This window comes from Citrobacter sp. RHBSTW-00986 (assembly GCF_013783065.1).
In the GTDB taxonomy this organism is placed as follows: Bacteria; Pseudomonadota; Gammaproteobacteria; order Enterobacterales; family Enterobacteriaceae; genus Citrobacter; species Citrobacter braakii.
Genome location: NZ_CP056200.1, coordinates 3,508,470 through 3,739,155, shown reverse-complemented (window position 1 = coordinate 3,739,155; position 230,686 = coordinate 3,508,470). Strand labels below are relative to the sequence as shown.

The following is a 230,686-nucleotide window of genomic DNA, read 5'->3' as shown; positions in this document are numbered from 1 at the left end:
TATTTTTGACCCCAGACCAGCTGGTAGTGGTAGCGTCCGGCACTCAGCAGGAACTCTGGTGAAACGGAAGGACTCCAGGAGTCGTCACCGCCCACGCCCATATGGAAGCCATCAATATTGACCCAGGTACCTGCCTCCGGTTGCAGCAGATGGCGGTGGCTGGTTTCCATCAGTTGCTTCTGGCTAAAGCGGCTGATGTTGAACAGGAAGTCCCCTCGCCATTGATGCGCGCCGTAGCGTAGCTCACGCGTGTTGCAGCGCAGACCGTTTTCGCCAGGGAAAACATACGGGGTGTACATCTCATCAAGTGACAAATCCCAACGATCAAAACAGGCGGCGCTCAGGCGATCCGGGTAGTTCTCATGTGGGCCGAGACCTAACCAGTTCACCCGCTCAGCGATCTGCGCCAGTTGGCAGCTCAGGCCGATGCGGGCCGGATGTGGCGTGCCGCTGGCGACGTCGACATCCACCGTTATCTGCATCTCACCATTGCCGTCAATGCGATAGCTTTTTCGGCTGACGAACAGCGTTTCGCCCTGATACTGCCACGCATGTTCGGTGGCGATCAGTACCGCATGGCTTAGCGTGTCGGCAGCACAGTGCAGTAACGTTGCTTCGACCAGATAATGACCGGCGGCTTTCCAGCGTTCGACCCAGGCGTTAGGGTCGATGCGGGTTGACTCGCTCACGCCGATGTCGTTGTCCAGCGGCGCGCGGGTGAACTGGTCAGTAAGCGGGGTTAACAGCTGGGCTGCGTCGCCAATCCAGTACTGTGTCAGCAGGCCAGACTGACGGTCGAATTGCCAGCGCTTGTCGTTTACCTCAACAGTAAAGGTGTTTTCGCTCACGTTCAGCTGTGGTGCGGTACGGGCAGTTGGCCGTGGCGCCAAGCTGAGTTTCTCTTCCAGCTTCCATTGCTGCCAGGCGCTAATGTGCCCGGCATCTGACCATGCGGTGGCCTGAGGTTGCTCTACGCGTACCGTTAGCCATAACTGGCCGGCGGTTTCCGGCAGCGGGACATCTGGCAGTGTAATCACCTGGCGACTCTGTGGGGCGATATCCAGCACGATTTCTCCGGCGGCCAGCGGGTTGCCATCCTGGGCAATCGACCAGTGCAGAACCTCGTTATCGCTGTGGCGGAACAGATATTCGCTGGTTACTTCAATCTGGCGTTTGGGTCCCGGCAGCAGCGTAAACTGGAAAAACTGCTGCACATGTTTGGCCTCGTATAATGCCGGATGCGGGGTGCGATCGGCGAACACCAGGCCGTTCATGCAAAATTGACGATCGTTAGGCGTGTCGCCAAAATCACCACCGTAGGCAGACCATGCCTTGCCGTTCTCATCATATTTAATCAGCGACTGATCTACCCAGTCCCAGACAAACCCGCCCTGTAGGCGCGGAAATTGACGGAACGCTTGCCAGTATTTGGCGAAGCCGCCAAAACTGTTGCCCATGGCGTGGGCGTATTCGCAGAGGATCAGCGGACGCTGCTCGCCGGGCATCGACAGCCACTTTTTAATCGACCATTTGGGTACCGCGGGGAAGGGCTGATCCTGATCGACGCGGGCGTACATTGGGCAAATAATGTCGGTCGCTGTGGTATTTGCGCCGCCGCCTTCATACTGTACCGGGCGTGACGGATCTTCTGATTTTATCCAGCGGTAGAGCGCGTCATGGTTGGCGCCATGCCCGGATTCATTGCCCAGTGACCAGATGATGATGCTCGGGTGGTTGCGATCGCGTTGCACCATGCGCGTGACGCGCTGGCTCATGGCTGGCAGCCACGCGGGATCGTCGGTGAGGCGATTCATCGGCACCATGCCGTGGGTTTCAATGTTGGCTTCGTCGACCACATACAGGCCGTAGCGATCGCACAGGGTGTACCACAATGGATGGTTCGGGTAATGGGAGCAGCGCACGGCGTTAAAGTTGTTCTGCTTCATCAGCAGAATATCCTGCACCATCGTCGCCTCGTCCATCACCTGACCGTTGACCGGATGGTGCTCATGACGGTTGGTGCCGCGAATCAACAGCGGCTTACCGTTGAGTAACAGCAGGCCGTTTTCAATACGAACCTGACGAAAGCCGACATCACAGGCTTCCGCTTCAATCAGCACTCCGTCAGCGGTACGTAACTGGACCACAGCGCGGTACAGATTAGGCGTTTCGGCACTCCACAGCGCCGGGTTTTCGACGTTCAGACGCAGGGTAACCCGATCATGATAAGCGCCGCGTTCATCAATAATTTCGCTGCCGAGCGGGGAAGTCGTTTCGTGAGTGAGCGTTTCACCGTCCCACAATTGCAGGGTGACGCGTAAATCTTCGCACTCGTTGCCCGCCACTCTGACTTCTGTTTCCAGCGTGGCGCGGCTGAAATCGTCGTTAAAACGGGTGTTAATGCGCAGGTCGCGGATTTGCGTAGTGGGCTTATGCAGCAAAGATACATCGCGAAAGATCCCGCTCATGCGCCACATGTCCTGGTCTTCCAGATAACTGCCGTCGCTCCAGCGCAGCACCATCACAGCCAGGCGGTTTTCGCCGTGCAGCAGATAATCGCTAAGATCGAATTCAGACGGCAGGCGGCTGTCCTGACCGTAGCCAACCCAGCGACCATTGCACCACAAATGAAACGCGGAATTCACCCCGTCAAAAATAATGCGCGTCTGACCTTCATCTAACCACGCGTCTTCGATACTGAATGTGAGCGAGTAACATCCTGTCGGATTCTGCGCTGGAACGTACGGGGGGTTAACCGGGATCGGGTAGGTGACGTTGGTATAAATTGGCGCGTCGTAACCGTCCATCTGCCAGTTAGAGGGGACGTTGATAGTATCAGCCTGTGGCAGATCGCTTGTCAGCCAGCTTTCCGGCACGGCCTCAGGCGCGGAAAACCAGGCGAACAGCCACTTACCATTCAGCGAGCGTAACTGAGTTGATCGCTGATTGGTGCGCGCATCATCCGCTGAGCGCCAGCTACAAAACGGCGGGTGCGCCTCCAGGCGGTTGAGCTGCGTGACGCCGGGATTTTCCCAGTCACGGCGGGCCAGTACAGCGGAGAGTGAATCTGTGTTCAGGTTCATAACGGTATCCTGTTTGAATTTGTTATTCGCTCACAATTTCAATCAAAATACGAATAAGCGATTCCAGCTGTAAAGGACGGGGCGCTCAATGAGTGAACTGACTCACACAATTGTTATGCGTTCACAATTTGGGTGTGAGCTGCGAAACTTGCCGCGCTAGCTGGATCAGTGAGTCGGCCAGCACCTGGGGTGAGAGGGTTTGCGTATCGGGAGGCAGAACCGTATTGCGCTTAACCAGGGTTACGGGCAGCAGTTGGTTGCCCACGCTTGAGGTCCCACGGGGAAGTTGCAGCAGTCTGTCGACGCTGGTTTCACCCAGTAACGGAAAATCCTGCCTGATGGTGGTCAGTGGTGGGATGTAGCAGGCGCTGTCTTCGGTGTCATCGTAGCCAATCACCGAGATATCAACCGCCACCCGCAGACCGAACTCGCTGATTGCCCGCATCGCGCCCAGCGCCATTTGATCGTTAGCGACCAGCATGGCGGTGGGGAGATTACCACCATTAAGCATATGCAGCGTTTGCTGAAAACCCGACATCGCGCTCCAGTCGCCTTCCAGCTCCGCGGTGGGTTGCAACTGGTAGTGCGCCAGATATTTATGCCACCCCGCATGGCGAAGCCTTGCCGAAACCGAAGTGTGTGGCCCGCTCAGCAGGGCGATACGCTGATGCCCATGCTGCACCAGATGTTCAACGCCGAGACGTGCGCCGTCGTCATGGGAGAAAATCACGCTGTTAATTGGCGTCTGATCAGAGACATCGAGAAACAGCACCGGCACCGTACCGCAGGCGGTAGCCACGGCAATGGCGTCTTCTTCATCCAGCGGGTAGTTGATGATAAGCCCGGTTACGCGTTGAGAAAGCAGGTTGTGGACTGCGGCTTTACATGCCTCAACGCCGCTACGTTCGACCATGGCGATCACCACGCTGGCCCCGGACTGGTCGGCGCGGGATTTTATGGCGGCAACGATTTGCGAGGGGGCGTGCAGGGCAAGGTTCGCCGTCACGACGCCAATCAGCGGCGTCTGTTTGCCCGCCAGCTGCTGTGCGACACGGTTGGGGATGTAATTGAGCTCCGCCATCGCGGCCTCAACTTTCTGTCGGGTTTTTGCGGAAACGTGGCTGGCCTGATTCACGACGCGCGAGACGGTCTGGTAAGAGACTCCTGCATGGTCTGCCACATCGTATAGCGTTACCGGTTTCACGTTTATCACCCCTGTCATGACGTTATCTGCGCGCTATGATGCCACAGCGGGACGGTTTTGGGGTATTTGCGCATTGGTTCTGCGAGGCGCATTCCAGGGTTGCTGATCGTGTGCTGGAGGATTTATCGTCGTGATGCTTAACAGCATAAAAAAGTGAGGACATCGTGAGCGACTCTGCGGCAAACAACATTCTGTCCATCTACCAACGTCATGCGGAGGCCTTTGCCAGCCAGCGTTCACGCGCACTGTTCGAGAAAAGCTGGCTGGATAAGTTCATCACCGTGATGGGCGGACAGGGCAGCATTGTGGATATTGGCTGCGGCAACGGTCAGCCGATTGCTGGTTATTTTATTCAGCAAGGCTTTCCGCTTACGGGAATTGATGGTTCTGCGGCGATGCTGGCGCGGGCCCGGCACTCTTTTCCCGCACAGCGCTGGCTGGAGCAGGATATGCGCGAGCTGGGACTTAACGAGACTTTCGATGGTCTGATCGCCTGGGACAGCTTTTTCCATTTAACTCAGCAGGATCAGCAAAAGATGTTCCCGATTTTTGACCGACTCAGCCGTCCCGGCAGCGCGCTGATGTTTACCAGCGGGACGGAAAACGGTATCGCGATGGGGCAATTTGAGGGCGAACCGCTGTTTCACGCCAGCCTCGCGCCGGATGAATACCGCGCATTGCTGTCAGCGCACGGTTTTGTGGTGGTAGAGATGGTGATGGAAGATCCGCACTGCGCCGGGCATACCATCTGGCTGGCGCAAAAACGTGGCTAAATTCTAAACGTTAAGCGTTCCCTTCTCTTCCTTCCCTTCTGCTTTGGTGAGCCCTATTAAAACAAAAGGCATAATTGTCAAATGAGTGAGTTGGTTGCTAAAAAATACTGATATGGGCTGTATTCGTCGGAACGAAATTTACACAGGGTATAAATCGACAAGAATAACCCAGGGTTGCAATAAAACCATTGAGTATTGCCAGAATAAGGAAGAAAAGAACGATCGCGGAAGGTTTAATTATGCTGGTATTCATTTCTAATTATTCCATGTTTTTTAACGCTATTACTTTACGACAATTAAGTTAAGCGATAATAGTACAATTTCCAGGTATTGCGGATTCCGCTTATTTAGTGCCGGGGAGGTGTGTCTGTTAGCACGATGCGAGTGGCGTCATCGTAGCGTATTATCCAGAAGGTTAATGTGGGTAAATGGGCGATTTGCGATGGGATTATGTCAACAGAGTAAGAATAATTTAACTTAAGAGCATAAGAAATCCTAAAATGCAATTGGAATGAAGTGAAATAGCACTTAATGTCTTTACTTTTGTTTACATTTTGTGCTTTTTTACAAGGATCGGCTGTGCTTTACAGTCAAGTTCGTTTTCGTACTTTTATGGGGGGTGGGGTGAAGTTCAGGGATGAAAGAAAGTTGGCAATATTAATTGGGATGTTAATTTTGCCGTTCACAACTGTTTCTGCGACGCCACTCTCTCCTGCGGATCGGAATACCATTCAGCAGCAACAGCAGCAGCGACTTAATGAAAACCAGCGCCAGCGTGAAGAGCTGGAGCGTAGCGTTACGCTACCCGAAACCGTAACGCCGAAAACGCCAGCCCAGACTGAAGGGCCGTGTTTTATGATTTCGCGTATTGATATTGACGGCGCAACGAAGTTGTCCGCCGCTGCCTCGGCAAAGCTTACCGCGCCATGGGTGAATCAATGCCTGAATATTCCCCGCCTTACGGAACTGACAAATGCAATTTCCGACTGGTATATCAGTCGAGGCTACATCACCAGTCGTGCCTTTTTAACCGAACAGGATCTCTCATCCGGGGTGCTGCACATTGCGGTGCTTGAGGGTAAATTGCAGCAAATACGTCTGGAAGGCGTCCCATCGCGCACTCTGCTGATGACCTTTCCCGGAATGGAAGGAAAAATTCTCAATCTGCGTGACATTGAACAGGGGATGGAGCAGTTGAACCGGGTTCGCCAGACGCCGGTGGAAATTGAAATTTTGCCGGGCAGTCAGCAGGGGTTCTCAATAGTTAACCTCACCGCCACGCCTGAATTTCCACTCAATGGCTCAGTTAGTTTTGATAACAGTGGACAAAAGAGCACCGGAACCGGACAGCTCAGTGGTGCGCTATTTTTCAATAATATGCTCGGCCTGGCGGATAAATGGTTTATTAGCGGCGGACGCAGTAGCGATTTTTCCAGCAGCAAAGATGCGCAGAACTTTGCGGCCGGCGTGAGTATTCCTTACGGCTACGGGCTGCTTGATTACAACTACAGCTGGAGTAACTACCTCAGCACGATTGATAACAATGGTTATGCCTGGCGTTCCACCGGAGATAGCGAAACCCATCGTCTGAACGGATCCTGGGTTTTGTTTCGCAATGGTGATGTCAAAACCGCTGCATCGCTGGGTTTGACGCATCGAATTAACCGTAACAAATTGAATGATATCCTGCTGGAAACCAGTAGTCGCAAGCTTTCCAGCGTTTCGCTGGGCATCAACCATACGCAAAAAATTGCTTCCGGCGTTGCGACGTTTAACCCTTCATTCACCCAGGGCGTGCCATGGTTTGGCGCAGAGGATGACAACGATAAACAGGGTGATGTGCCAAGGGCGGAATTTCGCAAATGGAGCGTCAGCGGTAGTTTCCAGCGCCCGTTGGCAGAGAAACTGTGGTGGCTAAGCAGCGTGTATTTTCAATGGTCTCCAGACCGACTCTATGGAAGTGAACGCCTGACGCTGGGCGGAGAAACCTCCGTTCGCGGTTTTAAAGAACAGTACATTTCTGGAGATAACGGCGGCTACTGGCGCAATGAAGTGAATTATTCGCTATTTACGCTGCCGGTGCTGGGACAGATTGGCGCGATAGCGGCATTCGACGGCGGCTGGCTGAAACAGGATAACGTTGATAGCTATGCCTCCGGCACGTTGTGGGGGGCTGCGCTGGGATTAACCAGTTCAGGGCGCTGGTTTTCCAGTCAGTTTACCGTAGGAACGCCAGTTAACTATCCGGACTGGCTGGCGCCGGATCATCTCAATGTGTATTACCGCGTTGCGGTGGCATTTTAAGGAATAAGGGTGATGAAAAAGGATCAGGTTCGTTTTTCCCAGCGTTTGCTAAGTGGCATGTTGAGTTTCCTGTTGGCTACCCAACCACTGCTCCCAGCGATGGCCGCCGCCATCACGCCTGAAGGCAATACGCAGATGGATAAAGCCGCCAATGGTGTTCCGGTGGTGAATATTGCCACGCCGAACCAGTCCGGGATTTCACACAATAAATATAACGACTACAACGTGGGAAAAGAGGGGCTGATCCTCAACAACGCGACCGGGCAATTTACCCAGACCCAGCTCGGCGGCATCATCCAGAATAACCCGAACCTGCAACCGGGAAAGGAAGCTTCAGGGATCATCAACGAAGTTACCGGCGCTAACCGTTCGCAGCTTCAGGGCTATACCGAAGTCGCGGGGAAAGCTGCCAACGTCATGGTTGCCAACCCCTATGGCATTACCTGTAATGGTTGTGGATTTATCAACACGCCTAACGCCACGCTGACCACCGGTAAACCCGTGTTGGATGCCAACGGCAACCTACAGTCGCTGGATGTAAGCAAGGGCAGCATTACCATAGAAGGTAAGGGGCTGGATGGTAGTCAGAGCGATGCGGTGTCGATTATTGCCCGTGCCACGGAAATTAATGCTGCGCTGCACGCCAAGGATCTGACGGTTATCGCCGGCGCGAATCGCGTGGCGGCGAATGGCCAGGTGAGCCCGCTGAATGGCGAAGGGGAAGCACCGAAAATTGCGGTAGACACCGGTGCGTTAGGCGGCATGTATGCTAATCGAATTCATCTGGTCTCCAGCGAGAAAGGGCTGGGGGTCAACCTCGGGAATCTGAATGCCCGTCAGGGTGATATCACCCTCAATGCTAACGGGAAATTAACGATCGGCAACAGTCTGGCAAATGGTGGTCTATCCGCCAGTGGCGAAGGCGTCACGTTGACCGGCAGTCATAAGACCGGAAGCGGGATGGTCATCAACAGCACCGGGGCGTTAGCGTTACAGAATGCAAATCTCTCCAGCGGCGCAGGCGTGCAGTTGGGCAGCGATGGCAAGGTGACGATCGAGGGGGGCGGGGTTGCCGCAGCTGGCGAGTTGCAGGTGGCTGCTAAACAGGATGTAGCCATTGCGGCAACCACTTTGGTTAGCCAGAAAAACACCTCACTGCGCAGTGACGGTTCGCTGAAAATCACCGACGGCAGCCTGACCAGTAAAGAAAAAATGCATGTTACGGGTACTAATGGGCTGGCGCTGACCCGTTCCACACTGGGGAGTGATACTGATGTCAGCCTTAACAGTCAAGGCGAACTGTCGGCGCAGGGGGGATTGCTCTCAGCAGGTAACGGATTAACGCTGAAGGCACAGCGCATAGCTCTGAATAACGCCAGTCGTGCCGATGCGAAGGGCGCATTAAGCCTGACCGGTAGCGACATGAACAACCAGGGACAGGTCAATGCGGGAGGCGCGTTGTCCCTTTCTGGTGGGCACCTCGTTAATGGTGGTCAACTGGCTGCAAATGGCAGTCTTGATGTTTCTGTCAGCAGCCTTAACAACGCAGGTCTGATGCAGGGTAACAGCGTATCGGTCAACAGCGGGGCGCTGGATAATATGGGTACGCTGGCGAGCGGCGGCCAGCTTTCAGTACAAACGGTAGCGCTGAACCAGCAGGGGATCCTGAGCGCGAAAAACGATGCGGATATCCGGGCTGATGCCACGCTGAGTAATGGTGGAAAGTTGCTCTCTGATGGCACATTAACGGTGCAGGCCGCGACAGTTGAACAACATGGCGTCCTCTCTGGCAACCAGGGAGTAACGGTCAATGCTGAAAACCTCACCGCCGCGAAAGATTCGCTGATCGCCGGGCAACAGGACATACAGTTAAACGTTACGCAAAACCTTAACCTGAACGGTCAGGTTAATGCCGCTGGTGCGCTTAATGTCGGCGCAAAGCAGTTGACTACTGGCAAAGACGGTCATTTGCAGAGCGGTCTGGACCTTGCGATTACGGGCAACAACGTGACGCTGAACGGCGTACAGGCGGCAAAAGGTTCGTTGGATGTGACGGCTGACAGGCTCAGTCATGGCGGGAAATCCACTGGGGAACGCGTCGGTTTCAGCGCGCAGCAGTCAGTTGATAACCATGGAGATCTGCTGGCCGATACTCTGGCGCTCAGTGGGACAACGCTGACCCATAGCGGTAGCGCCAGCGCCGAACGTATCTCGATTATTGCATCTGATGGACTCGCCAGCAGCGGCTCTCTGATCGCCGACACGTTAACTCTCCAGAGTCAGCATGTCGTGAACAGCGGTCTGATGCAGGGCAACACCGCGCTGAACCTGTATACCGACAGACTGGAAAACCTCAGCGGCGGCTCACTCTACAGCAAAGCATCTCTAGCGCTGGATATACCGTATCTGGCTAACCATGGGTTGATTACAACCGACGGTTCATTGCACCTCAACGGTCGCCAGTTGGTTAACGGCGGAGAAATTAACGGCGTTAATCTGCAAAGTGAATATGCGACGATAAAAAACGAAGCCGCGGGACGCCTGCTGGCTGACACGTCATTATCTGTTCACGGACAGCAGACAGATAACCTCGGACTCATGGCCGCCGATACGCTCGCGCTGAACAGTCAGGACGTGAATAACGACGGTAATGTGTTGTCGGTGGGTGAATTAAGTATTAAGAATCAGACTCTCCACAACACTGGCTTGCTGCAGGGCGGTACGCTGAATCTGGAAGCAAATACGTGGCAAAATAGCGGTAATGCGTTGGGTGAAACGGGGGTAACGGCAACAGTACACGACGCGTTCACTAACCAGGGAAAAGTACTCAGTCAACAAGGTATGACCGTGCATGCCGCCAGCGTGAATAACAGCGGAATGCTGGCAGCGAAGGTGCTGGCATTACACGGCGATCTCAGCAACAGTGGGATCCTGCAGGGGAATCAGGCGCTCGCCTGGGATGGGAATCGCTTTACAAACCTTGCTGGTGGGCAGGTGACCAGCGGTGAAGATCTACAGCTCAGCGGAAAGCGTTTTGAAAATGATGGTCAACTAGAGGGCCGTACCGCGGCGATTAGACTGGATAACCTGCGCAATAGCGGCAGCGTTCAGGCACTGGACAGTCTGAAGATTAAGGCTAACGGGCGACTGGATAATCAGGGATCGCTGCGCAGTCTCAACCTGTTTGAGTTGGCTGCGGCACAGTTGTTTAACGACGAAATGATTGCTGCAAAATCCCTGAGCATTTCCGCACCGGAGCTGGTGAATAACGGCATTGTGCAGGGTAATTCGGCGCTACAACTCACCACCCGCAATCTGTTCAATGGTCAGCAGGGACAACTGGTTAGCGGCGCGGGGTTGGATTTAGGCCTCGACATGCTGGAAAACCACGGTCTGCTGCTGACAAATACCGACTTCACACTGCGCGGCAGCAAATTAATTAACGCAGGTGATATTCAGGCCGATTCCCTGAACCTGACGCTGGCGAACTCGGTTGAAAACCAGGGGAGTATGGTGGCGAAACAGGGGGCGTCGATGAATACTGCATCCCTGGATAACCGCGGTACGCTGGCGGCGAAAAGTGTCACTCTGGATGGAAAATCAATCCGTAACAGCGGTCTGGTACAGAGCAACGACAATACCTCGGTTTCTGCGAATACCTTCATCACGGATACCGTAGGTAAATGGCTGGCCGGTAATGCGCTGCTGGTGCATTCCGGTGCGATGGAAAACGCCGGCGTACTGCAAGGCGATACCCTGACATTCACTGCCGACTCGCTGAATAACAGCGGCGTGTTTAACGGTTTGCATGGCCTGGAAGGCAAGCTGTCCGGGCGACTTACCAACCCCGGACACATTCAAAGTGGCGGCGCACTGACGCTTACGGCTGATGATATCAACAGCGCCGGGCGTATTACCGGTGACAGGCTGACACTTGCAGCCTCGACGTTAAACAATACAGGCCTGTGGCAGGGGACGAATGGGCTTACGCTGGCTGGCGATGTGCTCACGACGGGCATTACGTCCCGTACGCTGAGCGGCGGCGCGTTGAGCGTCAATGCCGGCACTATCACGACGCAGGGAACGCTGCAGGGGCAGCAACTTACGCTGACCGCAGATGACTGGCTGCACAAAGGATCGCTGATAAGCCTGGGTAATCTGACGGCTGATGTAAACAACGGCCTTACTACATCAGGCGAAGTGATGAGTCATGGCGGAATGTCACTGACCGCGCAGCAGCTTGATAACAGCGGCAAGCTGCTCAGCGAAAGCGACGTAACGCTAGACGGCGTGCAGCTTAATAACAGTGGCACGGTACAGGGAAATACCCTGACCCTGCAGCAAAACCGGATCCACAATCAGGGTACGCTGACCGGTCTGCAAAGCCTGACGCTAGAGGCTCGTCAGCGTCTGATGGCGCGCATGGCGATGGCTTCACCGCAACAGGAATTGATTAACGCAGCAGGTGGTTCACTGCTGACGCAGGGGACGCTGAAACTCTCTTCTGGCGAGGTGACGAATAACGGCGTGTGGCAAGGGCAGTCTGTTCTGCTCAATGCGCAAACGCTGACAAACAACGGGGCAATACAAAGCGCCGACGCTCTGCAGCTTACGCTCGCAAATAACCTGACGTCTGCGGCGGGCAGCAAAATTACTGCCCTTGGTAACGCGACGCTACAGGCGCTTTCTCTGACTAACGCCGGGCAATGGACGGCGAAAAATCTTACGCTGAAGGGGACAACCCTTGATAACAGTGCGGCGATTAGCGGCGTAAATGCGTTTACGCTTGCCATGAACGGCGCGGTCAGGCAGCAGAAAGCGGGCAGTATGCTGAGCGGGGGCGCGTTGGATCTGACTGCGGCGTCAGTCACCAATGAGGGCAAAATTCAGGGGGCGACGCTGGGCATGACGACCGGCGCATTGACCAACAGCGGACGACTGCAAGGGGATAATGGCGCAACGCTGTCGCTGAGCGGTGATTTGATAAACCAGGCTTCCGGGGAGATTGTCAGCCGCCAGGGGCTGACGCTTTCTACGCCAGTGCTGTCCAACTACGGTTTAATGCAGGGCGGTGGAGAGACCCATCTTAACGCCACAACTCGCGCACTCAATGACGGCAAACTGCTTTCTGGCGCGGGAATGAAGCTGACCACGCCGCAGTATTCCGGCGCAGGCTGGTTACAGGCGGCAAACCTCATTCTGAATGCAGCAACGGCCACCAATAGCGGGAACTGGCTGGCTGACAGCGCCACGCTTGCAGGGACCAGTTTTACCAACCTGGGAACCGTGCAGGCCGGTCAACTGGCGGTGAAATACACGCAACTGACAAATAACGGTACGCTGTTGGGCACCTCGCAACTGAGTGTTAATGCCAGCCAGATTAATCAGAATGCGGCAGGGAAACTGTTCAGCGGCGGCGATCTGTCCGTTGAAAGTCACGGGCTGGGTACGTTGGGGCAAGTGGTTGCGCTGGGTAATCTGACGCTGAAACTGGTGAATGACTTTACTGTGCAAAGCGCTTTTGCCGCGGGTAAAACGCTGACCATTACCAGCGATGGCGCTATCGACAACCGTAGCGTGCTTCAGGGGCAATCGCTCAACCTGACGGCGGGCGGACAGCTCAGCAATAATGGACAAATCACCACTGGCAACGGCGCCAGCTATCTCAGCGGCGACAGCGTAGCGCTCAATACCGCCGGAACGTTACAGGGCGGCGGCGATATTACGCTGACCAGTCGCGGTAATATTTCAGTCTCTGGTTTCACCGGAACGCGTGGCTCTCTGACGCTCAATGCACCGGGTGCCATCGTCAATACGGCGCTGTTGTACGCGGCAAATAATCTGGCGCTATATGCTAACACCATTACCAACCAGCGCGGCGATATCCTCGCGGGAAACAATCTGTGGATGCAGCGAGATGCGGCGGGAAATGCCAACAGCGAAGTGGTCAACACCTCCGGTAATATCGAAACCCAGAACGGTGATATCACCATCAAAACCGGGCATCTGCTGAATCAGCGGGATGGGCTGGTGTTAAGTAACGGCAAAATTGAAGATCTAACACAACAGTATGCCTGGCTGAATGAGAGTTTTGCAGATATTCCTCTTTCTGAGCTAAAACTGGGAACTGACTATGGTTACATTGTTAACCGATCCTGCAGCGGTGGAGGGAGTCCGGGGCACGGCGCGAGTCCTGATTGTTACGACATAGCTGTTCCTAAGGCGATGAAAAACAGTCCGACGAAGGAGATTGCAGTCTCACGCGCAACCCTTTCTGTCTCTGCCAGCGGTGGGGCCGGGCGCATCAGTTCATCTCGTGGAATGGTCCTTCAGGCGGGACATCTGGAAAATAATGCCAGTACGTTGCTGGCTGGCGGGGACATGCACCTTTCGGGTACAACCCTGCAAAATCAGTCTTGGACAGACGGTACAGTTACCCGATATCGGACGTATGCTGCTGACCAGCAAGGTAATAAATGGGAAACGCCTGCTGCGTCAGTAAAAGCTGATAGCTATAGAAAGACTCCAATTCATTACATCGCACAAGGGAAGGACCGAGAAGAAGCTTCGGGTGCAACGATTTATCGCTCAGTAATCCAGTCGGGCGGAAAAATTCAGGCAGTTTTTTCACAAGATATTAGCAATACCAGTACCACTCCTAATACGGGGGGAGTGATAAATACCATCGTTACCCCTACCCTCAACACCCTCAGCAACCAAACCATCAATAATGGGGTGCAAAAGCAGGCGCTGGCAAGCAATGACACGGTAAGTGTCAGCTCTCCACAGTGGAACGATCGACTGCATGACGTATTGCAGAAGATTAACGGCGGCGGCGCGCTGGAAAGCAGCGGCGTATCAGACGCTACGCTCAACCCTGTTTCTACCACGCAGAAAGGTAACGCCAGCCTCGGCCAACTCAATGGCCTGATTAACCCAGGCGAGAAGGGCGTGAATGCCGCCGGGATAAATCAGGGCAAAACGGTGGATACCAGCGCTTATCCGTTGCCTTCCGGAAAGAACGGGTATTTCGTCGTCTCTGACGATCCGAAAAGCCCGTATCTGATCAACGTTAACCCGAAACTGAATGGTCTTGGTCAGCTCGATCCCAGCCTGTTTGGTGATTTGAATGCAATGCTGGGTATCAAACCTGGCGAAGCGCCGCGTGAAACCAATATTGCGTATACCGATCAAAACCAGTTCCTGGGATCGGCCTATATGCTCGATCGTCTCAAACTGAACCCTGAATATGACTACCGTTTCCTCGGTGATGCGGCGTTCGATACCCGCTATGTTAGTAACGCCATGCTGAATAAGACGGGAAGTCGATACATCAACGGCATTGGTTCTGACCTTGACCAGATGCGTTATCTGATGGATAGCGCTGCCAGTACTCAGCAATCGCTGGGACTGAAATTTGGGGTGGCGCTGACGGCAGATCAGATAGCGTCCCTTGAGCACAGCATGCTGTGGTGGGAAGCCGCCACCGTCAACGGTGAGACGGTAATGATACCGAAGCTGTATCTCTCGCCGAAAGATATCACCGTGAACAACGGTAGCGTCATTGCCGGGAATAATGTTCAGCTTACCAGCGGGAATATCACCAACTCCGGCAGTACGCTGTTGGCGAGAAACGACCTCACTCTCGACAGCCAAAACAGTATTAACAACCTTAACAATGGTCTGATGCAGGCCGGGGGCAACCTCGACCTGAGCGCGATTGGTGATATCAATAACGTCAGCTCCGCCATCAGCGGAAAAACGGTAGCGCTGGAAAGCCTGGGCGGCAACATCAATAATCTGACGCTGGCGGAACAGATTGATGTGAGTGCCAGGGACAAATACCGCAATGTGAGCTTTAAAGATACTCTGCTGGGGTCTACGGCATCGATAACCGCGCAGGACGGATTGTCGCTCTCGGCAGGCAAAGATATCACTGTTACTGGCGCGAATCTCTCTGCAGGCGGCTCATTGCTGATGGATGCGTGGGGGGATATTGCGGTAAATGCCAACCAGATTAACGATGCCCGGAGTCGCTCCGGACGCTGGATAACTGAGACTGGTCGGTCGTCAGTAGACTGGCAGGGTAGCGCCATCAGCGCGGGCGGTAACCTCGGTATCAATGCCGGGAATAACCTCAATATCACCGCCAGCGATGTTAAAGCGGGAGGGAATGCTCAGCTAACAGCGGGTAACGATCTCAATCTGAATGCAGCTACCACTCAGCAAAGTAGCCGTAACGGGGGCAGTGAATCGCACAGCACCGGGCTTTCCCGTACTACCGTTTCAGCGGGTGACAATCTGGTGTTGAAAGCGGGTCAGGATATTAATTCCCATGCGGCTGGGCTGGCTGCGGAGAATGATGTCGGTCTGCTGGCCGGGCGAGATGTCAACCTGCTGGCTGAAGCAACGACCGACGGCGACAGCTATCGTGCGAAGAAGAAAACCGTAGTCAATGACGCCGTACGCCAGCAGGGAACGGAAATTGCCAGCGGCGGCGACGCCGTCATTATTGCCGGGCGTGATGTAAACGCACAGGCAGCAGATGTTACGGCACAGGCCGATATCGGCGTAACGGCAGGCCGGGATGTGAATCTCACGACCGCCACAGAGAGCGATTATCACTACCAGGAAACCACGAAAACCAAAAAAGGATTCCTCAGTAAAAAGACTACCCATACGATTGAAGAAGACAGCGCTACGCGGGAAAAAGGCGCGCTGCTGAGTGGGAACAATGTGACTGTCACCGCCGGGAATAACATTTTGGTACAGGGCTCAGCCGTTGCCGGTGACGGCAATGTGGCGCTGGGGGCTGGCAACAATGTGGATATTGTTGCCGCCACCAATACCGATACCTCATGGCGCTTTAAAGAGACTAAAAAGAGCGGCCTGATGGGGTCAGGCGGGATCGGCTTCACCATCGGTAGCAGCAAAACCACGCACGATCTGCGCGAAAAAGGCACCACCCAAAGCGAGAGCTTCAGTACTGTCGGCTCAACGGCGGGCAACGTCAGTATCACCGCAGGCCAGCAGGCACATATCGGCGGCGCGGATATCATCGCCCAGAAAGATATTGCTGTTCGCGGCGACAGCGTACTTATTGAACCGGGTCATGACAAACGCACACGTGATGAGAAGTTTGAGCAGAAAACCAGCGGACTGACGGTGGCGCTGTCGGGGGCTGCGGGCAGTGCGGTGAACAGCGCGGTTTCAGCAGCACAGGGAGCAAAACAAAGCAGCGATTCCCGACTGGCGGCACTGCAGGGTACGCAGGCAGTTCTCTCCGGAGTACAGGCCGGGCAAGCTGTGGCTCTGGATCAGGCGAAAGGGACCGCTAAAGACAATACCAATACGATAGGTGTCAGTGCTTCTCTGGGCTCACAGTCCTCAAAATCGACCTCCCACAGTGAGCAGGATTCAACGACGGGAAGTACTCTGAACGCAGGCAACAGCGTCAATATCACGTCCACAGGAAGCGATATTACTATTGCAGGCAGTGAAGTGAAGGCCGGTAAGGATGTTGTGCTGGATGCCACACGTGACGTGAATCTTATCGCTTCGCAGGATACGCAACTGACGACCGGTAAAAACAGCAGCAGCGGTGGCAGTATTGGCGTGGGTATCGGTGTGGGTTCTGGTGGCGCGGGGATCAGCGTCTCGGCGAACGCCAACAGCAGTAAAGGGCGTGAGAAAGGCAACGGCACCCGGCAGAATGAAACCACGGTGGATGCGGGTAATCAGGTCACGATAAACAGCGGGCGGGACACTACGCTTGCTGGTGCGCAGGTCAACGGCAATCAAGTGACGGCAGATGTAGGCCGCGATCTGACGATTACCAGTACGCAGGACAGCGACCACTACGATAGCAAACAGAACAGCGTGAGCGGAGGAGTGGGATATACCTTCGGCGCGGGGACGGCTTCTGCGAGTATCAATGCCAGCCTCGACAGGATGAAGAGCGACTATGACTCGGTGCAGGAGCAGAGCGGGATATTCGCGGGAGACGGTGGCTTTGATATCACCGTGGGCAAGCACACCCAACTGGATGGCGCGGTCATTGCTTCTACCGGTTCAGCGGATAAAAACAGTCTGGATACGGGCACGCTGGGCTTTGGCGATATCCACAATCAGGCAGATTACAAAGTGGAGCACCAGGGGGGAGGGATCAGTACGGGAGGCAGTATTGGTCAACAGTTCGCGGGTAATCTGGCGAACGCCCTGATTGCCGGAGGTGGCAGTAGCGGGCATGCGGAAGGAACAACGCAGGCGGCGGCGAGTGAGGGGACGTTAACTGTTCGCGACACGGAAAACCAGAAGCAGGATGTCGCCGGTCTGAGCCGGGATGCGGAGCATGCAAACGGCAGCATCAGTCCTATTTTTGACAAGGAAAAAGAGCAGAGACGTCTGCAAGAAGTGCAACTGATAGCCCAGATAGGTAACCAGGCGGCGGATATCGCGCGGACGCAAGGTGAGATAAATGGCCTGAACGCGGGTAAAAAAGCACTGGCAAAGGAAGGCATTCCTGAGCCGGATGTGAACGCCAGTGATGAAGAAAAAGCAAGATACCAGACGCAACTACGGAACTCAGCGGCATATAAAACCGAGCAGACGAAATACGGTACGGGCAGTGACGTGCAGCGGGGTATTCAGGCTGCAGTAGGCGCTCTGCAGGGGCTGGCTGGCGGTAATATTGGCGCGGCGCTGGCGGGGGCATCGGCACCGGAGCTTGCCAATATCATAGGCCATAAGGCGGGCCTCAGCGAGGATGATATCGCGGCTAAAGCTATCGCGCATGCGATACTGGGTGGTGCTGCGGCGGCTATGCAGGGGAACAATGTAGCAGCCGGAGCGGCTGGCGCAGCGGCAGGAGAGCTTGCTGCAAATGCGATACTGAAAACGATGTATCCGGGCAAGCACGTCAGTGAGCTGGATGAAAGTGACAGGCAGTTAGTCAGCAATCTTGCGACTATTGCATCCGGGCTGGCAGGTAATCTGGCCGGGGGGGATTCGAAAAGCACGACAACAGGGGCGCAGTCTGGTAAAAATTCAGTTGAGAATAATTTACTCGGTGGTAGTGAAGATGCTCAGGCTGCATGGATACGTCAGCATGGGCTCGATATGGCGAGCTGTTCTGATAATCCTGATGGAGCCGCATGCCATAAGGCTAAAAATGAACGGGATGCGGTAGGACTTGCTCTGGCAACAGGTACAGTGGCTCTGCTTCCTGGTGGTGCTCAGGCTATGTGGGGACTGGGAGCAAGTGCGAATGCCGGTATCAGTTATCTGGCTGATGGTACTATAGACCCTGCAAACGCAGCCATTGCTGGTTGGGTGAATGTATTCAGTATGGGGAATGGCCTGGCAGGTACAGTCGGCTGGAATGCCGCAGGTGGTGCGCTGGGTAACTGGATTGACAACAAAGACCCGCTGTCGGGGGCGCTAATCAATGGGGCCGGTTCGGGTATTGGCTATGGCATCGGTAAAGGGGTCTCATGGGGCGTTAATTCTGGTGTTAACTGGTGGAAAGGTGGTTGGGATCCTAAGTTTAATCCTGCTCTGAGGCAGTTTACTGAAGTGAAAGGAGAGCTTGGGCTTTCAAAAGAAATGACACCTAGCTACTTTCCAGGTATAGCTGGCGATATCGGTGGTAGCGTGGGATCTGAACTTAGCGGGAAGTATATAGAGCAGAAATCCTCTCAGGAGGATCGCAAAAAATGAGAAAGCAAAATAAGTTTCTGCACCTGCCTCTTTTTATCGCATTAAGTATTGTGTCCATTTTTTTGACATCAATTACTTTATACGTAGCAGGGGAGTTGTTGTTCTTCTTTTTCAAAGGGATACCAATTAATTTCACTATGGAAAATATATTGCTACTCTGTAAGATTAGTCTCAGTGTCGGAAGCTTTGTCGGTGGTGGGATGTGGATAGCTCGGTTATTGAAATTAAAAGGATTCTAAGTTGTTGTTGAGAATAACTTCCTCAGCGTATCGGATAAGACAGAGCTTGAAATAGCTAAACAGAAGCTCAACAGCAAAGATCAGGCTGTACGTGAAAAAGCGCAGCAAACCATTAATGATCTGCGCGAAAAAGACATCACCAGCGATCAGAAGGTCATCAGTGCCTGCGGCAATGGCAATGCAGCCAGTTCAGCCTGCGCCACTGCCAGGCTGGATGTGATTAAAGCAAGAGGAGAGTACGAAAATACCGGGAACTATAATTCAAAGGCCAGCCAGCAGTACGCAGATGCTTATGGCCAGATAGTTAACCTGCTCGATATCACCGGTGTTGATGCGCAAAATCAGCAGCAGGTGAAGGATGCGATGGTGAACTATGCCATAGTGCAGTTTGGGGTCGATAAGGCGACGGCAGAGGCATACGTTGAAACTTATGATGGAATGAAGGTTGTAGCGGCTTCGATGGCACCAGTAATAGGTGCTGCGGCGGCCAGTAAGATAGAAGTTCTGGCTGGTAAACAACGCTTGTCTAATAGTTTCGAGGTTAGCTCACTCCCAGATGCAAATGGGAAAAATCACATCACGGCTGTAAAAGGTGATGCTAAAATACCTGTCGATAAGATTGAACTATATATGCGTGGTAAAGCTTCTGGTGACCTTGAGTCTTTGCAAATAGAATATAATTCTTTAAAAGATGCAAAAATTAGCAGCCAAAAAGAATTTGCAAAAGATCCAAATAATGCTAAAAGGATGGAAGTGTTAGAAAAACAAATCCATAATATTGAGCGTTCTCAAGATATGGCTCGTGTATTAGAGCAAGCAGGTATAGTGAATACTGCCAGTAATAACAGCATGATAATGGATAAGTTATTGGACTCAGCTCAGGGCTACGTCTGCAAATAGAAAAACATCTGTTGTTGTATCAGGGCCTAACGGTAACGTAAGGGTTTATGCTACATGGACAATATTACCTGATGGCACGAAAAGACTTTCAACTGTTAATACGGGAGCATTCAAATGATAAATGTGAATAGTACCACAAAGGATATTGAAGGTTTAGAAAGTTACCTGGCTAATGGCTATGTAGAGGCTAACTCTTTTAACGACCCAGAGGATGATGCGTTAGAGTGTCTCAGTAATTTATTAGTTAAAGATTCGGGGTGCTGTCTGTCATTTTGTAAAAAAATACTTAATTCAAATAACATTGATGGTGTTTTCATTAAAGGTTCGGCGCTGAATTTCTTATTATTGTCAGAACAGTGGTCTTACGCATTTGAGTATTTGACAGGCAATGCGGATAATATAACTCTTGCAGAGCTTGAAAAGGCGCTTTTCTATTTTTACTGTGCAAAAAATGAGGTAGATCCTTATCCTGTACCAGAGGGTTTATTCAAAAAACTAATGAAAAGATATGAAGAACTGAAAAATGACCCTGATGCAAAATTTTATCATCTTCATGAAACGTACAATGATTTTTCAAAAGCTTACCCTCTGAATAATTAGAAGCTATCGCCCGTGTAATATTGTCTATGACTGCATGGAAGGATGATGGTCATAGTGTGTTGGGAGCTATTCTTTAACAGATTTGGGGGAAATGGTGTAACTGGCTGAAAGGGCGCGTTAGGGCAAAAAGTTAGTGGGCTGGAAGTATAGCAGAGAAAATTAGTTTTAAGTAACTGAAAATAAAGGGGAAGCTGTTATTGTTACGGGGGGCGCACCGGAAAGAGTTGTTGTTGAGAATAATCTGCTCGGCGGTACTGAAAGCGGCCAGGAGAAGTTTGTTCAGGAGCATGGCAAGAATATCGCATCTTGCAGCACTGACCCAAGATCAGCGTCCTGCCAGAAAGGGCTGGCGATGAATGATGCCCTGATGGTGGCCCTTCCGGCGGGTCTTGGTGGTGGTTTACTGGCTGCGGCCACACCTGAAATCGCAGCGGCTGCTAAAGTAGCGATACAAGCGTGTGCAGGTAATGTAGTGCTGTGCCTGAATAATGCTGGTATCCAGATGTCAGAAGCGATAGTGCCAGGCGGTGTTGGAGCTGGCGGTGCTGTAGGTATCGGAAAAACTGCGGCAGAGGCGACTGCGGCTAAAGCTGAGACAGTGGCGGCTAATGCAGTGAGGAGTCTTCAGTCTGGTTTGGGGCCAAAAATTAATACAGGCAAATTTGGTCAACTTGATTTAGATGCAATTTCACAAACCGGTGCTAAAACAGATTCGGCCGTTAAAGCGGGAAATTTCACTGTTGCTGGTAGAGCATTGCAAAAACATGGCAGTCGTGAAGGGAGCGCTTTTCCTGTTGCCAAGGGCACACCGGCTCAGATGAATGAACAAGGGTAAAAAATATTGGATGGCATTGTTAAAACTCCAGGCGCGACGGTCAAAGAAGGTAACCGCTTTGGTGGTTTTGATGTTATAGCGCCTGACGGACGGGGAGCTCGCTTTGACCCTCAGGGTAATTTCCGTGGATTTTTGGAGCCTTAAGAATGACTCAGAAACATCAATTAAAAATTATTGTGGCTAGTGATGTTGATTATGAAAAATTAATAGCTGAAATCTACTGTGATGAAGAGTTTATCGCGCTTTTACAGCAAGAAGACGGTGAGAATAACATCAAAGTTGAGTTTTCACCGAATATTAGGGTGGTAGATTTTGATTGGCTTCAACATGCATTGTTGGAAGCCAGAAGAGCCTTACTGAATAAGTAATTGCACAGCCCTGGTCGCTTCGGGAGCGTGTTTCTACAACCTAAAACCTCGCTCTTCACTCCGCTACTGTGCGGCGTTGGGAGGATTACGTAATGGGCTGAAAAAAGCGCGTCGGGGCAAAAAGTAACGGCCAGCGAAACGCCTCATCAAAAAACGGATGTAACTGACGGAAAGGACAGGGAAAAAGCGTGTTCACCGTCAGACTGTACACCGGAGCGAGTTGTTGTTGAGAATAATTTCCTGAGCAGTACCTCCTCGGAAAAACGTGATGCTTTGGCAGAGAAAGTCTTAAAAGGCGATAAATCCCTGCAAACCGCGAAAGAGTTTTTACAACTTGAGAATGCCGATAAACGTAGCGATGCACTGGTTGCTAAGTTCAATAAAGAACCAGCGGAGTTGAGCACGGCAGAGCGAACCGAGTTGGTAAGTTATTTGAAAATATATGCATCTGACATGCAGGCTAAATATGGTGAGGCAGTAACTAAAGAGCTGATCGCAGGAATGCTGACTGGGCAGGATTATATGAAGTCAGCGCCACAGACAGAGGCGCAGCAGAAAGCACAAACCATCATGAATACATGGGGTTATCATAAATCCAATGCCAGTATTGGAGACCCGGTATTGTTATTTGGCAGCAGTGTCCTTGGCACCACAATAAAAGAAGGTATGGCGCTTAATGCGGCAATCGGTGTGGGCGTGAATACGGGCGTACAACTTAGCGGGAATGATCCTTTCAGCTATGTTGATGCAATTCTCGCCGGTGTGACAGCTGCCGCGACTACAGGTAAAAGTTGGCAGGCATCAGCAGCGATCAATATGGGAGGTGCTGCGATTGGCAGTGCGATTAAAGGGGAAGATCCGACTAACTCTGTGATAAGTACTGGCTTTGGTAGTGCGGCTGGTAGTTTAGGGGGAAAAGTTGTTGATTCATTGTCTCCGGTAACTGATCAAGTGACAAAGGATGTTATTGGTGCAGTTACAGGTTCTACTGCTTCTGAACTTACAGGAAAAGCTGTAAAAGATGAATTAGACAAGCGGGAGAAGAAGCAATGAATCTCTTCAGCAAGGTTGGTACCCTTTGGCTTCTTTTCTTGGTTGTGTACTGTACTGCGGCTTTGTTAATGGAATGGTCGCCTCCCATCTCTTGTGCCACAGTGGGACGATAAATCGTCACTCATTGAACGGAGCGCTGCTATCATGAACGTTAAAACTATTGGAATCGATTTGGCAAAAAACGTTTTCCAGATCCATGGGGTTGACGAGCACGGAAAACGGTTGTTCAACAAACAACTCAGACGGGCACAAATGGCCTCCTTTTTTGCCAACATCCCACCCTGTTTGATCGGCATGGAGGCCTGTGCATCTGCTCATTTCTGGGCCAATAAACTGATATCGATGGGCCATAATGTCAAACTGATGGCCCCTCAGTTCGTCAAACCCTATGTTAAAACCAATAAGCATGATGCTGCAGACGCTGAAGCTATTTGTGAAGCCGTCACTCGACCTAACATGCGGTTCGTGCCGGTCAAAACCGCTGAGCAGCAAGCCGTATTGGCACTTCACCGGAGTCGTCAGAGCTTCATCAAACAGCGAACCGCACAAGCCAATCAAATCAGGGGGTTATTGGCCGAATTTGGCATTGTCGTCCCCCGAGGTATCCAGCAGCTACAGCGACGATTACCTGAGCTCGTGGAAGATGCGGATAACCCGTTACCCGTCCTGTTTCGTACACAGCTGAGTCTACTACAGCACCACATGGCGTACCTGTTCGATGTCATCGCTACACTCGACAAGCAGATTGAGCAGTGCTATCGGCAAAATGCTCTCTGCCAGCGTATCGGCAAGATCCCTGGTATTGGCCCTGTTACCGCCAGCGCGCTGATTGCGACCATTGGTAAAGCCAACAATTTCGAGAATGGCCGACAACTGGCTGCCTGGCTCGGATTGGTTCCACGTCAGCACTCCAGTGGGGGTAAACAAGTCCTGCTCGGGATAAGCAAGCGAGGTGATACCTATTTGAGGACCTTGCTTATCCATGGTGCCAGGGCGGTATTGCAGTCGGCCAAACATAAACAGGATGCCGTATCGAGCTGGGCTAACCAGCTAATGGCGCGCCGGAATAACAACATTGCCTCGGTAGCATTGGCTAACAAGAATGCGCGGACTGTGTGGGCGCTCCTGGCCAAAGAGCGGGAGTATTGTGCACCAATAATAAGCGCTTAAGTTGCTTAATCAGTAAGACAGAAACAACACCACCGATTGCCCAGGCAAGCATGAAGTGATGGCAAGACAGGTCAGACCGCGATGGGGAAAACCCGGTTTATTCAAGGCTCCTGAAAGAGCGCTTTGTTGATAGAGGCCTCCATCAGCGTATTCCATCAGGGACAGAGGTATTTTACATCACCTCGGCAAAGTCCGGATCTATGGCTGCAATCGATGACCAGTAAAGCCACCACAACATATTTAGCTTGGCAAACAGGAGGCGACCATCTATGAATAAATCGAACTTTTGCTGAGTTGAAGGATCAGATCACGCATCTTCCCGACAACGCAGACCGTTCCGTGGCAAAGCAAAAGTTCAAAATCACCAACTGGCCCACCTACAATAAAGCCCTCATCAACCGTGGCTCCATAACTTTCTGGCTGGATGATGAAGCTATTCAGGCCTGGTATGAGTCGACAACGCCTTCATCACGGGGAAGACCTCAGCGCTATTCTGATCTCGCCATCACCACCGTTCTGGTCATTAAACGCGTGTTCAGGTTGACCCTGCGGGCTGCACAGGGTTTTATTGATTCCATTTTTACACTGATGAATGTTCCGTTGCGCTGCCCGAATTACACCAGTGTCAGCAAGCGCGCAAAGTCGGTTAATGTCAGTTTCAAAACGTTCACCCGGGGTGAAATCGCGCATCTGGTGATTGATTCCACCGGGCTGAAGGTCTTTGGTGAAGGCGAATGGAAAGTCAAAAAACACGGCAAAGAACGCCGTCGTATATGGCGAAAGTTGCATCTGGCAGTTGACAGCAACACACATGAAATCATCTGTGCAGACCTGTCGCTGAACAATGTGACGGACTCAGAAGCCTTCCCGGGTCTTATCCGGCAGACTCACAGAAAAATCAGGGCAGCATCGGCAGACGGCGCTTACGACACCCGGCTCTGTCACGATGAACTGCGGCGTAAGAAAATCAGCGCGCTTATCCCTCCCCGAAAAGGTGCGGGTTACTGGCCCGGTGAATATGCAGACCGTAACCGTGCAGTGGCTAATCAGCGAATGACCGGGAGTAATGCGCGGTGGAAATGGACAACAGATTACAACCGTCGCTCGATAGCGGAAACGGCGATGTACCGGGTAAAACAGCTGTTCGGGGGTTCACTGACGCTGCGTGACTACGATGGTCAGGTTGCGGAGGCTATGGCCCTGGTACGAGCGCTGAACAAAATGACGAAAGCAGGTATGCCTGAAAGCGTGCGTATTGCCTGAAAACACAACCCGCTACGGGGGAGACTTACCCGAAATCTGATTTATTCAACAAAGCCCTGTACTGCCTTAATCTCTGTTGTTCTTTTCATATGCCAACTAGGAGTGTCAACAATTTTCTACTTCAAGGATGGGGCATTCCTTTTTTCATGGGAAGAGGCATTATATATCGCATTGAAAAAAGGGAGCATCGCAGGAGTAGTATTAGGTGCTGGAGTATGGTTGAAAAATAAATTGCATGAGCGTCATAGGAAATAATAGTTGTTGAGAATAACTCGCTCAGTGGTGACCGGGCCCGTGAAGCGGCGAAACAGGCCGCTGAATCGCTGAAAAATCAAGTCAGGGAAAAGCTGGGTGACGGTACAACCTCTTCCATCGCGAACGGTATTATCAATGCCCTCGCTGATACCGGTGATGCAGCACTAGGCTCAGCGGATTATGTTGCTGATGCGGCCATGGCGCTGGCAGCCTGTGCTGCGGGTGATAGTTACTGCAGCAAGGCCATGAGTGACCTGGCCGGGAAGAATCAGGTGGTGGCGGATACGGTTACTGCGCTGATGAAGAGTGAAACCTGGTCGGCGATAGCGGACACAGTTAAAGACGCTTCATCAGGGAACCAGGTTGCGCTTGAAGCGCCAGGTGGTTTGCTGGCTTGCATTATATTGCCAGGTTAGATAGTACCTGGCTCAGTAACTCGAATTGAAACAATATTAAAGTCTGAGAAAAACTGGGAAAGTGCTCGAAATAAGGCGCTAAATATTGTAGGTAATTTAGGTGCTGACTCTACACCTGTAATTGGGGGGTTAGAAGCAAGCGTAGGGAATGGAAAAATAATTGGACGCCAATCGAAGGGATGGACTCGCGGTCTGGCCGCCATCCTGGAGGGGGAGTGGCGGCGAGGATAAATGCTCGATGGCGCTTCGCTTAGCAGGCTAGCAGGGGAATCATTATTTTTTGCTGTTTAATCACCGGAATATCCCCTAAATCATTTAATGCTCCGGGAAAAGACTTTAACTACTTTCCTTCTTTACTACACTATTTAACCTGTGGCTGTTATACCGAGCTGAATAAAAAACGTCATTTAAATAAGAGTAGATTTATTAAATACGAAGCGGCTCCAGAAAATAGTGTTGATATATGCAACGTATTGCAGCCAATAAAACAGATCGCGAACCATGAAATAAGAATGCTATCATTCACACCAGACGCGGCAGGCAACTGCTGGCACACGCATTTACCCCGGAGCACCCGATGAACAACGACATTCCGCTAAAATTTTATGATATCGCCGACGAATACGCGACTGAAGCTGCAAAGCCGGTGAGCGATACAGAACGCGACGCACTGGCATACTACTTCCAGCAGTTGATCACTCGTTTGATGAACAATGAAGAGATCAGCGAAGAAGCGCAGCAGGAGATGGCAACCGAGGCCGGAGTCGACGCACAGCGTATCGATGATATCGCGGAGTTCCTCAATCGTTGGGGTAACGAGTAGCCAAAGACATGGCCTGTGTTTTACACTGCGCGCAAATTGAGTAGGTATACTCTACAAGTAATAGGTTTAATCAGGCGGAAACAGCAATGAACGGAACAATCACAACGTGGTTTAAAGATAAAGGCTTTGGATTTATCAAAGATGAAAACGGCGACAACCGCTATTTTCATGTGATTAAGGTTGCTAATCCTGAGCTGATCAAGAAAGACGCGGCGGTGACCTTTGAGCCTACCACCAACAACAAAGGCTTATCTGCCTACGCGGTAAAAGTCATACCCGACAGCAAATACATCTATATCGCGGGCGAGCGTCTGAAGCTCACGGCGATCAAGTCTTACCTGGTCTACAGCGAAGAAGTCCCTGCTGAGACTCGTATCGACAAAGAAAATGCGGTGCTGTCCGTTGGTGTGCTGATGAACAGCATCCGACCGAAATCAGACGTGAAGCCTGGTGAAATGCGCACGCTGAAAAAGCTGGCCATCACCACCTTCCAGGGCACGACGCTGATCTTCTCGGAAGATGAAATCGACATCGACGAGACGGTGAAACTGCTTAAGGTCTGAAGCCCTTCAGAGTGAATGAAAACCGAAATCCTGCTCTTTTCAGAAGCGGGATTTCGGTTTTTTTATGCGTATTTTTGTCAGAAGGGAATATCCATTTGAGCCAAATAGCAAATTCCATTCTGTTTTTTTATTTTGACGAGGCACCTGGAATTACCACGTCATCCATCAGTATGTAACGTGCTTCCTGGCGCGTGTATTGATCGATTAACGGCACAAGTCGCCGGAAATGCTCACTGGCACAATGTTCATCGAGAGCCGCGTGGTTTGGCCATTCTTCGATAAAAATAAAATGCCCCGGATCTTTTTCATCAATATAGAGGTCATAAGCAATGCATTGCGGTTCTTTCTTCGTCGCCGATATTAGCTCACGGTACCAAGGGAGAACGGTTTCAATATACTCAGGTTTGATGAAATCTTCGGCAATGACCTTTAACATGCAGCCTCCCGGCAGAAAACGAATGCACACTATGTGATGAAGATATATCTAGGGCAAGACGCCACAGTGTTATATCGGTCGGTGAGTGAGTTATCTCAGCTATTAATCCGATGATCCGCTTAACTGTGATCCATCTCACCTCCCGGCAACCAAAATCTCCTGCGACTCAACGCCGTCCTCTATCTGTTTCGCCACCTTTTGTAAGGCCGGAAGATGTTTTTCCGCGGCCTGTTCGATGGTCATGGCGCTGGCCATATACACCAGATTCAGGCAGCCGATCACCCGCTGTTCACTGCGAATGGGGACGGCGATGGAGGCGATTTTCTCCTCCTGATCCCAACCGCGAAAGTTCTGGCCAAAACCGTCTTTTCGCGCACGGCTCAAAATGGCGTCGAGCTTCAGCGGTTCGCGCGCCAACTGGAACTCATCTCCCGGTCGTGAAGCCAGCATTTCAATCAGTTCCTGACGTTCATTCTCCGGGCTAAATGCCAGCCAGGTCAGGCCGGATGCGGTTTTCAGCAGCGGCAAACGACGCCCGACCATCGCCCGATGAAACGACAGGCGGCTGAAGCGATGGGTGGTTTCACGCACCACCATCGCGTCCACATCCAGCGTGGAAACGTCGGTCGGCCAGATGACCTCGCGCAGCAAATCTCCCAACAGCGGGGCGGCGAGCGCAGAAATCCACTGCTCGTCACGAAATCCCTCACTGAGCTGACGGACCTTAATGGTTAAGCGAAAGCTGTCATCGGACAGACTGCGCCGGACGTAACCCTCATCCTGCAGGGTTTCCAGTAGTCGCCTGACCGTGGTGCGGTGCAGGCCGCTCAGCTCTGCCAGCAGGCCAACGCTGGCCCCGCCGTCGAGACGATTTAACATATTTAATAACATTAGTCCGCGCGTTAACCCGCGCACGGTTTTGTATTCGGTACTGTCGTCACTTTTCATATTTATTGACAAATCTACAGTTAAAACAACGTGGTGCACTTGGTGCACATCCAGGCATGTTTTGATTGTAGCGCAAAAACTCACTTCTATACTGACCGCACAATAAAAAATTATTCACATTCTTTTAACAAAAAAAACAATTGCGCCTCACCAGGGTCTGCAATTGCATTTTGTCCGAGTAGTGAGGTTCTGAAATGACAACAATAAATCCAGATATCCAACCCGCTGTGCAGCACACCGTGCAGGTAGCGATTGCCGGAGCCGGTCCGGTAGGGCTGATGATAGCGAACTATCTTGGCCTGATGGGCATTGAGGTGCTGGTGGTGGAGAAGCTCGATACCCTTATCGACTATCCTCGCGCCATCGGCATTGACGATGAAGCGCTGCGCACCATGCAGTCCGTCGGTCTGGTCGAAAATGTTCTGCCGCACACCACGCCGTGGCATGCGATGCGCTTTCTCACCCCGAAAGGGCGCTGTTTTGCTGATATCCAGCCGATGACCGACGAATTTGGCTGGTCGCGCCGCAACGCGTTTATTCAGCCGCAGGTGGACGCGGTGATGCTGGAAGGGCTGTCGCGTTTTCCCAACGTGCGCTGCCTGTTCTCCCGCGAACTGGAAGCTTTCAGCCAGCAAAATGGTGAAGTGACGTTGAACCTGAAAGCGCCGGATGGCCAGCGTGAAACGGTGAAAGCTCAGTGGCTGGTGGCCTGCGACGGTGGGGCCAGCAACGTCAGACGTTCGCTGAATGTGCCATTTGAAGGCAAAACCGCGCCGAATCAGTGGATTGTGGTGGATATCGCTAACGATCCGCTCAGCACGCCGCATGTGTATCTGTGCTGCGATCCGGTGCGCCCGTATGTCTCCGCCGCGCTGCCGCACGCGGTGCGCCGCTTTGAATTTATGGTAATGCCAGGGGAAACCGAAGCGCAGCTCAGCGAACCGCAGAATATGCGCCAGCTTTTGAGCAAAGTGCTGCCGAACCCGGACAACGTCGAGCTGATCCGCCAGCGCGTATATACCCATAACGCACGTCTGGCCGAACGTTTTCGCATTGATCGCGTGCTGCTGGCGGGCGATGCGGCGCACATTATGCCGGTCTGGCAGGGGCAGGGGTACAACAGTGGCATGCGCGATGCCTTCAATCTGGCGTGGAAACTGGCGCTGGTGATTGAGGGTAAAGCCGGTGATGCGCTTTTGGATACCTACCAGCAGGAACGCCGCGACCACGCCAAAGCGATGATCGATCTCTCGGTGACCGCAGGCAACGTACTTGCGCCGCCGAAACGCTGGCACGGCGCGGTGCGCGACGGGGTTTCCTGGCTGCTGAACTACATTCCGCCGGTCAAACGCTACCTCCTTGAAATGCGCTTTAAGCCGATGCCGCAGTACCACGCCGGGGCGCTGGTGCGTGAAGGCGACGCGAAAACCTCTCCCGTTGGCAAGATGTTTATCCAGCCGAAGGTAACGCTGGAATCAGGTGAAGTGACGCTGCTCGACAACGTCATCGGACCGAATTTCGCGGTGATCGGTTGGGGCTGTAACCCGCTGTGGGGCATGAGCGAGGCGCAGATCCAACAGTGGCAGGCGTTGGGGACGCAGTTTATACAGGTGGTGCCGGATACACAGATACAAACCGATCAGGATAACCACGACGGCGTTACCCGCATTGGCGATACGCAAAACCGCCTGCGCGCGTGGTTTGCCCAGCACAACGCCGCGCTGGTGGTGATACGCCCGGACCGCTTTGTGGCCGCCATCGCCATTCCGCAAACCCTGGGTAGTACCCTGAATAAACTGGCGTCGGTGATGACGCTCACCCGCGTTAATGCCCACATTCCCGCTGAAAAGGTGGCCTGATATGCACGCTTATCTTCACTGTCTTTCCCACTCGCCGCTGGTGGGTTACGTCGACCCGGCGCAGGCCGTGCTCGACGAGGTTAACGGTGTGATCGCCAGCGCCCGGGCACGTATTGCGGCGTTCGACCCTGAACTGGTGGTGCTGTTTGCCCCCGATCACTACAACGGATTTTTCTACGACGTGATGCCGCCGTTCTGTTTAGGCGTAGGCGCTACGGCGATCGGCGATTTCGGTAGCGCGGCGGGGGAACTGCCGGTGCCGACAGAGCTCGCTGAAGCCTGCGCCCACGCGGTAATGAAAAGCGGCATCGATCTCGCCGTGTCCTACAACATGCAGGTCGATCACGGCTTCGCGCAGCCGCTGGAGTTTTTGCTCGGCGGTCTGGATAACGTGCCGGTGCTGCCGGTGTTTATTAACGGCGTCGCCACGCCGCTGCCGGGCTTTCTGCGTACCCGCATGCTCGGTGAAGCGATTGGCCGATTCGCCAGCTCGCTGAATCAGCGTGTGCTGTTTTTAGGCTCCGGCGGCCTGTCGCATCAGCCGCCGGTCCCGGAGCTGGCGAAGGCCGATGCCCATATGCGCGACCGCCTGCTCGGCAGCGGCAAACAACTGCCTGAAAACGAGCGCGAGCTGCGCCAGCAGCGGGTGATCAGCGCTGCTGAGAAGTTTGTGGCCGATCAAAACACGCTGCATCCGCTTAACCCTGTCTGGGATAACCGCTTTATGACGCTGCTTGAACAGGGACGTTTGCAGGAGCTGGACGCGGTCAGTAACGAAGAACTGTCCGCGATGGCGGGCAAATCAACGCACGAAGTTAAAACCTGGGTTGCTGCCTTCGCCGCTATTTCTGCCTTTGGCAACTGGCGCAGCGAAGGCCGTTATTACCGCCCGATCCCAGAGTGGATCGCTGGATTCGGCTCCCTGAGCGCCACCACACAGAACTGAAACAGAACTGAATATGCAGGAGAACATCATGACTTACCAACCGCAAACCGAAGCCGCAACCAGTCGTTTTCTGCAGGTGCAGGAAGCAGGCGAAACGCTGCGCGTGCATTTCAATGACTGTGGGCAGGGCGAAGAGACCGTCGTGCTGTTGCATGGATCTGGTCCGGGTGCGACGGGTTGGGCGAACTTCAGCCGCAATATCGATCCTCTGGTGGAGGCTGGATACCGGGTGATCCTGCTGGATTGTCCTGGCTGGGGCAAAAGCGATGGCATCGTTAACCGCGGTTCGCGATCCGATCTTAATGCTCGCATCCTGAAAAGCGTGGTCGATCAGTTGGATATTCAGAAAATCCATCTGTTGGGCAACTCGATGGGGGGCCACAGTGCCGTGGCGTTCACCCTGAGCTGGCCGGAGCGTGTGGGCAAGCTGGTGCTGATGGGCGGCGGGACGGGGGGTATGAGCCTGTTTACCCCGATGCCGACCGAAGGCATCAAGCGCCTGAATCAGCTGTACCGCGAACCGACCATCGAGAACCTGAAGCTGATGATGGAGATCTTTGTCTTCGACACCAGCGACCTGACCGAGGCGCTGTTTGAGGCGCGTCTGAATAACATGCTGTCGCGTCGCGATCACCTGGAAAACTTTGTCCACAGCCTTGAAGCCAACCCGAAACAGTTTCCGGATTTCAGCCCGCGCCTGGGGGAAATCAAAGCCCGGACCCTGATTGTCTGGGGACGCAACGACCGCTTCGTGCCGATGGACGCCGGCCTGCGCCTGCTCTCCGGGATTGCCGGGTCTGAGCTGCACATCTACCGCGACTGCGGGCACTGGGCACAGTGGGAACATGCGGATGCTTTTAACCAGCTGGTGCTGAACTTCCTCGCACGCCCTTAAGGAACGGACATGACGAATCTTAATCTTGAGCAGTTAGCCGCCGATTTACGTCAGGCTGAGGAAAAAGGGGACGCTATCGCCCCGTTGCGTGAACTGATCGGCGTGGATAACGCCGAAGCGGCCTACGCCATTCAGCGTATCAATGTGCAGTATGACGTGGCGCGAGGGCGTCGCGTCGTCGGGCGCAAAGTGGGGCTGACGCACCCGAAAGTGCAACAGCAGTTGGGCGTCGATCAGCCGGACTTCGGCACGCTGTTCGCCGACATGTGCTACGGCGACAACGACACCATTGCGTTTGCCCGCGTGCTACAACCGCGTATTGAAGCGGAGATTGCGCTGGTGCTGAACCGCGATCTGCCCAATGCCGATACCACCTTTGACGAGCTGTACAACGCCATCGAGTGGGTGCTACCCGCGCTGGAAGTGGTCGGCAGCCGTATTCGCGACTGGTCGATCAAGTTTGTTGATACCGTGGCGGATAACGCCTCCTGTGGCGTGTATGTGGTCGGCGGCCCGGCACAACGTCCGGCAGGATTAGATCTGAAAAACTGCGCGATGAAAATGACGCGCAATAACGAAGAGGTTTCCAGCGGGCGCGGTAGCGAATGTCTGGGACATCCAATCAACGCCGCCGTGTGGCTGGCGCGCAAAATGGCCAGCCTCGGCGAGCCGCTGCGTGCCGGGGACATTATTCTCACCGGGGCGTTAGGCCCGATGGTGGCGGTGAATGCGGGCGATCGTTTTGAAGCCCATATCGACGGTATTGGTTCAGTTGCCGCCACCTTTTCAGCGGCGGTTACAAAAGGAAGTCAGTCATGAGTAAGCGTAAAGTCGCCATTATCGGCTCTGGCAACATCGGCACCGATTTGATGATTAAAATTCTGCGTCACGGCGTACGTCTGGAGATGGCGGTGATGGTGGGGATTGATCCGCAATCCGACGGTCTGGCACGCGCCCGGCGTATGGGCGTTGCCACCACCCATGAAGGGGTGACGGGGCTTCTTGCGATGCCAGAATTCGCTGACATCGACATCGTGTTTGATGCCACCAGCGCGGGCGCGCACGTGAAAAATGACGCCGCGCTGCGCGCCGTAAAACCGGGGATCCGTCTGATCGACCTGACGCCCGCAGCGATCGGCCCGTACTGCGTCCCGGTGGTGAATCTGGAGGCCAACGTTAACCAGCAGAACGTCAATATGGTGACCTGCGGCGGGCAGGCGACCATCCCGATGGTGGCGGCGGTTTCTCGCGTGGCAAAAGTCCATTACGCCGAAATTATCGCCTCGATCGCCAGTAAATCTGCGGGACCGGGCACCCGCGCCAATATCGACGAGTTTACCGAAACCACCTCGAAGGCGATTGAAGTGGTGGGGGGCGCGGCTAAAGGCAAAGCCATTATCGTACTTAACCCGGCTGAGCCGCCGCTGATGATGCGCGACACGGTGTATGTGTTGAGCGAAGCGGCCTCCCAGCTTGAAGTTGAAGCGTCGATTAATGACATGGCGGCGGCGGTGCAGGCGTATGTGCCGGGCTATCGCCTGAAACAGCGCGTCCAGTTTGAAGTCATCCCGCAGGATAAACCGGTGAATCTGCCGGGTATTGGTCAGTTTTCCGGGCTGAAAACCGCGGTGTATCTGGAAGTGGAAGGTGCGGCGCACTATTTACCCGCCTACGCGGGCAACCTCGACATTATGACTTCCAGCGCGCTGGCGACCGCTGAGCAGATGGCGCAGTCACTCACCCGTCAGGCAGGAGAAGCAGCATGAACGGTAAAAAACTCTATATCTCTGACGTGACCCTGCGCGACGGTATGCATGCGATTCGTCACCAGTATTCGCTGGAAAACGTGCGCCAGATTGCCAAAGCGCTGGACGACGCGCGGGTTGATTCTATTGAGGTGGCCCACGGCGACGGTTTACAAGGTTCCAGCTTTAACTACGGCTTTGGCGCGCACAGCGATCTCGAGTGGATTGAAGCGGCAGCAGACGTGGTCAAACACGCAAAGATCGCCACGCTGTTGCTGCCGGGCATCGGCACTCTTCATGACCTGAAAAACGCGTATCAGGCCGGCGCGCGAGTGGTGCGCGTGGCGACCCACTGCACCGAAGCGGACGTGTCGGCCCAGCATATTCAGTACGCGCGTGAGCTTGGCATGGATACCGTCGGCTTTCTGATGATGAGCCATATGATCACGCCGGAGAATCTGGCGCAGCAGGCGAAGCTGATGGAAAACTACGGCGCGACTTGTATCTACGTGGTCGATTCCGGCGGGGCGATGAATATGAGCGATATTCGCGCCCGCTTCCGCGCCCTGAAAGCGGTGCTGAAGCCAGAGACAGAAACCGGAATGCATGCGCATCACAACCTGAGTCTCGGCGTGGCGAACTCGATAGCTGCGGTGGAAGAGGGCTGCGACCGTATCGACGCCAGCCTGGCGGGTATGGGCGCTGGCGCGGGCAACGCGCCGCTGGAAGTGTTTATCGCCGCTGCGGATAAGCTCGGCTGGCAGCACGGCACCGATCTGTATGCGCTGATGGACGCCGCCGACGATCTGGTGCGTCCATTGCAGGACCGTCCGGTGCGGGTGGATCGCGAAACGCTGGCACTGGGCTATGCCGGGGTGTACTCCAGCTTCTTGCGTCACTGCGAAGTGGCGGCGGCGCGTTATGGCCTGAGCGCGGTCGATATTCTGGTTGAACTGGGCAAACGCCGAATGGTGGGCGGCCAGGAAGATATGATCGTCGACGTGGCGCTGGATCTGCGCAATAGCAAATAAAAATGATTACGCGGCTGGCAACGTATCAGCCGCGACTCACCTGCATCGTGACCTCAGAGGTACATCTTATGACTACCCGTACCCCCACATCTTACCGCCTGACGTTAACCGTCGGGCTTTGCTTTTTAGTTGCCCTGATGGAAGGGCTGGATCTACAGGCTGCCGGGATCGCTGCCGTCGGTATCGCCCAGGCGTTTGCGCTGGATAAAATGCAGATGGGCTGGATCTTCAGTGCGGGCATTCTCGGGCTGCTGCCCGGCGCGCTGGTGGGCGGCATGCTGGCCGATCGCTATGGCCGCAAGCGTATTCTTATTGCCTCCGTGGCGCTGTTCGGCCTGTTCTCGCTGGCGACGGCGATTTCCTGGGATTTCTCGTCGCTGGTGTTTGCCCGTCTGATGACCGGCGTCGGGTTGGGCGCGGCGTTGCCGAATCTGATCGCGCTGACCTCCGAAGCGGCGGGCCCGCGTTTTCGCGGTACGGCGGTGAGCCTGATGTACTGCGGCGTGCCGATTGGTGCGGCGTTAGCGGCGGCGCTCGGGTTTAGCGGTCTGGCCGCCGCCTGGCAAACGGTGTTCTGGGTTGGCGGAGTGATCCCGCTGCTGCTGGTGCCGTTGTTGATACGCTGGCTGCCAGAATCACAGGTTTATGCCCAGCAAACGCAGGTGGCCGCCGCGCCGTTGCGCGCCCTGTTCGCACCTGCTACCGCGACAGCCACGCTGCTGCTGTGGTTGTGCTATTTCTTCACCCTGCTGGTGGTGTATATGCTGATCAACTGGCTGCCGATGCTGCTGGTGGAGCAGGGCTTTCAGCCCTCGCAGGCGGCTGGCGTGATGTTTGCTCTGCAAATCGGCGCAGCCAGCGGCACGTTAATTCTCGGGGCGTTAATGGACAAACTGCGCCCGGTGGTCATGTCGCTTCTGATCTACACCGGGATGTTGGCTTCGCTGCTGGCGCTGGGGACGGTGTCGTCATTGAGCGGTATGCTGATGGCTGGATTTGTGGCGGGGATGTTTGCCACTGGAGGACAAAGCGTGCTGTATGCGCTGGCTCCGCTGTTTTACAGCACGCAGATCCGCGCGACAGGCGTGGGTACCGCCGTCGCCGTTGGGCGTCTGGGGGCGATGAGCGGCCCGCTGCTGGCAGGAAAAATGTTAGCGCTCGGCACAGGAACGGTAGGCGTGATGGCGGCTTCTGCGCCGGGCATTTTACTGGCAGGGCTGGCGGTATTTTTCCTGATGAGCCGTAAATCGCAGATGCCGATCCCGACCAGTGGCTCATAAGCAATCGTTCGGTTGTATGAGTGGGGAGATACGGTTCCCACTTCCGGGTGAACGCCAGCCGGCGATGACGTTGCCAGAGTTTATGTAAAGCCTGGCAACGGAGGCGTTATGAGCTGGCGGCCCTTTTTATATTTGATAATTAACCCCCACCCGGTATTAAGCGCCCGGCGCGGTCATCTGCGTCTGGTGCAGGGTTGATTTTGCATTGTGTTAACAAACGCGGTATAACACACCTTCTTTGGATGTTTAGATGTCCATACGTTTGGAAGGTTATATGCAAACAACACAACAAAATGCGCCACTGAAGCGCACGATGAAAACGCGTCACCTGATTATGCTCTCCTTAGGCGGCGTGATTGGCACAGGGTTATTCTTCAATACCGGCTACATCATCTCCACTACCGGGGCCGCGGGAACGCTGCTGGCCTATCTGATTGGCGCTCTGGTGGTCTGGCTGGTTATGCAGTGTCTGGGCGAGCTGTCGGTCGCGATGCCGGAGACCGGGGCGTTTCACGTCTATGCCGCGCGCTATCTCGGCCCGGCGACGGGGTATACCGTGGCCTGGCTCTACTGGCTGACCTGGACCGTGGCGCTTGGTTCGAGTTTTACCGCTGCCGGATTCTGTATGCAGTACTGGTTTCCGTTGGTGCCAGTATGGGTCTGGTGCGTGGTGTTCTGTGTGATTATTTTTGGCCTGAACGTTATCTCCACGCGCTTTTTTGCCGAAGGGGAGTTCTGGTTCTCGTTGGTGAAAGTGGTCACTATCATCGCCTTTATTATCCTCGGCGGGGCGGCGATTTTTGGCTTTATCCCGATGCAGGATGACTCGCCCGCGCCGGGGCTAAGTAATATCACAGCGGAAGGTTGGTTCCCGCATGGTGGCTTACCGATCCTGATGACTATGGTGGCGGTGAACTTTGCTTTTTCGGGAACTGAGCTTATCGGTATTGCCGCCGGTGAAACGGAAAATCCGCGCAAGGTGATCCCGGTGGCGATTCGTACCACCATCGCGCGACTGATTATTTTCTTTATCGGCACCGTGTTTGTGCTGGCGGCGCTGATCCCGATGCAGCAGGCGGGCGTGGAGAAAAGCCCGTTTGTGCTGGTGTTTGAGAAGGTAGGGATTTCGTACGCCGCCGATATTTTTAACTTCGTGATCCTGACAGCCATTCTTTCTGCGGCGAACTCCGGGCTGTATGCCTCCGGGCGCATGCTCTGGTCGCTGTCAAATGAACGTACGCTGCCAGCCTGTTTTGGGCGAGTAACGAAAAACGGCGTGCCGCTGACGGCGCTGTCGGTCAGTATGCTCGGCGGCGTACTGGCGCTGTTTTCCAGCGTGGTGGCCCCGGACACGGTATTTGTCGCGCTGTCGGCAATCTCCGGGTTTGCGGTGGTGGCGGTGTGGCTGAGCATCTGCGCCTCGCACTTTGTTTTTCGCCGCCGTCATCTGCAACAGGGTAAGGCATTGAGTGCATTACATTATCGTGCGCCGTGGTATCCGCTGGTGCCGGTATTAGGATTTGTGTTGTGCCTGGTGGCCTGTGTGGGGCTGGCATTCGATCCAGCGCAGAGAATTGCGTTGTGGTGCGGGTTACCGTTTGTTGCGTTGTGCTATGGTGCATATTTCCTTACTCAACCCCGTAACGCAAAACAGGAGCCAGAACATGTCGCAGAATAATCCGTTACGCGCTCTCCTTGAGAAACAGGATGTCCTGTTACTGGATGGCGCGATGGCGACGGAACTGGAAGCGCGAGGGTGTAACTTAGCCGACAGCCTGTGGTCAGCCAAAGTGCTGGTAGAAAACCCGGAGCTTATCCGCGAAGTGCATCTTGATTATTACCGGGCGGGGGCGCAATGCGCGATCACCGCCAGCTATCAGGCGACACCGGCGGGCTTTGCCGCGCGTGGCATGGATGAAGCGCAGTCGAAAGCGCTGATTGGCAAAAGCGTGGAGCTGGCGCGTAAAGCGCGTGAAGCGTATCTGGCAGAGAACCCGCAAGCGGGTACGCTGTTGGTGGCGGGGTCTGTCGGACCTTACGGCGCGTATCTGGCGGACGGCTCTGAATACCGTGGCGATTACCAGCGCAGCGCCGAGGCGTTCCAGGCGTTTCATCGCCCGCGTGTGGAAGCATTGCTGGATGCCGGGGCCGATCTGCTGGCCTGCGAAACCCTGCCGAATTTTGTCGAGATTGGCGCACTGGCTGAGCTGTTGACCGCGTACCCGCGTGCACGAGCCTGGTTCTCATTTACTCTGCGTGACAGCGAGCACCTGAGCGACGGTACGCCGCTGCGTGACGTGGTCGCGTTGCTGGCGGATTATCCGCAGGTGGTGGCGTTAGGCATTAACTGCATTGCGCTGGAAAACACCACCGCTGCGTTGCAGCATTTACACGGCTTAACGGCGCTGCCGCTGGTGGTGTATCCGAATTCCGGCGAGCAGTACGATGCCGCGAGCAAAACCTGGCATCATCACGGTGAGTCTTGTGCGCAACTGGCGGATTATCTGCCACAGTGGCAGGCCGCTGGCGCACGATTGATTGGCGGGTGCTGTCGCACCACGCCCGCGGATATTGCCGCGTTAAAAGTTCAAGTTCAGGCCCGATAAGACGTAAGCCGCCATCGGGCATTTTTGCCGGATGGCGATACGGTATGAACCGGAAACATGGGTAACACTTTATGCCGCATCCGCCAGCACAAACATGCCGTACGGATGGATTTCGAGATAATACTGCTCGCCGACGTCCGGCTGCAGACGCGTAGCGTTGACCTGCAATAAAATCTCCTGTCCGTGCCACTCCACCGTGACCTCATATTGGGGTCCCATATACGCGACATGGCGGATCACGCAGCGCTGGCTCTCTTCGCCGCGGTCGCTGAGCGTGATCGCTTCCGGGCGCACGCCTACCATGCCCTCGCCTTGATCGCTAAAGTGCAGTGGGCGCGGCAGATGATAGCCGTAGATATCAACGTATCTGTCGCTGAAGGTGGCCGGGAACAGGTTAGAATCGCCCATAAAGCTCGCCATAAAGCGGGAGGCGGGCTGGCGATAGAGATCCTGCGGCGAGCCGATCTGCATGATGTGTCCCTTGTTCATCACCAGTACGGTATCGGAAACCGCAAAGGCTTCGCTTTGATCGTGGGTGACGTACAGCGAGGTGATATCAAACTGCTTTTGCAGCTCGCGGATCTTGTCGCGCATGCTGCGACGCAGGTTGGCGTCCAGGTTACTTAACGGCTCATCAAACAGCAGCACTTTCGGTTTGAGGATCAACGCACGGGCCAGCGCCACGCGCTGCTGCTGACCGCCGGAGATCTGATCGACAAAGCGGTCTTCAAATCCTTCCAGATCCACCATCGCCAGCGCCTCTTTGACGCGGGTTTTCACCTCCGCGCGCGACACGCCGAGCATCTTCAGGCCATAACCGACGTTCTCCCCTAACGACATATGCGGGAACAGGGCATATGACTGAAACACCATACAGATATCGCGCTGCTGAATAGAACGATGGGTAACGTCTTCGCCATCAATGAAAATTTGTCCTTCGCTCGGTTTTTCCAGCCCGGCAACCAGACGCAAGATGGTGGTTTTACCGCAGCCGGACGGGCCGAGCAGCGTTACCATTTGCCCCTGCGGAATGGTGAGATTGATATTGTCGATAACCGTGTTGCTGCCAAATCGTTTAGTGACGTTGCGCAGTTCAACGAAATTTTTCTGAGTCATAGTGCGCTCCATTACGCCTGGTTTTTGGCTTTTGAACGGGAGGTACGTGATTCGCCGATCAGCCAGTCAAAGATGAAAATAATCGCCAGCATCACCACGATTAAAATGGAACCGTAGGCAATCGCCACGCCGTATTCGCCGTCTTCTACGCGGTTCAGGATGTAGGCCGTGGCCACGCGGGTATCCGGCGTGACGAGGAACACAATGGCGCTGACGGTGGTAATGGCGCGCACAAAGCTGTAGATCAGCGCTGAGAGGATCGCCGGGCGCAGCAGCGGCAACAGGATGTGCGTAATAGTGCGCAGGGAACCGGCGCGCAGACTGAGCGAGGCTTCATCCAGCGATTTATCGATTTGGCCTAAGCCCGCAATGCCCGCCCGGATACCGACCGGGACATTACGCATTACCATTGAGATAATCACGATGGCGGCGGTGCCGGTGAGGTATACCGGGGCGCTGTTAAAGGCCAGAATGTACGATACGCCCGCTACGGTGCCCGGAACGGCAAAGCACAGCATAGTGGTGAACTCGATGGTCTTTTTGCCTTTAAACTGCTGACGCACCACAACCCATGCGATCAGCAGGCCGAAGATGGCGGTGATCGGCGCGGCAATCCCGGCGTAGAGCAGGGTGTCGAGCAGTGAAGGCCACGCGCCGTCGCTCATTCCCTGACCGAACAGTTTGGTAAAGTTCGCCAGCGTCAGGGTGTAGTCCACGCCCCAGTTTACGGTGAAACTGCCGTAGAAAATGCTGCCATAGAGCAGGGCGTTAAAGGCAATCCACACCGCCAGCAGCGCGACCACGCTCCATACCAGCGTTACCGGCAGCGGCTGCACGTCGCCCCGATAGGATTTACCGGAAACGGTGACGTACGAGCGTTTACCAATCCACATGTACTGCACGCAGAACACCAGCAGCGAGAACAGCAACAGGAAGGCACCCAGCGTACTGGCGGCCTGGTAGTCGAGCTGGGAACCGGTGATGTAGAAGTAGATTTGCGTTGCCAGCACGTCGAAGTTACCGCCAAGCACCAGCGGGTTACTGAAGTCGGCCAGCGACTGCACCACCACAATTAAAAAGGCGTTTGCCAGTGCCGGTTTTAGCAGCGGGACAAACACGCCGTTAAAGGTTTGCCAGCGGCTGGCGCGCAGGGTGTATGACGCCTCCTCCAGCGACGGATGAATGGTTTTGATCGCCCCGTCGAGGATCATAAACGCCATCGGAGTGAAGGCCAGCACCTGCGCCAGCCAGATGCCGGTAAAACCGTACAGCCAGTTGGTGTTGGTCAAACCAAACCATTCGACCATAAATTCGGTGATGTAACCGGAGCGTCCCATCATCAGCGTTACGCCTAAACCCACAACAAACGGCGGGGTGACGATCGGCAGAATCGAGAAAATTCGTCCGATAATGGCGCTGCGTTTCGCAATACGGGTGGTGTAGATAGCCAGCACCAGGCCAAAGAAGGTACAGCCGACGCCGACGGCAATCGACAGCATAATCGAGTTGAGGATCACCTGAATGATATGCGCCTGCGACAGCACATTCATAAACGCCAGCGGAGCAAATTCTCCGGCGTCGTTGGTGAACATCGGAATGAAAATAGCGATACTTGGCCAGACGATAAAAATACCGATCAGCGCGACAATCGCGGTGAGCGAGCCGATGACGAAACGGTCGCCACCCAGCCATTCCAGACGGGTGAGCGCCAGGGTCATGATCGCGCCAAGTGACACAAACAGCACGATGGTGGCATAGCCTAAGCCGCGTCCCTCAATAGTCGCGCTGGCGACGATAAACGCCATACAGAAAAACGCCCAGCCCGCGTCAAAATAATGGCGGCTGCGCTGTTCGCGTCTGGCTTCATGGAACGGGCGCACCAGCAGCAGGCTTGGCAGCAGATACCAGAGCCAACTGATATTGAACTGTGACCAGCCGTAGGCGGCGAGAATTTCTTCGCGCGTCGACTCCAGCAGACCGTAGTCCAGGCTCCAGCTCGGCAGCAGGGCAAACGCCAGCCAGCCGAGTAAAATCCAAAGAAATATCGCATCCCGTTTTTTCACGGGATGGAGTGCAAGTGTGTGTGACATAGCGGTTCCGGTATTTCAGGCCGGATATGGCGTTAAGGCCTTATCCGGCAAATGAACGCAAATCTGGGGTTATTTACCCATCTTCACTTCGCTGACCCACTTATTGATCAGGGCTTTACGCACGTCGGTCGAGCCGTACTTATCCATGTCGTAATTGATAAGCTTCAGGTCGTCGAGCTTCAGCGAGTTAGGGGACGTCTCGGCGGTGGTGTTGGTCAGGATCTGATAGGATTTACCTTTCTTCCACGCCAGCTCCTGCGCGTCTTTCGACAGTACCCAGTCAACGAACAGTTTGGCGTTATCGAGGTTACGCGCGCCTTTCAGGATGCTGACACCGCCGATTTCATAACCGGTACCTTCGCACGGTGAGACAAGTTCCAGCGGTGCGCCCTGTTCTTTTTCCAGCGAGTAGTCGTGCAAGAAACCGATGCCGATAGCCGTTTCGCCACGGGCGGCGTTACGCGCCGGGGCAATGCCGGATTTGGTGTACTGGGAGACGTTGGCGTTGAGCTGTTTCAGGTAGTCAAAGGCCTGATCTTCCCCCCACAGTTGGGCAAAGGTCGCCAGTGCGGTATAGGCGGTACCGGAGCTTTGCGGATCAGCAATCTGGATTTCGCCTTTGTATTCCGGTTTGGTCAGATCCTTCCAGCATTTTGGCACCGGTAGGTTTTTCTCTTTCAGGCGCTGGGTATTGACGCCAAAGCCCAGAATACCGACATAAACCGCCGAGGAGAGGTTGCCTTTCACTTTTGCCGGATCGCGAAACTTCTCCATGATTTGTTCGAGGTTTGGTGATTTATACGGCTGCAGCAGCCCCATTTCACCGGCCTGGGACTGTGGATCCAGCGTACCACCGTACCAGACATCCGCTTGCGGGTTTTTCTTCTCGGCATCCACTTTCGCCAGCGTACTGCCTGAGCCGTTGCGAATGAATGAAGTCTTCACATCATATTTTTCACCGAAGGCTTTGGTTTCGGTTTCGCACATTTCGTTGGTGGCGCTGCAATACACCACCAGACGACCCTGCGCCTGAGCTACACTGCTGAAGGCTGCCAGCGTCAGAGCGGAGGCAATTAGGGTAGAGGTAAGCGTCAGTTTCATTGTTTTATCCTTTGACTGAGAGAAGGGGGAATGCCCGCAATGAGCAATGGCATCAGCAATAAACCCATAAAGACAGCGGCAACCGAGAGCAAACTGAACATTCCCGACCAGCCGTAGTGTTCTATGACCAGCGACAGCGGCCAACCCGCCAGCGCGGCCCCCAGATAGGCGAACAGCCCGAGAAAACCAGTAATTGAACCTGCCGCCGCTTTATGTCCGCATTCCACGGCCGCGAGGCCAATTAGCATCTGTGGGCCAAACACAAAAAAGCCCACGGTAAAGAAACACACTGCCAGTAGCGCGTAGTGGTGCACCGGCGCCAGCCACAGCGCGGCGACGGAGACCATCAGCCCCAGTGTGAACAGCAAAATCATTGGCGCACGCTGACCGCTGAACAGCAGATCCGAACCCCATCCGGCAAACAGCGCCCCCAGCAAGCCGCCGACTTCAAACAGCATTACCGTGGCATTGGCGCTGAGCAGGTTCACACCGTGGCTTTCCGTCAGCCAGATGTTGCCCCAGTCGTTGAGCGCAATGCGGATCAAATAGACCAACACATATGACACGCCGAGTAGCCAGATCATCGGATTCTTCAGCATGGTGGTGCGTAACATTTGCCACAGCCCCATCGGCGGGCTTTGCTGCTCCTGACGCAACTCCAGCGGGTCTTGCCGCCATTCCCCAACCGTGGGTAAGCCTTCTTCCCGGGGCGTGCCTTTCAGTTGCAGGGTGAGCCAGACGCCTAACGCCATGCTGATTATTCCCGGCGCCAGCATGGCTGCCTGCCAGCCCCACCAGTGGGCGGCAAAGGCGCTAATCAGCGGAATGATGGCCCCACCGATGTTGATCGACATATTCCAGCAGCCCCACCAGAAGCCGCGTTCGTTGCGCGAGTACCAGTGGGTCAATAGTCGGGCGCAGGGTGGCCAGCCCCAGCCCTGAAAAAATCCGTTCAGCGTCCAGACCACCAGGAGCAGCGTCAGCGATTCACCAAAGGCGAACAGCACGTTTAAAACGCCGGTGGCAAACAGGCCAATGCCCATAAACGCGCGCTGTCCGTGGCTGTCGTGCCATAGCCCGGCGGTGAATTTCGACAGGCCATAGGTCAGATAAAACAGCGATCCCAGCAGGCCGATATCGCCTTTATCCAGACCCAGATCCGTTTGCAGCGCCGGGAGGACGTAGTTAACGCTTTTGCGCGTCAGATAAAACGCGGCGTACCCAATCACCATACACATCAGCAGCCGGGGGCGTAGCGCCCGGTATTGTTGGTCTGTCTCGCGTGATGCACGTGCATGCATGGCAGCCTCCGTTTGTGCTGACTATAGGAAAGTGAAAGCAAAATGGGATGAGATAAAGTCCGCAGTGACTAAGACTTTTTCCTGGTTAACGGCTGATTTGTTGCAAATTTGTGGGCAGGTTAACAATTACCCGCGTGCCGTTGTTCGATTCGAGCGTCAGTTCGCCGCCAAGGGCGCTAACCCGTTCACGCATCCCCTGGATACCGAACCCGGGGATTTTCTCCGCGAGAATACCTACGCCGTTGTCAGCGACGTGCAGAAACACGCGGTGTTCCTGCTGGCGCAGCGTAATCGACACTTCGCTGGCGTCGGCATGTTTACAGACGTTATTGAGCAACTCCTGCAGCAGGCGATACAGTGTGAAACGCACCGTTTCATTTTCTGGCGTATTTTCAAGCTGATAGTCAAACCAACAGCGAATGCCGCGTTCGGCAAAGGCAAATTCATTCACCAGATGATGCAGTGCATCTTTAAAGGCCAGTTCATCGAGCGCGGGCGGCCGCAGCTGGCGCAACAGTTGGCGGGTGGAGTGGTGAATGCGCCGGGCAAGGTCGTTGATCTGATTTGCCGCTTCAAGCGTTTGCTCGCGACCCGGCGCGCGCTTGACCAGTTGCGACTGAATTTGAATGGCGGTGATGTTCTGACCAATTTCGTCGTGTAGCTCCCGCGCCAGGCTTTTGCGCGTATTTTCCTCGGTGCGGATCAGTTGTTCGGTCAGCGCGCGTCGCGCTGCCAGTTCGGCTTCCAGACGCTGGCGATAATGGTGCAGGTTTTGCGCCAGATGCTGCTGGCGGCTGATAGCGATCCCCAGCCCTATGCCCAGCAGCGCCTGGGTGGCGAGGAAAATCTCCAGCTCCAGTAAATTGCTGAACCCGACGCCGATTTGCCGGGCGATGGTGATCATCATGCTGCCGAGCAGTCCGGACAACACGCCGCCCTGCCAGCCAAATTTCCACGCCATCACCACGTTTGGTAAGAACACTACGATTAGCAGTAGGCGCTCGATCTCCGGTGACAGCACCATCTGGGTACCTATGCCAATAATGAAAAACAGACTGCACCAGATGATAAGCGAGGTACGCAGGGGGGGATTGGTGGTATCCAGTCCGAGCAAATGATAGCGGTGCTGCTGGCGCAGAAATTCATAGATCAGATAGACAAACGGCGTCAGCAGCACGCCGCCGGTAAACGACGCCAGGCCAATTAACGTTGCCGGGCTTTGGATAAACGGTGAAAGCAGGAGGGTATTGAGCAATGACGTGATCGTCACCGCGGCCAACAGCAGCGTTAAGCGCTGCCAGTAAAGGGGGAAGCGGTGCCAGTATGACTGGCCGATACTCGCCGGTATCAGGCTAATCAACGGCGCAACTAGCAGGATATAGCCATTCACTAATTGCTCGCTGTGCAGCCAGAACAGCATCAGCACCGGCGGCAGTACCAGCGCGGGCCAGTAACGGCGAGAAAGCAGGATTAGCAGGGCGAGATAGACGCCGTGCGGCAGGAATAGCGCTGCCTGCTGGCCGTTGTGGGTCAGGTAAAACCCCAGCGTCCACAGCATCAGCCAGCCCGATCCCCAGGCCAGCAGAATAAACAGAGAAATAACCCCATGACGAAGGCTGCGTGACATTAATGCCCCGTCAGCAACTGGTGGTCGAGTGCAAAATGCACCAGATCGATGGTGCTGTGGCATTGCAGTTTGCCCAGCACGTTCGCACGATGAACGTGCACCGTTTTATGGCTGAGGTCGAGCTTGAAGGCGATCTCTTTTACGCTGTCGCCTTTGACCAGCAGATCAAACACTTCGCGCTCGCGCGGGGTCAATACCTCCAGTACCTGCGCGGGCTGTTCGCCGCCGCGTAGCGCCCGCAGCGCGTCGGCGCACAGGTAATGCCCGCCCATACCAACCGATCGTACCGCCTGCACCAGTTCCTCTGGCCCGCAGCGTTTGGTCAGATAACCGCTGGCACCGGCATCCAGTGCGCTTTGCACAAACGTGGGTGAGTCATAGATGCTGAGAATAATGGCGCGAAAACCGGGCTTCTGCGCCCGCAGTCGTTTTAACAGGCTCAGGCCATTTTCATCCGGCATGGCGATATCCATCACCGCAACGTTGACGTCATCATGCAGTAATGCAGGCCACGCCTGTGCCGCGCTGCTGTACTGGCCAGCAACGTTGAGATCGTCTTCGAGACTGAGTAATTGCGCAAAGCCGGAACGCACCACCACATGGTCATCCACCAGCACAACATGAATCATGATCTTGCTCTCTTGCCTGACAATGGCATCTATGATGCCTGCCAGCGCCGCGCTGGCAATCCCCGTGGCGCGGATATGTAACGAATGTAACAAAATCGCAATAATTTGCCGGCCTGCAATCAAATGCATTTCCGGGCTAAGCATTGCCGCTTTTTTTCTAAAAACAGATCGCTATTAGCCAGAATTTTTAATTCCTTTATCAAATTGTGCCGCAACGAAATACTGCCCCCATAACAAGACAGGGGAGCAGACAATCATGGCTATTTCATCGCGTAACGCACTACTTGCCGCACTGGCATTCATCGCATTTCAGGCACAGGCGGTGAACGTCACCGTTGCTTATCAGACCTCCGCTGAACCCGCCAAAGTGGCGCAGGCGGATAACACCTTTGCTAAAGAGAGCGGGGCTACCGTTGACTGGCGCAAATTCGACAGCGGTGCGAGCATCGTCCGTGCGCTGGCATCCGGTGATGTGCAGATCGGTAATCTTGGCTCCAGCCCGCTGGCGGTCGCTGCCAGCCAGCAGGTGCCTATTGAGGTTTTCCTGCTGGCGTCAAAACTCGGCAATTCTGAAGCGCTGGTGGTGAAGAAAAACATCAGTAAACCGCAAGATTTGATTGGTAAGCGCATTGCCGTGCCGTTTATTTCCACTACCCATTACAGCCTGCTGGCGGCGTTGAAACACTGGGGTATCAAAGCAGGGCAGGTGGAGATTGTGAACCTGCAGCCACCCGCGATTATTGCCGCCTGGCAGCGCGGAGATATTGATGGTGCTTATGTCTGGGCGCCTGCGGTAAACGCGCTGGAAAAAGATGGCAAGGTATTAACCGACTCATCGCAGGTTGGCGAGTGGGGCGCACCGACGCTGGACGTGTGGGTGGTGCGCAAAGATTTTGCCGAGAAGCATCCTGAGGTGGTGAAAGCCTTTGCCAAAAGCGCCATCGACGCCCAGCAGCCTTATATCGCTAATCCCGATGAATGGCTGAAACAGCCGGAGAATATCAGCAAACTGTCGCGTTTGAGTGGCGTACCGGAGGCGGATGTGCCGGGCCTGGTGAAAGGTAACACCTATTTGACGGCACAACAGCAAACCGCTGAGCTAACCGGCCCGGTGAATAAAGCAATTATCGACACCGCGCAGTTCCTCAAAGAGCAGGGCAAAGTCCCCGCCGTCGCGACGGATTACAGCCAGTATGTGACCGATCGCTTCGTGCAATAAATAAGGAGGCGCTGATGCTGCAAATCTCTCATCTTGCCGCCAGCTACGGTGGAAAACCGGTGCTGGAAGATATCAACCTGACGCTCGATAGTGGCGAACTGCTGGTGGTACTCGGACCTTCTGGTTGCGGAAAAACCACGCTGTTAAATCTGATTGCCGGGTTTGTGCCGTATCAGCATGGCAGCATTATGCTGGCGGGCAACAAAGTTGAAGGTCCAGGCGCAGAGCGCGGGGTTGTGTTCCAGAACGAAGGCCTGCTGCCCTGGCGCAACGTGCAGGACAACGTGGCCTTCGGGCTGCAACTGGCGGGGATGGAGAAGCCCCAACGTCAACGAATCGCGCGGGAGATGTTGCAGAAAGTTGGGCTGGAGGATGCGGGAAAACGTTTTATCTGGCAGCTCTCTGGTGGTCAGCGTCAGCGCGTCGGTATTGCGCGGGCGTTGGCTGCCAACCCGCAGCTGTTGTTGCTGGATGAACCCTTTGGCGCGCTCGACGCCTTTACCCGCGAGCAGATGCAAACCCTGCTGCTGAAGTTGTGGCATGAGACTGGCAAACAGGTGCTGTTGATTACCCACGATATTGAAGAAGCCGTTTTTTTGGCAACGGAGCTGGTATTGCTGTCGCCAGGCCCTGGCCGGGTACTGGAGCGTCTGCCGCTGAATTTCGCTCGTCGCTTTGTGGCCGGAGAGCCGAGCCGCAGCATTAAGTCCGACCCGCAGTTTATCGCCATGCGCGAGTATGTGTTAGGTCGTGTCTTTGAACAACGGGAGGCATTCTCATGAGCGTGGTGATTAATGATAAACCCCGTCGCCAGCGCGCGCTGAACTGGCGCTGGCCGTTCTCGCGGCAGTTTACCTTAAGCTTCGGTACGCTGGTCGTCATTCTGGCGGTGTGGTGGACGGTGGCGGCGCTGCAGTTAATCAGTCCGCTGTTTTTACCCCCGCCGGGCCAGGTTTTGCAAAAACTGATGGTTATTGCCGGGCCGCAGGGGTTTATGGATGCCACGCTGTGGCAGCATCTGGCGGCGAGCCTGACGCGTATTGTTATCGCGCTGCTGGCGGCGGTACTGCTCGGCGTTCCGGTTGGGATCGCTATGGGGCTGAGTCCGACGATGCGCGGCATTCTCGATCCGATCATTGAACTGTATCGTCCGGTTCCGCCATTGGCCTATTTGCCGCTGATGGTGATCTGGTTTGGCATTGGTGAGACCTCCAAGATCCTGCTGATCTATCTGGCGATTTTCGCCCCTGTAGCGATGTCGGCGCTGGCGGGGGTTAAAAGCGCGCAGCAGGTGAGAGTGCGTGCCGCACAGTCGCTGGGAGCCAGTCGTACGCAGGTGCTGTGGTTTGTTATTTTGCCGGGGGCATTGCCGGAGATACTCACAGGGTTGCGTATCGGGCTTGGCGTGGGCTGGTCGACGTTGGTGGCAGCAGAGCTGATTGCCGCCACGCGAGGTTTAGGATTTATGGTGCAGTCAGCCGGTGAGTTTCTGGCAACGGATGTGGTGCTGGCGGGGATCGCGGTGATTGCCGTTATCGCGTTTATTTTAGAACTGGGTCTGCGCGCGCTTCAGCGCCGCCTGACGCCCTGGCATGGAGAAGTACAATGAGTGAACGTCTGAGCATTACCCCGCTGGGGCCGAACATTGGCGCACAAATCACCGGTGCGGATTTGACGCGCCCGCTGAGCGATAATCAGTTTGAACAGCTTTATCACGCCGTACTGCGCCATCAGGTGGTGTTTCTGCGTGAGCAGGTGATTACGCCGCAACAACAGCGGGCGCTGGCGCTGCGTTTTGGCGATCTGCATATTCACCCTGTCTATCCGCATGCCGAAGGGGTTGAAGAGATTATCGTGCTGGATACTCATAACGATAATCCGCCGGATAACGACAACTGGCACACCGATGTGACCTTTATCGACACGCCGCCAGCGGGCGCGATTCTGGCGGCAAAAGAGCTGCCATCGACCGGGGGAGACACCCTGTGGACCAGCGGGATTGCCGCTTATGACGCATTATCTGAGCCGTTTCGCCAGTTGCTGAGCGGCCTGCGGGCAGAGCATGATTTTCGTAAATCCTTCCAGGAATATAAATACCGCCAGACGCCAGAGGAGCATCAGCGCTGGTTGGAGGCGGTGGCAAAGCATCCGCCCCTGCTGCATCCGGTGGTGCGCACGCATCCAGTGAGCGGGAAGCAGGCGCTGTTCGTGAATGAAGGATTTACCACGCGAATTGTCGATGTGACGGAAAAAGAGAGCGAGGCGTTACTGCGCTTTTTGTTCGCGCATATCACTAAACCGGAGTTCCAGGTGCGCTGGCGTTGGCAGCCCAACGATGTGGCGATTTGGGATAATCGCGTGACGCAGCATTATGCGAATGCGGATTATCTGCCCCTGCGGCGCATTATGCACCGGGCGACAATTTTGGGAGACAAGCCGTTTTTTCGGGCGGGGTGATTATCGGAGACGCTTCATTTACCGGGCCTACGACCTGTAGGTCCGGTAAAGCGAAGCCGTCATTAGGCAACAAAGTGATTAGCGCAGGATTTTTTTCTCAGCCAGATCCAGTGCGAAGTAGCTGAAGATCAGATCCGCGCCAGCGCGTTTGATCGAGCCTAAGCTTTCCAGCACCACTTTCTCTTCATCTATTGCACCCGCAAGGGCTGCAAACTTGATCATCGCGTATTCACCGCTGACCTGATAAGCGCCAATCGGCAGCTCGGTGCGCTCGCGGATATCGCGCAGAATATCGAGGTATGCGCCAGCCGGTTTGACCATCAAGCAGTCTGCGCCCTGGGCTTCATCCAGCAGCGATTCGCGGATCGCTTCCCGACGGTTCATCGGGTTCATCTGATAGGTTTTACGATCGCCCTTCAGCGCGGTACCTGCGGCTTCACGGAATGGGCCATAGAAAGAAGAGGCAAATTTGGTGGAGTAGGACATGATCGCGGTATCGGTAAAGCCCGCGGCATCCAGCGCCTGGCGAATCGCCTGCACCTGGCCGTCCATTGCGGCGGAAGGGGCGATGAAATCTGCGCCCGCAGCGGCGGCAACGACCGCCTGTTTGCCGAGATTGGCAAGGGTTAAATCGTTATCAACGCCGTGCTCGCATAATACGCCGCAGTGACCGTGCGAGGTGTATTCACAGAAGCAGGTGTCGGACATGACGATCATCTCCGGTACGGTCTGCTTACAGATACGCGACATGCGCGCCACCAGACCGTTTTCTTTCCAGGCATCGCTGCCGGTGTCATCGGTGTGATGGGAAATGCCGAAGGTCATAACCGAGCGGATGCCTGCATTAGCAATGCGTTCAATTTCGCGCGCCAGATGCTTCTCTGGAATGCGCATCACGCCGGGCATGGCCTCGATAGCTTTGTAATCGTCGAGTTCTTCTTCAACAAAGATCGGCAACACCAGGTCATTTAAGCTGAGTGTTGTCTCTTCAAACATTGCGCGCAGCGCAGGTGATTTGCGCAGGCGGCGAGGGCGTTGGATTAGGTCTGTCATGGTATGCCTGATGTTTGTGGAATCGAAGGCCGTAGTATACCCGAACCTGAGGGTGGGTGGTTTACGAAAGTTGGCGTTATATCTGGATTTTCCATCGTGGAAGGCTGAATCATTAGAGCAATTTATTCACATTTATGGCAAGTTATTTATATTCATTATTTTTCTTGTTTCTATTTTTATTATTTTAAATATCGATGCGTTTGTTTGTGTAGGGCTGGTGATAATTCCTCTTTATTTATTGTTTATTTGTTTGGGTGTGTGGTGAGTTATTTGTTAATTATATACATCAGAGATGTGTCGTGCGGTATTTCATTGAAAGAATGAGTTTTTTTGTTTTTTGTGTCAGAGGTGAGGATATTCGTAGTGTTGTCCGGTTTCGGACGACTAGCAAAGAATAATTGAACCTTTACTTTGTGAAACCGCATAATCTTCCCCGCGAAACATAAAATGTTTTCTTTGCATTGATAATTGATGGATCAACTATATTACGTCCCTGAGGAGGGATGACAAATGCACACTTGGAAAAAGAAACTAGTAGTCTCACAATTAGCATTAGCCTGTACTTTGGCAATCACTTCTCAGGCGAATGCTTCTACTGATATTTCTGGAACCACATACACAACGTTCACCCATTATAATGACGCATCACATGTTGATGACGTTTACTTCGATGGATATGTCGGTTGGAACAATTACGGCACTGATAGTATTTATAATGGTGATATTTATCCGGTAATCAATAACGCTACTGTCAACGGCGTTATTTCTACTTATTATCTGGATGATGGACTGTCAACTAACGGCAATTATAACAGCCTGACGATTAAAAACAGTACCATTCACGGAATGGTGACATCCGAATGTATGACCACGGATTGTACTAACCGTACGGGTACCGACTATTACTACGACCGTCTGGCAATGAACGTCATCAACTCCACTATCGATGACAACTACGAACATTATACCTACAACGGTACCTATAATGACGTGGCTGATACGCACGTTGTCGACGTTTATAACCTGGGCACGGCTATCACTTTGGATCAAGAAGTTGATCTGTCTATCTCCAACAACTCTCACGTCGCGGGTATTACCCTGACTCAGGGTTATGAGTGGGAAGATATTGACGATAATACCGTCATCACCGGCGTAAACAGCGGCGAAGTGTTTAACAACACTATCGCTGTTACCGACTCTACCCTGACCTCAGGTTCCTGGTCTGATGAAGGAAGATCCGGCTGGTTTGGTAACACCAGCAATGCGAGCGACTACAACGGTAACGGTTGGAACGCGAATGATATCGCATTGGCGGTTATTGCTAATCCCAATGCAGATAACGCGATGCAGACCACCGCCACGTTTGATAACGCTACGCTGATGGGCGATGTGCTGTTCTCCAGCAACTTTGATGAGAACTTCTTCCCGAACGGTGCTGATACTTACCGCGATACCGATGCCGATCTGGATACCAACGGCTGGGATGGTACTGACCGTCTGGATCTGACCCTGAACCACGGCAGCAAGTGGGTTGGTGCGGCAATGTCCGTCCATCAGGTTGACGTTGATGGTGATGGCGTTTACGAAAGCTATGCTGAGGGTACTGAAGCCACCCCTACGCTGATTGATATCGCTGCCAACAGCCTGTGGCCTTCTTCAACTTACGGTATCGATAGCGACACATCCTCTTATGACGAAAATGGTCATGTGGTTGGCAATACCGTTTATCAGAGCGGTCTGTTCAACGTGACGCTGAACGGCGCTTCCCAGTGGGGTACCACCAAAACTTCTCTGATTGACACTTTGAGCATCAACAGCGGTTCCGTTGTCAACGTGGGTGATTCTGCGCTGGTTTCTGACTCCATCACTCTGACCGGTGCTTCTGCACTTAACATCAATGAAGATGGTCGTGTTGCGACTAATACGCTGTCTATTGACAACAGTACCGTAACGATTGCTGATGATGTCTCTGCTGGCTGGAATGTGCTTAATGCCGCGCTGTATGCCAATACCATTAACGTCACCAACAACGGCGTTCTGGATGTGGGCAACAGCACCGGGAACGCGCTGCAGGTTGATACCCTGAATCTGACCAGCTACACCGACGCTTACAACCATGTTAATGCGGGTGTTTTCGACATCAACAGCGCTAACTATGTGTTGAATGCTGACCTGACCAACGATCGTACCAACGATACGCGCCAGGCTAACTACGGTTATGGCGTGATCGCGATGAACTCTGATGGTCATCTGACTATCAACGGTAACGGCGATTCCGACACCTCAGGCGATCAGTCTGAAGTTGATAACTACGGTGATCACGTAGCAGCGGCAACCGGTAACTATAAAGTTCGCATCGATAACGCCACTGGCGCAGGTTCTGTTACCGATTACAAGGGTAACGAGCTGATCTACGTTAACGACAAGAACAGCACCGCAACCTTCTCTGCAGCCAACAAAGCAGACCTGGGTGCTTACACCTATCAGGCTCAGCAGCAGGGTAACACCGTTGTTCTGCAGCAGATGGAGCTGACCGACTACGCGAACATGGCGCTGAGTATTCCGTCTGCCAACACCAATATCTGGAACCTGGAGCAAGACACCGTTGGTACTCGTCTGACTAACGCGCGTCATGGTCTGGTAGATAACGGTGGTGCATGGGTGAGCTACTTCGGCGGCAGCTTCGATGCGGATAACGGCAACATTAACTATGATCAGGATGTTAACGGCATCATGGTCGGTGTTGATTCCAAAATCGATGGTAACAACGCTAAGTGGATTGTCGGTGCTGCGGCAGGCTTCGCGAAAGGTGACATGAGTGATCGTACCGGTCAGGTAGATCAGGATAGCCAGACTGCCTATTTCTACTCTTCTGCTCGTTTTGCGAACAACATCTTTGTTGACAGTAACTTAAGCTACTCCCACTTCAACAACGATCTGTCTGCCAGCATGAGCAACGGTCAGTATGTTGATGGCAGCACCTCTTCTGATGCCTGGGGCTTCGGCTTGAAACTGGGTTATGACCTGAAGCTGGGTGACGCAGGTTACGTAACCCCTTACGGTAGCGTATCCGGTCTGTTCCAGTCTGGTGATGACTATAAGCTGAGCAACGACATGAAAGTTGACGGTCAGTCTTATGACAGCATGCGTTATGAACTTGGTGTAGATGCGGGTTATACCTTCGCCTACAGCGATGACCAGGCGCTGACCCCGTACTTCAAACTGGCCTACGTTTACGACGACTCTAACAACGATTCTGATGTAAACGGTGATTCTATCGACAACGGCGTAGAAGGTTCTGCGGTACGCGTTGGGCTGGGTACTCAGTTCAGCTTCACCAAGAACTTCAGCGCGTACACCGATGCTAATTACCTCGGTGGCGGTGATGTCGATCAAGACTGGTCTGCAAACGTTGGTGTTAAATATACCTGGTAACAACTTTCTTGCAGAGAAATAAAAGGTAATTTTATTTAGAAATAATGCCCGTCACGCATTTGACGGGCATTTCTTGCAAGGAATTCGCACATGCTATCTTCAAATAAACCTCTTCTTGAGTTTGGTAAGCTTGATAAATGTTTAGCGAAATATGGTAAGCACTTTGAGTGTGATAACGACAAAGAAATAATTTTTTCCAGCGATATTAATAGTGACGAAACTTTTGTTATTTTAAGTGGTGTTGTTTCCTTACGTAGAGGGGAAAGCGTGCTGGTCGGGATTGCACAGGCGCCTTTTATTATGGGCCTTTCTGATGGTGTGATGAAAACAGATGTACAATACAGATTAATAACCGAAAATAATTGTACGGGATACCACCTGCCTGCTTCGCAAACGATAAATATAATTGAACAATGCCAGCTTTGGCGTGAAGCCTTTTGCTGGTTAGCATGGCAAAATTCCATGTTTGAGTTGCGCGATCTGCAGCTGATCGGCAATAACTCCTACGATCAGATCCGCGCGACGCTGATATCCATGATGAAATGGGACGACGTACTGCGTTCGCGTATCGGCGTCATGAACTATATTCACCAACGCACACGAATTTCACGCTCAGTTGTCGCTGAGGTTCTCGCGGCATTGCGTAAAGGTGGTTACATTGAAATGAATAAAGGCAAACTGGTGAGCATTAACCGTTTGCCTTTTGAGTATTAAGTCAGGATGCAGGAATAACCTGCGGTTTGTTCCCGCTCAACTCTGCAACCAGATCGTTGATACCGTCGCTCATATTGGTAAATCGGGTTAGCGGAGAACGGGTCACCACGATAAATGCCCCGACGTTTTGCTGTGGGATCATCGCCATATAGGTAATGAAGCCGCCGCCGCCACCGGTTTTTTGAATAATTCCTGGTCGCCCATTCTTCGGTGCCATATAGACCCAGCCCAAACCCAGCGCATCGGCTCTACCTGGAACATCCATCCCTATCACTTTGGTTAACTGCGTACGCTGATAAATCAGCGTCTGCATACGGTCGGCCTGCTGGCTACGATGGTAAAAATCAGATGAGAGATACTGCTGCATCCAGCGCATCATATCGCCGGGCGTTGAATAAACACCACCGCTGCCCATCGCCGCCAGGGTATTGTTGCAAGGACTGGCACCTTTTTCCGCGACCATCAGGCGTCTGCATTGATCGGGGGATGGGGTAAAGGTGGTATCTTTCATTCCCAGCGGACGGGTAATTTTTTCTTCAAACAGTTGCGGATAAGGCTTTCCGGATGCGGTTCCCAGCGCATCGGCCAGCAGGTCAAACGCCAGGTTGGAATAAGAAGCCTGCGAACCCGGTGCGGCTTTAAGCGTGGCGGTTGATAGATAGCTCCAGCGCTGTTCACGGGTTGGCCAGACAAACACTGGGCGCTTCGCCGCACCGCCAGGCTGTTCGCGCGGCAGCGCGCTGGTATGCGTCGCCAGATTCACCAGCGTAATCGGCGTGCCCTGATAAGTTGGCACGCGAGCGCCAGGCGGCGCATATTTGCTCAATGGATCGTTGAGTTTAACCGTACCCTGATCGAGTAATTTCACCAGCATTTCGCTGGTCATTAATTTAGTAATAGAGGCAATTCGAATAACGGAATCCAGCTGCGGATGAACGTTATTGCCAGGGCGTGTTTCGCCGAAGCTGCGAAATACGCGCTGGTTACCATCAATCACCACGAGCGCCATCCCCGTAGCACCGCTGCCGTAAAATATATGGTCGGCATAACGATCGACGATATCAGAGGCGAAGACCGGATCGGTTATAGGCTGTGCCGCCTGGACAGATGTCAATGACGCCGCACACAGCGCGGCAGAAAAAAGCAGACTACGTTTCAACGGTGGTGTCCATGAGTTAGAGAAAGTGAAAAAGGATGTCGTGCGTATGCGTATTTATACTACTCATCGGCGTATTGCAAAGCGCTTATCAGCCAATGATAGTGTGAAAAACGTAACGATGAGTAAACGCGAGCGTTTCCCGGATTACGGATGTTCGCTTTTGTGATCTCACGCTGTGATAATCTGCACTTGCTGGAACGTTGTCGAGTGTGAAAATCACAGAAACAATTCTTCATACCAGGATGCGAACTAAGTGCCGCGGTTTTGGTCACACTTGTCGGTTTCAGCTTGTGTTTTTGGGCGTAAGCCGTCTGGCCGCCGCACTCCACGGTGGCAAATACACAGCAGTCGTCATAACGATAAGAAGTTAGCAGGAGAGCACTATGTTTAAGTCTTTTTTCCCAAAGCCGGGGCCGTTCTTTATTTCGGCATTTATTTGGGCACTGGTCGCCGTTGTATTCTGGCAAGGAGGTGGGGGAGCCTGGGTTGCGCATATTACCGGCGCGTCGGGAGACGTACCGATTAGCGCGGCCCGATTCTGGTCGCTGGATTACCTGATTTTTTATGCGTATTACATCCTTTGTGTTGGTGTGTTTGCGCTGTTCTGGTTTATCTACAGTCCGCACCGCTGGCAGTACTGGTCCATACTGGGCACGTCGCTGATAATTTTCGTGACCTGGTTTCTGGTTGAAGTTGGCGTCGCCGTCAACGCCTGGTATGCGCCATTCTATGATCTGATTCAATCCGCGTTGAGTGCGCCGCATAAGGTGAAGATTGAGCAGTTCTATCATGAAGTAGGCATCTTTCTTGGCATTGCGCTGATTGCCGTGGTCATTGGGGTGATGAACAACTTCTTCGTCAGCCACTATGTATTCCGCTGGCGTACCGCAATGAACGAACACTATATGGCGCACTGGCAGCATCTGCGTCATATCGAAGGCGCGGCGCAGCGTGTGCAGGAAGATACCATGCGTTTTGCCTCCACGCTTGAAGATATGGGGGTCAGCTTTATCAATGCGATTATGACGCTGATTGCCTTCTTACCTGTCCTGGTCACACTCTCAGCCCATGTGCCGGACCTGCCTATTGTTGGACATGTTCCTTATGGCCTGGTGATTGCCGCGATTGTCTGGTCGTTGATGGGAACCGGCTTGCTGGCGGTAGTCGGCATCAAACTTCCGGGGCTGGAGTTTAAAAACCAGCGCGTGGAAGCGGCTTACCGTAAAGAACTGGTTTACGGTGAAGATGACGCTAATCGTGCGACCCCGCCGACGGTGCGTGAACTGTTCCATGCGGTGCGCCAGAACTACTTCCGCCTCTATTTTCACTATATGTACTTCAATATCGCCCGCATTCTATACCTGCAGGTTGATAACGTTTTCGGCTTGTTCCTGCTGTTCCCGTCGATTGTTGCCGGTACGATTACGCTCGGCCTGATGACGCAAATCACCAACGTGTTTGGCCAGGTGCGCGGCTCGTTCCAGTATTTGATTAACTCCTGGACAACGTTAGTCGAACTGATGTCTATTTATAAGCGTCTGCGCAGCTTTGAACGTGAGCTTGATGGCCAGGATATTCAGGAAGTTACCCATACGCTTAGTTAATAAAAAAGGAGATGTTATGTCGACGGTTTCCCGTCTTTACCCCTTGTCCGGTCTGGCCGCTCTGGTGCTGGTGGGATGTAGTAGCCAACCCGCGCAGCCGCTAAAAAAAGGGGAGAAAGCCGTCGATGTGGCGAGCGTGGTGCGCCAGAAAATGCCCGCCAGCGTGAAAGACCGGGACGCATGGGCGCAGGATTTAGCGAAGACGTTTGAAAGCCAGAAGCTGGCGCCGACGGTTGAAAATATCTGTTCGGTGCTGGCGGTCGCGCAACAGGAGTCAAACTATCAGGCGGATCCGGCCGTTCCAAACTTAAGTAAAATCGCCTGGAAAGAGATCGACCGGCGCGCCGAGCGTATGCATATCCCGCAGTTTGTGGTGCATACCGCACTGAAGATTAACTCGCCAACGGGGAAAAGCTACAGCGAGCGTCTGGATACGGTGAAAACGGAAAAACAGCTTAGCGCCATTTTTGATGATTTTATCAATATGGTACCGATGGGGCAGACGCTGTTTGGTTCGCTTAATCCGGTACATACCGGTGGGCCAATGCAGGTCAGTATCGCGTTTGCCGAGCAGCACGCCGATGGGTATCCGTGGAAAATGGCGGGAACAGTTCGTCAGGAAGTGTTCAGCCGCCGCGGTGGGTTGTGGTTCGGTACGTATCATCTGCTTAACTACCCGGCGAATTACAGCGCGCCAATCTTCCGTTTCGCCGATTTCAATGCGGGATGGTATGCCAGCCGCAATGCGGCTTTCCAGAATGCGGTCAGTAAAGCCAGCGGAGTGAAACTGGCGATGGATGGTGACTTGATTCTCTACGGCAGCAGCGAGCCGGGCAAAACCGAGCTGGCGGTACGTAAACTGGCCGGGAAGCTGGGGATGAGCGAGAGTGAGATCCACCGTCAACTGCAAAAAGGTGACAGTCTGGCTTTTGAAGATACCGCGCTGTACGAGAAGGTCTATAAGCTGGCGGAAGCGAAGAGCGGGAAAGCGCTACCCCGTGAAATGCTGCCAGGCATTCAGCTGGAAAGCCCGAAGATTACACGTAATCTGACTACCGCGTGGTTTGCGAAACGCGTGGACGATCGTCGGGCGAAATGTATGGGTCAGTCATCGTTATGATGACGGCGGCGCCAGCGCACGAATGCCGCAATGGCGCCAAGAATCAGACTTCCGGCAAGGAAAGGGACCAGCCCAAAAAGGGTACCGACGCCTAAGCCAATTTCAACTCGTGGGCGTCCTGTCTCTTGCATTTGCAACTGCATCAGCTGTTCATAGATGCCGGGAGCGTGGGCCAACAGATTTAAAACCTGCGCGCCTGCCCAAAAGCAAAACAGCACAAATACGGCATACGCAATGTTGCCGGGCAGGGAGGAGGTATCCCGATGTTTGCCCTTAAACAGGGATTTTGAGAGCGTAAAATCAGCCATAAAGACCTCCGGAAATAACCTGCTTTTTTTGACGTGATGCCTGGAACTGACAGTGAGTCTGACAGGTGATCGGCAATGTCAATATCAGAATGATGGTAATTTCAGGTAGAGATTATTCCTGGATCTCGGTTTTTTGCTGGTTGTCACAATTACGTAACCTTAAGTGAAATCAAGTTACATTTCAGAAATTCCGCACAGGCCACAGACGTCTATGAGGAAATGTGCGAGGATGCGCTTTCACGTTGTATTTCCTCCGGAGCTGTTATGAACCTGCCTGTTAAAATCCGCCGAGACTGGCACTACTATGCCTTCGCTATTGGGCTTATCTTTATTCTGAACGGGGTGGTGGGCTTACTGGGTTTTGAAGCGCAGGGATGGCAGACCTATGCGGTGGGGTTGGTGACGTGGGTGATTAGCTTTTGGTTGGCCGGATTAATTATCCGTCGCCGCGTGGAAGATGAAGAAGAAGCAAAGGATGCCCAATAGCTATCGATCAGGCATCCTGGCGGGTTTACATACTGGTTTTCAACGCGCTATCCGCCGCATGACGTTCCAGTGCCAGTTCGATCAGGCGAGTGATCAAATCGGTATAGCCTAAGCCGCTCGCCTGCCACAGTTTTGGATACATGCTGATGTTGGTAAAGCCCGGCAGCGTGTTGATCTCATTGATCACAACATCGTTCTCTGCGGTTAAGAAAACGTCCACGCGCGCCATACCGGCGCAGCCCAGCGCCTGATAAGCCTGAATAGCAATGTCGCGGATCTTATCGTTAATTTCCGGTGCGATCGCTGCCGGAACAACCACTTTGGCACCGTTATCGTCAATGTATTTGGTGTCGTAAGCGTAAAAATCACTGTTCAGCACGATCTCGCCACAGGTACTGGCCTGCGGTTGATCGTTGCCCAGCACCGCGCATTCGATCTCGCGGCCCTTGATCCCTTGTTCCACCACGACTTTATGGTCGAATTCAAATGCCAGCGCGACGGCCTGATTGTATTGCGCTTCGCTGGTCACTTTACTGACGCCAACGGACGAGCCCTGGTTGGCTGGTTTTACAAACAGCGGCAGGCCAAGTCGGGATTCCACCTCGGCAAAGCTGATGTGGTTGCGATTGGCACGGGTGAGCGTAATAAATGGCGCGATGTTTAATCCGGCATCGCGCAGTAGACGTTTGGTCACGTCTTTATCCATACAGGCCGCAGAACCCAGGACATCAGAACCGACGAACGGCAGATTCGCCACGCGCAGCATACCCTGCAGAGAGCCATCTTCACCCAACGTGCCGTGTACGATCGGGAAAATAACATCGACCGTTGGCAGTGGCTGACCGGTTTGCGCATCGATCAACTGGTGCTCTTGTTTACCCGGGACCTGAGCCAGGCTGGTCGCGGAAGGACGCAGCGCAATATGCGCTGGATCATCTGAATTGAGCAGATAGTTACTGGCATCGCTAATGTGCCATTGCCCTTGCTTATCAATACCTAACAGCACAACGTCAAAGCGAGTCTTGTCGATGGCATCGACAATATTTTTTGCCGATTGCAATGACACTTCATGTTCCGCTGATTTACCACCAAATACGATTCCTACCCGCAACTTTGCCATCTTAAAAACCCATTCCATGAATGCAAAGCACATACATTACCACGACAAAACGCAGGTTTCCTCGGCTTCTGGCAGATTGTTTTGATGGGCAACAGAGGAACAGATAAGCGCAAACGCGCAGAACGGACGCGGAGCATAAACCCCTGCTGATATTGTGGGGTTGATGTGAGGTATATCACAAATATGATGAGCGGGAAGATAAAATCCTAAACTGTGATATATCGCACCTGTGGACCCTTATTTGGCTAAGTAATTTGTTAAGCTACTCACAGTTTTCAGCTACTTATCGTTATGAGTCCCTATGGAATCCTGGAGAGTCAACCTCATTTCCGTATGGTTCGGTTGCTTTTTCACCGGCCTGGCAATCAGCCAAATCCTGCCTTTTTTACCGCTCTATATCTCCCAACTGGGGGTAAGCTCCCATGAAGCACTCTCAATGTGGTCTGGCTTAACGTTTAGCGTCACCTTCCTGATTTCAGCCATCGTCTCTCCGATGTGGGGGAGTTTAGCCGACCGTAAAGGACGCAAGCTGATGCTGCTGCGGGCCTCTTTGGGTATGGCGATTGCGATTTTACTGCAGGCCTTTGCCACTAACGTCTGGCAGCTTTTTCTGCTGCGTGGGATCATGGGGTTAACGTCTGGCTATATTCCCAATGCGATGGCGCTGGTAGCCTCACAGGTTCCGCGCGAACGCAGCGGGTGGGCGCTGAGTACGCTCTCGACGGCGCAAATTAGCGGCGTTATTGGCGGACCGCTGATGGGGGGCTTTATTGCCGACCACATTGGCTTACGGGCGGTATTCTGTATTACCGCGGCTTTGCTGGTAGTGAGTTTTCTGGTCACGCTGTTCTTAATTAAAGAAGGTGTGCGCCCGACAATCAAAAAAAGCGAACGCCTGAGCGGGAAGGCCGTCTTTGCCTCGCTGCCTTATCCGACGCTGGTGATCAGCCTGTTTTTTACTACGATGGTGATCCAGTTGTGTAACGGCTCAATTGGGCCGATTCTGGCGCTGTTTATTAAATCAATGGTCCCAGACAGTTCTAATATTGCCTTTCTCAGCGGGCTGATTGCTTCGGTTCCGGGCATCTCGGCGCTGATTTCTGCGCCCCGGCTAGGTAAATTAGGCGATCGTATTGGGACCGAGCGGATTTTAATGGCAACGTTAATCTTCGCCGTCGTGTTGTTTTTCGCCATGTCATGGGTCACTACGCCGTTGCAGTTGGGGATCTTACGTTTTCTGCTCGGCTTTGCCGACGGCGCGATGTTGCCCGCGGTGCAGACGCTGCTGGTAAAATACTCCAGCGACCAGATAACCGGGCGCATTTTTGGTTATAACCAGTCATTTATGTACCTCGGCAACGTAGCCGGGCCATTAATGGGGGCTACGGTTTCGGCAATGGCGGGCTTTCGCTGGGTGTTTATTGCCACGGCGTGCATTGTGCTAATCAACATCTGGCAACTGGCTATCGCATTGCGACGTCGGCGCTGCGCACGCTGAGTACCTGATTAACAACGCTGCTCGTCAGCGTTGTTAATCCATCATTATGCATTTATATATCCAGGTGATTATTAATCCCCTTACCCTTTTATATGGAATAATTCTGCGCTAAGACTCTTTCTCCCTTATTTTGTGTTGTGATTGTTTTCGCAAAACGTTTTATTTCTTATGAAAATACAACTTTCATCCTCTAGGCAGTTGTGAGTCTTAATGATAACGTGGCCTATATTTGGTTAAGGGAATACGTAAATGAAAAATCTCGTTACTGAGTTGTTACTTAAGCTCGCCCAAAAAGAAGAAGAGTCGCAAGAACTGACGGCGCAGGTTGAAACGCTGGAGCAGGTAATCATCGAAATGCTGCGCAATATGACGTGTAACGATCGGCAAATATTTATTCGCCAAATTGAGGGGGCTTTGGCTGGAGAAGGCCGTATGCCTGCGTTTCTGACCAACGTTCATAACGCTGGCGAGAGTGTGCCAAAAGCGTTTTGAGTAATCCGTGGTGCGTCATCCACAAATTATCATAAAAGTGTCACATCAAATACTTATAGTCGCTTTGTTTTAATTTTACCGTATTTATACATGGAGAAAATAAAGTGAAACAAAGCGCACTCGCTATTGCCCTGTTACCTTTGCTGTTTACCCCGGTTATTAATGCAGAAACCTCTGCCATAACGGTTATGGATAATCGTGCCGCTCAGGGTGATATCACCACGCCGGGCGGCGCCCGCCGATTGTCTGCCGATCAAACGGCGGCTCTGCGCGAATCTCTGAGCGATAAACCTGCCAAAAATATTATTTTATTGATTGGCGATGGGATGGGGGACTCAGAAATAACGGCCGCGCGAAATTATGCCGAAGGCGCAGGCGGCTTTTTTAAAGGAATTGATGCTTTACCGTTGACCGGACAATACACGCACTATGCGTTGGATAAGAAAACGGGTAAACCCGATTATGTGACGGATTCTGCGGCATCCGCGACGGCGTGGACCACCGGTGTGAAAACCTATAATGGTGCGCTGGGCGTTGATATCCATGAAAAAGATCACGCCACAATTCTTGAAATGGCAAAAGCGGCGGGGCTGGCAACGGGAAACGTTTCTACCGCTGAATTGCAGGATGCTACCCCGGCGGCGCTGGTTGCCCATGTGACTTCGCGTAAGTGCTATGGCCCAGGCGTGACACGTGAAAAATGCCCAACCAATGCGCTGGAAAAAGGCGGTAAAGGGTCAATCACCGAACAATTACTGAATGCCCGGGCTGACGTTACGCTGGGCGGCGGGGCCAAAACGTTTGCGGAAACCGCTGCGGCGGGCGAGTGGCAGGGTAAAACGTTGCGTGAACAAGCCCTGGCCCGCGGTTATCAGATGGTGAGTGATACCGCGACGCTGGCGGCGATTACCGAAGCTAATCAGGATAAACCGCTGCTGGGCCTGTTCTCTGACGGCAATATGCCCGTGCGCTGGGAAGGTCCGAAAGCGTCTTATCATGGCAATCTGGATAAGCCGGTTGTGACCTGTACGCCAAATCCAAAGCGTGACGACAGCGTGCCAACGCTGGCACAGATGACGGATAAAGCGATTGAGTTGTTAAGCAAAAATGAGAAAGGTTTCTTCCTGCAAGTGGAAGGGGCGTCAATCGATAAACAGGACCACGCCGCCAACCCGTGCGGACAGATTGGTGAAACGGTCGATCTGGACGAAGCGGTACAGCGCGCGCTTGCCTTTGCGAAGAAAGATGGCAACACCCTGGTGGTGGTAACCGCTGACCACGCACATGCCAGCCAGATTGTCGCGCCGGATACCAAAGCACCTGGCCTGACCCAGGCGCTGAACACCAAAGATGGCGCGGTCATGGTCATCAGCTACGGCAACTCTGAAGAGGAATCTCAGGAGCACACCGGCAGCCAGCTGCGAATTGCAGCCTATGGCCCGCATGCGGCGAATGTGGTCGGCCTGACCGATCAAACCGACCTGTTTTACACCATGAAAGCGGCGTTAGGACTGAAATAACCCGACGCCCGGCGGCAATACTTTTGCCGCCGGGTGGTATTTTTATCGTTAGCAGCCAAACTTACCTGTGTGTTGTCGTTCAGAAAAGAAGGATGCTATGAAAATTACATTATTAATGACGCTGCTTTTTGGTCTGATTTTTTTAACTACCGTCGGTGCCGCCGAGAAGACTTTAACCCCGCAACAACAGCGTATGACCACCTGCAATCAGCAGGCAACGGCGCAGACCTTAAAAGGGGATGCGCGTAAGACATATATGAGTGATTGCCTGAAAAACAGTAAATCTGCGCCGGAGGAAAAGAGCCTGACGCCGCAGCAGCAAAAAATGCGTGAATGTAACGTTAAGGCGACGGAGCAGTCTCTGAAAGGTGATGATCGTAATAAATTTATGAGCGCTTGCCTGAAGAAATCTGCGTAGCACTTACGGGTGAGCAGGTAAAATCGCTCACCCGAAATATCATACTTCCGCCACCAGACCCCTTCCTATAATTTGGGAAATTTGTTTCAGAATATTCCCAAATACAATGAATGATGAAAACTTTTATCAAAAGAAGGTCGTCCCGAATGAAGCATTTTTATCGCTTCATCAAAATGACCACCAACGTTCCGGTCTGCGATTCGCCCGACGAATCAGGCTGCCGCGAGCGGTGGGTTTGGGGGGAATGTTTTTCCCTATCGCGTCGGTATTAGTTGCTCAGCCCATTACCGGTGGCTGGTGGCTATTACTGGTGGGATGGGCGTTTGTCTGGCCGCATTTGGCCTGGCAGTTGGCCAGCAAAGCCGACGATCCTCTGCATAGCGAATTTACCAACTTAAAAGCCGATGCCATTCTTGCCGGTATGTGGATAGGGATTATGGGCGTAAACCTGTTGCCATCCACGGCGCTGCTGATGATTATCTGCATCAACCTGATGGGCGCAGGCGGGATGCGAATATTCATCGCAGGCGCCGTTTTGATGATGGTTTCATGCCTGGTGACGTTACAGTTAACCGATATCTCCGTCGCTTTTAGCAGTACTCAACTTAGCGTGCTATTGACGCTGCCGGTGCTGGTGATTTATCCGCTGCTGTTTGCCTGGGTCAGCTACCAGACGGTCATCAAGCTGGCGGAACATAAACGCCGTTTACAGGTGATGAGTACGCGAGATGGCATGACTGGGGTGTACAACCGCCGCCATTGGGAACTGTTACTGCGTAATGAATTTGATAATTGCCGCCGCTACCAGCGTGACGCCACGTTACTGATTATCGATATCGACCATTTTAAGAGCATTAATGATACCTGGGGTCATGACGTTGGGGATCAGGCGATTGTCGCGCTGACCCGCCAGTTGCAGATGACCTTACGCGGTAGCGACGTGATCGGGCGCTTTGGCGGTGATGAGTTTGCGGTGATTATGTGCGGCACGCCGGCAACCAGCGCGATTGCGGCGATGTCTCGCGTTCACGAACGACTTGGTCAACTGCGTTTATCCTGCGCGCCGCAGGTTGCTCTGCGGATCAGCGTGGGCGTTGCGCCGCTGACCGCAGAAACCGAGCATTATCGAGAATGGTTAAAGTCGGCGGATATGGCGCTCTACAAAGCAAAGAATTCCGGACGTAACCGCACTGAGGCGGCGGCCTGACGTCCGGCGGTGTTAACTCAGGAGCGGCTGAGTTTTTCCGACTGCTCCATGCACTTAATCATCGCTTCAATCACTGATGAACGAAAACCTCGTTCTTCCAGGACGCGTACCGCTTCAATGGTGGTTCCACCAGGCGAGCACACCATATCCTTCAGTTCTCCGGGATGTTTACCCGTATCCAGCACCATCTTCGCCGAACCCATTACTGCCTGCGCCGCGAATTTATAAGCTTGCGCGCGAGGCATGCCACCCTGCACGGCGGCGTCCGCCATCGCTTCAATAAACATAAACACATAAGCCGGGGCTGAACCACTGACGCCAACGACCGGATGAATCATTGCCTCCGCAATGACTTCCGCTTCGCCAAAGCAGCGGAAGATATTCAGCACGTCGGCGGTGTCTTCTGGCGTGACTAAGGCGTTCGGTGTGACGGAAGTCATTCCGGCATTCACCAGTGACGGCGTGTTTGGCATCGCGCGAATGATTTTACGGTCATGGCCTAGCGCGCGGGCGAGCTGATCGAGGGTGACGCCAGCGGCAATCGAGACGACCAGGGAGTCTTTGTTCAGGCTGGAGGTAATTTCGCTCAGTACTTTAATCATGATGCCTGGTTTTACGGCCCCAAAAACGATGTCAGCGATTTGCGCGACCTCTTGCGCAGACTGCGCCGCATTAATACCGTACTGGTCGTGCAATGCAGCGACTTTATCGGGGGAAGGGGTGTAGACCCAGATTTGTCCGGGGAGAACCTGGCCGCTGGCGATCATGCCGCCAAGTATCGCTTTGCCCATATTACCGCAGCCGATAAAACCGATTTTCTTGTCCATTTTGTCACTCCCTATGCGTGATATTCATTGTTTTACCTGGGAAAGCTAAGCTTAGCGCGGATTGAATACGTGCAGAAGGATAAACAGCACTTTGCCTGCAAGTAAAAGCACGCGACAATGTGCAACTGCACATCAGTGGGGAGAAATTATGACAATATGGGTGGATGCCGATGCGTGTCCGAATGTGATTAAAGATATTTTGTACCGCGCTTCTGAGCGCATGCAGATGCCGCTTATTTTGGTAGCAAACCAGAGTTTGCGCGTCCCGTCTTCGCGGTTTATCCGCACATTACGTGTTCCCGCCGGGTTTGACGTGGCGGATAACGAGATTGTGCGCCAGTGTAGTGCCGGTGATTTAGTGATAACAGCGGATATCCCGCTGGCGGCAGAAGTCATTGAAAAAGGTGCGGCGGCGCTTAATCCGCGCGGTGAACGTTATACCGAAGCCACGATCCGTGAGCGTCTGATGATGCGTGATTTTATGGATACGCTACGCGCCAGCGGTATTCAGACCGGCGGGCCGGACAGCCTTTCACCACGAGACAGGCAGCATTTTGCTGCTGAGCTTGATAAGTGGTGGCTGGAAGTACAGCGCAGAAAATAAAACGTGTAATTTATTATTTACACTTTATTCATGGTGAATTCTTGTTATAGTAGGGGTTAATAGGTATCGCTACCCTGTATGTAATTTTTTCTTTACGTTTTGGCGATGTACTAGTTTGGTGATATGATTATATCTTTAACCGCATCAGATCCCGCTCGCTCGCGGCTCCCTGGGGAATTTCTGTAATGACGCAACCTCTTTATCTTGTCGGCCCCCGGGGGTGTGGTAAGACAACTACCGGTATGGCGCTGGCGAAGGCTATCGATTTCCAGTTTGTCGATACCGATCGCTGGTTGCAATCGCACGTGCAGATGACCGTGGCGGAGATCGTCGAAAGGGAAGGATGGGAAGGGTTTCGTGCCCAGGAGACGAGCGCTCTGCAGGCCGTCACAGCCCCAGCAACGGTTGTTGCGACCGGCGGCGGCATCATTCTTACCGAATTTAATCGTCATTACATGCGCAGCCACGGCGTGGTTATCTATTTAAGCGCACCGGTACCAGTACTGGTTGATCGTCTGGAGGCCACGCCTGAAGAGGGATTGCGCCCAACCTTAACCGGTAAGCCGTTGACTGAAGAGGTGCAGGAAGTGCTCGCTCAGCGCGATGTTCTGTACCGTGAAGCTGCGCACTACATCGTTGATGCCACCCATAAACCTGCGCAGGTGGTGGAAGACATTCTTGAGATACTGGCGCAGGCAGCGCCACGGTTACAGGGCGGTGTCTATACTTAATGTTCATCCAGTGAAAAGGAAGAACTATGCCGACAAAACCACCTTACCCACGTCAAGCGAACATTGTTACGGTTGAAAAGGGGACGCCAGGCCAGACGGTAACCTGGTATCAACTTCGAGCCGATCACCCTAAACCGAATACGTTGATCAGTGAGCATCCTTCTGCGCAGGAAGCCAGGGATGCCAAAAAACGCTACGAAGACCCCAATAAAACCTGATATTAAGCACCGTCCTGGCACGAGTCTGAAAAGTGCCACGACGGGCGTTCATCACATTTTCTTAAATTTCGCCGTATACCGTTAAAATTGAAAATTAAGCAATAACAATCCAGTACCGGAATGATTTGGAATCTTTACACAATACATCGCCGCTCAGCTGCTACGCTTTTGAGCATTTGTAGCGCAGGTCAGCGCCCGGCACTTGCCCGGGATTTCACAGCAAAGTAAGAAGATGGTGGAGCAACAAATGAGTGCGTCGTTGGCTATCCTCACGATTGGCGTGGTGCCGATGTGTGAGGTGTTACCGCTCCTGACGGAATATATCGATGAACAGCACATTACTCACCACAGTCTGCTTGGACAGATGCGGCGAGAAGATGTGATGGCTGAGTACGGCGTTTCGCCCGGTGACGAGCCTTTATTAACGCTGCTCAGCGACCACCAACTTGCGCATGTCTCACGCCAGAAGGTAGAGCGCTCGTTGCAAAGTATCGTGGAGGTGCTGGATAACCAGGGCTTTGACGTGATCCTGCTGATGAGTACCGCCTCAATCGCTCGCCTGACCGCCCGCAATAGCATTCTGCTGGAGCCGTTACGTATTATCCCCCCGCTGGTGGCCTCAATTGTCGATGGGCATCAGGTCGGGGTTATTGTCCCCGTCACCGAATTGCTCAAAGCCCAGACGCAAAAATGGCAGGTGTTACAAACTCCACCAGTGTATGCCGTGGCGAATCCGATCGAAGGTACCGAACAACAATTGATTGATGCCGGGAAAGAACTGCTGGAGCAAGGCGCGGATGTGATCATGCTGGATTGTCTGGGGTTCAATCAACGCCATCGCGATTTACTGCAAAAATCGCTGGATGTCCCGGTTCTTCTGTCTAATGTGTTGATTGCCCGACTGGCTTCGGAGCTGTTGGCGTAATTTTGCGTGACAGGTGGAACGTCAGCCCCCTATATTGGTTCTCAACTTAATCACGAGATAGGGCCAGTTGTATGCTTCAAAGTAATGAATACTTTTCCGGCAAAGTAAAATCGATCGGTTTTACCAGCAGCAGTACTGGCCGCGCCAGTGTTGGCGTGATGGCTGAAGGCGAATATACCTTTAGTACTGCGGCGCCTGAAGAGATGACTGTCGTTAGCGGCGCACTGAACGTGCTGCTGCCGGGGGAAACCGAGTGGAAGGTGTATGCCGCAGGGGACGTGTTCAACGTATCGGGCAACAGTGAGTTTCATCTGCAGGTGGCAGAGCCAACATCCTATCTTTGCCGCTATCTGTAAGCATAGAAATGACGAATGGCGACATTGTGCCGCCATTCGGTAAGTACGGCTTAACGTTGCGCTTCGCCGCCTAATCCTTCCACCAGACTTTTAATCAGCGCCGCCAGTTCACCCGTCATCAGGATGAAATCGGCATCAAAACGCTGAGCATAATCTTCGCGGTCAATATCTTCGTTCTGATCGCGCAGCTCGTCGCTAAACTTCAAACGCTTAATAGAGCCGTCGTCACACATTACGAACTGAATGCGCTGCTGCCAGTCGAGGGCCAGTTTGGTGACCAGTTTGCCCGCTTCGATATGCACGGCGATTTCGTCGCAGACCAGATCCTGCTTTTTCGCGCGGATCACGCCGCCGTCTTCAAGGATCGCTTTTAGTTCGGCTTCATCCAGTAACTGGAATCCCTGTGCCGTTGTACCGGAACGAACCCATTCGGTCAGCGTCAGCTCAATGGGGTTTTCCATCGTCAGCGGAACGACCGGCAGCGAACCGAGACTCTTACGCAGCAGCGCCAGCGTATCTTCGGCTTTCTTCGCACTCGCGCAATCAACCATAATCAGATCGTTGACGGTATCGATCCACATCATCGTCTGGCTGAAACGGCTAAAGGCGCGCGGCAGCAATGAGTGCAGAACTTCATCTTTCAGCGAGTCTTTTTCGGTCTTCTTGAGTTTGCGACCTTGCTCAGCTTCCAGTTTGAAAATTTTGGCTTCCAGCGCCTGTTTAATAACCGGCGACGGCAGAATTTTTTCTTCTTTGCGGGCGCAGATAATAATTTGGCCATTGGCGGTATGCGTTAATGCATCGCTGTGCGATCCCATCGGCGGAACCCAGCCCATTTTTGCCATATCCTGGCTACCGCAAGGGGTGAACGTCATTGATGCCAGCTGTTTTTCCATCTCTTCGGCACGCAAAGAAACATCGCGGCTAAGACGGTAAACCATTAAATTTTTGAACCACAGCATGATAATTTCCACGGCCTTGTCGTTAAATCCAGCGGGCATGATAGCGAATTGTCGCTATGCTTGCATTGTTAATCGGGAAGAGGAGCAAACAGTGCGTATAGGTATCGATTTAGGCGGTACGAAAACGGAAGTTATCGCGCTTGGCGATGCAGGCGAACAGCTTTTTCGCCATCGCCTGCCCACGCCGCGTGATGATTATCGGCAAACGATAGAAACCATCGCCGCGCTGGTGGAGATGGCGGAAAAGGCCACCGGGCAGTCGGGAACCGTCGGGATGGGCATTCCCGGTTCAATTTCGCCCTACACCGGAGTGGTGAAGAATGCCAACTCGACCTGGCTTAACGGGCAACCTTTTGACAAAGACCTGAGTACGCGTCTGAATCGCGAAGTGCGGCTGGCAAATGATGCCAACTGCCTGGCGGTTTCTGAAGCCGTTGATGGTGCAGCGGCGGGGGCGCAAACCGTGTTTGCGGTGATTATCGGTACAGGATGTGGCGCTGGAGTGGCGCTGAACGGCCGGGCGCACACGGGCGGGAACGGTACTGCGGGCGAGTGGGGGCATAATCCGCTGCCGTGGATGGATGAAGACGAACTGCGTTATCGGCAGGAAGTGCCCTGCTATTGCGGCAAGCAAGGCTGCATTGAAACCTTCATTTCCGGAACCGGTTTTGCCACCGACTACCAGCGTCTGAGCGGTAAGTCGCTCAAGGGCAGTGAAATTATCAGTCTTGTTAATGCCCGGGATGCCCAGGCGGAACAGGCGTTGAGTCGGTACGAGCTGCGTCTGGCAAAATCACTGGCACATGTGGTGAATATTCTCGATCCGGATGTAATCGTGCTGGGCGGTGGAATGAGTAATGTCGACCGACTGTATCAAAACGTGCCAACGTTGATTAAAAAGTTTGTCTTTGGCGGCGAGTGCGAAACGCCTCTACGCAAGGCGCTGCACGGTGACTCCAGCGGCGTGCGCGGCGCGGCCTGGTTGTGGCCGCAGGAGTAATGTTCGCGTTGCCGGGTAGCGCAGAGGCTATCCGGCAGCGGGAGTCATCCGGGATACGCTGCGCTTCAGGCGACCATAGAGCAGCAGCGACGACATTGCAGAAAACGACAGCAGCGCCGCCGGTAACGTCACGTAGTTGTAGGCAAAGCCCAGCGTCAGCATCATACCACCGCACCAGGCGCCAATCGCGCTGCCGAGATTAAAGGCAATTTGCCCCCCAGCCGCACCCAGCAGCTCACCCCCTTTAGCATTTTGCAGCAGCAAAATTTGCAGCGGCGCCGACAGGGCAAACAGGCCCGCGCAGCAAATAAAGGCGAAGATCAGCGACGCGACTTTGATCCCGCCAAAGGCAAAGAGCAGCAGCAGAGCCAGCACAATTACAAAGTCGGTTATTACCGCAATACGCAGCGGCGTATAGCGGCCAGAAAGACGACCGCTCAGCAGATTTCCCAACACCATCCCCAATCCCACCAGCATCATGATGAAGGTCATCAGCGCTTCGGAAAAGCCGGAGATGAACATCATGTACGGTTTGACGTAGCTGAACCAGGCGAAAACCCCGGCGTTACCAAACATGGTGGCGGAAAAGATGAGCCACGGGGCGGGGGTTTTCAAAAAGTGAAATTGTTCGCGCAGTTTCCCTTTGGCTTCATCGCTGATGTTGGGTATCCAAAAAGTTATCGAGACCATCACGGCGATATTAAAGACGGCTATCAGCAGAAACGTGTAGCGCCAGCTAAATTCCTGGCTCAGCCAGGTGCCGATGGGAATACCAATCAGATTAGCAACGGTCATACCCGAAACCATGCCCGCGACGGCGGCGGTGACTTTTCCCGGACGGGCCAGCTTCGACAGGATAATCGCGCCAACGCCAAAAAAAGCGCCGTGTGGAAAGCCGGAAACCAGCCTGCCCACCGCCAGCATTAAATATGAGGAGGAGAGGGTGAAGATGGCGTTGCCGATCACGCACAGCGTGACCAGAAACAGCAGAATATGCTTGAGAGAAAAGCGGTTGGAAAAGAGCGCAATAATAGGCGCGCCCAGCACCACGCCAAAAGCGTAAAACGAAATCATATGGCCAGCGGCAGGGATGGAAATTCCCACGTCCCGCGCCAGCTCGGTGAGTACACCCATGATGCCAAACTCGGCCATGCCCAGCCCAAATGTCCCCAGAGCTAAAGAGAAAATGACTTTTTTCATACCACCTGCCAACAAGAAAGACGCACGATATGCGCCATAGCGGCGAACGTTCGCCGCCAATAGAGATAGCTTGCGGATAAGCGAAGTGGAATGCCATTTCATATCCGTCTTTGTGTATTCACGATCGTGCTATGTGCTGTGCCGGATAGCGCTGGCGCATATCCGGCCTCCAGGTGCTGAGCTGCTATCAGGCATCAACTGCAAACATTTTATCGAGTTTACTGTAGCCCAGTCCGTTGATTTTTTTGACCTTGATCTGCACCGGAATGCGTTCTTTCATCGCTTCAACGTGGCTGATGACACCAATGGTTTTGCCAGTGGCGTTGAGCGCATCGAGCGCATCCAGGGCGGTATCCAGCGTTTCGCTGTCCAACGTGCCGAAACCTTCGTCGAGGAACAGGGAGTCAATTCGCGTTTTGTGGCTGACCAGATCGGACAACGCCAGCGCCAGCGCCAGACTCACGAGGAAGCTCTCGCCGCCGGAAAGCGTACGCGTGTCACGCACGGCATCGGCCTGCCAGGTATCAACCACTTCCAGCTCCAGCGCTTCGCTGGCCTTGCGCTGCAACAGATAGCGACCGTGCAGACGGGTCAACTGGTTGTTGGCAAGCCAGACCAGATTATCCAGCGTCAGCCCCTGGGCAAACTTGCGGAATTTATCTCCCTCTTTCGAGCCGATCAGCGCGTTCAGATAGCCCCAGTCTTCGACCTGCTGTGCGACTTTCGCAATCTCCAGCATCAGCGCCTGCTGCTGCTGGCGGTTTTCACCATCCTGCTTGAGCTGCTGGCGAATTTCGCCCTGACGAGTGGTGTTCTCCCGTAGCTGCTGGGTGAGTTGCGCCAGCGCGTCGTGAAGATGTTGCACGGTGAGCGTGAGATCCACCCCGGTTGGTAGCTGTTGTTGATGAGTCGCCAGCGCCTGCTGCGCCTGATTAAGCAGCGTTTGCGCCTGCTGTCGCTGGCCTTCCAGTGATTGCTTCAATTGTTCAAGGCGGTTAAAGGTCTCTTCATCCAGCAGGGCGGCAATAAAGGCGTCGCGATCGGCAAAGATGCTGGCCTGCAATGCGGTATCAAACTGCGCCTGAATTTCTGCAGCGCGCTGAACCTCCTGCACCTCCTGCTGCTGTAAGGTTTGCCACTGCCCCTGTAAAGAGAGGCAATCGTCGTGCACCTGCCGCCAGTTTTCCAGCGACAGATTCTCAATGTTTTCACCAAGCGCATCGGTTTCAGGCAGCGTTTCCAGCACCGGCGCAAGCTGGGCGATTCGAGCCTGTAATTCAGTCAGTTCGTTCTGGCGCAACTGCCACATTTGCGCTTCGTTCGCCCGCTCGCTCAGCCATGAGGCGACTTCACCCTCGGCCGGAAGGGACAGACCATGACGGGCCAGCTCGGCGGTTAACGTTGCCTGACGCTGGTCAATATGCTGCTGGAGCTGAGTAATCTGCTCTGTGTGTGCGGTGATTTGCGCCTGCAGGGTATGACGCATACTCAGTTGGTGAAGCTGCTGCTCGTGCTCTTCCTGGGCGGCAAGCCACGGGGCGATGTCATCCTGCGGTTGCAGCGTCACGTTGAGGCTGGCGGTGACGGTCTGCCACTCTTGAGTAAGTGCTTGCTCTTCCTGAGAAAGGGTTTGTACTTCGCGTTCATCGCGCTGAAGTTGCTGGGTTATCGCCTCAAGTTGACCGCGTAGCGTTGAACCCTCATCGGCCAGCGTTTTGACCTCTTTTTCCAGCGCTTCACGCCGTGTCTGATTCACACTCAGTTCGAGCGTTTGATAGCGCTCAATCGCCGGGTGCGTGGTGGAGCCGCAAAGTGGGCAAGGCATGCCGGATTGCAATAGTGCCCGCTGGCTTTCCAGATCTTTGATCCGGGCTTCCTGCTCGCAAATGATTCTCACATCGGCAAGCCGCTGATTTTTATCTTTATAGCGCTGACGCTTTTCTGTAAGCACCGCATTGCGCTGGGCCAGCTCCTGCTGACGCTGCACAAGCGTGGCGCGTAGCTGCGCCAGTTGCTTTTGCTTCGGGGCGATTTGCCCGTGCAGATTACTCAGCCGCTGGCGTAACGGACGAAGCTGCACATGTTGCGCCAGCGCTTCCGTTACCTGTTGTGCCGAAAGGGTCAGCGTGGGAAGCGCCAGCGCATCGAGCTTGCGCGTGTCGTTCTCCCGCAACTGCTGCCACTGGCGCAGTTGGACGCTGGCGTCGGACTGTTGGGCCAGCAGCGCTTTCCATCCTGCCAGTTCGCTACTCCACAAACGGAAGCGGTCATGTTCCTTCAACCAGTCGGTTAACGTTTGCTGTCCGGCGAGCATAGCGGCCGACTGCGTTTGTGCCTGCTGACGAATACGTCCGCGCAGCGCTAAGCTGCTTTGTAAGCGAGCATTCACTTCCTGAATCTTCTGTCGCGTACGGTCAATCGTAGCCGTTTGTTCCTGGATTCGCTCCCAGTGTGGGCGTAACGCTCTGGCTGGGAGTGCCAGACTCAGCGCCGCCAGTTGCGGCTGCGCCTCTTCCTGCGCCTGAAGTGCAGCCTGTAATGCCTGCTGGTGGCGGTTTATCTCAGCCTGTAGCTCATTTTGCCGCATGAGCCAGTTGAGGTGCTGCTGCTGGGCTTGTTGGCTGGTAAGGTATTGTTTTTCTTCGTCAGTAAGTACCTGCAAACTTTCTGTCAGAGATTGCAGCTGTTCTGGCGCTAACAGCGCAACACCGCTGGCCTGGGCCTGCAGTTTTTCCAGTTCCGTACGCGCTGATTTGTGCTTTTCAAATACCATGGCGGAGATTTGGCCGTAGATCTCAGTGCCGGTCAGCTCTTCCAGCAGCTCGGCGCGTTCTTTCGGTTTGGCATTGAGAAATGCGGCAAACTGCCCCTGAGACAGCAGCATCGAACGGGTAAAACGTCCGTAATCCAGCCCGGTAAGCTCGGCGGTCATCTCCAGCTTATCTTTGACCTTATCGGCGAGGATTTTACCGTCGGAGCAGCGGGCCAGCTCTACGCGAGGGACCTGCAGATTGCCCTCCGGCTGATTGCGTGCCCGGTTCTGGCTCCAGAATGCGCGGTAGGCTTCGCCCCGCACCTCAAACTCGACCTCGGCCAGACACTCCGCGGTGTCGCGGGTCATCAGGTCGTTTTGCGACTGTGACACGGTATTCAGGCGTGGCGTTTCGTGGTACAGCGCAAGGCAAATTGCGTCCAGCAGGGTCGTTTTCCCCGCACCCGTTGGTCCGGTGATGGCGAATAACCCGTTGCTGGCAAACGGTTCTGCCGTAAAATCGACTTTCCATTCTCCCTTCAGGGAGTTGAGGTTTTTCAGGCGCAGGCTGAGAATTTTCATGCTTCAGCCTCCCCGGCAAGCGTTTGTAAGGTTGCGCTAAACAGCTGGTTAAGCCGCTCACGCTGCGGTTCTTCGAGTTCTTCCAGCGCCAGGCGGCGGTCAAAAACCTCTGCCACGCTCAGCTCGCTTAACGTTTCACGTCGTTCATTGGCCATAATGCGTTCGCGCTGTTCACGACTGCGGCGCACCAGTAGCACTTCTACCGGTAAATCTTCGGTTAAGGCCTGGATCTTACGTTGCATATCATGCAGGTAGTCATCGGTGGTGATTTCAATATCCAGCCACACCGGTGGCTCTTGCTGCACGCCGCGCCACTGCTCAAGCTGGGTAGTAATGGCGGCTAAATCGCCTTTCAGTACCGCAAGCTGCTGCGTAACCGGCACGGTGAGATTTTCAACGGCGCTGAGTTTCCCCGCGTCAAAGCTCACCAGATGTACACATTTGCTTTTGCCGCACTCGTCAAAACTGAGAGGAATCGGCGAGCCGCAGTAGCGAATATGTTCCGTGCCGCCGATAACCTGCGCCCGGTGAATATGTCCCAGCGCGATGTAGTCTGCCGGTGGGAAGTTTTGCGCCGGGAAGGCGTCCAGCGTACCGATATAAATGTCACGTACGGCGTCGCTTTTACTGGCTCCGACGGTGGTCAAATGCCCGGTCGCAATGATGGGAAGATTGTGGTCGCCGCGCAGCGTGCAGGCATCCTGATACTGCTGCTGATAATAGTCGGTGATTGCGCCCAGTAAATGCTGCTGTTTTTCTTGTCCTGTCAGCCCGGCCTGGCTGGTGATGATGTCGCGCGGACGTAAAAAAGGCACCGGACACAGGATCGCCCCCGGTGTACCGTCGCGTAGCGGCAGTATCTGCGGCCCATGGCCAGCGCTGGCAACCACCGTGGTGTTGAGAAACGCCAGGATATCGCGGGATTCATTGAGCGTGGCGACGGAGTCGTGGTTGCCTGCCAGCACCACCAGATGACAGCCGGTTTGCTGCAGATTGACGACAAAACGGTTATACAGCTCACGGGCATAGCTAGGCGGTGAGCCGGTATCGAAAATATCGCCTGCCACAATAATGGCATCCACCTGCTGGGATTGTGCCGTTTCCAGCAGCCAGTCGAGAAAGGCCTGATGCTCGGCGGCGCGGCTCTTGCTGTAGAAATTTTGGCCCAGATGCCAGTCAGACGTGTGAAGGATGCGCATAAGAGTTCCATGACGGTAAAACAATGGCGGGGATTATAACCCTTCACGAGTGGGAATATCTTGTCTCCGGGCTGTCATAATTCGCCGGGCTGCGTTAAACCTGGACTATCTTTTCATAAATCTGTCATAAAACTGACGCATAATGGCACTGTATTGATGGCAAACGATTTAATTACAAACAGGGCAAATCATGGCGAGACGTATTCTGGTCGTAGAAGATGAAGCTCCAATTCGTGAAATGGTCTGCTTCGTGCTCGAGCAAAACGGATTTCAACCCGTTGAAGCCGAAGACTATGACAGTGCTGTGAACCAACTCAATGAACCCTGGCCGGATCTCGTCCTGCTTGATTGGATGCTTCCCGGCGGCTCGGGTCTACAGTTTATTAAACATCTCAAGCGCGAAGCGATGACGCGGGATATCCCGGTGATGATGCTGACGGCGAGGGGGGAAGAGGAAGATCGCGTCCGGGGGCTGGAAACCGGCGCGGATGATTATATTACCAAGCCCTTTTCTCCCAAGGAACTGGTGGCGCGTATTAAAGCAGTTCTGCGTCGTATTTCACCGATGGCGGTGGAAGAGGTTATAGAAATGCAGGGGCTAAGCCTTGATCCCACCTCGCATCGCGTGATGACCGGCGAGGATCCGCTGGATATGGGGCCGACCGAATTCAAACTATTGCACTTCTTTATGACTCATCCCGAGCGTGTCTACAGTCGCGAGCAACTCCTTAATCATGTCTGGGGAACCAATGTGTACGTGGAAGACCGGACAGTGGATGTGCACATCCGCCGCTTACGTAAGGCGCTGGAGCACAGCGGACACGATCGTATGGTGCAGACGGTTCGCGGGACGGGATATCGTTTTTCAACCCGCTTCTGACTGACAAGAATCAGGGCCTGAAGGATTAGGCCGTATAGGGAGTAAGACGTTTGCTAGAACGATTGTCATGGAAAAGGTTGGTACTGGAGCTGATCCTGTGCTGCATACCGGCATTTATCCTTAGCGCTTTTTTCGGTTACCTGCCCTGGTTTTTACTGGCGTCGGTAACGGGCCTGCTTATCTGGCATTTCTGGAATTTATTACGTTTGTCCTGGTGGCTATGGGTCGACAGAAGCATGACGCCGCCGCCGGGGCGAGGCAGTTGGGAGCCGTTGCTGTACGGGCTGCATCAAATGCAACTGCGCAACAAAAAGCGCCGTCGTGAACTGGGTAATCTGATTAAACGTTTTCGCAGCGGGGCGGAATCGCTACCCGACGCGGTGGTGCTGACCACTGAAGAAGGCGGTATCTTCTGGTGTAACGGACTGGCCCAGCTGGTTCTGGGACTGCGCTGGCCGGACGATAGCGGGCAAAATATTCTTAACCTGTTGCGCTACCCGGAATTTACACAATATCTGAAAACGCGCGATTTTAGCCGACCGATCAATCTGGTACTCAATACCGGACGGCATCTGGAAATTCGCGTGATGCCCTATACCGATAAGCAACTGCTGATGGTGGCGCGCGACGTTACCCAGATGCATCAACTGGAAGGTTCACGACGTAACTTTTTCGCCAACGCCAGCCATGAACTGCGTACGCCGCTGACGGTGTTACAAGGGTACCTGGAAATGATGCAGGAGCATCCGCTGGAAGGGACGACGCGTGAAAAAGCGCTACATACCATGCGCGAACAAACGTATCGCATGGAAGGGCTGGTGAAACAGCTGCTGACGCTGTCAAAAATTGAGGCTGCGCCGACGCTGCTGCTGAATGAGAAGGTCGATGTGCCCATGATGCTGCGCGTGCTCGAACACGAAGCGCAAACGCTGAGCCAGCAAAAACATACGTTTACCTTTGATGTTGATAACAGCCTGAATGTGCGGGGTAACGAGGAGCAGTTGCGTAGCGCTATCTCGAATCTCGTCTACAACGCGGTGAACCATACGCCAGCGGGAACGCACATTACCGTACGCTGGCAGCATGTGGCGTCGGGGGCGGAGTTTTGCGTGGAAGACAACGGTCCAGGCATTGCCGCCGAGCATCTTCCACGCTTAACCGAACGTTTTTATCGTGTGGATAAGGCGCGATCGCGGCAAACGGGCGGCAGCGGACTTGGTCTGGCCATCGTTAAGCATGCGCTGCATCATCACGACAGTCGCTTGAATATCGAAAGCGAACCAGGCGTTGGGACGCGATTTAGTTTCGTGATCCCGGAACGTTTAATTGCCAAAATTAACGGTTAAGGCGCATTCGTAAGATAATCTTTCCAAAAGCCAGCGCAAGCTGGCTTTTTCTATGCGGTCAATATAACCATCCTGAATTTTACGACGTTTGGTTGTTTTTTGTTCGAACTATTACCCATACCTTTTTCCATGAAATGGTGTTTTGTGCTAACCCCATTTTTCATATCGCTATATTGTTCTGGTTTTTGGATCCCACCTTGCTTTAAAACGTTATAAGCGTTTAAATTGCGCTCCAGGTGCTGTCATACCGACTGCATTAACGCGGTAAATCGAAAAACTATTCTTCGCCGCGCCAGTCTGGGAGTGTTTCCCGCTGGAATTGAGCAAAAATGCCGCTGTATTGTCCCCCAGGGAAAGGCAAAAATTTATTATTTTCAACACCACATCCACAGGCAGTAAGACTTTATGACCCATCAGTTAAAATCGCGCGATATTATCGCTTTGGGATTTATGACATTTGCACTGTTCGTTGGTGCAGGTAACATCATCTTCCCCCCAATGGTTGGTTTGCAGGCAGGTGAACACGTCTGGACTGCGGCTTTTGGCTTTTTGATTACCGCCGTTGGCCTGCCGGTACTTACCGTTGTCGCGTTGGCGAAAGTCGGTGGTGGTGTGGACCGACTGAGCACGCCTATCGGTAAAGTCGCTGGTTTGCTGCTGGCGACCGTGTGCTATCTGGCTGTTGGACCGTTATTTGCTACGCCGCGTACCGCGACGGTCTCTTTCGAAGTCGGGATTGCACCGCTGACCGGTGACTCCGCGCTGCCACTGCTTATCTACAGCGTGGTCTATTTCGCGATTGTGATTCTGGTTTCGCTGTATCCGGGCAAACTGCTGGATACGGTTGGTAATTTCCTGGCCCCGCTGAAAATCCTGGCGCTGGTGGTCCTGTCTGTCGCCGCAATCGTCTGGCCAGCAGGCCCGATCAGCAATGCGATGGAAGCCTATCAAACTGCTGCGTTTTCTAATGGCTTCGTGAACGGGTATCTGACCATGGATACGCTGGGCGCGATGGTATTTGGTATTGTTATCGTCAACGCCGCTCGCTCGCGTGGCGTTACTGAAGCGCGTCTGCTGACCCGTTATACCGTTTGGGCGGGTTTGATGGCGGGTGTGGGCTTAACGCTGCTGTATCTCGCGTTGTTCCGTCTGGGTTCAGATAGCGCAATTCTGGTCGATCAGTCTGCTAACGGCGCGGCAATTCTGCATGCGTATGTTCAGCACACCTTTGGTGGCGCAGGGAGCTTCCTGCTGGCGGCGTTGATTTTCATCGCCTGTCTGGTCACCGCGGTTGGCCTGACCTGCGCGTGCGCAGAGTTCTTTGCCCAGTACGTTCCACTGTCTTATCGTACGCTGGTATTTATCCTCGGCGGCTTCTCGATGGTGGTCTCTAACCTGGGTCTGAGCCATCTGATTCAGATCTCTATTCCGGTGCTGACGGCTATCTATCCGCCATGTATCGCACTGGTTGTATTAAGTTTTACCCGCTCATGGTGGCATAATTCTTCCCGCGTCATTGCACCTGCGATGTTTATCAGCCTGATTTTTGGTATCCTTGATGGCATTAAAGCTTCTGCAATTGGCGACGTGTTACCGGCCTGGACCCAGCGTTTACCGCTGGCGGAGCAGGGGCTGGCGTGGTTGATGCCAACAGTCGTGATGGTGGTCCTGGCAGTTATCTGGGATCGTGCAGCGGGTCGACAAGTGACCTCCAGCGCACACTAATATCACTGACAATAAGTTTTAACCACGGGGCTATTAACATGGCCCCGTGGTTTTTTATTGTGTTAACAGGTTAGGAATCGATGGAAAGTAATAACAAGCTAAAGCGTGGGCTGAGCACCCGGCACATTCGCTTTATGGCATTAGGTTCAGCAATTGGTACCGGGCTGTTCTACGGCTCGGCCGATGCCATCAAAATGGCGGGGCCAAGCGTGTTGCTGGCCTATATTATCGGCGGCGTAGCGGCGTATATCATTATGCGCGCGCTGGGCGAAATGTCCGTTCATAACCCTGCAGCCAGCTCCTTCTCGCGCTATGCGCAGGAAAACCTCGGACCGCTGGCAGGCTACATAACCGGCTGGACCTACTGTTTTGAAATCCTGATTGTCGCCATTGCCGATGTGACTGCCTTTGGTATTTACATGGGCGTCTGGTTCCCGGCCGTACCGCACTGGATTTGGGTACTCAGCGTGGTATTGATTATCTGCGCCATCAATCTGATGAGCGTGAAGGTGTTTGGCGAGCTGGAATTTTGGTTCTCGTTCTTTAAAGTCGCCACCATTATCATCATGATTGTCGCCGGTTTTGGCATCATCATTTGGGGGATTGGTAACGGCGGACAGCCTACCGGTATCCATAATCTGTGGAGCAACGGCGGTTTCTTCAGCAACGGCTGGCTCGGCATGGTGATGTCGCTACAAATGGTGATGTTCGCCTACGGCGGGATTGAGATTATCGGGATTACCGCTGGCGAAGCCAAAGACCCGGAAAAATCTATTCCGCGCGCCATCAATTCCGTACCGATGCGTATCCTCGTGTTTTACGTGGGGACGCTGTTCGTCATCATGTCTATTTACCCGTGGAACCAGGTCGGCACTGACGGTAGCCCGTTCGTTCTGACGTTCCAGCATATGGGGATTACCTTTGCCGCCGGGATCCTCAACTTCGTAGTCCTGACCGCGTCGCTGTCGGCCATCAACTCTGACGTCTTTGGCGTGGGGCGTATGCTGCACGGTATGGCGGAGCAGGGCAGCGCGCCGAAAATGTTCGCCAAGACGTCGCGTCGTGGCGTGCCATGGGTGACGGTGATGGTGATGACCATCGCGCTGCTGTTTGCGGTGTATCTTAACTACATCATGCCGGAAAACGTCTTCCTGGTGATCGCCTCTCTGGCGACCTTCGCAACGGTATGGGTGTGGATTATGATCCTGCTGTCACAAATTGCCTTCCGTCGTCGTCTGCCGCCGGAAGAGGTTAAGGCGCTGAAATTTAAAGTGCCGGGTGGGGTTGTGACGACCGTCATTGGCCTGATTTTCCTGGTCTTTATCATTGCGCTTATCGGCTATCATCCGGATACCCGCATTTCGCTATACGTCGGCTTTGCGTGGATTATCCTGCTGCTTGCCGGCTGGGTTTTCAAGCGCCGTCGCGAGCGCCAACTGGCTGAAGCGCAGTAATATTTTTGCCGGGTAGCTTAATGTTACCCGGCAATTTTCTCCTCCCCCGCACTCCTCCCCCAATAAACGTTAAGATGATGAGTGATCCTGCACTTCGCTATGGCAAGGTGACGTCATTATCATCAAAGGGGATACGTGATGTTGAACGCCTGGCACCTTCCGGTTGCCCCATTTGTTAAGCAAAACAAAGATCAACTGACGATTACATTATGGCTGGCGGGGGAAAATCCACCCCAGCGGGTGACGCTACGCGCAGAAAACGATAACGAAGAGATTTCGCTGGGTATGCACAAGCAACGCAGCCAGCCGCAACCGGGCGTGACCGCGTGGAGAGCGGCGATCGATCTCTCCAGCGGACAGCCTCGTCGACGCTATAGCTTTAAATTACTTTGGCTCGATCGTCAGCTGTGGTTTACCCCGCAGGGATTCAGCCGTTTTCCGCCTGCGCGTCTGGAGCAGTTTGCTGTTGATGTGCCGGATAACGGTCCGCAGTGGGCCGCCGATCAGATTTTTTACCAAATTTTCCCGGACCGTTTTGCCCGCAGCCAGTCGCGTGAAGCGACTCAGGATAACGTCTATTACCACCACGCTGCCGGACACGATATTGTGCGGCGCGAGTGGGATGAACCGCTTACGGCCCAGGCCGGTGGCTCCACGTTTTATGGCGGCGATTTGGACGGCATCAGCGAAAAGCTGCCGTATCTGAAAACGTTAGGCGTCACGGCGCTGTACCTGAATCCGGTATTTACCGCGCCGAGCGTGCATAAATACGATACCGAAGATTACCGTCATGTTGATCCGCAGTTTGGCGGCGACAGGGCGCTGCTGCGCCTGCGTCACACTACCCAACAGCAGGGGATGCGCCTGATTCTCGACGGTGTTTTTAACCATAGCGGCGATTCACACGCCTGGTTTGACCGACATAATCGGGGAACGGATGGCGCGTGCCATAATCCGCAATCCCCCTGGCGCGACTGGTATCATTTCTCAGCCGACGGCGTCGCGCTCGACTGGCTGGGGTATTCCAGCCTGCCCAAACTGGACTTTTCCTCTGAAAGCCTGATGAATGAAATTTATCGCGGCGAAGACAGTATCGTTCGCCACTGGCTGAAAGCGCCGTGGAGTATGGACGGCTGGCGTCTTGACGTGGTGCATATGCTGGGAGAGGCCGGTGGTGCGCACAACAACCTGCAGCACGTGGCCGGAATTACGCAGGCGGCGAAAGAGACCCAGTCAGAGGCATATGTGGTGGGCGAGCATTTTGGCGACGCGCGCCAATGGTTGCAGGCCGACGCGGAAGATGCCGCCATGAACTATCGCGGTTTTACCTTCCCGATATGGGGATTTCTCGCCAATACCGATATCTCATACGATCCGCAATTCATTGACGCCCAGACCTGTATGGCGTGGATGGATAACTATCGCGCGGGTTTGTCGCATCAGCAGCAGTTGCGGATGTTCAACCAGCTCGACAGCCACGATACCGCCCGTTTTAAATCTCTGCTCGGTAAAGACGTCGCACGTTTACCGTTGGCGGTGGTGTGGCTGTTTACCTGGCCTGGCGTGCCCTGTATTTACTACGGTGACGAAGTGGGACTGGATGGGAACAACGATCCGTTTTGTCGCAAACCATTCCCGTGGCAGCCTGAAAAACAGGACGCTAACCTGCTGGCGTTGTATCAGCGGCTGGCAACATTACGCCACCAGAGCCAGGCGCTGCGCCATGGTGGTTGTCAGGTGATTTACGCCGAGGATAACGTGGTGGTGTTTGTACGCGTGCTGAACCGCCAGCGTGTATTGGTGGCGATTAACCGTGGCCACGCCTGTGAAGTGGTCCTGCCAGCCTCGCCATTACTGAGCGTCAGTCAATGGCAGCACCAGGAGGGCAAAGGCGTGCTTGCCGAGGATATCCTGGCGTTGCCGGCGATTTCCGCCTCGGTGTGGATGGGTCATTGATATAAGCGCGTAACATCCGGGCTTGCCAGCAGCGTTTCCCGCCACCAGCGCTGCGCTAATCCATCGCGGTTATTGCGCCAGGCCATATAGGCCACGTCTTTTTGGCGAAATGAGATGACCGTTTTTTCCACCAGCTCGCCCGTGGCAAGCCACGGGTTAGCAATATGGCGGGGGAGAAATCCGCAGCCCAAGCCGGCCCGCAGTAGCATCACCTTACTGTGGAAATCATCAACGCGAATCTGCGCCTGCTCCTCCATCAGATTGGTTTGTAACGGATGACAAAAGCGGGCGCTGTCGCTAATGACAATCGCCCGGTGCAGGCACAGCTGTTCGTTAGTAAGGCCATCCGGTGCTGCGGCCAGCGGATGCTCAGGCGCAACGACAAACACATTGTCCAGCGTGCCGAGCATTTTGTAGGACCAGGCCGCTGACGTAGGCGGTTCATTAATCGCCCCCAAAATAATATCTGCTCCATTATGCGTCAGCTCCTCCCAGGAGCCCGCCAGCGTATGGTGGGTGAAGTTAAGGCGGGTTTGCTTATTCAGCGCGTGAAATTCATCGATAATGGGCAACAGCGAGGCGAAAGGGAAGGAGTCGTCCAGCGCAATCGCCAGCTCTTTTTCCCAGCCTGAACTCAGCTGCACCGCCTGCTTTTCGAGATCTTTTGCCGCACTCAGCAGCAAACGTCCCTTTTCCAGCATCATCTGACCGGTGTCGGTAAATTTTGCTCGGTGACCGGAACGGTCAAGCAACTCGATATTCAAATCACTTTCCAGCTTTTGAATCATATAGCTGAGTGCTGCAGGGGTTTTAAACAGCGATTCGGCCGCCGCAGCAAATGAACCCTGTTTATCAAGTGCGTCGAGAATTAGCAAAACATCCAGATTGATGCGCATAAGCAGAAAATATCCTGAAAATTAAACCCCTCTGTTGTACCGAATGGAGAAAAACAATGCCAGTGAATAAATTAGATGAGTCATGCGCATTTTTTTGATGTTGTTTAGGATATATCGCAACACAAAATTAATAGTTTCACTGGATGGTAAGTTTTCTTTAATAACTCGTTAGAAATTTCCCGCTATACTCAACAAGCTTTCTGATTCAGGATCCTGCTGCTGACGGCAGATACAGACCGTTGCCTTTTAACTTATTGATTAAGAAGGTGTGCTATGTCTATTCGGGAACTGATTGACCCTCAAAACTCAACGCTTATTTTTATTGATCATCAGCCGCAAATGTCATTTGGTGTGGCGAATATTGACCGCCAGACTTTGAAAAATAATACCGTGGCATTAGCGAAGGCCGGGAAAATATTCAATGTTCCGGTGATTTATACTTCAGTGGAAACGAAAAGTTTTAGCGGTTATATCTGGCCGGAATTGTTAGCGGTTCATCCTGATGTTAAACCAATTGAACGCACCTCGATGAACTCCTGGGAAGATGCGGCGTTTGTGAAAGCCGTGGAAGCGACCGGGCGTAAAAAATTGATTATCTCCGCGCTGTGGACCGAAGTATGCCTGACTTTCCCGGCGCTGATGGCGCTGGAAGCGGGTTACGAAGTTTATGTGGTAACTGACACTTCCGGCGGCACATCCGTGGATGCCCATGAGCGTTCTATCGACCGCATGGTACAGGCGGGTGCCGTACCTGTGACCTGGCAACAGGTTCTTCTAGAGTACCAGCGCGACTGGTCCCGCAAAGAAACCTACGACGCCGTCATGGATCTGGTACGTGAGCACAGCGGCGCCTACGGTATGGGCGTGGATTACGCCTACACCATGGTGCATGGCGCGCCGGAACGTAAAGCCTAAATACACCTCATCCTTCATGTTGCCTCTTTGTGGGCTTCGTTTGCGAACCCCGGTCACTAACTTTTGTCAGCCTCCGGGGTTAGACAATCTTGCCGCTTCGATGCGCCATGAATGATTTTGTGTATTGCTTCCGTGGCCTAAGCGGGCCTGTTTCCTCTCCACAAGGAACCCTTTATGGCGCAGAACAAACATGTGACGTTGGTGATTTCCCACACCCTGCTGCCTGAACAAGCGCAGCGGTATGAGCAGTGGCTGGGGAAAATCATGCCGGTGGCGGCCGAGTTTCCCGGTCATCTTGGGGCGAATGTGATTCGTCCTGCAGATGGCAACAATTTGTGGAACATCATTATCCGCTTCGACACGCTGGAGCATCTGTATAACTGGACCCAGTCCGATACGCGCCGCGTGCTGGTCGAAGAGATTGCCCCGCTGCTGGCGGAAGGGGATAAAACTGAAATCCGCACCGAAGCAGCGTTCTGGTTTACACCGCCCGCGCCCCATGTACGTCAGCCCAGGCGCTGGAAACAGTTTCTGATAACTCTGCTGGTGATTTTTCCCAGCACCAATTTGGTGCCGTGGTTGACCGGCATTGTGCTGCCTGCCATGAAGGGCTCGTTACTCCTGCATCTGATCAATGATGCCTGTGTGGTTGCGCTGGTGGTCTGGTTCTGGATGCCCATCGTAACCCGTCTGTTTGCCGGATGGCTGAAAAAAGCCTGACCGGTTTCTCAGGAGATTGTTATGTCTCAAACTGCCACACTGATTCTGACTCACGGAAAAATTCATACTCTCGAAAGACAAAACCCGCAGGTCGAGGCGGTGGCGATCGCCAATGGTAAGATCCTGGCGACCGGTAGCCACGATCGCATCATGAGTTTTGCCACCGACGGGACGCAGGTTGTCGATCTGCAAGGGCATACGGTGATCCCGGGCCTGAACGATTCGCACCTGCACCTCATTCGCGGCGGTCTGAATTACAACCTGGAATTGCGTTGGGAAGGCGTACCGTCGCTGGCGGACGCGCTACGCATGCTCAAAGAGCAGGCTGACAGAACGCCATCGCCGCAATGGGTGCGCGTGGTGGGTGGCTGGAGCGAATTCCAGTTTGCCGAACGTCGCATGCCAACCCTCGAAGAACTCAATGAAGCGGCCCCGGATACCCCAGTTTTTGTTCTGCACCTCTACGACAGAGCTTTGCTGAACCGTGCCGCACTGAAAGCAGTCGGCTACACCAAGGCGACGCCGGACCCGGCGGGCGGTGAGATTGTGCGTGATAGCAACGGTAACCCAACCGGGATGCTGATCGCCAAACCCAACGCCATGATCCTTTATTCGACGCTGGCAAAAGGACCAAAACTGCCGCTGGAAATGCAGGTCAACTCGACCCGGCAGTTTATGCGCGAGCTGAACCGTCTCGGGCTGACCAGCGCCATCGATGCAGGCGGTGGTTTTCAGAACTACCCGGAAGATTACGAGATAATTGAGCAGTTACACGCCAACAAACAGATGACGGTGCGCATCGCCTACAACTTGTTTACCCAGCGTCCGCAGCAGGAACTGGAAGACTTTGAACGCTGGACCGATATGCTCAAACCAGGGCAGGGGACCGACTTCTACCGTGCCAATGGGGCTGGGGAAATGCTGGTCTTCTCGGCCGCGGATTTTGAAGACTTCCTCCAGCCACGCCCGGATCTGCCGGAAGGTATGGAAGATGAGCTGGAGCGCGTGGTGCGCCACCTCGTGGAGCACCGCTGGCCGTTCCGCCTGCACGCCACCTACGATGAATCCATCAGCCGAATGCTCGACGTATTCGAGAAGGTGAATCGCGATATCCCGTTCAATGGGCTGCACTGGTTCTTCGATCACGCTGAAACGATTACCGAACGGAATATCGAGCGCGTAAAAGCGCTGGGGGGCGGGATCGCTGTTCAGCACCGTATGGCGTTCCAGGGCGAATATTTTGTCGATCGCTACGGCAAAGATGCGGTCAAACATACCCCGCCGGTGGCGAAAATGCTGGCGGCTGAAGTTCCGGTAGGGCTGGGGACTGATGCCACCCGCGTGGCCAGCTACAACCCGTGGACAGCGCTCTACTGGCTGGTTTCGGGCCGTACTGTGGGAGGGATGGCGATGTACGATGATAACAATCGCCTGCCACGCGATGTGGCGCTGGAACTGTGGACGGCCGGTAGCGCCTGGTTCTCCAGCGAACAGGGTAAGAAAGGGCGCATCGAGAAAGATCAACTGGCCGACCTGGTGGTGCTGTCTAAAGATTACTTCAGTGTGCCGGAAGAGGAGATCAAAGGCATAGAGTCGGTAATGACCATTGTCGATGGCAAAGTGGTGTATGCGGCCGGGCATTTCACTCCGCTGGCGCCGCCGGCCATCCCGGTTGTACCTGACTGGTCGCCGGTGGTAAAAGTGCCGGGGCACTATCGCTCAGCGCCGCCTGCTGCGGCGAAAATTGGCGCAATGGTGCAGATGCACCAGTGCTGCGGCAACTGCGGCGTACACGGTCATCAGCATGATATAGCGCGTAAATCGGCAATTCCGGTGTCAGATGACCGGGCTTTCTGGGGCGCGCTTGGCTGCTCCTGCTTCGCGTTTTAATCCCTCATCACAGCCCCTGGACAAACGCAGGGGCTGATTGTCTATTCTGAAAAGTGGTTCATCGTGTTAACCGATATGGCGCAACTGCAACAATTTGTGTCATTCTGGTCTGTCTTTATACAGTGAAGGTGGAAACATGGATGAGCTGCTAACCCTTGGCTGCATTGTATTATTCTTCGCGCTGGTAGTGGTTCCTGGCCTCGCGATCGTGGCATTCAGACGCAGTGCGGCTGTACGTTCTGAGCTGATGGCCTTGCGCCGTCGGGTAGAGGAGCTGGAGCTGCGCGGTGTGGCGCAGACCAGCGCCGTTGAGCCAACGGCAGCAAAAGATATTGTTCCTGCCGATGCGCCAACGGCTGCGATGAGCAGCGTATCGCCGGAGCCAGTAACTGAGCCGCCGCCTGAGCCCGTTAACACGTGGGTTTCACAGCCGAAGCCGGATAATGCGGCGGTATCTACGCCCGACGTCGAGCGGCCTTCTGCTTTTGGCGGGGTAATGTCATCGCTGGTGCGCTGGTTTATGCAGGGTAACCCGTTGGCAAAGCTCGGTATTTTGCTCCTGTTTTTGGGGCTTTCTTTCCTGCTGCGTTATACGGTCGAACATTCTCTGTTTCCGCTGGAGCTGCGTCTGGTGGCGGCCGCGCTGTTCGCTATTGTCCTGTTGGCGTTGGGCTGGCGGTTGCGGCATAAGCAACCGATTTATGCGCTGATATTACAGGGGGGAGCTACCGGAGCACTCTATCTCACTGTGTTTGGCGCGTTCCGGCTGTGGCAAATGCTGCCAATGACACTGGCATTTGCGCTGCTGGTGGTGATTTGTGCGGCGAGTGTGGGGCTGGCTATTCTGCAAAAGGCGCTCAGCCTGGCTATGCTGGCAAGTCTTGGCGGTTATCTCGCGCCGCTGTTGCTTTCCACCGGCGGCGGCAGTCATGTCGCGCTCTTCTCATTCTATCTTCTGCTCTCGGTCGGCATTCTCGCCATCAGCATCTGGCAGCACTGGCGGGAGCTTAATCTGCTTGGCCTGCTGTTCACCTTCGGCGTTGGCGGGGGGTGGGGCCTGGAGGGCTATCGACCAGAGTATTACCTGAGTTGCCAACTGTTCCTGATCGCCAACACGATTATTTTTGGCGTGCTGAGCGTGGCGTTGTCGCTCCGGGCGCAGGAAAAAGGCAAACAGATTATTGACGGCGTACTGCTGTTTGCCCCACCGCTGATCGGTTTTGGAATGCAGTATGCCATTACCCGGCATATGGCTTATGGTCCGGCGCTTAGTGCGCTGGGCTACGGTGGTTTCTATCTGGTGTTAGCAAAGTTTGCGTTGCGGCGTTCCTCTTCTCTGGGGAGACCACTGGTATTGTCCGCCCTGGCGCTCGGTGGTGCGTTTACCACGCTTGCTATCCCGTTGGCGCTTTCAGCCCGTTGGACGGCGATGGCCTGGTCGCTGGAGGGGCTTGGGATCCTCTGGCTGGGCGTGCAACAACAGCAACGACGCATGAGTTATAGCGGTACGGCGCTGCTCGTGCTGGCCGTGGGGAGCGCGCTATGGGCGCTGGCGAACGGAACAACCGCGCTCTCAGTCATGCTGATTTTTGCCGTGCTCAGCCTCAGTTGGCTGGTTGCTGCATGGCTATGGCGCAACATTTGGATGCCGGGCAGTTGGGCGCTACTCGCTGGTGGTTTGGTTTTCTGGATCATTGCGCTCGTTGCGGCATCGCAACTCGTTCTGAAACAGGATCGGTGGGTACTGTCTGGCGTGCTGGCATTAATGGCGGTATCGAGCTGGGGCTGGCGAAGTATCGCGGGTCGCCTGGCGTGGCGGGAGCTGGATGCCAGTAAATGGCTGCTGTGGCCGATGATGCTGGTGATGCTGATCTATCAGATCGCTGTACAGCAGATTTTTGCGGCGGGCTGGCCGAATCTGGCCTGGTGCGCGGCGCTAATTGTTGCGGTAGCGCTGCTCTGGCGTGATGCACAAATATTACCGCCAATGCTTTCCAGACTGGCGCATTTATCGTTCTTCTGGATGATTTTACTGGCGCTCGCGGTTGAGCTGTTCTGGTTCGCGCAGGGGCTGCCGTGGGGAAGGGCCGCGTGGGGTAACGGCCTGATGATGGCGGCTGGCGGGCTGCTTATTTTCCTTATTTATCAGTCTGTTCATCGACAAATCTGGCCGTTTCGCATCTGGCCTACCCTCTATTCTGTTCAGGCGATGGTTCCCGTTGTGCTGGTGCTGGTCGGTCTGCTCGTGCTGACGAATTTACAAGATGGCGTGGTTTATCGTCAGACTTATCTGCCGTTGCTCAACCCGCTGGAAGAGGGCGCAGCTTTTGCCCTGCTGGGCTTGGTGGTGTTTTATCGCGCGTCTGAACGCTATTTCCCGGCGCAGCTTTCGGTATGTCGCCCATGGCCGGTTGTGGCGCTGATGGCGCTCAGCTTTTGGTGGCTCAATGGTGTGCTGCTGCGCGCATTGTCCTGGTATGGCGAGGTTGCGTGGCGTGTAGACACACTATGGGATTCACGGCTGATTCAAACCTGTTTTGCTCTGTTCTGGATGCTGGCGGCATTGGTGGTGATGCTGCGGGCGACCCGGCGCCGCTCGCGTCGGGAATGGCTGTGTGGCGCGGTATTGTTGGGGATAGTCATTGTGAAACTGATGCTGGTGGACAGCGCAGGAGGCGGCGGCCTGGCGCGCGCGGTTGCGTTTATCGGCGTGGCCATTCTGGTGTTGATTATCGGGTATTTTTCACCATTACCGCCCAAAGCTGGAGAAGAAAAATGAAATGGATGAAAGCGGTGTTATGCAGCGTACTGCTGGGCGCGACAGGCGCGGCGGTAAGCAGCGATGAAGTGAAAGAGTCTCCGGCGGACTACGTAACGGGGGTGACGCTGGAAACTACGGGCACATCGCCGTGGTATCGCCTTTCGCTACCTCCGGCGGTGTATCCGGGTACCGCCTGGGCGGATTTGCGCGATGTCCGGGTCTTTAACCATCTGGGGGAGACGGTGCCGTTTACTCTGGTGGCGCAGAAAACCCAGCCCGTTACGCCAGAGGCAGTGGCGCTGCGTTTTTTCCCGCTTGATATGTCACCGGTTGCGCCGCGTGAGGAGGGGCAACGAGGCGGAGACGCTATTGTTTTACGCTCGAAGAGCGGCATTGAAATTCATTTGCAAAGTGATGATGTCAAAGCGCTCGGCCAGAGCTATTTACTGACGCTCCCGGAAGAGACGAAAGATGCCTTTTCACTGGCGCAGTTACGCCTGAACTGGGACTCGCAGGCGGGCAACTGGCAGGGGAAAGCCTCGGTTTATGCAAGCAGTGATTTGCGCTACTGGCGACCCGTGCAGGAAGATGCGCCGTTAATGGATCTGACGCGTGATAACGATCGCCTGAAAATGGACACCATCAGCGCCAGCCTCACGCTCTCGGTGGAGGCGACTCGCTACCTGCTTGTGATCCTCGACTCGCAAAGTCCGGCGCTGACGTTAAACAGCGTGAGCGCGATAGCGGCCAGCAGCGAGCCGGAATCCGAGCGTATCGTGATTGAAGCCCAGGGGAATAAGGTTTCGGATGACGAAGCCGTCTGGCGATGGGCGCAGCCCCAGCCGCTGACCTCGCTTCGCATCGATCTGGAAAGTGAAGGTGTTTTACCGGTGGAACTGGTTTGGCGCAGCGCTGAAAAAGAGCCCTGGCAGCCGCTGACAAAAACCATGCTTTACAATCTGGACTGGAGGAGTGCGGAAGATATTCATCTTTCCGGTCAGTTGGTTGAGGCCGTCCGGATGACGACCATTAACGCCCGCTTGCCAGAGAGGCTGCCTGAGTTGAGCGGCATGCGCGACAGTTATCAACTGGTGTTTAATACGCAGGGCAAAGGGCCTTATATGCTGGCGTGGGGAAACCGGGCGGCGAAAAAGGCTGATGTTGGTCTCGATATGCTGATCCCGGCGTCGCTGCGTAAATCGCAGGAGATAGATTATCTACCGTGGGCGACTCTTCAGGAGAGCGTGGCGCTTGGTGGTGAAGCGCGATTGACGGCAACGTCAGTAGCTGAGCAACAAAGCCAGTGGAAAACGCTGTTGGTGTGGGGGGCGTTAATTCTTGGGGTCGCCGTACTGGCGCTTATGGCGTGGCGAATCTGGCGTGAAGTGAAAAAGGGTAATCCGACATAAACCAATAAAAAAGGCCCGCATTTGCGGGCCTCTTACGATTCATGCCAATTACAGGCTGGAAACGTTCTCGGTCAGGTATTTTGCCACGCCGTCCGGAGACGCGTTCATACCTTCTTTACCTTTTTCCCACTGTGCCGGGCAAACGTCGCCGTGCTCTTCGTGGAACTGCAGCGCGTCAACCATGCGCAGCATTTCGTCGATGTTACGACCCAGCGGCAGATCGTTAACCACCTGGTGGCGAACAACGCCGTTAGCGTCGATCAGGAAAGAACCGCGCAGAGCAACGCCCGCTTCCGGGTGCTCGATGCCGTAGGCTTTCTGGATTTCGCGTTTGATGTCAGCAACCATTGCGTATTTCACTGCACCGATGCCGCCTTTGTCGACAGGGGTGTTACGCCATGCGTTGTGGACAAATTCAGAGTCGAAGGAAACGCCAACAACTTCCACGCCGCGCTTCTGGAATTCTTCGTAACGTTTGTCGAAAGCGATCAGTTCAGACGGGCAAACGAAGGTGAAGTCCATCGGCCAGAAGAACAGAACGGTAGTTTTACCGTTGGTATGCTGTTTGAAGTTGAAGTTTTCAACGATCTCACCGCTACCCAGTACCGCAGCTGCTGTGAAATCCGGAGCCTGACGAGTTACCAGTACCATATAATTCTCCTGCAATGTTAAGGGGTTTTTGGAACGCAACGCGGGCCAGTATAGAGAGTGTTCGCGAATAAGACAAAGAGGCGCTGGCAATCAATGAGACAGGTTTTGTCTATCAATCTTTTGCCGGATGGCGGCTACTGCTTATCCGGCGGCTAATACGGGCTGTAGTCAAAGGGTTTTACGCTGCGCCTGTTCCATCATTTGCGGATAAAACTGCCAGAACCGTTCCTCTAACGCATCGTAATGCGTATCCAGGTCATACCATGAGTCACGCAGGGCATCGAGTCGTGGGCGGCGGCTGGCCATGCCATTCAGGACGTTCTGGATAAAATCCATGTCCCGATAGCGCTCAAGCCATTTCTCTGACCACATATAGTTGTTTAAATTGATAAAGCGCGGTGGCGATTCAGGCAAAATAGTGGTCACCTGGGTGCGAGCATAGCGCACAAAGTCCGCCAGCGGGAAGTCGGGGGATATTTCCGACCAGTGGCGCGACAGAAAATGATCCCACATTACGTCCAGCGTAATCGGCGCGACACGGCGCGTTTCGCTGCGAAACCACTCTTTGGCTTCACGCACCTGCGGCAGGTTATCGGTCATCACGTCGATACGACGGTGCATGAAGATGCCTTCCACCACGTCAGGCGAATAGTGCGTTTCCGGATTGCCCCGGACAAAGTCGGCCAACAAATTGCCGGAAAGCGAGCTGTCGGCGAGGTGAGCCAGATGCAAATGTGCAAGAAAATTCATATCCACTTCATCCTTCAAACTGCCTCTTTGTTGGCTGCCTTCACTCACCCCAGTCACTTACTTGAGTAAGCTCCCGGGGACTCATTCAGTTGCCGCCTCGATGCATCTTGAATGATTTTGTGTATAGATTATGTCTTTTAACTTGAGGGGTAAAGGTTGCAGGGAGGACGCCCCGGCACTAGACTACCCGCCTCTTATTTTAGTCTGAGTCAGTGTCATGCGCGTTACCGATTTCACCTTTGAACTACCCGAATCCCTGATTGCCCACTATCCGCAAGCTGAGCGCAGTAGTTGCCGCTTGCTGTCTTTGGACGGGCCGACGGGCGCGCTGACGCACGGTACTTTCACCGATTTGCTCGATAAGCTCAACCCTGGCGATTTGCTGGTCTTTAACAACACCCGCGTTATTCCGGCGCGTCTGTTTGGCCGTAAAGCCAGCGGCGGCAAGATCGAAGTGCTGGTCGAGCGTATGTTGGATGACAAACGTATTCTGGCGCATATTCGCGCCTCGAAAGCGCCAAAGCCGGGGGCCGAGCTGCTGCTGGGCGACGACGAAAGTATTAAAGCAACGATGGTGGCACGCCATGACGCGCTGTTTGAAGTCGAGTTTAACGACGAGCGCAGCGTGCTGGATATCCTTAACGCCATCGGCCATATGCCGCTGCCACCGTATATTGACCGTCCGGATGAAGATGCCGATCGCGAGCTGTATCAGACCGTGTATAGCGAAAAACCCGGTGCGGTCGCCGCGCCGACTGCGGGTCTGCACTTTGACGATCCGCTGCTGGCTAAGCTGCGCGATAAAGGCATTGAAATGGCGTTCGTCACGCTGCACGTGGGCGCGGGGACTTTCCAGCCGGTGCGCGTAGACACCATCGAAGATCACATCATGCACTCCGAATATGCGGAAGTGCCGCAGGATGTCGTTGATGCTGTGCTGGCGGCGAAAGCGCGCGGCAACCGCGTGATTGCGGTGGGCACCACCTCCGTACGTTCACTGGAAAGCGCGGCACAGGCGGCCAAAAACGACCTTATCGAGCCGTTTTTCGGCGATACGCAAATATTCATTTATCCTGGCTATAAATATCAGGTGATTGATGCCCTGGTAACCAACTTCCACCTACCGGAATCAACGCTGATCATGCTGGTTTCCGCGTTTGCTGGTTATAAAAACACCATGCACGCCTATCATGAAGCGGTAAAAGCGGAATATCGCTTTTTTAGTTACGGTGATGCGATGTTTATCACGTACAATCCGCAGGCTATTTCTGAGCGTGTCGGGGAATAAATCCGCGATATGAGTATTTAAAACGTCGGACTGTTTTTCTGACGCAGGAGTTAAGATGAAATTTGAACTGGATACCACAGACGGTCGCGCTCGCCGCGGCCGCTTGGTTTTTGATCGTGGCGTAGTAGAAACACCTGCTTTTATGCCGGTCGGTACTTACGGCACCGTGAAAGGCATGACGCCGGAAGAAGTTGAAGCAACTGGCGCGCAGATTATCCTCGGTAACACCTTCCACCTGTGGCTGCGCCCGGGGCAGGAAATCATGAAACTGCATGGCGATCTGCACGATTTTATGCAGTGGAAAGGGCCAATCCTCACCGATTCCGGCGGCTTCCAGGTTTTCAGCCTGGGTGATATCCGTAAGATTACCGAGCAGGGCGTGCATTTCCGTAACCCAATCAACGGCGATCCGATTTTCCTCGATCCCGAGAAGTCGATGGAGATTCAATACGATCTCGGTTCCGATATCGTCATGATCTTCGACGAATGTACACCGTATCCGGCCGACTGGGACTATGCTAAACGCTCGATGGAGATGTCTCTGCGTTGGGCGAAGCGCAGTCGGGATCGTTTTGATAGCCTCGGCAACAAAAATGCGCTTTTTGGCATCATTCAGGGCAGTGTTTACGAAGATTTACGTGATATCTCCGTTAAAGGTCTGGTAGACATCGGTTTTGATGGCTACGCTGTCGGCGGTTTGGCTGTCGGTGAGCCGAAGGAAGATATGCACCGCATCCTGGAGCATGTATGCCCACAGATTCCGGCAGATAAACCTCGTTACCTGATGGGCGTCGGCAAACCAGAAGATCTGGTTGAAGGCGTACGTCGCGGTATCGATATGTTTGACTGCGTGATGCCAACGCGAAATGCCCGTAATGGTCATTTGTTTGTGACTGACGGCGTGGTAAAAATTCGTAACGCGAAACATAAAAGCGACACCAGTCCGCTCGATGCTGAGTGTGATTGCTACACCTGTCGCAATTATTCGCGCGCTTACTTGCATCATCTCGACCGTTGCAACGAAATATTGGGAGCGCGACTCAACACGATTCATAACCTTCGCTACTACCAGCGTTTGATGGCGGGTTTACGCAAGGCTATTGAAGAGGGTAAATTAGAGAGCTTCGTGACCGATTTTTACCAACGTCAGGGTAGACCAGTTCCACCTGTGAACGTTGATTAATTTTAATAATGAGGGAATTTGAATGAGCTTTTTTATTTCTGATGCGGTAGCGGCAACAGGTGCTCCGGCGCAGGGCAGCCCGATGTCTCTGATTCTGATGCTGGTGGTGTTTGGTCTGATTTTCTACTTCATGATCCTGCGCCCGCAGCAAAAGCGCACCAAAGAACACAAAAATCTGATGAACTCCATTGCGAAAGGCGATGAAGTGCTGACTAACGGTGGTCTGGTGGGTCGCGTGACCAAAGTAGCAGAATCTGGCTACATCGCTATCGCGCTGAACGACACCACTGAAGTGGTTATTAAACGTGATTTCGTAGCTGCCGTTCTGCCGAAAGGCACCATGAAGGCGCTGTAATTTATTGTTTTCCCAAAGGGAACTGCCGTGTTAAACCGTTATCCTTTGTGGAAGTATGTCATGCTGATCGTCGTTATTGTCGTCGGTCTGCTCTATGCGCTTCCCAACCTGTATGGTGAGGATCCGGCTGTTCAAATCACTGGCGTGCGCGGTGCCGCCGCCAGTGAGCAAACGCTGATCCAGGTCCAGAAAACGTTACAAGAAGATAAAATCACACCTAAGTCTGTGGCTCTGGAAGAGGGTGCTATTCTTGCGCGCTTCGACTCCACTGATACCCAACTGCGCGCTCGTGAAGTGTTAATGGGCGTATTGGGCGATCAATACGTCGTGGCGCTTAACCTTGCACCGGCAACTCCACGCTGGCTGGCAGCCATTCACGCAGAACCGATGAAACTCGGTCTTGACCTGCGTGGCGGCGTTCACTTCCTGATGGAAGTGGATATGGACACCGCGCTGAGTAAGTTGCAGGAACAAAATATCGATAGCCTGCGCAGCGATCTGCGTGAAAAAGGCATTCCTTATACTACCGTTCGCAAAGAAGATAACTACGGTCTGAGCATCACCTTCCGTGATAGCAGCGCCCGTGATGAAGCTATCTCTTACCTGAGCAAGCGTCACCAGGATCTGGTTATTTCCAGCCAGGGCAGCAATGCTCTGCGTGCGGTGATGACCGATGCGCGCCTGAGCGAAGCCCGTGAATACGCGGTACAGCAGAACATCAACATTCTGCGTAATCGTGTTAACCAACTGGGTGTTGCTGAGCCGGTGGTCCAACGTCAGGGTGCTGACCGCATTGTGGTCGAACTGCCAGGCATTCAGGATACCGCGCGTGCAAAAGAAATTCTGGGCGCTACCGCGACGCTGGAATTCCGTCTGGTGAACACCAACGTTGACCAGTCCGCTGCGGCATCCGGGCGTGTACCGGGTGATTCGGAAGTGAAACAGTCTCGTGAAGGTCAGCCGGTTGTGCTGTACAAACGCGTGATCCTGACCGGTGATCATATCACCGACTCCACTTCAAGCCAGGACGAATACAATCAGCCGCAGGTTAACATCTCGCTGGATAGCGCGGGTGGTAACATCATGTCCAACTTCACCAAGGACAACATCGGTAAGCCGATGGCGACCCTGTTCGTGGAGTACAAAGACAGCGGTAAAAAAGATGCCAACGGTCGCGCAGTGCTGGTGAAACAGGAAGAGGTGATTAACATCGCCAACATCCAGTCTCGCCTGGGCAACAGCTTCCGTATCACCGGTATTAACAACCCGAACGAAGCGCGTCAGCTTTCTCTGCTGTTACGTGCCGGTGCGTTGATTGCGCCGATTCAGATTGTTGAAGAACGTACCATCGGTCCTACCCTGGGTATGCAGAACATTAAACAGGGTCTGGAAGCGTGTCTGGCCGGTCTGGTGGTGTCTATCCTGTTCATGATCTTCTTCTATAAGAAGTTCGGTCTGATCGCGACCAGTGCGCTGATTGCTAACCTGGTACTGATTGTCGGTATTATGTCGCTGCTGCCGGGCGCTACGCTGAGTATGCCGGGGATTGCGGGGATCGTCTTAACCCTTGCCGTCGCGGTCGATGCGAACGTACTGATTAACGAACGTATCAAAGAAGAGTTGAGTAACGGACGTTCGGTGCAGCAGGCCATCAATGAAGGTTATGCGGGCGCATTTAGCTCCATCTTTGATGCGAACATTACGACGCTGATTAAGGTCATTATCCTGTACGCAGTTGGCACCGGGGCAATTAAAGGGTTCGCGATTACTACCGGTATTGGTGTGGCGACGTCGATGTTTACCGCGATTGTCGGTACACGTGCCATCGTAAACCTGTTGTATGGCGGCAAGCGCGTCAAAAAGCTGTCAATCTGAGGAGTGCGAAGTGGCACAGGAATATACTGTTGAACAATTGAACCACGGCCGTAAAGTCTGGGACTTTATGCGCTGGGACTACTGGGCTTTCGGCATTTCAGGTTTCCTGCTGATTGCGGCTATCGTGGTGATGGGCGTACGCGGGTTTAACTGGGGTCTCGATTTCACCGGTGGTACGGTAATTGAAATCACGCTGGAAAAACCGGCCGATATGGACGTGATGCGCGATGCGCTGGAGAAAGCGGGCTTTGTTGATCCGCTTCTGCAGAACTTCGGCAGCAGCCACGACATTATGGTGCGTATGCCGCCAACTGAAGGCGCAGACGGCGGTCAGGTACTGGGCAGCAAAGTGTTGAGTGTGATTAACGAATCTACCAACCAAAACGCCGCGGTGAAGCGAATTGAATTCGTGGGTCCGAGCGTGGGTGCAGACCTGGCGCAAACCGGTGCAATGGCGCTGATGGCGGCGTTGATATCTATCCTGGTGTACGTCGGTTTCCGCTTTGAGTGGCGACTGGCGGCAGGGGTAGTTATCGCTCTGGCGCACGACGTGATTATCACACTTGGGATCCTGTCGTTGTTCCATATCGAGATTGATCTGACTATCGTCGCATCGTTGATGTCGGTAATCGGTTACTCGCTGAACGACAGTATCGTCGTATCTGACCGTATTCGTGAAAACTTCCGCAAAATTCGTCGCGGTACGCCTTACGAAATCTTTAACGTGTCATTGACTCAGACGCTGCACCGTACGTTGATTACGTCCGGTACGACGTTGATGGTTATTCTGATGCTGTTCCTGTTCGGTGGTCCGGTACTGGAAGGCTTCTCGCTGACGATGCTGATCGGTGTTTCCATCGGTACTGCATCTTCTATCTACGTAGCATCGGCGCTGGCGCTGAAGCTGGGTATGAAGCGTGAGCACATGCTGCAGCAGAAGGTTGAGAAAGAAGGGGCGGATCAACCGTCAATTCTGCCTTAAACTATTAAGAGTGAAGATACTGGAATCCCGATCGCAAGGTCGGGATTTTTTTTGCCTGCGATTTGCTAGCAGTCCATTATCTTTTCCGGTCGCCATACTACTGACAGTATGCTGTCAGTAGCCCTGTCTTATAGTCCTTCTGAGATTACCCACACAGGCAGGAGGAAGTATGAATAACGTAATTAGCTGGTTTGAAATCCCCGTGGCACAAATGGAGCGCGCCATTGCTTTTTATGAGCCAGTGATGCAGGTTTCTTTGCGTCGTGAGAATATGGACAGCGCGGAGCTGGCCGTATTTCCACACCAGGATCCCGCTCCCGGCGGGGCGCTGGCTAAATTTGACGGTATTACGCCTTCAGCGCAGGGCGCTATTATTTATCTGCATACGGACGATTTGGCTGCAACGCTTAAACGCGTCGCCACCGCTGGCGGTCAGTGCGTGTTTGGTCCGCTCGAACTGGGGCAGGATATTGGCACTATTGCGCTGTTTACTGACAGCGAAGGCAATCGTGTTGGTTTACATCAACCCGCGTAATATTTTCAGGACTGAGGATTAAAATGACCAGACGCGCCGACCGCTTGTTTCAGATTGTACAAATCCTGCGTGGCAGGCGAGTGACAACGGCGGCGCTGCTGGCAGAACGTCTTGAGGTTTCTGAACGGACGATTTATCGCGATATCCGCGATCTCTCTTTATCCGGCGTGCCTATTGAAGGAGAAGTGGGCAGTGGATACCGCTTAATGGCGGGGTTTGATCTGCCGCCGTTGATGTTAACGCATCGCGAATCAGAAGCGTTAATGGTAGCGATTCGTTTGCTGAAAACATGGGGCGGGGATTCACTCTCACAGGCGCTGGAATCCGCGCAGGAAAAAGTGCTGGCGATATTGCCGCCAGAGTGTCGGCGCAGAGCCGAGCAAACGCGGGTTTTCGCGCCAGATTTTGGCAATCAGCCGCATTCACGCAGTGCTTTTGATCTCATACATCGCGCGGTTTCGGCGCAGCATGTGTTGGCGCTGCATTATCGCGACGAGTCCGGGAATCTCTCCTGGCGCGACGTTCAGCCGCTGGGGCTATTTTTCTGGGGTGAGCACTGGTTGCTGGTTGCCTGGTGCGAGAAACGTAACGATTATCGCTGCTTTCGCGTTGATCGGTGTCTGAAGATCACGCCGCTCGACAGGCATTTTCGTGAATCTGCGGATCGCTCGCTGAGTGACTTTTTACGTAAAGTACGCTGTGAAGATCAGCCATAAAAAAGCCAGCGGTTAAGCTGGCTTGTCTGCGATAAATTGGCAGGATTAGAAGTTGTAACCTACGACCAGGTAACCACCCCAACCGGTAGATTTCGCGCTGAAGTCGCCTTCGCCCCAGTTCAGAGTATCTCCACCTTTCCACTGGCCGCCGTTATGGAAATAACGCGCTACTACGGAGTAGTGCCAGTGATCGTAGTTCAGCGCCAGGACGTGGCTGGAAGCGATAGAGTTGCTGGTGCGGTTCGGATCATCACCCAAATCGGAGCCCCAGTCGAAGTTGGTGAAGCCGATGTAGGTCAGTTGGCCGCCCCAAACCTGGGTGATCGGCACAAAGTATTTCACTTTGAAACGGTAGCCATCCCACTCGTTTTCGTTGGATGCGCCATAGTTCTGCCACTGGTATTTAGCATACACGTTCAGGGACAGACCCATCGGCAGACCGGTATCGATATCGGTACCCAGACCCATATACCAGGTGCTCTGGCGGCTGGCTTTGTTATCACCCATATCGTAGATGTAGTTGTTGGCGAAATACCATTCTTTGAACGGACCAAAGCTCAGGTCAGCACCGGTCAGTTTATCGATTGAGAAACGCGGTTCGATTTCCATAAACAGCGGGGAACCGTCAGACCAGATGCCTTTATCGTTGCCGTTACCCCAGTCGAAGGTTTTCGGAATATCGATGTAGCCATAGAAGTCAAACCAGTCTTTTTTGGCAAACGCTTCGTATTCCAGATAAACGTCGTTGTTCAGTTTCGGGGAGAAACGGGTGTGGTAGCTTCCCACTACGTTGACGCTCTGGTGCCACCAGTCGGACAGATATTGCGGTTTGTCATTTTCTGCAGCGTTGGCAGTAAAAGACGAGGAGAGCGCCAGCACTGCACCGGCTGCAAGTAATGTTTTTTTCATATGTATGCCACTGTTTGAAATCCCTTTCGGGAGTGAAAAAGGCGCAAATTGCGTTTCTAAATATTTCGTGTTTCTTCGGAGCCTATTATAAAAATCATTGTTCACAAAAATATGTGTTGTTTCACAGTTCTATCATTTACGTAATCGATTGCGTTCACGTTTGCTTACTTTAGGCGGCGAATTGTACTGGCTCCCATGAATGTTGCCAAGTTTTACCAGAAATATCGGTTATGTCAGGTGAGTAACAAAACGGGCCGGAGTGATGTTGCGGAACGCACAAAACGTCCCGCAAAAAAGTTTATTGATTAACAGGCTGGATGTCGTGGATACGAACAAATCCTAACTGGTCCGGAGAGAGGCCATTTATCTGCAGCGGAATGTCTACGTCGCTGGGAGCAAGGATACTTGCCGGGGCCGTTACCAATTGGTTCTGAACGTTCGTTTCCTGATAGTTATCCGTGGTGCCCTGAATTTGTCCATACTCGACGGTGGCGCTAAAGGCGGGTAAAGGCGTAGTGGATTCACCCTGAATACGTAATGTGAGCCGCGTGCCGTCGGCGTTCGGCGCAATATTGACAAGTGACATCCGTAACATGCCAATCTGGCTGTCCAGTCGGGCTGGTGTATTGGAACCCGGCAGCAGATAGGCTCCGCTGGTTGATTTGGCATTCAACATATTTTGTTGTGTAATTTTTACCGTTTCCTGATTTAGCTGTGTCATCTCTTTATTCAACGTACTAACGCTTTGATGCATCTGGCGTACTTCGCTTTGCTGTGCGCATGCGCTAAGACTAAAGAGACTTCCCACCAGGAGAATTCTTAGGTAACGTCTTGTCATTGTGATTACTTCCTTCATTGTCGCGATAGCATAATGGTAGTGCGCACCGAGCACGAAGGCATCGATCCTTTGTCTCAAAAGCGCTGCGCCTTTGTTGTCACGCCAGTTCAGGGTAAAATAGATTTCTGTTAACCACTGAGGACAGGACGCCGTATGCATTGCCCATTCTGTTTCGCCGTAGACACTAAGGTAATTGACTCTCGTCTTGTAGGCGAGGGCTCCTCAGTACGCCGCCGTCGGCAGTGTCTGGTCTGTAACGAACGTTTCACCACTTTTGAAGTGGCTGAACTTGTCATGCCGCGCGTTGTGAAAAGCAACGATGTGCGTGAACCCTTTAATGAAGATAAGCTGCGCAGCGGCATGCTCAGAGCGCTTGAGAAACGTCCGGTCAGCTCAGATGACGTCGAAATGGCGTTGAACCATATCAAATCACAACTGCGTGCGACTGGCGAGCGTGAGGTGCCGAGCAAAATGATCGGCAACCTGGTGATGGAGCAGTTGAAAAAACTCGATAAAGTCGCCTATATCCGCTTTGCCTCGGTTTACCGGAGTTTCGAAGATATCAAAGAATTTGGCGAAGAGATTGCTCGCCTACAGGACTAAGCCATGCAGGATGAATTGTACATGGCGCGCGCGCTGAAGCTTGCTGCGCGCGGACGTTTTACCACTCACCCCAATCCCAACGTGGGCTGCGTGATTGTCAAAGATGGGGAGATCGTCGGTGAAGGGTATCATCACCGCGCGGGCGAACCGCATGCCGAAGTCCACGCTCTGCGCATGGCTGGAGAAAAAGCGCAAGGGGCGACTGCCTATGTAACGCTTGAACCCTGCAGCCATCATGGTCGTACCCCCCCGTGCTGCGATGCGCTGATTGCCGCAGGCGTGTCACGTGTGGTTGCAGCGATGCAGGATCCCAATCCGCAGGTAGCAGGTCGTGGTCTCTACCGTTTGCAGCAGGCGGGCATTGACGTCAGTCACGGGCTGATGATGAGCGAGGTTGAGCAGCTTAATAAAGGCTTTCTCAAGCGTATGCGTACGGGATTCCCCTACGTGCAGCTTAAACTTGGTGCGTCGCTTGATGGGCGTACGGCGATGGCCAGTGGTGAAAGCCAGTGGATAACCTCGCCACAGGCGCGTCGCGATGTGCAACGATTACGGGCGCAAAGCCACGCCATCTTAACCAGCAGCGCTACGGTGTTGGCTGACGACCCTCAGCTTACCGTGCGTTGGTCGGAACTTGGGGAGTCAACCCAGGCGAGTTACCCGCAGGAAAATCTGCGCCAGCCTATCCGCATTGTTGTTGATAGCCAGAATCAGGTCACGCCGGAACACCGTATTGTGCAACAGCCTGGAGAAACCTGGATTGCCCGGACAAAAGATGATCCTCGTAGTTGGCCGGAGACGGTGCGCAGCCTGAAGGTGCCGGAACATAACGGGCATCTGGATCTGGTGGTGCTGATGATGCAACTGGGCAAGCAGCAAATTAACAGCATTTGGGTGGAAGCTGGTCCAACGCTTGCGGGCGCGTTATTACAGGCCGGTCTGGTCGATGAGCTAATCGTGTATGTTGCGCCTAAACTGTTAGGCAGCGATGCACGAGGATTATGTGTGCTTCCAGGCCTTGAGAAACTGGCTGACGCCCCCCATTTCAAATTCAACGAAATACGCCATGTAGGTCCGGACCTTTGCCTGCATTTAGTGGGCGCATGATCTCCCGGTTCGAAAGGGAAGCAGCGCACAGATTATTATGATAAAATCCGCCCCCCTGCGGGGTCTAGTGAATCCGAAGGAAGAATATGAACATTATTGAAGCTAACGTTGCTACCCCGGACGCTCGCGTCGCCATCACCATTGCGCGTTTCAACAACTTTATCAATGACAGCCTGCTGGAAGGTGCGATCGACGCCCTGAAACGTATTGGTCAGGTTAAAGATGAAAACATTACCGTCGTTTGGGTTCCGGGCGCGTATGAGCTGCCGCTGGCAGCCTCAGTACTTGCAAAATCCGGTAAATACGACGCGGTGATTGCGTTAGGTACGGTGATTCGTGGTGGTACCGCGCACTTCGAATATGTGGCTGGCGGTGCAAGCAATGGCCTGGCGCATGTCGCTCAGGACAGTGGCATTCCGGTAGCCTTCGGTGTTCTGACCACCGAAAGTATTGAACAAGCCATCGAACGTGCTGGCACTAAAGCCGGCAACAAAGGCGCAGAAGCTGCACTGACTGCACTTGAAATGATTAATGTATTGAAAGCCATCAAGGCCTGATTTTTGTAAGGGGAAATCCGTGAAACCTGCTGCTCGTCGCCGCGCCCGTGAGTGTGCCGTCCAGGCGCTCTACTCCTGGCAGTTGTCCCAGAACGACATCGCTGATGTTGAATACCAGTTCCTGGCGGAACAGGACGTAAAAGATGTCGACGTTCTGTATTTCCGTGAACTGCTGTCCGGGGTGGCGACTAACAGCGCGTACCTGGATGGATTAATGAAGCCTTATCTGTCTCGTCTGTTGGAAGAGCTGGGTCAGGTAGAAAAAGCCGTGCTGCGTATTGCGCTGTTTGAACTGTCTAAACGTAGTGATGTGCCGTACAAAGTGGCCATCAACGAAGCGATTGAACTGGCGAAAACCTTCGGCGCTGAAGACAGCCATAAATTCGTGAACGGCGTACTGGATAAAGCAGCACCTGTGATTCGCCCCAACAAAAAGTAATCCCGAGGCCGGCTGGATGGTGGAACTTGTTTCCGCTGCCCCCGGCTTTTTCTTTTTTTTCTGCTGAGGCATAACGTATGGCATGCGGCGAATTTTCCCTGATTGCCCGTTATTTTGACCGCGTAAGAACGTCTCGTCTTGATGTCGAAACCGGTATTGGTGACGATTGCGCACTTCTGAACATCCCTGAAAAACAGACGCTGGCGATCAGCACCGATACGCTGGTGGCAGGCAACCACTTCCTCCCCGACATTGATCCCACCGATCTCGCCTGGAAAGCGCTGGCGGTGAATTTGAGCGATCTGGCGGCGATGGGAGCCGATCCTGCGTGGCTGACGCTGGCGCTCACGCTGCCTGACGTCGATGAAGCCTGGCTTGAAGCCTTCAGCGATAGCCTGTTTGAACTCCTCAATTACTATGATATGCAGCTGATAGGTGGTGACACCACGCGTGGGCCACTGTCGATGACGCTGGGTATCCACGGCTACGTCCCTGTTGGACGGGCCTTAAAACGCTCCGGTGCGAAACCGGGGGACTGGATTTATGTGACCGGTACGCCGGGCGACAGCGCGGCCGGGCTGGCGATTTTGCAGGATCGCTTGCAGGTGGCAGATGCAAAAGACGCAGACTATCTGCTTAAACGTCATCTGCGTCCAACGCCGCGTATTTTGCAGGGACAAGCCCTGCGCGATCTGGCCAGTGCGGCTATCGATATTTCCGACGGCCTGATTTCCGATCTGGGGCATATCGTCAATGCCTGCGGCTGTGGGGCGCGGGTTAACGTCGATGCGTTGCCATACTCCACGGCATTTGCCCAACACGTTGAGCCGGAACAAGCCCTGCGCTGGGCGCTCTCGGGTGGTGAAGATTATGAGTTATGCTTTACCGTACCGGAAATTAACCGTGGCGCACTGGACGTGGCGCTGGGAAATCTCGGCGCATCGTTTACCTGCATTGGGCAGATGAGCGCGGACGTGGAAGGCATTCACTTTACGCGCGACGGAAAACCCGTCACGTTCGACTGGAAAGGATATGACCATTTTGCCGCGCCTTAAAAAAGATGTCGCCAAAAGCCGCCTGAGTATGCGCAATCCGTGGCACCTGTTGGCCACCGGTTTTGGCAGCGGGCTGAGCCCAATTGTTCCAGGCACGATGGGATCGCTGGCGGCGATCCCTTTTTGGTATTTAATGACGTTTCTGCCGTGGCAGCTGTATTCACTGGTGGTCATGTTGTCTATCTGTATCGGCGTTTATCTGTGCCATCAAACGACGAAAGATATGGGCGTGCACGATCACGGTAGCATTGTCTGGGACGAGTTTGTCGGGATGTGGATAACCCTGATGGCGCTGCCGACCCACGACTGGCAGTGGGTCGCCGCCGGATTTGTGATTTTCCGTATTCTGGATATGTGGAAGCCGTGGCCGATCCGTTGGTTCGATCGCAACGTGCATGGCGGTACGGGGATCATGATTGATGATATTGTGGCCGGAATACTCTCCGCCGGAATTTTGTATTTTATCGGCCATCATTGGCCGGTAGGTATCATTTAAATAGGTTTGCCGGATGGCAGCGTAAACGCCTTATCCGGCCTGGAAACACGATGGCGGTTTCGTAGGCCCGATAAGCGCAGCGCCATCGGGCAATGCCAGATTATTTAAATCCGACCACCGGATGCTGTTTGTACGGCGTTTCCAGCTCGGCAATCTGCTCCGGCTTCAGCGTCAAATCCACCGCATTAAGTAACTCATCCAGCTGTTCCTCGCGCGAAGTGCCGATAATCGGCGCTGCCACACCCGGTTTGCTTAGCAGCCAGGCCAGCGCAACCTGCGCACGCGTTACGCCTAATTCCTCACTGACACCGGTCAGCCGCGCGGCAATTTGCGCGTCGTTTTCATCGCTGTCACTGTATAAATTTTTACCGACTTCATCAGAAACCAGACGTGCGGTCGTTTCTCCCCAGGGGCGCGTCAGGCGACCACGCGCTAGCGGACTCCATGGGATCACCGCGACGCCTTCCTGATAGCAAAGCGGCAGCATTTCGCGTTCTTCCTCACGGTAGATCAGGTTGTAGTGATCCTGCATGCTAACGAACTGCGCCCAGCCGTGTTGTTTCTGTAAGGCCAGCGCCTGAGCAAACTGAGATGCGTGCATGGATGAGGCGCCAATATAGCGAGCTTTACCGGCTTTCACTACGTCGTTAAGGGCTTCCAGCGTTTCTTCGATAGGCGTATTGTAATCCCAGCGGTGAATTTGCAGGATGTCCACATAGTCCATACCCAGGCGTCTGAGGCTATCGTCGATTGAGCGCAAGATTTGTGCGCGGGATAATCCTTCCGCTAAATCATCAACCTGGTGAAAAACCTTGGTGGCGACCACGACATCTTCGCGGCGGGCGAAATCACGCAGCGCGCGGCCGACAATCTCTTCGCTGCTGCCAGCGGAGTAGCTGTTGGCGGTATCAAAAAAGTTAATGCCGCCTTCAAGAGCGTGTTTGATTATCGGGCGGCTGCTTTCTTCAGGTAGCGTCCAGGCGTGATTGCCGCGATTGGGCTCGCCAAACGTCATGCAACCCAGGCAAAGGCGGGAGACCCGTAGGTCGGTTTTTCCTAAGGTGTTATATTTCATTAATCCACTCCTGCTATGCTCGTGATGAGTTAAGCATAGCAGGAGCGGGGAGGGGATTATGCCAGCCAGGCCTTGATTTTGGCCTCAATTCCGGCGGCATTAAGTCCCAGTTCGGCGCGAGCCTCGTCCTGAGTCCCCTGCGGGATGAAGAAGTCAGGCAGGCCAATGTTCAGCACCGGAACAGGCTTGCGATGGGCCATCAGCACTTCGTTTACGCCGCTACCAGCGCCGCCCATAATGGCATTCTCTTCGAGGGTGACCAGCACCTCGTGTTGGGCTGCCATTTCGAGGATCAACGTTTCATCCAACGGTTTCACAAAGCGCATATCAACCAGCGTGGCGTTCAGTGATTCTGCGACCTGATCGGCTTCCGGCATTAGGGTGCCGAAGTTGAGGATCGCCACTTTCTCACCGTGACGCTTCACGATGCCTTTGCCGATTGGCAGATGTTCCAGCGGCGCCAGCTCAACGCCCACCGCGTTACCGCGCGGATAACGTACGACCGTTGGACCGTCGTTGTAGTGATATCCGGTGAACAGCATCTGGCGACATTCGTTCTCATCGCTTGGGGTCATAATGACCATTTCCGGGATACAGCGCAGGAAAGAGAGGTCGAACGCCCCTTGGTGGGTTTGTCCATCTGCGCCAACGATACCTGCCCGGTCGACGGCGAACAGGACCGGCAGTTTCTGGATGGCGACATCATGCAGTACCTGATCGTAAGCGCGTTGCAGGAAGGTGGAGTAAATAGCCACGACCGGCTTATAACCGCCAATCGCCAGACCGGCTGCAAACGTCACCGCGTGCTGCTCGGCAATCGCCACATCAAAGTAGCGATCCGGGAACTTACGTGAGAACTCCACCATACCGGAGCCTTCGCGCATCGCCGGGGTGATCGCCATCAGCTTATTGTCTTTCGCCGCGGTCTCGCACAGCCAGTCACCGAAGATCTTTGAATAGCTCGGCAGGCCGCCGCTGCTTTTCGGCAGGCATCCGCTGGATGGATCGAATTTGGGTACCGCGTGGAACGTAATCGGATCTTTTTCCGCCGGCTCGTAGCCACGACCTTTTTTGGTCATGATGTGCAGGAACTGTGGACCTTTGAGATCGCGCATGTTCTTAAGCGTGGTGATAAGCCCCAGCACGTCGTGACCGTCCACCGGACCAATATAGTTAAAGCCCAGCTCTTCAAACAGAGTACCCGGCACAACCATGCCTTTGATGTGCTCTTCGGTACGTTTGAGCAGTTCTTTAATCGGTGGTACACCGGAGAACACTTTCTTCCCGCCTTCGCGCAGCGAGGAGTAGAGTTTGCCAGAGAGCAGTTGCGCCAGGTGATTGTTCAGCGCGCCGACGTTCTCTGAAATCGACATTTCGTTGTCGTTGAGGATAACCAGCATGTCGGGCTTAATATCACCCGCGTGGTTCATCGCTTCAAACGCCATGCCTGCGGTGATCGCACCGTCCCCAATCACACAAACGGTACGGCGTTCCTTGCCTTCTTTCTCGGCGGCAACCGCAATACCGATACCTGCGCTGATGGAGGTTGAGGAGTGCCCAACGCTCAGTACGTCATATTCGCTCTCACCGCGCCATGGGAATGGATGCAAACCGCCTTTCTGCCGAATGGTGCCGATTTTATCGCGGCGGCCGGTCAGAATTTTGTGCGGGTAAGCCTGATGTCCCACATCCCAGATTAACTGGTCAAACGGGGTGTTGTAGACGTAGTGCAGCGCTACGGTGAGTTCCACCGTGCCCAGACCAGAGGCGAAGTGCCCGCTGGAACGGCTTACGCTGTCGAGCAAATAGCGGCGCAGTTCGTCGCAAAGCTTTGGCAGGCTCTCTTTTGGCAGCAGGCGTAACTCCTGAGTGGAGTCGACCAGCGCCAGGGTCGGGTATTTGGCTATATCAAAACTCATCGCAAGCTCATGGGATATGTTGGTTTATTTATCACGCTGGATTATGTAGTCCGCTAGCGCTTCCAGTGCCGAGGTATCGAGTGACTGTGCGGCCAGCAAACTTAGCGACTGGCGGGCATCCTCAATTAAATCCCGGGCTTTATTCTGGGCTTGCTCAAGACCCAGAAGTGCAGGATAGGTACTTTTGCCAAGCTGCTGGTCAGCACCCTGACGTTTACCCAATGTTGCAGTATCGCCTACCACATCCAGGATGTCATCCTGAACCTGGAAGGCCAGACCGATGCTTTCTGCGTACTTGTCGAGTATTGCCAGGCATTCTCGCCCTTTATCGCCAGCGCTTAACGCACCCAGACGCACGGCGGCGCGAATCAATGCCCCGGTTTTATGGCGGTGAATACGCTCCAGCGCATCCAATTCTACCTGATGGCCTTCAGCGTCCAGATCCAACGCCTGACCGCCGCACATACCGGCGATACCGCTGGCCTGGGCCAGTTCAGAGATCATCGCGATGCGGTCACGATCAGAAACTTCCGGCATCGGGGCGTCGCTGATAATGGAGAACGCCAGCGTTTGTAGCGCATCTCCGGCCAGGATCGCATTCGCCTCGCCAAATTTTACGTGGCAGGTCGGCAGACCGCGGCGCAGGTCATCGTCGTCCATCGCGGGTAAGTCATCGTGCATCAGCGAATAGGCATGGATACACTCGACGGCGGCAGCGGGAGCATCAAGCGTACTCAGGCTGACGCCAAACATCTGACCGGTCGCATACACCAGAAACGGGCGCAGACGTTTACCGCCTAATAATGCGCCATATTGCATGGTTTCGACCACGGGAGTGTTCTGAAAGGGCAATGGCGCGATAAAACGGCTCAGTGCCTGGTTGGCCTGCTCAACGCAAGCCTGTAGCTGCTGCGTAAAATCCATTTACTCATTATCCGGTGTGAAAGGCGTAAGGGCGGCGTCTTCAGTATCTGACAGCAGGATTTGTACGCGCTGTTCAGCCTGTTGCAACTTGACCTGTCCCTGACGTGCTAACTGTACGCCACGTTCAAATTCGTTCAGCGCTTCTTCCAGCGGCAGGTCGCCGCTTTCCAGACGGGTAACAATCTGTTCCAGGTCGCTCAGCGCTGTTTCAAAACTGGCTGGCGCTTCATTTTTCTTCGGCATAATGAATGTCTGACTCTCTGTATTGGCAGCACAAGGCTATGGTAACGGACTCGCACTGATAAGCAAATAACGCACAATGGTAAGGCGATGTGCACAGGATGACCATGATGGTGGTATACTTGCGCGCCTGGATGCAGCCGCAGGGTATGGGCTGCTGTATTTTTTTCCATTACAAGTCATTCAGACTTGCCAAAGAACCATTGCCGCCATGAAGTTTATCATTAAATTGTTCCCAGAAATCACCATCAAAAGCCAATCTGTGCGTTTGCGCTTTATAAAAATTCTGACAGGGAACATTCGTAACGTTTTAAAGCACTATGATGAAGACCTTGCCGTTGTCCGCCACTGGGATCACGTTGAGGTTCGCGCTAAAGATGAAAGCCAGCGCCTGGATATTCGCGACGCGCTGACCCGTATTCCGGGGATCCACCATATTCTCGAAGTTGAAGACGTGCCGTTTACCGATATGCACGATATTTTCGAGAAAGCGCTGGTGCAGTATCGCGATCAACTGGAAGGCAAAACCTTCTGCGTACGCGTTAAGCGTCGCGGTAAGCATGAGTTTAGCTCTATTGAGGTGGAACGCTATGTTGGCGGTGGACTGAACCAGCATATTGAATCCGCGCGCGTGAAGCTGACGAAGCCGGACGTGACGGTTAATCTTGAAATCGAAAACGACCGTCTGCTGCTGGTTAAAGGCCGCTATGAAGGTATTGGCGGTTTCCCGATCGGGACACAGGAAGATGTACTGTCGCTGATTTCCGGTGGTTTCGACTCCGGCGTGTCCAGCTATATGCTGATGCGTCGCGGCTGCCGTGTGCACTACTGCTTCTTTAATCTCGGCGGCGCAGCGCATGAAATCGGCGTTCGTCAGGTGGCGCATTATCTGTGGAACCGCTTTGGTAGCTCGCATCGCGTGCGTTTTGTCGCGATCAACTTTGAGCCGGTGGTTGGCGAGATCCTGGAGAAAGTCGACGACGGTCAGATGGGCGTGGTCCTTAAACGTATGATGGTTCGTGCAGCGTCGAAAGTCGCTGAGCGCTACGGCGTACAGGCGCTGGTAACCGGTGAAGCGCTGGGCCAGGTGTCCAGCCAGACGCTGACCAACCTGCGCCTGATCGATAACGTTTCTGACACTCTGATCCTGCGCCCGCTTATCTCCCATGATAAGGAGCACATCATTAATCTGGCGCGTGAAATTGGTACTGAGGACTTTGCCCGTACCATGCCGGAATACTGCGGTGTGATTTCAAAAAGCCCGACGGTGAAAGCGATTAAAGCGAAGATTGAGGCCGAAGAAGAAAACTTCGATTTCTCTATCCTCGATAAAGTGGTTGAAGAAGCGAACAATATCGATATTCGTGATATCGCCCAGCAGACGCAGCAGACCGTGGTGGAAGTGGAAACCGTGAGCGGCTTCGGCCCGAACGATGTGATTCTGGATATCCGCTCTGTGGATGAACAGGATGACAAACCGCTGAAGGTTGACGGTGTGGACGTCGTTTCTCTGCCGTTCTACAAACTGAGCACCAAATTCGGCGATCTGGACCAGAGTAAAACCTGGCTGCTGTGGTGTGAACGCGGGGTGATGAGCCGTCTGCAGGCGCTGTATCTGCGCGAGCAGGGCTTTGAAAACGTGAAGGTATATCGCCCGTAGTGACTTTTGCCTGAGGGTGCTGCGCTTATCAGGCCTGCAAGCGGTATGTTTTGTAGGCCTGATAAATTGTTTACGCTGCCATCCGGCAATATAACAATATTATTCAAAACGGATGGGGAGCTTTTTCCCGTTCGACTCCCAGACACCCTGATAGACGCCGTCTTTTAACTCCAGCGTTATCTTCTCTTCCGATTGTTCAGCGGCAGAGGTCTTCAGTACATAATGTTGATTGTCGGCTGTGTCGCATTTACCGTTTAATTCAATCGGTGCGCCAAATTTCTGGTAAAAGTAAGCCCCTTCAAAAAAATCACCGTATTTGCAGTCGACCTTCAACACAATACGCATGCTTTTTCCCAACGTGCCGTACATGACCTTGCCGTCAATGCCGGGCGCTGGCGAAACCGGTGTTGTTCTCTTTGCGGTAGTCAGATACTGGCCGTAAGGCGTGAGCTGATTATGCAGTTCAACGGTCGGGATTTTCGTGGTGAAATCGCCCAGTTCGTCACCCGCGCGATTGGCGTGGTTGCTACAACGTCCGTTCAGGAAAGCCAGATGGTCTTTTTGCAGGGCGAATTTGTCGATGTAGTACAGACCGTCGGTGTAGGTTGCACACGATGCGTAGAATTCGGCAAAGCCAGAATCTCCATCGTCTTCTTTTATTTGCTCCGGCTTTTGTGATTTCTGTGCGACAACAAAGGTATCAATTTGGCTGCGGATATCTTTTCTGATGCGGGTGTTTAATTCGGTCATCGTGGAGCGGGAAAAGAGGTCGTTAAGGGTAATTGTCGCGCCGTTGGCTAAATCGAAGCTGATCGGTACATTGTACGACTCGCAATACGCCCCGCAGCCTTCGACAAACATGTTGAGGGTCAACACTTTGGCGTCGCGATACTCAACCGTGTAGTCAAGGTTTGCGGTGGGATTCATCTCTGATTTCGCAAACTGATTCACGGTCGCTTGTGGATTATTTCCCGGTAGCTGATTGATAAAGCTTGTGAAAATATAATCGTTAATGCGTTTTGCAACCTGTGGGTTATCCGTTGAGGTAAACCACGGCACGCGATATTGCATCTCAGTGCTTGCGGGATAGCGATACTCAAGGCTCTCAATTTCAAGTTGAGTCGCACTGGCGTAGCCGGAAAGGAGCAGTAAAGCCACTCCGCTCAGATATCCTTTCATCATAATTCCTTGAATGCGAGTGGCCTGAAGATTACTCGTAGTAGTTATAAATTCCCGCTGCCATCACCAGTTGTGATGCCACTTCGTAAGCCTTTTCGCGACTCACCAGGAGATCAATGATTTTTAAACCGAAATCGATTGAGGTTCCCGGTCCCTGGCTGGTTAACAGATTGACGCGCGGATCCCATACGACGCGCTTATCCTGCCACTGGTCAGTGGGAATATTGTCTTTCAGCGCCGGAAAACCGGTCATGTTACCGATGGGAAAAATATCGTGTGGGACGAGGACTGTGGCGGCAGCGGCGCAAATTGCCGCGACAATGCGCCCGGAGCGATGAAACTGTTTCACGGTTTCGACAAGCAGAGGGCTGTCGCGAAAACACTCGGCGCCTTTAATACCGCCGGGCAACACGATAATGTCGAAATCCCCGTCAGCAACTTCCACTAATGGTGCATCCGCCAGTAGTTTCACGCCGCGTGAGCACACGATCGTCAGGCCGCCATCGCTGGCAACGCTGGCGGTCGTGACCTTAATTCCGCCGCGAACCAGCAGATCGATAGTGGTGACCGCTTCGGTCTCTTCACTACCAGGGGCGAGACATACCAGTGCTTGAGCGCTCATACTCACTTTCCTTTCTCTTAACCATTTCAAACAGGCGGGCATTTTCCGGGACGGCGATGCCGTGCGCGCGGGCGCGTTTTAACAAATAACCGGTAATGTAGTCGATCTCAGTATGGCGCAGGGCATGTATGTCTTGCAGCATTGATGAGATATTTTCCGCCGTACTGTCAATCACTTGCTCAACATAATAGCGTAAATCATCTGCTGATGTGTGGTGGCCTTCGCGTTCAATGACCGCCGCCACCTCCTCGCAGATGAGCGCTATTTTTTCAGGATGATGGCGTAACTCTCCATTCGAGCAATCCCATAATGCGGTCAGCGGGTTAATGACGCAGTTGACGGCCAGCTTGCGCCACAACTCAGCGCGAATATTGTTGTGCCAGGCGACGTCCGGCAGCACCTCTTGCAGGACTTCAGCCAGATAACTGAAATCACCGTCTTGTTCACGCGCCGGACCAATCCTTGTTGTTCCCTGAGCGACATGAATGATCACGTTCCCGTCACGGCGTGCCGCGTGGGTTGTGGTGCCCATCAATAGAGGTTGCTTAATGTTATGCAACTCTTCAATCGTCCCCATACCGTTGTGAATCAGCAGAATGGGAGTGGTGTCAGGCAGAATGGCGGCCAGGCCTTTGACCGCATCAGAAACCTGCCAGGCTTTCAGAGTGACAAGCAGCAGGTCGCTTTTCGCCAAAAAATCGGGGTCGTTTGCCGTCAGGGATTCATTGAATACTGACCCATCCGTGTCGATCAGGTTAACACTGCAATAGGGTTGCGGTACGCGTAGCCACCCCTGAACCTCATGTCCATGTTTGCACAGCGTGGTTAGCCAAAGCTGTCCTAACGCTCCACATCCCAGTACGGTAATTTTCATTCTTCCTCCTCACCTGCAACATCACCAGGTGTTAATCCATATCGGCCGTACCCCATTATTGTTCGCAGGTATCAGTACCACGTACAATTAAAGGATACAGCCTAGTATAGCGCTGTCTGTTGTGTAACTTTGCAGGTATTATGCTTCGCATCAAAAATGAAGGGAGAGGAAAAGATGCCATCTTTCGATATTGTTTCTGAAGTTGATCTTCAGGAAGCCCGTAACGCGGTAGATAACGCCAGCCGTGAAGTGGAGTCACGCTTTGATTTTCGTGGCGTTGAAGCGACTTTTGAGCTGAACGAGTCGAATAAGACGATTAAGGTGCTAAGCGAGTCTGATTTCCAGGTCAATCAGCTGCTGGATATTTTACGTGCCAAGCTGCTGAAACGTGGTATTGAAGGCACTTCGTTGGACGTACCAGAAACCTTCGTGCATAGCGGTAAAACCTGGTTTGTTGAAGCTAAGCTGAAACAGGGCATTGAAAGCGCGGTGCAAAAGAAAATCGTTAAGCTGATCAAAGACAGCAAACTGAAGGTGCAGGCGCAGATTCAGGGCGAAGAAATCCGCGTGACCGGCAAGGCGCGTGACGATCTGCAATCCGTTATGGCGCTGGTTCGCGGCGGCGATCTCGGCCAGCCGTTCCAGTTTAAGAACTTCCGCGATTAAGTCGTAATGCCTGATGGCGCTACGCTTATCCGGCCTACAGGTTGCACACGCTATTTGTAGGCCGGATCAAACGATAGTCGCCATCTGGCACTCTTCACGCCTGGCTGATGGCCTGTTCAACCTCAAATCGATTCGTCACTTTGCTGTCGATTTTCACGTAAGCCGAATGCTCTTTCGCAACAATTAACACTTCGCTTATCCCTTCTTTAGCCAGTAGACGCTGCTTAAGGGTGTCATCTGCGGCAATCTCAGGTGGGATTTCCACTCGCAGGCTACTGACATACGGCGGCTCTTTCATTGTGCTTGCCACCAACAACCAAACTGCCGCCAGAAGCGCGCCGGCCAGGAATACCGCCTGACCATCAAACATTTCGACCACCCAACCGCCGAGCGAACCGCCAATCGCCACGCCAAGAAACTGGCTGGTGGAGTAAACGCCCATCGCCGTGCCTTTATAGCCAGCCGGAGACTCTTTGCTGATAAGCGAGGGGAGGAGGGCCTCCATCAGGTTGAAGGCGAGGAAGAATATCTGAACGCCCGCAATCAGCCCCCAAAAACGCACGTTAGCGCTCCATAATACAATCTCTGCGATAAGGATCAGTAACACGCAGGCGAGGAATACGCGCTTCATCCGCCGCTTCACTTCTGCGTAGATGATGAACGGCACCACGGAAACAAAAGACAGCAGCATCGTCACCAGATAAATTTTCCAGTGCTCTGCGGCGGGGAAACCGGCTTTCGCCAGTTGGCCCGGTAAGGCGACGAAAGTGGACATCAACAAAATGTGCAGACACATGATGCCAAAGTTGAGCTTGAGCAGTTTGGGCTCCGCCAGCACCTTGCTGAAGCTGCCTTTTACCATGCCAGATTCGCGGTTCAGCACGTGGCTGGTGCTATTGGGAACGACCCAAATGGTTAGCACGATGCCGGTGGTTGCAAGAGCCGCAATCATCCAGAACAGCGCGTGTAGCCCCAGCGCATGGGTAACGATCGGTCCTAGCACCATCGCAATGGCGAAGGTGATACCAAAGCTGACGCCGATAAACGCCATCGCTTTGGTACGGTTTTGCTCACGGGTTAAGTCGGAAAGCAGCGCCATCACGGCGGCGGCAATCGCGCCAGAGCCTTGCAAAGCGCGACCGAGAATAATGCCCCAGATTGAATCGGAGAGGGCGGCAATCACGCTGCCGAGAACGAATACCGCCAGCCCGCCGACGATAAGCGGCTTACGACCGATGCGGTCTGAAAGCAGACCAAAGGGGATCTGGAAAACGGCTTGCGCCAGACCATAAATGCCAATGGCAAGGCCAATCAGCGCTTCACTGGCACCCTGTAGCGCCATACCGTACGTGGTCAGAACCGGCAGAACCATAAACATGCCAAGCATGCGCAACGAGAATACGGTCCCTAAACCCCAGGTGGCGCGCAACTCACCGGGCGTCATTTTGTAATCGTTCATTCCCACCTCTGTATTAATTTCGCGCCTAGTGTAAAGCGGGGAAGGAGTGCGGTAAACCTCTACGATATGTGGAATTGTGTAGTGGGAAAATTGAAATAATTACAACTGCAACTAATTTACTTGCGATAATTACAGGTGTAGTCTTTTTGTGGTTATTTCTAATGGAAAGAGGGAAAAGGAAAATGGCGATTCCGGGCAATATGTGGATTTATGACGATGGTGGTGCGCTGATTAAGGGCGGGTGTGATGTAGAGGGAAGAGAATACAGTATTGAATTTAAAGGCTTTCATCACAATTTGTCTATTCCCACTGATAACGGTACAGGCAAGCCAACAGGCACACGCCAACATTCACCGATGATGATCATCAAAGAGTTTGACTACTCTAGCCCGTATTTATACAAAGCTGTCGCTTCTGGTCAGAATCTTAAGTCTGCAGAGATTCGTTGGTACAAAATCAATGATGCCGGTCAGGAAGTTGAATACTTCAATATGTTTCTGGAAGGGGTGCGGATTGTCTCCGTTTCTCCCTCGATGGCTGGTCCAGAGGACATGAATAATAACCATCTTGAAACCATAGAATTACGCTACGAAAAAATCACCTGGAAGCATTGCGACGGGAACATTATCTATACCGACGCATGGAATGACCGGCAGACGGCATAATGGGGGATTGAATGGATACAACTGAAGAGGCGAATGGAACCTATTGGTATCATGGTCACAGCAATCTGTCCGCTGGCGAATTGTTCGATCTCATCTTTCTGGAACAGTTTTGTGATGAGTTAGGTATTGGTATTGAATCGGGAGCCGCTATTCTGGCTGGTCAACCCTGGTTAAAGACGAGACAAAAACCTTCCGGGGCTATTGAAGGAACAAGTGTTGTTTCCAAATACGGGAGAATGCTTCTGAAAGATGCGCGGGTACCATTTGGTATTAAAGTCCCCACTCCGGTGGGGTTAAGGATACAAAACACTAACAAACTCGCTGCTGTGATTGCTCGTTATGTACCCTGGCTTGGGTGGATTGGTCTTGTAAATGCACTTGTGCAAGTATCCAGAAAGACTCAGATAAAATACAACTTAATTGCTCGCTCTAAAGATCGCATTCAGTGGACATCATTCTAATGAGTATTCAAGACGATGTGTTAAAGCTTTTCAGGGAAGAAATACCTGGGTATTTGGATGAAAACTGGAAAGAGGTTCCTTTAGAACTCGACTCAGATTTGTTTGATGCCCCCGGTGATGATCTTCACAGTGCTCTGGATCGATATGAGAAAGAGTTCAAAGTCGATTTATCATGTGTGAACTGGAAACCTTATTATCCATGGCACAATCTGCCACTATTCACTAGATGGTTCAAAGCTAACCGGGAAGAAGTGGAAGCAACACGCATACCGCTAACCGTAAGGATGTTTGCTGAGTCGGCTGAAGCGGGGAAATGGCTTTATGACTGAATAACATCCCTGCCAATAAAAAAGGGGGCCGGAGGCACCCTTTTCGTATCAGCAGATCGTTACCAGACGTAAGTCAGCAGGTTCTGCGAGTTTGGCACCATAAAGTCAACGGACATCATCACGGAAAGCGCGGTAATGGCGATGATGGAGAAACCGAACAGCTTGCGTGCCCAGACCCTGTCATCTTCCACTTTATAACCGCGCAGCGCCATGCCCAACCACCAGACACTCACCGCCGCAGCAACAATCAGGTATTTATAACCAGCATAGCCGCCCAGGGTTAGCATCAGCGTGGCGATAGCAAACGCCACGATGTACAGCGTGATATGGTTCTTCGCGACCGAAATACCTTTCACCACCGGCAGTACCGGGATGTTGGCTGCCTGATAATCCTTAAAGCGGAAAATCGCAATCGCGTAAGAGTGCGGCATCTGCCACAGACTGAAAATAGCCAGCAGAATCAGCGCACCGCTATCGAACTCACCGGTTACGGCGCAGTAGCCAATCACCGGCGGCGCAGCACCGGAGAGTGAGCCAATCAGCGTGCCATAAACGGAATGGCGCTTCATGTACAGGCTATAGACACCCACATAGACCACGAAGCCCATTACCCCCAGCCAGCAGGCCAGAGGGTTCGCGCCAAACCACAGCAGCATAAAGCCAGCAATACCCAGCAGGGTGGCGTATACCAGCGAGACCGCAGGGGAAATCAGACCTTTAACCAGCACGCGGTTTTTGGTCCTCTCCATCTTCCTGTCGATATCCCTGTCGATGTAGTTGTTAAATACACAACCCGACGCCACAACCAGTGACACCCCAACCAACGTGTAGATAAACAGGGGATAATCAATGCTGCCTTTCGAGGCCAGCAGGAATCCCCCAATCACCGAGATCAGGTTGCCAAAGATGATGCCTGGTTTTGTTACTTGCAGGTATTGCTTAAACATCATAATCGCCGCTCTTAGTGCATCATCATGTTGTAGTTAAGGTTCCACATAATCCAGATGGAGCCCACAACCAGGATGGCGATGATTAGCACAGTAAAGACAAAGGCTGTCATGTTCCAACCTTCATCAGATTTGCTATTCATGTGCAGGAAGCACACCAGGTGCACCAGAATCTGTACCACTGCCATTGCCAGAATAGTTCCCAGAATGACGGCAGGAGAGGCAGAACCTGTCATGACCATCCAGAACGGAATAACCGTCAGGATTATCGACAGGATAAAACCTGTCATGTAGGTTTTTACGCTGCCATGGGATGCGCCGCCGCTCTCGTTAGAATGACTCATTACATCGCCCCCATCAGATAAACAACAGTGAACACACAGATCCACACCACATCCAGGAAGTGCCAGAACAGGCTCAGGCACATGATGCGGGTACGGTTAGTACTGGTCAGGCCGCGACGAGCAACTTGCACCATCAGCACCGCCATCCAGATAAGACCGGAGGTGACGTGCAGACCGTGCGTGCCGACCAGCGCGAAGAACGCAGACAGGAAGCCGCTGCGATCCGGACCCATACCGTTAACAATCAGGTGATGGAATTCATAGAGTTCCATCCCGATGAATCCGGCACCGAACAAGAAGGTCAACGCCAGCCAGGAGATAACCTGGCTCTTGTTGTTCTTGTACATGGCGATCGCCGCCATGCCGTAAGTAATAGAGCTGAATAACAGCAGGAATGTTTCAACCAGAACGAACGGCAGTTCAAAAATGTCCTTACCTGTTGGGCCACCTGCTGTGCCGTTCACCAGAACGGCATAGGTTGCAAACAGAATAGAGAACAGAATGCAGTCGCTCATCAGGTAGACCCAGAATCCGAAGATCTTGGTCTGGCCTGCATCGTGGTGCCCGTGTTCGTGCGCGTGGGCAGTCGCGTGCGTTAAAGTATCAGTTGCCATTTTTCAGCCCTGCCTTAGTAATCTCATCGAAATGCTGGTTTTCCAGTTTTTCGACTTCCGGGACCGGCACGTAGTAATCCACGTCTTCATCAAAGCTTTTCACAATCCAGCTGATGATCATGCCTGCGAAGCTTGCAATCGCCAGCCACCAGATATGCCAGATCATGGCGAAACCAAACAGTGTTGCGAAGGCGGTAATGACGATACCGGCACCGCTGTTTTTCGGCATATGAATTTCTTCATAGTGCGCAGGCTGCTTGTACGCTTCACCTTTTTCTTTCATTTCCCAGAAGGCATCACGCTCGTGAACGTGCGGCACAACGGCAAAGTTGTAGAACGGAGGCGGGGAAGAGGTTGCCCACTCCAGCGTACGACCACCCCATGGGTCACCGGTCAGGTCGCGGTTCTGCTCGCGGTCGCGAATAGAAACGAAGATCTGAATCAGCTGGCACAGGATACCCAATGCAATCAGCGCGGCACCGCAGGCGGCAACGACCAGCATCGGATGGAACTGCGGGTCAATCTGCTGGCTGAGGCGACGGGTCATCCCCATAAAGCCCAGCACATACAGCGGCATAAACGCCACGAAGAAGCCGATGATCCAGAACCAGAATGCGCGTTTACCCCAGGTTTCGTTCAGCGTGAAGCCAAACGCTTTTGGCCACCAGTAGGTCATACCTGCGAAGCATCCAAATACGACGCCGCCGATGATAACGTTATGGAAGTGCGCAATCAGGAACAGACTGTTGTGCAGCACGAAGTCCGCACCCGGAACCGCCAGCAGTACGCCGGTCATGCCGCCGACTGAGAAGGTAACGATAAAGCCAATCGTCCACAGCATCGCTGAGTGGAATACGATACGACCCTGGTACATCGTGAACAGCCAGTTGAAGATCTTCACCCCGGTCGGGATGGCGATAATCATGGTGGTAATACCGAAGAAGGCGTTTACGTTAGCGCCTGCACCCATGGTGAAGAAGTGGTGCAGCCAAACAACGAACGACAGAACGGTGATACAGACGGTTGCCCACACCAGTGAGGTGTAACCAAACAGACGTTTACGTGAGAAGGTTGCAGCGATTTCGGAGAACACACCGAAGACCGGCAGAACCAGAATGTACACTTCCGGATGGCCCCAGGCCCAAATCAGGTTGATGTACATCATCATGTTGCCGCCCATATCGTTGGTAAAGAAATGGGTGCCCAGATAGCGATCCAGGGTCAGCAACGCGACGGTAACCGTCAGGATTGGGAAAGACGCGATAATCAGGATGTTCGCACACAGCGATGCCCAGCTAAATACCGGCATCTTGAACATGGTCATTCCTGGCGCACGCATCTTAATGATGGTCACAAAGAAGTTGATCCCGGTTAGGGTTGTACCAATACCGGACAACTGGACTGCCCATATCCAATAATCGACCCCGACGCTTGGACTGTACTCTATTCCCGAGAGTGGCGGGTACGCCAGCCAACCGGTCTGTGCGAATTCACCCACGCCCAGAGACAGGTTAACCAGGATTACGCCGACAACGGTGAACCAGAAGCTCAGGTTGTTCAGGAACGGGAATGCAACGTCACGTGCGCCGATCTGCAGCGGAACCACCAGGTTCATCAGACCGATAACAAATGGCATTGCCACGAAGAAGATCATAATCACGCCGTGAGCCGTGAAGATCTGGTCGTAGTGGTGAGGTGGCAGGAAGCCCGCTTCACCTGCAGAAGCCAGCGCTTGCTGACTACGCATCATGATGGCGTCGGCAAAGCCACGAATCAACATGACGATTGCGACAATGACATACATAATGCCAAGGCGTTTGTGGTCAACCGAAGTTAGCCACTCTTTCCACAGGTAGGTCCACTTACCGAAGTAAGTGATTAGGCCCAGTAAGGCCGCACCACCGATGATAATGGCAGCGATCGTAACCATGACAATTGGTTCATGGAACGGCACTGCATCCAGCGTCAATTTTCCGAACATCGTATTCTTCCTCGGCCCCTTAGTGAGCGGATTCCGCGTGGCTCATGTCCATGCCTTCCATTCCTTCGTGTGCGCTGTGCTCACCTTCGGGTTGGGTCATGTCCATGCTCTTACCGTGAGCCATAAATTTGTTAATAACGTCTTTAAACAAATCAGGTTTCACGTTGGAGAAGTATTCCACCTGGTTGTATTCGCTTGGCACAGCCACTTTTTCGAACGCAGCCATGTCGCTCATGGTGTTCGTGGACTGTTTAGCTTTAGCAACCCATTGGTCGAATTCGGCGCGGTCCTTTGTTGCGATAGCCTTGAACTTCATACCGGAGAAGCCTGGTCCGCTATAGCTTGCGGAGATACCATCATAAGTACCGACTTCGTTGGCGATCAGATGCAGTCGAGTCTGCATTCCGGCCATGGCATAAATCTGACTACCCAGACGCGGGATAAAGAAGGAGTTCATCACGGAGTTGGACGTCACTTTGAACTCAACCGGAGTATTCGCCGGGAAGGCGATTTCATTCACGGTAGCGATACCTTGTTCCGGATAGATGAAGAACCATTTCCAGTCCATGGAAACCACTTCAATGGTAATGGGCTTCTCGTCATGCGCCAGCGGTTTGCTTGGCTCAAGAGCGTGAGTGGTTTTCCAGGTCAGTACGGCAAGGAAAATGATGATTAAGATCGGCACCGTCCAGACCACAGCTTCCACTTTATTGGAGTGTGACCAGTTCGGGCTGTACTTCGCATCTTTATTGCTTGCACGATACTTCCAGGCGAAACCAACAGCCATCAAGATGGCAGGAATAACGACAATCAACATCAGGCCAAATGCCGTCAGTATCAGAGAACGTTGTTCCAGTCCAATCTGTCCTTTAGGGTCAAGCAGCGCAGAATTACAGCCACTGAGTAATGCAGTGCCTGCAATTAATGACAACCATCCCAAACTTTTATTGTATTTCCTGAGTCTCATTTAACGACCTCAATTCCACGGGACCGGGTGGCGTTTAAAGTGTGAGGGCATTTTACGGGAAGGTTACATTACTGTAAACATCCTTGGATCTGTGTTACTGGGTTCTGCCGGGCATGTCACATATGTTGCAATATATGTCGTTTTGACTTTAAGAACCTGTTGCAACATCACGTTATAACGAAAGCGGGCAAGCGGGAGACGTGCTGAGGGCAATTGGTATAACCAATACGAAAATAAAACAATTGTTTAACAATTGATTATCAATAAAAAGACAATTGAAGAACAAAAAATAAATCTGTAGTGGCTGAATCGAGTAAGGGAAATAGTATATATAAAAGGCGTCAATAATTTCCAAATTCTTTGGCGCACAAAATAACAAATAATATTTTTAGTAATTGTTGTTTATTTAGCCGTTATAATTACGCAGGGTGATTACAACGGCGATATTAATGTGGATTTTTACGCCAGGCGGGTTTTGCGCAGTGCCAGATAATCCAGCAATCCACCAAAAACGACCCCGCAGACCGCGACCACCACCGAGATTTCCAGCAGTTCCGGCAGGAAGGAGAAGTGGGTGTAATCCAGTGCGTTCATGGTTAACAGCAGCAGCCAAACCACCAGCAGACAGCAGCCCGCAACCAACGTCATTAATGCCAGGCTGTACGCGCCACGAAATTCCGTGCGCGGAATGAAGCTCTCATTTTGCCAGCTATGTTCCAGAGTCTGACGACAAACCAGCAGCAGTATGAGGCCGGGGATAGCGGCAAACACAGAGAACAAATAAAACGTTGGCCACCCGTGCGCTTCAACAAACCAACCTGCTACCGGGCCAACGTAAACGCGACCAACGGCGGAAAGCGCGGAGAGCAGAGCGAACTGGGTCGCTGAGAAGGACTTATTGCACAGCGTCATTAATAAGGCGACAAACGCTGCCGTACCCATGCCACCACACAGGTTTTCAAAGAAGACGGCGGCGGCCATACTGAACATGTGTTTGTCAGTGATGGACAATAACCAGTAGCCCGCATTCGACGCCCCCTGCAGGATGCCGAAAATCAGCAATGCGCGAAACAGCGAAAGGCGTTGCATCAGGATCCCGCCGTACAGCGCGCCAACGATGGTTGCCAGCAGTCCGAGCGTTTTATTCACCACGCCAACTTCACCCGCATCAAATCCGACGCCGCGGATTAAAAAGGTTGTAGTCAGGCTCATGGCAAAGGCATCCCCGAGCTTATACAGAACGATAAGCAGCAGAATTAGCCAGGCGTTGTTACGACCAAAGAAGTCGCGCAGCGGGGCCACAACCGCTTGCTCCAGCGTTTTGGGCACCGGAATGGCATCAGTCGGTTCGGGCGCTAGCAGGGTAGCGATGATGCAAGGTATCAGCAGCGCCGCCATCAGCCAGTACATTCCTTGCCAGCCCAGCCAGCGGTCGGCCATCCACAGAGCCAGCCCACCGGAAACCAGCATCCCTAAACGATAGCCCAGCACGCTGATAGCCGCGCCAGTGCCGCGTTCTTCGGCGGGTAGCACGTCGGTTTTCCATGCGTCAAAGACGATATCCTGCGATGCCGAGCAAAACGCGATCACCACCGCAAGCGCGGCCATCCAGCGTAGCTGCGTGCCAGGCTCCAGAAAGCCCATCGCGGCGATAGAAATCAGTAACAGCACCTGAGTTGCCAACAGCCAGCCACGGCGTCGACCTAAAAACGGCGGCGTGTAGCGGTCCATTAGCGGAGACCAGAGGAACTTAAACACGTAGGCCTGGCCGACCAGAGAAAAGAAACCGATAGTTTTAAGATCGATATTCTCGACTGTCATCCATGCCTGAAGCGTACCCGAGGTCAGTGCGAGTGGTAAACCGGAGGCGAATCCCAGTATGAGCAGGATAGCTGAACGTGGTTGCTGAAAAATACGTAAGTAATGACTGGACATGGGCTTCTATAGGCCCGACGAACGCCGGGCCATATGGGCAGAAATTAACGAGCGTTCTGCTTGATGAAATCGTGAACGCTGGTGTCCTGAGACATATCAGCGATGGTATCGGTCAGCACGCTGTTAACGGCGTCAGCGATATTTTTGTTAGAGGCCTGCAGTGCGCCTTCAACAGAATAGCTTGCGCGGTAGTTTTTGGTCATCTTGTTGCCGTTAGCAGCAGTCGCAATGATGGCGATGTCTGCCTTGGTGGCGATGTTATAGCGCACGCTACCCTGGGACACGTCTGCATACAGCTGGCTAACAATGATTTGCAGGTTAACAGCACCGTTTGGCCCAATCATATAACCGCGTGCGGTCATCTGTTTTTCCAGTACTTCTTGCAGCAGGAAGCGCAGATCGCGGGACGCGGTCAGGGTAACAAGCTGGTTGTCACGGGTAACTTTTGCCAGCGCCTGATCCTGACGCTGGTCGGCACCGTTGATGCTAACGGTCACACCCATCAGGCTCGGGTCCTGCTGTGGCAGGGTAATTTTCGGGGAAACTTCAATAGTGGTCGGCGGCGTTGCGCATCCAGCTAACATAAACAGCGCGACAAACGGGACGAGGATTTTTTTAAACATGCCAGGGCTCTCAGCGAATCTAAATTGTATGGTTGGAGAAAATTCCCGCCATCATAACATCGCCAACGATGAGGGGAAGTGGGTAACGCATGTAAATTCATTGTGTTGTCAGTTTTATGTCTTTGTGGAGACCATAAACGGACTTTTTGCAATAAATCGAAGTGAGGATTTAGTGAACTTCATCCATTTGGCTGAGAAAATCAGACAAACGCTAATTTTTTGTTGCTAAGGTGTAATGAAAGCGGTAAAAGCGGCTAGTATTTAAAGGGATGGGTGACATCTCAGCGTTGTCGGAGGAAAAACTTCATGATGATTCGTGAGCAAATAGAAGAAAAATTAAGGGCAGCGTTCCAACCCGTGTTCCTCGAAGTTGTGGATGAAAGCTATCGTCACAATGTCCCGGCAGGTTCTGAAAGCCACTTTAAGGTTGTGCTGGTTAGCGATCGCTTTACAGGTGAGCGTTTTCTGAATCGTCATCGGATGATTTACAGCACCTTAACGGTGGAGCTTTCCACAACCGTTCATGCACTTGCCCTGCATACCTACACCATTAAGGAGTGGGAAGCGTTGCAGGATACGATTTTTGCATCGCCTCCGTGTCGTGGGGCGGGAAGCATCGCGTAAAAACGGATTTGCAACAACCGACGCTTTTCCAGTATGTTGCTACAGATTATGTGAAAACGGCCTGCGGGCCGTTTTGTTTTGTCTGAATTCTGGGGCAGTCGTACAGTATTCAGACAAAAATTAGCCGGGAATTGTGAAAAAAGCCGCAGCAACGCGCGATAACCGTTCTCGACTCATAAAAGTGATGCCGCTATAATGCGCGTCTTATTTTTCGGAATGTCTTCGGGATGATTCTGACGACAGGGAATGTGATTGCTTATGAGAACATCCCAGTTCCGCGAAGCCAACAACCTGTGCTTGCGGAGAAGAGTTGACCGAGCACTGTGATTTTTTGAGGTAACAAGATGCAAGTTTCAGTTGAAACCACTCAAGGCCTTGGCCGCCGTGTAACGATTACTATCGCTGCTGACAGCATCGAGACCGCTGTGAAAAGCGAGCTGGTCAACGTAGCGAAGAAAGTGCGTATTGACGGTTTCCGCAAAGGAAAAGTACCGATGAATGTTGTTGCTCAGCGTTATGGCGCGTCTGTTCGCCAGGACGTTCTGGGCGACCTGATGAGCCGCAACTTCGTTGACGCGATCATCAAAGAAAAAATCAATCCGGCTGGCGCACCGAACTACGTTCCGGGCGAATACAAACTGGGTGAAGATTTTACTTACGCGGTAGAGTTCGAAGTTTACCCGGAAGTTGAGCTGACTGGCCTGGAAGCAATCGAAGTTGAAAAACCGGTTGTTGAAGTCACCGACGCTGACGTTGACGTGATGCTGGACACCCTGCGTAAGCAGCAGGCTACCTGGAAAGACAAAGACGGCGCTGCTGATGCAGAAGACCGTGTAACCATCGACTTCACCGGCTCTGTAGACGGCGAAGAGTTCGAAGGCGGCAAAGCGTCTGACTTCGTACTGGCGATGGGCCAGGGTCGTATGATCCCAGGCTTTGAAGAAGGCGTTAAAGGCCACAAAGCTGGCGAAGAGTTCACTATCGATGTGACCTTCCCGGAAGAGTACCACGCTGAAAACCTGAAAGGTAAAGCCGCTAAGTTCGTTATCAACCTGAAGAAAGTTGAAGAGCGCGAACTGCCGGAACTGACTGAAGAATTCATCAAACGTTTCGGCGTTGAAGATGGTTCCGTAGCGGGTCTGCGCGCTGAAGTACGTAAAAACATGGAACGCGAGCTGAAAGGCGCTGTGCGTAACCGCGTTAAGTCTCAGGCGATCGAAGGTCTGGTAAAAGCTAACGACATCGACGTTCCGGCTGCTCTGATCGACAGCGAAATCGACGTTCTGCGTCGTCAGGCTGCACAGCGTTTTGGCGGCAACGAAAAACAAGCTCTGGAACTGCCGCGTGAACTGTTCGAAGAACAGGCTAAGCGTCGCGTAGTTGTAGGTCTGCTGCTGGGCGAAGTGATTCGTACCAACGAGCTGAAAGCTGACGAAGATCGCGTTAAAGGCCTGATCGAAGAGATGGCTTCTGCTTACGAAGATCCGAAAGAAGTTGTTGAGTTCTACAGCAAAAATAAAGAGCTGATGGACAACATGCGTAACGTCGCTCTGGAAGAGCAGGCTGTTGAAGCTGTTCTGGCGAAAGCGAAAGTGACTGAAAAAGCCACTTCCTTCAACGAGCTGATGAACCAGCAGGCGTAATTCGTCGCTTATTTAGCACGAATTTCGTACGCAAGCCCGTCACCTTTTGGTGGCGGGTTTTTTTTTGTCACGGATTTTGCATGGGAAGAGTGCGAAAACAGCGTTTCAGTGTTAGCGTTACAACAAAAGATTGTTATGCTTGAATTATGGCGATGTCGTACCCATTACTGAGGGACTAGCTGATAATCCGTCCATAAGGTTACAATCAGCACAGCAGGTTTTTTCAAATTTTATCCAGGAGACGGAAATGTCATACAGCGGCGAACGAGATAACTTTGCACCCCATATGGCGCTGGTGCCGATGGTCATTGAACAGACCTCACGTGGTGAGCGCTCTTTTGATATCTATTCTCGTCTACTTAAGGAACGCGTCATTTTTCTGACCGGCCAGGTCGAAGACCATATGGCTAACCTGATCGTTGCGCAGATGCTGTTCCTGGAAGCAGAAAACCCAGAAAAAGATATCTATCTGTACATCAACTCCCCTGGTGGAGTGATCACTGCCGGGATGTCTATCTATGACACCATGCAGTTTATTAAGCCGGACGTCAGCACCATTTGTATGGGCCAGGCGGCCTCAATGGGCGCGTTCCTGCTGACTGCCGGGGCGAAAGGTAAACGTTTTTGCCTGCCTAACTCTCGCGTCATGATCCACCAGCCTCTGGGCGGTTACCAGGGCCAGGCAACGGATATTGAAATTCATGCCCGTGAAATCCTGAAGGTAAAAGGGCGCATGAACGAACTTATGGCGCATCATACGGGTCAATCTCTTGAGCAGATTGAACGTGATACCGAGCGCGATCGCTTCCTCTCCGCTTCTGAAGCGGTAGAGTACGGTCTGGTCGACTCGATTTTGACCCATCGTAATTAATGCCCAGCGCGCAGGTGTACCGCTATAATTACCTGGAGCGGCACAACGCTGACTAGCGTCTTGCGCCTGAGAATGGCATTTGCGTCGTCGTGTGCGGCACAAAGAACAAAGAAGAGGTTTTGACCCATGACAGATAAACGCAAAGATGGCTCGGGCAAATTGTTGTACTGCTCTTTTTGCGGCAAAAGCCAGCATGAAGTGCGTAAGCTGATTGCCGGACCATCCGTGTATATCTGCGACGAATGTGTTGATTTATGTAACGACATCATTCGCGAAGAGATTAAGGAAGTAGCACCGCACCGTGAACGCAGTGCGCTGCCGACGCCACATGAAATTCGCAACCACCTGGACGATTACGTTATCGGTCAGGAGCAGGCGAAGAAAGTGCTGGCGGTCGCGGTATACAACCATTACAAACGTCTGCGCAACGGCGACACCAGCAATGGCGTCGAGTTGGGCAAAAGTAACATCCTGCTGATTGGCCCGACGGGTTCCGGTAAAACGCTGCTGGCTGAAACGCTGGCACGCCTGCTGGACGTTCCGTTCACTATGGCCGATGCCACCACGCTGACCGAAGCTGGTTATGTGGGTGAAGATGTTGAAAATATTATTCAGAAACTGCTGCAGAAGTGCGATTACGACGTGCAGAAAGCACAGCGTGGGATCGTCTATATCGATGAAATCGACAAGATTTCTCGTAAGTCTGACAACCCGTCCATTACCCGTGACGTTTCCGGCGAAGGCGTACAGCAGGCGCTGTTGAAACTGATCGAAGGTACGGTTGCTGCCGTTCCACCGCAGGGGGGGCGTAAACATCCTCAGCAGGAATTCCTGCAGGTTGATACCTCCAAGATCCTGTTTATCTGCGGCGGTGCCTTTGCCGGTCTGGATAAAGTCATTGCTAACCGTGTTGAAACGGGCTCCGGCATTGGTTTTGGCGCAACGGTAAAAGCGCAGTCTGATAAAGCCAGTGAAGGTGAACTGCTGTCGCAGGTGGAGCCGGAAGATCTGATCAAATTTGGTCTGATCCCTGAGTTCATCGGGCGTCTGCCGGTTGTAGCGACGCTGAGCGAACTGAGCGAAGAAGCGCTGATCCAGATCCTGAAAGAGCCGAAAAACGCCCTGACCAAGCAGTACCAGGCGCTGTTCAATCTTGAAGGTGTCGATCTGGAATTCCGTGAGGAAGCGCTGGATGCGATCGCCAAGAAAGCGATGGCACGTAAAACCGGTGCTCGTGGTCTGCGTTCTATCGTCGAAGCCGCGCTGCTTGACACCATGTACGATCTGCCTTCTATGGAAGACGTCGAAAAAGTGGTGATCGATGAGTCGGTGATTGGCGGCCAGAGCAAGCCATTGCTGATTTACGGTAAGCCGGAAGCGCAGCAGGCATCTGGCGAATAATTCATCAATTCATACAGACATTTAATTAATAAGGGGGGATTTTATCTCCCCTTTTATTTTTCCGTAAACATGGCGTTGAATGTGTGGGAAACATCCCCATATACTGACATACATGTTAAAGGTGGTGTGGAGCACAGTCGTACCACCTGATTACCTGGCGGAAACTAAACTAAGAGAGAGCTCTATGAATCCTGAGCGTTCTGAACGCATTGAAATCCCCGTATTGCCGTTGCGCGATGTGGTGGTTTATCCGCACATGGTCATACCCTTATTTGTAGGGCGGGAAAAATCTATCCGTTGTCTGGAAGCGGCTATGGACCATGATAAAAAAATCATGCTGGTTGCCCAGAAAGAAGCGTCAACGGATGAGCCGGGTGTAAACGATCTTTTCACCGTCGGGACCGTGGCCTCTATTTTGCAGATGCTGAAACTGCCTGACGGCACCGTAAAAGTGCTGGTCGAGGGGTTACAGCGCGCGCGTATTTCAGCGCTGTCTGACAACGGTGAGCACTTCTCTGCGAAAGCGGAGTACCTTGACTCGCCTGCTATTGATGAGCGCGAACAGGAAGTGCTGGTGCGTACCGCTATCAGCCAGTTCGAAGGCTATATCAAGCTGAACAAGAAAATCCCGCCCGAAGTGCTGACGTCGCTGAACAGCATTGACGATCCTGCACGTCTGGCGGACACCATCGCTGCGCACATGCCGCTGAAGCTTGCTGACAAGCAGTCCGTACTGGAGATGTCCGACGTTAACGAACGTCTGGAATATCTGATGGCGATGATGGAATCTGAAATCGATCTGCTGCAGGTTGAGAAACGCATTCGCAACCGCGTGAAAAAGCAGATGGAAAAATCCCAGCGTGAGTACTATCTGAACGAGCAGATGAAAGCCATTCAGAAAGAGCTCGGCGAGATGGACGATGCGCCGGACGAAAACGAAGCGTTGAAGCGTAAAATCGACGCGGCGAAAATGCCGAAAGAGGCAAAAGAGAAAGCGGAAGCAGAACTGCAGAAGCTGAAAATGATGTCTCCGATGTCAGCGGAAGCGACCGTAGTCCGTGGCTACATCGACTGGATGGTTCAGGTGCCGTGGAATGCGCGTAGCAAGGTCAAAAAAGATCTGCGTCAGGCTCAGGAAATCCTCGATACTGACCATTACGGTCTGGAACGCGTCAAAGACCGTATTCTTGAGTATCTCGCGGTTCAAAGCCGTGTGAATAAAATCAAGGGGCCGATCCTGTGCCTGGTTGGGCCGCCGGGGGTAGGTAAAACTTCTCTGGGACAGTCCATCGCTAAAGCAACCGGACGTAAATACATCCGTATGGCGCTGGGCGGCGTGCGTGATGAAGCTGAAATTCGCGGTCACCGCCGGACCTATATTGGTTCGATGCCGGGTAAACTGATCCAGAAAATGGCTAAAGTGGGCGTTAAAAACCCGCTGTTCCTGCTTGATGAGATCGACAAAATGTCTTCCGACATGCGTGGCGATCCGGCTTCCGCACTGCTTGAGGTGCTGGATCCAGAGCAGAGCGTGGCGTTCAGCGATCATTACCTGGAAGTGGACTACGATCTCAGCGACGTGATGTTCGTTGCGACCTCTAACTCCATGAATATTCCCGCACCGTTGCTGGATCGTATGGAAGTGATCCGTCTGTCCGGGTATACCGAAGACGAGAAGCTGAACATTGCTAAACGTCATCTGTTGCCGAAACAGATTGAGCGTAACGCGCTGAAAAAAGGCGAGCTGACGGTCGACGATAGCGCCATTGTGGGCATTATTCGTTATTACACCCGTGAAGCTGGCGTGCGTAGTCTGGAGCGTGAAATTTCCAAACTGTGCCGTAAAGCGGTGAAACAGCTGCTGCTCGACAAGTCGCTGAAACATATTGAGATCAATGGTGACAACCTGCACGACTACCTGGGCGTACAGCGCTTTGACTATGGCCGCGCGGACAATGAAAACCGCGTTGGTCAGGTAACCGGTCTGGCATGGACGGAAGTGGGCGGCGATCTGCTGACCATCGAAACCGCTTGCGTACCGGGTAAAGGTAAGCTGACCTACACCGGTTCTCTGGGTGAAGTCATGCAGGAATCCATTCAGGCTGCGCTGACCGTGGTGCGCGCGCGCGCGGAAAAACTGGGCATTAATCCGGACTTTTACGAAAAACGCGACATCCACGTTCACGTACCTGAAGGGGCGACGCCGAAAGACGGTCCAAGTGCGGGTATTGCCATGTGTACCGCGCTGGTTTCTTGTCTGACCGGTAACCCGGTTCGCGCCGACGTGGCGATGACCGGCGAGATCACCCTGCGTGGCCAGGTTCTGCCTATTGGTGGTTTGAAAGAAAAACTGCTGGCAGCACACCGTGGTGGTATTAAAACGGTCTTAATTCCAGACGAAAACAAACGTGACCTGGAAGAGATTCCGGACAACGTAATTGCCGATCTGGACATCCATCCGGTGAAACGCATTGAGGAGGTTCTGACGCTCGCGTTGCAAAATGAGCCCTCCGGAATGCAGGTTGTGACCGCAAAATAGTGACCTCGCGCAAAGAGCACTAATAAAAACAGGGCTGGCAGGCCATTTCGGACTTGCCAGCCTTTTTTTGTATAGCTAATTTAGATGACGGATTGGGCTTGCCATCATTAACGGGTGTTGTAAGGGCATGGCAGGCCTGATATAACTGCTGCGCGTTCGCACTTTGAAGGATTCAGGTGCGATATAAATTATAAAGAGGAAGAGAAGAGTGAATAAATCTCAACTGATCGACAAAATTGCTGCAGGGGCTGATATCTCTAAAGCTGCGGCTGGACGTGCGTTAGATGCAATTATTGCTTCTGTTACCGAATCTCTGAAAGAAGGTGATGACGTAGCGCTGGTAGGTTTTGGTACTTTTGCCGTTAAAGAGCGTGCTGCCCGTACTGGTCGCAACCCGCAAACAGGTAAAGAGATCACCATCGCCGCGGCTAAAGTACCGGGCTTCCGTGCAGGTAAAGCACTGAAAGACGCGGTAAACTAAGTGATTTCCCCTTTGGGGATGTGACGAAGTACAAGGGCGCATCGACTGATGTGCCTTTTTTATTTGTAATTCCGGTACTTTCTACGCGTTGTGGGCTGACAATTGCCCCTGTTTCTTGTCACAATAGGCCTTTGTACGCAGCATTCAGGAAACGCTATGCTGCGTGAAGCATATATACTCAAAATCCTTGCCGCCGCTGTGGTGACAACGCGCAGGCGGCTTGAGAGATAACGCGTATAGTCATCTACAGCGGAGTGTGGTTACACCATGATGGACAGCTTACGCACGGCTGCTAACAGTCTCGTGCTCAAGATTATTTTCGGTATCATTATCGTGTCGTTCATTTTGACCGGCGTGAGTGGTTACCTGATTGGCGGGGGCAATAACTTCGCCGCCAAAGTGAATGGCCAGGAGATTAGCCGCGGGCAGTTCGAGAATGCGTTCAACAGCGAACGTAACCGCATGCAGCAACAGCTGGGCGATCAATACTCCGAGCTGGCTGCGAACGAAGGCTACATGAAAACGCTGCGTCAGCAGGTGCTGAATCGTCTTATTGACGAAGCGCTGCTGGATCAGTACTCCCGCGAGCTTAATCTCAACATCAGCGACGATCAGGTTAAACAGGCTATTTTCGCCACGCCTGCGTTCCAGGTGGACGGTAAATTTGATAACAATCGCTACAACGCGATTGTTAATCAGATGGGAATGACCGCAGACCAGTACGCTCAGGCATTACGTAATCAGCTTACTACCCAGCAACTGATTAACGGCGTTGCCGGTACGGACTTCATGCTGAAAGGCGAAACGGACGAGCTGGCGGCGCTGGTCGCACAGCAGCGTATCGTTCGCGAGGCGACAATTGACGTTAACGCACTGGCCGCGAAGCAGTCTGTTACCGAGCAGGAAGTTGCCAGCTACTACGAGCAGAATAAAAACAACTTTATGACGCCGGAACAGTTCCGCGTGAGCTACATCAAGCTGGATGCTGCTGCTATGCAGGAGACGGCCAGCGATGCTGATATTCAGGCTTATTATGACCAGCATCAGGATCAGTTCACTCAGCCGCAGCGTAACCGCTACAGCATCATTCAGACCAAAACGGAAGATGAAGCCAAAGCGGTACTGGACGAGCTGAACAAAGGCGGTGATTTCGCTGCGCTGGCAAAAGAAAAATCTGCTGACATCATCTCTGCCCGTAAAGGCGGCGATATGGGATGGCTGGAAGATTCCACCACCCCGGATGAGCTGAAGAATGCCGGTCTGAAAGAGAAAGGCCAACTGTCAGGTGTGATTAAGTCTTCCGTTGGTTTCCTCGTTGCGCGTCTTGACGACGTGCAGCCTGCGCAGGTTAAACCGCTGAGCGAAGCCCGTGACGACATTGCGGCGAAAGTGAAGCAGGAAAAAGCACTGGATGCCTACTATGCGCTGCAGCAGAAAGTGAGCGATGCCGCCAGCAACGATAACGAATCCCTGGCGGGCGCGGAGCAGGCGGCGGGTATGAAAGCGGTTGAAACGGGCTGGTTTAGCCGTGACAGCCTGCCGGAAGAGTTGAACTTCAAACCGGTCGCTGACATCATTTTCAATGGTGGTTTGGTTGGTGAGAACGGTACGCCTGGCAGTAACTCTGACATCATCACCGTGGATGGCGATCGCGCGTTTGTATTGCGTATTGCAGAGCACAAAGCTGAAGCCGTTAAACCACTGGCTGAAGTGAAAGATCAGGTAACTGCGCTTGTTAAGCACAATAAAGCAGAGCAGCAGGCGAAGCTTGATGCCGATAAACTGCTGGCGGATCTGAAAGCTGGTAAAGGCGATGAAGCCATGAAAGCGGCGGGTCTGAGCTTTGGCGAGGCGAAAACGCTGAGCCGTACGGGTCAGGATCCGCTGAGTCAGGCGGCCTTTGGCCTGAGCCTGCCGGCGAAAGACAAACCGAGCTACGGCGTGGCGAACGACATGCAGGGTAACGTTGTACTGCTGGCGCTGGACGAGGTGAAAGCCGGTTCTATGCCTGAAGAGCAGAAGAAAGCGATGGTTCAGGGGATTACCCAGAACAATGCGCAGATTGTCTTTGAAGCGCTGATGAGCAACCTGCGTAAAGCCGCAAAAATTAAAGTCGGTGACGCGCTGGAACAGCAGCAATAACCGAGGCTACTCGCAAAAAATTGCAAAAAGTTGTATCAACCAAAGGCCGCTTTCGCGGCCTTTTCCATTTCTGATATTTGCCGTTTGTCTGCCGTTCTGCACCTCGCTATCGTGATTCCACTGTTAACAAACAAGGAGAAAACAGTATGAAACATGGAATCAAAGCCCTGCTTATTACCCTTTCATTGACCTGTGCCGGTATGGCTCAAAGCGCACTGGCTGCAGAGCCAGTCGCCAAAAGCCAGGCGACTCAAGTCAAAGCGGATGCTACGGGGGTAGCACAAAGCAAAGCCACGCAACCGGCTAAAGCGAGCGATGATGAAGGCACCAGGGTAAGCATCAACAGCGCTTCTGCGGAGGATTTAGCGCGAGTCATGAATGGCGTAGGTCTGAAGAAAGCACAGGCGATTGTCAGCTATCGTGAGGAGTACGGGCCGTTTAAAACGGTGGAGGACTTAAAGCAGGTGCCGGGCATGGGGAGTTCGCTGGTAGAGCGCAATCTGGCAGTTTTAACACTTTAATAACTTGCAGAGTGCTGAAAGTTTGCCAGACTGTAGAGGTCATACCAGTTATGACCTCTTACCCTGAAGTGTGTTCCTATAAAAACAACGTAAGGCTCCTGCGCTATGCAAACACAAATCAAAGTTCGTGGTTTTCATCTTGATGTCTATCAGCACGTTAACAATGCTCGCTATCTTGAGTTTCTGGAAGAAGCCCGCTGGGATGGCCTGGAAAACAGTGACAGCTTTCAGTGGATGACCGCACACAACATCGCTTTTGTGGTCGTGAATATTAACATTAACTACCGCCGCCCTGCGGTGCTGAGCGACCTGCTGACCATTACCAGTCAGGTGCAACAGTTAAATGGCAAAAGCGGTGTGTTGAACCAGACTATCACCCTGGAGCCGGAAGGACAGGTGGTGGCAGACGCGTTGATTACCTTCGTCTGTATTGATTTGAAAACGCAAAAGGCGCTACCGCTGGAAGGGGAGTTGCGCGAAAAACTAGAGCAGATGGTGAAGTGATGGAAGGAAGCCTGACGGCGCTTCGCTTATCAGGCTTACGGGCGATATTGACCACGGTGAACGTCGAAAGCCGGATAAGGTGCGTGCACCGCCATCCGGCAAAACGATCACTTTAGTCCTGTTTTCTGCTTCATTGCCGCCATCACTGCCGGTTTATCTGCCAGATAATGGTTCAGGCCGTTGGCGCGCAGATTACAGGCCGCGCAGTGACCGCAACCGTCACCTTTGATGCCGTTATAGCAGGTCAGCGTTTCTTCGCGTACCAGGTCCAGCTTGCCCCAGTAATCGGCCAGTGCCCAGGTTTCGGCTTTATCGATCCACATCAGCGGGGTTTCAAAGCGGATATCTTTCGCCATTCCCAGGCTTACGGCATGGTTCAGGGCTTTGACGAACTCATCGCGGCAGTCCGGATATCCAGAGAAATCCGTTTCACAAACGCCGGTAATGACCGCCTCCGCCTGCACCTGATACGCGTAAATCGCCGCCAACGTTAAAAACAGAATATTGCGCCCAGGCACAAAGGTATTGGGAATGCCGTTCGCATCCGGTTCGTAATCGGGTACCGGAATGTTATCGCGGGTCAGGCTGCTGACGGCCAGTTCGCTGAGCAGCGTTACATCAAGTACCTTGTGCGCACGCGCGCCAAGTTTTAAGGCCAGGTCACGTGCGACATCAATCTCAGCGCGATGGCGCTGACCATAATCAAAGGTCACGCAGTGCACTTCATCATATTGATGCAGCGCTTGCGCCAGACAGGTTGTGGAGTCCTGACCCCCACTGAATACAACAACGGCACGTTTCATGGTTTTTCCTGACAAATAACGAAACCCTTATGGTAGCGCCTGGGCGTGTCGCCGACCAGCTTCTTCACGCCGACGGGGGCGGTAGCCAGGCTTCGGTAAATTCAAACCAGCCGCGAGGATTCAGGCGTACGCCGTTCACGCCTGGCGGAGCGCTAATACGATAGTGATAATTGAACAGCGGTGTCAGGGTCGCGTCATGCATCAGCGAGGCGAAAACGTGTTGTAAAGCCGCATGACGATCGTCCTCATCGGCCTGGATTTGCAGGGCATCCAGGGTGGTTTGCAGATGAGTATATGCCGGCGAGCTCAATACATGTGACCAGAGCTGATCGCAGCGCAGCCACTGTTCGAGGGTATATTCAGGTGCTTCGCCAATCAGCCTGTCGCCCATCATCAGGTCGGCCTGGGCTAAAGGATGGTCGCCATCCCAGTTTTTAGCATTATGAAAAATAAGCGTTAATTCACAGCCGAGTAGCGCCAGCGCCTGGCGAAGCTGTTCAGCCATGGCGTGCAATTCTACCGGCAGGTGATAGGCCAGCGTAAGTTTTTCCGGTAGCGGCACGTCGTCCAGTTCATCCCATTGGGGGATCGTCCATCCCGGCAGCAGCGCATTGCTTGGCGTGATCAGGTTTTCATCCACGTCAAGCGTTTGTAGCAGGGAAGAGCGGTGGATAATATTGACCAGGCGACGGGCCTGCTGCGTATTCAGCCGCGCGCTTTTTCTGAGCGTGAGATAGCAGAAACCAAGGCTGATCCCGCTGCTTACCTGGCTTAGCATGGGAAGCTCTTCGGGTTTACCAATTGCAATTTGAACCGGATGGCGACAGCTGGTGCCCAAATCCTGGGAGAAAAGCTGCGGGGTTATCCAGTATTCAATGGCTTTCAGTAGCGGGTGACTCAGGTGGTAGTGATCGTGACTCTCGATGCGCACCAGGTCTGGGGTAAACAGCGTCAACCGAAACGGACCGGTACCAATAAACGGGAGTTCGGGATGTGCCAGGTGACTGCTGTAGCTTGCCAGACGATGCGCCAGCCAGAAGTCGGGGCGATGCAAAATAAAGGTTAGGCACTGGGGATGCGTCACCTCAATGCGCTTTACGCTTATAAACAGCTTATTTAAAGCGGGTAGCTCTAACAGCTTCAGCAACTGTTGATGTAGCTGTGTGCTGCTGACCGCATCGCCGTTATGCCAGTACAGGGTGGAGCGAATATAGAAATCCCAGCGCTGGCCGTCGGCGGAGATATTCCAGTGGTGGGCTAAATCTCCGCAGGGGCGTTGCGTAATACTGTCGAACCGAGTCAGGCCCGAGAATATTTGTCCGGCGAGGTGTTGCTCTGCGCGACCGGGGAGAAATCCAGGGTGCAAAGGGTCGAGCTGGCGGTAATAGGGGATGCGCAGGGTTGGCGTGTCGTTTTGCCACTGACCGCCCATAAACGGCTGGAGCAGCGTTCTTAATTCTCCCGGCGCCAGCTGAGCCAGCTCCAGTACGCTAAGTTGCTCCCCCTTTTGCAGCGCTTGTTCCATCATAATGCTGCGTAGCGAATCTGGCGTCACCAAAAAGCGCAGCTGCCCGCGTTTCCCACGCCCCGACTGGGCGTGCCACTCCAGCCAGCCAGCATCCTGCGCTTGCTTCAGCAGGGTACGCACGTGGCGCTCGCTGCAAAAACAGCGTTCTGCCAGCTCCCCGACGGTCACCGACTGCGGTTCTCCCGCCGACGGCTGCCACAGGCGTTGGTACTGATTCAGGCGATTCAACAATCTCATATACACGTCATCCTTCAAGCTGCCTCTTTGTTGGCGGCGTTAATTCACCCCAGTCACTGCATGCTCCTGGACGTTCATTCACTTGCCGCCTGGATGCAACTTGAATGATTTTGTGTAATAAACCCGGAACAATTCATTTTATCTATTCACTATTACTTCCGTATATCTCAGGTGATACTGAATCACAAGTTAACCGCGTCACAGTGTGGAGAAAGAAATGGCTCGTCTGGCTGCATTTGATATGGATGGCACCCTTTTGATGCCGAATCACCATTTAGGTGACGAAACGCTTTCAACGCTGGCGCGCCTGCGTGAACGCGATATCACCCTGACATTTGCCACCGGCCGCCATGTGCTGGAGATGCGCCATATTTTGGGTTCTATCTCACTGGACGCCTTTTTGATCACGGGTAACGGCACGCGCATTCACTCTGTTGAGGGCGATGTATTGCACCGTCAGGATCTGGATCCGACTGTGGCGGATATCGTGTTACATCAGAAGTGGGACACTACAGCCAGCATGCATGTCTTTAATGACAACGGTTGGTTCACCGGACAAGAGATCCCATCGCTGCTACAGGCGCATGTGTATAGCGGATTTCGCTACCAGATCGTCGATGTGAAACGTATCCCGGCTCATCAGGTAACGAAAGTCTGTTTCTGTGGGGATCATGACTCCCTGATCCAATTACGCATTCAACTGAATGAGGCGCTGGGTGAGCAGGCAAATCTCTGTTTTTCCGCGGTTGATTGCCTTGAGGTGCTGCCGGTGGGCTGTAACAAAGGATCGGCGCTGGCGGTACTAAGCGACCACTTAGGTTATTCAATGGCCGAATGTATGGCATTTGGCGATGCCATGAACGATCGCGAAATGTTAGGCAGCGTTGGGCGCGGCCTGATTATGGGCAACGCGATGCCACAACTGATTGCTGAACTGCCGCATTTGTCGGTGATTGGGCATTGCCGCAATCAGGCGGTGTCACACTTTTTGACGCATTGGCTGGACAATCCGCATCTACCTTATTCCCCCGAATGAGAGATCCCTTCCAGCAAGCCAGACTTCGCGTCTGGCTTTTTTTATCCCATTAATGGGTGTTCAGAAGCCGGGTGAGTTCCGCTTTCCACGGCGTTAAATCACCGATGTGCGTGTCGATCCACTGCGGGTTGTAGTAGGTTTCAAGATAGCGTTCGCCGCTGTCGCACAGCAGCGTGACCAGTGAACCGCTTTCTCCGGCATCGCGCATACGGGCGGCAAGTTGCAGCGTTCCCCACATGTTGGTGCCGGTTGAAGCGCCGACTTTGCGGCCCAACTGCGTTTCCAGCCAGTGTGCGGTGGCCACGCTTGCGGCATCCGGTACGCGCAGCATTTCATCGACTACGTCAGGAATGAAGGAGGGTTCGACACGTGGGCGGCCGATGCCTTCGATTTTGCTTCCTACCGGGCTGCGTAACGTTGCATCGCGATCCTGCCAGAAGGGCAGAAAGACTGAGTTTTCCGGATCCACCACCATCAGGCGGGTGTCGTAGCCCTGACAGCGAATATAGCGGCCAATGGTTGCAGAGGTGCCGCCGGTTCCGGCGCTCATCACAATATGGCGGGGGACGGGGTTGGGCTCGCACTGCATCTGACGGAAGATGCTGTCAGCAATATTGTTATTGCCACGCCAGTCGGTAGCGCGCTCAGCATAAGTGAACTGGTCCATGTAATGACCGTTCAGCTCACGCGCCAGTTGTTCAGAGGCCGCATAGATTTCACAGGCGCTTTCCACGAAATGACAGCGACCACCGTAAAACTCTATCTGTTCAATTTTACGCTTCGCCGTACAGGAAGGCATGACGGCAATAAACGGCAGCCCTAACAGTCGGGCGAAATAAGCCTCAGAGACCGCCGTTGAACCGGACGATGATTCAATGATGGTGGTACCTTCTTTAATCCAGCCATTGCACAATCCGTACAGAAACAGTGAACGCGCCAGACGATGCTTCAGGCTCCCGGTGGGATGCGTGCTCTCATCTTTTAAATAGATCTGAATGCCCGGGAACGCCGGTAGCGACAGACGAATGAGATGCGTATCCGCAGAACGCTGATAATCCGCGTTGATTTCATTGATGGCGTTTTTAACCCAGGAGCTATTCATAATTAATAGATATCCATTTGTCATTTTGTGCCAAGAATAGCGAAAAGCACGGAAAAAATTGTTGCCATTTAGCCTTTAAAATAGAATGTAAGGAGAAAATTCTTCTCTGTGGAGTGGATATGTTAGACAAAATTGACCGTAAGCTGCTTAGCTTACTGCAACAGGACTGCACCCTTTCTTTGCAGGCGTTAGCAGATGCCGTTAATCTGACTACCACCCCCTGCTGGAAACGCCTCAAACGGCTTGAGGATGACGGTATCCTGCTGGGTAGAGTCGCCCTGTTAGATCCAGAAAAACTGGGGCTGGGGCTGACCGCGTTTGTGCTGATTAAGACTCAGCATCACAGCAGTGAATGGTATTGCCGCTTTGTCACCGAAGTCACCGGTATGCCGGAGGTTCTGGGGTTCTGGCGTATGGCAGGGGAATATGATTACCTGATGCGAGTGCAGGTCGCCGATATGAAAAGCTACGATGAATTTTATAAGCGCCTGGTGAACAGCGTACCGGGCCTGTCTGACGTCACCTCCAGCTTTGCGATGGAACAGATTAAATACACAACTGCGCTCCCTATTGAATAACTCTCCCGGCGCTTATTGCCGGAAATCTTGTCAGGACATAACGCGTGCGATTATTTGCTCAATTAAGCTGGTACTTCCGCCGGGAGTGGCGTCGCTACCTCGGGGCGGTGGCCCTGCTTATCATCATCGCTATCCTTCAGCTTATTCCGCCGAAAGTGGTCGGGATCATTGTGGATGGCGTGACGACTCAACGCTTCACCACCGAGCGACTGCTGATGTGGGTGGGAACAATTGCCCTGATTGCAGTGGTGGTTTATTTGCTGCGCTATGTCTGGCGCGTGCTGCTGTTTGGCGCATCCTACCAACTAGCGGTTGAGCTGCGGGAAGATTATTACCGTCAGTTGAGTCGCCAGCATCCAGAATTTTATCTGCGTCACCGCACGGGCGATCTGATGGCGCGTGCGACCAACGATGTCGATCGCGTCGTATTTGCCGCCGGAGAAGGCGTGCTGACGCTGGTAGATTCGCTGGTAATGGGATGTGCGGTGCTGATCGTGATGTCAACGCAGATAAGCTGGCAGTTGACGTTAATTGCGCTGCTGCCGATGCCGGTGATGGCGTTGATGATCAAACGTTACGGCGATCGACTGCATAACCGCTTTAAGCTGGCGCAGGCGGCGTTTTCCAGTCTCAACGACCGTACTCAGGAAAGCCTGACCAGTATTCGCATGATCAAGGCCTTCGGTCTGGAGGATCGGCAATCGGCATTATTTGCCGCCGATGCCGAAGATACCGGTAAGAAAAACCTGCGCGTGGCGCGCATTGACGCCCGCTTTGATCCCACGATTTATATCGCCATTGGCATGGCTAACCTACTGGCGATTGCTGGGGGAAGCTGGATGGTGGTGCACGGCTCGCTGACGCTCGGCCAGCTCACCAGCTTTATGATGTATCTCGGTTTGATGATTTGGCCGATGCTGGCGCTGGCATGGATGTTTAACATCGTCGAACGTGGCAGCGCGGCGTATAGCCGTATTCGCGCCATGCTGTCTGAAGCGCCGGTGGTGGATGACGGCACTGAACCGGTACCGGAAGGGCGTGGGGAGCTGGCGGTGGCGATTCGTGAATTTTGCTACCCGCAAACGGCACATCCGGCGCTGGAAAATGTGAACTTCCAGCTTAAACCTGGGCAGATGTTGGGCATTTGTGGGCCTACCGGCGCGGGGAAAAGTACGGTGCTGTCGCTGATTCAGCGTCATTTTGATATCACCCACGGCGATGTGCGCTTTCATGATATCCCCTTAACGCGATTACAACTGGATAGCTGGCGCAGCCGGCTGGCAGTTGTCAGCCAGACGCCATTCCTGTTTTCGGATACCGTTGGCAATAACATCGCGTTAGGACGCCCTCAGGCCACGCAGGAAGAGATCGAGTATGTGGCACGCCTTGCCAGCGTTCATGAGGATATTTTACGTCTTCCGCAGGGCTACGACACCGAAGTGGGCGAACGTGGGGTGATGTTGTCTGGTGGGCAAAAACAGCGTATTTCTATCGCTCGAGCGCTACTCCTGAACGCTGAAATCCTGATTCTGGATGATGCGCTGTCGGCGGTAGATGGTCGTACCGAGCATCAGATCCTGCATAACCTGCGCCAGTGGGGCGAAGGCAGAACCGTCATTATTAGCGCCCACCGTTTATCGGCCCTGACGGAAGCCAGCGAGATTATCGTGATGCAGCATGGGCATATTGCCCAGCGCGGTGAGCATGATGCGTTAGTGCAGCAGCCTGGCTGGTATCGTGATATGTACCGCTATCAGCAACTGGAAGCGGCGCTGACTGATACACCAGAGATAAACGAGGAGGCGGCTAATGCGTAGTTTTGGGCAATTATGGCCGACCCTGAAAAGATTGCTGGCGTATGGCTCTCCATGGCGAAAACAGCTGGCTATTGCGGTAGTCATGCTGTGGGTGGCGGCTGCGGCGGAAGTCAGCGGTCCGCTGCTGATTAGCTATTTTATCGATAACATGGTGGCGAAGAGTAATTTGCCGCTGGCGATGGTCGCCGGGCTGGTTGCGGCATATATCGGTCTGCAACTGCTGGCGGCTGGCCTGCATTACGCGCAGTCATTGCTGTTTAACCAGGCGGCAGTTGGCGTAGTACAGCAGTTGCGCACCGACGTAATGGACGCTGCGCTGCGCCAGCCGCTCAGCGCCTTTGATACTCAACCCGTCGGACAGCTAATCTCCCGCGTGACCAACGACACTGAAGTTATTCGCGACCTGTACGTGACGGTGGTAGCAACGGTCCTGCGCAGCGCGGCATTAATTGGCGCCATGCTGGTAGCGATGTTCAGCCTTGAGTGGCGTATGGCGTTAGTGGCGATGGCCATTTTCCCGGCCGTGCTGGTGGTGATGGTGATTTATCAACGCTACAGCACCCCGATTGTGCGCCGGGTTCGCGCTTATCTGGCGGATATTAACGATGGCTTTAACGAAGTCATCAACGGCATGAGTGTTATCCAGCAGTTCCGCCAGCAGGCGCGATTTGGCGAGAGAATGGGCGAAGCAAGCCGCTCGCACTATATGGCGCGTATGCAGACCCTGCGACTGGATGGTTTTTTGTTGCGCCCGCTGCTTAGCCTTTTCTCGGCGCTGATCCTCTGCGGATTGCTGATGCTGTTCAGTTTTACCTCTGGCAGCTCGATCGAGGTTGGGGTGCTGTACGCGTTTATCAGCTACCTCGGCCGTTTGAACGAACCGCTGATCGAGTTGACCACTCAGCAATCAATGCTGCAGCAGGCGGTTGTCGCCGGTGAGCGAGTGTTCGAACTGATGGATGGGCCACGTCAGCGCTATGGTGAAGATGAGCGACCGCTAAAGAGCGGGGACATTGAGGTGGATAACGTTTCATTTGCCTATCGCGACGACAATCTGGTGCTGCAAAATATCAGTCTGTCCGTGCCTTCGCGCAGCTTTGTGGCTTTGGTCGGACACACCGGCAGTGGTAAAAGCACGCTCGCCAGCCTGTTGATGGGTTACTACCCGCTGACGCAGGGGGAAATCCGCCTTGATGGACGGCCGCTGTCTTCACTGAGCCACGGTGCGTTACGTCAGGGCATCGCCATGGTGCAGCAGGATCCGGTGGTGATGGCAGATACCTTCCTGGCGAACGTCACGCTGGGCCGCGATATCTCAGAAGAGCGGGTATGGCAGGCGCTGGAGACCGTGCAACTGGCAGAACTGGCGCGAGGTCTGAGCGAGGGGATTCATACCCGGCTGGGCGAGCAGGGCAATAATCTCTCCGTTGGTCAAAAACAGCTGCTGGCGTTGGCGCGGGTGTTGGTTGAAACGCCACAGGTGTTGATCCTCGACGAAGCCACGGCCAGTATTGACTCCGGTACTGAACAGGCCATTCAGCAAGCTCTGGCGGCGGTACGTGAACACACCACGCTGGTGGTGATTGCGCATCGGTTATCGACGATTGTCGATGCGGACACCATTCTGGTGCTGCATCGCGGTCAGGCGGTTGAGCGTGGTACGCACCAGCAATTACTGGCGGCGCAAGGCCGTTACTGGCAGATGTATCAGCTGCAACTGGCGGGTGAAGAGTTAGCCGCCAGCACGCAAGACGATTCCGTTATCGCCTGATGGCGCGGCGCTTATCCGGTCTGGGGCCAGCACGGTCTCGTAGGCCGGTTAAGGCGTTTACGCTGCCATCCGGCAATCAACAATCTGGTGCAAAAATGTAACGCACTATGCACCGTTATAGTGCGTTTTTTCTTTTCCTCTCCCGGAAGTACCCTGAGAACCTGAATCATCCCGCCTTTTTCATTCCTGGCACATCCCTTGCAATATTCCTCTCGTGTATCTGCAGCCACTACTGAATTCTGACTGGAGGGGATCTATGAAGCTGGTTACCGTGGTAATCAAACCGTTCAAACTGGAAGACGTCCGTGAAGCATTGTCGTCTATTGGTATTCAGGGGCTGACCGTCACCGAAGTGAAGGGGTTTGGCCGACAGAAAGGTCATGCTGAGCTGTACCGTGGGGCTGAATATAGCGTCAATTTTCTGCCCAAGGTGAAGATTGATGTGGCGATTGCCGACGACCAACTGGATGGCGTGATTGATGTCATCAGTAAGGCGGCATACACCGGAAAAATTGGCGACGGCAAAATCTTCGTCGCCGAGCTGCAACGTGTGATTCGTATTCGTACCGGCGAAGCCGACGAAGCCGCACTGTAACGTCTGGCACACAGTGATAGGAAACCAAAAAATGAAGATAGCAACGATGAAAACAGGTATTGCTTCACTGGCGCTGCTGCCGGGACTGGCGATGGCGGCACCGGCGGTTGCGGATAAAGCGGATAACGCTTTTATGATGATCTGTACCGCGCTGGTGTTGTTTATGACCATCCCTGGCATTGCGCTGTTCTACGGCGGTTTGATTCGCGGTAAGAACGTGCTGTCGATGCTGACTCAGGTTACGGTGACATTTGCTCTGGTTTGTATTTTATGGGTGGTTTATGGCTACTCACTGGCCTTTGGCGAAGGAAATAATTTCTTCGGCAACTTCAACTGGGTATTGCTGAAGAATATTGCGCTGACGGCGGTAACGGGGAGCTTCTACCAGTACATTCACGTTGCTTTTCAGGGCTCGTTCGCCTGCATCACCGTTGGGCTAATCGTCGGTGCGCTGGCTGAACGTATTCGCTTCTCCGCGGTGCTGATTTTTGTGGTGGTATGGTTAACGCTGTCGTACATCCCCATTGCGCATATGGTCTGGGGCGGCGGCTTGCTGGCTTCCCACGGCGCGCTGGATTTTGCCGGCGGAACGGTTGTGCACATCAACGCGGCGATTGCCGGTCTGGTAGGCGCGTATCTGATTGGCAAACGTGTCGGTTTTGGCAAAGAAGCTTTTAAACCGCATAACCTGCCGATGGTTTTCACCGGTACCGCTATTCTCTACATTGGTTGGTTTGGCTTTAACGCTGGTTCAGCGGGTACGGCAAATGAAATCGCCGCACTGGCCTTCGTTAATACCGTGGTCGCCACCGCTGCAGCCATCCTCGGATGGATCTTCGGTGAATGGGCGCTACGTGGTAAACCGTCTCTGCTGGGCGCCTGCTCTGGTGCCATTGCGGGTCTGGTGGGCGTAACACCTGCATGTGGCTACATCGGTGTCGGCGGCGCGCTGATAATCGGTGTCGTTGCGGGTCTGGCAGGCCTGTGGGGCGTGACCATGCTGAAGCGTTTTCTGCGTGTGGACGATCCGTGTGACGTGTTTGGCGTTCACGGCGTGTGCGGCATTGTCGGCTGTATCCTGACCGGAGTTTTCGCTGCCAGCTCTTTGGGAGGCGTGGGCTTTGCCGAGGGCGTGACCATGGGGCATCAGCTGCTGGTGCAACTGGAAAGCGTGGCGATCACCATCGTCTGGTCTGGCGTGGTGGCTTTCATTGGCTATAAGCTGGCGGATATGACGGTTGGTTTGCGCGTACCGGAAGAGCAGGAGCGCGAAGGTCTGGATGTAAACAGTCACGGCGAGAACGCTTACAACGCCTGATTCTCAATTTGCCGGATGGCAACGCTTTTGCGCCACCATCCGGTAATTCTCAATTGCGATTACGCATTACCCCTTCCTGTACGGTAGAAGCGACCAGCACGCCATCCTGGGTATAAAACTCTCCGCGTACAAAGCCCCGGGCACCGGATGCCGAAGTACTCTCGACGTTATACAGCAGCCATTCATTGATATTAAACGGACGGTGGAACCACATGGAATGGTCAATGGTGGCGATCTGAATCCCTTTTTCCAGGAAGCCAATCCCGTACGGTTGCAGCGCAACAGGCAGGAAGTTCAGGTCTGAGGCATAACCCAGCAGATACTGATGGACGCGCAGATCGTCCTGCAGCACGCCGTTAGCGCGAATCCACACCTGGCGCGTCGGAGGTGCGACGTGACCTTTTAGGGGGTTATGAAACTCGACAGGGCGTACTTCCAACGGACGATCGTTGATAAATTTTTCTTTCAACAGCGGCGGCAGCAAATGCGCCACTGAGCGGGCAATTTCCGTTTCTGATTTCAGCTCATCGGGACCCGGCGCATCTGGCATGGTTTTCTGATGTTCAAATCCGTCTTCCGGTGCCTGAAAAGAGGCAGTCATGTAAAAAATGGGTTTACCATTCTGGATCGCGGCAACGCGGCGCGCGCTGAAGCTGTTACCATCACGCAGGACTTCCACATCATAGATGATGGGCTTTTGGCTATCGCCGGGGCGTAAAAAGTAGCTGTGAAAAGAGTGTACCAGACGCTCTTCCGGTACGGTTTCTTTTGCGGCATATAGCGCCTGACCGACAACCTGTCCCCCAAAAACCTGACGTAACCCTAAGTCTTCACTTTGGCCCCGAAAGAGTCCTTCTTCAATTTTTTCCAGATTTAACAATGTCAGCAAATTTTTCAGTGCCAGACTCATACGTGCTCTCCAGGTGATATCGATGTCGCAGCGAGGTAGGCAGAGTATAACGCAATTTTAAAAGTGGTCCGATGGGTGCAATTGTCTGAATTACTGGCCTATTACAGGCAAAAATAGCTGTCTTGTGCCACACTTAGTCACGTTATGTTTTTGTTAACCACTCTTCTGGCGAGGAAAGTTCTCGCTGGTGCATAGATGATAAGGAGAATTTAATGAAACTCGTGCACATGGTAAGTGGTTTAGCGGTTGCAGTCGCTCTGGCGGCCTGTGCCGATAAAAGCGCTGATATTCAGACACCTGCGCCAAGCCCTAATACGTCAATTTCTGACACACAGTCTAAAATTCAGCAGCCAAATGTCTCCGGTACAGTATGGATCCGTCAGAAAGTGGCCTTGCCACCCGATGCGGTACTAACCGTTACGCTGTCAGATGCTTCACTGGCCGATGCGCCGTCAAAAGTGCTGTCGCAAAAAGCGGTTCGTACTGAAGGTAAACAAGCGCCATTCAGCTTTGTATTACCGTTTAACCCGGCAGATATTCAACCTAACGCCCGTATTCTGCTGAGTGCGGCTATTACGGTAAATGATAAACTGGTCTTTATTACTGATACCGTTCAGACGGTCATCAATCAGGGTGGGACTAAAGCTGACCTGACGCTGGTCCCTGTACAGCAAACAGCAGTACCGGTTCAGGCGAGCGGTGGGGCTACTACCACGGTTCCGTCAACGTCACCAACCCAGGTGAATCCGTCATCTGCGGTTCCGGCTCCCACGCAGTACTAAGGTCGTTGTAACCCTCTCCGCCTGGAGAGGGTTAGTACACCCAGCGATAGCGCTGTAAATCGATCTGTCCGCTTCCTGAAACCACTATTCCTTCTGCCAGCAACGCCTGACGTTGTCGTTGCAGGTCGGGACCTGTCAGCGAAATGGCCCCATGGCGATTGACCACCCGATGCCAGGGCAGGGCGCTGCCTTCGGGGAGACGCTTAAGCACGCCGCCTACCTGACGCGCAGCGCGCGGCGATCCCGCAAGCCGGGCAACATCGCCATACGTGGTGACGAAACCTTCGGGGATTGAAGCGACGATTTGCCAGACGCGTTGGGGGAAAGTGTCTTGTATATCCATCATTTATTCCTGCGCTAATCCTCCAGCATAATGCCGAATGGCGAAGGAGTGAAGCCGCATTGCACAAGAAAACAGCATCCGATGCTGGATGGGTTGCAATTACAGGGTGCAGCAGTGATAATGCGCCTGCGCGTTGGTTAACAACGCTCTCAATGGGGGCTCTGTTGGTTCTCCCGCAACACTACTCTGTTTACCAGGTCAGGTCCGGAAGGAAGCAGCCAAGGCAGATGACGTGTGTGCCGGGATGTAGCTGGCAGGGCCCCCACCCAATTCTGCCGTCCGGCAATTTCTCTTCTGTTTATCTTCTTTTCTTTGTCATCGTATCGTCATTTTATTGTCATCAAATACTGTCACTGTATTTTGGGGATGTTATTTGAGCTTTTGCCGCCGCCATTGCGCTGTAATGACATGGTCTTACATCCGGTGTGTTGTGGCTGACCACAAGGATTTTCTACGATGTCGACCGCTGTATTGAATGTCAAAGTTGATGAGGCGCTAAAAGAAAAGCTTCGCCATTATGCTGAAGTGCATAATGAAAATTTGAGTATCGCCACGGAAAAACTGCTACTAATCGCGTTTTCCGCCATTGAAGAGGTGGGAGTCTCCGCTGAGGATATCGATAGCCAGCATACGGAAGAATCCGTAGTTGACGCACTGACTCCTAAAGAAATCAAAGCATTGCGAAGATTACTGAAGAAGAAAAAATGAAACAACAATCGCTCTCAACCGCCTGTAATTATGGCGAAGCCTGTGAAATGCTGCGCTCCGGTTATGTGAAACATGTTCGTCTGAGCTGGAATGTCGGCAGCGATGAGTTCTTCCGTATTGCCTCCGACTGGTGTGATGCCGGGGCAAAAATTAAGAAAGACGGTGAGAATTTCGTGATTTCCCTGAAGGGTTTTCCGGTTCCTCCTCAGCGGTAGTATTGCCAGGACCTCCTCGTCCATCACGGCATTCAAGAGCGAGTCCTTTAACTCGTCGTTTAGATTATTTTACGCATTTTCCCACTGCTGGCCTGCAAGCGCAGGCTATCCCAAATGGGTTGCAACACTCTGAAGGCGGCACACGCTGTGTCATCCGGCAACGTGAAGGGCATACGCAAAAATCGGTCGAATGCGCCATCAAGGCCGAACCGTGTACCGGTTCCCAACTGAATGCCTGCACTTTCGGCGCGCGTGGCAAAGAGCGTCGCCAGCGTATCAGGCAGTTCAACCCAGAAAGAGAGTCCTCCTTGTGGCTGGGTAAACTGCCATTCCGGAAAATGTGAGTTCATCAGGCGCGAGCACAGGTCTCGCTGTGATGTGAGTCGGCGTCTTCTGTCAGGAAGAAAGTCCTCGGCGTTATCCAGCAGCCAACTGGTGGCGAGTTGTTCAAGCACCGGGGAGCCCAAATCGAAGGTGTCGCGGGTTTGGACCAGCGCGGCAATGGTACGCGCCGACGCCCGAATCCAGCCCAGACGTAATCCGCCCCAAAAGCTTTTCCCTGCTGAACCGAGCAGGATGATTGGGGCATCGCGATTGAATGCGGCAAGCGGCGGTGGCGGTGGGGCGTCATACCACAGGTTCACCATGGTCTCATCGACCACCAACGTCGTGCGGGTTCTTTCAGCAATATCCGCCACGACCTGGCGAGTAGCGGTGTCCATACAGCGCCCGGTCGGGTTGTGAAAATCCGGCATCAGATAGGCTATTCTCGGTGCAGTTTGCGCGATGGTGGCGACCAGACCCGCCGTATCCCAACCGTGCTCGGGCAGCGACACGCCGACGGGGCGACATGACGCCCCTTGTATTGCTGCAATGGCCAGCGGATAAGTGGGGTGATCTACCACTACGCGATCGCCGGGGCCGGTGAGTAAACGCAGGATCAGTGCCAGACCGCTAACCGCGCCGTTCACGACCATTATTTCGTCGGGCTGCGTCGGGAGTCCGCGTTCGCAATAATGCCGGGCGATGGATTCACGCAAAACCGACAGTCCCTGCGGTAGATACCCGGAGCTCAGCAGATGCTGCGGCATTGCGAACAGTGCCTGCTGGTAAGCCTGATGAATTTCAGGACCGGCACTCAGCGCTGCCGTGGACAAATCAAGCGCTGTTCCAGTGCTGGTCCGCGTTGGCACATGGCGAATGTGCTCCGGCAGGATCACCCGTGAACCGCTACCATGTCGGCTTTCCAGATATCCCTCCTCACGCAGTTGTGCCATGGCGCTGGCGACGGTGGTTCGGCTGACTTGCAGAACGGCAGCGAGCTCGCGCTCACCGGGCAAGCGGCTATCCAGCGCCAGTCGTCCATCGAGGATCAGCAAACGTAACGCTTCTGCCAACTGTCGCCAGATGGGCGTTCGCGAGGGACTTTCCTGCCAGTGTCCGAGCAGGCGTTGCAAAGACTGGCTTCCGTAACGGCGAGATGACATAGCAGTCCACTTTTTGAAAACTGGACATTAATCATAGTGCCAATTGCGGTGAAGATGAAAGTTATCTGAGAGTAAGAGGGGAAGAACATGCTGCGTCGTTTACTTCAGCTGTTTATTGGGCTGACGCTGTACGGTGTGTCGACGGCGATGTTTGTCCGTGCCGATTTAGGGGCCGATCCGTGGAACGTGTTTCACCTGGGGGTGGCAAATTTACTGTCGATGAATATCGGCGTGGTGATTATTGCCGTGGGTGTGTTGGTGCTTCTGGCGTGGATACCGCTACGCCAGCGCCCAGGGTTTGGCACGTTGAGCAACGTGATTATGATTGGGCTGGCGGCAGATATCGCGCTGCTGGTGATTCCGGGATTTGAATCCCTGCTGGCGCGCAGCGGGCTGCTGGTGTCAGCGGTGATACTGAATGCGTTAGCAACCGCTCTGTACATTGGTGCCGGTTTTGGCGCGGGCCCGCGTGACGGTCTGATGACTGGAATTCACGCGCGTACCGGTTGGCCAGTACGACGAATTCGAACCGCAATCGAAGTGTCCGTGTTGCTTATTGGTTGGCTGCTGGGGGGAACCGTTGGGTTTGGAACGGTGCTGTATGCACTGGCTATTGGGCCGCTGATTCAAATTTGCCTGCCATGGTTTTGCCATCAGCCACAGGCGCGTATTCGCATCAGGAATGCGCCTGGGGCACGATCGCCTGCTGGCGACTAAACTTAACCTCGACTGACGCGGCCGGAATCGGCTTGCCGCGCAGTACACTTCGGAGGTTTTTCTCATGAAGTATGTTGATGGCTTTGTGGTTGCCGTACCCGCTGAAAACAAGGAGGCGTACATTGCGATGGCGGCAAAAGCAGCTCCGCTTTTCAAGGAGTTCGGTGCATTGCGCGTGGTGGAGTGCTGGGCAGATGACGTCCCCGACGGCAAACTGACCGATTTTCGCATGGCTGTGAAAGCGCAGGATCATGAAGAAGTGGTATTCAGCTGGATTGAATACCCTTCCAAAGAGGTCCGCGATGCGGCGAATCAGAAGATGATGTCCGATCCACGTATGAAGGAATTCGGTGAATCTATGCCATTTGATGGCAAGCGAATGATCTACGGTGGATTTGCGCCCATTATGGAAGAGTGATGTGACTGGCTGTGCGGCGTGCCGCCAGCCATCTCAACATCAACAACCATGCTAAAGCCGTTTTTCTGCCCACAGAATAAATTCCGCTTTCGGCAGCGCTTTACTGTAGAGCCAGCCCTGACCGTACTGCACGCCGTGCTGGCGTAGCCAGGCTTCCTGATTCTCGGTTTCAATACCTTCTGCCACCATCTCCAGCTTCAGCGTTTTCGCGATCTCGATGATATGCGGCGTGACGTTGTTGTACTCCAGCGCATCGACGAACGATTTGTCGATCTTCAGGATATCCACATCCAGATCCTGCAAATAGCTAAGACTTGAATAGCCGGTACCAAAATCATCAATATAGATCGAATGGCCCGCCTGTCGGTATTTAGCAATAAACGGCGCGCTGTTTTTTGGGTCGGCAAATTCGCGTTCGGTCAGTTCCAGCGCGATTTGTGCAGGCTTAAGTTGCCAGTGGTTCACCTTCTGGCTTAACAGAGCAGGAAGTGTTTCGGAGGTCAGATCGGCTGACTCAAGGTTAATGGATATATGCTGGTGGGGATATTGACGCAGCCATTTTCCTAAATCGTCAAATACGCTTTCAATAATCAAACGGGTGAGCGGCTCTGAAAGCCCGGTCTCTTGCGCCAGTGCGACGAAAATCTCAGGTGACAGATAGCTCCCGTCGGCCTGTGGCCAGCGAGCCAGCGCCTCTGCCCCGACCACTTTCCCCGTTTTGAGCGAGATAATCGGTTGGTAGTAGACCTTGATATCCCGATGCTGGATAGCGTTCTGCAACTGGTGATGAGGGGACTGTAAACGGCGCAAAATACGTAGAATAAAGGCTGCGGTGAGTAAGCCGAGGAGGATCCCTGCCGGCAGCCAGATTAGCGCTTGTCGGTGCCAGCTTTTTTGCAAAGGTACAGTGGATGCCCAGGTTACAACCGTAATGCCCAGTTCGGGGAAGGGGCGGGCGTTATAAATACTGCCGTCTTTCTGCAGATGGGTAATCGAATGCTCTAGTTGCACATGTTGTAAAACATCCGGTGGCAGATCGGTGCTACTGGCTACCACCGTGTTACGCGCGGTACCAAGGATAGCGACTTCAATCGGCCATGAGCCAAACGGGATGACATCAATAAAAGAACCGGGATCGATCATCACGACGTAATGCTTGCTACCTAATGCCGCCATAAAACGCTTGATGCCCAAATCGTTTTGCATGGTCAACCATGCGTGGTAGCCATCGGGCGTGATTTTCATTGCTGGAGGAAACGCGGCTGCCCGGCTTCTTTTTTCCAGGGATGAGCATTGTGGAACGTTATCTTTGAGGTACAGCACTTCCTGAATATAGCGATAGCTATATGACAAACGACGCATTTCAAGCAGATGCTCTTCACTACAAGGTTCACCCTGAAAAGCTTCAATATGGCGCAACGCTTTTTTGGCCTGTTCACCTACGCGTTCCGTACGTAATGCGACTCGGGTTGAGAACATATCGAGTTCATCGATAAATTTCGTTTCGACCTGACGATGCGCCAGCCACAGGCTTAAACCTACGGGCGCGAGGATGGAAAGAAACAGCACCCCAGTCACCAGGCTTATCAGATGTCGTGTTATCACAGTGATATCCTTATTAACACAGCGTAGGGAAAGTATATCCGAAAGCCGAAAAAGCTATTCGATTGGCATCATATATTTACGGCCACTTATCATCCCGTTTAACTCTTAATCGCGTAAACCGGGTTGTGATTTATACAAGAGTGGTGTATTTTTATGGTTATGTTATAACGTAACAAATTGAGGTTGCCATGAAGCCGGATATTCATCCTTTTTACCGTACTGTGGTGTTTCACGATACCAGCGCCAATGAATTTTTTAAGGTCGGCTCGACCATTAAAACGGAACGTGAGATTGAGTTTGAGGGGAAACTTTACCCGTACGTGACCCTGGATATCTCTTCCAAATCGCATCCGTACTATACCGGGAAACAAAAAACCTTTGATAACGAAGGCAGTGCAGCACGTTTCCAGAAACGTTTTGGTCATTTTATTGGCACTAAGCGAGGTTAAGATGCAGGTACTCAATTCACTTCGTAGTGCAAAACAGCGTCATCCTGACTGCCAGATAGTGAAACGCAAAGGGCGTTTGTACGTAATCTGTAAAACGAATCCGCGCTTTAAAGCTGTTCAGGGGCGTAAAAAAAGACGTTAGTTTCTTTACCAACATTTCAGGGATTAAAGTGCGTTTCCTTCACCGGGACGCACTTTTTTTATCTGCGTTGAGATGTGGTTACTGGCTGGTCTGGGGACGGGTTAGCGTAAAGACATCGTAGAACGAGAGTTCTCCCTTACGCGATATCATCTTTTGCAGCTGCGCTTTATGTTCGCTATCGACGGAAGGTGAGTGCAGGATGGTATCGATGAGTGAAGGGGGGACAAAGCGCGTGTTATACCATTCCCCGTTATAGCAAACTCTGAAATCCAGTACGTCGATATCTTCAAAGCGGTATCGCGGCGCAACGTCGAAAAAGAAAAACGCGTTGAGTATGACGAACAGAACCACCAGCAGCCATACTGAATCGACTAACGTTTCTGACTGCAGCATCACCGCCAGCGTGGCAAACCACGCAACATACATGCCGATGAACAGGCCGGGATGTTTGCGAATAAAGCTGATGCTAAAGCGCGGTTTGTTGTCGCGCTTTTCACGAATATTTAAGTCGTCGATGGTTTCGGTAAGCAGGCGCTGTATTTCTGTCATCTCTTGCCTTTGTGGTGTCTACGATATTCAGATGCGATCGCCCTATTTTAAAAGGGGATACCTTGTGAAGAAAGTAACAGATTAACCACAATTTAGCATAACAGTTACATTTAAGATCACAGCGTTTTGATAATCCTGGCGGGATTGCCCCCAACCACGCAGTTTGCCGGAACGCTTTTCGTGACCACCGCGCCCGAGGCCACAACCACGTTATCACCCAACGTTACGCCAGGGTTTATCACTGCGCGTCCACCTATCCAGACGTTGTTGCCAATAGTCACGGGTTTGCCGAGCTCCATGCCACTGTTTCGCTCGGTGGCATCCAGCGGGTGGGTGGCGGTATAAATATGGACTCCTGGGGCTAACATGCAGTTGTCGCCAATATGGATCGGGCAGACGTCGAGCATAACGCAGTCGAAGTTGGCGTAAAATTCTTTACCGAGATAAATGTTATAGCCGTAATCACAACGAAAAGAGGGTTCAATGTAAGCCCCTTCGCTCTGGCCCAACAGCTCATGCAGGATAGCTTGTCGCGCATTTTTTTCATCGGGAGCGGTGAGATTGTAGCGATGGGTCAACTGACGAGCGCGTAGTCGGTCGTGGCGCAATGTTTCATCCGCCGGGCGATAAAGTTCACCGGCGATCATTTTTTGCTTTTCATTACTCATTACGAATTTCCTGTGTACTGGAGGTCATTTCAACACAGTAAAACGCAATGCAAACAAGGGGAACGTTCCCACTTCTTCGTTGTGATCGTAGTCACGTGATTTGATTTAAATAACTATTGTAAATACGAAAATGGTCAGCCAGACAAATGTACCGCTATACCTGACTTAACCCGTGAGCAATTAGCGAATGAATTTCCAAACAGAAGTTGGAATCTTGTCGTAGAGCTTATTCATGGTCAATTCAGCAAGGCGGTGATCTGCTGCTGAGTAAAATACAGCCAGTTCGTTGTCGGACAATTCATATTTATTTTTTTCAATAACGCGCTCAAGTGTGTCAATTGTCTGACAACGTCGCAGGCGCATCAAATAATCAGTTTTAGTTAATGGTTTATCGGACATAAATCTTACCTATGATTGTAATAATTTTTAACAAGACAAACTAACAGGATTAGCCCTGGTGGCATTGACAAAACAGCGAAACAGTCGATTACCTGACTTCCGCCATTTCTGCAGATCCTGCGTATTAATACCATAACTGCTGAACAACATAAAAGTGTCATCCAGGTATTCATCTATCTGCGCGATCAGCTTATTGTCCTCATTGTACTTAATTTTATAATTAAGTGCGAAGGTTGCAATATGCTCTATCAGTTCATTGAGCTGCAAGCTGGTGGCAGAGGTAGGGTCATTAACCCAGCCATGGTTACTTTGTTCAAGGTTTGCAAGACAGTCATGATACAGGGTTTCGCAGAGAAATTTAAGCTGCGCGATATCATGTCTTTTGGGTGAGTATTCATCCATAACGCATCCCCTTCTTCGTGGCTTAAACTAACCGAACACCTTCGGGATGGATACAACAGACTACCTGGAACTTGCCCGCGACTCCTGATGATTTAACTATAATCTAGTCTAAAAAAGATTTCATCGTCATATCACGAAAAATTACAATTATGCAAACTTATGATGTCAGGTCATTTTTACATTTTAACAGATAAATGCGGTTATTCGGAATCGGACAATTTCTTTATTCTTCGGGCAATCATCGAGTTATCTTGATTAGGTTTAGCAACGAAAGGTAACAATCGACAATGTGAACCGCTTACCAGGAATAATCTTAATATTTATTAAAGTAAATAAGAACTCTCAATGATTTTTAAGAATAGCCTTTAAGGCTACAGGGATTATATCGCTTATTTACCCTGGAGAAAATAAACGAAATAGCAATAAGTGATTTTTATGATTTTTCCAGAAAAAAGGCCGCTTGCGCGGCCTTATCTTTAGAGATCTATCAATGATGGTCTACTGAGTGGCTATGCTCAAGATCTTCACTTTTGCGGCTAAAGCGGCGGCGTACCACCACAAAGAACACCGGAACAAAGAAGATAGCCAACACGGTTGCCGTCACCATCCCGCCCATTACGCCAGTACCAACGGCGTTCTGCGCGCCGGAGCCTGCGCCGGAGCTGATAACCAGCGGCATTACGCCCAGAATAAAGGCCAGCGATGTCATCAGGATCGGACGTAAACGCATGCGGACCGCATCCAGCGTCGCCTCTATCAGACCTTTACCCTCTTTATCCATCAAGTCTTTGGCGAATTCGACGATAAGTATCGCGTTCTTCGCCGACAACCCAATGGTTGTGAGCAGGCCTACCTGGAAGTAAACGTCGTTGGTCAGGCCGCGGAACGTTGCCGCCAGCAATGCACCGATAACACCTAACGGTACCACCAGCATGACGGAGAACGGAATTGACCAGCTCTCGTACAATGCCGCCAGACACAGGAATACGACAATCAGTGAAATGGCATACAGAGCAGGGGCCTGGTTGCCGGACAGTCGTTCCTGGTAGGACATACCGGTCCAGTCATAGCCGATACCGGATGGCAGTTTGCTGGCCAGTTCCTCCATCATTGCCATGGCTTCACCGGTACTTTTACCCGGTGCGGCCTGGCCTAAGATTTCCATGGAAGGCAGACCGTTATAGCGTTCCAGACGCGGTGAACCATATTCCCAACGTGAGGTAGAGAAGGCGGAGAACGGTACCATCTGTCCATCGCTGCCGCGGACATACCAGTTTCCAATATCTTCCGGCAACATACGGTATTTCGCTTCAGACATGATGTAAACTTTCTTCACACGACCACGGTCGATGAAGTCATTTACGTAGCTTCCGCCCCATGCTGCACCCAGCGTTGTATTAATATCACTAATGGATACACCCAGAGCCTGCGCTTTTTCCTGATCGATATCGATCTTGAACTGTGGCGTATCTTCCAGACCGTTAGGACGTACGCCGACTAACAGATCAGGATGTTTCGCAACTTCACCAAACAGCTGGTTACGCGCCTGAGTTAGCTTCTCATGACCTAAACCTGCCTGGTCAATCAGCTGGAAGTCGAAACCGGTCGCGGTCCCTAACTCCACAATCGCTGGCAGGTTAAAAGCAAAGACCATCGCGTCTTTAATCTGCGAGAATGCGCCCATCGCACGTTGAGTAATTGCCTCAACCTTGTTCTCCTCGCCTGGACGTTCACTCCAGTCTTTCAGAGACACGAATGCGATACCGGTGTTCTGACCACGTCCTGCAAAACCGAAGCCGTTAACGGCAAACACCGATTCAACGTTCGCTTTTTCTTTGGTCAGATAGTAATCCGTCATTTCGTCCAGCACCTTCTGGGTACGCTCTTGCGTTGCACCCGCTGGCAGCTGAGCCATTGACAGGAATACACCCTGGTCTTCATCTGGCAGGAACGAGCTTGGCAGACGAACGAACAGATAGGCCATACCCACGACGATGATCAGATACAGCGCCAGATAACGACCGGTGCTGCGCAGAATTCCGCCCACGCTGTCGGTGTAATGGTGCGTGCTCTTATCGAACATGCGGTTAAACCAGCCGAAGAAACCTTTTTTGCCTTCTCCGTGATCGCCTTTAGCAACCGGTTTGAGCATGGTCGCACACAGGGCAGGGGTCAGAATCAATGCCACCAGGACTGATAACGCCATCGCCGAAACAATGGTGATGGAGAACTGACGGTAAATTGCACCGGTAGATCCCCCGAAGAAGGCCATCGGAATAAATACCGCTGACAGCACCATAGCGATACCAACCAGTGCGCCCTGAATCTGGCCCATCGATTTACGTGTTGCTTCCTTCGGCGGTAGCCCTTCCTCAGCCATTACACGTTCAACGTTCTCGACCACAACGATGGCGTCATCCACCAACAGGCCGATGGCGAGCACCATCCCGAACATCGTCAGCGTGTTTATCGAGAAGCCGAAAATCGCAAGGACGGCAAACGTACCCAATAGCACCACCGGCACGGCGATAGTCGGAATCAGCGTCGCGCGGAAGTTCTGCAGGAACAGATACATTACCAGGAACACGAGGATGATGGCTTCCGCCAGCGTTTTCACTACTTCGTGAATAGAGATTTTCACGAACGGCGTAGTGTCATACGGGTAAACGATCTTCAGACCTGACGGGAAGAACGGTTCCATCTTCTTCAGTTCATCGCGGATAGCGTTTGCGGTGTCCAGGGCGTTAGCGCCTGTCGCCAGCTTGATACCCAGACCGGATGCCGGTTTACCGTTGAACTTCGCAATGATGTCGTAGTTCTCACCACCCAGTTCAACTTTCGCTACGTCACGCAGACGCACTTGGGAACCGTCCTGATTCACTTTCAGCAGAATTTTGCTGAACTCATCGGCGGAGGTCAGACGGGTTTGCGCGATGATCGAAGCGTTAAGCTGCTGGCCTTTCACCGGCGGCGTACCGCCTAACTGACCGGCTGCAACCTGGGCGTTCTGCGCTTTGATGGCGCTAATCACATCAACCGGCGTCAGCTGGAAGTTATTCAGTTTGTTCGGATCCATCCAGATGCGCATCGCGTACTGGGAACCGAACAGCTGAACATCACCCACACCTGAAGTACGGCTGATGGCGTCCTTCATGTTGGCGCCCACGTAGTCGGAAATATCCTCCTGCGTCATGGTGCCGTTGGTGTTGATAACGCCGACAACCATCAGGAAGCTACTGGATGATTTCTCAACGCTCACACCCTGTTGTTGTACTTCCTGCGGCAGAAGCGGCATTGCCAACTGCAGTTTGTTCTGCACCTGTACCTGCGCGATATCCGCATCAGTACCAGACTGAAAGGTAAGCGTGATCTGCACGGTACCCGTGGAGTCACTGTTTGAGGACATGTACATCAGGTTATCGATACCGTTCATATTCTGTTCGATAACCTGCGTAACAGTATCCTGTACTGTTTTGGCATCAGCGCCAGGGTAGGTCGCGGAGATCGTCACTGCTGGCGGTGCAATAGTCGGATATTGCGCTACCGGCAATTTGAGGATCGCGAGCCCCCCTGCCAACATGATGATAATGGCGATCACCCACGCAAATATTGGGCGATCGATAAAGAAATTAGGCATGTCTTAACGGCTCCTGTTTAAGTTAAGACTTGGACTGTTCAGGCTGGCTACCGCTTGCACCTTGCTGGTTGTTATCAGCGGTGATTTCCTGCGCTTTTACCTGCGCGCCAGGACGTACTTTTTGCAGCCCAGTGACAATCACGCGGTCGCCCGGTTTAAGTCCATCAGTGACTAACCATTTGTCGCCAATCGCTTGTGCGGCGACAATTTGACGAGTTTCAACTTTGTTGTCTGCACCGATAACCAATGCACTGGCATCGCCACGCGGTGTGCGGGTAACGCCTTGCTGTGGAACCAGTAGTGCAGTTGGGTTAGTCCCTTCTTCCAGACGAGCACGGACGAACATACCCGGCAGTAAGGTGTGATCCGGGTTAGGGAAGATTGCGCGTAACGTAATCGACCCGGTGGTTTGATCTACCGTGACATCAGAAAATTCCAGCGTACCGGACTGCGGGAATTTAATGCCGTCATTGGTCACCAGTTCGACTTTCGCTTTACCGTTTTCCTGCTTCAGCGTGCCGTTGGCCAACTCTTGTTTCAGGCGCAGGAAATCGTTGCTTGACTGCGTCACGTCCACATAGATGGGATCCAACTGCTGAACGGTTGCCAGTGCGGTTGCCTGACCGTTTTGCACCAGAGCGCCTTCAGTAACGGATGATTTACCAATGCGGCCGCTGATCGGCGACGTCACTTTGGTATAAGCCAGATTGATGCGTGCAGTTTCTACCGCGGCTTTCGCGGCGACAACGGAGGCGTTCGCCTGCTGTGCGTCTGCCAGTGCACTATCGTAATCCTGTTGACTGATGTACTTAGTACCTAACAGTTTCTGATAACGTTTGACCGTCAGTTGAGCGATATTTGCTGCGGCTTGTGCTTTTGCCAGATCGCCTTTTGCGCTTTCATAAGCGGCCTGGTAAGTAGCAGGATCAATCTGATAGAGAGATACACCCGCTTCGATGTCACCACCTTCCGTGAAATTACGCTTCAGGATAATACCGCTAACCTGAGGACGAACTTCTGCAATGCGATACGCACTGGTGCGACCCGGGAGTTCGGTTGTTATCTGTAGAGGTTCAGTTTTGAGCGTAACAACTCCAACCTCTGGCATCTGCTGGCCCCCTTGTTGGGCCTGTTTGTCGTCACATCCTGTTAGCGCTAAGCTGCCTGAGAGCATCAGAACGACTGCCAGAGGCGTTAACCCTCTGTTTTTGTTCATATGTAAACCTCGAGTGTCCGATTTCAAATTGATCAATGGCTGAAAGCCCATAAACCCATTGCTGCGTTTATATTATCGTCGTGCTATGGTACATACATTCACAAATGTATGTAAATCTAACGCCTGTAAATTCACTGACCTATGGCACGAAAAACCAAACAACAAGCACAGGAAACTCGACAGCACATTCTCGATGTCGCTCTGCGTTTGTTTTCGCAACAAGGGGTATCATCCACCTCGCTTGCGGAGATCGCAGCAGCCGCTGGTGTCACGCGCGGCGCGATCTATTGGCATTTCAAAAACAAATCGGATTTATTCAGTGAAATCTGGGAGCTAGCAAAACCTAACATTGATGAGTTAGAGACTGAGTATCAGGCAAAATTCCCCGACGATCCACTATCAGTATTAAGAGAAATTTTAATTTACGTTCTTGAAGCTACCGTGACAGAAGAACGCCGACGTTTATTGTTGGAAATTATATTCCACAAATGCGAATTTGTCGGGGAAATGGCCTCAGTTCAGCTAGCTCAACGCAGTCTGTGTATTGAAAATTACGACCGTATCGAACAAACATTGCGGCACTGCATGAACGCCAACATGCTGCCGGAAAATCTGAACACGCGTCGCGTGGCGGTGCTGCTGCGTAGTTATGTTACCGGAATTATCGAGAACTGGTTATTTGCCCCTGAATCTTTTGATCTGAAAAAAGAGGCTCGGGAATACGTCGCCGTGCTGCTTGAGATGTGTCTTCTCTGCCCAACCTTGCGGGTTAACGTAGCGGAAACCTGTTAACTCTCTGGGTCTGTACCAGGAATTCTCCTGGTCATTTTGCCTCCTGCTATTCTGCCGGTCACAGCCGTGATATTCTTGCCGCTTGACTATTTTCGGTCACTTTTCCGGTTCAGAAACCTTCATTCTCATGACTATGTTGCAGCTCTATAAACGTTCACAGCATCTTATTGCTATTACCATTCTTTTCTTCATTCTTTTGCTATCCTGCCAGTCATCTGCATTTGCGCGGGCGCAACAGAGTGGTGAACTGCCGACGAAAGCGGATATTCAGAGCCAGTTAGACACGCTGAATAAACAAAAAGATCTCTCCGCACAGGATAAGCTGGTTCAACAGGATCTCATCGATACCATTGCCACGCTGGATAAAATCGATCGTGTGAAGGATGAAACCGTACAGCTTCGGCAAAAAGTTGCCCAGGCGCCGGAGAAAATGCGTCAGGCGACGGATGCGCTAAATTCGCTTAGCGATGTTGATAATGACGATGAAACGCGAAAAACGCTGAGTACGCTCTCCTTACGACAGCTTGAGTCGCGCGTGTCGCAGGTCCTGGATGACCTGCAAAGCTCGCAAAACGATCTGGCCGCTTACAACAGCCAACTGGTATCGCTGCAGACACAGCCAGAGCGTGTACAAAATGCGATGTACACCGCGTCGCAACAGATGCAGCAAATCCGCAATCGACTCGATGGCACCACTGTGGGAGAGGCGGCTTTACGCCCCAGCCAGCAGGTGCTGCTGCAGGCGCAGCAAGCGTTGCTGAACGCGCAGATCGACCAGCAGCGCAAGAGCCTCGAAGGGAATACCGTTTTGCAGGATACCCTGCAAAAACAACGCGATTATGTGACGGCGCACAGTAACCGCCTTGAACACCAGCTCCAGCTCCTGCAAGAGGCGGTGAACAGCAAACGACTGACGTTAACCGAAAAGACGGCACAGGAAGCGGTAACGCCGGACGAAGCCGAGCGTATTCAGTCCAATCCGTTAGTGAAGCAGGAACTTGATGTTAACCATCAGCTCAGCCAGCGCCTGATTGCCGCGACTGAAAACGGCAACAGCCTGATGCAGCAAAATATCAAGGTCAAAAACTGGCTTGACCGCGCGCTGCAATCCGAACGCAACATTAAAGAGCAGATCGCCGTTCTGAAAGGCAGTCTGCTGCTGTCGCGCATTTTATATCAGCAACAACAAACGCTGCCGTCGGCGGATGAGCTTGCCGATATGACCAACCGGATCGCCGATTTGCGTCTGGAGCAGTTCGAAGTCAACCAGCAGCGCGATACGTTGTTCCAGAATGATGCGTTTGTCGCCAAACTGGAAGAAGGGCACAGCAACGACGTTAACCCTGAAGTCCATGATGCCCTGCTGCAGGTTGTGGATATGCGTCGTGAACTGTTGGATCAGCTAAATAAGCAGTTGGGCAACCAGTTGATGATGGCGATTAATCTGCAAATCAACCAGCAGCAGTTAATGAGCGTGTCGAAAAACCTGAAAGAGATCCTCACGCAACAAATCTTCTGGGTTAACAGTAACCGTCCGATTGACTGGGACTGGATCAAAGCCTTCCCGCAAACCCTAAAAGACCAGTTTAAGTCGATGAAAATCACGGTGAACTGGGAAAAAGCCTGGCCCGCCGTGTTTATTGCGTTCCTGGCAGGGCTGCCGCTGCTGCTTATCGCCGGGTTAATCCGCTGGCGTTTGAAGTGGCTGAAGGATTATCAGGCAAAATTAGCCGCCGCGGTGGGGAACCTGCGCAATGACAGTCAGCTTAATACGCCAAAAGCGATTCTGATCGATCTCATCAGAGCCTTGCCGGCGTGTCTGATTATCCTCGCGGTGGGTCTGATTCTGCTGACTATGCAACTGAATATTAGCGACCTGCTGTGGGCGTTCAGTAAGAAGATGACCATCTTCTGGCTGGTGTTTGGTCTGTGCTGGAAGGTGCTGGAAAAAGATGGCGTGGCGATACGTCATTTTGGCATGCCAGCGAAGCAGACCAGCCACTGGCGTCGCCAGATTGTGCGTATTAGCCTTGCGCTGTTGCCGCTTAACTTCTGGTCGGTCATTGCTGAGCTGTCGCCGCTTAATTTGATGGACGATGTGCTTGGCCAGGTGGTCATTTTCCTCAACCTGCTGCTGATCGCCTTCCTGGTATGGCCAATGTGCCGCGAAAGCTGGCGTGACAAAGAGTCGCATGGTCTGCGTCTGGTCACTATTACCGTGCTGTCTATTATTCCGATTGCATTAATGGTGCTGACGGCGACAGGGTATTTCTACACCACGCTGCGCCTGGCGGGCCGCTGGATTGAAACGGTCTATCTGGTTATCCTCTGGAATCTGCTGTACCAGACGGTGCTGCGAGGGTTGAGCGTAGCGGCACGCCGTATCGCCTGGCGTCGTGCGTTAGCGCGTCGTCAGAATCTGGTGAAAGAAGGGGCCGAAGGCGCAGAGCCGCAGGAAGAACCGACTATTGCGCTGGAGCAGGTTAACCAGCAAACGCTGCGTATAACCATGCTGGTGATGGTTGCCCTGTTTGGTGTTCTGTTCTGGGCCATTTGGTCTGATTTGATCACCGTGTTCAGCTATCTCGACAGCATAACGCTCTGGCATTACAACGGCACCGAAGCGGGTGCGGCAGTCGTGAAAGACGTCACCATGGGCAGCCTGTTGTTTGCGATTATTGCGTCAATGGTCGCGTGGGCGCTGATCCGCAACTTACCCGGCCTGCTGGAAGTGCTGGTGCTCTCGCGACTGAAGATGCGCCAGGGGGCTTCTTATGCGATCACCACGATCCTGAATTATGCCATCATCGCCATCGGTGCGATGACGGTCTTCGGATCGCTCGGCGTCTCGTGGGATAAGCTACAGTGGCTGGCCGCTGCTCTCTCGGTTGGTCTTGGTTTCGGCTTACAGGAGATTTTCGGGAACTTTGTTTCCGGTCTGATTATTCTGTTTGAACGCCCGGTACGCATCGGCGATACCGTGACCATCGGTACGTTCTCCGGAACGGTCAGCAAGATCCGTATCCGTGCCACCACCATTACTGACTTCGATCGTAAAGAGGTGATTATCCCGAACAAAGCATTCGTGACGGAGCGTTTGATCAACTGGTCGCTCTCCGATACCACCACGCGTCTGGTGATCCGCATTGGCGTGGCCTATGGTTCGGATCTGGACAAAGTGAAGAAGGTGCTGTTGCAGGCGGCGACAGAACACCCGAAAGTGATGCACGATCCGGAGCCTGCAGTGTTCTTTACCGCCTTCGGCGCCAGCACGCTGGATCATGAGCTGCGTTTATACGTGCGTGAATTGCGCGATCGTAGCCACACGGTTGATGAACTTAACCGGGCGGTCGATCGTTTGTGCCGTGAAAATGACATTGATATCGCCTTTAACCAGCTCGAAGTTCACCTGCATAACGCGAAAGGTGACACCGTGACCGAGGTTAAACGTGACATCATTAAAGGTGACGATCCGACGCCTTCGGTAGGTTAACAGAAATAATCATCAGGCCTGCGAGCTTCGATTCATTCGTAGGCCTGATAAGTGCAACGCCATCAGGTTCTCAGTTACAGCTCTTTTTTAGATAAAGAGAGCAGTTTCTTCTCATAATCCTGCTTCACAATCTCCAGTGCTTTCAGAACTGTTTCAGGCTCCATCTGATTCTCTTCAAGCAGGACAATCAAATCGACGGCCAGTTTGACTTCATCTGGGGCGTTCTCTAATGACATAAATTCTCCGGGGATTAGCGGGTTAAACGCGCCAGCACGTTATCTATTCTTGCCAGTGCATGACGACAGCGTGCCAGTCGTGCTTCGAATGCCTCTACTTCGCGATGCAGTTTTTGCTGTTCTTCAAAGCCCGTAACCTGTGCCAGGCGTTCTTTACGTTCACGCGTCATTTCAACCAGGCGGCGCTCAAACTCCTGGTGTTGAACTCGCTTACGCTGCCAGCGCGCCAGGCCAGGAGAGGCGCTGTCCCACTCCCGGAGCGACCAACTGGCGGTTTCACGTGAAATCGCCTCTAACTGTGAGGCAAGGTGTTCCGTAAGCCAGGTAATTTGTGGTAGTTGTTGCTGTTCAACTGCGCGACGTAGAGCAGTGAGATTATCATCAGCTTCATCCAGACAGGCCTGTAGCAACGTGCTGCGGGTGTGAAACAGATGCCTGTCAAAGCGGGCGCTAAGCGTGGCATGGTGTGCCAGTGGGGCACAACGCTGCCGCAAGCGGTTAAGCTGGTTTTCGAGCGTCTGAAGCAGCATGACGGTTTTCACGACAACACTCCGATGAAAATGAGAACTGTTATGATAAAGTAGCGATTCTCTGTGTTAAGTATTCATATTATGCAACGCATTATTCTAATCGTCATAGGCTGGATAGCGGTAGTGTTAGGAACGCTGGGCGTTGTATTGCCTCTGTTGCCGACAACGCCGTTTATCTTGCTGGCCGCCTGGTGTTTTGCTCGCTCATCGCCGCGTTTTCACGACTGGTTGCTGTACCGTTCGTGGTTCGGCGGGTATCTGCGCCACTGGCAAAAACACCGCGCGATGCCGCCGGGAGCAAAGCCGCGCGCTATTTTATTGATCCTGGTAACGTTTAGTATTTCACTGTGGCTGGTCAATATGATGTGGGTACGCGGCCTGCTGCTGGTTATTCTCGCCTGTTTACTGATTTTTATGTGGCGGATCCCGGTGATTGATGAAAAACAACAAAAGCAGTAAAGCGCAATAAACGCTGTTGCAATTGTCTCTCACAGCCAGTAAATTCGACCGTTTTCGAGCACAGGCGCAGGTGGCCAAAGGTTAAGCAAATATAACCTTGGCTCTTATACAGACACAAAATCATTCAAGATACGTCGAGGATGAAGTGTATAGTGCGCCGTGAAGTAATACTGTATTAATCAGGCACAAACTTATGACCGCGACTGCACAGCAGCTTGAGTTTCTCAAAAATAGCATCAAAAGCATCCACGACTACCCAAAACCGGGCATTCTTTTTCGTGATGTCACCAGTTTACTGGAAGACCCGAAAGCCTACGCCCTCAGTATTGAATTGCTGGTTGAACGCTACAAAAATGCGGGTATCACTAAAGTGGTTGGTACCGAAGCGCGTGGCTTCCTGTTTGGCGCGCCGGTAGCGTTGGGTCTGGGCGTTGGTTTTGTTCCGGTACGTAAACCCCGTAAGCTTCCGCGCGAAGTTATTGCTGAGAGCTATGAGCTGGAATACGGCACCGATCAACTGGAAATCCACGTTGATGCCATCAAACCTGGCGATAAAGTCCTGGTTGTGGACGACTTGCTGGCAACCGGCGGCACGATTGAAGCGACCGTGAAACTGATCCGCCGTCTGGGTGGCGAAGTGACCGATGCTGCATTTATCATTAACCTGTTTGATCTGGGTGGCGAGCAGCGTCTGGAAAAGCAGGGACTGACCTGTTATAGCCTGGTTCCATTCCCGGGCCACTAATTTCGGGCTATCTTATCTCGGCAGATTAATACCGAGACACACAACCTCGCCGTCGCTGCGAGGTTGTGTTAGCATTATCTCCCTGTGAATCCACCCTCCAGCCTTTCAGAGCCTGCCAATGAGTTATCAGGTATTAGCCCGAAAATGGCGCCCACAAACCTTTGCTGACGTCGTCGGCCAGGAACATGTGCTGACGGCACTGGCGAACGGCTTGTCGTTAGGGCGTATTCATCATGCTTATTTGTTTTCCGGCACCCGTGGCGTCGGGAAAACGTCAATCGCCCGTTTGCTGGCGAAGGGATTAAACTGTGAAACCGGCATCACCGCTACGCCGTGCGGCGTGTGTGATAACTGCCGTGAAATCGAGCAGGGGCGCTTTGTCGATCTGATTGAAATCGACGCCGCCTCACGCACCAAAGTCGAAGACACCCGTGACCTGCTGGATAACGTCCAGTACGCGCCAGCGCGCGGTCGCTTTAAGGTCTATTTGATCGACGAAGTGCACATGCTGTCGCGCCACAGTTTTAACGCCTTGCTGAAAACGCTCGAAGAGCCGCCCGCGCACGTTAAGTTCCTGCTGGCGACTACCGATCCGCAGAAGCTGCCGGTGACTATCCTGTCGCGCTGTCTGCAATTCCATCTTAAAGCGTTGGATGTCGAACAGATTCGCCATCAACTTGAGCATATCCTCAAAGAAGAGCATATCGCCCATGAACCACGTGCGTTGCAACTGCTGGCTCGCGCCGCGGACGGCAGCCTGCGCGATGCGCTGAGCCTGACCGATCAGGCGATCGCCAGCGGCGATGGTCAGGTCTCGACCGACGCGGTCAGCACCATGCTTGGCACGCTGGACGACGACCAGGCGCTCTCGCTGGTTGAAGCGGTTGTGGCTGCGGACGGCGAACGCGTTATGACGCTGGTGAACGATGCCGCCGCGCGCGGTATTGAATGGGAAGCGCTACTGGTTGAGATGTCGGCTCTGCTGCATCGTATTGCCATGGTTCAGCTTTCACCTGCCGCGCTCAGCAGCGATATGGCCGCTATTGAACAGCGTATGCGCGAACTGGCGCGAATCGTCCCGCCAACCGATGTGCAGCTTTACTACCAGACCCTGTTAATCGGGCGCAAAGAACTGCCGTATGCGCCGGACAGGCGAATGGGCGTTGAAATGACGCTGCTACGTGCGCTGGCTTTTCATCCGCGCATGCCGCTCCCGGAACCTGAAGCCCCGCGACAGTCTTTTGCCCCGGTAGCACCCACTGCGGTGATGAACCCGACGCAGGTGCCGCAGCAGCCTGCGGCAGCGCAACAGCAACAGAATGTGCCGCTCTCCGATGCTACCAGCCAGGTGCTGGCGGCACGCAGCCAACTGCAACGCGCTCAGGGAGCAACCAAACCAAAAAAGAGTGAACCGGCAGCCGCTTCCCGCGCGCGGCCGGTGAATAATGCTGCGCTGGAAAGACTGGCTTCGGTGTCGGAACGTGTTCAGGCGCGTCCAGCGGTCTCTGCGCTGGAAAAAGCGCCAGCGAAGAAAGAAGCGTATCGCTGGAAAGCGACCAATCCTGTTGCAGAAGTCAAAGAAGTCGTCGCTACGCCGAAAGCGCTGAAAAAAGCGCTTGAGCATGAAAAAACGCCAGAACTGGCGGCAAAGCTGGCGGCTGAGGCCATCGAACGCGACCCGTGGGCCGCACAGGTAAGCCAGCTCTCGCTGCCTAAACTGGTGGAGCAGGTGGCGCTTAATGCCTGGAAAGAAGAGAATGGCAACGTGGTTTGCCTGCACCTGCGTTCCACGCAGCGACACCTTAACTCCAGCGGCGCGCAGCAAAAACTGGCCGAAGCATTGAGTTCCTTAACAGGGTCAACGGTTGAATTGACCATCGTTGAAGATGATAATCCAGCGGTGCGCACGCCGCTGGAGTGGCGTCAGGCCATTTATGAAGAGAAACTCGCGCAGGCGCGTGAGTCGATTATTGCGGATAATAACATTCAGACGCTGCGTCGTTTTTTCGATGCGGACCTGGACGAAGAGAGTATTCGCCCCATTTGATCGTCAGCCATTACGGTTTGACGGTCGTCATCCCTTAACGTGATTGAGAGAGAAGCCTATGTTTGGTAAAGGCGGTCTGGGTAACCTGATGAAACAGGCCCAGCAGATGCAAGAAAAAATGCAGCAGATGCAGGAAGAAGTCGCCAAGCTGGAAGTGACCGGCGAATCTGGCGCGGGTCTGGTAAAAGTGACCATCAACGGCGCGCATAACTGCCGTCGTGTGGAGATCGATCCAAGCCTGCTGGAAGACGACAAAGAGATGCTGGAAGACTTGGTTGCTGCGGCATTCAACGACGCCGCGCGCCGTATTGAAGAGACGCAGAAAGAGAAGATGGCCTCTGTTTCCTCCGGAATGCAGCTGCCGCCTGGCTTTAAGATGCCGTTCTGATGCAAACCAGCCCGCTGTTAACTCAGCTTATGGAAGCGCTGCGCTGTCTGCCGGGCGTTGGCCCGAAGTCTGCGCAGCGCATGGCGTTCACGCTGCTTCAGCGCGATCGCAGCGGCGGGATGCGTCTGGCGCAGGCGTTAACGAAGGCGATGTCGGAAATCGGCCACTGTGCCGATTGCCGCACATTCACAGAACAGGACGTCTGCAACATCTGCTCGAACCCGCGTCGCCAGGAAAACGGTCAGATTTGCGTGGTGGAGAGTCCGGCGGACATCTACGCCATTGAGCAAACCGGGCAATTTTCCGGACGTTACTTCGTGCTGATGGGACACCTGTCGCCGCTGGACGGTATTGGTCCTGATGATATCGGGCTGGATCGTCTTGAGCAGCGGCTGGCATCTGAGCAAATCAGCGAACTGATCCTGGCGACCAATCCCACGGTCGAAGGAGAGGCGACCGCCAACTATATTGCTGAGCTTTGCATGCAATATGACGTTGAAGCCAGCCGTATCGCCCATGGCGTTCCGGTTGGTGGCGAGCTGGAAATGGTCGATGGCACCACGCTGTCGCACTCTCTGGCAGGACGACACAAGATTAAATTCTGAACAAACGGAGGCCGCGACGGCGGCTTCCGCTTGAAATCCTTCCCGCTTGTCCCCATTTCACCCTCAACCTGTTTTTACCATTGAAAATGGCATTGTTGAGGTAGACCTACATGAAAGGACAAGAAACTCGTGGTTTTCAGTCAGAAGTAAAACAGCTTCTGCACCTGATGATCCATTCTCTGTATTCCAATAAAGAAATCTTCCTGCGTGAGCTTATCTCTAACGCCTCGGATGCGGCAGACAAGCTGCGTTTTCGCGCACTGTCTAACCCGGATCTGTATGAAGGTGACGGTGAGCTGCGCGTGCGTGTTTCCTTCGATAAAGATAAGCGTACGTTGACCATTGCCGATAACGGCGTGGGGATGAACCGTGATGACGTTATCGATCATCTGGGGACCATTGCGAAATCCGGTACTAAATCTTTCCTTGAATCCATGGGATCCGATCAGGCGAAAGACAGCCAGTTGATCGGCCAGTTCGGGGTTGGCTTCTACTCTGCGTTCATCGTGGCGGATAAAGTCACCGTGCGTACCCGCGCAGCGGGCGATAAACCGGAAAATGGTGTGTTCTGGGAATCTGCGGGTGAAGGTGAGTACACCGTTGCCGACATCACCAAAGACGATCGCGGCACCGAAATCACGCTGCATCTGCGCGAAGGCGAAGACGAGTTCCTTGATGACTGGCGCGTACGTTCCATCATCAGCAAATATTCCGACCATATCGCGCTGCCGGTAGAGATCGAAAAATCTGAAGAGAAAGACGGCGAGACCGTAGTTTCCTGGGAAAAGATCAACAAGGCGCAGGCGCTGTGGACCCGTAACAAGTCGGAAATCAAAGACGACGAGTACAACGAATTCTACAAACATATCGCGCACGACTTCACTGATCCGCTGACCTGGAGTCATAACCGTGTGGAAGGTAAGCAGGAGTACACCAGCCTGCTGTACATCCCGTCTCAGGCTCCGTGGGATATGTGGAACCGCGATCACAAGCATGGTCTGAAACTGTACGTTCAGCGCGTGTTCATTATGGACGACGCCGAGCAGTTTATGCCGAATTACCTGCGCTTTGTGCGTGGCCTGATAGATTCTAACGATCTGCCGCTGAACGTTTCTCGTGAGATTCTGCAGGACAGCACCGTCACCCGTAACCTGCGTAGCGCGCTGACCAAACGCGTACTGCAGATGCTGGAAAAACTGGCAAAAGACGACGCGGAAAAATACCAGACCTTCTGGAAACAGTTCGGCCTGGTGCTGAAAGAAGGCCCAGCGGAAGACAACGCTAACCAGGAAACGATCGCTAAGCTGATGCGCTTCGCGTCCACGCACACTGACTCCTCCGCACAAACCGTGTCGCTGGAAGACTACGTGTCGCGTATGAAAGAAGGGCAGGAGAAAATCTACTACATCACCGCAGACAGCTATGCGGCGGCGAAGAGCAGCCCGCACCTGGAACTGTTGCGTAAGAAAGGCATCGAAGTGCTGCTGCTTTCTGACCGTATCGATGAGTGGATGATGAACTACCTGACCGAGTTCGACGGTAAGGCATTCCAGTCCGTAGCCAAAGCTGACGAGTCCATCGACAAGCTGGCGGATGACGTTGACGAATCGGCAAAAGAAGCGGAAAAAGCGCTGACGCCGTTCGTTGAGCGCGTGAAAACCCTGCTGGGCGATCGCGTAAAAGAAGTGCGTCTGACTCACCGTCTGACCGACACGCCGGCCATCGTTACCACCGATGCGGACGAAATGAGCACCCAGATGGCGAAACTGTTCGCAGCTGCTGGCCAGGCCGTACCGGAAGTGAAATATATCTTTGAACTCAACCCGGATCACGTGCTGGTCAAACGCACGGCGGATACCCAGGACGAAGCGCAGTTCAAAGAGTGGGTTGAACTGCTGCTGGATCAGGCGCTGTTTGCTGAACGCGGCACGCTGGAAGATCCAAACCAGTTCATTCGTCGTATGAACCAGTTGCTGGTGTCCTGATAGCCGTAAGGTAATGCCGGATGATGCTAACGCGTGTCCGGCTTACACCATCTCGTCGATCCCTGGCCGGATACGGTGTTTACACCGCGATCCGGCATTTTCTCTCCTCATTTTTAATTTTCCCACCGTTAACCGTTTCAGCGTCGGGCGTCTTCCTTGAGCCAATTGCGTGATGGTGGTATCGTTTAGCGCTTTTTAAAAAATATCGACAACCTTTAAGGGGATTTTCGTAATGCGTATCATTCTGCTTGGCGCTCCGGGCGCGGGTAAAGGAACTCAGGCTCAGTTCATCATGGAGAAGTATGGTATTCCGCAAATCTCCACCGGTGATATGCTGCGTGCTGCCGTGAAATCTGGCTCCGAGCTGGGCAAACAAGCGAAAGACATCATGGACGCCGGTAAGCTGGTGACTGATGAGCTGGTGATCGCGCTGGTAAAAGAGCGTATTGCTCAGGAAGACTGCCGTAATGGTTTCCTGCTTGATGGCTTCCCGCGTACTATTCCGCAGGCTGATGCCATGAAAGAAGCAGGCATCAACGTGGACTACGTTCTTGAATTCGACGTTCCGGACGAGCTGATCGTTGACCGTATCGTGGGTCGTCGCGTACACGCTGCTTCTGGCCGCGTTTACCACATCAAATTCAACCCGCCTAAGGTTGAAGGCAAAGACGACGTGACCGGCGAAGAGCTGACCACCCGTAAAGACGATCAGGAAGAGACCGTACGTAAGCGCCTGGTGGAATACCATCAGATGACCGCTCCGCTGATCGGCTACTACTCTAAAGAAGCGCAGGCGGGTAACACCAAATACGCGAAAGTTGACGGCACCCAGGCTGTGGCTGACGTTCGCGCAGCGCTGGAAAAAATCCTCGGTTAAGTTTTAGCGCAGTCAATGCCGGATGGCGGTGTCAACACCTTATCCGGCCTACGATTTTATGTAGGCCTGATAAGCGCAGCGCCATCAGGCAAATTCTCGTCTTACCTTTCACAGCAATTAGTTCTTCTTTATCGCTTTTCCGCTACAATTATCAACAATTTGAATCGATAAGAGGCGGTAATGCGTCAGACGAAAACCGGTATCCTGCTGGCAAACCTCGGCACTCCCGATGCCCCAACCCCCGAAGCCGTTAAGCGCTACCTGCGCCAGTTTTTAAGCGATCAACGCGTAGTCGATACGTCACCTGCGCTGTGGTGGCCGCTGCTGCGTGGTGTGATTTTGCCGCTGCGTGCGCCACGCGTGGCAAAGCTGTACCAGTCAATCTGGATGGAAGACGGTTCCCCGCTGATGGTCTACAGTAAGGCGCAACAGCAGGCGCTGGCACAACGTCTGCCACATACGCCTGTCGCGCTGGGGATGAGCTACGGTTCACCGTCGCTTGAAAGCGCGGTCGATGAACTGCTGGCAAGCGGAGTTGAACACATGGTGGTGTTACCGCTGTACCCGCAATATTCCTGTTCTACCGTGGCGGCGGTCTGGGACGAACTGGCGCGAATCTTAGCGCGTAAACGCAGTATTCCTGGCATCTCATTTATTCGTGATTACGCCGATGACAGCAGCTACATTGATGCGCTGGCCAAGAGCGCCCGTGATTCATTTGCTCAACATGGTGAACCCGATTTGCTGCTGCTTTCCTACCACGGCATTCCGCAGCGCTACGCCGATGAAGGCGATGACTACCCGCAGCGCTGTCGCGATACGACTCGTGAGCTGGTTTCAGCGCTTGGCTTGCCGCCGGAAAAAGTGATGATGACCTTCCAGTCTCGTTTTGGCCGTGAACCGTGGTTAACGCCATATACCGATGAAACGTTAAAAATGCTGGCGGAGAAAGGGACCCGACATATCCAGGTCATGTGTCCGGGCTTCGCGGCTGATTGTCTCGAAACGCTGGAAGAGATAGCGGTGCAAAACCGGGAGATTTTCCTTGAGGCAGGCGGTAAGCAATATGAGTATATTCCGGCGCTGAATGCCACACCGGAACATATCGAAATGATGGTTAAACTGACCGCAGCCTACCGTTAAAGCTGCGTTCTGAAGTAACGCGCGCCCTCCCGTAACGCATCGTCGGCGGTTTTCATCATCCGCGAATAGTGCAGGAAGGCGTGCAACGTGCCGGGGTACATTTTGTACTGGCAGGGCTGCTGATGCGCCTGTAGCGTCTGGAATAATAAGCGGCTATCGTCAATCAGCGGATCAAACTCCGCACCGGCGATAAAACACGGCGGTACGTCGCGCGTCAGGTCGTTATTAAACAGGCAATAGTACGGTGATTCGCGATCGTCGGCGCTACGCAGGTACGCGTTTTCGTACATCAGCAGATCCTCGCGAGTTAAACCATCCCAGGCGCCGCCCATTAGCCGTCGGCTCAGTGAATCCTGCAGGCCGTAAAGCCCATACCACAACAGCACGCCAGCCACGTTGCCGCAAGCAATTTGTTTATCCCGCAACCACAACGCGCTGGCAAGCGCCAGCATGGCCCCGGCGGAATCGCCCGCAAAACCAATATGATTCACATTAAGGGAATAATCGCCAGCGTGCTGATAAAAGTACTGACAGACGGCGACAATCTCTTCGATGGCTTGCGGGTAGCGGGCCTCTGGCGCAAGCGAATAGTCGATGCCAATGATCGTGCACTGCGTATAGCGCGCCAGTAAACGCATAATGCGATCGTGGGTATCCAGATTACCGAGAATAAAACCGCCGCCGTGCAGGTAATATAGCGTCGCCTGGCTATGGGGCTGCGGAGCGTAAATTCGTGTGGCAACGGGGCCGCATGCGGTGGAAATAACGCATTCTCGGGTATTCATCTGTGGGGCATCGGCATTCCACAACTGTCGTTCATGAATGTAGTGTTTACGCTGGGCCACAAAGTCATCGGCAGCGGGCCACGGCGGCAAATCTTCGCGATGAAAATTCACCACACTTTTCATTTCATCCGAAATGTTGTCGAGTACGGGGATCTTGTTTTCCGGCTTCATAAAGCGCTCCTTGTGAAGGTGAGTTATTGTAGAAATTCATCCCGGATAAACTGCGATCTCACCGTCCGATATTGAAACTCAGCGCCGCATCGCATGCGCAGCGGGGAATGTGCTACCATGCATCGCTCAGCTAACCACCCGTAAAATCGACCATGAAATTTCCCGGTAAACGTAAATCCAAACACTATTTTCCCGTCAGCGCGCGCGATCCGTTGCTGCAACAAATTCAGCCAGAAAATGAAACCAGCGCAGCCTGGGTGGTGGGTATTGACCAGACGCTGGTGGATATTGAAGCCAAAGTTGATGATAACTTTGTAAAACGTTATGGATTAAGTGCCGGGCACTCTCTGGTGATTGCAGATGATGTCGCTGAAGCGCTCTACCAGGAACTGGTGCGTGAAAATTTGATCACCCATCAGTTTGCGGGCGGTACTATCGGTAATACGATGCACAACTACTCTGTGCTGGCGGATGACCGCTCGGTGCTGCTGGGTGTGATGTGCAGCAACATCGAGATTGGCAGCTATGCGTACCGCTATTTATGCAATACCTCCAGTCGTACCGATCTGAACTACCTGCAGGGCGTAGATGGACCGATTGGTCGCTGCTTTACGCTGATTGGCGAGTCCGGTGAGCGTACCTTTGCAATCAGCCCAGGGCATATGAACAAGCTGCGGGCGGATAGCATCCCTGAATCGGTGATTGCCGGAGCGTCCGCGCTGGTGCTGACGTCTTATCTGGTGCGCTGCGAGCCGGGCGAGCCAATGCCGGAAGCGACCATGAAGGCGATCGAATTTGCTAAAAAACACAATGTACCGGTGGTACTGACGCTGGGCACCAAATTTGTCATTGCCGATAATCCGCAGTGGTGGCAGGCATTCCTGAAAGAGCATGTTTCAATTCTGGCGATGAATGAAGAAGAGGCCGAAGCGCTGACCGGCGAAAACGATCCGCTGCTGGCGTCCGACAAGGCGCTGGATTGGGTGGATCTGGTGCTGTGCACAGCGGGTCCGGCGGGTCTTTATATGGCGGGCTTTACGGAAGAAGAAGTCAAACGTAAAACCCAGCATCCGCTGCTGCCTGGAGCCATTGCCGAATTCAACCAGTACGAGTTTAGCCGCGCCATGCGCCATAAAGATTGTACCAATCCTCTGCGTGTGTATTCGCACATCGCACCGTATATGGGCGGGCCAGAGAAGATCATGAATACCAACGGCGCTGGCGACGGCGCGCTGGCGGCATTGCTGCATGATATTACCGCTAACAGCTATCACCGCAGCAACGTGCCTAACTCCAGCAAGCACAAGTTCACCTGGCTGACCTATTCGTCGTTAGCCCAGGTGTGTAAATATGCGAATCGCGTGAGTTATCAGGTGCTGAACCAGCATTCCCCGCGCCTGACGCGCGGTTTGCCGGAACGCGAAGATAGCCTCGAAGAGTCGTACTGGGATCGTTAAATCATGCACATGCCGGATAAGCGATAGCGTCATCCGGCAACGACATCAGCCTGTAACGACCACCTCACCAGCAGGCGGCGTTTCAATCAGCTCCAGCATGGTACGGGCGATTTCACGCTCACCCATGACGACCTGATTGGCGCCGCGTTCGGTAATGTATTCCACCTCGTCGTCATAATGCGCGCGGGCGATAATTTCAATCGACGGGCACTTCTCGCGTGCTGAAGCGACAATTTCACCCGCTTCATAGCCATTGGGAATGGTCAGCAGCAGCCAGCGTGCGCAATCCAGATGCGCCAGATTCATAATTTCTTCGTTGGCGGCATTCCCCAGCACCGCGCGGATCCCGCGCTCGCGCAGTTCATCCACTCGGGTGCGTGAGGTTTCGATAACTACCAGCGGGATCCCCGCAGCCATCAATTTCTCGCCCAGCAGGCTACCGACGCGCCCAAAGCCAACCAGCAGGGCGTGATTGCAGATATCCACCGGAATTTGCTTCTCTTCTTCAATAGCCTCTTCCAGCGTCTGTTCTTCCAGCGTTTCTGTTTTGGCGAGATATTTTTCTAACACCGCGAACAGCACCGGGTTAAGCATGATGGACAGGATCGCCCCCGCCAGCACCAGATTCTGTCCGGCCTGCGGCAGCAGGTTTAACGCCATGCCCAGACCCGCCAGGATAAAGGCAAATTCACCAATCTGCGCCAGGCTGGTGGCAATGGTGAGCGCTGTGCGTTGGGAGTGACCAAACAGGCGCACCAGGAAATAGGCGGCAAGGGATTTACCAAAGATGATAATCGCCAGCGTGCCCAGTACCGCCAGCGGCTGCTGAATCAGAATCATGGGATCAAAGAGCATCCCGACGGAAACGAAGAACAGTACGGCGAACGCATCGCGCAGCGGCAGGGTGTCATGCGCCGCACGGTGACTCAGTTCAGATTCGTTCAGCACCATGCCGGCGAAGAATGCCCCCAGTGCAAAGGAGACATCGAACAGCTCCACTGCGCCAAATGCGATACCTAATGCGAGGGCGAGGACTGACAGGGTAAACAGTTCGCGTGAGCCGGTTGCGGCGCTACGGGCCATAATCCACGGTACCAGGCGACGACCGACCAGCATCATAATTGCGATAAATGCCACCACCTTACCGATGGTAATGCCCATATCTACGGCCAGCGAGGCAAAGCCGACATCTTCTTTTTCCAGCATTCCAGCGACGGCTGGCAGGAGAACCAGCGTCAGCACCATCATCAGGTCTTCGACAATCAGCCAGCCAATGGCGATTTGCCCGCGCTGACTGTCAATGAGCTGCCTTTCTTCAAGCGCACGCAATAGCACCACGGTACTGGCGGTTGAAAGACACAGACCAAACACGATCCCTACCATCAGCGACCAGCCCATCACCGCTGAAAGCGCCATGCCCAGCAGCGTTGCCACCGCTATCTGGGCAATCGCGCCGGGAATGGCGATAGACTTTACCGCCATCAAATCCTTCAGCGAAAAGTGCAGCCCCACGCCGAACATCAGCAGGATTACGCCAAGCTCGGCCAGTTCAGGCGCTAACTTGGTATCAGCAACAAAACCAGGTGTAAATGGACCGGCCAGAACGCCCGCTAACAGATATCCCACCAGAGGAGAAATACGTAGTTTATTGGCAATCATGCCTAATATAAAAGCGAGCACAAGGCCGCCGACAATGGTGGTGATAAGCGGGGTGGCGTGATGCATTCCGTCTCCTTTGGTTGCTGTGATAATCCTGAAAACTCAAACGACGAGTAATAGTTTATGACAATTTTGATGTTTTTGTTTGTGAATAATTATTGAATTTTGATGAAAATAGGATTTTAGACGTAAAAAAGCACGGATCGGAAAAGTACAGCGGTATGTGAGAAGCAAAGGCTGATGGCTACTGTAAGTCTGACGGCCAAAATTTACTTTTGGCCGTCAGGAAATCACGCTTTATGTCGGTTATCAGGTAAGAATATGGTCAGTATCCCCAGTAGTGGCAGGAAAGCACATATTTTGTAGACCAAATCGATGCTGGTATGGTCGGCAATCAGCCCTAACACCGCGGCTCCCAAGCCGCCCATGCCGAAGGCAAAACCGAAAAATAGCCCAGAAACCATGCCGATACGGCCAGGAAGCAGCTCCTGCGCGTAGACCAGAATGGCAGAAAACGCCGATGCGAGGATAAAACCAATGATCACGGTTAAAATCCCGGTCCATTCCAGCGTTGCGTAGGGTAAAAAGAGGGTAAAGGGTGCTACACCGAGGATAGAGCCCCAAATAACATATTTTCTGCCAATTTTATCGCCCAATGGTCCACCAATCACCGTCCCGGCTGCGACGGCAAACAGGAAGGCAAACAGGTGAAACTGGGCATTTTGTACCGATAATCCGAATTTTTGCATCAGATAAAAGGTGTAATAGCTGCTGATGCTCGCCATATAGAAGTATTTGGAGAAAATCAGCACCAGCAGGATGCTTACCGCCAGTACCACTTTATTCCGTGGTAACGGATTCACGATGGCGACTTTCGGTTTTCCTTTACTCATCCGGTGCTGCGCGGCATACCAACGGCTGATTTGCGCCAGAACGACAATCGCTAATAACGCAGCCAGCACAAACCAGGCCACATTACCCTTACCATATGGCGCGATGATGACAGCCGCCAGTAACGGTCCCAGAGAGCTACCGAAATTGCCGCCAACCTGGAAAATTGACTGGGCAAGACCGTGACGACCGCCGGAGGCCATTCGCGCCACGCGGGATGATTCCGGGTGAAATACCGAAGAGCCGGTACCAACCAGCGCTGCGGCGAGCAGGACCATATGGAAACTGCCGGCCATGGCCAGCAAAACAAGCCCACTCAGCGTGAAGCACATCCCAATGGGCAGCGACCACGGCATTGGGTATTTATCCGTCCAGTAACCCACAACCGGTTGCAGCAGTGAGGAAGCAAGCTGGAAGGTCAGGGTAATCATCCCTATCTGCATAAACGTCAGCGAGAACTCTGACTGCAATAGCGGATAAATCGCCAGGATCAGCGACTGGATCATATCGTTTAGCAGATGGGAGAGGCTGATTGCCCCTAAAATGCCAAATGAGGTGCGTGCTTTAGCAACCGACGCTGACGCGCCAGCCACTGGCTGGGTTGGTTCACTTATTGCCATAGAAAGTCACTTCTGTTTGGGTTGCGATTATGAGGGTAATCTAATTTGTTATTATTACCTGACTAACATACCTGCGGAAGGTGTTTGAAGGAAGTCTCATTTCTGAAAACATTTTCGGCTATTATTTTCAGTAGCTGTAATTTTATGCCCGAACTAATTCGACTTACAGGCAGGCGGCAAACGCGAGAGTCCCAGGAGCTTACTGCATAAGCGACAGGGGGAAGTGAGCGCAGCCAACGCACATGTAATTTGAAGGATAACGGGTATGGCGGTTGATATTGAGTCAGGGAGTGAAATATGAAGTTTTTAAAACGGGGCGTGGCGCTGGCGTTATTAGCCGCATTTGCGCTGGCAGGTCAACCTGCACAGGCGTACGAAAAAGATAAAACCTACAAAATTACCATTCTGCATACCAACGATCATCACGGTCACTTCTGGCGCAGCGAATACGGTGAATACGGGCTGGCGGCACAAAAAACGCTGGTGGACGGTATTCGTAAAGAGGTGGCTGAGGAAGGAGGCAGTGTACTGCTGCTTTCCGGTGGCGACATTAATACCGGCGTACCGGAGTCTGATCTGCAGGATGCGGAACCTGATTTTCGCGGAATGAACCTGATTGGCTATGATGCGATGGCGGTCGGAAACCACGAGTTTGATAATCCGCTTAGCGTATTGCGCCAGCAGGAAAAATGGTCCAAATTCCCGTTTCTCTCGGCCAATATCTATCAGAAAAGCACCGGCGAGCGTTTGTTTAAGCCGTGGGCCATCTTTAAGCGTCAGGATTTAAAAATTGCCGTACTCGGTTTGACCACTGACGATACGGCGAAAATTGGCAACCCAGAGTTCTTTACCGATATTGAGTTCCGTAAACCTGCTGATGAAGCCAAACTGGTTATCCAGGAACTGAATATGGGGGAAAAGCCGGACATCATTATTGCGACCACCCATATGGGACATTATGACAATGGCAATCACGGCTCGAACGCGCCTGGCGACGTAGAAATGGCGCGCAGCCTGCCGGCGGGATCGCTGGCAATGATTGTGGGTGGTCACTCGCAGGATCCGGTATGTATGGCCGCGGAAAACAAGAAGCAGGTTGATTACGTACCGGGTACGCCGTGTGCGCCAGACAAGCAAAACGGGATCTGGATTGTGCAGGCGCATGAGTGGGGGAAATACGTGGGGCGGGCGGACTTTGAGTTCCGCAATGGCGAAATGAAAATGGTTAACTACCAGCTCATCCCCGTCAACCTGAAGAAAAAAGTGACCTGGGACAACGGTAAAAGTGAGCGCGTACTCTACACCCCGGAAATTGCAGAAAATCAGCAAATGCTTTCTCTGCTGACGCCGTTCCAGAATAAAGGTAAAGCGCAGCTCGACGTGAAAATTGGTAGCGTCAATGCGCGCCTCGAAGGCGACCGTAGCAAAGTCCGTTTCGTACAGACCAACATGGGGCATTTACTGCTGGCTGCGCAAATGGCGCGAACCAGCGCTGATTTTGGCGTGATGAGCGGCGGCGGTATCCGTGACTCCATCGAAGGCGGTGATATCACCTATAAGAGCGTGCTGAAGGTGCAGCCGTTCGGTAACATCGTGGTGTACGCCGACATGAGTGGGAAAGAGGTGATTGACTATCTGACCGCCGTGGCACAAATGAAGCCGGATTCCGGGGCCTATCCGCAGTTTGCCAACGTCAGCTTCGTGGCGAAAGACGGCAAACTTAACGATTTGAAAATTAAAGGCGAACCCGTTGATCCAGCCAAAACCTATCGCATGGCAACGCTGAGCTTCAATGCCACCGGCGGCGATGGCTATCCGCGAATTGATAACAAGCCTGGCTATGTGAATACCGGGTTTATTGATGCGGAGGTGCTGAAAGAGTACGTACAGAAGAACTCACCGCTCGATGCTGGTGCGTATGAGCCGAAGGGCGAGGTAAGCTGGCAGTAACAGGGCAATTTAGGGCATCATTTTATCCGCTCCTCCGGGCCGCCCTTCATGGCGGCCCAATAATCCTACTTATTACCTCTATGCTCCGGTTCTTGCGCGCTGGCCGAGTCCAAACTGTCTTCACCAATCACGCCCTGTAATCGCAGTAGGCGCAATCGCCGTATCACCGGGCAAAAGACAATTAATCACGGCGTGCGATATCGGCGAATTTCGCATCCAGAATTTTCGCCAAATCGCCTGCTGCCAGTTCAATATCCAGCCCGCGTTTGCCGCCGGACACATAAATGGTGTCAAACGTCTGGGCGGGAGCGTCGATGAGCGTCGGCAATCTTTTTTTCTGTCCCAGCGGGCTGATGCCGCCAATCAGATACCCGGTGGTTCGCTGCGCGATCATCGGATCGGCCATATCGACCTTTTTGGCTCCCAACGCCCTGGCGACTTTTTTGAGATCCAGTTGACCGGCTACCGGCGTAACGGCAACCGCCAGGTGCTTCATATCGCCATTCACGGCAACCAGTAGCGTTTTGTAGACCTGGTCCGCATTCAGACCTAACTTGCGTACCACTTCGTCACCAAAGTTCGTCTCGGACGGATCGTGATCGTAGGTGTGGATCTGGAAAGAAATTTTGTTTTTTTCGAGTAATTTAACGGCGGGTGTCATAGCAATTTTCCTGGCCCAGACAAAATACGACACAAGCATACGCCTGATGTCTGTCTAAAAAATAGTACCATCTTGCGCAATAGTGTTGGCAGGATGATGACTTTGAGCGACAATCGAACTACACCGATGCTTTAAGCGTCGGGATCATAATAATGATGAAATTCCTCTTTGACGGGCCAATAGCAATATTGGCCATTTTTTTACCGTAACATCTCCGGCAAATTTCCTTCTCCATACAAATGCAGCGCGCCAACGGCTACAACATAGTGACCGGCAGGCATCGCCCTGAGTCGATCGCGCCAGGCCGCATTACGCTGATGCATTAAAACGTCATACAGCGACTGGCTAAAAGTATTGGGTAGAGTGAGTTCGCTATTGCGTGGCGGCGTTTTAAGCCACCAGCCCATCATCTGTTGTAGCAGTCTGGCATTGGTATGCCAGTGCGTCAGGGTATCGTCCAGCAGAGCCAGTCCGTTATCGGGTAACTGACATAACAGCTCGATTTGGCTGGATGCGCCTTCCAGCTCGATTATGGGTTTATGCACCTGTTTTGCCGCATTCAGAAGTTGGTAATCAATGCCGTATTCTGCCCGCAACCCCAACTGCTGCGCCTGCGTTGCCTGCAAGACCATGGCGATTTGCCACAGCGGCTGGGTAGACAGCAGGGAAGAGGAAATACCCAGCTCGTCGGTGACTTTGTGCAGATTATCTAGCAGCTCTGGGCTGATGCGCTCTTCCAGTGCGGCAAAGGTCGGAAGGTTGGCAAACGGCGCGTCGTCGCCGGAAACATCGGCTTCGACAATGAGCGCATCGGCACGCTGGAGCTTTTTGAGTAATTTGGCAGGCAGAGGCGCCATATCGCGGCTGCCCATGTGAATACTGCCAATCAGATGAAAATGGCGGTTTCCGGGCAAGGAGATGTCGATGGCAGGCCAGGTATAGTGGTTGCCGCGTAGCGCGGTGAAAAATGATTTTACCCGGTACAACAGATCCATACGGCCTCCCTAAGTAGACTTCCATGCTAGCGCGTGGTCCTGGAAGGTGCAAATACACTTCATCATTCGCTCAGCCTCTTTATTGGCAGCGTGCAAAAACCCCAGTCACATAGTTGGCTATGCTCCTGGGGTTTTTATACTTGCCGCCTTGAGGCAACGCGAATGATTTGGGGCTCCGTTCAGAGCGGCATCCGGTAAAGGCTTACTCTTTAGGTTTGAAGCGCAGCAGTCGGTTAGCGTTGCTCACCACGGTAATGGAGGAGAGCGCCATCGCCGCCCCGGCAACGACCGGGTTGAGCAGTGTTCCGGTGAACGGCCACAAAATCCCGGCGGCAACGGGGATACCGATGCTGTTATAGATAAACGCGCCGAGCAGGTTCTGCTTCATATTGCGCAGCGTTGCCCGGGAGATAGACAGCGCATCTGCAACGCCCATCAGGCTATGGCGCATCAGCGTAATCGCGGCGGTTTCAATCGCCACATCGCTGCCGCCACCCATGGCAATCCCTACGTCAGCCTGAGCCAGTGCAGGCGCATCGTTGATACCATCACCGACCATGGCAACCTGACGCCCCTGGCTCTGCAGACGTTTAATCGCCTCGGCTTTACCGTCCGGCAGAACGCCAGCAATCACCTCATCAATACCCGCCTCTTTGGCAATGGCGTTGGCGGTCGTTGGGTTGTCGCCGGTGAGCATCACCAGACGATACCCGGCGCGGTGCAGACGCTGGAGTGCTGCCACGCTGTCGCTACGCAGAGGATCACGTACCGCTAACAGCGCTGCCGCTTTACCGTCAATCGCTAACAGTACTGGGGTTGAGCCTTGGGAAGCCTGAGCGGTGATTTCAGCCTCCATTTCAGTGGTATCTACCTGCTGTTCATTGAGCAGCGCCTGGTTTCCCAGCAGCAGCGAATGACCTTCCGTTTCGCCACTGACGCCTAAACCGCGCAGCGTACGGAAACCGTTGACCTGCGGCAGCGTGACATCACCTGCTTTGTCCAGAATCGCCCTGGCTAACGGGTGGCTGGAACCCTGTTCAAGGGCCGCTGCCAGACGAATTGCCAGCGCTTCGTCGGTATTGCCAAACGTTTTGATGGCGACAACCTGTGGTTTGCCTTCAGTTAGCGTCCCGGTTTTATCAAACACGATGGTATCGAGCGTGCTGGCGCGCTGCAGCGCATCGGCATCACGTACCAGCACCCCAAATTCAGCAGCACGCCCGACGCCGGAAATAATCGACATCGGCGTTGCCAGACCCAGCGCACAAGGGCAGGCAATAATCAGGACGGTGGTGGCGATTACCAGCGTATAGACAATCTGCGGCGCCGGTCCAAAGAAATACCAGATAGCCGCACTGACCAGCGCAATGGCGACCACGACCGGAACGAACACCGAGGAGATGCGGTCGGCCAGTTTGCCAATTTCCGGTTTGCTGCTTTGCGCCTGGCGCACCATACGAATAATGCGCGACAGCGTGGTGTGACTGCCAACAGCGCTGGCGCGGAACAGCACGCTACCGTCCTGTACGACCGTACCGGCGTGGACGCTATCGCCTGCACCTTTTTGCTGTGGAATCGGCTCACCGGTCAGCATGGCCTCATCCAGCCAGGCTTCACCCTGAGTGATTTCGCCATCAACCGGAACGCGGTCACCGGTGGTCAGGCGCAGCAACATTCCAGCCTGCACCTCTGCCAGCGGCACGTTCTTTTCACCTTCGTCAGTGACGACGCGTGCGGTCGGCGGTGTCAGATCGAGCAGTTTTTCCAGTGCTTTAGACGAGCGTTGGCGAGCCCGCGCTTCCAGCATGTGTCCGAGGTTAATCAGACCGATAATCATGGCACTGGCTTCATAATAGAGGTGTCGCGCTTCCATCGGGAACCATTGCGGCCAGAGGTTGACGCTCATGGAATAGAGCCATGCCACCCCCGTACCCAGCGCCACCAGCGTATCCATGGTCGCGGTGCCGTTCATCAGGCTTTTCCACGCATTGCGGTAAAAGTGACCGCCCGCGAAAACCATCACGGCAAGCGTTGCCAGACCAATCATCAGCCACAGGCTGCGGTTGTCGTCGCTCACCATCATGTTGTTGCCAATCATGCCCCATACCATGACCGGGATACCCAGGAGCAGCGCGACGGCTGCCTGCCAGCGAAAACGTTTCATGGTTGCCACGGCGGTTTCTTGCTGACGTTCGCGACGCTTAGCATCATCTTCAATCGCTTCTGCGCCGTAGCCCGCTTTTTCAACCGCCTGTACTAAATCTGCGGCGGAGGCACTGCCCATTACCAGCGCAGTGCGTTCCGCCAGGTTTACCCGTGCCTGCGTGACGCCCGGTACACTTTGCAATGCATTTTGTACGCGGGTCACACAACTGGCGCAGCTCATGCCGTTTAACAGCAACTGTTGGCTGTCATCATCAGCCGTAGCTGCCGGAAGCTCGGAAGGGACCGCTGCCAGTGCTTCCGACGGGATTGATGACTCCGTCAGCGGTTTAGCCTTTGGGTGGCTTAACTCCGCGCCGTAACCGGCTTGTTTAATGGTTTCAATCAGCGCCTCTGCGCTGGCGCTCCCGGTAACATGCGCTTCTGTCACGGTGACATCCGCTTGCTCAACGTCCGGACGTTGTTCCAGACTTTCTTTAACGCGTTTTACGCAGTGACCACAGGACAGGCCGTCCAGGGTTAGATCGATTGTTTGAGACATAACCAACTCCTTTTTTGCAGGATTAACTGACTGTGATAAAGGTTAAACCTTACAGCAAGGGGAAGGTCAAGGGCGTTTTTAGAAAAGGTGAAAAAAGGGTGTAAAGGGAGAAAAACGGGAACGCCACGTCAGGGGTTCCCGGTCTGTTATTGATTGAGGACGATAATCGGCGTTCGATGCTCCGGTTCATTTATGACCGTGAGATCGGCACCGTACAGCGCGTTCAGCGACCGTTGCTTCAGAACATCCTGCGGATATCCGTTATCAACTATTCTGCCGCGTTCCATCAATACCACACGGTCGGCATAGCGCGCTGCGAGGTTGAGATCGTGCAGGACGCAGCAGACGTTAAGCTGCCGTTCACGCACCAGACGACGTAGCAGACGAAAAAGGTGCTGCTGGTGGTGAATATCCAGCGCGGAGGTGGGTTCATCAAGAAACAGCCATTTCGGCCCAGGCTCGGGCTCCCAAAGCTGAACCAGCAGGCGCGCCAGTTGTACCCGCTGTTGTTCTCCTCCCGACAGATGCCGGTAATCGCGTGTGGCCAGCGCCTGGCAATCACACAATGCCATGATGTGCTCCGTTTCATCGCCCGTGTTGCGCGTACGATACGGATGTCTGCCCATGCGAATGACCTCCTGAACGCTAAACGGGAAGGCCATATGACTATTCTGGCGCATCACGGCACGGGTTTTTGCCAGCTCGGTGATTGACCACTTGTCCAGCGGCTTGCCAAACATGCTACAACGCCCACTGTGGGGCTGCAGATATCCCGTAAGCTGACGTAGCAGCGTCGATTTCCCGGCTCCGTTCGGGCCAAGAACCGCGATGATCTCTCCATCAGGTAGCGTCAGGGAAACGTCGTCGGTCAGTCGTCTTCCCTGAATGTGGTAGACCAGATTTTCAGCGACGATCATGACACCCTCCGGCTACGCAGTATTAACCACAGGAAATATGGTCCCCCGATCAGGCTGGTTAACAGGCCAACGGGCATTTCGGCTGGCTGAACAAGTGTGCGGGCCAACGTGTCGGCAATCAGGAGTAAACAGGCACCGGCCAGCGTAGAGCAGGGAATCAACCAGCGATGATCGGCGCCGGTCGTCATTCTGATCAGATGCGGGATCACCAGGCCAATAAAGCCAATTACGCCGCTGACGGAAACCGCAGCGCCAACCAGGAGCGAACTGAGCAACAGTAACTGCTGACGCTTACGTTTGACGTTTACGCCGAGGTAATGCGCCTCTTCATCACCCAACTGCAGTAAATTAAGCGTTCCCGCCATGCAGATGGTTATAACAATGGCTGGAAGAATAAACGTGCTGGCAACCAACAGCGTTGGCCACTGGGCCTGGCCGAGATTTCCCATCATCCACAATGTAAGTTGACGTAGCTGCTGCTCGTCGCCCACATAGCTCAGTACGCCAATAGCCGAACCGCACAGGGCATTGATAGCGATACCGGCTAACAGCAGTTGCATCATTCCACCGCGGTTATGACGCTGGCTTATCAGGAAAATAATCGTTCAGACCACCATGCTGCCTGCGACGGCAAAAATCATCTGCTCATACAGCACCAGCACTACGGGGAACGAAAATGGGATAACTATCGCGATGCCGACCATCAGCGCGGAGCCGCTGCTGACGCCAAGCAGGCCAGGATCGGCCATCGGATTGCGGAAAAGTCCCTGCATGATGACCCCAGCCGTCGCCAGCGCAGCACCGACCAGAACGGCCAGCAGCACGCGAGGCAGGCGGATGTTTAACCAGATATCACGATATTCGTCGTTGAACAGAGCGCTGAAGCTAATGTTCAGCGCCCCCTGGCTGGCACCGAAGAGCATCAGAGCAACCAGCAAAAGAGAAAGACCCGTCAGGATGCTGACGGAAGAAAGCGAGTCCTTAAGCACGTAACGCTCCATAACGTCTTTGCGGCGCGGAGTTCCCGCGCCGTGAGGGGTTTACGCGGGTTTCAGTCCCGGCTCAACCAAACTGTAAATCTGGTTATTGAGTGCCGGTGCAGTGGCCAGTTCGTGAATATGCTTCGCAACATCTGCACGCATTACAAAGCCGTGACACACCTTAGCCTGTATTCGTTGTGCCTGGCCGGTGGCTGCACCGTTTAGCAAACCGCCGGGGCGGAGAATGGCGTAGTCCAGTCGACTGGTTTGTAGCCAGCTTTCAGCCAACGATTTTTCCCGTACAGCCTGACCAAATGCGGCCTTTGCGCGTGAAGAAAGAAAAGGCCAACTGTCACCGCAGCCGAGTGAGGTCACCAGAATCATGCGCTTGATCTCCGCTTTTTCTGCTTCATCAATGATGGTTCTGTGCGCCAGATAATCCTGGGCGCCGCCCATGGAGGAGATCACCGTGGCATGTTGACCCGCTGCGCGACAGGCACAGGCGGTGACCTGACTATCGCAGGCGTCGCCGATGAAGACCTGCACACCTTTTTCCTGCAACCCTGCAGCGACCTGTGCGTTGCGAACGACAACAATCACCGGACGTTGTTCCGCCAGTGCGAGTTCAAGCGTTTTCGCACCGACGCCGCTACCACCCGCACCAAAAATGAGCCATGGAGCCATCAGGCATGTTCCTTTAAAGATGAAGACAACGCGTGAAAGGCGCTGACCTGTTCGGCCAGTAACTGTCGATGCTCATCCCGACCGAGGAAAATTTTGAACATCGCGCTACCCGCCTGGTTAAAGAAGAGAATGGACGCGGTGTCCATTCCCATAAATTTGCGTTCAATCAGGGCAATATGCGTACAGTTTTCTGCCTTGATATGACCGGTCATGCCTTTTTTGCCGCGCAGGTTGAAGTAGCCATGACGGTGGAATCCGGAAGGTAATTCACCGGTGAATTCCAGAATGACATCAGCAGTATGGACCAGGGTGGTGACTTTGCCCCATTCGCTGACGGTTTCCCAGACGGTATCAAATTGATCGCCGGAAACTAGCGTCGGGGAGGGGAGGTTTTTCACCACCTCCAGCAGCGTGGTGTTGTACTGGGCAGCGATAGCTTCCAGCGTACCGTCCGGTTCAGTTTTCAAAAAATCCTGTAAAGAGACATGGCTCATAATTCACTCCTGGTATGGTTGTTCTACCGCAATGCGCGGCGCGTTAAGTGCCTGAATAAGTTCATCAAGAGACTGCAAAATATTGCTCGCCCAAAAACGCCCTTCATTGGTCAGGCGCACACAGGTGCTGGCATCTCGCGTCAGTCCTGCGTGATGCCATTGGGTCAGTAGCGGGGTCAGTTTTTGTGCATGAGGCGTCAGTTCATCCAGCGGAACGCGGGCCGTTTCAATGCCCGCCTGGAGAGTGTGTCGCCACTGGAAACCACGCTCGGCGGTACGCATCATCATCATTAGCGGTTTTTTCCCAGCGGCAATAGATTCATGCCATGTCGTCAGATTGCGCTCGACCATCCAGGAATAGCCATTGACTGATCCCCCGGCGCCTGAGCCGAATGCCAGACAGTCCGCTCCCTGTTTAATCAGCAGGTTGTACAGATTGCGTTCACGCGTGGTACGCGCCCAGTGGCTGTTGCTGATGCAGCGCCAGCCCGCGCTGTCCATGAAATCGCAACCCTGAAGATAGAGATCGCGACGTTCGGCGGGAGAGGGAACGGTTGTGCGCCCGGTTTCAACTGCTTTGCCAAGCGGTGTATTGGGGATCAGGTTCAGCGCATAAAGATCTACGCCGTCGAGGCCGATGTCACGGGCAATCGCCAGATCGTCGCCCCACAGTTTTGCATCTTGTCCTGGCAGACCAAACAACAGATCGCATACCACGGCGGCACGATCCCGTTTTACCAGCCCCTGCATAAAGGCAATTGCGGTCGGGCCGTCTGAGGTGCGCGCCATTTTCTTGCGGATCCGGCTGTTAAAAGATTGAATACCGATCGAAAACCGATTGGCGCCAGCGTCAAGGCAGGCATCAATTCGCGCATCGTCAAAATTGAGCACTCGTCCCTCAATGGTAATTTCGCAGTCCGGCGCCAGCGGTAACTTTTCACGCAGCGCGGTGATGATTCTGCCCAGATCCCGTGCTGACAGCGCTGAAGGCGTACCGCCGCCAAAATAGACGGCGTGAATTGGGGCTGACTGATGTAACGCGCTATCGGCTTCCATCTCGATTTCGCGCAACAGCGCGTTGGTGTAGCGGGCGCAGTGATCTTCTTCGAACCGGTTTTGATAAAAACCGCAGAAAGTACAATGCGTTGCACAAAAAGGGATATGCAAGTACACCAGCCGTTTACGCGGCGGGGTAGGCTGGCTGATAACATCCTGCCAGGTTTGTGACAATAGCTCTTTGGCAATCGGAATCGCCCCGCGCCATGGCATTGTGGCGCGGCGATCCTTAAAGGGCTGACTTCCCTCAAGCGCAAAATGCGCGGTGAGATCCAGCGAGTGTTCAGTTTTCATTCTTTTTTATAAATCCAGTTAGTGAGGCCAGAATTGCTGGTGCAGGGCTTCAACCGCATCGGCGACGCGAGGCCCCATTCCCAGAATCAGCGCCTGGTCTACCGCCACAATGCGCTGATTTTTCCAGGCCGCAGTGTGGGTAATACCGGCAATCGCGCTCAGACGAGCCAGATCGCCATCCACCATTTGCGACGTCACCACGATCACCTCCGGGTTGGCGGCGATCAGCGACTCCGCGCTGTAACTTTTATACTGCGCGTGGGTGGCGACATTTTGTGCGCCTGCAAGGGTCATAATGGCATCGGCAACGCTGCCCTTGCCGGCGACCTGCGGCGCGCTGCCGCCAGCGGAGAGAATGAACATGGCTTTGACCGGCGCATTTTTCGCCGCCACGCTGTGCTGAACACGATCCAGACGTTGATGCAGGCGATTGACCAGCGCTTCACCTTGTTCAGGAATGCGCAGCGTTTGAGCCAGCTCCCGAATGTTGGCGTACATCTGCTCGACGGTGGCCGGTACGCGCGGCAATGTAACGACGTTAACTTTCTGCGCCCGGAGCTGATCCAAAACGATTTGAGGGCCTGCATCCTGCCAGGTGATAAAGCTGTCCGGGTGCAGCGATAAAATGCCCTCGCTGCTTAACTGCTTCCAGTAGCCGATATGCGGGAGTGCGGCAGTTTCAGGTGGGTACGAGGTGGTTTCATCGACGCCAACCACCCGGTTGCCGACGCCCATGGCGTAAATCAGTTCGCTAAGCGAACCGCCCGCCACCACCAGGCGGTCAGCGGACTGGGCGCTGAAAACACAGGCGAGGCTCAGTAAGCCAATCATGAGTTTTTTCATCGTCAGAAATTCCACGCAAAGCCAACAGCGGCATTGAAACCAGCGTCTGGGATAGATTCATGCGCGGTTTTGTAACGCTTGTCGGTCAGGTTGTTGAGCGCGAGGTTGACCTGATACTGGTCCTGCGGACCAAACTCGGTGTTGAATGCGAGGTTAAGCGTGGCCCAGCCTGGGTAGTTTATTTCCGTGGTGCCGGTATTATCTTTGGCGCGGGACGCCGCGCGAATAAAGACATCGGACGTCACGTTAGCGACATTCATCAACCAGGTATGTTTCAGGCCAACGCGCCCGGTCAGCGTGGGTTCGCCGGTATCCCAGGTTTTTATGGTGTTGCCTTCGTATTGACGGCGAATGAGATTACCGCTCAGGTAGGGTGAAACCGCCCAGCCGTTGTATTCTGCAGTTAATTCCATGCCCCAGGTTTTGGCACGATCGATGTTGTCGTAGTAGTAATAGCCGCCGCGGGAAGAGGTGGTGTTGCCGTTGCAAACGGGTTGGCCTGAACAGGCCAGACTGGCGATATAGTCTTTGGCTTCAGAGTAATAAATGGCGCCGTCAATCAGCCACATATTCCCTTTATACCGCGCGCCCAACTCATAGTTATTCGAGTGTTCAGCCTTCAGGTTTGGGTTGCCGTAGGTAACGCTGCCGCCGGCGGATGTCTGCATGAACAACTGAGTAAGCGTGGGGAAGACATAGCCCTGGGCGTATGCAGCCCGGAGTTCAAGATCTTCAAAGCCGGAATAGCGCAGGCTGGTCGAGGTCACCAGTTCATCATCGTGAACGGAATTTCCCCCGGTGGATTGCCAAGTGGTGCCGCTGCTTTGGATGGTTTGCGTATCGTTGCGATTGAGTTTCGAAGACAGCCAGTACTGGCGTGCGCCCACGGTCCACGTCCAGTCATCAGCAAAGCGCCAGTCGTTTTGCGCGAACAGTGAGGTGTTGCTTTGTTCCGCTTCGTTATATGACAGGGTACGGGTTTGCGTATCGAAGAAGCCGGTAGCCGCGGTCTGGCGCGTACTGCCGTCCGTGTCCTGTTTTATTTTGTCATGCTGATACTGAGTGCCAATCACCAGCGTGTTGTTAGCCGGAAGGGAGATATTGCCCTGCAGCGTTACACCCTGGGTATATTGTTTGTCGTTGGTATTGGTTTGATTGCTTACCGTCAGCGCTTTAATCATCGGGCTGGGGATAATCTGGGTCGTTTTGACCCGGTTTTCAAATTTGCGCTCTATTGTCTGGGTGTATGCGTCAAAATGGATGTTCTTCAGGTAATCCCCGTCGGCCGCGTAGTCGTAGAAAAGACCGATTTTCTCGCGTTCCAGCTTAGGAATTTTGACACTAAAGTCGTCGAACTGACCTTCGGGATCGTCAAACCAGGTTTGAGTGGATAGCTTATAACGGTCGAGTGAGAGCCCAATTTTGTGGCGATCGAGGTTGTAACCAAGCCACACTCCCTGACCGTTATTACGAAAGTTGGTGTCGGGCAATCTTCCGTCAGGTGTATCGCGATCCCCCTGGTCGGAATAGCTGCCATTGATGCGATAGTCAAAGTTACCGATGCTTCCCCAGGCTGCCGCTGACTCTTCCCATCCTGCCGTTGCGGAGTTATAAACAGCCTTAACGCTACCACCCAGAGGCTTATCGCCGCCTTTTTTGGTTATAAAGTTCACGACGCCGCCAATTGCCTGCGAACCATAGAGGACAGAATAAGGGCCTTTGACCACTTCAATACGTTCCAGCGCGGATTCGTCAATCAGTAAACCGGCTCCGTAGTTTTGTCCGGCACGTTGGTAGCTGACGACCTGGCCGTCTATCAAAATCAGCACCCGCGAAGAAGCTTCGCCACGGATACGAATTTGTTTCCGACCTGCGAGAGCGTTATCGGTAACTTCGACGCCGGGGATATCTTGTAAATCATCAGCAAGAGAAACGCTGGTGGAGTTTTGTAGCGTCTGGCGATCGATAACCTGAATGGTTGCCGGGCTATCCCAGAGACTACTTTCTGTGCGGTTAGCCGTAACGATCACCGTATCTTCGTCGGACGTTGAACCGTGTGTTGGAGAGGTCGCTGCAAAAGTAGCGCCGGACATGCATAATGTCAGGGCTGAAAGAATAAATGGCCTTTGGTTAATCCGTGGCAACATAAGAGAACCTTTATTGAATGTAAATGATCATCATTATCATTCGCGTTTGTATATAAAATTGTTTCCCTTTGTTCAAGATGAAAGGTGCAGAACCGATACATCTTTTGATTTGAGTCAATTTTGCGTGGTCAATAAATGCTGAAATGTGATCTGAATCGGATATAACGATGTGAATTAAAAGGATTTGTGCATCGCTGTGATGGTGGAAAATGCGCGGGGTTCTTGGGTAAAGGATTACGGCAATGTGGGCTATAATGTGGCTCAGTACCAACAAGATCAGCGGGGGAAATGTGAATATTAGCGATGTTGCGAAAAAAACCGGTTTAACCAGCAAAGCGATACGCTTTTACGAAGAAAAGGGGTTAGTGACGCCGCCGCTGCGTAGCGAAAATGGCTATCGCACATACAACCAACAGCATCTGAATGAGCTTACGCTGTTGCGACAGGCACGACAGGTTGGTTTTAACCTGGAAGAGTGCGGCGAGTTGGTGAACCTGTTTAACGATCCGGCGCGTCACAGCGCAGATGTGAAAAAGCGTACGTTAGAAAAGGTGGCGGACATTGAGCGCCATATCAGCGAGCTGCAGGCTATGCGCTTGCATTTGTTGGCGCTGGCGGAGAGTTGCCCTGGCGATGACAGCGCCGAATGCCCGATTATTGATAATCTCTCCGGCTGCTGCCACCATAAAGCGAAGGCTTAACGAAGTGGCGGATTAAGCATAAACACCACCGTGCCGCGGTACCACGGTGATTTCTCAAGTTGCGCTTCAGCCTGCGGGTCCCGGCTACCGTTTTGTACTAGCCCCAGCTTAAATGGAATGCGCAGACGACTGAGGGCGGGCAGATACGCCTGATAATTCGGTACCGTGTGACGTCCCTGATAACTCTGGACCACCAGTTCATCGACCGCCAGCGCGTTCAGCGTGGCGACGTCGCCCGTTTTTGCCCAATCCAGTAATCCGGTTACGCCAAGTGCAAACTCGGTCGGTAGCCGTTGGCGTAACTGCTGCAGAAAGTGGGCGTAATCGGCAAGCTGATGGGTCGCCGCGTCAAAATCAACCTGCAGGCCGATGACGTGATTCCCGGCCGCCTGCCAGCGTTGCATCAAGCGTATGATGCGCGCCGGGATCTCTTCCGGTACGTCGAGAGTGGTAAAGCGCACGGTCAACCAGATAGAGGGGAAAGTCAGGCGATTAACAGGCAGTCCGAGACGCTGGAACACCACGTTACCTGAACGAACCAGGACTTCGCCCTGATGCAGATAGACTGTTTGTGCGTTTTTCAGCTCGTCACTGGCCTTCACTCCGGACCATAGCCAGAAGGCCGGATGTTCACGGGCGGCGACGATCTCCGCCGCCTGTGCCTGGCCGAGCAGTAGCGCAGTTACCAGTAGTATTTGAGTTTTTGCGCCCACGGACTTCCCGGATACTGCGTTTTCAGTTGGGTGAACCAGCCTTTACGCTGTAGTTTATCCACTTCCTCACCGCCGCACTCGTTAGAGCCTGACGGCGCATAGCACATGATGGCGCGATACAGCGCAAAGCTCTTATCTTCAACCTCTGCTTTTGGCGATGTGATCACCTGCTGGTAGTAGCTTTGTCTGTCGAACTGGCCGAACGGTTTCTTGCGCGAGATTGCTGATTCAAGCACATCGTTGCCGGAACTGTTTTTCCATAAATCAACGTGGGTTTGCGTAGTGCGGAAAAATTCGCCTAAGCAGTTCAGGGCGTGGGCATCATGCGCTTTTTTGCTCAGAACCGTTACCGTTTCATTGAGGCTGCGACAGGTATAACCGCTCTCGGCAGAGTCGCCGTTCCAGTCGAAAATACTCAGATTAACGTCATCAAACGCTTCGCCAATGACCGGCGGCGTAATGGCGCTGGCCAGTTTTCTGTCATTCAGCCAGTCGTCAAAGCGATGCTCAGTGAGATCCCGCACCAGCAGCGTATGCAGGGCGATGGTACGCTCTTCGTTATTAGGACCGTGGACGGCTTGCTGGCGCAGTAGTTCAGGCGTTGCCTGGGTTTTCAGCACCTGCGAGCGAAAGCGCAGGTTGGTTACTGCGCTTTCTGGGGCGAAAATTGCCGCCACGTCGCCGCTATAAACCAGCGTCGCGGCTAGCTTAGCCTGCACATACTGCTGCTGTTCGTTGTCCTGGCTGAGCTTCAGCAATGTCTGCCAGAAATCACGTGCCGTGGTCCATTTCTTCTGGCCCATCAGCGCTTCGCCGTACAGCACCTGTTCGCTGAAGGCCAGCGTATCGTGGGCCGGAAGTTTCTGCGCCGGGGTAACTGCCGAAATAATCGCCGCGTAGTTGCCCGTTGCCAGCCACAGATTCAGCTGCAGATCGCGCCATAGCGGCAGTTTTTGGCTCTGCTCAAACACCGGTTTGCTGGCGTCAAGCTGGGCCTGAGTCAGCGTTGGTTTATTGTTGTTATTCAGGCGCAACGCGCGCAGCAGTTCGATATAGCTGACAAGCGGCGCATCGGGGAAAGCCTCCACCACGGACTGTTCGTAGAACGCCATGCCGTAGACATTATCGTATTCGATGACGATCTCACGCAGTTGCTGTGCGTCAGCCGATTGCTGAAGCGTCTGCTCATACAACCCCGCCAATTGCGGCCACGCCTGTAAATACCAGTTGATACGACGCAGCATACCGTGCGAGGAAGCGGCGTACAGGCCTTGCGGGTAGTGTTGCAGATAGGCTTGCGCCAGCGTCTGAGCCTGAGAAGCGTCCTCGCGGTTAATTTTTGTGATATCAAAATCGCCGTACTCGCCCACGCTGTTCTGGCTGCTTTTGTTCAACGCCGCACGTATCAGCATGTATTGCGCGGTCCCAGCCAGCCACGGACGATCGCTTTTGGCTAGCTGAGCGAAATCCTGTTCGGCGCTGGCATAATCACCGGCATAAAAACTGGCGGCTGCTGCCAGATAGCTTTTGTAGGACTGAGCTGGAGAATCTGCCGGGAGGGTGGCAAGCGATGACTCAATCTGCTCGCGGGTTGCCCCGGATAACAGTCCTGTACGCGCCTGGGCCAGGGCCTGACGCTGATTTGCCGTTAACGCTGAGTCGGCCAGCAGTGCGGCAAAAAACGCGCTGACGCTCGCGGTATTGTTCGAAACATGACGGTTCTCAAGCTCAGCGTCGTTGACGTTTATTTCGTCTGCGCTAATGTTCAGTTCGGCTATCTGTCGGGACAGGGGGCTGTCTTCGGCAGATACCTGCGCTGCGGCTGGCTGCGGGGCAATGTCATCCCACTGCGGATGATACGCAAAATAGAAATCGCGGGAGCGGGTGATGTCCGCCGGCATCGACTGCACCGGCAGAGCAAATGATTTCTCCTGGCTCAGCAGCCGCAGCAGGTTATCACGGCTGTCGTTTTCCGGATTGAAGGTGGGGGTGCCTTTCAGCAGGCAGCTGTCGTCGCTCCATTTGCAGTCTTCCATATCGAAAGAGGCGAATACCTGCGGGGCGGCGACCAATAATGAGCAAAGGGCAAAGGCAAGGGGTGTCTTCCTGACCATAGTCTTATTTCCTGTCTTTTTAGTGTGATACCGCTGTAATAATCAGGGTAATTCCCTCAACGGCAATAACTTCAACCTGCGTTCCGGCGCTCAAATCGTCGCGGGCGCTGACGGGCCATGAGCTGTCGCCGACGCGCATATGTCCGCGGCCATTGACCAGGGCAGTTTCCAGAATAAATCGACGGCCAACCAACTGCTGCCCGCGCTGGTTAAGATGGCTGTCGGCGGGTTTCTGATCTTGTACACGCCTTGCCAGCCACTTCCACCACAGCCAGGCCGCCAGCAGGGTGAGTACGGCGAACATCGCCCCCTGCCACGCCCAGTCAAGCGGGATAAGCCACACGACCAGGCCGGTAATCACTGCCGCCACGCCGCTCCACAGCAGATAGCCGTTACCGCCCAGCATCTCGGCGGCGAGTAGCAGACCGCCGAGGCTGAGCCAGAAGATGTGCGGGTGCACCAGAATCATCGCTATCATGATTTTTTCCGTTCGCTGGCGCTGTCTTTCACCAGTTCGGCTATCCCGGCAATGGACCCCATCAGGCTGCTGGCATCCAGCGGCATCATCACCACTTTGCTGTTATTCGACGAACCGATGTGCTGCAGCGCTTCGGTGTATTTCTGCGCCACGAAGTAGTTCACGGCCTGAATATCCCCGGCGGCAATTGCCTCCGAAACCATCTGCGTCGCGCGGGCCTCGGCTTCTGCGGAACGTTCACGCGCTTCAGCCTGTAAAAATGCCGACTGGCGTTCACCTTCCGCTTTGAGGATTTTCGACTGTTTCTCACCTTCGGCCTTGACGATTTCTGCCTGACGGATCCCTTCCGCTTCAAGAATATAGGCGCGCTTGGTACGTTCGGCTTTCATCTGCGCGTTCATGGCGTCGATAAGTTCCGCCGGCGGACGCACATCGCGGATTTCAATACGGGTGATTTTGATGCCCCAGGGATTCGTGGCCTCATCAACGATATGCAGCAGGCGCGTGTTGATGTTGTCGCGCTGGGAGAGCATTTCATCGAGTTCCATCGAGCCGAGAACGGTACGAATGTTGGTCATGGTCAGGTTGATGATCGCCAGTTCCAGGTTGCTGACCTCATAAGCCGCTTTTGGCGCGTCTATCACCTGAATAAAGCAGACGGCATCGATCGCGACGTTGGCGTTGTCTTTGGAGATGACTTCCTGAGAGGGGATATCAAGCACCTGTTCCATCATGTTGATCTTACGACCGATGCGGTCCATGAACGGTACAACAAGGTTTAAACCCGGTTGCAGGGTTTTGGTGTAACGGCCAAAACGCTCGACCGTCCACTGATATCCCTGCGGGACGATTTTGACGCCAGCACCGACGATGACCAGCGCGACAAAAATGAGAATAGGAATAAAAATGAGCATTGATGAAACCTCCTGTTGTGTTGTCCTTTACTGCCTCATTAGTCAAATTATACCCGATTTATCAGGGTGGGCTCCCCTATAATAAATTACAGGGATAGACTGTCTGCACGAAAGAGGTAAAAAAGGGATTGGTAATGGAAGAAAGCAGCATTCTGCTTCAGTTAAAAAATGTCGCATGGCAGGCAGGGGCGACGCAGGTTCTCAATAACATCTGTTTTAATCTCCGGGCCGGAGAATTTAAGCTGATTACCGGCCAGTCTGGTTGCGGTAAAAGTACGTTACTCAAGATAGTGGCGTCATTAATTAGCCCGACTGCCGGTGAAATTCTCTTTGAGGGCAAGGAGATAAACACTCTTAAGCCTGAAACATATCGCCAGCAGGTTTCTTATTGTGCGCAAACGCCCGCGTTGTTTGGTGACACCGTTTACGACAACCTCATTTTCCCCTGGCAAATCCGCGATAAACGTCCGGATCCGGATGTGTTTCTTGCCGATCTGGCCCGTTTTGAGCTACCCGAAACAATCCTCAAAAAAAACATCAATGAGCTGTCTGGCGGCGAAAAGCAACGCGTCTCGTTAATTCGTAATTTACAGTTTCTGCCAAAAATCCTGCTGCTTGATGAAATTACCAGCGCGCTGGATGAAGCCAATAAACGGAATGTGAACGAATTAATTCACCACTATGTCCGCGATAAGAATATTGCTGTGCTGTGGGTGACGCACGACAAAGATGAAATTAATCATGCGGATAATGTCATAACCCTTCAACCGCACGCCGGGGAAATGCAGGAAGTAAGCAATGAACGAGCATAATATTACCAATGAATCACTGGCGTTAGCGATGATGCTGGTGGTGGTCGCGATACTGATCAGCAACAAAGAAAAACTGGCGCTGGAAAAAGATATTCTCTGGAGCGTTTGCCGGGCGGTGGTTCAGCTTATTATCGTTGGTTATGTGCTGAAATATATTTTCGGCGTTAACCACAGCATTCTGACCTTATTGATGGTGCTGTTTATCTGTTTCAACGCGGCCTATAACGCGCAAAAGCGCAGTAAATATATTGATAAAGCTTTTCTCTCGTCATTTATCGCCATCACGGCGGGGGCGGGGTTAACGCTGGCGGTGCTGGTTCTGTCAGGCTCTATCGAGTTTACCCCAATGCAGGTGATCCCAATTTCCGGCATGATTGCAGGCAATGCGATGGTTGCGGTAGGGCTGTGTTACAACAATCTGGGGCAGCGGTTTAACAGCGAACAGCAGCAAATTCAGGAAAAACTCAGCCTCGGTGCGACGCCGAAAGTGGCCTCCGCGCCGCTGATTCGCGACAGTATTCGCGCTTCGCTGATCCCGACGATCGATTCAGCGAAGACCGTGGGACTGGTGAGTTTACCGGGGATGATGTCCGGGTTGATCTTTGCAGGTATTGATCCGGTAAAAGCGATTAAGTATCAGATTATGGTGACGTTTATGCTGCTTTCGACCGCCAGTCTGTCAACCATTATCGCCTGCTACCTGACCTATCGGAAGTTCTATAATTCACGTCACCAACTGGTGGTGACGCATTTGAAAAAAAACTAATGGAGTACCGGATGGCGCGGGCCTACGGGGAGATTGTAGGCCCGATTAGCACAAGCGCCATCAGGCAAATGCAGCGAATTAGTACAACAGCGCGTACAGCTGGCGGCGGTATTTCGAGGCCAGCGCATCGCCGGTGCCCAGTGCGGCAAGGATCTCCTGGAAGGTTTTACGCGCCTGACCGTCGGCTGCAGTGAGATCTTTCTTCAGGTGACTGAACAGCAATTCCAGCGATTCCTCGTTACGTCCGACCTGGTGTAACTGAATGGCCAGTTGAGTTGCCAGCGCCGCATCCTGTGGATTGCTGGCGACTTGCTGCTGCAACTGTTGGATTTCTGGCGTATCAGCCGCCTGCTTCAGCAGTTCGATCTGTGCCACCAGGCCCTGATAACGGGTGTCCTGATCCTGCAATGGGATAGTTTTCAGCACCGCTTCAGCTTCGTCTGAACGGTTCAGGGCGATTTGCGTTTCCGCCAATAGCAGGCCAATTTCGCTGCTCTGATTGGAGATCTGCCAGGCTTCTTTCAGCAGCGGCAGCGCATCAGCGTGATTGCCGGCTTCGATGAACTCGATCGCCTGGCGCGCTTTCAACTCTTCTTCGCTCGGTAACACTTTCTCCAGCAGCGCGCGAATAACTTCTTCCGGCTGCGGGCCCTGGAATCCATCTACCGGCTGACCGTTCTGGAACAGATAAACCGTGGGGATCGCGCGCAGACCAAACTGGGAGGCGATCATCTGCTCGGCGTCGCAGTCTAACTTGGCGAGAATAAACTGACCGTTGTACTGAGCAACAAGGCTCTCCAGTACCGGCGTTAATTGCAGACAATGCTGGCTGCGCTCAGACCAAAAATAGAACAGGACCGGCGTGGTCATCGACTGTTCAAGGGTCTGCTGGAGGTTCGATTCGTTAATGTTAACAATATTCTGTGTGGACATGGAGTTACTCTCTTTTGTCGATTTCTTGTTACATGGGGGCTGACGCGCGTGCTTCAACTCAACCGTGTAAAATTTTGTCCATTATGCGGCCTGGCAACAGGCGCTTCAGTAGCATAACTGCCCAGGTCACCAGCGTAACCGGATAACGCAGCTTTGGTTTGTCGCTCTCAAACGCATGACGCACTTTGGCGACAACCGCTTGTGGCTCCAGCGTAAAACGCGCGGCAATTCCGGGGTTTTCCACGGGAGCATCGCTCTGGGTCTGGTTGACGTTTTCGGTAAAGCGGGTGCGAATAGGGCCAGGCTCAATCAGGCTGACCTTAATCCCGCTGTGGCGCAGCTCCATACGCAGCGCGTCGGACCACGCTTCCAGCGCATATTTGCTGGCGGCATAGGCCCCGCGCCCCGGCGTTGAGATCAATCCCATTACCGACGAGGTCATCACAATTCGTCCTTCGCCGTGGGGTAGCATGGCAGGTAACAGGCGCATGGTAAGCTGATGTGCGCCAAAGAAGTTGGCGGAAAACTGCTGTTCCATCTGCTCGCGGCTGATGGTGGGCAATGGGCCATAGACGCCGTATCCGGCGTTGTTAAAGATCCCATACAAACGATTATCGGTCAGGGCGATCACCGCATCAGCCGCGCGATCTACGCTCTCGGGTGAATCCAGATCCAGCAATATGCCGGTGAATCCCATGCTGTTCATACGCGCCACATCGTCAGGTTTGCGACAGCCTGCCAGAATTTGAAAACCCTGGCGCTTTAGCTCAAGCGCGCTTTCCAGACCGATTCCGCTGGAACATCCTGTTATTAAGACCGATTTTTGCATAACTTTACCTGTCAGGATCTCCGTTGTTTTACGAGTCGTGATTTACTAGAGGAGTGAGATGTTGCGCCATCCAGTCGGCAATAAACGGCTGGGCGTCACGGTTAGGATGAATACCATCATCCTGCATCCACTGGGGTTTCAGGTAAACCTCTTCCATAAAAAAGGGCAGCAGAGGTATATCAAACTCTTTGGCGAGTTTTGGATAAATCGCGCTAAAGCTTTCATTATAACGGCGACCGTAGTTTGCCGGCAGACGAATTTGCATCAGCAGCGGTTCGGCATTTGCTGCTTTCACATCCTGCAGAATCGTGCGCAGGGTTTGTTCGGTTTGCGCAGGCGAAAAACCGCGCAGACCGTCGTTGCCGCCAAGTTCGACCAGCACCCAGCGCGGCTGGTGCTGCTTCAGTAATGCAGGCAGACGGGCCAGACCCTGCTGCGAGGTGTCGCCGCTAATACTGGCATTCACCACCGGCGTTTTGGTTTGCCATTTATCATTAAGTAGCGCAGGCCACGCGGCGCTGGCGGACATACGGTATCCGGCGCTCAGGCTGTCACCCAGAATTAATAACGTGTCCGCTGCGGCGGCGCGGAAAGTTAACAGGACCAGGAACAGGAAAGGCCAATGCCAGCGGAAAACATTGTTGAAGTTCATCATCTTAAGAAATCCGTCGGTCAGGGTGATCATGAGCTATCCATCCTTACCGGAGTTGAACTGGTTGTCAAACGCGCCGAGACCATTGCGCTGATTGGCGAGTCGGGTTCAGGAAAATCCACACTGCTGGCGATCCTCGCCGGGCTGGACGATGGCACCAGCGGTGAAGTCAGCCTGGTGGGGCAGGCGCTGCACACCATGGATGAGGAAGCCCGGGCACAGCTGCGGGCGCGACACGTGGGTTTTGTCTTCCAGTCATTCATGTTAATTCCGACCCTGAACGCGCTGGAAAACGTCGAGTTGCCCGCGTTGTTGCGCGGCGAAAACAGCGGAAAAAGTCGCGACGGGGCAAAAACGTTGCTGGAGCAACTGGGGCTGGGAAAACGTCTTGATCATCTTCCGGCCCAGCTTTCCGGTGGGGAGCAGCAGCGCGTGGCGCTGGCGCGGGCGTTTAACGGTCGCCCTGACGTGCTGTTTGCCGATGAACCGACGGGCAATCTGGACCGCCAGACCGGAGACAAAATCGCCGATCTGCTGTTTTCTCTGAACCGGGAACATGGCACCACCCTGATTCTGGTGACCCATGATTCTCAACTGGCGGCGCGTTGCGATCGGCGTTTACGTCTGGTGAACGGACAGTTGCAGGAGGAGGCATGATTGCACGCTGGTTCTGGCGCGAATGGCGCTCGCCTTCATTACTGATTGTCTGGCTGGCGCTGAGCCTGGCCGTGGCCTGCGTGCTGGCGCTGGGCAATATCAGCGATCGTATGGAAAAAGGGTTGAGCCAGCAAAGCCGTGAGTTTATGGCGGGAGATCGGTCGCTACAAAGTTCGCGTACCGTGCCGAAAGCGTGGATTGACGAGGCGCGACAGCGTGGCCTGAAAGTGGGCGAACAGCTGACCTTTGCCACTATGACCTTTGCCCGGGATACGCCGCAGTTGGCGAACGTCAAAGCGGTGGATGATGTGTATCCGATGTATGGCACGTTGCAAACCAATCCGCCGGGACTGAAACCTCAGCCAGGCTCGGTGCTGCTGGCTCCGCGTCTGATGGCGTTGCTGAACTTAAAAATCGGTGATTCCATCGATGTTGGCGATGCCACGCTGCGCATCGCCGGAGAAGTGGTGCAGGAGCCGGACGCCGGTTTTAATCCGTTCCAGATAGCGCCGCGCCTGATGATGAACATGGCGGATGTCGAAAAAACGGCGGCGGTCCAGCCGGGGAGCCGGGTGACCTGGCGCTATAAATTTGGCGGGACACCGCATCAACTGGAAGCCTATGAAAAATGGCTGCTCCCGCAGTTAAAGCCTGAACAGCGCTGGTATGGGCTGGAGCAGGATGAAGGGGCGCTGGGGAAATCACTGGAGCGTTCTCAACAGTTCCTGCTGCTGTCGGCGCTGCTAACCCTGCTGCTGGCGGTCGCTGCGGTTGCCGTGGCGATGAGCCATTACTGCCGCAGTCGTTACGATCTGGTGGCTATTCTGAAAACCCTTGGCGCGGGCAGAGCACAGTTGCGCAGGCTAATTGTTGGTCAATGGCTGATGGTGCTGGTGCTGTCTGGCGTGACCGGAGGGTTATTCGGGCTGTTGTTTGAACGCGTGCTGGTGGTATTACTTAAGCCGGTACTGCCCGGCGAACTGCCGCCTGCCAGTCCCTGGCCGTGGCTATGGGCATTAGGCACCATGACGGTCATTTCTCTGCTGGTGGGGTTACGCCCTTACCGTTTGCTGCTGGCGACTCAGCCACTGCGGGTACTGCGCCGTGACGTGGTGGCAAACGTCTGGCCGCTGAAGTTTTATTTGCCGGTGGTATTGATAGTCGTGATTGCCCTGCTCGCCGGACTGATGGGCGGAAGTCCGCTGCTGTGGGCCGTGCTGGCCGGAGCGGTAGTGCTGGCGCTTTTGTGCGGGGTGCTCGGCTGGATGCTGCTCAACGTGCTGCGTGGCCTGACGCTCACCTCGCTGCCGCTGCGTTTAGCGGTTAGTCGGCTGTTGCGCCAGCCGTGGTCAACGCTCAGTCAGCTGTCGGCATTTTCGCTTTCCTTTATGTTGCTGGCGCTGCTGCTGGTACTGCGTGGCGACCTGCTCGACCGCTGGCAGCAGCAAATGCCGCCGGAAAGCCCGAACTATTTTCTCATCAACATTGCCACCGAACAGGTGGTTCCACTCAAGGCTTTCCTGGCTGAGCATCAGGTGATCCCGGAATCGTTCTATCCGATTGTGCGGGCGCGTCTGACGGCGATCAATGAGAAGCCGACCGAAGGCAATCACGATGAGGCGCTGAACCGTGAGCTTAATCTGACCTGGCAGGATACCCGACCGGATCATAACCCGATCGTTGCCGGAAGCTGGCCGCCAAAAGTGGGCGAAGTCTCGATGGAAGAGGGGCTGGCGAAACGGCTGAACGTCAAGCTTGGCGATCGGGTGACCTTTATGGGCGATACCCAGGATTTCAGCGCCACGGTCAGCAGTCTGCGCAAAGTGGACTGGGAAAGCCTGCGCCCCAACTTCTTCTTTATCTTTCCCTCCGGCGCGCTGGACGCTCAGCCGCAAAGCTGGTTAACCAGCTTTCGCTGGGAGAACGGCAACGGCATGCTGACGCAGCTTAACCGCGAATTCCCGACTATCAGCCTGTTGGATATTGGCGCAATCCTCAAACAGGTGAGCCAGGTGCTGGAGCAGGTGAGCCGGGCACTGGAGGTGATGGTGGTGCTGGTTACCGCTTGCGGTATGTTGCTGCTATTGGCGCAGGTCCAGGTCGGAATGCGTCAGCGTCATCAGGAACTGGTGGTCTGGCGCACGCTGGGCGCGGGTAAGAAGCTATTGCGTACCACGCTATGGTGCGAGTTCGCCATGCTCGGAATGGTCGCCGGACTGGTGGCTGCCATCGGCGCGGAAACCGCACTGGCGGTGCTGCAAACCCGAGTGTTTGATTTTCCGTGGGAGCCAGACTGGCGACTGTGGGTCGTGTTGCCGCTTTGTGGGGCATTGTTGCTCTCGTTATGCGGCGGATGGCTCGGTTCACGTCTGTTAAAAGGCAAAGCGCTGTTTCGTCAGTTCAGTAGTTAATTCATATTCGTGATGATTACGCATCGGTTTTTTAAATCGGTGCGTTTTTTTATCTATGTAGCACAAATTGATAACTCATTGATATTTAACAGCACAGAACAATAAAAACCCGACAACACGAGTGTATTAATAAACGTTAATATTTGTATGCTGAATAATTGGCAGGCTATCTATCAAGGTACAAATAATGACTATAAAAAAAACGGCGCTGGCGGTATCGATCGGCGCAGCAGTGGCATTAACGACGTTCGCCTCCCAGGCGGAAATCACGGTCCTGAAACAAGAACCACAGGCGGGCAACCCGCTGAGCCGTCTTAACTTCACCGTTGGCGGGAGTATTCGTCCGCAGTTCCAGAATATGGCTGGTGACGATGGTAAGAATGGCTACAAGCGTAATGGCTTCGACGGTGGGACGCGTTTTCGCTTCGCCGCTGATTACTATCTGTTTGATGACATCAGCTGGGTGAGTTATTACGAGCTGGGCGTTAACTTCCCGGCAATGTTCAACTGGGATAATCACTATGCTAACGGCGCCAACGATACCACGCGTCGTATGTTGTACACCGGTCTGAAGAGCGCGACCTGGGGTACGCTGACCTTCGGTCAACAGAACAGCATTTACTATGATGTGGTTGGTGCGAAAACGGATATCTGGGACTACGACATGATCGGTCAGGCACCAGGTAACGGTATCAATGGCGACTATGACGGTTCCTATCGTACGCGTAAGTCACTGAAGTATAAGAAAACGGTTGGCGATGTTGATCTCTACGCATCTTATCTGTTCAGCGATGATTACAACCCGAACAACGGTCTGCGCTACAAGCGTAAAGGCGGTGGCTCGCTGGGTGTGGATTATCACATCACCGATGACCTGACCTGGGGTACGGCGTGGAACTACACCCGCGCGGAAATGCGTGGCGACACCAGCAAAACCTACGATCAAAACATCGTCGGTACCGCGCTGAGCTGGAAACCGGACAACTGGACCTTCTCGATGGGCGGCGGTTGGTATCAAAACTTCATGACCACCAAAAAAGTCTCTGTTAACGATTACTTTGCCGGTGATGCCTGGGGTCTGGAATACTTCGCGGGTTACACCTTCCCGGTTGGTCAGTATGCGCTGAAATCCGTTCAACCCTACGTTATGGGCGACCGTATTGAATACGTGAATGGTCGTAACTACCTGCGTACCGACAATGGTGTGGGTATCAGCTTCCAACTGGACTACGGTTTCCGTGTGGATTACGAACACGTCTTCACCTCCAGCACCGACAATCTGGGTGATATGAACTTGGTTCGTCTGCGTTACGATTTCTAAGTCAATTTCCCTGCCAAAACCGGATAACCAGAAGGTTATCCGGTTTTTTACTATCCTTTGCTGAAAAACACATTAGTACCTTCAGCGTACATTCAACGACATATCCCGCAACATCATGAAATAATTTCAAGGACAGCAGGTTGTGATCTGTGTCATGTTAACAATCAGCCTGTTAACAGGCCAACAAGAACAACGCCGCAAGAACGGCGTGAGACATGACACCACAACGTTAAAATGGAGAAATTATGGGATTGCGTCAGAGTTTACGCGTCGCGACCGGAGCGCTGTTACTGGCCTGTGGATTACAACTTGCTCATGCGAACAGTGACCCGCATACCATCGTGTTTGGCGTCGCACCTGGTCCGTACGGCGATATGGTGAAACAGGCCATTGCCCCTACGCTGAAAGAGAAAGGCTATAAGGTAGTGGTGCGCGAATTCAGCGACTACGTGCAGCCGAACATGGCGCTTTCCAACGGCAGTATTGATGCCAACTTGTTCCAGCACTCGCTCTACTTTGACAAATTCACCGCTGATAAAGGACTGAAGCTGAGCAAGCTGATTGTGGTCCCGACGGCCGGGATGGGTTTTTACTCACATAAAATCAAAAGCCTGGATGAGTTAAAAAAAAGGGGATGTGATCACGCTTTCCAATGATCCAACCAACCTGGCTCGCGGTCTGCGTTTCCTGCAGTCTATTGGCCTTATTACCATCAAAGACACTATCGATCCGACTAAAGCCTCTGAGCGCGATATCGCCAGCAACCCGAAAGGGCTGGTGTTTAAACCGCTGGAAGCGGCACAGCTGCCACGTACCCTGGACGGTGTGACCGGCGCGCTGGTCAACGGTAACTTTGCTGTGGCGGCAAAACTGGATCTCGCCAGCGCCATTAAGCAAGAGCATCTGGACGAAAATCTGAAAAATATCATAGCGGTACGCAGTGAAGATGCGGATAAACCGTTCGCGAAAGATATTGTGGCGGCGGTGAAATCTCCGGCGTATCGCGCGGTGATCGACGAGCCGCAAAATATCTACAGCGCCTTCCAGAAACCGGAATGGATGTCGGCAGCCCAATAATCGCTGCGCACAAGGTTAACAGGGGCAGCGGCGACTGCCCTTTTCGCATTTCTGAGGTGGCTATGATTGAGATAGAAAAGGTTTGCGTGGATTTTAGCGCAGGCCGTGGACCATCAACCCGGGCGGTTGATGACGTCAACTTGCGCATAGGCGCAGGCGAGATATTTGGCATTGTCGGGACCAGCGGCGCGGGGAAAAGTACGCTGCTGCGCACCCTGAACGCCTTAACGCGACCAAGCCTGGGAAGCGTAAAGGTTAACGGCGTAGAAATTTCCGCGCTGGAAGGGGCGCAACTACGTAAAGCCCGTCAGCGTATTGGGATGATTTTTCAGCATTTTAATCTGATGCATACCCGTACCGTGGCGCAAAACGTCGCTTTCAGCCTGAAGGCTGCCGGATGGGAGCGCAGTAAAATTGGCCCACGCGTCAGCGAAATCCTGACGCTGGTGGGGCTGTCTGACAAGGCAAACCGCTTTCCTGTGCAGCTCAGCGGCGGGCAAAAGCAGCGCGTTGGTATTGCCCGTGCGATTGCCAATCACCCGGATGTGCTGCTGTGTGATGAACCGACCTCTGCGCTGGATCTGGAAACGTCGGCCACTATTCTGGCATTGCTTAAGCAGATCAACCAACAGTTGGGGATCACGATCGTGCTGATCACTCACGAGATGAACGTGATCAAATCGATTTGCGATCGTGTGGCGGTGATGTCCGGCGGCAAGGTGGTGGAGTCCGGTGAGGTGTTTGACGTTTTTGCTCACCCGCAGCACGCTTTCACGCAGCAACTGGTGTCGCATACCCTCAATCTGACGCTACCCGAACGGTTGCGCCAGCATTTGCCTGGCCAGTTGCTGAAAATTCTGTTCATCGGCGATTCGGCGGAACAGCCGGTGTTGTCAGAAGTCGCGGTTAAATTTGGTGTGGCGGTGAACATTCTGCACGGCAAAATTGAATATATCGGCGAGCGTGCGCTGGGGATTCTGGTGGTGCAACTGACCGCGCCGCATAACCCTTCTGCGGTGGATGTCGCCGTGGAACATATTCGTCAACGCACGGCACAGGTGGAGGTGATTCGTGGATGATTTATTGCCTGATTTGACGCTGGCGTTTAATGAAACCTTTCAGATGCTAAGCATCTCTACGGTGCTGGCGATTATTGGCGGTCTGCCGCTCGGTTTTCTTATTTTCGTCACCGACCGGCATTTATTCTGGCAAAACCGTTTTGTGTATCTGCTCAGCTCCGTGCTGGTGAATATCATCCGTTCGGTGCCGTTTGTGATCCTGCTGGTGCTGCTGCTGCCGCTCACCCAGTTTTTACTCGGAAATACCATTGGGCCGATTGCGGCGTCGGTTCCGCTCTCGGTGGCGGCAATCGCTTTTTATGCCCGTCTGGTCGACAGTGCACTGCGCGAAGTCGATAAAGGCATTATTGAAGCGGCGGAAGCCTTTGGCGCCAGCCCGATGCGCATCATCTGCACCGTTCTGTTACCTGAAGCGAGCGCGGGTCTGCTGCGTGGGTTGACGATAACGCTGGTGAGTCTGATCGGTTACTCCGCGATGGCCGGAATCGTTGGCGGCGGTGGGGTAGGCGACCTGGCGATTCGCTTTGGTTATTACCGCTATGAAACCCAGGTCATGATCGTCACCGTGGTGGCGCTGATTATTCTGGTGCAGGTCGTTCAGGTGCTGGGCGACTGGCTGGCGAAACGCGCGGATAAGCGCGACAGACACTGATCACTGTGCGTTAAGCCAGTCGGCAACGTCCTGCCATGTGCCGCGAAAGACGACTTTCGCGGCTTTCTTTTCCAGTTGATAACGATACATCGGGTCGTAATACTCGTTGAGCAACGGTACCAGCCAGCCTATATGGGCGTCGGTACTGCCCGTCGCTTGCTGTTCGCGCAGAGCCACGTCGAGCAGGGCGGTCAGCTCGGCAAAACGTTGTAAACCCAGACGGCGGCGAATAGCAAACAGGCCGTGGTGCAGATACTCGCTATACTCCTGCCAGCCCTGACTCTCGCCATAAGCATGGGTAAAATCGTGGTGCATCCGCACGAAATACTCTTCACGCAGTCGCTCCAGACGACGCTCAAAAGGATCGTCCACCACTGCAATAGATGCCTGGGTCATGCGTTCACGCAGGCACTCAGGCAGATGATTAGCCCCGATCATGCGGCCTTCATCTTCCAGTACCCACAGACGCAGATCCTGACGGCTGTCGGTTCTGAGCATTTCGACCGCCAGCAGGTTTTCAAAACTCGCCTGACTCAACTGCGGTTCAACGGTGCGACCAAACGAGGAACCGCGATGGTGCGCCAGACCTTCGAGATCCACGCCGTTCGGCTGCTGTTGCACCAGCTGCGTTTTACCGTTCCCGGTACAGCCGCCAATTAAGACGATCGGCTTTTGCACTAATTCTTCCGTCAGCTGAATCGCCGCCTGACGCAGGGCTTTGTAGCCGCCGTGTATCAGCGGGTAGTCAATCCCGGACTCGAGCAGCCACTGCTGCACAATGTGCGAACGCTGACCGCCGCGCGCGCAGCATAAATAGCCCGCAGGATTTTGACGACAGGCATCCAGCCAGGCCTTCATACGTTGTTGGCGAGTCTCGCCGCAGACCAGTTGATGGCCGAGCGTGAGGGCTGCCTCGGGTCCCTGACGTTTATAACAGGTACCCACGGCGGCACGTTCGTCATCGTTCATTAGGGGAAGGTTGATTGCGCCCGGCATTGCGCCTTGCAGAAATTCGACGGGGGCGCGTACATCGATTATAGGCGTACCAGCGAGCAAAATTGCGCGATAGTCCGTTCCATCGTTCATGTGTGATCCTGAAAATACAAAAACAGCAATGGAGGGGATTTTACGCGCCAGAGGAGGGGCCGGGGAAGGATAAAATCAAATCCCCGGCATTAATGGCTTATTTCAGCGTTGACTGCGCCCAGATAATACCGCTGGCATATTCCGGCGGCAGCAGGGGGATAAGCGCTTCCAGCGTCGCACTAAGACGCGCGGTATCGCTGTCGCTCAGGTTCAGGTGTCCCACCTTACGCCCTTCACGCACCTCTTTGTCATACCAGTGCAGATGCACCAGCGGCAGCTTCAGCCAGTCATAGTTCAGGTCGCTACCAATCAGATTTACCATCACCGAAGGAGTGTTCACTACCGGCGTGGGTAACGGCAGGTTGGTAATGGCGCGCAGGTGCAGCTCAAACTGGCTGATGCTGGCACCGTTTTGCGTCCAGTGCCCGCTGTTGTGCACGCGTGGAGCCAGTTCGTTAATCAGCAGACCTTCCGGGGTGATGAAACATTCCATCGCCATCACGCCGACATAGCCCAGCTCCTGCATGATGGCAGAGAGCATCGCTTCGGCCTGTTTCTGCTGTTTGGCGTTAGCCTGCGGGAAGACCACGCTGGTGCGCAGAATGCCGTCCTGGTGCAGGTTATGGGTCAGCGGATAGAAGACGGTGCTACCGTCGTGCGCACGAGCGCCAACCAGTGAGACTTCACCAGAGAAGTTGATTCCCCGCTCAACGATGCACTCGCCGTAGCAGTCGTCCGGCAGTTGTTCGGTTTCATTTATGCGCAAACGCCACTGCCCACGACCGTCGTAGCCGCCGACGCGACGTTTCACGATCGCCAACTCACCGAGTTTGTCGAATACTGCAGGCCATTCGCTTTTATCCGCCAGCAGTTGCCACGGCGCAGTTGCCAGGCCGAGCTTGTCAAAAAGCTGCTTTTGCGTCAGACGGTCGGCAATAATCGGGAAAACGTCGCGGTTGACAAACGCCGGATGGCGCGCGAGCTCGCGGGTGAGCGCCGTTTCCGGCCAGCGCTCAATCTCAGCGGTGATCACGCTTTGCTGAAAAGGGACCGCTGCTGGTTCGGCATCCAGCCCGACGGGCCAGACCGCAATGCCCAGCGGCTCACCGGCCTGGCGCAGCATGCGCCCTAGCTGACCGTTACCGAGTACGCAGACCTGCTTCATGCCGCACCTCGCGGGTCCGGATTCTCCAGTACCTCGTCGGTTTGTGCTTTGCGCCAGTCGTTCAGACGCTGGTGTAATGCTTTGTCGTGTGTTGCCAGAATTTGTGCTGCCAGCAGGGCCGCATTTGCCGCGCCCGCTTTGCCGATAGCCAGCGTTCCGACCGGAATACCGCGCGGCATCTGTACGATGGAGTAAAGGCTATCTACGCCGCTCAGCGCCGCGCTTTGCACCGGGACGCCTAAAACAGGCACCAGCGTTTTCGCCGCAATCATGCCTGGCAGATGTGCAGCGCCACCCGCACCGGCAATAATCACCTCATAGCCGTTCTCTTCTGCGCTTTCGGCGAAGCTAAACAGCTTGTCAGGGGTGCGGTGGGCGGAGACGACTTCAACATGATGCGGCACGTTCAGAATTTCGAAGATTTCGGCGGCGAACTGCATGGTAGCCCAGTCGCTTTTGGACCCCATCACGATGGCGACACGCGCCGGGTTATTGCGGGAAGACATGCGTCTGAAAACTCCTGTGATGCACTACACTCGACTTTTGAGGCCACAGAGAATAGCATAATTCGCCGTCAAGGAAAACGATTGCGCGCTTTACACTTCACCCTTCAGGCAGCCTCTGTAGCTGGCTGCATCTCAACGAGTTTTGTGTAAAGAGGAACTGGATATCTGCGGAATTAAAACGGAAATGCGATCAGTTCAACGTCATCTGGCGTGACTTTGATCATCGACCCTTCGGTGTGCCATGCGCCTAATACCACGCGGAAAGCGGGTTTTTCATTGGCCGTAAGCTCGTGGACTGCCGGGCGGTGGGTGTGGCCGTGAATTAACCACTGGACCTGATGCTTTTCCATCTCGGTGATGACGGCCTGCGGATTCACATCCATGATCGCCAGTGACTTGCTGCTGTTGGCCGCTTTGCTATTGGCGCGCATTTTCGCGGCGATACGTTGGCGAACGAACAGAGGTAAGGAGAGGAACAGCTTCTGTAGCCAGGGTTGATGTACTTTGGCGCGAAACGCCTGATAGCCTGCATCGTCGGTGCACAAAGTGTCGCCATGCATGATCAATACCTTGCGGCCATACAGGTTGAGTACTTTTTTCTCAGGCAGCAAGCTCATGCCGCTTTCACGGGCAAAACGTTTGCCGAGCAGAAAATCTCGATTGCCGTGAATAAAAAAGCAGGGAACGCCGGAATCAACCAGTGATTTTATCGCCGCGGCTATTTCATGATGCAGTGGGGTTGGGTCGTCGTCGCCAATCCAGGCTTCAAACAGGTCGCCGAGAATATACAGTGCATCAGCTTTTCGCGCATCACCGGCTAAAAAACGCAGAAAACCGGCGGTGATCGCCGGTTCTTCTGTGCAGAGGTGAAGATCTGCAATAAACAGTGTCGTCACGATTACTCGCTGACGGTCACGTTTTCGATGATGACGTCTTCTTTTGGCACATCCTGGTGCATACCGCTGCGACCAGTGGAAACGCCTTTGATTTTATCAACCACGTCCATGCCTTCAACAACTTCGGCAAACACGCAATAACCCCAACCCTGCATGCTTTCGCCGGAGAAGTTCAGGAAGTCGTTGTCTGCAACGTTGATGAAGAACTGTGCGGTTGCGGAGTGCGGAGCCTGAGTACGCGCCATCGCCAGCGTACCACGGGTGTTTTTCAGACCGTTGTTCGCTTCGTTTTTGATCGCTTCTTTCGTGGCTTTTTGCTTCATGCCCGGTTCGAAACCGCCGCCCTGGATCATGAAACCGTTAATAACACGGTGGAAAATGGTGTTGTTGTAAAAACCTTCGCGGCAGTAGTCCAGGAAGTTTTTAACTGTTTCAGGCGCTTTATCATCAAACGTTTTGATTACGATATCGCCGTGATTAGTGTGGAAAGTAACCATTTTTGCATCCTGTTCCGATAGATTGGTGCTTCGACCCCGTGAAGGGTCAGAGTTAGGGGTGTGTTATAGCATAACCGCAAGCTGCGATCACCTCGCAAAGTGTGCTGCTTCCGGTCTAAATTATGGGTATTATACAGACTTTACTATCCACACACGTCTACACGGAATCTTCGATGTTAAAAATCTTTAATACACTGACGCGCCAAAAAGAGGAATTCAAACCTATTCATGCCGGGGAAGTCGGCATGTACGTGTGTGGTATTACCGTTTACGATCTCTGTCATATTGGCCACGGACGTACCTTCGTTTCTTTCGACGTTGTCGCGCGCTATCTGCGCTTCCTCGGCTATAAGCTGAAATATGTGCGCAACATTACCGATATTGATGACAAAATCATCAAGCGCGCGAATGAAAACGGTGAGAGCTTTGTGGCGTTGGTCGACAGAATGATCGCGGAAATGCATAGCGATTTCGACGCGCTGAATATTCTGCGCCCGGATCTGGAGCCGCGCGCTACGCACCATATCGCTGAGATTATTGAAATCACTGAACAGCTGATTGCCAAAGGTCACGCTTATGTCGCTGATAACGGCGACGTGATGTTCGACGTGCCGACTGACCCGAATTATGGTCAGCTGTCACGCCAGGATCTGGATCAACTGCAGGCGGGCGCACGCGTTGATGTGGTTGATGTGAAGCGCAACCCGATGGACTTCGTGCTGTGGAAAATGTCCAAAGAAGGCGAGCCGAGCTGGCCGTCTCCGTGGGGCGCGGGTCGTCCTGGCTGGCACATCGAATGTTCGGCGATGAACTGCAAACAGTTGGGCAACCATTTTGATATTCATGGCGGTGGTTCGGATCTGATGTTCCCGCACCATGAAAACGAAATCGCTCAGTCTACCTGTGCGCATGACGGTGAATACGTTAATTACTGGATGCACTCCGGGATGGTAATGGTTGACCGGGAGAAAATGTCCAAATCGTTGGGCAACTTCTTTACCGTGCGTGACGTGCTGAAATACTACGACGCCGAAACCATTCGCTACTTCCTGATGTCTGGTCATTACCGTAGCCAGTTAAACTACAGCGAAGAGAACCTGAAGCAGGCGCGCTCTGCACTGGAGCGTCTGTATACCGCGCTGCGCGGCACCGATAAGTCCGTTGCCCCAGCCGGTGGCGAAGCCTTTGAAGCACGCTTCATTGAAGCGATGGACGATGACTTCAATACGCCGGAAGCCTACTCCGTGCTGTTTGATATGGCGCGTGAGGTTAACCGCCTGAAGGGTGAAGATATGGCGGCGGCTAACGGTATGGCTTCGCATCTGCGTAAGCTTTCCAGCGTGCTGGGCCTGCTGGAACAGGAGCCCGAAGCATTCCTGCAAAGCGGTGCGCAGGCGGATGACGGTGAAGTTGCTGAAATTGAAGCGTTAATCCAGCAGCGTCTGGATGCCCGTAAAGCCAAAGACTGGGCGGCAGCTGACGCCGCGCGTGACCGTCTCAATGAGATGGGTATCGTGCTGGAAGATGGCCCGCAGGGCACTACCTGGCGCCGTAAGTAATGATATTGATTGCCGGATGGCGGCTCGCGCCCTGTCCGGCAATCAATGTACGAATGTCGGTCGGATAAGACGCTTGTCGTATCCGGCAAATTAATATTTCCGATACCACCACAGCACACCCATCATCATAACTCCCGGTAGCCATACCCATATCAACTCCGAAATTATCACCTGGTGCCCGTATGGTGTGGCGTAGCGTGATAGCGCAAACGGGGCGACTTTAATCACCTGCCACGGTGCAAAGAAGCGTTCATCCGACCACGGCCACAGCCAGCCGACGCCTTTGCCGCCAGTGGTGACCGAATCCAACAGGCTGTGCGACAGCAGTGAAACCGTCAGAAATAGCCAGCAGCGAATTAAGCCTGCCTTAAACCATCGTCGACCCATCCATACGCAGAGCAGCGGCACCACGAAGGCGAACAGCAGCGAATGGGTAAAACCACGGTGACCAAACACGTTGCCGTAGGCGACGCCAAGCTTAAACGACAGGACGTCGGCATCCGGCAACATAGCCAGAATGACGCCAGTAAACAGTAATTGCGGGGGGATGACTTTACGCCCGAGACCTAATCCTAAACAGAGTGGAACGGCAGTGTGGGTAACGATTGTTGGCATGATGATCGCTTCGTGTGGAAAAACAACATGCTAACAGTTCACTGTGAAGTGGTGATGAAGTCATTATCTGAAAAGGAGAGAGGAAGTGGCCGGACAGGGGTTAACCTCATCCGGCACCTGGGATCACGCCACGACGTTAATGCTGTGGCCTTCAAAGCTGACGGTCTGTCCGGCAACGATTTTGCAGCGTTTACGCGTTTCTACAGCACCATCGACCTTCACTAACCCTTCGCCAATAGCAATTTTTGCCTGGGCGCCGCTTTCGCTCCAGCCTTCCAGCTTCAGTAAATCGCAGAGTTCAACGTGTGGGTGTTTACCCAGTGAAAATGTGGCCATCTTAAACGTCCTTTACATCATGATATTCAACACACGCCTGCAGCGTGTTTTCGATAAGTGTAGCGACCGTCATTGGGCCTACGCCGCCGGGTACCGGCGTGATATATGACGCGCGTGCGGCAGCATCTTCAAAGACCACATCGCCAACAACCTTACCATTCTCCAGACGGTTGATGCCGACATCAATCACAATCGCACCTTCTTTGATCCACTCGCCGGGAATAAAGCCAGGTTTGCCGACGGCAACAATCAGCAGGTCTGCATGCTCTACATGGCGACGCAGATCTTTGGTGAACCGGTGGGTGACGGTGGTGGTGCAGCCAGCCAGCAGCAGCTCCATGCTCATCGGGCGGCCAACAATATTCGACGCGCCAATAACGACCGCATTCAGACCATAGGTGTCGATATTGTAACGCTCAAGCAGAGTCACAATACCGCGCGGAGTACACGGGCGCAGGCGCGGCGCACGCTGGCACAGGCGACCAACGTTATACGGGTGGAAACCGTCAACGTCTTTATCCGGCGCAATACGCTCGAGAACTTTAACGTTGTCGATACCCGCAGGTAACGGCAGCTGGACCAGAATACCGTCGATGGTGGTATCTGCATTGAGCGTATCGATCAGCTCGAGCAGCTCCGCCTCGCTGGTGGTTTCAGGCAGGTCATAGGAGCGGGAGACAAACCCCACCTCGTCACAGGCTTTGCGTTTACTCGCGACATAAATCTGCGAAGCCGGGTTGCTACCTACCAGCACAACAGCCAGGCCTGGGGCGCGTAATCCAGCCGCTAAACGCGCCTGAACTTTTTGAGCAACCTCAGAGCGCACCTGCTGCGCAATCGTTTTACCGTCAATAATCTTTGCTGCCATCAGAGAGAGGATTCCGTCTGTTACGTTAAATCGAAGGGGATGCCGCTATTTTGTCAGAAGCAGGACGTGCTGTCAGTTTTCGTTTGCATTTTTACGTGCGCCAGGGGGCGTCACGATCTGCGAATGGGATCAGGACAAAGGCATAAGCCTTGCGGATAATTAATGAGCATGCTAATTAAAATTAACGTGAATGAAACAACTCATCACCCTGGTATTTTCAGGGGTAATGCGCCACAAACCAGTCTGTTACGGTTAATTATGAGGGATTTTACCTCATTCACACCCAGATTTTTCCTGGGTCCCATTAAGAATTAGCCAGGGTCATTAAAAGGATTTGCAGGTATTTTTCATTAATTGAAATGTTTAATTTATCGCTGTGACGAATAGTCATATTCGCGAGGAATAATTAGTGAATCAAATACTCAGGAGAATTGGGGTAAAAGGTTAGCTAATTCTCATGCGATATATATCTTTACAGGATGCAGAGATAATTAGCCTGACATTTAATGTCGATAATGATTCAAACGGATCCCGCAGGATGCTGGAGCCGGATGTGTGTAATTCAAGGGAAATCCATGAAACGTAAATTAATGACCTCTTCTGTTATTGCCAGCCTGATGTTAGTCGCCGGTGCAGCGGTTGCAGCCGATCCGGTAAGCGTTAGCGGCGGTACTGTGCATTTTGAAGGTGAACTGGTCAATGCAGCCTGTGCAGTCAGTACTCAGTCATCCGATCAGGTTGTGACGTTAGGCCAGTATCGTACTGCCAGTTTTGCCGCAGTGGGTGACACTACAGCACAAATTCCGTTCTCTATCGTGCTGAACGACTGTGACCCGAACGTTGCCGCAACTGCAGCCGTTGCTTTCTCAGGCCAGTCCGATATTACCAATAACAACCTGCTGGCCGTCACTTCTGCAGACAACGGTACCACTGCGGGCGGTGTTGGGATTGAAATTCTGGACAATACGTCCACCGCGCTGAAGCCGGATGGCGCAACCTTCTCTACCGCTCAGGCGCTGGTAGAAGGGACCAACACCCTGCGTTTCTCTGCGCGTTACAAAGCCACTGCCGCAAGCGCAACGCCGGGTCAGGCAAATGCCGACGCGACGTTCATCATGAAGTACGAATAAGCCGTTTTGATTTGCGCAAGGATGACGTTCGCCTCAATGGATGAGGCAATATCCGGGGATGATGAAGGATGCGGCAGATGATAGGGAAAGGCGTGGCGCTGGCGGGAATGCTGTGCGTAATGCCTGTGCTTTCACATACGGTAATACTGGAAAGTGGCCGCGTCCACTTACGGGGGCAGCTCGTCAACGGCGCCTGTACGGTCGCCACTGACAGTCAGGATATGCGGGTGCAAATGGGGCAGTATCGCACCAATGCTTTCTCTGGGACGGGAAGCTTCGCCTCTACCAGCGTACCGTTTTCACTGCGCTTAACGTCGTGCAGCTCCGATGTTTATGACCATGTTGGGATTGCGTTTGCGGGCGTGACGCCAGCGGAAGATCCGCAGGTTTTTCTTGCCAGCGGCGATGCGTCAGCGGCTTCGGGGATTGGCCTGGCGTTATTTGACGAGCGCCAACGGCAAATTATACCGAATGCCCTGCCGCTTCATTATGTGCCGATTATAACGCAAGAGATGACGTTTCATTTCACTGCCCGCTATCGGGCTGTCTCGGAAAATATAACGCCGGGAACGCTTCGCTCAGACGTGTGGTTTACGTTGGTTTATCCCTGATTTATTTCCCAACGATAATCGCATCAAAGGTATTTTTAGCTATGTTTAATTATCTAAAATCAGGTTTTATCCTTTTACTGGCCTTATTTTCTGCTGCCAGTGTTCAGGCTGCCGGAGGCATTGCATTAGGCGCCACTCGCGTTATTTATCCGGCCGATGCCAAACAAACGTCCCTGTCTATTAGCAATAGCGATACCAAAGAACGTTACCTGGTAAATTCATGGATTGAGAATAGCGCAGGCGCTAAAGAAAAATCGTTTGTGGTTACGCCTCCGCTGTTTGTTAGTGAACCCAAAAGCGAAAACACGCTGCGTATCATCTATGCCGGTGAACCGCTGCCCAAAGACCGTGAGTCGCTGTTCTGGATGAACGTCAAAGCCATTCCGTCAGTCAATAAAAACAGCCTTGAGGGCAAAAACGTTCTGCAACTGGCGATTCTGTCACGCATCAAACTTTTCGTTCGTCCGAATAATCTGCCGCAAATCCCGGAAGATGCACCAGGAATGCTGACCTTTTCCCGCTCCGGCAACCACCTGAAAATCAACAATCCGTCAGCGTACTACGTCACGTTGGTCAATCTCAATGTGGGGAAAACGAAGGTCGATAACGTGATGGTTGCGCCGAAAAGCGATGCGCAGGTCCTGCTACCCACGGGCGTTCAGGGCAACGTCACGTTCCAGACGGTCAACGATTATGGCGCTGTGACCCCGGCCAAAACGGTTAGTGTGCGTTGAGATAACGATGAATAAGACAACGTATTTTCCTGGCCTGTTACCGGGGGTTACGCCACCGCTGGCGGGGGTGGCGTTGTCCACGCTGGCGGCGCTCTTTCCCTCTCTAAGCTATGGGGAAAGCTATTTTAATCCGGCCTTTTTATCTGCGGATACGGCAACCGTGGCGGATTTATCACGTTTTGAAAAAGGCAATCACCAGCCTGAAGGCGTTTATCGCGTGGATATCTGGCGCAACGATGAGTTTGTTGCCACTCAGGATATTCGTTTTACTACCAGTGCGGCAAAAGCCGGGGAGAAGTCCGGTGGGTTGATGCCGTGCTTTGGACTCGACTGGGTGAAGCGCCTTGGCGTCAATATCGCCGCGTTTCCGGCACTCAGTAAGGATCCGAACGATACCTGTATCAATCTACCTGAGGCGATTCCCGGCAGCGAGATTGCGTTTGATTTTTCTACCCTGCGCTTAAACGTCAGCCTGCCACAGGCGTCAATGTTAAACAGCGCGCGCGGCTATATTCCACCGGAAGAGTGGGATGAAGGGATCCCGGCCGCGCTGGTTAACTACAGCTTTACCGGCAGCCGCGGCAGTGATACTGACAGTTATTTCCTCAGTATGCTCAGTGGTCTGAACTATGGCCCCTGGCGGCTGAGAAACAACGGTGCGTGGAGCTACTCCAAGGGCGACGGATACCACTCACAAAGCTGGAAAAACATCGGTACATGGCTTCAGCGCGCAATTATCCCGCTGAAGGGCGAACTGGTGATGGGCGACAGCAACACTGGCAACGACGTTTTTGACAGCGTCGGGTTTCGCGGTGCGCGGCTCTATTCCTCAGACAGTATGTATCCCGACAGCTTACAGGGCTACGCGCCCACCGTGCGCGGCATTGCGCGTACCGCGGCAAAACTGACCATTCGTCAGAATGGCTATGTGATTTATCAAAGCTATGTTTCACCCGGCGCTTTCTCGATAACCGATCTCAACCCAACGTCATCCAGCGGTGATCTTGAGGTCACGGTGGATGAGAAGGACGGCAGCCAGCAACGCTATACGGTGCCGTACTCCACCGTTCCCTTATTACAACGAGAAGGGCGTTTCAAATATGACGTTGTCGCCGGGGATTTTCGCAGCGGCAATAGCCAGCAATCTTCACCGTTCTTTTTCCAGGGAACATTAATTGCCGGGTTACCAGAGGGCTATACCGCATACGGTGGTACGCAGTTGGCCTCACGTTACACCGCGGTGGTTTTAGGCACCGGTCGAAACCTGGGGGACTGGGGGGCGGTTTCTGTCGATCTCACCCATGCGCGCAGCCAACTGGCGGATGACAGTACGCACCAGGGGCAGTCGCTACGTTTCTTGTATGCGAAATCGCTGAACAATTTTGGCACTAACTTCCAGCTGTTGGGGTATCGCTACTCAACACGTGGCTTCTATACCCTCGACGATGTGGCGTATCGCAGTATGGAAGGCTATGAGTACGAATACGACAGTGAGGGCAATCGCCACGACGTGCCCAATGTGACGAGTTACCACAACCTGAGCTACAGCAAAAAGGGCCGTTTCCAGATTAACATTTCGCAGAATCTGGGGGATTACGGATCGCTGTATATCTCGGGTAGTCAGCAGACGTACTGGAATACTTCAGACACCAATACCTGGTATCAACTGGGTTATGCCAGCGGCTGGCAGGGGATTAGCTATTCACTCTCCTGGTCGTGGAATGAATCGGTTGGCATCTCCGACACCGACCGTATTCTGGCGTTCAATATGTCTGTACCGTTCAGCCTGCTGAGCGGACGGCGTTACTCGCGTGATAACGCCCTCGATCGCACCTACGCCACGTTTAATGCCAACCGTAATAGCAACGGGCAGAACAGTTGGCAGAGCGGGATCGGCGGTACGTTGCTGGATGGGCGCAACCTGAGCTACAGCGTGAATCAGGGGCACAGCAGCAGCAATGGCTATAGCGGAAACGCCAGCGCCAACTGGCAGGCGGCCTACGGTACGCTGGGCGTGGGTTACAACTACGACCGTGACCAGCATGACTACAACTGGCAGCTCTCCGGCGGCGTGGTGGGGCATGCGGACGGCATTACGCTCAGTCAGCCTCTGGGCGATACCAACGTGCTGATTAAAGCGCCGGGTGCGCAGGGTGTACGGATAGAGAACCAGACCGGCGTTCAAACCGACTGGCGCGGATACGCGGTGATGCCATATGCCACCGTCTATCGCTATAACCGCGTCGCGTTAGACACCAATTCCATGAACAACAATACCGATGTGGAGAATAACGTCAGTAGCGTAGTGCCAACGCAAGGGGCGCTGGTGCGGGCGGCGTTTGATACACGAATCGGTGTGCGGGCGCTGATTACCGCCAAACATGCCGGTAAACCAGTGCCGTTTGGCTCCGTCGTGCGTGAAAACACCAGCGGCGTGACCAGCATGGTGGGTGAAGACGGGCAAATCTACCTGAGCGGCCTGCCGCTAAAAGGCGAGTTGTTGATCCAATGGGGGGAAGGCGCAAACGCGCGCTGCGTGGCGCGCTATGCCTTGCCAGAGGAGAGCCTGAAACAAGCGGTAACGCTCACGAACGTGACGTGCGAATCTCCGTCAGCACGACAGGAATAATACGATGAAACGACAAACGGGTTTGTTACTGGGAAGCGCTTTACTGCTGATGGCCCATTCGTCCTGGGCGACGGTCTGCCAAAACTCGAATGGCACGCCAACGGATGTTTTTTACGATCTGTCGAATGTCTTCAACAGTAGTAACAACCAGCCGGGGCAGGTGGTGACGTTACCGGAAAAATCTGGCTGGGTTGGCGTGAATGCCACCTGTCCGGCCGGGACAACGGTAAATTACACCTATCGAAGCTATGTCACTGAACTTCCGGTGCAAAGTACCGAAGGCGGTTTTCAGTATCTGAAGCTCAATGACTACCTGCTGGGGGCCATGAGCATAACCGATAGCTATGCCGGGTTATTTTATCCCCCACGTAATTACATTCGCATGGGGACTCACCCTAACGTACCTAAGCAGCAGCCTTTTGGCGTGATGGATTCAAAGCTGGTGTTTAAGCTCAAAGTAATCCGCCCGTTTATTAACATGGTGCCGATTCCGCGGCAGACGATGTTCAGCGTCTATGTCACGACCAGTACCGGAGATGCGCTAAGTGTGCCGGTTTATACCATCAGCTACAGCGGCAAGGTGGAGGTTCCACAAAACTGCGAAGTAAACGCCGGGCAGATTGTCGAGTTTGATTTTGGTGATATTGGCGCATCGCTGTTTAGCAAGGCAGGAGCGGGAAACCGGCCTGAAGGCATCAATCCGCAGACCAAAACGGTAGCGATAAAATGCACCAACGTCGCTGCACAGGCCTACTTAACCATGCGTGTAGAGGCCGAGAAAGCCACCGGGCAAATGATGGTATCTGACAATCCCGATTTAGGTTTTATTGTCGCCGACAGCAGCGGTAAACCGCTGACGCCCAATAATCTGTCCAGCACTATCCCGTTTCAACTGGATGATAACGCCGCGGCGAGCGTGGGTATTCGAACATGGCCGGTTAGCGTAACGGGCAATAAGCCTACCGAAGGACCTTTCACAGCCCGTGGCTATCTGCGAGTGGATTATGACTAACAAGCAAACGCCAGCCGCAGGGAAACGCCTGGCAATGGTGTGCCTGCTGACATTCAGCTCGTTGTGCCATGCCGCTTCGTCGCTGGGGGAAATCAATATTGAACTGCGCGGAAACGTGGTGGACTTTACCTGCGCGGTAATTGCCAGCGACAGCAATAAGTCCGTGGAGCTAGGCACCTGGCCGACCAAGCAGCTTCAGACCAGCGGAGATACTACTCAACCGGTCGCGTTTACGCTGAAGCTAGAAGGCTGCCCGCCGGGTTCCGCTTCGATAACGTTTTCCGGAACTCCGGCCCCGGGCACGACGTTGCTGGCGCTTGATGATGCGGTGATGGCGCAAAAGGTGGCGATCGAACTGCACGACAGCGACCGTACGCGATTGCCGCTCGAACAGGCCAGCCAGACGGTGGGGATTGATGAGAACGGCAATGCCACGCTGACCTTTTTCGCAAACTATATCGCGTTAGCTGCTGGGGTTCAGCCTGGCATTGCCAGGGCTGATGCCACGTTCATGATTAACTATAACTAATCAATGCGCTAACAAAACACTCCCGAACGAAATCTCGCCGGGAGTGTTATTACATTAATTCATGCATTTTTGCGTAATCGATCAGCTCAACGATGGTGTGCAACCCGAGCTTGGAGTAGATATTAGCCTTGTGAGCGCTAATCGTTTTATTGCTGAGTAACAACTGCTCAGCAATTTCCTTATTGGATAGCCCGTTTGCCAGATAACGCAAAACGGTAACTTCACGGTTAGAGAGCGGCATGTCATGTAAGACGCCTTTTTGTGCATTTATATTGTTAATGAAATTAAGGGTATCCGAAGGAAAAAAGGAATATCCCGATAAAATCATTTTTACCGCATTGTAGATATCATTGAGATCCTTTCGTTTACTGACAAACCCATTTGCACCGGCCCGGATAGCACGCCCGGCATAAAACGACTCGGATTTTGAGGACAGAAACAGTACCCGAGTTTTCTCCTGCAATGACTTTATTCTTTTGAGTAATGTAAACCCATCAGAACCAGGTAGTTCAATATCCAGGATGACAAGATCGACAGGGTACGTGCGCAGGTGTTCTATTGCCGTACGGCTGTCATCGGTTTTCAACACTACCTGAATATTACTGTTTTTCTCGAGTAGTACTTCTATCGACATTCTGACAATAGGGTGTTCGTCCATAATGATAACGGATGCTGGTTTCATTGTTGTATGCCTCAAACTGTTTGCGTATCTTGCGAATTTGATAAAACATCAGGCGTTATAATATTGTCAAATAGCCAAGAATTGTTCTGAGGGAGAGCCGAATAAATATTATTTCATCCTTGTTTATTCGGTTGTTCTTCTGCAGAACAATGAATTTGTGGAAAATCCATTTCACACCGGGAAAACTAACAATTAATCAGGAAACTGTGGGGATTATACCTGCTCTGCTCATTCGGAAAAGACTTACAACATCCTGGTTGTTAATGTCAGTTAGGATATTCTGAAAGATCCAGATGTGTTAATGACTATTGGTATTATTTATCTGTGGTTCGAATTATGGCAGATTGAAAATTTTTTTTAAGCAGTAAAAACGACACAATAAACCAATTGTTTAGGTTTTGTTAAGGCTGCAATAGGACTATTTTTTATTGAAATGCACAGGATCAGTAAGGTTAAGTGTGAGTGTGCCTCCAGGCATAATACCAGGAATAGTTGTAAATATTAAATATTTGTAAAAATTAGATCTTTTTTCTTATTCAATAATAAGTAATTTCCTAAAAAATCTTATAGCACAATGAGTTATGGTGTTAAATTAAATGGGGGGGAGGTAACGTTGAGACGGTGTATCAGATGCAAAAAACGCTGCCTGCTGGGTAATCCAAGGCGCGTAATCAACTGGTTCAGGCGATAGATGATGCGGTGGTAGGGTTGTTCCTGTAACAATGCAATCTTTTTTAAGGAGTTACCCTGCAATAGTAAGGTAATCAGCTCCCAGTCGAGCTGATTTATACGCCTGGAATGAATATAGTTAAGAACCGGAGATAATAAGGCATGGCGCATCTCGGGGAGGCGCAAATTGCGTGGCAAGATATAAAATGGACCGGACAGTGAAATAAATGTAGTGAGGTCTTCATCGCGACTGGAAAGCATTATGAAGATTTGGATGTCATTATGCTTCTTAATTAGCTGGCGCAGGCTTTCAAGTATATCGAAATAAGGGGTTGTTAAGCTTTCAATGTCAATCACTAACTGGCTAATTACCGGCTCTTGCATGCTGAGCAAGGTCGATTCAACGCTCTGGAAGATCGCCGTGCGAGTACCTGAGAATAAATGTCGACTCAGCGCATAGGCCAGATAGTAGTCTGTCGTAATTATCGCCTGAGATATAGTGCCGTCCGGTAAGGTGTATTCGAGTTTTTGTGCCAGATACTCGATCCGGTCAAATACCTGTGAGGTACAGTGGGGAAATTGCCAGCTACAGTTAGCGTTTCGTATACGGCGATAGCGGTCCCGGCGTTTTGCACTGTGCATCCTTTTCCATTCCATTTCTGTTGCGGCAGGTCTGGATAAATTGCTGACTACAGGCATCCCTGAACCAAACTTTTGTCAGCGCAAAGGTGAGTTGACTTGTGCCGTTGGGTTTCAGTGCTTCAACAATCATCAGACTGGCAATTGCGTACTCCATCAGAATAATCTGCCGGAAGTTTTCTGATGTCTTACTCAATGCCCAAAAGATCGTTTTATCCAGTTCAACCTCTCTCTGAGATTAGATAAAATATTACCGGGTGTGTCTTTCTGTTACCCCGGAAATAGTATGGCCGGATTATTCTCGCAGCCTGAAGCCAGGTACAGTAGGAGCCGATGCTTAATCCATGATGAGATATTTCTCAATAAAAATTAGGCAAAGATACCCCGTCTAATTTTGCAGAAAGTTCAGATGTGCGCGGATGTATCTTAAGAATTGCTGATCGTTTTTCACATGCAGCTTTTTCATAATGCTGCGGCGGGTCGCTTTGGCCTGGATATCACTGACTGAGAGCAGATGAGCCGTTTCGGCTAACGTATACCCGCTGGCGAGAAACATTAAGAACTGGCGTTCTTCGATAGAAAAGTTGCGGGTGGTGCAGTAATGGCAGATAGTCGCGGGCACGCTAGTGCGCAGTGCGCGTTTTTGCAGGATGAGGACCAGTTTTTTGGTTATCTCGTCGACGTCATCTTCCCGATAAATCAGTGGCAACATGTACAGGCAGGGGCGGAACATCAGCTTATCTTTGTCGTTTTTGCTACAGATGACCACCCGGTGTTGGCGCCTGGTGTGGACAGGAACCATGTAACAATCGGCGCTGAGCCAATCTTCATCCAGTGAGATAAACGCGATTTCAGCGCGATCGATATCTTCGACAGGTAAAAAGCTAATCTCCTGATGCCACTGATTTGCCAGATGGGAGATGATGATTTTCAGTCCATGTTCGAAGTGACTGTTTTCTTCCTTGATGGCGATACTTAACATTAAAGAGTTCCTGACCACTGGAGAGGGGATAAAGGAATGTTAAGCAAAATCATAAATATTCTAAATACATGTATCCCTAAATCTGACGTTTTGCGGGCTGAGTTGTTACCAGGTGATTTCCTGGATACCTTTGAACGAGCAGAAAAAATCAACATTCGTACACTTCGCCAGCAACCGAAACAAAAGGCATTGACTCAGCAAGCGCTGACCGTATAATTCACGCGTTTCATCTGCATGAAGTAATCACTTCGCAATGCGCCCTTAGCTCAGTTGGATAGAGCAACGGCCTTCTAAGCCGTAGGTCGTAGGTTCGAATCCTACAGGGCGTACCATTTCAACGTCACTTCTGATGTTCAGCTTCTGCTAATCGCGACAAATTTTCTTTTGCCAACCACATTTCCACTTCTGTAAGACTTAGTTGTACTTCCTCTCTGAGTGAAAAATCAGCTAGCGGCTGCTGTTCAAGCGCTGCGCACATCCTGCTGGCAGAACGCATCCCCATGCTGGCGCAGCTGCTTTTTAGCTGATGTGCCAGACGTTTTATCTTC

At 53.3% G+C, this 230,686-nt stretch carries 203 protein-coding genes, 1 tRNA gene, 1 other RNA gene, 5 pseudogenes and 1 other annotated feature (2 of these 211 only partly in view); of the genes and pseudogenes, 124 read left to right on the top strand and 86 right to left on the bottom strand.

Going from position 1 to position 230,686, the window contains the following annotated elements; genetic code table 11:
- Both HV345_RS18150 and HV345_RS18145 read right to left on the bottom strand, forming a co-directional pair.
- Positions 1–3,083, bottom strand: partial view of a beta-galactosidase gene (locus tag HV345_RS18150; protein WP_181635895.1) — the 5' portion only. 1 nt of this gene lie to the left of the window's left edge; only the first 3,083 of its 3,084 coding nucleotides appear in the window; it begins with the start codon at positions 3,081–3,083; its stop codon straddles the left edge of the window (only 2 of its three bases are visible, at positions 1–2).
- Positions 3,084–3,204: 121 nt separating this feature from the next.
- Positions 3,205–4,287: a LacI family DNA-binding transcriptional regulator gene (locus HV345_RS18145; RefSeq protein ID WP_016151953.1), complete on the bottom strand. Its 1,083-nt coding sequence runs from the start codon at positions 4,285–4,287 to the stop codon at positions 3,205–3,207.
- A 164-nt stretch (positions 4,288–4,451) separates the two neighbouring features.
- On the opposite strand from HV345_RS18145, the gene HV345_RS18140 reads away from it, so the two are divergent.
- The 14 genes and pseudogenes from HV345_RS18140 to HV345_RS18080 all read left to right on the top strand — a co-directional run bounded on the left by HV345_RS18140 (position 4,452) and on the right by HV345_RS18080 (position 27,567).
- Positions 4,452–5,060, top strand: a complete 609-nt coding sequence (locus tag HV345_RS18140; RefSeq protein ID WP_053390018.1) for a class I SAM-dependent methyltransferase — start codon at positions 4,452–4,454, stop codon at positions 5,058–5,060.
- A 666-nt stretch (positions 5,061–5,726) separates the two neighbouring features.
- Positions 5,727–7,364, top strand: a complete 1,638-nt coding sequence (locus tag HV345_RS18135) for a ShlB/FhaC/HecB family hemolysin secretion/activation protein (RefSeq protein WP_242444887.1) — start codon at positions 5,727–5,729, stop codon at positions 7,362–7,364.
- Positions 7,365–7,376: 12 nt separating this feature from the next.
- Positions 7,377–19,082, top strand: a complete 11,706-nt coding sequence (locus HV345_RS18130; RefSeq protein WP_181635894.1) for a hemagglutinin repeat-containing protein — start codon at positions 7,377–7,379, stop codon at positions 19,080–19,082.
- A 290-nt stretch (positions 19,083–19,372) separates the two neighbouring features.
- A pseudogene (locus tag HV345_RS26725) lies at positions 19,373–19,507 on the top strand (DUF6862 domain-containing protein); the annotation flags it as partial.
- Positions 19,508–19,537: 30 nt separating this feature from the next.
- On the top strand, positions 19,538–20,221 hold the full coding sequence (locus HV345_RS26490) for a hypothetical protein (RefSeq protein ID WP_019076113.1): 684 nt from the start codon (positions 19,538–19,540) through the stop codon (positions 20,219–20,221).
- Positions 20,222–20,335: 114 nt separating this feature from the next.
- On the top strand, positions 20,336–20,821 hold the full coding sequence (locus HV345_RS18120) for a hypothetical protein (protein WP_019076114.1): 486 nt from the start codon (positions 20,336–20,338) through the stop codon (positions 20,819–20,821).
- A 352-nt stretch (positions 20,822–21,173) separates the two neighbouring features.
- Entirely contained in the window at positions 21,174–21,656 is a 483-nt protein-coding gene (locus HV345_RS26485) for a hypothetical protein (protein ID WP_019076115.1), read from the top strand.
- Positions 21,657–21,802: 146 nt separating this feature from the next.
- Entirely contained in the window at positions 21,803–22,024 is a 222-nt protein-coding gene (locus HV345_RS18110) for a hypothetical protein (protein ID WP_019076116.1), read from the top strand.
- Between the two features lie 273 nt (positions 22,025–22,297).
- A complete protein-coding gene (locus HV345_RS18105) occupies positions 22,298–23,077 on the top strand; it encodes a hypothetical protein (protein ID WP_019076118.1) in 780 nt (259 codons plus the stop codon).
- 144 nt (positions 23,078–23,221) lie between these two features.
- The gene (locus HV345_RS18100; protein WP_001101446.1) at positions 23,222–24,247 is read left to right on the top strand and encodes an IS110 family transposase; all 1,026 of its coding nucleotides are present in this window, start codon (positions 23,222–23,224) and stop codon (positions 24,245–24,247) included.
- A 294-nt stretch (positions 24,248–24,541) separates the two neighbouring features.
- Positions 24,542–25,510: an IS5 family transposase gene (locus HV345_RS18095; protein WP_077483231.1), complete on the top strand. Its 969-nt coding sequence runs from the start codon at positions 24,542–24,544 to the stop codon at positions 25,508–25,510.
- Positions 25,511–25,773: 263 nt separating this feature from the next.
- Positions 25,774–26,364: pseudogene (locus HV345_RS26720) on the top strand (hypothetical protein); the annotation flags it as partial.
- Between the two features lie 394 nt (positions 26,365–26,758).
- A complete protein-coding gene (locus HV345_RS18085; RefSeq protein ID WP_075846769.1) occupies positions 26,759–27,004 on the top strand; it encodes a YmjA family protein in 246 nt (81 codons plus the stop codon).
- 86 nt (positions 27,005–27,090) lie between these two features.
- Positions 27,091–27,567 (top strand): cold-shock protein, encoded by a 477-nt coding sequence (locus HV345_RS18080; protein ID WP_016151966.1) that lies wholly within the window; start codon positions 27,091–27,093, stop codon positions 27,565–27,567.
- Between the two features lie 127 nt (positions 27,568–27,694).
- Here the strand turns inward: HV345_RS18080 and HV345_RS18075 are convergent, their stop codons facing one another.
- Both HV345_RS18075 and HV345_RS18070 read right to left on the bottom strand, forming a co-directional pair.
- Positions 27,695–28,003 (bottom strand): putative quinol monooxygenase, encoded by a 309-nt coding sequence (locus HV345_RS18075; RefSeq protein WP_046275619.1) that lies wholly within the window; start codon positions 28,001–28,003, stop codon positions 27,695–27,697.
- A gap of 135 nt (positions 28,004–28,138) precedes the next feature.
- Positions 28,139–28,951: a DNA-binding transcriptional regulator gene (locus HV345_RS18070; protein ID WP_080860313.1), complete on the bottom strand. Its 813-nt coding sequence runs from the start codon at positions 28,949–28,951 to the stop codon at positions 28,139–28,141.
- A gap of 194 nt (positions 28,952–29,145) precedes the next feature.
- Between HV345_RS18070 and HV345_RS18065 the strand changes: the two genes are divergently transcribed.
- From HV345_RS18065 to mmuM, 9 genes are all read left to right on the top strand, one after another.
- Complete coding sequence (locus HV345_RS18065) at positions 29,146–30,810, top strand: bifunctional 3-(3-hydroxy-phenyl)propionate/3-hydroxycinnamic acid hydroxylase (protein WP_181635893.1); 1,665 nt, start codon at positions 29,146–29,148, stop codon at positions 30,808–30,810.
- 1 nt (position 30,811) lies between these two features.
- On the top strand, positions 30,812–31,756 hold the full coding sequence (gene mhpB / locus HV345_RS18060; RefSeq protein ID WP_181635892.1) for a 2,3-dihydroxyphenylpropionate/2,3-dihydroxicinnamic acid 1,2-dioxygenase: 945 nt from the start codon (positions 30,812–30,814) through the stop codon (positions 31,754–31,756).
- A gap of 28 nt (positions 31,757–31,784) precedes the next feature.
- A complete protein-coding gene (gene mhpC, locus HV345_RS18055; protein ID WP_019076124.1) occupies positions 31,785–32,651 on the top strand; it encodes a 2-hydroxy-6-oxonona-2,4-dienedioate hydrolase in 867 nt (288 codons plus the stop codon).
- A 9-nt stretch (positions 32,652–32,660) separates the two neighbouring features.
- Positions 32,661–33,470, top strand: coding sequence for a 2-keto-4-pentenoate hydratase (gene mhpD / locus HV345_RS18050; protein WP_016151974.1), 810 nt, complete (start codon positions 32,661–32,663; stop codon positions 33,468–33,470).
- Positions 33,467–34,417 (top strand): acetaldehyde dehydrogenase, encoded by a 951-nt coding sequence (mhpF, locus tag HV345_RS18045; protein ID WP_046275615.1) that lies wholly within the window; start codon positions 33,467–33,469, stop codon positions 34,415–34,417. The genes mhpD and mhpF overlap by 4 nt, the downstream gene beginning before the upstream one ends.
- Positions 34,414–35,427: a 4-hydroxy-2-oxovalerate aldolase gene (mhpE, locus tag HV345_RS18040; RefSeq protein WP_047416960.1), complete on the top strand. Its 1,014-nt coding sequence runs from the start codon at positions 34,414–34,416 to the stop codon at positions 35,425–35,427. The genes mhpF and mhpE overlap by 4 nt, the downstream gene beginning before the upstream one ends.
- A 68-nt stretch (positions 35,428–35,495) precedes the next feature.
- A complete protein-coding gene (gene mhpT / locus HV345_RS18035) occupies positions 35,496–36,707 on the top strand; it encodes a 3-(3-hydroxy-phenyl)propionate transporter MhpT (RefSeq protein WP_047418400.1) in 1,212 nt (403 codons plus the stop codon).
- Positions 36,708–36,981: 274 nt separating this feature from the next.
- Positions 36,982–38,385, top strand: coding sequence for an S-methylmethionine permease (mmuP, locus tag HV345_RS18030; RefSeq protein WP_181635891.1), 1,404 nt, complete (start codon positions 36,982–36,984; stop codon positions 38,383–38,385).
- Entirely contained in the window at positions 38,372–39,313 is a 942-nt protein-coding gene (gene mmuM, locus HV345_RS18025; protein ID WP_181635890.1) for a homocysteine S-methyltransferase, read from the top strand. Before mmuP ends, mmuM begins: the two co-directional genes overlap by 14 nt.
- 69 nt (positions 39,314–39,382) lie before the next feature.
- On the opposite strand, the gene fbpC is transcribed toward mmuM, so the two are convergent.
- The 6 genes from fbpC to HV345_RS17995 form a co-directional block, all read right to left on the bottom strand.
- Complete coding sequence (gene fbpC / locus HV345_RS18020) at positions 39,383–40,429, bottom strand: ferric ABC transporter ATP-binding protein (protein ID WP_016151981.1); 1,047 nt, start codon at positions 40,427–40,429, stop codon at positions 39,383–39,385.
- 11 nt (positions 40,430–40,440) lie between these two features.
- Complete coding sequence (locus tag HV345_RS18015; protein ID WP_181635889.1) at positions 40,441–42,519, bottom strand: iron ABC transporter permease; 2,079 nt, start codon at positions 42,517–42,519, stop codon at positions 40,441–40,443.
- 69 nt (positions 42,520–42,588) lie between these two features.
- Entirely contained in the window at positions 42,589–43,620 is a 1,032-nt protein-coding gene (locus tag HV345_RS18010; protein WP_049042253.1) for an ABC transporter substrate-binding protein, read from the bottom strand.
- Positions 43,617–44,921 carry an MFS transporter family glucose-6-phosphate receptor UhpC gene (gene uhpC, locus HV345_RS18005; RefSeq protein ID WP_049042254.1) on the bottom strand — a complete coding sequence of 435 codons (1,305 nt, stop codon included), beginning with the start codon at positions 44,919–44,921 and terminating at the stop codon, positions 43,617–43,619. Before uhpC ends, HV345_RS18010 begins: the two co-directional genes overlap by 4 nt.
- Before the next feature lie 85 nt (positions 44,922–45,006).
- Entirely contained in the window at positions 45,007–46,548 is a 1,542-nt protein-coding gene (locus HV345_RS18000; protein ID WP_053389831.1) for an MASE1 domain-containing protein, read from the bottom strand.
- Positions 46,548–47,177 (bottom strand): response regulator transcription factor, encoded by a 630-nt coding sequence (locus tag HV345_RS17995; RefSeq protein ID WP_029139427.1) that lies wholly within the window; start codon positions 47,175–47,177, stop codon positions 46,548–46,550. Before HV345_RS17995 ends, HV345_RS18000 begins: the two co-directional genes overlap by 1 nt.
- A 256-nt stretch (positions 47,178–47,433) precedes the next feature.
- Here HV345_RS17995 and tauA point away from each other — a divergent pair, with 256 nt between their 5' ends.
- Genes tauA through tauD form a run of 4 tightly spaced genes read left to right on the top strand, consistent with a single transcriptional unit; the run spans position 47,434 to position 50,853 of the window.
- Positions 47,434–48,396: a taurine ABC transporter substrate-binding protein gene (tauA, locus tag HV345_RS17990; protein ID WP_049042255.1), complete on the top strand. Its 963-nt coding sequence runs from the start codon at positions 47,434–47,436 to the stop codon at positions 48,394–48,396.
- A gap of 14 nt (positions 48,397–48,410) precedes the next feature.
- Positions 48,411–49,178 (top strand): taurine ABC transporter ATP-binding subunit, encoded by a 768-nt coding sequence (tauB, locus tag HV345_RS17985; RefSeq protein ID WP_016155825.1) that lies wholly within the window; start codon positions 48,411–48,413, stop codon positions 49,176–49,178.
- A complete protein-coding gene (gene tauC / locus HV345_RS17980; protein ID WP_181635888.1) occupies positions 49,175–50,005 on the top strand; it encodes a taurine ABC transporter permease TauC in 831 nt (276 codons plus the stop codon). Before tauB ends, tauC begins: the two co-directional genes overlap by 4 nt.
- Complete coding sequence (tauD, locus tag HV345_RS17975; protein ID WP_049042258.1) at positions 50,002–50,853, top strand: taurine dioxygenase; 852 nt, start codon at positions 50,002–50,004, stop codon at positions 50,851–50,853. The genes tauC and tauD overlap by 4 nt, the downstream gene beginning before the upstream one ends.
- A 78-nt stretch (positions 50,854–50,931) precedes the next feature.
- Here tauD and hemB read toward each other — a convergent pair whose 3' ends face one another.
- Positions 50,932–51,906: a porphobilinogen synthase gene (hemB, locus tag HV345_RS17970; RefSeq protein WP_181635887.1), complete on the bottom strand. Its 975-nt coding sequence runs from the start codon at positions 51,904–51,906 to the stop codon at positions 50,932–50,934.
- 510 nt (positions 51,907–52,416) lie between these two features.
- On the opposite strand from hemB, the gene ehaB reads away from it, so the two are divergent.
- Together ehaB and iprA are read left to right on the top strand one after the other, a co-directional pair.
- Entirely contained in the window at positions 52,417–55,341 is a 2,925-nt protein-coding gene (ehaB, locus tag HV345_RS17965) for an autotransporter adhesin EhaB (protein WP_181635886.1), read from the top strand.
- Positions 55,342–55,431: 90 nt separating this feature from the next.
- Positions 55,432–56,055 (top strand): hydrogen peroxide resistance inhibitor IprA, encoded by a 624-nt coding sequence (gene iprA, locus HV345_RS17960; protein WP_047357670.1) that lies wholly within the window; start codon positions 55,432–55,434, stop codon positions 56,053–56,055.
- A gap of 1 nt (position 56,056) precedes the next feature.
- Here the strand turns inward: iprA and ampH are convergent, their stop codons facing one another.
- Positions 56,057–57,214: a D-alanyl-D-alanine-carboxypeptidase/endopeptidase AmpH gene (gene ampH / locus HV345_RS17955; protein ID WP_016151995.1), complete on the bottom strand. Its 1,158-nt coding sequence runs from the start codon at positions 57,212–57,214 to the stop codon at positions 56,057–56,059.
- Between the two features lie 383 nt (positions 57,215–57,597).
- On the opposite strand from ampH, the gene sbmA reads away from it, so the two are divergent.
- Together sbmA and HV345_RS17945 are read left to right on the top strand one after the other, a co-directional pair.
- On the top strand, positions 57,598–58,818 hold the full coding sequence (gene sbmA / locus HV345_RS17950) for a peptide antibiotic transporter SbmA (RefSeq protein ID WP_016155831.1): 1,221 nt from the start codon (positions 57,598–57,600) through the stop codon (positions 58,816–58,818).
- Positions 58,819–58,834: 16 nt separating this feature from the next.
- Positions 58,835–59,938, top strand: coding sequence for a DUF1615 domain-containing protein (locus tag HV345_RS17945; RefSeq protein WP_047497835.1), 1,104 nt, complete (start codon positions 58,835–58,837; stop codon positions 59,936–59,938).
- On the opposite strand, the gene HV345_RS17940 is transcribed toward HV345_RS17945, so the two are convergent.
- Positions 59,923–60,246 carry a DUF2755 family protein gene (locus HV345_RS17940; RefSeq protein WP_016151998.1) on the bottom strand — a complete coding sequence of 108 codons (324 nt, stop codon included), beginning with the start codon at positions 60,244–60,246 and terminating at the stop codon, positions 59,923–59,925. The two genes, HV345_RS17945 and HV345_RS17940, sit on opposite strands and share 16 nt — an antisense overlap.
- A gap of 264 nt (positions 60,247–60,510) precedes the next feature.
- Between HV345_RS17940 and HV345_RS17935 the strand changes: the two genes are divergently transcribed.
- Positions 60,511–60,732 (top strand): DUF2754 domain-containing protein, encoded by a 222-nt coding sequence (locus tag HV345_RS17935; protein ID WP_019076140.1) that lies wholly within the window; start codon positions 60,511–60,513, stop codon positions 60,730–60,732.
- A gap of 25 nt (positions 60,733–60,757) precedes the next feature.
- On the opposite strand, the gene ddlA is transcribed toward HV345_RS17935, so the two are convergent.
- Positions 60,758–61,852 carry a D-alanine--D-alanine ligase gene (ddlA, locus tag HV345_RS17930; protein WP_181635885.1) on the bottom strand — a complete coding sequence of 365 codons (1,095 nt, stop codon included), beginning with the start codon at positions 61,850–61,852 and terminating at the stop codon, positions 60,758–60,760.
- Between the two features lie 301 nt (positions 61,853–62,153).
- On the opposite strand from ddlA, the gene HV345_RS17925 reads away from it, so the two are divergent.
- The 5 genes from HV345_RS17925 (at position 62,154) to adrA (ending at position 66,987) form a co-directional block, all read left to right on the top strand.
- On the top strand, positions 62,154–63,350 hold the full coding sequence (locus HV345_RS17925) for a multidrug efflux MFS transporter (protein WP_181635884.1): 1,197 nt from the start codon (positions 62,154–62,156) through the stop codon (positions 63,348–63,350).
- Between the two features lie 249 nt (positions 63,351–63,599).
- Complete coding sequence (locus tag HV345_RS17920; protein WP_016152002.1) at positions 63,600–63,842, top strand: sigma-S stabilization anti-adapter protein IraP; 243 nt, start codon at positions 63,600–63,602, stop codon at positions 63,840–63,842.
- Between the two features lie 104 nt (positions 63,843–63,946).
- Positions 63,947–65,362, top strand: a complete 1,416-nt coding sequence (gene phoA, locus HV345_RS17915) for an alkaline phosphatase (protein WP_047357675.1) — start codon at positions 63,947–63,949, stop codon at positions 65,360–65,362.
- A gap of 97 nt (positions 65,363–65,459) precedes the next feature.
- Positions 65,460–65,780: a phosphate starvation-inducible protein PsiF gene (gene psiF / locus HV345_RS17910; protein ID WP_003830956.1), complete on the top strand. Its 321-nt coding sequence runs from the start codon at positions 65,460–65,462 to the stop codon at positions 65,778–65,780.
- 91 nt (positions 65,781–65,871) lie between these two features.
- Positions 65,872–66,987, top strand: a complete 1,116-nt coding sequence (gene adrA / locus HV345_RS17905; RefSeq protein WP_088583121.1) for a diguanylate cyclase AdrA — start codon at positions 65,872–65,874, stop codon at positions 66,985–66,987.
- A 17-nt stretch (positions 66,988–67,004) separates the two neighbouring features.
- Here adrA and proC read toward each other — a convergent pair whose 3' ends face one another.
- Entirely contained in the window at positions 67,005–67,814 is an 810-nt protein-coding gene (gene proC, locus HV345_RS17900) for a pyrroline-5-carboxylate reductase (RefSeq protein WP_016152005.1), read from the bottom strand.
- A 148-nt stretch (positions 67,815–67,962) separates the two neighbouring features.
- Between proC and HV345_RS17895 the strand changes: the two genes are divergently transcribed.
- The 5 genes from HV345_RS17895 to ppnP all read left to right on the top strand — a co-directional run bounded on the left by HV345_RS17895 (position 67,963) and on the right by ppnP (position 70,648).
- Complete coding sequence (locus HV345_RS17895) at positions 67,963–68,418, top strand: YaiI/YqxD family protein (protein WP_016155837.1); 456 nt, start codon at positions 67,963–67,965, stop codon at positions 68,416–68,418.
- A 185-nt stretch (positions 68,419–68,603) separates the two neighbouring features.
- A complete protein-coding gene (aroL, locus tag HV345_RS17890; RefSeq protein ID WP_046275381.1) occupies positions 68,604–69,149 on the top strand; it encodes a shikimate kinase AroL in 546 nt (181 codons plus the stop codon).
- Between the two features lie 26 nt (positions 69,150–69,175).
- Positions 69,176–69,367: a protein YaiA gene (gene yaiA / locus HV345_RS17885; RefSeq protein ID WP_181635883.1), complete on the top strand. Its 192-nt coding sequence runs from the start codon at positions 69,176–69,178 to the stop codon at positions 69,365–69,367.
- Between the two features lie 247 nt (positions 69,368–69,614).
- Positions 69,615–70,292, top strand: a complete 678-nt coding sequence (locus HV345_RS17880; protein ID WP_016155840.1) for an AroM family protein — start codon at positions 69,615–69,617, stop codon at positions 70,290–70,292.
- A gap of 71 nt (positions 70,293–70,363) precedes the next feature.
- Positions 70,364–70,648, top strand: a complete 285-nt coding sequence (ppnP, locus tag HV345_RS17875; RefSeq protein WP_181635882.1) for a pyrimidine/purine nucleoside phosphorylase — start codon at positions 70,364–70,366, stop codon at positions 70,646–70,648.
- Positions 70,649–70,698: 50 nt separating this feature from the next.
- Here ppnP and rdgC read toward each other — a convergent pair whose 3' ends face one another.
- Positions 70,699–71,610, bottom strand: a complete 912-nt coding sequence (rdgC, locus tag HV345_RS17870; protein ID WP_003021479.1) for a recombination-associated protein RdgC — start codon at positions 71,608–71,610, stop codon at positions 70,699–70,701.
- 91 nt (positions 71,611–71,701) lie between these two features.
- Between rdgC and mak the strand changes: the two genes are divergently transcribed.
- Positions 71,702–72,610, top strand: a complete 909-nt coding sequence (gene mak, locus HV345_RS17865; RefSeq protein ID WP_181635881.1) for a fructokinase — start codon at positions 71,702–71,704, stop codon at positions 72,608–72,610.
- A gap of 27 nt (positions 72,611–72,637) precedes the next feature.
- Here mak and araJ read toward each other — a convergent pair whose 3' ends face one another.
- From araJ to sbcD, 3 genes are all read right to left on the bottom strand, one after another.
- The gene (gene araJ / locus HV345_RS17860) at positions 72,638–73,810 is read right to left on the bottom strand and encodes an MFS transporter AraJ (protein WP_181636706.1); all 1,173 of its coding nucleotides are present in this window, start codon (positions 73,808–73,810) and stop codon (positions 72,638–72,640) included.
- A 187-nt stretch (positions 73,811–73,997) separates the two neighbouring features.
- The gene (gene sbcC, locus HV345_RS17855; protein ID WP_181635880.1) at positions 73,998–77,144 is read right to left on the bottom strand and encodes an exonuclease subunit SbcC; all 3,147 of its coding nucleotides are present in this window, start codon (positions 77,142–77,144) and stop codon (positions 73,998–74,000) included.
- The gene (gene sbcD / locus HV345_RS17850; RefSeq protein ID WP_049282007.1) at positions 77,141–78,343 is read right to left on the bottom strand and encodes an exonuclease subunit SbcD; all 1,203 of its coding nucleotides are present in this window, start codon (positions 78,341–78,343) and stop codon (positions 77,141–77,143) included. The genes sbcC and sbcD overlap by 4 nt, the downstream gene beginning before the upstream one ends.
- Positions 78,344–78,533: 190 nt before the next feature.
- On the opposite strand from sbcD, the gene phoB reads away from it, so the two are divergent.
- The 5 genes from phoB to malZ all read left to right on the top strand — a co-directional run bounded on the left by phoB (position 78,534) and on the right by malZ (position 85,704).
- On the top strand, positions 78,534–79,223 hold the full coding sequence (gene phoB, locus HV345_RS17845) for a phosphate response regulator transcription factor PhoB (protein WP_003021496.1): 690 nt from the start codon (positions 78,534–78,536) through the stop codon (positions 79,221–79,223).
- A gap of 50 nt (positions 79,224–79,273) precedes the next feature.
- The gene (gene phoR, locus HV345_RS17840; protein WP_181635879.1) at positions 79,274–80,569 is read left to right on the top strand and encodes a phosphate regulon sensor histidine kinase PhoR; all 1,296 of its coding nucleotides are present in this window, start codon (positions 79,274–79,276) and stop codon (positions 80,567–80,569) included.
- Between the two features lie 405 nt (positions 80,570–80,974).
- On the top strand, positions 80,975–82,294 hold the full coding sequence (brnQ, locus tag HV345_RS17835) for a branched-chain amino acid transporter carrier protein BrnQ (protein ID WP_016152017.1): 1,320 nt from the start codon (positions 80,975–80,977) through the stop codon (positions 82,292–82,294).
- An 80-nt stretch (positions 82,295–82,374) separates the two neighbouring features.
- Positions 82,375–83,748, top strand: coding sequence for a proline-specific permease ProY (proY, locus tag HV345_RS17830; RefSeq protein WP_016152018.1), 1,374 nt, complete (start codon positions 82,375–82,377; stop codon positions 83,746–83,748).
- A gap of 138 nt (positions 83,749–83,886) precedes the next feature.
- Positions 83,887–85,704, top strand: coding sequence for a maltodextrin glucosidase (malZ, locus tag HV345_RS17825; RefSeq protein WP_181635878.1), 1,818 nt, complete (start codon positions 83,887–83,889; stop codon positions 85,702–85,704).
- Here the strand turns inward: malZ and HV345_RS17820 are convergent.
- Positions 85,698–86,600, bottom strand: a complete 903-nt coding sequence (locus HV345_RS17820) for a LysR family transcriptional regulator (protein ID WP_016152020.1) — start codon at positions 86,598–86,600, stop codon at positions 85,698–85,700. The two genes, malZ and HV345_RS17820, sit on opposite strands and share 7 nt — an antisense overlap.
- Before the next feature lie 273 nt (positions 86,601–86,873).
- Here HV345_RS17820 and HV345_RS17815 point away from each other — a divergent pair, with 273 nt between their 5' ends.
- The 5 genes from HV345_RS17815 to HV345_RS17795 all read left to right on the top strand — a co-directional run bounded on the left by HV345_RS17815 (position 86,874) and on the right by HV345_RS17795 (position 94,295).
- Entirely contained in the window at positions 86,874–87,515 is a 642-nt protein-coding gene (locus HV345_RS17815) for a hydrolase (protein ID WP_003021513.1), read from the top strand.
- A gap of 174 nt (positions 87,516–87,689) precedes the next feature.
- On the top strand, positions 87,690–88,235 hold the full coding sequence (locus HV345_RS17810; RefSeq protein WP_016152022.1) for an antibiotic biosynthesis monooxygenase: 546 nt from the start codon (positions 87,690–87,692) through the stop codon (positions 88,233–88,235).
- A 21-nt stretch (positions 88,236–88,256) separates the two neighbouring features.
- A complete protein-coding gene (locus HV345_RS17805; RefSeq protein ID WP_181635877.1) occupies positions 88,257–90,125 on the top strand; it encodes an amidohydrolase in 1,869 nt (622 codons plus the stop codon).
- Between the two features lie 136 nt (positions 90,126–90,261).
- Positions 90,262–92,904 (top strand): DUF2339 domain-containing protein, encoded by a 2,643-nt coding sequence (locus tag HV345_RS17800; RefSeq protein ID WP_181635876.1) that lies wholly within the window; start codon positions 90,262–90,264, stop codon positions 92,902–92,904.
- The gene (locus tag HV345_RS17795; protein WP_181635875.1) at positions 92,901–94,295 is read left to right on the top strand and encodes a DUF3999 domain-containing protein; all 1,395 of its coding nucleotides are present in this window, start codon (positions 92,901–92,903) and stop codon (positions 94,293–94,295) included. The genes HV345_RS17800 and HV345_RS17795 overlap by 4 nt, the downstream gene beginning before the upstream one ends.
- Before the next feature lie 48 nt (positions 94,296–94,343).
- Here the strand turns inward: HV345_RS17795 and HV345_RS17790 are convergent, their stop codons facing one another.
- Both HV345_RS17790 and acpH read right to left on the bottom strand, forming a co-directional pair.
- A complete protein-coding gene (locus tag HV345_RS17790; RefSeq protein ID WP_003021524.1) occupies positions 94,344–94,946 on the bottom strand; it encodes a peroxiredoxin in 603 nt (200 codons plus the stop codon).
- A 168-nt stretch (positions 94,947–95,114) separates the two neighbouring features.
- Positions 95,115–95,696 (bottom strand): ACP phosphodiesterase, encoded by a 582-nt coding sequence (gene acpH / locus HV345_RS17785; RefSeq protein ID WP_019076154.1) that lies wholly within the window; start codon positions 95,694–95,696, stop codon positions 95,115–95,117.
- Positions 95,697–95,913: 217 nt separating this feature from the next.
- Between acpH and queA the strand changes: the two genes are divergently transcribed.
- The 7 genes from queA to HV345_RS17750 all read left to right on the top strand — a co-directional run bounded on the left by queA (position 95,914) and on the right by HV345_RS17750 (position 102,630).
- Entirely contained in the window at positions 95,914–96,984 is a 1,071-nt protein-coding gene (queA, locus tag HV345_RS17780) for a tRNA preQ1(34) S-adenosylmethionine ribosyltransferase-isomerase QueA (protein ID WP_003021529.1), read from the top strand.
- Between the two features lie 55 nt (positions 96,985–97,039).
- On the top strand, positions 97,040–98,167 hold the full coding sequence (gene tgt / locus HV345_RS17775; protein WP_003021535.1) for a tRNA guanosine(34) transglycosylase Tgt: 1,128 nt from the start codon (positions 97,040–97,042) through the stop codon (positions 98,165–98,167).
- A 22-nt stretch (positions 98,168–98,189) separates the two neighbouring features.
- Positions 98,190–98,522, top strand: a complete 333-nt coding sequence (gene yajC / locus HV345_RS17770) for a preprotein translocase subunit YajC (protein WP_003021544.1) — start codon at positions 98,190–98,192, stop codon at positions 98,520–98,522.
- 27 nt (positions 98,523–98,549) lie between these two features.
- Positions 98,550–100,397: a protein translocase subunit SecD gene (gene secD / locus HV345_RS17765; protein ID WP_003021547.1), complete on the top strand. Its 1,848-nt coding sequence runs from the start codon at positions 98,550–98,552 to the stop codon at positions 100,395–100,397.
- A 10-nt stretch (positions 100,398–100,407) separates the two neighbouring features.
- On the top strand, positions 100,408–101,379 hold the full coding sequence (gene secF / locus HV345_RS17760; RefSeq protein WP_003021550.1) for a protein translocase subunit SecF: 972 nt from the start codon (positions 100,408–100,410) through the stop codon (positions 101,377–101,379).
- A 169-nt stretch (positions 101,380–101,548) separates the two neighbouring features.
- Positions 101,549–101,914 (top strand): VOC family protein, encoded by a 366-nt coding sequence (locus tag HV345_RS17755; RefSeq protein ID WP_016152028.1) that lies wholly within the window; start codon positions 101,549–101,551, stop codon positions 101,912–101,914.
- A 23-nt stretch (positions 101,915–101,937) separates the two neighbouring features.
- Positions 101,938–102,630 carry a YafY family protein gene (locus tag HV345_RS17750; protein ID WP_049270178.1) on the top strand — a complete coding sequence of 231 codons (693 nt, stop codon included), beginning with the start codon at positions 101,938–101,940 and terminating at the stop codon, positions 102,628–102,630.
- A gap of 45 nt (positions 102,631–102,675) precedes the next feature.
- Here the strand turns inward: HV345_RS17750 and HV345_RS17745 are convergent, their stop codons facing one another.
- Both HV345_RS17745 and HV345_RS17740 read right to left on the bottom strand, forming a co-directional pair.
- Positions 102,676–103,539 (bottom strand): nucleoside-specific channel-forming protein Tsx, encoded by an 864-nt coding sequence (locus tag HV345_RS17745; RefSeq protein WP_003021561.1) that lies wholly within the window; start codon positions 103,537–103,539, stop codon positions 102,676–102,678.
- A 298-nt stretch (positions 103,540–103,837) separates the two neighbouring features.
- Positions 103,838–104,377, bottom strand: coding sequence for a DUF3251 domain-containing protein (locus tag HV345_RS17740; RefSeq protein ID WP_016155853.1), 540 nt, complete (start codon positions 104,375–104,377; stop codon positions 103,838–103,840).
- 153 nt (positions 104,378–104,530) lie between these two features.
- Between HV345_RS17740 and nrdR the strand changes: the two genes are divergently transcribed.
- From nrdR to pgpA, 6 genes are all read left to right on the top strand, one after another.
- On the top strand, positions 104,531–104,980 hold the full coding sequence (gene nrdR / locus HV345_RS17735) for a transcriptional regulator NrdR (RefSeq protein WP_016152032.1): 450 nt from the start codon (positions 104,531–104,533) through the stop codon (positions 104,978–104,980).
- A 3-nt stretch (positions 104,981–104,983) separates the two neighbouring features.
- Positions 104,984–106,087 carry a bifunctional diaminohydroxyphosphoribosylaminopyrimidine deaminase/5-amino-6-(5-phosphoribosylamino)uracil reductase RibD gene (ribD, locus tag HV345_RS17730; RefSeq protein WP_016152033.1) on the top strand — a complete coding sequence of 368 codons (1,104 nt, stop codon included), beginning with the start codon at positions 104,984–104,986 and terminating at the stop codon, positions 106,085–106,087.
- Between the two features lie 86 nt (positions 106,088–106,173).
- Positions 106,174–106,644: a 6,7-dimethyl-8-ribityllumazine synthase gene (gene ribE, locus HV345_RS17725; protein ID WP_016152034.1), complete on the top strand. Its 471-nt coding sequence runs from the start codon at positions 106,174–106,176 to the stop codon at positions 106,642–106,644.
- Positions 106,645–106,663: 19 nt separating this feature from the next.
- The gene (gene nusB / locus HV345_RS17720; RefSeq protein ID WP_000801129.1) at positions 106,664–107,083 is read left to right on the top strand and encodes a transcription antitermination factor NusB; all 420 of its coding nucleotides are present in this window, start codon (positions 106,664–106,666) and stop codon (positions 107,081–107,083) included.
- 77 nt (positions 107,084–107,160) lie between these two features.
- Positions 107,161–108,138, top strand: a complete 978-nt coding sequence (gene thiL / locus HV345_RS17715; RefSeq protein ID WP_075846808.1) for a thiamine-phosphate kinase — start codon at positions 107,161–107,163, stop codon at positions 108,136–108,138.
- Complete coding sequence (gene pgpA / locus HV345_RS17710; RefSeq protein ID WP_181635874.1) at positions 108,116–108,634, top strand: phosphatidylglycerophosphatase A; 519 nt, start codon at positions 108,116–108,118, stop codon at positions 108,632–108,634. Before thiL ends, pgpA begins: the two co-directional genes overlap by 23 nt.
- Positions 108,635–108,734: 100 nt before the next feature.
- Here pgpA and yajO read toward each other — a convergent pair whose 3' ends face one another.
- From yajO to xseB, 4 genes are read right to left on the bottom strand one after another with little or no spacing between them, the layout of a single operon-like run.
- The gene (gene yajO / locus HV345_RS17705) at positions 108,735–109,709 is read right to left on the bottom strand and encodes a 1-deoxyxylulose-5-phosphate synthase YajO (RefSeq protein ID WP_019076159.1); all 975 of its coding nucleotides are present in this window, start codon (positions 109,707–109,709) and stop codon (positions 108,735–108,737) included.
- A gap of 56 nt (positions 109,710–109,765) precedes the next feature.
- On the bottom strand, positions 109,766–111,628 hold the full coding sequence (gene dxs / locus HV345_RS17700; RefSeq protein WP_047357694.1) for a 1-deoxy-D-xylulose-5-phosphate synthase: 1,863 nt from the start codon (positions 111,626–111,628) through the stop codon (positions 109,766–109,768).
- A gap of 24 nt (positions 111,629–111,652) precedes the next feature.
- A complete protein-coding gene (ispA, locus tag HV345_RS17695; RefSeq protein ID WP_016152039.1) occupies positions 111,653–112,552 on the bottom strand; it encodes a (2E,6E)-farnesyl diphosphate synthase in 900 nt (299 codons plus the stop codon).
- The gene (gene xseB, locus HV345_RS17690) at positions 112,553–112,795 is read right to left on the bottom strand and encodes an exodeoxyribonuclease VII small subunit (RefSeq protein ID WP_016152040.1); all 243 of its coding nucleotides are present in this window, start codon (positions 112,793–112,795) and stop codon (positions 112,553–112,555) included. It abuts the gene before it with no gap.
- A 208-nt stretch (positions 112,796–113,003) separates the two neighbouring features.
- Between xseB and thiI the strand changes: the two genes are divergently transcribed.
- Positions 113,004–114,452, top strand: a complete 1,449-nt coding sequence (thiI, locus tag HV345_RS17685) for a tRNA uracil 4-sulfurtransferase ThiI (protein ID WP_005125147.1) — start codon at positions 113,004–113,006, stop codon at positions 114,450–114,452.
- A gap of 99 nt (positions 114,453–114,551) precedes the next feature.
- Here thiI and HV345_RS17680 read toward each other — a convergent pair whose 3' ends face one another.
- From HV345_RS17680 to panE, 3 genes are read right to left on the bottom strand one after another with little or no spacing between them, the layout of a single operon-like run.
- Complete coding sequence (locus HV345_RS17680) at positions 114,552–115,631, bottom strand: hypothetical protein (protein WP_181636705.1); 1,080 nt, start codon at positions 115,629–115,631, stop codon at positions 114,552–114,554.
- A gap of 31 nt (positions 115,632–115,662) precedes the next feature.
- The gene (gene yajL / locus HV345_RS17675; RefSeq protein WP_016152043.1) at positions 115,663–116,253 is read right to left on the bottom strand and encodes a protein deglycase YajL; all 591 of its coding nucleotides are present in this window, start codon (positions 116,251–116,253) and stop codon (positions 115,663–115,665) included.
- The gene (gene panE, locus HV345_RS17670) at positions 116,216–117,127 is read right to left on the bottom strand and encodes a 2-dehydropantoate 2-reductase (protein ID WP_016155860.1); all 912 of its coding nucleotides are present in this window, start codon (positions 117,125–117,127) and stop codon (positions 116,216–116,218) included. Before panE ends, yajL begins: the two co-directional genes overlap by 38 nt.
- 174 nt (positions 117,128–117,301) lie before the next feature.
- Here panE and HV345_RS17665 point away from each other — a divergent pair, with 174 nt between their 5' ends.
- Positions 117,302–117,793: a YajQ family cyclic di-GMP-binding protein gene (locus HV345_RS17665; protein ID WP_003831002.1), complete on the top strand. Its 492-nt coding sequence runs from the start codon at positions 117,302–117,304 to the stop codon at positions 117,791–117,793.
- A 94-nt stretch (positions 117,794–117,887) separates the two neighbouring features.
- Here the strand turns inward: HV345_RS17665 and HV345_RS17660 are convergent, their stop codons facing one another.
- A complete protein-coding gene (locus tag HV345_RS17660) occupies positions 117,888–119,252 on the bottom strand; it encodes an MFS transporter (protein WP_016152045.1) in 1,365 nt (454 codons plus the stop codon).
- Positions 119,253–119,434: 182 nt separating this feature from the next.
- Here HV345_RS17660 and HV345_RS17655 point away from each other — a divergent pair, with 182 nt between their 5' ends.
- From HV345_RS17655 to HV345_RS17645, 3 genes are read left to right on the top strand one after another with little or no spacing between them, the layout of a single operon-like run.
- Positions 119,435–119,917 carry a type VI secretion system tube protein TssD gene (locus HV345_RS17655; RefSeq protein WP_046276105.1) on the top strand — a complete coding sequence of 161 codons (483 nt, stop codon included), beginning with the start codon at positions 119,435–119,437 and terminating at the stop codon, positions 119,915–119,917.
- Between the two features lie 11 nt (positions 119,918–119,928).
- Positions 119,929–120,378 carry an STM2901 family protein gene (locus HV345_RS17650; protein WP_181635873.1) on the top strand — a complete coding sequence of 150 codons (450 nt, stop codon included), beginning with the start codon at positions 119,929–119,931 and terminating at the stop codon, positions 120,376–120,378.
- Positions 120,378–120,707: a DUF1493 family protein gene (locus HV345_RS17645; protein ID WP_047357697.1), complete on the top strand. Its 330-nt coding sequence runs from the start codon at positions 120,378–120,380 to the stop codon at positions 120,705–120,707. Before HV345_RS17650 ends, HV345_RS17645 begins: the two co-directional genes overlap by 1 nt.
- Before the next feature lie 59 nt (positions 120,708–120,766).
- Here HV345_RS17645 and cyoE read toward each other — a convergent pair whose 3' ends face one another.
- The 7 genes from cyoE to HV345_RS17610 all read right to left on the bottom strand — a co-directional run bounded on the left by cyoE (position 120,767) and on the right by HV345_RS17610 (position 128,118).
- A complete protein-coding gene (gene cyoE / locus HV345_RS17640; protein ID WP_003831005.1) occupies positions 120,767–121,657 on the bottom strand; it encodes a heme o synthase in 891 nt (296 codons plus the stop codon).
- 11 nt (positions 121,658–121,668) lie between these two features.
- On the bottom strand, positions 121,669–121,998 hold the full coding sequence (locus tag HV345_RS17635; protein ID WP_003831006.1) for a cytochrome o ubiquinol oxidase subunit IV: 330 nt from the start codon (positions 121,996–121,998) through the stop codon (positions 121,669–121,671).
- Entirely contained in the window at positions 121,998–122,612 is a 615-nt protein-coding gene (locus HV345_RS17630; protein WP_003831007.1) for a cytochrome o ubiquinol oxidase subunit III, read from the bottom strand. Before HV345_RS17630 ends, HV345_RS17635 begins: the two co-directional genes overlap by 1 nt.
- Entirely contained in the window at positions 122,602–124,593 is a 1,992-nt protein-coding gene (cyoB, locus tag HV345_RS17625) for a cytochrome o ubiquinol oxidase subunit I (protein WP_003831008.1), read from the bottom strand. The genes HV345_RS17630 and cyoB overlap by 11 nt, the downstream gene beginning before the upstream one ends.
- Before the next feature lie 19 nt (positions 124,594–124,612).
- Positions 124,613–125,560 carry a cytochrome o ubiquinol oxidase subunit II gene (cyoA, locus tag HV345_RS17620; RefSeq protein ID WP_003847580.1) on the bottom strand — a complete coding sequence of 316 codons (948 nt, stop codon included), beginning with the start codon at positions 125,558–125,560 and terminating at the stop codon, positions 124,613–124,615.
- Positions 125,561–126,019: 459 nt separating this feature from the next.
- Positions 126,020–127,495 carry a muropeptide MFS transporter AmpG gene (gene ampG / locus HV345_RS17615; protein WP_047357698.1) on the bottom strand — a complete coding sequence of 492 codons (1,476 nt, stop codon included), beginning with the start codon at positions 127,493–127,495 and terminating at the stop codon, positions 126,020–126,022.
- 44 nt (positions 127,496–127,539) lie between these two features.
- Positions 127,540–128,118: a lipoprotein gene (locus tag HV345_RS17610; RefSeq protein ID WP_016152050.1), complete on the bottom strand. Its 579-nt coding sequence runs from the start codon at positions 128,116–128,118 to the stop codon at positions 127,540–127,542.
- 306 nt (positions 128,119–128,424) lie between these two features.
- Between HV345_RS17610 and bolA the strand changes: the two genes are divergently transcribed.
- From bolA to fadM, 9 genes are all read left to right on the top strand, one after another.
- Entirely contained in the window at positions 128,425–128,742 is a 318-nt protein-coding gene (gene bolA, locus HV345_RS17605; RefSeq protein WP_016152051.1) for a transcriptional regulator BolA, read from the top strand.
- A 344-nt stretch (positions 128,743–129,086) separates the two neighbouring features.
- Positions 129,087–130,385 (top strand): trigger factor, encoded by a 1,299-nt coding sequence (gene tig / locus HV345_RS17600; protein WP_003021622.1) that lies wholly within the window; start codon positions 129,087–129,089, stop codon positions 130,383–130,385.
- A gap of 247 nt (positions 130,386–130,632) precedes the next feature.
- Positions 130,633–131,256 (top strand): ATP-dependent Clp endopeptidase proteolytic subunit ClpP, encoded by a 624-nt coding sequence (gene clpP, locus HV345_RS17595; protein ID WP_003021624.1) that lies wholly within the window; start codon positions 130,633–130,635, stop codon positions 131,254–131,256.
- Positions 131,257–131,382: 126 nt separating this feature from the next.
- Entirely contained in the window at positions 131,383–132,657 is a 1,275-nt protein-coding gene (gene clpX / locus HV345_RS17590; protein ID WP_003831013.1) for an ATP-dependent protease ATP-binding subunit ClpX, read from the top strand.
- Positions 132,658–132,841: 184 nt separating this feature from the next.
- Complete coding sequence (lon, locus tag HV345_RS17585) at positions 132,842–135,196, top strand: endopeptidase La (protein ID WP_181635872.1); 2,355 nt, start codon at positions 132,842–132,844, stop codon at positions 135,194–135,196.
- 208 nt (positions 135,197–135,404) lie between these two features.
- Positions 135,405–135,677, top strand: coding sequence for a nucleoid-associated protein HU-beta (gene hupB, locus HV345_RS17580; RefSeq protein WP_003021629.1), 273 nt, complete (start codon positions 135,405–135,407; stop codon positions 135,675–135,677).
- Positions 135,678–135,944: 267 nt separating this feature from the next.
- Positions 135,945–137,819: a peptidylprolyl isomerase gene (ppiD, locus tag HV345_RS17575; protein ID WP_016152053.1), complete on the top strand. Its 1,875-nt coding sequence runs from the start codon at positions 135,945–135,947 to the stop codon at positions 137,817–137,819.
- 146 nt (positions 137,820–137,965) lie between these two features.
- Positions 137,966–138,340, top strand: a complete 375-nt coding sequence (locus tag HV345_RS17570) for a helix-hairpin-helix domain-containing protein (RefSeq protein WP_016152054.1) — start codon at positions 137,966–137,968, stop codon at positions 138,338–138,340.
- A gap of 105 nt (positions 138,341–138,445) precedes the next feature.
- Positions 138,446–138,844, top strand: a complete 399-nt coding sequence (gene fadM, locus HV345_RS17565; RefSeq protein ID WP_016152055.1) for a long-chain acyl-CoA thioesterase FadM — start codon at positions 138,446–138,448, stop codon at positions 138,842–138,844.
- Between the two features lie 107 nt (positions 138,845–138,951).
- Here the strand turns inward: fadM and queC are convergent, their stop codons facing one another.
- Both queC and HV345_RS17555 read right to left on the bottom strand, forming a co-directional pair.
- Complete coding sequence (gene queC, locus HV345_RS17560) at positions 138,952–139,647, bottom strand: 7-cyano-7-deazaguanine synthase QueC (protein WP_003021638.1); 696 nt, start codon at positions 139,645–139,647, stop codon at positions 138,952–138,954.
- Positions 139,648–139,711: 64 nt separating this feature from the next.
- Positions 139,712–141,412, bottom strand: a complete 1,701-nt coding sequence (locus tag HV345_RS17555; protein WP_181635871.1) for an SgrR family transcriptional regulator — start codon at positions 141,410–141,412, stop codon at positions 139,712–139,714.
- Positions 141,413–141,629: 217 nt separating this feature from the next.
- Between HV345_RS17555 and cof the strand changes: the two genes are divergently transcribed.
- Positions 141,630–142,448 (top strand): HMP-PP phosphatase, encoded by an 819-nt coding sequence (gene cof / locus HV345_RS17550; protein ID WP_109018129.1) that lies wholly within the window; start codon positions 141,630–141,632, stop codon positions 142,446–142,448.
- 49 nt (positions 142,449–142,497) lie between these two features.
- On the opposite strand, the gene HV345_RS17545 is transcribed toward cof, so the two are convergent.
- Positions 142,498–143,553, bottom strand: a complete 1,056-nt coding sequence (locus tag HV345_RS17545) for a PLP-dependent cysteine synthase family protein (RefSeq protein WP_094168793.1) — start codon at positions 143,551–143,553, stop codon at positions 142,498–142,500.
- Between the two features lie 116 nt (positions 143,554–143,669).
- Here HV345_RS17545 and decR point away from each other — a divergent pair, with 116 nt between their 5' ends.
- From decR to amtB, 5 genes are all read left to right on the top strand, one after another.
- Positions 143,670–144,128: a DNA-binding transcriptional regulator DecR gene (decR, locus tag HV345_RS17540; protein WP_016152059.1), complete on the top strand. Its 459-nt coding sequence runs from the start codon at positions 143,670–143,672 to the stop codon at positions 144,126–144,128.
- 44 nt (positions 144,129–144,172) lie between these two features.
- The gene (locus tag HV345_RS17535; protein WP_137380975.1) at positions 144,173–145,945 is read left to right on the top strand and encodes a SmdA family multidrug ABC transporter permease/ATP-binding protein; all 1,773 of its coding nucleotides are present in this window, start codon (positions 144,173–144,175) and stop codon (positions 145,943–145,945) included.
- Positions 145,938–147,716, top strand: a complete 1,779-nt coding sequence (locus HV345_RS17530; RefSeq protein ID WP_181635870.1) for a SmdB family multidrug efflux ABC transporter permease/ATP-binding protein — start codon at positions 145,938–145,940, stop codon at positions 147,714–147,716. The genes HV345_RS17535 and HV345_RS17530 overlap by 8 nt, the downstream gene beginning before the upstream one ends.
- Before the next feature lie 256 nt (positions 147,717–147,972).
- Positions 147,973–148,311: a P-II family nitrogen regulator gene (gene glnK, locus HV345_RS17525; protein ID WP_003021657.1), complete on the top strand. Its 339-nt coding sequence runs from the start codon at positions 147,973–147,975 to the stop codon at positions 148,309–148,311.
- Positions 148,312–148,342: 31 nt separating this feature from the next.
- On the top strand, positions 148,343–149,629 hold the full coding sequence (amtB, locus tag HV345_RS17520) for an ammonium transporter AmtB (RefSeq protein WP_008783954.1): 1,287 nt from the start codon (positions 148,343–148,345) through the stop codon (positions 149,627–149,629).
- Positions 149,630–149,678: 49 nt separating this feature from the next.
- Here amtB and tesB read toward each other — a convergent pair whose 3' ends face one another.
- A complete protein-coding gene (tesB, locus tag HV345_RS17515) occupies positions 149,679–150,539 on the bottom strand; it encodes an acyl-CoA thioesterase II (RefSeq protein ID WP_016152062.1) in 861 nt (286 codons plus the stop codon).
- A gap of 212 nt (positions 150,540–150,751) precedes the next feature.
- Between tesB and HV345_RS17510 the strand changes: the two genes are divergently transcribed.
- On the top strand, positions 150,752–151,321 hold the full coding sequence (locus tag HV345_RS17510; protein ID WP_016152063.1) for a YbaY family lipoprotein: 570 nt from the start codon (positions 150,752–150,754) through the stop codon (positions 151,319–151,321).
- Positions 151,322–151,352: 31 nt separating this feature from the next.
- Here the strand turns inward: HV345_RS17510 and HV345_RS17505 are convergent.
- Positions 151,353–151,742 (bottom strand): annotated as a pseudogene (locus HV345_RS17505) (MGMT family protein).
- Between the two features lie 84 nt (positions 151,743–151,826).
- Here HV345_RS17505 and ffs point away from each other — a divergent pair.
- The 3 genes from ffs (at position 151,827) to HV345_RS17490 (ending at position 152,587) form a co-directional block, all read left to right on the top strand.
- Positions 151,827–151,923, top strand: an RNA gene (ffs, locus tag HV345_RS17500) — signal recognition particle sRNA small type.
- Positions 151,924–152,120: 197 nt separating this feature from the next.
- Positions 152,121–152,372 (top strand): hypothetical protein, encoded by a 252-nt coding sequence (locus tag HV345_RS17495; RefSeq protein ID WP_016152065.1) that lies wholly within the window; start codon positions 152,121–152,123, stop codon positions 152,370–152,372.
- Complete coding sequence (locus tag HV345_RS17490; RefSeq protein WP_016152066.1) at positions 152,369–152,587, top strand: hypothetical protein; 219 nt, start codon at positions 152,369–152,371, stop codon at positions 152,585–152,587. Before HV345_RS17495 ends, HV345_RS17490 begins: the two co-directional genes overlap by 4 nt.
- 59 nt (positions 152,588–152,646) lie before the next feature.
- On the opposite strand, the gene HV345_RS17485 is transcribed toward HV345_RS17490, so the two are convergent.
- Positions 152,647–154,074, bottom strand: coding sequence for a PLP-dependent aminotransferase family protein (locus tag HV345_RS17485; RefSeq protein ID WP_181546139.1), 1,428 nt, complete (start codon positions 154,072–154,074; stop codon positions 152,647–152,649).
- Positions 154,075–154,161: 87 nt separating this feature from the next.
- On the opposite strand from HV345_RS17485, the gene HV345_RS17480 reads away from it, so the two are divergent.
- Positions 154,162–154,791 carry a YitT family protein gene (locus tag HV345_RS17480; RefSeq protein WP_103283554.1) on the top strand — a complete coding sequence of 210 codons (630 nt, stop codon included), beginning with the start codon at positions 154,162–154,164 and terminating at the stop codon, positions 154,789–154,791.
- A gap of 64 nt (positions 154,792–154,855) precedes the next feature.
- Complete coding sequence (locus tag HV345_RS17475; protein ID WP_003831033.1) at positions 154,856–155,209, top strand: DUF1428 domain-containing protein; 354 nt, start codon at positions 154,856–154,858, stop codon at positions 155,207–155,209.
- 51 nt (positions 155,210–155,260) lie between these two features.
- Here the strand turns inward: HV345_RS17475 and HV345_RS17470 are convergent, their stop codons facing one another.
- Positions 155,261–156,814 (bottom strand): EAL domain-containing protein, encoded by a 1,554-nt coding sequence (locus HV345_RS17470; protein ID WP_094760921.1) that lies wholly within the window; start codon positions 156,812–156,814, stop codon positions 155,261–155,263.
- Between the two features lie 188 nt (positions 156,815–157,002).
- Between HV345_RS17470 and HV345_RS17465 the strand changes: the two genes are divergently transcribed.
- Positions 157,003–157,263, top strand: coding sequence for a type B 50S ribosomal protein L31 (locus HV345_RS17465; RefSeq protein ID WP_181626390.1), 261 nt, complete (start codon positions 157,003–157,005; stop codon positions 157,261–157,263).
- Position 157,264: 1 nt separating this feature from the next.
- Positions 157,265–157,405 carry a type B 50S ribosomal protein L36 gene (gene ykgO / locus HV345_RS17460; protein WP_005125190.1) on the top strand — a complete coding sequence of 47 codons (141 nt, stop codon included), beginning with the start codon at positions 157,265–157,267 and terminating at the stop codon, positions 157,403–157,405.
- Between the two features lie 78 nt (positions 157,406–157,483).
- Here ykgO and HV345_RS17455 read toward each other — a convergent pair whose 3' ends face one another.
- The 6 genes from HV345_RS17455 to acrA form a co-directional block, all read right to left on the bottom strand.
- Positions 157,484–157,954 (bottom strand): YlaC family protein, encoded by a 471-nt coding sequence (locus tag HV345_RS17455; protein WP_016152071.1) that lies wholly within the window; start codon positions 157,952–157,954, stop codon positions 157,484–157,486.
- A gap of 116 nt (positions 157,955–158,070) precedes the next feature.
- Complete coding sequence (gene maa, locus HV345_RS17450) at positions 158,071–158,622, bottom strand: maltose O-acetyltransferase (protein WP_016152072.1); 552 nt, start codon at positions 158,620–158,622, stop codon at positions 158,071–158,073.
- Between the two features lie 180 nt (positions 158,623–158,802).
- Positions 158,803–159,021: an HHA domain-containing protein gene (locus HV345_RS17445; RefSeq protein WP_002892050.1), complete on the bottom strand. Its 219-nt coding sequence runs from the start codon at positions 159,019–159,021 to the stop codon at positions 158,803–158,805.
- A 27-nt stretch (positions 159,022–159,048) separates the two neighbouring features.
- Positions 159,049–159,423 carry an Hha toxicity modulator TomB gene (gene tomB / locus HV345_RS17440; protein ID WP_003021733.1) on the bottom strand — a complete coding sequence of 125 codons (375 nt, stop codon included), beginning with the start codon at positions 159,421–159,423 and terminating at the stop codon, positions 159,049–159,051.
- A gap of 487 nt (positions 159,424–159,910) precedes the next feature.
- Positions 159,911–163,060 carry an efflux RND transporter permease AcrB gene (gene acrB / locus HV345_RS17435; protein ID WP_016152073.1) on the bottom strand — a complete coding sequence of 1,050 codons (3,150 nt, stop codon included), beginning with the start codon at positions 163,058–163,060 and terminating at the stop codon, positions 159,911–159,913.
- A 22-nt stretch (positions 163,061–163,082) separates the two neighbouring features.
- The gene (gene acrA, locus HV345_RS17430) at positions 163,083–164,276 is read right to left on the bottom strand and encodes a multidrug efflux RND transporter periplasmic adaptor subunit AcrA (protein WP_053389373.1); all 1,194 of its coding nucleotides are present in this window, start codon (positions 164,274–164,276) and stop codon (positions 163,083–163,085) included.
- Positions 164,277–164,417: 141 nt separating this feature from the next.
- On the opposite strand from acrA, the gene acrR reads away from it, so the two are divergent.
- Together acrR and mscK are read left to right on the top strand one after the other, a co-directional pair.
- Positions 164,418–165,068, top strand: coding sequence for a multidrug efflux transporter transcriptional repressor AcrR (gene acrR / locus HV345_RS17425; RefSeq protein ID WP_016152075.1), 651 nt, complete (start codon positions 164,418–164,420; stop codon positions 165,066–165,068).
- A 127-nt stretch (positions 165,069–165,195) separates the two neighbouring features.
- A complete protein-coding gene (mscK, locus tag HV345_RS17420) occupies positions 165,196–168,561 on the top strand; it encodes a mechanosensitive channel MscK (protein ID WP_181635869.1) in 3,366 nt (1,121 codons plus the stop codon).
- Positions 168,562–168,635: 74 nt separating this feature from the next.
- Here mscK and rsmS read toward each other — a convergent pair whose 3' ends face one another.
- Together rsmS and priC are read right to left on the bottom strand one after the other, a co-directional pair.
- Positions 168,636–168,797 (bottom strand): pleiotropic regulatory protein RsmS, encoded by a 162-nt coding sequence (gene rsmS / locus HV345_RS17415; protein WP_016155875.1) that lies wholly within the window; start codon positions 168,795–168,797, stop codon positions 168,636–168,638.
- A gap of 14 nt (positions 168,798–168,811) precedes the next feature.
- Positions 168,812–169,339, bottom strand: coding sequence for a primosomal replication protein N'' (priC, locus tag HV345_RS17410; RefSeq protein ID WP_016152078.1), 528 nt, complete (start codon positions 169,337–169,339; stop codon positions 168,812–168,814).
- A 69-nt stretch (positions 169,340–169,408) separates the two neighbouring features.
- Between priC and HV345_RS17405 the strand changes: the two genes are divergently transcribed.
- The 8 genes from HV345_RS17405 to hemH all read left to right on the top strand — a co-directional run bounded on the left by HV345_RS17405 (position 169,409) and on the right by hemH (position 177,576).
- On the top strand, positions 169,409–169,786 hold the full coding sequence (locus tag HV345_RS17405) for a DUF454 family protein (protein WP_181546133.1): 378 nt from the start codon (positions 169,409–169,411) through the stop codon (positions 169,784–169,786).
- A 193-nt stretch (positions 169,787–169,979) separates the two neighbouring features.
- Entirely contained in the window at positions 169,980–170,531 is a 552-nt protein-coding gene (gene apt, locus HV345_RS17400; protein WP_006685676.1) for an adenine phosphoribosyltransferase, read from the top strand.
- A gap of 118 nt (positions 170,532–170,649) precedes the next feature.
- A complete protein-coding gene (dnaX, locus tag HV345_RS17395) occupies positions 170,650–172,578 on the top strand; it encodes a DNA polymerase III subunit gamma/tau (RefSeq protein ID WP_181635868.1) in 1,929 nt (642 codons plus the stop codon).
- Positions 171,911–171,975: a sequence feature (DnaX frameshifting element), on the top strand. (Overlaps the previous gene by 65 nt.)
- Positions 172,579–172,636: 58 nt before the next feature.
- Positions 172,637–172,966, top strand: coding sequence for a YbaB/EbfC family nucleoid-associated protein (locus HV345_RS17390; protein WP_003021764.1), 330 nt, complete (start codon positions 172,637–172,639; stop codon positions 172,964–172,966).
- On the top strand, positions 172,966–173,571 hold the full coding sequence (gene recR, locus HV345_RS17385; protein ID WP_016152082.1) for a recombination mediator RecR: 606 nt from the start codon (positions 172,966–172,968) through the stop codon (positions 173,569–173,571). Before HV345_RS17390 ends, recR begins: the two co-directional genes overlap by 1 nt.
- Before the next feature lie 110 nt (positions 173,572–173,681).
- Entirely contained in the window at positions 173,682–175,556 is a 1,875-nt protein-coding gene (htpG, locus tag HV345_RS17380) for a molecular chaperone HtpG (protein WP_016152083.1), read from the top strand.
- Positions 175,557–175,788: 232 nt separating this feature from the next.
- Positions 175,789–176,433 carry an adenylate kinase gene (gene adk / locus HV345_RS17375; RefSeq protein WP_003021773.1) on the top strand — a complete coding sequence of 215 codons (645 nt, stop codon included), beginning with the start codon at positions 175,789–175,791 and terminating at the stop codon, positions 176,431–176,433.
- Positions 176,434–176,613: 180 nt separating this feature from the next.
- Positions 176,614–177,576 (top strand): ferrochelatase, encoded by a 963-nt coding sequence (gene hemH, locus HV345_RS17370; protein WP_049271278.1) that lies wholly within the window; start codon positions 176,614–176,616, stop codon positions 177,574–177,576.
- Here the strand turns inward: hemH and aes are convergent.
- On the bottom strand, positions 177,573–178,532 hold the full coding sequence (gene aes / locus HV345_RS17365) for an acetyl esterase (RefSeq protein WP_181635867.1): 960 nt from the start codon (positions 178,530–178,532) through the stop codon (positions 177,573–177,575). The two genes, hemH and aes, sit on opposite strands and share 4 nt — an antisense overlap.
- 152 nt (positions 178,533–178,684) lie before the next feature.
- On the opposite strand from aes, the gene gsk reads away from it, so the two are divergent.
- Positions 178,685–179,989 (top strand): inosine/guanosine kinase, encoded by a 1,305-nt coding sequence (gene gsk, locus HV345_RS17360; RefSeq protein ID WP_016152086.1) that lies wholly within the window; start codon positions 178,685–178,687, stop codon positions 179,987–179,989.
- Positions 179,990–180,034: 45 nt separating this feature from the next.
- On the opposite strand, the gene ybaL is transcribed toward gsk, so the two are convergent.
- Together ybaL and fsr are read right to left on the bottom strand one after the other, a co-directional pair.
- A complete protein-coding gene (ybaL, locus tag HV345_RS17355) occupies positions 180,035–181,714 on the bottom strand; it encodes a YbaL family putative K(+) efflux transporter (protein ID WP_016152087.1) in 1,680 nt (559 codons plus the stop codon).
- 224 nt (positions 181,715–181,938) lie between these two features.
- Entirely contained in the window at positions 181,939–183,159 is a 1,221-nt protein-coding gene (gene fsr / locus HV345_RS17350) for a fosmidomycin MFS transporter (protein ID WP_016155879.1), read from the bottom strand.
- A 297-nt stretch (positions 183,160–183,456) separates the two neighbouring features.
- Here fsr and ushA point away from each other — a divergent pair, with 297 nt between their 5' ends.
- A complete protein-coding gene (ushA, locus tag HV345_RS17345) occupies positions 183,457–185,109 on the top strand; it encodes a bifunctional UDP-sugar hydrolase/5'-nucleotidase UshA (protein ID WP_016155880.1) in 1,653 nt (550 codons plus the stop codon).
- A gap of 181 nt (positions 185,110–185,290) precedes the next feature.
- Here ushA and ybaK read toward each other — a convergent pair whose 3' ends face one another.
- The 10 genes and pseudogenes from ybaK to HV345_RS17295 all read right to left on the bottom strand — a co-directional run bounded on the left by ybaK (position 185,291) and on the right by HV345_RS17295 (position 196,884).
- On the bottom strand, positions 185,291–185,770 hold the full coding sequence (gene ybaK / locus HV345_RS17340; protein ID WP_049042602.1) for a Cys-tRNA(Pro)/Cys-tRNA(Cys) deacylase YbaK: 480 nt from the start codon (positions 185,768–185,770) through the stop codon (positions 185,291–185,293).
- 200 nt (positions 185,771–185,970) lie between these two features.
- A complete protein-coding gene (locus HV345_RS17335) occupies positions 185,971–186,765 on the bottom strand; it encodes a TraB/GumN family protein (protein ID WP_046276076.1) in 795 nt (264 codons plus the stop codon).
- 202 nt (positions 186,766–186,967) lie between these two features.
- Complete coding sequence (copA, locus tag HV345_RS17330) at positions 186,968–189,469, bottom strand: copper-exporting P-type ATPase CopA (RefSeq protein ID WP_181635866.1); 2,502 nt, start codon at positions 189,467–189,469, stop codon at positions 186,968–186,970.
- Positions 189,470–189,615: 146 nt separating this feature from the next.
- Positions 189,616–190,386, bottom strand: a complete 771-nt coding sequence (locus HV345_RS17325; protein ID WP_181635865.1) for a heme ABC transporter ATP-binding protein — start codon at positions 190,384–190,386, stop codon at positions 189,616–189,618.
- Positions 190,383–191,375: pseudogene (locus HV345_RS17320) on the bottom strand (FecCD family ABC transporter permease). The gene HV345_RS17325 and the pseudogene HV345_RS17320 overlap by 4 nt, the downstream one beginning before the upstream one ends.
- 51 nt (positions 191,376–191,426) lie before the next feature.
- On the bottom strand, positions 191,427–192,050 hold the full coding sequence (gene chuY, locus HV345_RS17315; RefSeq protein ID WP_181635864.1) for an anaerobilin reductase: 624 nt from the start codon (positions 192,048–192,050) through the stop codon (positions 191,427–191,429).
- The gene (gene hutX / locus HV345_RS17310; protein WP_016155886.1) at positions 192,050–192,544 is read right to left on the bottom strand and encodes a heme utilization cystosolic carrier protein HutX; all 495 of its coding nucleotides are present in this window, start codon (positions 192,542–192,544) and stop codon (positions 192,050–192,052) included. The genes chuY and hutX overlap by 1 nt, the downstream gene beginning before the upstream one ends.
- 3 nt (positions 192,545–192,547) lie before the next feature.
- A complete protein-coding gene (gene hutW, locus HV345_RS17305; protein WP_019076190.1) occupies positions 192,548–193,894 on the bottom strand; it encodes a heme anaerobic degradation radical SAM methyltransferase ChuW/HutW in 1,347 nt (448 codons plus the stop codon).
- A gap of 18 nt (positions 193,895–193,912) precedes the next feature.
- Positions 193,913–194,737, bottom strand: coding sequence for a hemin ABC transporter substrate-binding protein (locus HV345_RS17300; RefSeq protein ID WP_016152100.1), 825 nt, complete (start codon positions 194,735–194,737; stop codon positions 193,913–193,915).
- Between the two features lie 2 nt (positions 194,738–194,739).
- Positions 194,740–196,884, bottom strand: coding sequence for a TonB-dependent siderophore receptor (locus HV345_RS17295; RefSeq protein ID WP_181635863.1), 2,145 nt, complete (start codon positions 196,882–196,884; stop codon positions 194,740–194,742).
- A 290-nt stretch (positions 196,885–197,174) separates the two neighbouring features.
- Between HV345_RS17295 and cueR the strand changes: the two genes are divergently transcribed.
- Complete coding sequence (gene cueR, locus HV345_RS17290) at positions 197,175–197,585, top strand: Cu(I)-responsive transcriptional regulator (RefSeq protein WP_029139441.1); 411 nt, start codon at positions 197,175–197,177, stop codon at positions 197,583–197,585.
- Here the strand turns inward: cueR and HV345_RS17285 are convergent.
- Genes HV345_RS17285 through HV345_RS17270 form a run of 4 tightly spaced genes read right to left on the bottom strand, consistent with a single transcriptional unit; the run spans position 197,582 to position 201,804 of the window.
- Positions 197,582–198,298 (bottom strand): DUF3142 domain-containing protein, encoded by a 717-nt coding sequence (locus tag HV345_RS17285; RefSeq protein WP_053389379.1) that lies wholly within the window; start codon positions 198,296–198,298, stop codon positions 197,582–197,584. The two genes, cueR and HV345_RS17285, sit on opposite strands and share 4 nt — an antisense overlap.
- Positions 198,268–200,412 carry a hypothetical protein gene (locus tag HV345_RS17280; protein WP_181635862.1) on the bottom strand — a complete coding sequence of 715 codons (2,145 nt, stop codon included), beginning with the start codon at positions 200,410–200,412 and terminating at the stop codon, positions 198,268–198,270. The genes HV345_RS17285 and HV345_RS17280 overlap by 31 nt, the downstream gene beginning before the upstream one ends.
- Positions 200,413–200,431: 19 nt before the next feature.
- Complete coding sequence (locus HV345_RS17275; protein WP_016152105.1) at positions 200,432–200,890, bottom strand: NfeD family protein; 459 nt, start codon at positions 200,888–200,890, stop codon at positions 200,432–200,434.
- Entirely contained in the window at positions 200,887–201,804 is a 918-nt protein-coding gene (locus HV345_RS17270) for an SPFH domain-containing protein (RefSeq protein ID WP_016152106.1), read from the bottom strand. The genes HV345_RS17275 and HV345_RS17270 overlap by 4 nt, the downstream gene beginning before the upstream one ends.
- A gap of 134 nt (positions 201,805–201,938) precedes the next feature.
- Here HV345_RS17270 and fetA point away from each other — a divergent pair, with 134 nt between their 5' ends.
- Complete coding sequence (fetA, locus tag HV345_RS17265; protein ID WP_019076194.1) at positions 201,939–202,616, top strand: iron ABC transporter ATP-binding protein FetA; 678 nt, start codon at positions 201,939–201,941, stop codon at positions 202,614–202,616.
- A complete protein-coding gene (gene fetB / locus HV345_RS17260; RefSeq protein ID WP_016155894.1) occupies positions 202,603–203,382 on the top strand; it encodes an iron export ABC transporter permease subunit FetB in 780 nt (259 codons plus the stop codon). Before fetA ends, fetB begins: the two co-directional genes overlap by 14 nt.
- A 78-nt stretch (positions 203,383–203,460) precedes the next feature.
- Here fetB and HV345_RS17255 read toward each other — a convergent pair whose 3' ends face one another.
- Genes HV345_RS17255 through tesA form a run of 3 tightly spaced genes read right to left on the bottom strand, consistent with a single transcriptional unit; the run spans position 203,461 to position 205,799 of the window.
- On the bottom strand, positions 203,461–204,315 hold the full coding sequence (locus HV345_RS17255) for a co-chaperone YbbN (protein ID WP_016152110.1): 855 nt from the start codon (positions 204,313–204,315) through the stop codon (positions 203,461–203,463).
- A 58-nt stretch (positions 204,316–204,373) separates the two neighbouring features.
- Positions 204,374–205,144 carry an SDR family oxidoreductase gene (locus HV345_RS17250; RefSeq protein WP_049042608.1) on the bottom strand — a complete coding sequence of 257 codons (771 nt, stop codon included), beginning with the start codon at positions 205,142–205,144 and terminating at the stop codon, positions 204,374–204,376.
- A gap of 28 nt (positions 205,145–205,172) precedes the next feature.
- Positions 205,173–205,799: a multifunctional acyl-CoA thioesterase I/protease I/lysophospholipase L1 gene (gene tesA, locus HV345_RS17245; protein ID WP_101700628.1), complete on the bottom strand. Its 627-nt coding sequence runs from the start codon at positions 205,797–205,799 to the stop codon at positions 205,173–205,175.
- Here tesA and ybbA point away from each other — a divergent pair.
- From ybbA to HV345_RS17215, 6 genes and pseudogenes are all read left to right on the top strand, one after another.
- Positions 205,767–206,453: a putative ABC transporter ATP-binding protein YbbA gene (gene ybbA, locus HV345_RS17240; protein WP_016152113.1), complete on the top strand. Its 687-nt coding sequence runs from the start codon at positions 205,767–205,769 to the stop codon at positions 206,451–206,453. The two genes, tesA and ybbA, sit on opposite strands and share 33 nt — an antisense overlap.
- The gene (gene ybbP, locus HV345_RS17235) at positions 206,450–208,864 is read left to right on the top strand and encodes a putative ABC transporter permease subunit YbbP (RefSeq protein WP_181635861.1); all 2,415 of its coding nucleotides are present in this window, start codon (positions 206,450–206,452) and stop codon (positions 208,862–208,864) included. The genes ybbA and ybbP overlap by 4 nt, the downstream gene beginning before the upstream one ends.
- 187 nt (positions 208,865–209,051) lie before the next feature.
- The gene (locus HV345_RS17230; RefSeq protein ID WP_181635860.1) at positions 209,052–210,185 is read left to right on the top strand and encodes a porin; all 1,134 of its coding nucleotides are present in this window, start codon (positions 209,052–209,054) and stop codon (positions 210,183–210,185) included.
- Between the two features lie 245 nt (positions 210,186–210,430).
- Positions 210,431–211,262 (top strand): annotated as a pseudogene (locus HV345_RS17225) (MetQ/NlpA family ABC transporter substrate-binding protein).
- A 62-nt stretch (positions 211,263–211,324) separates the two neighbouring features.
- Positions 211,325–212,341 (top strand): virulence-associated ABC transporter ATP-binding protein SfbB, encoded by a 1,017-nt coding sequence (gene sfbB, locus HV345_RS17220; protein ID WP_169330305.1) that lies wholly within the window; start codon positions 211,325–211,327, stop codon positions 212,339–212,341.
- On the top strand, positions 212,334–212,993 hold the full coding sequence (locus tag HV345_RS17215; protein ID WP_003831085.1) for a methionine ABC transporter permease: 660 nt from the start codon (positions 212,334–212,336) through the stop codon (positions 212,991–212,993). The genes sfbB and HV345_RS17215 overlap by 8 nt, the downstream gene beginning before the upstream one ends.
- Here HV345_RS17215 and mnmH read toward each other — a convergent pair whose 3' ends face one another.
- The 5 genes from mnmH to ppiB form a co-directional block, all read right to left on the bottom strand.
- A complete protein-coding gene (gene mnmH / locus HV345_RS17210; protein ID WP_181635859.1) occupies positions 212,994–214,079 on the bottom strand; it encodes a tRNA 2-selenouridine(34) synthase MnmH in 1,086 nt (361 codons plus the stop codon).
- A gap of 97 nt (positions 214,080–214,176) precedes the next feature.
- Positions 214,177–215,244, bottom strand: coding sequence for a 5-(carboxyamino)imidazole ribonucleotide synthase (purK, locus tag HV345_RS17205; RefSeq protein ID WP_181635858.1), 1,068 nt, complete (start codon positions 215,242–215,244; stop codon positions 214,177–214,179).
- Positions 215,241–215,750, bottom strand: coding sequence for a 5-(carboxyamino)imidazole ribonucleotide mutase (gene purE / locus HV345_RS17200; protein WP_016155903.1), 510 nt, complete (start codon positions 215,748–215,750; stop codon positions 215,241–215,243). Before purE ends, purK begins: the two co-directional genes overlap by 4 nt.
- 173 nt (positions 215,751–215,923) lie before the next feature.
- Positions 215,924–216,646 (bottom strand): UDP-2,3-diacylglucosamine diphosphatase, encoded by a 723-nt coding sequence (gene lpxH / locus HV345_RS17195; RefSeq protein ID WP_181635857.1) that lies wholly within the window; start codon positions 216,644–216,646, stop codon positions 215,924–215,926.
- Between the two features lie 2 nt (positions 216,647–216,648).
- Complete coding sequence (ppiB, locus tag HV345_RS17190) at positions 216,649–217,143, bottom strand: peptidylprolyl isomerase B (protein WP_003021875.1); 495 nt, start codon at positions 217,141–217,143, stop codon at positions 216,649–216,651.
- Between the two features lie 173 nt (positions 217,144–217,316).
- Here ppiB and cysS point away from each other — a divergent pair, with 173 nt between their 5' ends.
- Complete coding sequence (gene cysS / locus HV345_RS17185; RefSeq protein ID WP_006685638.1) at positions 217,317–218,702, top strand: cysteine--tRNA ligase; 1,386 nt, start codon at positions 217,317–217,319, stop codon at positions 218,700–218,702.
- A gap of 90 nt (positions 218,703–218,792) precedes the next feature.
- Here cysS and HV345_RS17180 read toward each other — a convergent pair whose 3' ends face one another.
- The 3 genes from HV345_RS17180 to folD form a co-directional block, all read right to left on the bottom strand.
- Positions 218,793–219,317 (bottom strand): metal-dependent hydrolase, encoded by a 525-nt coding sequence (locus HV345_RS17180; protein WP_181635856.1) that lies wholly within the window; start codon positions 219,315–219,317, stop codon positions 218,793–218,795.
- 123 nt (positions 219,318–219,440) lie between these two features.
- Positions 219,441–219,653 carry a ribosome-associated protein YbcJ gene (gene ybcJ, locus HV345_RS17175; RefSeq protein ID WP_016152124.1) on the bottom strand — a complete coding sequence of 71 codons (213 nt, stop codon included), beginning with the start codon at positions 219,651–219,653 and terminating at the stop codon, positions 219,441–219,443.
- 1 nt (position 219,654) lies between these two features.
- On the bottom strand, positions 219,655–220,521 hold the full coding sequence (folD, locus tag HV345_RS17170; protein WP_003021887.1) for a bifunctional methylenetetrahydrofolate dehydrogenase/methenyltetrahydrofolate cyclohydrolase FolD: 867 nt from the start codon (positions 220,519–220,521) through the stop codon (positions 219,655–219,657).
- 575 nt (positions 220,522–221,096) lie between these two features.
- Between folD and fimA the strand changes: the two genes are divergently transcribed.
- From fimA to sfmF, 6 genes are all read left to right on the top strand, one after another.
- Positions 221,097–221,651 carry a type 1 fimbrial major subunit FimA gene (gene fimA, locus HV345_RS17165; protein ID WP_032946983.1) on the top strand — a complete coding sequence of 185 codons (555 nt, stop codon included), beginning with the start codon at positions 221,097–221,099 and terminating at the stop codon, positions 221,649–221,651.
- A gap of 77 nt (positions 221,652–221,728) precedes the next feature.
- Entirely contained in the window at positions 221,729–222,262 is a 534-nt protein-coding gene (gene fimI, locus HV345_RS17160) for a type 1 fimbrial protein subunit FimI (protein ID WP_019076203.1), read from the top strand.
- Between the two features lie 41 nt (positions 222,263–222,303).
- A complete protein-coding gene (gene fimC, locus HV345_RS17155) occupies positions 222,304–222,996 on the top strand; it encodes a type 1 fimbria chaperone FimC (RefSeq protein WP_016152127.1) in 693 nt (230 codons plus the stop codon).
- A gap of 7 nt (positions 222,997–223,003) precedes the next feature.
- Positions 223,004–225,625, top strand: a complete 2,622-nt coding sequence (locus HV345_RS17150; RefSeq protein WP_181635855.1) for a fimbrial biogenesis usher protein — start codon at positions 223,004–223,006, stop codon at positions 225,623–225,625.
- A 4-nt stretch (positions 225,626–225,629) separates the two neighbouring features.
- A complete protein-coding gene (gene fimH, locus HV345_RS17145; RefSeq protein WP_016155910.1) occupies positions 225,630–226,637 on the top strand; it encodes a type 1 fimbria D-mannose specific adhesin FimH in 1,008 nt (335 codons plus the stop codon).
- Entirely contained in the window at positions 226,630–227,166 is a 537-nt protein-coding gene (sfmF, locus tag HV345_RS17140; protein WP_046276058.1) for a fimbria assembly protein, read from the top strand. Before fimH ends, sfmF begins: the two co-directional genes overlap by 8 nt.
- Positions 227,167–227,215: 49 nt before the next feature.
- Here the strand turns inward: sfmF and fimZ are convergent, their stop codons facing one another.
- From fimZ to fimW, 3 genes are all read right to left on the bottom strand, one after another.
- Entirely contained in the window at positions 227,216–227,848 is a 633-nt protein-coding gene (gene fimZ / locus HV345_RS17135) for a fimbria biosynthesis transcriptional regulator FimZ (protein WP_016152131.1), read from the bottom strand.
- A gap of 579 nt (positions 227,849–228,427) precedes the next feature.
- Positions 228,428–229,159: a fimbriae Y protein gene (locus HV345_RS17130; RefSeq protein WP_181635854.1), complete on the bottom strand. Its 732-nt coding sequence runs from the start codon at positions 229,157–229,159 to the stop codon at positions 228,428–228,430.
- A gap of 385 nt (positions 229,160–229,544) precedes the next feature.
- Entirely contained in the window at positions 229,545–230,138 is a 594-nt protein-coding gene (fimW, locus tag HV345_RS17125; protein ID WP_016155913.1) for a fimbria biosynthesis transcriptional regulator FimW, read from the bottom strand.
- Positions 230,139–230,174: 36 nt separating this feature from the next.
- Between fimW and HV345_RS17120 the strand changes: the two genes are divergently transcribed.
- Together HV345_RS17120 and HV345_RS17115 are read left to right on the top strand one after the other, a co-directional pair.
- Positions 230,175–230,354, top strand: coding sequence for a hypothetical protein (locus tag HV345_RS17120; protein WP_016152134.1), 180 nt, complete (start codon positions 230,175–230,177; stop codon positions 230,352–230,354).
- Positions 230,355–230,393: 39 nt separating this feature from the next.
- Positions 230,394–230,470 (top strand) — tRNA-Arg (locus HV345_RS17115).
- A gap of 8 nt (positions 230,471–230,478) precedes the next feature.
- Here HV345_RS17115 and torS read toward each other — a convergent pair.
- Positions 230,479–230,686 carry the 3' end of a TMAO reductase system sensor histidine kinase/response regulator TorS gene (torS, locus tag HV345_RS17110; RefSeq protein ID WP_181635853.1) on the bottom strand. 2,579 nt of this gene lie beyond the right edge of the window, so the window shows 208 of its 2,787 coding nt (coding positions 2,580–2,787); its start codon lies off the right edge, out of view; it ends in the stop codon at positions 230,479–230,481.

Bases quoted from the DNA above. Each gene is read 5' to 3' on its own strand.
- HV345_RS18135 (WP_242444887.1), top strand. From the start codon at position 5,727: ATGTTAATTTTGCCGTTCACAACTGTTTCTGCGACGCCACTCTCTCCT.
- HV345_RS18130 (WP_181635894.1), top strand. From the start codon at position 7,377: ATGAAAAAGGATCAGGTTCGTTTTTCCCAGCGTTTGCTAAGTGGCATG.
- HV345_RS18120 (WP_019076114.1), top strand. From the start codon at position 20,336: ATGATAAATGTGAATAGTACCACAAAGGATATTGAAGGTTTAGAAAGT.
- HV345_RS26485 (WP_019076115.1), top strand. From the start codon at position 21,174: ATGAATGATGCCCTGATGGTGGCCCTTCCGGCGGGTCTTGGTGGTGGT.
- HV345_RS18110 (WP_019076116.1), top strand. From the start codon at position 21,803: ATGACTCAGAAACATCAATTAAAAATTATTGTGGCTAGTGATGTTGAT.
- HV345_RS18100 (WP_001101446.1), top strand. From the start codon at position 23,222: ATGAACGTTAAAACTATTGGAATCGATTTGGCAAAAAACGTTTTCCAG.
- HV345_RS18085 (WP_075846769.1), top strand. From the start codon at position 26,759: ATGAACAACGACATTCCGCTAAAATTTTATGATATCGCCGACGAATAC.
- HV345_RS18080 (WP_016151966.1), top strand. From the start codon at position 27,091: ATGAACGGAACAATCACAACGTGGTTTAAAGATAAAGGCTTTGGATTT.
- HV345_RS18075 (WP_046275619.1), bottom strand. From the start codon at position 28,003: ATGTTAAAGGTCATTGCCGAAGATTTCATCAAACCTGAGTATATTGAA.
- HV345_RS18070 (WP_080860313.1), bottom strand. From the start codon at position 28,951: ATGAAAAGTGACGACAGTACCGAATACAAAACCGTGCGCGGGTTAACG.
- HV345_RS18065 (WP_181635893.1), top strand. From the start codon at position 29,146: ATGACAACAATAAATCCAGATATCCAACCCGCTGTGCAGCACACCGTG.
- mhpB (WP_181635892.1), top strand. From the start codon at position 30,812: ATGCACGCTTATCTTCACTGTCTTTCCCACTCGCCGCTGGTGGGTTAC.
- mhpC (WP_019076124.1), top strand. From the start codon at position 31,785: ATGACTTACCAACCGCAAACCGAAGCCGCAACCAGTCGTTTTCTGCAG.
- mhpD (WP_016151974.1), top strand. From the start codon at position 32,661: ATGACGAATCTTAATCTTGAGCAGTTAGCCGCCGATTTACGTCAGGCT.
- mhpF (WP_046275615.1), top strand. From the start codon at position 33,467: ATGAGTAAGCGTAAAGTCGCCATTATCGGCTCTGGCAACATCGGCACC.
- mhpE (WP_047416960.1), top strand. From the start codon at position 34,414: ATGAACGGTAAAAAACTCTATATCTCTGACGTGACCCTGCGCGACGGT.
- mhpT (WP_047418400.1), top strand. From the start codon at position 35,496: ATGACTACCCGTACCCCCACATCTTACCGCCTGACGTTAACCGTCGGG.
- mmuP (WP_181635891.1), top strand. From the start codon at position 36,982: ATGCAAACAACACAACAAAATGCGCCACTGAAGCGCACGATGAAAACG.
- mmuM (WP_181635890.1), top strand. From the start codon at position 38,372: ATGTCGCAGAATAATCCGTTACGCGCTCTCCTTGAGAAACAGGATGTC.
- fbpC (WP_016151981.1), bottom strand. From the start codon at position 40,429: ATGACTCAGAAAAATTTCGTTGAACTGCGCAACGTCACTAAACGATTT.
- HV345_RS18015 (WP_181635889.1), bottom strand. From the start codon at position 42,519: ATGTCACACACACTTGCACTCCATCCCGTGAAAAAACGGGATGCGATA.
- HV345_RS18010 (WP_049042253.1), bottom strand. From the start codon at position 43,620: ATGAAACTGACGCTTACCTCTACCCTAATTGCCTCCGCTCTGACGCTG.
- uhpC (WP_049042254.1), bottom strand. From the start codon at position 44,921: ATGCATGCACGTGCATCACGCGAGACAGACCAACAATACCGGGCGCTA.
- HV345_RS18000 (WP_053389831.1), bottom strand. From the start codon at position 46,548: ATGTCACGCAGCCTTCGTCATGGGGTTATTTCTCTGTTTATTCTGCTG.
- HV345_RS17995 (WP_029139427.1), bottom strand. From the start codon at position 47,177: ATGATTCATGTTGTGCTGGTGGATGACCATGTGGTGGTGCGTTCCGGC.
- tauA (WP_049042255.1), top strand. From the start codon at position 47,434: ATGGCTATTTCATCGCGTAACGCACTACTTGCCGCACTGGCATTCATC.
- tauB (WP_016155825.1), top strand. From the start codon at position 48,411: ATGCTGCAAATCTCTCATCTTGCCGCCAGCTACGGTGGAAAACCGGTG.
- tauC (WP_181635888.1), top strand. From the start codon at position 49,175: ATGAGCGTGGTGATTAATGATAAACCCCGTCGCCAGCGCGCGCTGAAC.
- tauD (WP_049042258.1), top strand. From the start codon at position 50,002: ATGAGTGAACGTCTGAGCATTACCCCGCTGGGGCCGAACATTGGCGCA.
- hemB (WP_181635887.1), bottom strand. From the start codon at position 51,906: ATGACAGACCTAATCCAACGCCCTCGCCGCCTGCGCAAATCACCTGCG.
- ehaB (WP_181635886.1), top strand. From the start codon at position 52,417: ATGCACACTTGGAAAAAGAAACTAGTAGTCTCACAATTAGCATTAGCC.
- iprA (WP_047357670.1), top strand. From the start codon at position 55,432: ATGCTATCTTCAAATAAACCTCTTCTTGAGTTTGGTAAGCTTGATAAA.
- sbmA (WP_016155831.1), top strand. From the start codon at position 57,598: ATGTTTAAGTCTTTTTTCCCAAAGCCGGGGCCGTTCTTTATTTCGGCA.
- HV345_RS17945 (WP_047497835.1), top strand. From the start codon at position 58,835: ATGTCGACGGTTTCCCGTCTTTACCCCTTGTCCGGTCTGGCCGCTCTG.
- HV345_RS17940 (WP_016151998.1), bottom strand. From the start codon at position 60,246: ATGGCTGATTTTACGCTCTCAAAATCCCTGTTTAAGGGCAAACATCGG.
- HV345_RS17935 (WP_019076140.1), top strand. From the start codon at position 60,511: ATGAACCTGCCTGTTAAAATCCGCCGAGACTGGCACTACTATGCCTTC.
- ddlA (WP_181635885.1), bottom strand. From the start codon at position 61,852: ATGGCAAAGTTGCGGGTAGGAATCGTATTTGGTGGTAAATCAGCGGAA.
- HV345_RS17925 (WP_181635884.1), top strand. From the start codon at position 62,154: ATGGAATCCTGGAGAGTCAACCTCATTTCCGTATGGTTCGGTTGCTTT.
- HV345_RS17920 (WP_016152002.1), top strand. From the start codon at position 63,600: ATGAAAAATCTCGTTACTGAGTTGTTACTTAAGCTCGCCCAAAAAGAA.
- psiF (WP_003830956.1), top strand. From the start codon at position 65,460: ATGAAAATTACATTATTAATGACGCTGCTTTTTGGTCTGATTTTTTTA.
- proC (WP_016152005.1), bottom strand. From the start codon at position 67,814: ATGGACAAGAAAATCGGTTTTATCGGCTGCGGTAATATGGGCAAAGCG.
- HV345_RS17895 (WP_016155837.1), top strand. From the start codon at position 67,963: ATGACAATATGGGTGGATGCCGATGCGTGTCCGAATGTGATTAAAGAT.
- aroL (WP_046275381.1), top strand. From the start codon at position 68,604: ATGACGCAACCTCTTTATCTTGTCGGCCCCCGGGGGTGTGGTAAGACA.
- yaiA (WP_181635883.1), top strand. From the start codon at position 69,176: ATGCCGACAAAACCACCTTACCCACGTCAAGCGAACATTGTTACGGTT.
- HV345_RS17880 (WP_016155840.1), top strand. From the start codon at position 69,615: ATGAGTGCGTCGTTGGCTATCCTCACGATTGGCGTGGTGCCGATGTGT.
- ppnP (WP_181635882.1), top strand. From the start codon at position 70,364: ATGCTTCAAAGTAATGAATACTTTTCCGGCAAAGTAAAATCGATCGGT.
- rdgC (WP_003021479.1), bottom strand. From the start codon at position 71,610: ATGCTGTGGTTCAAAAATTTAATGGTTTACCGTCTTAGCCGCGATGTT.
- araJ (WP_181636706.1), bottom strand. From the start codon at position 73,810: ATGAAAAAAGTCATTTTCTCTTTAGCTCTGGGGACATTTGGGCTGGGC.
- sbcC (WP_181635880.1), bottom strand. From the start codon at position 77,144: ATGAAAATTCTCAGCCTGCGCCTGAAAAACCTCAACTCCCTGAAGGGA.
- sbcD (WP_049282007.1), bottom strand. From the start codon at position 78,343: ATGCGCATCCTTCACACGTCTGACTGGCATCTGGGCCAAAATTTCTAC.
- phoB (WP_003021496.1), top strand. From the start codon at position 78,534: ATGGCGAGACGTATTCTGGTCGTAGAAGATGAAGCTCCAATTCGTGAA.
- brnQ (WP_016152017.1), top strand. From the start codon at position 80,975: ATGACCCATCAGTTAAAATCGCGCGATATTATCGCTTTGGGATTTATG.
- proY (WP_016152018.1), top strand. From the start codon at position 82,375: ATGGAAAGTAATAACAAGCTAAAGCGTGGGCTGAGCACCCGGCACATT.
- malZ (WP_181635878.1), top strand. From the start codon at position 83,887: ATGTTGAACGCCTGGCACCTTCCGGTTGCCCCATTTGTTAAGCAAAAC.
- HV345_RS17820 (WP_016152020.1), bottom strand. From the start codon at position 86,600: ATGCGCATCAATCTGGATGTTTTGCTAATTCTCGACGCACTTGATAAA.
- HV345_RS17815 (WP_003021513.1), top strand. From the start codon at position 86,874: ATGTCTATTCGGGAACTGATTGACCCTCAAAACTCAACGCTTATTTTT.
- HV345_RS17810 (WP_016152022.1), top strand. From the start codon at position 87,690: ATGGCGCAGAACAAACATGTGACGTTGGTGATTTCCCACACCCTGCTG.
- HV345_RS17805 (WP_181635877.1), top strand. From the start codon at position 88,257: ATGTCTCAAACTGCCACACTGATTCTGACTCACGGAAAAATTCATACT.
- HV345_RS17800 (WP_181635876.1), top strand. From the start codon at position 90,262: ATGGATGAGCTGCTAACCCTTGGCTGCATTGTATTATTCTTCGCGCTG.
- HV345_RS17795 (WP_181635875.1), top strand. From the start codon at position 92,901: ATGAAATGGATGAAAGCGGTGTTATGCAGCGTACTGCTGGGCGCGACA.
- HV345_RS17790 (WP_003021524.1), bottom strand. From the start codon at position 94,946: ATGGTACTGGTAACTCGTCAGGCTCCGGATTTCACAGCAGCTGCGGTA.
- acpH (WP_019076154.1), bottom strand. From the start codon at position 95,696: ATGAATTTTCTTGCACATTTGCATCTGGCTCACCTCGCCGACAGCTCG.
- queA (WP_003021529.1), top strand. From the start codon at position 95,914: ATGCGCGTTACCGATTTCACCTTTGAACTACCCGAATCCCTGATTGCC.
- tgt (WP_003021535.1), top strand. From the start codon at position 97,040: ATGAAATTTGAACTGGATACCACAGACGGTCGCGCTCGCCGCGGCCGC.
- yajC (WP_003021544.1), top strand. From the start codon at position 98,190: ATGAGCTTTTTTATTTCTGATGCGGTAGCGGCAACAGGTGCTCCGGCG.
- HV345_RS17755 (WP_016152028.1), top strand. From the start codon at position 101,549: ATGAATAACGTAATTAGCTGGTTTGAAATCCCCGTGGCACAAATGGAG.
- HV345_RS17750 (WP_049270178.1), top strand. From the start codon at position 101,938: ATGACCAGACGCGCCGACCGCTTGTTTCAGATTGTACAAATCCTGCGT.
- HV345_RS17745 (WP_003021561.1), bottom strand. From the start codon at position 103,539: ATGAAAAAAACATTACTTGCAGCCGGTGCAGTGCTGGCGCTCTCCTCG.
- HV345_RS17740 (WP_016155853.1), bottom strand. From the start codon at position 104,377: ATGACAAGACGTTACCTAAGAATTCTCCTGGTGGGAAGTCTCTTTAGT.
- nrdR (WP_016152032.1), top strand. From the start codon at position 104,531: ATGCATTGCCCATTCTGTTTCGCCGTAGACACTAAGGTAATTGACTCT.
- ribD (WP_016152033.1), top strand. From the start codon at position 104,984: ATGCAGGATGAATTGTACATGGCGCGCGCGCTGAAGCTTGCTGCGCGC.
- ribE (WP_016152034.1), top strand. From the start codon at position 106,174: ATGAACATTATTGAAGCTAACGTTGCTACCCCGGACGCTCGCGTCGCC.
- thiL (WP_075846808.1), top strand. From the start codon at position 107,161: ATGGCATGCGGCGAATTTTCCCTGATTGCCCGTTATTTTGACCGCGTA.
- pgpA (WP_181635874.1), top strand. From the start codon at position 108,116: ATGACCATTTTGCCGCGCCTTAAAAAAGATGTCGCCAAAAGCCGCCTG.
- yajO (WP_019076159.1), bottom strand. From the start codon at position 109,709: ATGAAATATAACACCTTAGGAAAAACCGACCTACGGGTCTCCCGCCTT.
- dxs (WP_047357694.1), bottom strand. From the start codon at position 111,628: ATGAGTTTTGATATAGCCAAATACCCGACCCTGGCGCTGGTCGACTCC.
- ispA (WP_016152039.1), bottom strand. From the start codon at position 112,552: ATGGATTTTACGCAGCAGCTACAGGCTTGCGTTGAGCAGGCCAACCAG.
- xseB (WP_016152040.1), bottom strand. From the start codon at position 112,795: ATGCCGAAGAAAAATGAAGCGCCAGCCAGTTTTGAAACAGCGCTGAGC.
- thiI (WP_005125147.1), top strand. From the start codon at position 113,004: ATGAAGTTTATCATTAAATTGTTCCCAGAAATCACCATCAAAAGCCAA.
- HV345_RS17680 (WP_181636705.1), bottom strand. From the start codon at position 115,631: ATGAAAGGATATCTGAGCGGAGTGGCTTTACTGCTCCTTTCCGGCTAC.
- yajL (WP_016152043.1), bottom strand. From the start codon at position 116,253: ATGAGCGCTCAAGCACTGGTATGTCTCGCCCCTGGTAGTGAAGAGACC.
- panE (WP_016155860.1), bottom strand. From the start codon at position 117,127: ATGAAAATTACCGTACTGGGATGTGGAGCGTTAGGACAGCTTTGGCTA.
- HV345_RS17665 (WP_003831002.1), top strand. From the start codon at position 117,302: ATGCCATCTTTCGATATTGTTTCTGAAGTTGATCTTCAGGAAGCCCGT.
- HV345_RS17660 (WP_016152045.1), bottom strand. From the start codon at position 119,252: ATGAACGATTACAAAATGACGCCCGGTGAGTTGCGCGCCACCTGGGGT.
- HV345_RS17655 (WP_046276105.1), top strand. From the start codon at position 119,435: ATGGCGATTCCGGGCAATATGTGGATTTATGACGATGGTGGTGCGCTG.
- HV345_RS17650 (WP_181635873.1), top strand. From the start codon at position 119,929: ATGGATACAACTGAAGAGGCGAATGGAACCTATTGGTATCATGGTCAC.
- HV345_RS17645 (WP_047357697.1), top strand. From the start codon at position 120,378: ATGAGTATTCAAGACGATGTGTTAAAGCTTTTCAGGGAAGAAATACCT.
- cyoE (WP_003831005.1), bottom strand. From the start codon at position 121,657: ATGATGTTTAAGCAATACCTGCAAGTAACAAAACCAGGCATCATCTTT.
- HV345_RS17635 (WP_003831006.1), bottom strand. From the start codon at position 121,998: ATGAGTCATTCTAACGAGAGCGGCGGCGCATCCCATGGCAGCGTAAAA.
- HV345_RS17630 (WP_003831007.1), bottom strand. From the start codon at position 122,612: ATGGCAACTGATACTTTAACGCACGCGACTGCCCACGCGCACGAACAC.
- cyoB (WP_003831008.1), bottom strand. From the start codon at position 124,593: ATGTTCGGAAAATTGACGCTGGATGCAGTGCCGTTCCATGAACCAATT.
- cyoA (WP_003847580.1), bottom strand. From the start codon at position 125,560: ATGAGACTCAGGAAATACAATAAAAGTTTGGGATGGTTGTCATTAATT.
- ampG (WP_047357698.1), bottom strand. From the start codon at position 127,495: ATGTCCAGTCATTACTTACGTATTTTTCAGCAACCACGTTCAGCTATC.
- HV345_RS17610 (WP_016152050.1), bottom strand. From the start codon at position 128,118: ATGTTTAAAAAAATCCTCGTCCCGTTTGTCGCGCTGTTTATGTTAGCT.
- bolA (WP_016152051.1), top strand. From the start codon at position 128,425: ATGATGATTCGTGAGCAAATAGAAGAAAAATTAAGGGCAGCGTTCCAA.
- tig (WP_003021622.1), top strand. From the start codon at position 129,087: ATGCAAGTTTCAGTTGAAACCACTCAAGGCCTTGGCCGCCGTGTAACG.
- clpP (WP_003021624.1), top strand. From the start codon at position 130,633: ATGTCATACAGCGGCGAACGAGATAACTTTGCACCCCATATGGCGCTG.
- clpX (WP_003831013.1), top strand. From the start codon at position 131,383: ATGACAGATAAACGCAAAGATGGCTCGGGCAAATTGTTGTACTGCTCT.
- lon (WP_181635872.1), top strand. From the start codon at position 132,842: ATGAATCCTGAGCGTTCTGAACGCATTGAAATCCCCGTATTGCCGTTG.
- ppiD (WP_016152053.1), top strand. From the start codon at position 135,945: ATGATGGACAGCTTACGCACGGCTGCTAACAGTCTCGTGCTCAAGATT.
- HV345_RS17570 (WP_016152054.1), top strand. From the start codon at position 137,966: ATGAAACATGGAATCAAAGCCCTGCTTATTACCCTTTCATTGACCTGT.
- fadM (WP_016152055.1), top strand. From the start codon at position 138,446: ATGCAAACACAAATCAAAGTTCGTGGTTTTCATCTTGATGTCTATCAG.
- queC (WP_003021638.1), bottom strand. From the start codon at position 139,647: ATGAAACGTGCCGTTGTTGTATTCAGTGGGGGTCAGGACTCCACAACC.
- HV345_RS17555 (WP_181635871.1), bottom strand. From the start codon at position 141,412: ATGAGATTGTTGAATCGCCTGAATCAGTACCAACGCCTGTGGCAGCCG.
- cof (WP_109018129.1), top strand. From the start codon at position 141,630: ATGGCTCGTCTGGCTGCATTTGATATGGATGGCACCCTTTTGATGCCG.
- decR (WP_016152059.1), top strand. From the start codon at position 143,670: ATGTTAGACAAAATTGACCGTAAGCTGCTTAGCTTACTGCAACAGGAC.
- HV345_RS17530 (WP_181635870.1), top strand. From the start codon at position 145,938: ATGCGTAGTTTTGGGCAATTATGGCCGACCCTGAAAAGATTGCTGGCG.
- glnK (WP_003021657.1), top strand. From the start codon at position 147,973: ATGAAGCTGGTTACCGTGGTAATCAAACCGTTCAAACTGGAAGACGTC.
- amtB (WP_008783954.1), top strand. From the start codon at position 148,343: ATGAAGATAGCAACGATGAAAACAGGTATTGCTTCACTGGCGCTGCTG.
- tesB (WP_016152062.1), bottom strand. From the start codon at position 150,539: ATGAGTCTGGCACTGAAAAATTTGCTGACATTGTTAAATCTGGAAAAA.
- HV345_RS17510 (WP_016152063.1), top strand. From the start codon at position 150,752: ATGAAACTCGTGCACATGGTAAGTGGTTTAGCGGTTGCAGTCGCTCTG.
- HV345_RS17495 (WP_016152065.1), top strand. From the start codon at position 152,121: ATGTCGACCGCTGTATTGAATGTCAAAGTTGATGAGGCGCTAAAAGAA.
- HV345_RS17490 (WP_016152066.1), top strand. From the start codon at position 152,369: ATGAAACAACAATCGCTCTCAACCGCCTGTAATTATGGCGAAGCCTGT.
- HV345_RS17485 (WP_181546139.1), bottom strand. From the start codon at position 154,074: ATGTCATCTCGCCGTTACGGAAGCCAGTCTTTGCAACGCCTGCTCGGA.
- HV345_RS17480 (WP_103283554.1), top strand. From the start codon at position 154,162: ATGCTGCGTCGTTTACTTCAGCTGTTTATTGGGCTGACGCTGTACGGT.
- HV345_RS17475 (WP_003831033.1), top strand. From the start codon at position 154,856: ATGAAGTATGTTGATGGCTTTGTGGTTGCCGTACCCGCTGAAAACAAG.
- HV345_RS17465 (WP_181626390.1), top strand. From the start codon at position 157,003: ATGAAGCCGGATATTCATCCTTTTTACCGTACTGTGGTGTTTCACGAT.
- ykgO (WP_005125190.1), top strand. From the start codon at position 157,265: ATGCAGGTACTCAATTCACTTCGTAGTGCAAAACAGCGTCATCCTGAC.
- HV345_RS17455 (WP_016152071.1), bottom strand. From the start codon at position 157,954: ATGACAGAAATACAGCGCCTGCTTACCGAAACCATCGACGACTTAAAT.
- maa (WP_016152072.1), bottom strand. From the start codon at position 158,622: ATGAGTAATGAAAAGCAAAAAATGATCGCCGGTGAACTTTATCGCCCG.
- HV345_RS17445 (WP_002892050.1), bottom strand. From the start codon at position 159,021: ATGTCCGATAAACCATTAACTAAAACTGATTATTTGATGCGCCTGCGA.
- tomB (WP_003021733.1), bottom strand. From the start codon at position 159,423: ATGGATGAATACTCACCCAAAAGACATGATATCGCGCAGCTTAAATTT.
- acrB (WP_016152073.1), bottom strand. From the start codon at position 163,060: ATGCCTAATTTCTTTATCGATCGCCCAATATTTGCGTGGGTGATCGCC.
- acrA (WP_053389373.1), bottom strand. From the start codon at position 164,276: ATGAACAAAAACAGAGGGTTAACGCCTCTGGCAGTCGTTCTGATGCTC.
- acrR (WP_016152075.1), top strand. From the start codon at position 164,418: ATGGCACGAAAAACCAAACAACAAGCACAGGAAACTCGACAGCACATT.
- mscK (WP_181635869.1), top strand. From the start codon at position 165,196: ATGACTATGTTGCAGCTCTATAAACGTTCACAGCATCTTATTGCTATT.
- rsmS (WP_016155875.1), bottom strand. From the start codon at position 168,797: ATGTCATTAGAGAACGCCCCAGATGAAGTCAAACTGGCCGTCGATTTG.
- HV345_RS17405 (WP_181546133.1), top strand. From the start codon at position 169,409: ATGCAACGCATTATTCTAATCGTCATAGGCTGGATAGCGGTAGTGTTA.
- apt (WP_006685676.1), top strand. From the start codon at position 169,980: ATGACCGCGACTGCACAGCAGCTTGAGTTTCTCAAAAATAGCATCAAA.
- dnaX (WP_181635868.1), top strand. From the start codon at position 170,650: ATGAGTTATCAGGTATTAGCCCGAAAATGGCGCCCACAAACCTTTGCT.
- HV345_RS17390 (WP_003021764.1), top strand. From the start codon at position 172,637: ATGTTTGGTAAAGGCGGTCTGGGTAACCTGATGAAACAGGCCCAGCAG.
- recR (WP_016152082.1), top strand. From the start codon at position 172,966: ATGCAAACCAGCCCGCTGTTAACTCAGCTTATGGAAGCGCTGCGCTGT.
- htpG (WP_016152083.1), top strand. From the start codon at position 173,682: ATGAAAGGACAAGAAACTCGTGGTTTTCAGTCAGAAGTAAAACAGCTT.
- adk (WP_003021773.1), top strand. From the start codon at position 175,789: ATGCGTATCATTCTGCTTGGCGCTCCGGGCGCGGGTAAAGGAACTCAG.
- hemH (WP_049271278.1), top strand. From the start codon at position 176,614: ATGCGTCAGACGAAAACCGGTATCCTGCTGGCAAACCTCGGCACTCCC.
- aes (WP_181635867.1), bottom strand. From the start codon at position 178,532: ATGAAGCCGGAAAACAAGATCCCCGTACTCGACAACATTTCGGATGAA.
- gsk (WP_016152086.1), top strand. From the start codon at position 178,685: ATGAAATTTCCCGGTAAACGTAAATCCAAACACTATTTTCCCGTCAGC.
- ybaL (WP_016152087.1), bottom strand. From the start codon at position 181,714: ATGCATCACGCCACCCCGCTTATCACCACCATTGTCGGCGGCCTTGTG.
- fsr (WP_016155879.1), bottom strand. From the start codon at position 183,159: ATGGCAATAAGTGAACCAACCCAGCCAGTGGCTGGCGCGTCAGCGTCG.
- ushA (WP_016155880.1), top strand. From the start codon at position 183,457: ATGAAGTTTTTAAAACGGGGCGTGGCGCTGGCGTTATTAGCCGCATTT.
- ybaK (WP_049042602.1), bottom strand. From the start codon at position 185,770: ATGACACCCGCCGTTAAATTACTCGAAAAAAACAAAATTTCTTTCCAG.
- HV345_RS17335 (WP_046276076.1), bottom strand. From the start codon at position 186,765: ATGGATCTGTTGTACCGGGTAAAATCATTTTTCACCGCGCTACGCGGC.
- copA (WP_181635866.1), bottom strand. From the start codon at position 189,469: ATGTCTCAAACAATCGATCTAACCCTGGACGGCCTGTCCTGTGGTCAC.
- HV345_RS17325 (WP_181635865.1), bottom strand. From the start codon at position 190,386: ATGATCGTCGCTGAAAATCTGGTCTACCACATTCAGGGAAGACGACTG.
- chuY (WP_181635864.1), bottom strand. From the start codon at position 192,050: ATGGCTCCATGGCTCATTTTTGGTGCGGGTGGTAGCGGCGTCGGTGCG.
- hutX (WP_016155886.1), bottom strand. From the start codon at position 192,544: ATGAGCCATGTCTCTTTACAGGATTTTTTGAAAACTGAACCGGACGGT.
- hutW (WP_019076190.1), bottom strand. From the start codon at position 193,894: ATGAAAACTGAACACTCGCTGGATCTCACCGCGCATTTTGCGCTTGAG.
- HV345_RS17300 (WP_016152100.1), bottom strand. From the start codon at position 194,737: ATGAAAAAACTCATGATTGGCTTACTGAGCCTCGCCTGTGTTTTCAGC.
- HV345_RS17295 (WP_181635863.1), bottom strand. From the start codon at position 196,884: ATGTTGCCACGGATTAACCAAAGGCCATTTATTCTTTCAGCCCTGACA.
- HV345_RS17280 (WP_181635862.1), bottom strand. From the start codon at position 200,412: ATGGTCAGGAAGACACCCCTTGCCTTTGCCCTTTGCTCATTATTGGTC.
- HV345_RS17275 (WP_016152105.1), bottom strand. From the start codon at position 200,890: ATGATAGCGATGATTCTGGTGCACCCGCACATCTTCTGGCTCAGCCTC.
- HV345_RS17270 (WP_016152106.1), bottom strand. From the start codon at position 201,804: ATGCTCATTTTTATTCCTATTCTCATTTTTGTCGCGCTGGTCATCGTC.
- fetA (WP_019076194.1), top strand. From the start codon at position 201,939: ATGGAAGAAAGCAGCATTCTGCTTCAGTTAAAAAATGTCGCATGGCAG.
- fetB (WP_016155894.1), top strand. From the start codon at position 202,603: ATGAACGAGCATAATATTACCAATGAATCACTGGCGTTAGCGATGATG.
- HV345_RS17255 (WP_016152110.1), bottom strand. From the start codon at position 204,315: ATGTCCACACAGAATATTGTTAACATTAACGAATCGAACCTCCAGCAG.
- HV345_RS17250 (WP_049042608.1), bottom strand. From the start codon at position 205,144: ATGCAAAAATCGGTCTTAATAACAGGATGTTCCAGCGGAATCGGTCTG.
- ybbA (WP_016152113.1), top strand. From the start codon at position 205,767: ATGCCAGCGGAAAACATTGTTGAAGTTCATCATCTTAAGAAATCCGTC.
- tesA (WP_101700628.1), bottom strand. From the start codon at position 205,799: ATGATGAACTTCAACAATGTTTTCCGCTGGCATTGGCCTTTCCTGTTC.
- ybbP (WP_181635861.1), top strand. From the start codon at position 206,450: ATGATTGCACGCTGGTTCTGGCGCGAATGGCGCTCGCCTTCATTACTG.
- HV345_RS17230 (WP_181635860.1), top strand. From the start codon at position 209,052: ATGACTATAAAAAAAACGGCGCTGGCGGTATCGATCGGCGCAGCAGTG.
- sfbB (WP_169330305.1), top strand. From the start codon at position 211,325: ATGATTGAGATAGAAAAGGTTTGCGTGGATTTTAGCGCAGGCCGTGGA.
- mnmH (WP_181635859.1), bottom strand. From the start codon at position 214,079: ATGAACGATGGAACGGACTATCGCGCAATTTTGCTCGCTGGTACGCCT.
- purK (WP_181635858.1), bottom strand. From the start codon at position 215,244: ATGAAGCAGGTCTGCGTACTCGGTAACGGTCAGCTAGGGCGCATGCTG.
- purE (WP_016155903.1), bottom strand. From the start codon at position 215,750: ATGTCTTCCCGCAATAACCCGGCGCGTGTCGCCATCGTGATGGGGTCC.
- ppiB (WP_003021875.1), bottom strand. From the start codon at position 217,143: ATGGTTACTTTCCACACTAATCACGGCGATATCGTAATCAAAACGTTT.
- cysS (WP_006685638.1), top strand. From the start codon at position 217,317: ATGTTAAAAATCTTTAATACACTGACGCGCCAAAAAGAGGAATTCAAA.
- HV345_RS17180 (WP_181635856.1), bottom strand. From the start codon at position 219,317: ATGCCAACAATCGTTACCCACACTGCCGTTCCACTCTGTTTAGGATTA.
- ybcJ (WP_016152124.1), bottom strand. From the start codon at position 219,653: ATGGCCACATTTTCACTGGGTAAACACCCACACGTTGAACTCTGCGAT.
- folD (WP_003021887.1), bottom strand. From the start codon at position 220,521: ATGGCAGCAAAGATTATTGACGGTAAAACGATTGCGCAGCAGGTGCGC.
- fimA (WP_032946983.1), top strand. From the start codon at position 221,097: ATGAAACGTAAATTAATGACCTCTTCTGTTATTGCCAGCCTGATGTTA.
- fimI (WP_019076203.1), top strand. From the start codon at position 221,729: ATGATAGGGAAAGGCGTGGCGCTGGCGGGAATGCTGTGCGTAATGCCT.
- fimC (WP_016152127.1), top strand. From the start codon at position 222,304: ATGTTTAATTATCTAAAATCAGGTTTTATCCTTTTACTGGCCTTATTT.
- HV345_RS17150 (WP_181635855.1), top strand. From the start codon at position 223,004: ATGAATAAGACAACGTATTTTCCTGGCCTGTTACCGGGGGTTACGCCA.
- fimH (WP_016155910.1), top strand. From the start codon at position 225,630: ATGAAACGACAAACGGGTTTGTTACTGGGAAGCGCTTTACTGCTGATG.
- sfmF (WP_046276058.1), top strand. From the start codon at position 226,630: ATGACTAACAAGCAAACGCCAGCCGCAGGGAAACGCCTGGCAATGGTG.
- fimZ (WP_016152131.1), bottom strand. From the start codon at position 227,848: ATGAAACCAGCATCCGTTATCATTATGGACGAACACCCTATTGTCAGA.
- HV345_RS17130 (WP_181635854.1), bottom strand. From the start codon at position 229,159: ATGCACAGTGCAAAACGCCGGGACCGCTATCGCCGTATACGAAACGCT.
- fimW (WP_016155913.1), bottom strand. From the start codon at position 230,138: ATGTTAAGTATCGCCATCAAGGAAGAAAACAGTCACTTCGAACATGGA.
- HV345_RS17120 (WP_016152134.1), top strand. From the start codon at position 230,175: ATGTTAAGCAAAATCATAAATATTCTAAATACATGTATCCCTAAATCT.